170 protein-coding genes, 16 tRNA genes, 1 rRNA gene, 1 other RNA gene and 2 other annotated features (1 of these 190 running past the window's edge) are annotated in these 171808 nt (G+C 46.0%); of the genes, 51 read left to right on the forward strand and 137 right to left on the reverse strand.

Going from position 1 to position 171808, the window contains the following annotated elements:
- The 3 genes in view from aroE to B0H94_RS07810 are tightly spaced (at most 17 nt apart) and all read right to left on the reverse strand, a layout consistent with a single transcriptional unit that may run on beyond the window.
- On the reverse strand, positions 1 to 731 hold the 5' portion of the coding sequence (aroE, locus tag B0H94_RS07800; protein WP_106588708.1) for a shikimate dehydrogenase. The gene continues 127 nt to the left of window position 1, outside the view; the window shows 731 of its 858 coding nt (coding positions 1-731); it begins with the start codon at positions 729 to 731; its stop codon lies beyond the left edge, outside the window.
- A 17-nt stretch (positions 732 to 748) separates the two neighbouring features.
- Positions 749 to 1858, reverse strand: a complete 1110-nt coding sequence (yqeH, locus tag B0H94_RS07805; RefSeq protein WP_106588709.1) for a ribosome biogenesis GTPase YqeH — start codon at positions 1856 to 1858, stop codon at positions 749 to 751.
- Entirely contained in the window at positions 1848 to 2381 is a 534-nt protein-coding gene (locus B0H94_RS07810) for a YqeG family HAD IIIA-type phosphatase (RefSeq protein ID WP_106588710.1), read from the reverse strand. The genes yqeH and B0H94_RS07810 overlap by 11 nt, the downstream gene beginning before the upstream one ends.
- 399 nt (positions 2382 to 2780) lie before the next feature.
- Here B0H94_RS07810 and B0H94_RS07815 point away from each other — a divergent pair, with 399 nt between their 5' ends.
- On the forward strand, positions 2781 to 2915 hold the full coding sequence (locus tag B0H94_RS07815) for a sporulation histidine kinase inhibitor Sda (RefSeq protein ID WP_345789039.1): 135 nt from the start codon (positions 2781 to 2783) through the stop codon (positions 2913 to 2915).
- 778 nt (positions 2916 to 3693) lie between these two features.
- Here the strand turns inward: B0H94_RS07815 and B0H94_RS07820 are convergent.
- Positions 3694 to 3894 carry a hypothetical protein gene (locus tag B0H94_RS07820; protein ID WP_106588712.1) on the reverse strand — a complete coding sequence of 67 codons (201 nt, stop codon included), beginning with the start codon at positions 3892 to 3894 and terminating at the stop codon, positions 3694 to 3696.
- A gap of 348 nt (positions 3895 to 4242) precedes the next feature.
- Here B0H94_RS07820 and B0H94_RS07825 point away from each other — a divergent pair, with 348 nt between their 5' ends.
- The 6 genes from B0H94_RS07825 (at position 4243) to mnhG (ending at position 9669) form a co-directional block, all read left to right on the forward strand.
- Complete coding sequence (locus B0H94_RS07825) at positions 4243 to 6663, forward strand: Na+/H+ antiporter subunit A (protein ID WP_106588713.1); 2421 nt, start codon at positions 4243 to 4245, stop codon at positions 6661 to 6663.
- Positions 6664 to 6732: 69 nt separating this feature from the next.
- Positions 6733 to 7071: a Na(+)/H(+) antiporter subunit C gene (locus B0H94_RS07830; protein WP_106588714.1), complete on the forward strand. Its 339-nt coding sequence runs from the start codon at positions 6733 to 6735 to the stop codon at positions 7069 to 7071.
- Positions 7064 to 8545 carry a Na+/H+ antiporter subunit D gene (locus B0H94_RS07835; protein WP_106588715.1) on the forward strand — a complete coding sequence of 494 codons (1482 nt, stop codon included), beginning with the start codon at positions 7064 to 7066 and terminating at the stop codon, positions 8543 to 8545. Before B0H94_RS07830 ends, B0H94_RS07835 begins: the two co-directional genes overlap by 8 nt.
- A gap of 5 nt (positions 8546 to 8550) precedes the next feature.
- Positions 8551 to 9027, forward strand: coding sequence for a Na+/H+ antiporter subunit E (locus tag B0H94_RS07840; protein ID WP_106588716.1), 477 nt, complete (start codon positions 8551 to 8553; stop codon positions 9025 to 9027).
- Positions 9027 to 9308, forward strand: a complete 282-nt coding sequence (locus B0H94_RS07845) for a Na(+)/H(+) antiporter subunit F1 (RefSeq protein WP_106588717.1) — start codon at positions 9027 to 9029, stop codon at positions 9306 to 9308. Before B0H94_RS07840 ends, B0H94_RS07845 begins: the two co-directional genes overlap by 1 nt.
- A complete protein-coding gene (gene mnhG / locus B0H94_RS07850; protein WP_106588718.1) occupies positions 9289 to 9669 on the forward strand; it encodes a monovalent cation/H(+) antiporter subunit G in 381 nt (126 codons plus the stop codon). Before B0H94_RS07845 ends, mnhG begins: the two co-directional genes overlap by 20 nt.
- A 17-nt stretch (positions 9670 to 9686) precedes the next feature.
- Here mnhG and asd read toward each other — a convergent pair whose 3' ends face one another.
- On the reverse strand, positions 9687 to 10463 hold the full coding sequence (gene asd, locus B0H94_RS07855; RefSeq protein WP_106588719.1) for an archaetidylserine decarboxylase: 777 nt from the start codon (positions 10461 to 10463) through the stop codon (positions 9687 to 9689).
- Positions 10464 to 10652: 189 nt separating this feature from the next.
- On the opposite strand from asd, the gene pssA reads away from it, so the two are divergent.
- A complete protein-coding gene (gene pssA, locus B0H94_RS07860; RefSeq protein WP_181315330.1) occupies positions 10653 to 11198 on the forward strand; it encodes a CDP-diacylglycerol--serine O-phosphatidyltransferase in 546 nt (181 codons plus the stop codon).
- Positions 11199 to 11403: 205 nt separating this feature from the next.
- Positions 11404 to 11679, forward strand: coding sequence for an HU family DNA-binding protein (locus B0H94_RS07865; RefSeq protein ID WP_106588721.1), 276 nt, complete (start codon positions 11404 to 11406; stop codon positions 11677 to 11679).
- Between the two features lie 70 nt (positions 11680 to 11749).
- Here the strand turns inward: B0H94_RS07865 and sigK are convergent, their stop codons facing one another.
- Positions 11750 to 12451 carry an RNA polymerase sporulation sigma factor SigK gene (sigK, locus tag B0H94_RS07870; protein WP_106588722.1) on the reverse strand — a complete coding sequence of 234 codons (702 nt, stop codon included), beginning with the start codon at positions 12449 to 12451 and terminating at the stop codon, positions 11750 to 11752.
- A 164-nt stretch (positions 12452 to 12615) separates the two neighbouring features.
- On the opposite strand from sigK, the gene B0H94_RS07875 reads away from it, so the two are divergent.
- Positions 12616 to 12912, forward strand: coding sequence for a HesB/YadR/YfhF family protein (locus B0H94_RS07875; RefSeq protein WP_106588723.1), 297 nt, complete (start codon positions 12616 to 12618; stop codon positions 12910 to 12912).
- Positions 12913 to 13067: 155 nt separating this feature from the next.
- Here B0H94_RS07875 and B0H94_RS07880 read toward each other — a convergent pair whose 3' ends face one another.
- Entirely contained in the window at positions 13068 to 13970 is a 903-nt protein-coding gene (locus B0H94_RS07880; protein WP_106588724.1) for a hypothetical protein, read from the reverse strand.
- 261 nt (positions 13971 to 14231) lie between these two features.
- Here B0H94_RS07880 and B0H94_RS07885 point away from each other — a divergent pair, with 261 nt between their 5' ends.
- The gene (locus B0H94_RS07885; protein WP_106588725.1) at positions 14232 to 16211 is read left to right on the forward strand and encodes a S9 family peptidase; all 1980 of its coding nucleotides are present in this window, start codon (positions 14232 to 14234) and stop codon (positions 16209 to 16211) included.
- Between the two features lie 42 nt (positions 16212 to 16253).
- Here the strand turns inward: B0H94_RS07885 and B0H94_RS07890 are convergent, their stop codons facing one another.
- A complete protein-coding gene (locus B0H94_RS07890; RefSeq protein ID WP_106588726.1) occupies positions 16254 to 16466 on the reverse strand; it encodes a hypothetical protein in 213 nt (70 codons plus the stop codon).
- A gap of 135 nt (positions 16467 to 16601) precedes the next feature.
- Between B0H94_RS07890 and B0H94_RS07895 the strand changes: the two genes are divergently transcribed.
- Positions 16602 to 17249, forward strand: coding sequence for an NUDIX hydrolase (locus B0H94_RS07895; protein ID WP_106588727.1), 648 nt, complete (start codon positions 16602 to 16604; stop codon positions 17247 to 17249).
- A 16-nt stretch (positions 17250 to 17265) separates the two neighbouring features.
- Here the strand turns inward: B0H94_RS07895 and mtnN are convergent, their stop codons facing one another.
- On the reverse strand, positions 17266 to 17958 hold the full coding sequence (gene mtnN, locus B0H94_RS07900) for a 5'-methylthioadenosine/S-adenosylhomocysteine nucleosidase (RefSeq protein WP_106588728.1): 693 nt from the start codon (positions 17956 to 17958) through the stop codon (positions 17266 to 17268).
- 95 nt (positions 17959 to 18053) lie between these two features.
- Between mtnN and B0H94_RS07905 the strand changes: the two genes are divergently transcribed.
- Positions 18054 to 18263 carry a DUF2536 family protein gene (locus B0H94_RS07905; protein WP_106588729.1) on the forward strand — a complete coding sequence of 70 codons (210 nt, stop codon included), beginning with the start codon at positions 18054 to 18056 and terminating at the stop codon, positions 18261 to 18263.
- A gap of 68 nt (positions 18264 to 18331) precedes the next feature.
- On the opposite strand, the gene B0H94_RS07910 is transcribed toward B0H94_RS07905, so the two are convergent.
- From B0H94_RS07910 to B0H94_RS15415, 10 genes are all read right to left on the reverse strand, one after another.
- Positions 18332 to 19012 (reverse strand): YrrS family protein, encoded by a 681-nt coding sequence (locus B0H94_RS07910; RefSeq protein WP_181315315.1) that lies wholly within the window; start codon positions 19010 to 19012, stop codon positions 18332 to 18334.
- Between the two features lie 154 nt (positions 19013 to 19166).
- Positions 19167 to 19643 carry a transcription elongation factor GreA gene (greA, locus tag B0H94_RS07915; protein ID WP_106588731.1) on the reverse strand — a complete coding sequence of 159 codons (477 nt, stop codon included), beginning with the start codon at positions 19641 to 19643 and terminating at the stop codon, positions 19167 to 19169.
- Positions 19644 to 19865: 222 nt separating this feature from the next.
- Entirely contained in the window at positions 19866 to 20513 is a 648-nt protein-coding gene (locus tag B0H94_RS07920; RefSeq protein ID WP_106588732.1) for an O-methyltransferase, read from the reverse strand.
- A 30-nt stretch (positions 20514 to 20543) separates the two neighbouring features.
- Positions 20544 to 21668, reverse strand: a complete 1125-nt coding sequence (mltG, locus tag B0H94_RS07925; RefSeq protein ID WP_245893935.1) for an endolytic transglycosylase MltG — start codon at positions 21666 to 21668, stop codon at positions 20544 to 20546.
- 294 nt (positions 21669 to 21962) lie between these two features.
- Positions 21963 to 22268 carry a DUF1292 domain-containing protein gene (locus B0H94_RS07930; protein WP_181315316.1) on the reverse strand — a complete coding sequence of 102 codons (306 nt, stop codon included), beginning with the start codon at positions 22266 to 22268 and terminating at the stop codon, positions 21963 to 21965.
- A gap of 14 nt (positions 22269 to 22282) precedes the next feature.
- Positions 22283 to 22708, reverse strand: a complete 426-nt coding sequence (gene ruvX / locus B0H94_RS07935; RefSeq protein WP_106588733.1) for a Holliday junction resolvase RuvX — start codon at positions 22706 to 22708, stop codon at positions 22283 to 22285.
- Complete coding sequence (locus B0H94_RS07940) at positions 22705 to 22977, reverse strand: IreB family regulatory phosphoprotein (protein ID WP_106588734.1); 273 nt, start codon at positions 22975 to 22977, stop codon at positions 22705 to 22707. Before B0H94_RS07940 ends, ruvX begins: the two co-directional genes overlap by 4 nt.
- Before the next feature lie 59 nt (positions 22978 to 23036).
- The gene (alaS, locus tag B0H94_RS07945) at positions 23037 to 25676 is read right to left on the reverse strand and encodes an alanine--tRNA ligase (protein ID WP_106588735.1); all 2640 of its coding nucleotides are present in this window, start codon (positions 25674 to 25676) and stop codon (positions 23037 to 23039) included.
- Positions 25677 to 25728: 52 nt separating this feature from the next.
- Positions 25729 to 25944 (reverse strand) — a binding site (T-box leader).
- Between the two features lie 42 nt (positions 25945 to 25986).
- Positions 25987 to 27465, reverse strand: a complete 1479-nt coding sequence (putP, locus tag B0H94_RS07950) for a sodium/proline symporter PutP (protein ID WP_106588736.1) — start codon at positions 27463 to 27465, stop codon at positions 25987 to 25989.
- The gene (locus B0H94_RS15415; protein WP_282432535.1) at positions 27466 to 27588 is read right to left on the reverse strand and encodes a hypothetical protein; all 123 of its coding nucleotides are present in this window, start codon (positions 27586 to 27588) and stop codon (positions 27466 to 27468) included. It lies immediately after the preceding gene.
- 234 nt (positions 27589 to 27822) lie between these two features.
- Here B0H94_RS15415 and B0H94_RS07955 point away from each other — a divergent pair, with 234 nt between their 5' ends.
- The 3 genes from B0H94_RS07955 to B0H94_RS07965 all read left to right on the forward strand — a co-directional run bounded on the left by B0H94_RS07955 (position 27823) and on the right by B0H94_RS07965 (position 32054).
- Positions 27823 to 29229: a sigma-54 interaction domain-containing protein gene (locus B0H94_RS07955; RefSeq protein ID WP_106588737.1), complete on the forward strand. Its 1407-nt coding sequence runs from the start codon at positions 27823 to 27825 to the stop codon at positions 29227 to 29229.
- 248 nt (positions 29230 to 29477) lie between these two features.
- Positions 29478 to 31025, forward strand: a complete 1548-nt coding sequence (gene pruA / locus B0H94_RS07960) for an L-glutamate gamma-semialdehyde dehydrogenase (RefSeq protein ID WP_106588738.1) — start codon at positions 29478 to 29480, stop codon at positions 31023 to 31025.
- Positions 31026 to 31142: 117 nt separating this feature from the next.
- Complete coding sequence (locus B0H94_RS07965) at positions 31143 to 32054, forward strand: proline dehydrogenase family protein (protein ID WP_106588739.1); 912 nt, start codon at positions 31143 to 31145, stop codon at positions 32052 to 32054.
- Here the strand turns inward: B0H94_RS07965 and B0H94_RS07970 are convergent.
- From B0H94_RS07970 to B0H94_RS08005, 8 genes are all read right to left on the reverse strand, one after another.
- Entirely contained in the window at positions 32046 to 33110 is a 1065-nt protein-coding gene (locus B0H94_RS07970) for an AI-2E family transporter (protein ID WP_106588740.1), read from the reverse strand. The two genes, B0H94_RS07965 and B0H94_RS07970, sit on opposite strands and share 9 nt — an antisense overlap.
- A 299-nt stretch (positions 33111 to 33409) precedes the next feature.
- Positions 33410 to 33592, reverse strand: a complete 183-nt coding sequence (locus B0H94_RS07975; RefSeq protein WP_106588741.1) for a hypothetical protein — start codon at positions 33590 to 33592, stop codon at positions 33410 to 33412.
- An 84-nt stretch (positions 33593 to 33676) separates the two neighbouring features.
- Positions 33677 to 35974, reverse strand: coding sequence for an SF1B family DNA helicase RecD2 (recD2, locus tag B0H94_RS07980; protein ID WP_106588742.1), 2298 nt, complete (start codon positions 35972 to 35974; stop codon positions 33677 to 33679).
- Between the two features lie 18 nt (positions 35975 to 35992).
- Positions 35993 to 36661, reverse strand: a complete 669-nt coding sequence (locus tag B0H94_RS07985) for a tetratricopeptide repeat protein (protein ID WP_106588743.1) — start codon at positions 36659 to 36661, stop codon at positions 35993 to 35995.
- Between the two features lie 45 nt (positions 36662 to 36706).
- A complete protein-coding gene (gene mnmA, locus B0H94_RS07990) occupies positions 36707 to 37810 on the reverse strand; it encodes a tRNA 2-thiouridine(34) synthase MnmA (protein WP_106588744.1) in 1104 nt (367 codons plus the stop codon).
- 36 nt (positions 37811 to 37846) lie between these two features.
- On the reverse strand, positions 37847 to 38992 hold the full coding sequence (locus B0H94_RS07995) for a cysteine desulfurase family protein (RefSeq protein ID WP_106588745.1): 1146 nt from the start codon (positions 38990 to 38992) through the stop codon (positions 37847 to 37849).
- Between the two features lie 18 nt (positions 38993 to 39010).
- Positions 39011 to 39430 (reverse strand): cysteine metabolism transcriptional regulator CymR, encoded by a 420-nt coding sequence (cymR, locus tag B0H94_RS08000; protein ID WP_106588746.1) that lies wholly within the window; start codon positions 39428 to 39430, stop codon positions 39011 to 39013.
- Positions 39363 to 40031, reverse strand: coding sequence for a YczE/YyaS/YitT family protein (locus B0H94_RS08005; RefSeq protein ID WP_486669387.1), 669 nt, complete (start codon positions 40029 to 40031; stop codon positions 39363 to 39365). Before B0H94_RS08005 ends, cymR begins: the two co-directional genes overlap by 68 nt.
- Before the next feature lie 170 nt (positions 40032 to 40201).
- Between B0H94_RS08005 and B0H94_RS08010 the strand changes: the two genes are divergently transcribed.
- Positions 40202 to 41479 (forward strand): replication-associated recombination protein A, encoded by a 1278-nt coding sequence (locus B0H94_RS08010; protein WP_106588748.1) that lies wholly within the window; start codon positions 40202 to 40204, stop codon positions 41477 to 41479.
- Here B0H94_RS08010 and B0H94_RS08015 read toward each other — a convergent pair.
- The 4 genes from B0H94_RS08015 to ssrS all read right to left on the reverse strand — a co-directional run bounded on the left by B0H94_RS08015 (position 41476) and on the right by ssrS (position 45081).
- Positions 41476 to 43650, reverse strand: coding sequence for an ATP-binding protein (locus B0H94_RS08015; protein WP_106588749.1), 2175 nt, complete (start codon positions 43648 to 43650; stop codon positions 41476 to 41478). The two genes, B0H94_RS08010 and B0H94_RS08015, sit on opposite strands and share 4 nt — an antisense overlap.
- A gap of 172 nt (positions 43651 to 43822) precedes the next feature.
- A complete protein-coding gene (locus tag B0H94_RS08020; RefSeq protein ID WP_106588750.1) occupies positions 43823 to 44221 on the reverse strand; it encodes an LPXTG cell wall anchor domain-containing protein in 399 nt (132 codons plus the stop codon).
- 116 nt (positions 44222 to 44337) lie between these two features.
- The gene (locus B0H94_RS08025; protein WP_106588751.1) at positions 44338 to 44736 is read right to left on the reverse strand and encodes an LPXTG cell wall anchor domain-containing protein; all 399 of its coding nucleotides are present in this window, start codon (positions 44734 to 44736) and stop codon (positions 44338 to 44340) included.
- A gap of 164 nt (positions 44737 to 44900) precedes the next feature.
- Positions 44901 to 45081: non-coding RNA, 6S RNA (gene ssrS / locus B0H94_RS08030), on the reverse strand.
- A 137-nt stretch (positions 45082 to 45218) separates the two neighbouring features.
- On the opposite strand from ssrS, the gene B0H94_RS08035 reads away from it, so the two are divergent.
- Entirely contained in the window at positions 45219 to 45503 is a 285-nt protein-coding gene (locus B0H94_RS08035; protein ID WP_106588752.1) for a hypothetical protein, read from the forward strand.
- A gap of 974 nt (positions 45504 to 46477) precedes the next feature.
- Here B0H94_RS08035 and aspS read toward each other — a convergent pair.
- From aspS to B0H94_RS08090, 12 genes are all read right to left on the reverse strand, one after another.
- Positions 46478 to 48259 (reverse strand): aspartate--tRNA ligase, encoded by a 1782-nt coding sequence (aspS, locus tag B0H94_RS08040; protein ID WP_106588753.1) that lies wholly within the window; start codon positions 48257 to 48259, stop codon positions 46478 to 46480.
- A 1-nt stretch (position 48260) separates the two neighbouring features.
- Entirely contained in the window at positions 48261 to 49529 is a 1269-nt protein-coding gene (gene hisS / locus B0H94_RS08045) for a histidine--tRNA ligase (protein ID WP_106588754.1), read from the reverse strand.
- Between the two features lie 64 nt (positions 49530 to 49593).
- Positions 49594 to 49811 (reverse strand) — a binding site (T-box leader).
- A gap of 54 nt (positions 49812 to 49865) precedes the next feature.
- Positions 49866 to 50081: a hypothetical protein gene (locus B0H94_RS15015; protein ID WP_146139937.1), complete on the reverse strand. Its 216-nt coding sequence runs from the start codon at positions 50079 to 50081 to the stop codon at positions 49866 to 49868.
- 18 nt (positions 50082 to 50099) lie between these two features.
- Positions 50100 to 50537 (reverse strand): D-aminoacyl-tRNA deacylase, encoded by a 438-nt coding sequence (gene dtd, locus B0H94_RS08050; RefSeq protein WP_106588755.1) that lies wholly within the window; start codon positions 50535 to 50537, stop codon positions 50100 to 50102.
- Positions 50538 to 50558: 21 nt separating this feature from the next.
- Positions 50559 to 52733 carry a RelA/SpoT family protein gene (locus B0H94_RS08055; protein ID WP_106588756.1) on the reverse strand — a complete coding sequence of 725 codons (2175 nt, stop codon included), beginning with the start codon at positions 52731 to 52733 and terminating at the stop codon, positions 50559 to 50561.
- Between the two features lie 248 nt (positions 52734 to 52981).
- The gene (locus B0H94_RS08060) at positions 52982 to 53497 is read right to left on the reverse strand and encodes an adenine phosphoribosyltransferase (RefSeq protein WP_106588757.1); all 516 of its coding nucleotides are present in this window, start codon (positions 53495 to 53497) and stop codon (positions 52982 to 52984) included.
- Positions 53487 to 55859, reverse strand: a complete 2373-nt coding sequence (gene recJ, locus B0H94_RS08065) for a single-stranded-DNA-specific exonuclease RecJ (protein WP_106588758.1) — start codon at positions 55857 to 55859, stop codon at positions 53487 to 53489. The genes B0H94_RS08060 and recJ overlap by 11 nt, the downstream gene beginning before the upstream one ends.
- Positions 55860 to 55956: 97 nt before the next feature.
- Positions 55957 to 56280: a LapA family protein gene (locus B0H94_RS08070; protein WP_106588759.1), complete on the reverse strand. Its 324-nt coding sequence runs from the start codon at positions 56278 to 56280 to the stop codon at positions 55957 to 55959.
- A 26-nt stretch (positions 56281 to 56306) separates the two neighbouring features.
- Positions 56307 to 57227, reverse strand: coding sequence for a cation diffusion facilitator family transporter (locus B0H94_RS08075; RefSeq protein ID WP_106588760.1), 921 nt, complete (start codon positions 57225 to 57227; stop codon positions 56307 to 56309).
- Between the two features lie 171 nt (positions 57228 to 57398).
- A complete protein-coding gene (gene secF, locus B0H94_RS08080; protein WP_106588761.1) occupies positions 57399 to 58334 on the reverse strand; it encodes a protein translocase subunit SecF in 936 nt (311 codons plus the stop codon).
- Positions 58324 to 59634: a protein translocase subunit SecD gene (gene secD, locus B0H94_RS08085; RefSeq protein ID WP_106588762.1), complete on the reverse strand. Its 1311-nt coding sequence runs from the start codon at positions 59632 to 59634 to the stop codon at positions 58324 to 58326. Before secD ends, secF begins: the two co-directional genes overlap by 11 nt.
- A gap of 151 nt (positions 59635 to 59785) precedes the next feature.
- The gene (locus B0H94_RS08090; RefSeq protein ID WP_106588763.1) at positions 59786 to 60103 is read right to left on the reverse strand and encodes a post-transcriptional regulator; all 318 of its coding nucleotides are present in this window, start codon (positions 60101 to 60103) and stop codon (positions 59786 to 59788) included.
- A gap of 84 nt (positions 60104 to 60187) precedes the next feature.
- Between B0H94_RS08090 and spoVB the strand changes: the two genes are divergently transcribed.
- A complete protein-coding gene (gene spoVB, locus B0H94_RS08095) occupies positions 60188 to 61741 on the forward strand; it encodes a stage V sporulation protein B (RefSeq protein ID WP_106588764.1) in 1554 nt (517 codons plus the stop codon).
- A 639-nt stretch (positions 61742 to 62380) separates the two neighbouring features.
- Here the strand turns inward: spoVB and B0H94_RS08100 are convergent.
- Together B0H94_RS08100 and B0H94_RS08105 are read right to left on the reverse strand one after the other, a co-directional pair.
- Positions 62381 to 63019, reverse strand: a complete 639-nt coding sequence (locus B0H94_RS08100) for a DUF421 domain-containing protein (protein ID WP_181315317.1) — start codon at positions 63017 to 63019, stop codon at positions 62381 to 62383.
- A 57-nt stretch (positions 63020 to 63076) separates the two neighbouring features.
- Positions 63077 to 64366 carry an ArsB/NhaD family transporter gene (locus tag B0H94_RS08105; RefSeq protein WP_106588766.1) on the reverse strand — a complete coding sequence of 430 codons (1290 nt, stop codon included), beginning with the start codon at positions 64364 to 64366 and terminating at the stop codon, positions 63077 to 63079.
- Between the two features lie 139 nt (positions 64367 to 64505).
- Here B0H94_RS08105 and B0H94_RS08110 point away from each other — a divergent pair, with 139 nt between their 5' ends.
- Positions 64506 to 64886, forward strand: coding sequence for a TIGR04086 family membrane protein (locus tag B0H94_RS08110; RefSeq protein WP_106588767.1), 381 nt, complete (start codon positions 64506 to 64508; stop codon positions 64884 to 64886).
- Between the two features lie 50 nt (positions 64887 to 64936).
- Here the strand turns inward: B0H94_RS08110 and yajC are convergent, their stop codons facing one another.
- The 13 genes from yajC to B0H94_RS08170 form a co-directional block, all read right to left on the reverse strand.
- Positions 64937 to 65191 (reverse strand): preprotein translocase subunit YajC, encoded by a 255-nt coding sequence (yajC, locus tag B0H94_RS08115; RefSeq protein WP_106588768.1) that lies wholly within the window; start codon positions 65189 to 65191, stop codon positions 64937 to 64939.
- Between the two features lie 41 nt (positions 65192 to 65232).
- Positions 65233 to 66372, reverse strand: a complete 1140-nt coding sequence (tgt, locus tag B0H94_RS08120) for a tRNA guanosine(34) transglycosylase Tgt (RefSeq protein WP_106588769.1) — start codon at positions 66370 to 66372, stop codon at positions 65233 to 65235.
- Positions 66360 to 67412, reverse strand: a complete 1053-nt coding sequence (queA, locus tag B0H94_RS08125; RefSeq protein ID WP_106588770.1) for a tRNA preQ1(34) S-adenosylmethionine ribosyltransferase-isomerase QueA — start codon at positions 67410 to 67412, stop codon at positions 66360 to 66362. The genes tgt and queA overlap by 13 nt, the downstream gene beginning before the upstream one ends.
- Before the next feature lie 79 nt (positions 67413 to 67491).
- On the reverse strand, positions 67492 to 67710 hold the full coding sequence (locus B0H94_RS08130; RefSeq protein ID WP_106588771.1) for a DUF2905 domain-containing protein: 219 nt from the start codon (positions 67708 to 67710) through the stop codon (positions 67492 to 67494).
- Positions 67703 to 68695 carry a Holliday junction branch migration DNA helicase RuvB gene (gene ruvB / locus B0H94_RS08135; protein WP_427909941.1) on the reverse strand — a complete coding sequence of 331 codons (993 nt, stop codon included), beginning with the start codon at positions 68693 to 68695 and terminating at the stop codon, positions 67703 to 67705. The genes B0H94_RS08130 and ruvB overlap by 8 nt, the downstream gene beginning before the upstream one ends.
- Positions 68696 to 68719: 24 nt before the next feature.
- Complete coding sequence (gene ruvA, locus B0H94_RS08140) at positions 68720 to 69325, reverse strand: Holliday junction branch migration protein RuvA (protein WP_106588773.1); 606 nt, start codon at positions 69323 to 69325, stop codon at positions 68720 to 68722.
- Between the two features lie 151 nt (positions 69326 to 69476).
- Positions 69477 to 70235 (reverse strand): YebC/PmpR family DNA-binding transcriptional regulator, encoded by a 759-nt coding sequence (locus B0H94_RS08145; protein WP_106588774.1) that lies wholly within the window; start codon positions 70233 to 70235, stop codon positions 69477 to 69479.
- 21 nt (positions 70236 to 70256) lie between these two features.
- The gene (locus B0H94_RS15165) at positions 70257 to 70418 is read right to left on the reverse strand and encodes a hypothetical protein (protein WP_181315318.1); all 162 of its coding nucleotides are present in this window, start codon (positions 70416 to 70418) and stop codon (positions 70257 to 70259) included.
- Between the two features lie 128 nt (positions 70419 to 70546).
- Complete coding sequence (locus B0H94_RS08150; protein ID WP_181315319.1) at positions 70547 to 71338, reverse strand: YhcN/YlaJ family sporulation lipoprotein; 792 nt, start codon at positions 71336 to 71338, stop codon at positions 70547 to 70549.
- A gap of 79 nt (positions 71339 to 71417) precedes the next feature.
- Complete coding sequence (gene safA, locus B0H94_RS15420) at positions 71418 to 72329, reverse strand: SafA/ExsA family spore coat assembly protein (protein ID WP_282432537.1); 912 nt, start codon at positions 72327 to 72329, stop codon at positions 71418 to 71420.
- Between the two features lie 75 nt (positions 72330 to 72404).
- The gene (gene nadA / locus B0H94_RS08160) at positions 72405 to 73514 is read right to left on the reverse strand and encodes a quinolinate synthase NadA (RefSeq protein ID WP_106588776.1); all 1110 of its coding nucleotides are present in this window, start codon (positions 73512 to 73514) and stop codon (positions 72405 to 72407) included.
- Positions 73511 to 74347 (reverse strand): carboxylating nicotinate-nucleotide diphosphorylase, encoded by an 837-nt coding sequence (nadC, locus tag B0H94_RS08165; RefSeq protein WP_106588777.1) that lies wholly within the window; start codon positions 74345 to 74347, stop codon positions 73511 to 73513. Before nadC ends, nadA begins: the two co-directional genes overlap by 4 nt.
- Positions 74334 to 75902, reverse strand: coding sequence for an L-aspartate oxidase (locus B0H94_RS08170; protein ID WP_181315320.1), 1569 nt, complete (start codon positions 75900 to 75902; stop codon positions 74334 to 74336). Before B0H94_RS08170 ends, nadC begins: the two co-directional genes overlap by 14 nt.
- 105 nt (positions 75903 to 76007) lie before the next feature.
- Between B0H94_RS08170 and B0H94_RS08175 the strand changes: the two genes are divergently transcribed.
- The gene (locus B0H94_RS08175) at positions 76008 to 77165 is read left to right on the forward strand and encodes an IscS subfamily cysteine desulfurase (protein ID WP_106588779.1); all 1158 of its coding nucleotides are present in this window, start codon (positions 76008 to 76010) and stop codon (positions 77163 to 77165) included.
- A 23-nt stretch (positions 77166 to 77188) separates the two neighbouring features.
- On the forward strand, positions 77189 to 77734 hold the full coding sequence (locus B0H94_RS08180) for a transcription repressor NadR (RefSeq protein WP_106588780.1): 546 nt from the start codon (positions 77189 to 77191) through the stop codon (positions 77732 to 77734).
- Positions 77735 to 78446: 712 nt separating this feature from the next.
- Here the strand turns inward: B0H94_RS08180 and pheA are convergent.
- The 4 genes from pheA to B0H94_RS08200 form a co-directional block, all read right to left on the reverse strand.
- A complete protein-coding gene (gene pheA / locus B0H94_RS08185) occupies positions 78447 to 79361 on the reverse strand; it encodes a prephenate dehydratase (RefSeq protein ID WP_106588781.1) in 915 nt (304 codons plus the stop codon).
- A 37-nt stretch (positions 79362 to 79398) separates the two neighbouring features.
- Positions 79399 to 79806 (reverse strand): ACT domain-containing protein, encoded by a 408-nt coding sequence (locus B0H94_RS08190; protein ID WP_427909942.1) that lies wholly within the window; start codon positions 79804 to 79806, stop codon positions 79399 to 79401.
- Between the two features lie 73 nt (positions 79807 to 79879).
- Entirely contained in the window at positions 79880 to 81160 is a 1281-nt protein-coding gene (obgE, locus tag B0H94_RS08195) for a GTPase ObgE (RefSeq protein ID WP_106588783.1), read from the reverse strand.
- Between the two features lie 6 nt (positions 81161 to 81166).
- Positions 81167 to 81700: a Spo0B domain-containing protein gene (locus tag B0H94_RS08200; RefSeq protein WP_181315321.1), complete on the reverse strand. Its 534-nt coding sequence runs from the start codon at positions 81698 to 81700 to the stop codon at positions 81167 to 81169.
- Between the two features lie 633 nt (positions 81701 to 82333).
- Between B0H94_RS08200 and B0H94_RS08205 the strand changes: the two genes are divergently transcribed.
- Genes B0H94_RS08205 through B0H94_RS08215 form a run of 3 tightly spaced genes read left to right on the forward strand, consistent with a single transcriptional unit; the run spans position 82334 to position 84924 of the window.
- Positions 82334 to 83134, forward strand: a complete 801-nt coding sequence (locus B0H94_RS08205; RefSeq protein ID WP_106588785.1) for an ABC transporter ATP-binding protein — start codon at positions 82334 to 82336, stop codon at positions 83132 to 83134.
- A complete protein-coding gene (locus tag B0H94_RS08210; protein WP_106588786.1) occupies positions 83115 to 83888 on the forward strand; it encodes an ABC transporter permease in 774 nt (257 codons plus the stop codon). The genes B0H94_RS08205 and B0H94_RS08210 overlap by 20 nt, the downstream gene beginning before the upstream one ends.
- A gap of 25 nt (positions 83889 to 83913) precedes the next feature.
- Positions 83914 to 84924, forward strand: coding sequence for an aliphatic sulfonate ABC transporter substrate-binding protein (locus tag B0H94_RS08215; RefSeq protein WP_106588787.1), 1011 nt, complete (start codon positions 83914 to 83916; stop codon positions 84922 to 84924).
- Between the two features lie 673 nt (positions 84925 to 85597).
- On the opposite strand, the gene hemY is transcribed toward B0H94_RS08215, so the two are convergent.
- The 4 genes from hemY to B0H94_RS08235 all read right to left on the reverse strand — a co-directional run bounded on the left by hemY (position 85598) and on the right by B0H94_RS08235 (position 91792).
- Positions 85598 to 87007 carry a protoporphyrinogen oxidase gene (gene hemY / locus B0H94_RS08220; RefSeq protein ID WP_106588788.1) on the reverse strand — a complete coding sequence of 470 codons (1410 nt, stop codon included), beginning with the start codon at positions 87005 to 87007 and terminating at the stop codon, positions 85598 to 85600.
- A gap of 26 nt (positions 87008 to 87033) precedes the next feature.
- Positions 87034 to 87963: a ferrochelatase gene (gene hemH, locus B0H94_RS08225; protein ID WP_106588789.1), complete on the reverse strand. Its 930-nt coding sequence runs from the start codon at positions 87961 to 87963 to the stop codon at positions 87034 to 87036.
- A 19-nt stretch (positions 87964 to 87982) separates the two neighbouring features.
- On the reverse strand, positions 87983 to 89014 hold the full coding sequence (hemE, locus tag B0H94_RS08230; RefSeq protein ID WP_106588790.1) for a uroporphyrinogen decarboxylase: 1032 nt from the start codon (positions 89012 to 89014) through the stop codon (positions 87983 to 87985).
- Positions 89015 to 89644: 630 nt separating this feature from the next.
- On the reverse strand, positions 89645 to 91792 hold the full coding sequence (locus tag B0H94_RS08235; protein ID WP_106588791.1) for a transglycosylase domain-containing protein: 2148 nt from the start codon (positions 91790 to 91792) through the stop codon (positions 89645 to 89647).
- 157 nt (positions 91793 to 91949) lie between these two features.
- Between B0H94_RS08235 and B0H94_RS08240 the strand changes: the two genes are divergently transcribed.
- Positions 91950 to 92474, forward strand: a complete 525-nt coding sequence (locus tag B0H94_RS08240) for an antibiotic biosynthesis monooxygenase family protein (RefSeq protein ID WP_181315322.1) — start codon at positions 91950 to 91952, stop codon at positions 92472 to 92474.
- Positions 92475 to 92534: 60 nt separating this feature from the next.
- On the opposite strand, the gene B0H94_RS08245 is transcribed toward B0H94_RS08240, so the two are convergent.
- Positions 92535 to 93692 carry an FAD-dependent oxidoreductase gene (locus tag B0H94_RS08245; RefSeq protein WP_181315323.1) on the reverse strand — a complete coding sequence of 386 codons (1158 nt, stop codon included), beginning with the start codon at positions 93690 to 93692 and terminating at the stop codon, positions 92535 to 92537.
- Between the two features lie 4 nt (positions 93693 to 93696).
- The gene (gene liaF, locus B0H94_RS08250) at positions 93697 to 94455 is read right to left on the reverse strand and encodes a cell wall-active antibiotics response protein LiaF (protein ID WP_106588793.1); all 759 of its coding nucleotides are present in this window, start codon (positions 94453 to 94455) and stop codon (positions 93697 to 93699) included.
- Between the two features lie 197 nt (positions 94456 to 94652).
- Here liaF and B0H94_RS08255 point away from each other — a divergent pair, with 197 nt between their 5' ends.
- On the forward strand, positions 94653 to 95834 hold the full coding sequence (locus B0H94_RS08255; RefSeq protein WP_106588794.1) for a M20 metallopeptidase family protein: 1182 nt from the start codon (positions 94653 to 94655) through the stop codon (positions 95832 to 95834).
- 82 nt (positions 95835 to 95916) lie between these two features.
- On the opposite strand, the gene katG is transcribed toward B0H94_RS08255, so the two are convergent.
- The 5 genes from katG to B0H94_RS08280 all read right to left on the reverse strand — a co-directional run bounded on the left by katG (position 95917) and on the right by B0H94_RS08280 (position 101931).
- A complete protein-coding gene (katG, locus tag B0H94_RS08260; RefSeq protein WP_106588795.1) occupies positions 95917 to 98136 on the reverse strand; it encodes a catalase/peroxidase HPI in 2220 nt (739 codons plus the stop codon).
- A 517-nt stretch (positions 98137 to 98653) separates the two neighbouring features.
- Entirely contained in the window at positions 98654 to 99427 is a 774-nt protein-coding gene (locus tag B0H94_RS08265) for an EcsC family protein (protein ID WP_106588796.1), read from the reverse strand.
- A gap of 15 nt (positions 99428 to 99442) precedes the next feature.
- Complete coding sequence (locus B0H94_RS08270) at positions 99443 to 100660, reverse strand: ABC transporter permease (protein ID WP_106588797.1); 1218 nt, start codon at positions 100658 to 100660, stop codon at positions 99443 to 99445.
- Positions 100657 to 101400 carry an ABC transporter ATP-binding protein gene (locus tag B0H94_RS08275; RefSeq protein WP_106588798.1) on the reverse strand — a complete coding sequence of 248 codons (744 nt, stop codon included), beginning with the start codon at positions 101398 to 101400 and terminating at the stop codon, positions 100657 to 100659. The genes B0H94_RS08270 and B0H94_RS08275 overlap by 4 nt, the downstream gene beginning before the upstream one ends.
- Before the next feature lie 51 nt (positions 101401 to 101451).
- Positions 101452 to 101931 carry a PCYCGC motif-containing (lipo)protein gene (locus tag B0H94_RS08280; RefSeq protein ID WP_106588799.1) on the reverse strand — a complete coding sequence of 160 codons (480 nt, stop codon included), beginning with the start codon at positions 101929 to 101931 and terminating at the stop codon, positions 101452 to 101454.
- Positions 101932 to 102069: 138 nt separating this feature from the next.
- Between B0H94_RS08280 and B0H94_RS08285 the strand changes: the two genes are divergently transcribed.
- The 5 genes from B0H94_RS08285 (at position 102070) to B0H94_RS08305 (ending at position 106218) form a co-directional block, all read left to right on the forward strand.
- Entirely contained in the window at positions 102070 to 102510 is a 441-nt protein-coding gene (locus B0H94_RS08285) for an HIT family protein (RefSeq protein ID WP_106588800.1), read from the forward strand.
- Between the two features lie 162 nt (positions 102511 to 102672).
- Entirely contained in the window at positions 102673 to 103755 is a 1083-nt protein-coding gene (serC, locus tag B0H94_RS08290) for a 3-phosphoserine/phosphohydroxythreonine transaminase (RefSeq protein ID WP_106588801.1), read from the forward strand.
- A 161-nt stretch (positions 103756 to 103916) separates the two neighbouring features.
- Positions 103917 to 104255, forward strand: coding sequence for a YtxH domain-containing protein (locus B0H94_RS08295; RefSeq protein ID WP_106588802.1), 339 nt, complete (start codon positions 103917 to 103919; stop codon positions 104253 to 104255).
- Between the two features lie 26 nt (positions 104256 to 104281).
- Positions 104282 to 104839: an HTH-type transcriptional regulator Hpr gene (locus B0H94_RS08300; protein WP_106588803.1), complete on the forward strand. Its 558-nt coding sequence runs from the start codon at positions 104282 to 104284 to the stop codon at positions 104837 to 104839.
- 827 nt (positions 104840 to 105666) lie between these two features.
- Positions 105667 to 106218, forward strand: coding sequence for a DUF3267 domain-containing protein (locus B0H94_RS08305; protein WP_106588804.1), 552 nt, complete (start codon positions 105667 to 105669; stop codon positions 106216 to 106218).
- Positions 106219 to 106237: 19 nt separating this feature from the next.
- Here the strand turns inward: B0H94_RS08305 and B0H94_RS08310 are convergent, their stop codons facing one another.
- Positions 106238 to 106816, reverse strand: coding sequence for a YpmS family protein (locus tag B0H94_RS08310; RefSeq protein ID WP_106588805.1), 579 nt, complete (start codon positions 106814 to 106816; stop codon positions 106238 to 106240).
- Positions 106817 to 106940: 124 nt separating this feature from the next.
- Here B0H94_RS08310 and B0H94_RS15380 point away from each other — a divergent pair, with 124 nt between their 5' ends.
- Positions 106941 to 107123 carry a hypothetical protein gene (locus B0H94_RS15380; RefSeq protein WP_106588806.1) on the forward strand — a complete coding sequence of 61 codons (183 nt, stop codon included), beginning with the start codon at positions 106941 to 106943 and terminating at the stop codon, positions 107121 to 107123.
- A gap of 83 nt (positions 107124 to 107206) precedes the next feature.
- Here the strand turns inward: B0H94_RS15380 and B0H94_RS08320 are convergent, their stop codons facing one another.
- Together B0H94_RS08320 and B0H94_RS08325 are read right to left on the reverse strand one after the other, a co-directional pair.
- Entirely contained in the window at positions 107207 to 107299 is a 93-nt protein-coding gene (locus B0H94_RS08320; protein ID WP_106588807.1) for a YjcZ family sporulation protein, read from the reverse strand.
- A 34-nt stretch (positions 107300 to 107333) separates the two neighbouring features.
- The gene (locus B0H94_RS08325) at positions 107334 to 107420 is read right to left on the reverse strand and encodes a YjcZ family sporulation protein (RefSeq protein WP_106588808.1); all 87 of its coding nucleotides are present in this window, start codon (positions 107418 to 107420) and stop codon (positions 107334 to 107336) included.
- Positions 107421 to 107570: 150 nt separating this feature from the next.
- Here B0H94_RS08325 and B0H94_RS08330 point away from each other — a divergent pair, with 150 nt between their 5' ends.
- The gene (locus tag B0H94_RS08330; protein ID WP_106588809.1) at positions 107571 to 108479 is read left to right on the forward strand and encodes a peptidylprolyl isomerase; all 909 of its coding nucleotides are present in this window, start codon (positions 107571 to 107573) and stop codon (positions 108477 to 108479) included.
- Positions 108480 to 108534: 55 nt separating this feature from the next.
- Here the strand turns inward: B0H94_RS08330 and B0H94_RS08335 are convergent, their stop codons facing one another.
- From B0H94_RS08335 to B0H94_RS08370, 8 genes are all read right to left on the reverse strand, one after another.
- A complete protein-coding gene (locus B0H94_RS08335; protein ID WP_106588810.1) occupies positions 108535 to 108804 on the reverse strand; it encodes a sporulation YhaL family protein in 270 nt (89 codons plus the stop codon).
- Positions 108805 to 108866: 62 nt separating this feature from the next.
- The gene (gene yhaM / locus B0H94_RS08340; protein ID WP_106588811.1) at positions 108867 to 109832 is read right to left on the reverse strand and encodes a 3'-5' exoribonuclease YhaM; all 966 of its coding nucleotides are present in this window, start codon (positions 109830 to 109832) and stop codon (positions 108867 to 108869) included.
- 515 nt (positions 109833 to 110347) lie between these two features.
- Entirely contained in the window at positions 110348 to 110542 is a 195-nt protein-coding gene (locus B0H94_RS08345) for a hypothetical protein (protein ID WP_106588812.1), read from the reverse strand.
- 140 nt (positions 110543 to 110682) lie between these two features.
- A complete protein-coding gene (locus tag B0H94_RS08350) occupies positions 110683 to 112050 on the reverse strand; it encodes a sensor histidine kinase (RefSeq protein ID WP_106588813.1) in 1368 nt (455 codons plus the stop codon).
- The gene (locus tag B0H94_RS08355; RefSeq protein ID WP_106588814.1) at positions 112047 to 112730 is read right to left on the reverse strand and encodes a response regulator transcription factor; all 684 of its coding nucleotides are present in this window, start codon (positions 112728 to 112730) and stop codon (positions 112047 to 112049) included. The genes B0H94_RS08350 and B0H94_RS08355 overlap by 4 nt, the downstream gene beginning before the upstream one ends.
- A 275-nt stretch (positions 112731 to 113005) precedes the next feature.
- A complete protein-coding gene (locus B0H94_RS15170) occupies positions 113006 to 113599 on the reverse strand; it encodes a hypothetical protein (RefSeq protein ID WP_181315324.1) in 594 nt (197 codons plus the stop codon).
- Positions 113600 to 113667: 68 nt separating this feature from the next.
- Positions 113668 to 114951 (reverse strand): ABC transporter permease, encoded by a 1284-nt coding sequence (locus B0H94_RS08365; RefSeq protein ID WP_106588815.1) that lies wholly within the window; start codon positions 114949 to 114951, stop codon positions 113668 to 113670.
- Positions 114944 to 115843: an ABC transporter ATP-binding protein gene (locus B0H94_RS08370; RefSeq protein WP_106588816.1), complete on the reverse strand. Its 900-nt coding sequence runs from the start codon at positions 115841 to 115843 to the stop codon at positions 114944 to 114946. The genes B0H94_RS08365 and B0H94_RS08370 overlap by 8 nt, the downstream gene beginning before the upstream one ends.
- Positions 115844 to 115993: 150 nt before the next feature.
- On the opposite strand from B0H94_RS08370, the gene B0H94_RS08375 reads away from it, so the two are divergent.
- Positions 115994 to 116173: a YhzD family protein gene (locus B0H94_RS08375; RefSeq protein WP_106588817.1), complete on the forward strand. Its 180-nt coding sequence runs from the start codon at positions 115994 to 115996 to the stop codon at positions 116171 to 116173.
- A gap of 127 nt (positions 116174 to 116300) precedes the next feature.
- On the opposite strand, the gene B0H94_RS08380 is transcribed toward B0H94_RS08375, so the two are convergent.
- From B0H94_RS08380 to B0H94_RS08390, 3 genes are all read right to left on the reverse strand, one after another.
- Positions 116301 to 117146 carry an HAD-IIB family hydrolase gene (locus B0H94_RS08380; RefSeq protein ID WP_106588818.1) on the reverse strand — a complete coding sequence of 282 codons (846 nt, stop codon included), beginning with the start codon at positions 117144 to 117146 and terminating at the stop codon, positions 116301 to 116303.
- 172 nt (positions 117147 to 117318) lie between these two features.
- Positions 117319 to 117675 (reverse strand): YlbF/YmcA family competence regulator, encoded by a 357-nt coding sequence (locus B0H94_RS08385; protein ID WP_106588819.1) that lies wholly within the window; start codon positions 117673 to 117675, stop codon positions 117319 to 117321.
- Between the two features lie 118 nt (positions 117676 to 117793).
- Positions 117794 to 118933, reverse strand: coding sequence for a DUF445 domain-containing protein (locus tag B0H94_RS08390; RefSeq protein ID WP_181315325.1), 1140 nt, complete (start codon positions 118931 to 118933; stop codon positions 117794 to 117796).
- Positions 118934 to 119064: 131 nt separating this feature from the next.
- On the opposite strand from B0H94_RS08390, the gene B0H94_RS08395 reads away from it, so the two are divergent.
- Positions 119065 to 119295, forward strand: a complete 231-nt coding sequence (locus B0H94_RS08395; RefSeq protein WP_106588821.1) for a DUF5342 family protein — start codon at positions 119065 to 119067, stop codon at positions 119293 to 119295.
- 122 nt (positions 119296 to 119417) lie between these two features.
- On the forward strand, positions 119418 to 119576 hold the full coding sequence (locus tag B0H94_RS15175) for a hypothetical protein (protein ID WP_181315326.1): 159 nt from the start codon (positions 119418 to 119420) through the stop codon (positions 119574 to 119576).
- Between the two features lie 48 nt (positions 119577 to 119624).
- Here B0H94_RS15175 and B0H94_RS08400 read toward each other — a convergent pair whose 3' ends face one another.
- The 9 genes from B0H94_RS08400 to B0H94_RS08440 form a co-directional block, all read right to left on the reverse strand.
- On the reverse strand, positions 119625 to 119825 hold the full coding sequence (locus B0H94_RS08400) for an alpha/beta-type small acid-soluble spore protein (protein ID WP_106588822.1): 201 nt from the start codon (positions 119823 to 119825) through the stop codon (positions 119625 to 119627).
- Positions 119826 to 119897: 72 nt separating this feature from the next.
- Positions 119898 to 121847, reverse strand: a complete 1950-nt coding sequence (locus tag B0H94_RS08405) for an AMP-binding protein (RefSeq protein ID WP_106588823.1) — start codon at positions 121845 to 121847, stop codon at positions 119898 to 119900.
- A 24-nt stretch (positions 121848 to 121871) separates the two neighbouring features.
- Complete coding sequence (locus B0H94_RS08410; protein ID WP_427909937.1) at positions 121872 to 123404, reverse strand: acyl-CoA carboxylase subunit beta; 1533 nt, start codon at positions 123402 to 123404, stop codon at positions 121872 to 121874.
- Between the two features lie 14 nt (positions 123405 to 123418).
- Positions 123419 to 124204: an enoyl-CoA hydratase-related protein gene (locus tag B0H94_RS08415; protein ID WP_106588825.1), complete on the reverse strand. Its 786-nt coding sequence runs from the start codon at positions 124202 to 124204 to the stop codon at positions 123419 to 123421.
- Positions 124201 to 125115, reverse strand: a complete 915-nt coding sequence (locus tag B0H94_RS08420) for a hydroxymethylglutaryl-CoA lyase (protein WP_106588826.1) — start codon at positions 125113 to 125115, stop codon at positions 124201 to 124203. Before B0H94_RS08420 ends, B0H94_RS08415 begins: the two co-directional genes overlap by 4 nt.
- Before the next feature lie 21 nt (positions 125116 to 125136).
- Positions 125137 to 125349, reverse strand: coding sequence for an acetyl-CoA carboxylase biotin carboxyl carrier protein subunit (locus B0H94_RS08425; RefSeq protein ID WP_106588827.1), 213 nt, complete (start codon positions 125347 to 125349; stop codon positions 125137 to 125139).
- Between the two features lie 80 nt (positions 125350 to 125429).
- Positions 125430 to 126782 carry an acetyl-CoA carboxylase biotin carboxylase subunit gene (locus B0H94_RS08430; RefSeq protein WP_106588828.1) on the reverse strand — a complete coding sequence of 451 codons (1353 nt, stop codon included), beginning with the start codon at positions 126780 to 126782 and terminating at the stop codon, positions 125430 to 125432.
- Positions 126783 to 126802: 20 nt separating this feature from the next.
- Positions 126803 to 128440 carry an AMP-binding protein gene (locus tag B0H94_RS08435; RefSeq protein WP_106588870.1) on the reverse strand — a complete coding sequence of 546 codons (1638 nt, stop codon included), beginning with the start codon at positions 128438 to 128440 and terminating at the stop codon, positions 126803 to 126805.
- A gap of 33 nt (positions 128441 to 128473) precedes the next feature.
- Entirely contained in the window at positions 128474 to 129616 is a 1143-nt protein-coding gene (locus B0H94_RS08440; protein WP_106588829.1) for an acyl-CoA dehydrogenase family protein, read from the reverse strand.
- A gap of 707 nt (positions 129617 to 130323) precedes the next feature.
- Between B0H94_RS08440 and B0H94_RS08450 the strand changes: the two genes are divergently transcribed.
- On the forward strand, positions 130324 to 130947 hold the full coding sequence (locus B0H94_RS08450) for an NAD(P)-dependent oxidoreductase (protein WP_106588831.1): 624 nt from the start codon (positions 130324 to 130326) through the stop codon (positions 130945 to 130947).
- 63 nt (positions 130948 to 131010) lie between these two features.
- Positions 131011 to 131538: a LemA family protein gene (locus tag B0H94_RS08455; protein ID WP_181315327.1), complete on the forward strand. Its 528-nt coding sequence runs from the start codon at positions 131011 to 131013 to the stop codon at positions 131536 to 131538.
- 41 nt (positions 131539 to 131579) lie between these two features.
- Here the strand turns inward: B0H94_RS08455 and sfsA are convergent, their stop codons facing one another.
- Positions 131580 to 132299 carry a DNA/RNA nuclease SfsA gene (gene sfsA / locus B0H94_RS08460; protein WP_106588833.1) on the reverse strand — a complete coding sequence of 240 codons (720 nt, stop codon included), beginning with the start codon at positions 132297 to 132299 and terminating at the stop codon, positions 131580 to 131582.
- Positions 132292 to 132855, reverse strand: a complete 564-nt coding sequence (locus B0H94_RS08465; protein ID WP_427909938.1) for an LOG family protein — start codon at positions 132853 to 132855, stop codon at positions 132292 to 132294. Before B0H94_RS08465 ends, sfsA begins: the two co-directional genes overlap by 8 nt.
- Positions 132856 to 133098: 243 nt before the next feature.
- Between B0H94_RS08465 and B0H94_RS08470 the strand changes: the two genes are divergently transcribed.
- On the forward strand, positions 133099 to 134328 hold the full coding sequence (locus tag B0H94_RS08470; RefSeq protein WP_106588835.1) for an aminopeptidase: 1230 nt from the start codon (positions 133099 to 133101) through the stop codon (positions 134326 to 134328).
- 121 nt (positions 134329 to 134449) lie between these two features.
- On the opposite strand, the gene B0H94_RS08475 is transcribed toward B0H94_RS08470, so the two are convergent.
- Entirely contained in the window at positions 134450 to 135838 is a 1389-nt protein-coding gene (locus B0H94_RS08475) for a SpoVR family protein (RefSeq protein ID WP_106588836.1), read from the reverse strand.
- Positions 135839 to 135928: 90 nt separating this feature from the next.
- Here B0H94_RS08475 and B0H94_RS08480 point away from each other — a divergent pair, with 90 nt between their 5' ends.
- Together B0H94_RS08480 and B0H94_RS08485 are read left to right on the forward strand one after the other, a co-directional pair.
- Entirely contained in the window at positions 135929 to 136159 is a 231-nt protein-coding gene (locus B0H94_RS08480; RefSeq protein WP_106588837.1) for a hypothetical protein, read from the forward strand.
- Between the two features lie 39 nt (positions 136160 to 136198).
- Positions 136199 to 136471 carry an acylphosphatase gene (locus B0H94_RS08485; protein WP_106588838.1) on the forward strand — a complete coding sequence of 91 codons (273 nt, stop codon included), beginning with the start codon at positions 136199 to 136201 and terminating at the stop codon, positions 136469 to 136471.
- 178 nt (positions 136472 to 136649) lie between these two features.
- Here the strand turns inward: B0H94_RS08485 and B0H94_RS08490 are convergent, their stop codons facing one another.
- From B0H94_RS08490 to B0H94_RS08505, 4 genes are all read right to left on the reverse strand, one after another.
- The gene (locus B0H94_RS08490; RefSeq protein WP_106588839.1) at positions 136650 to 137486 is read right to left on the reverse strand and encodes an arylamine N-acetyltransferase; all 837 of its coding nucleotides are present in this window, start codon (positions 137484 to 137486) and stop codon (positions 136650 to 136652) included.
- A gap of 36 nt (positions 137487 to 137522) precedes the next feature.
- Positions 137523 to 139253 carry a phospho-sugar mutase gene (locus tag B0H94_RS08495; protein ID WP_106588840.1) on the reverse strand — a complete coding sequence of 577 codons (1731 nt, stop codon included), beginning with the start codon at positions 139251 to 139253 and terminating at the stop codon, positions 137523 to 137525.
- Positions 139254 to 139370: 117 nt separating this feature from the next.
- Entirely contained in the window at positions 139371 to 141032 is a 1662-nt protein-coding gene (locus B0H94_RS08500; protein ID WP_106588841.1) for a glycerol-3-phosphate dehydrogenase/oxidase, read from the reverse strand.
- Between the two features lie 155 nt (positions 141033 to 141187).
- Positions 141188 to 141730: a glycerol-3-phosphate responsive antiterminator gene (locus B0H94_RS08505; RefSeq protein ID WP_106588842.1), complete on the reverse strand. Its 543-nt coding sequence runs from the start codon at positions 141728 to 141730 to the stop codon at positions 141188 to 141190.
- 142 nt (positions 141731 to 141872) lie between these two features.
- Here B0H94_RS08505 and B0H94_RS08510 point away from each other — a divergent pair, with 142 nt between their 5' ends.
- Positions 141873 to 142262, forward strand: coding sequence for a response regulator transcription factor (locus tag B0H94_RS08510; protein WP_106588871.1), 390 nt, complete (start codon positions 141873 to 141875; stop codon positions 142260 to 142262).
- Positions 142255 to 143139, forward strand: coding sequence for a cyclic di-GMP-binding domain-containing protein, MshE-related (locus B0H94_RS08515; protein ID WP_106588843.1), 885 nt, complete (start codon positions 142255 to 142257; stop codon positions 143137 to 143139). Before B0H94_RS08510 ends, B0H94_RS08515 begins: the two co-directional genes overlap by 8 nt.
- A 639-nt stretch (positions 143140 to 143778) precedes the next feature.
- Here B0H94_RS08515 and B0H94_RS08520 read toward each other — a convergent pair.
- From B0H94_RS08520 to B0H94_RS08530, 3 genes are all read right to left on the reverse strand, one after another.
- The gene (locus B0H94_RS08520; protein ID WP_106588844.1) at positions 143779 to 145056 is read right to left on the reverse strand and encodes a GntP family permease; all 1278 of its coding nucleotides are present in this window, start codon (positions 145054 to 145056) and stop codon (positions 143779 to 143781) included.
- Between the two features lie 763 nt (positions 145057 to 145819).
- Complete coding sequence (locus B0H94_RS08525; protein WP_106588845.1) at positions 145820 to 146038, reverse strand: PLD nuclease N-terminal domain-containing protein; 219 nt, start codon at positions 146036 to 146038, stop codon at positions 145820 to 145822.
- A gap of 69 nt (positions 146039 to 146107) precedes the next feature.
- The gene (locus B0H94_RS08530; protein ID WP_181315328.1) at positions 146108 to 147517 is read right to left on the reverse strand and encodes a phospholipase D-like domain-containing protein; all 1410 of its coding nucleotides are present in this window, start codon (positions 147515 to 147517) and stop codon (positions 146108 to 146110) included.
- A gap of 78 nt (positions 147518 to 147595) precedes the next feature.
- Here B0H94_RS08530 and msrA point away from each other — a divergent pair, with 78 nt between their 5' ends.
- The gene (gene msrA / locus B0H94_RS08535) at positions 147596 to 148126 is read left to right on the forward strand and encodes a peptide-methionine (S)-S-oxide reductase MsrA (protein WP_106588847.1); all 531 of its coding nucleotides are present in this window, start codon (positions 147596 to 147598) and stop codon (positions 148124 to 148126) included.
- 22 nt (positions 148127 to 148148) lie between these two features.
- On the opposite strand, the gene B0H94_RS08540 is transcribed toward msrA, so the two are convergent.
- The 5 genes from B0H94_RS08540 to lepB all read right to left on the reverse strand — a co-directional run bounded on the left by B0H94_RS08540 (position 148149) and on the right by lepB (position 153805).
- The gene (locus B0H94_RS08540) at positions 148149 to 149291 is read right to left on the reverse strand and encodes a hypothetical protein (protein WP_106588848.1); all 1143 of its coding nucleotides are present in this window, start codon (positions 149289 to 149291) and stop codon (positions 148149 to 148151) included.
- On the reverse strand, positions 149279 to 150484 hold the full coding sequence (locus B0H94_RS08545) for a DUF58 domain-containing protein (protein ID WP_146139939.1): 1206 nt from the start codon (positions 150482 to 150484) through the stop codon (positions 149279 to 149281). Before B0H94_RS08545 ends, B0H94_RS08540 begins: the two co-directional genes overlap by 13 nt.
- Positions 150435 to 151385: an AAA family ATPase gene (locus B0H94_RS08550; RefSeq protein WP_245893937.1), complete on the reverse strand. Its 951-nt coding sequence runs from the start codon at positions 151383 to 151385 to the stop codon at positions 150435 to 150437. The genes B0H94_RS08545 and B0H94_RS08550 overlap by 50 nt, the downstream gene beginning before the upstream one ends.
- A 434-nt stretch (positions 151386 to 151819) precedes the next feature.
- A complete protein-coding gene (gene yhbH, locus B0H94_RS08555; RefSeq protein WP_106588850.1) occupies positions 151820 to 152980 on the reverse strand; it encodes a sporulation protein YhbH in 1161 nt (386 codons plus the stop codon).
- 234 nt (positions 152981 to 153214) lie between these two features.
- A complete protein-coding gene (gene lepB, locus B0H94_RS08560; protein ID WP_106588851.1) occupies positions 153215 to 153805 on the reverse strand; it encodes a signal peptidase I in 591 nt (196 codons plus the stop codon).
- Between the two features lie 270 nt (positions 153806 to 154075).
- On the opposite strand from lepB, the gene B0H94_RS08565 reads away from it, so the two are divergent.
- Both B0H94_RS08565 and B0H94_RS15030 read left to right on the forward strand, forming a co-directional pair.
- On the forward strand, positions 154076 to 154969 hold the full coding sequence (locus B0H94_RS08565) for a hypothetical protein (RefSeq protein WP_106588852.1): 894 nt from the start codon (positions 154076 to 154078) through the stop codon (positions 154967 to 154969).
- Between the two features lie 27 nt (positions 154970 to 154996).
- Positions 154997 to 155350: a hypothetical protein gene (locus B0H94_RS15030; protein ID WP_146139940.1), complete on the forward strand. Its 354-nt coding sequence runs from the start codon at positions 154997 to 154999 to the stop codon at positions 155348 to 155350.
- Here B0H94_RS15030 and B0H94_RS08570 read toward each other — a convergent pair.
- Positions 155347 to 157242, reverse strand: a complete 1896-nt coding sequence (locus B0H94_RS08570; protein ID WP_106588853.1) for a PrkA family serine protein kinase — start codon at positions 157240 to 157242, stop codon at positions 155347 to 155349. The genes B0H94_RS15030 and B0H94_RS08570 overlap by 4 nt on opposite strands.
- A 167-nt stretch (positions 157243 to 157409) precedes the next feature.
- Here B0H94_RS08570 and B0H94_RS08575 point away from each other — a divergent pair, with 167 nt between their 5' ends.
- Complete coding sequence (locus B0H94_RS08575; RefSeq protein WP_106588854.1) at positions 157410 to 159269, forward strand: transglycosylase domain-containing protein; 1860 nt, start codon at positions 157410 to 157412, stop codon at positions 159267 to 159269.
- A 191-nt stretch (positions 159270 to 159460) separates the two neighbouring features.
- Here the strand turns inward: B0H94_RS08575 and B0H94_RS08580 are convergent, their stop codons facing one another.
- The 4 genes from B0H94_RS08580 to B0H94_RS08595 form a co-directional block, all read right to left on the reverse strand.
- Entirely contained in the window at positions 159461 to 160021 is a 561-nt protein-coding gene (locus B0H94_RS08580) for a DUF5366 family protein (RefSeq protein ID WP_245893938.1), read from the reverse strand.
- Positions 160022 to 160086: 65 nt separating this feature from the next.
- The gene (locus B0H94_RS08585) at positions 160087 to 160398 is read right to left on the reverse strand and encodes an antibiotic biosynthesis monooxygenase family protein (RefSeq protein ID WP_106588855.1); all 312 of its coding nucleotides are present in this window, start codon (positions 160396 to 160398) and stop codon (positions 160087 to 160089) included.
- 310 nt (positions 160399 to 160708) lie between these two features.
- Positions 160709 to 161179, reverse strand: a complete 471-nt coding sequence (locus tag B0H94_RS08590) for a tRNA (cytidine(34)-2'-O)-methyltransferase (protein WP_106588856.1) — start codon at positions 161177 to 161179, stop codon at positions 160709 to 160711.
- Between the two features lie 76 nt (positions 161180 to 161255).
- Entirely contained in the window at positions 161256 to 162074 is an 819-nt protein-coding gene (locus B0H94_RS08595; RefSeq protein WP_106588857.1) for an amidase domain-containing protein, read from the reverse strand.
- Between the two features lie 180 nt (positions 162075 to 162254).
- Here B0H94_RS08595 and B0H94_RS08600 point away from each other — a divergent pair, with 180 nt between their 5' ends.
- Positions 162255 to 163157, forward strand: coding sequence for a DMT family transporter (locus B0H94_RS08600; RefSeq protein ID WP_106588858.1), 903 nt, complete (start codon positions 162255 to 162257; stop codon positions 163155 to 163157).
- Between the two features lie 57 nt (positions 163158 to 163214).
- Here the strand turns inward: B0H94_RS08600 and B0H94_RS08605 are convergent, their stop codons facing one another.
- Together B0H94_RS08605 and queG are read right to left on the reverse strand one after the other, a co-directional pair.
- Positions 163215 to 163751, reverse strand: coding sequence for a methylated-DNA--[protein]-cysteine S-methyltransferase (locus B0H94_RS08605; RefSeq protein ID WP_106588859.1), 537 nt, complete (start codon positions 163749 to 163751; stop codon positions 163215 to 163217).
- 69 nt (positions 163752 to 163820) lie between these two features.
- Entirely contained in the window at positions 163821 to 164957 is a 1137-nt protein-coding gene (gene queG / locus B0H94_RS08610; RefSeq protein WP_106588860.1) for a tRNA epoxyqueuosine(34) reductase QueG, read from the reverse strand.
- An 86-nt stretch (positions 164958 to 165043) separates the two neighbouring features.
- On the opposite strand from queG, the gene B0H94_RS08615 reads away from it, so the two are divergent.
- The gene (locus tag B0H94_RS08615) at positions 165044 to 165733 is read left to right on the forward strand and encodes a B3/B4 domain-containing protein (protein ID WP_106588861.1); all 690 of its coding nucleotides are present in this window, start codon (positions 165044 to 165046) and stop codon (positions 165731 to 165733) included.
- Positions 165730 to 166155, forward strand: a complete 426-nt coding sequence (locus tag B0H94_RS08620; protein WP_106588862.1) for a DUF4395 domain-containing protein — start codon at positions 165730 to 165732, stop codon at positions 166153 to 166155. The genes B0H94_RS08615 and B0H94_RS08620 overlap by 4 nt, the downstream gene beginning before the upstream one ends.
- A 60-nt stretch (positions 166156 to 166215) precedes the next feature.
- On the opposite strand, the gene B0H94_RS08625 is transcribed toward B0H94_RS08620, so the two are convergent.
- The 19 genes from B0H94_RS08625 to B0H94_RS08715 all read right to left on the reverse strand — a co-directional run.
- The gene (locus tag B0H94_RS08625; protein WP_106588863.1) at positions 166216 to 168039 is read right to left on the reverse strand and encodes an ABC transporter ATP-binding protein; all 1824 of its coding nucleotides are present in this window, start codon (positions 168037 to 168039) and stop codon (positions 166216 to 166218) included.
- Positions 168032 to 169702, reverse strand: coding sequence for an ABC transporter ATP-binding protein (locus tag B0H94_RS08630; protein WP_427909943.1), 1671 nt, complete (start codon positions 169700 to 169702; stop codon positions 168032 to 168034). The genes B0H94_RS08625 and B0H94_RS08630 overlap by 8 nt, the downstream gene beginning before the upstream one ends.
- Before the next feature lie 264 nt (positions 169703 to 169966).
- Positions 169967 to 170052: transfer RNA gene (locus tag B0H94_RS08635), tRNA-Leu, on the reverse strand.
- A gap of 15 nt (positions 170053 to 170067) precedes the next feature.
- A tRNA-Leu gene (locus B0H94_RS08640) sits at positions 170068 to 170157 on the reverse strand.
- Positions 170158 to 170175: 18 nt separating this feature from the next.
- Positions 170176 to 170250, reverse strand: a tRNA-Cys gene (locus B0H94_RS08645).
- A gap of 61 nt (positions 170251 to 170311) precedes the next feature.
- A tRNA-Gly gene (locus B0H94_RS08650) sits at positions 170312 to 170386 on the reverse strand.
- Between the two features lies 1 nt (position 170387).
- Positions 170388 to 170462, reverse strand: a tRNA-Gln gene (locus tag B0H94_RS08655).
- A 10-nt stretch (positions 170463 to 170472) separates the two neighbouring features.
- A tRNA-His gene (locus tag B0H94_RS08660) sits at positions 170473 to 170548 on the reverse strand.
- Positions 170549 to 170557: 9 nt separating this feature from the next.
- Positions 170558 to 170631 (reverse strand) — tRNA-Trp (locus B0H94_RS08665).
- Positions 170632 to 170636: 5 nt separating this feature from the next.
- Positions 170637 to 170721: transfer RNA gene (locus B0H94_RS08670), tRNA-Tyr, on the reverse strand.
- 37 nt (positions 170722 to 170758) lie between these two features.
- A tRNA-Thr gene (locus tag B0H94_RS08675) sits at positions 170759 to 170834 on the reverse strand.
- A gap of 14 nt (positions 170835 to 170848) precedes the next feature.
- Positions 170849 to 170924 (reverse strand) — tRNA-Phe (locus B0H94_RS08680).
- A gap of 16 nt (positions 170925 to 170940) precedes the next feature.
- A tRNA-Asp gene (locus B0H94_RS08685) sits at positions 170941 to 171016 on the reverse strand.
- 5 nt (positions 171017 to 171021) lie between these two features.
- Positions 171022 to 171098 (reverse strand) — tRNA-Met (locus B0H94_RS08690).
- A gap of 23 nt (positions 171099 to 171121) precedes the next feature.
- Positions 171122 to 171197, reverse strand: a tRNA-Val gene (locus B0H94_RS08695).
- 4 nt (positions 171198 to 171201) lie between these two features.
- Positions 171202 to 171276 (reverse strand) — tRNA-Glu (locus B0H94_RS08700).
- Between the two features lie 10 nt (positions 171277 to 171286).
- Positions 171287 to 171377 (reverse strand) — tRNA-Ser (locus B0H94_RS08705).
- Between the two features lie 3 nt (positions 171378 to 171380).
- Positions 171381 to 171455: transfer RNA gene (locus tag B0H94_RS08710), tRNA-Asn, on the reverse strand.
- Positions 171456 to 171609: 154 nt separating this feature from the next.
- Positions 171610 to 171808 (reverse strand): 23S ribosomal RNA (locus B0H94_RS08715); the annotation flags it as partial.

The following is a 171808-nucleotide window of genomic DNA, read 5'->3' on the forward strand; positions in this document are numbered from 1 at the left end:
CCCAGTCCGTTGTGAACTCCTGCGCCCCGCGCTTCACTTTCGCGCAGCCATTTCGTCTTTTCCGGGTTATAAATAAGGTCACTCACCCATTTGTTTTCATCCATTGCCTCAACCGGAAACGGAACTTCATCGATATGAGGGCTCATCCCTACCGAAGTTGTATTAATAAATAAATCATAATCGATAGCTTCACGCTTTGCCGTTTCAAGATCAACCGGCACGATTTCTGTAGCTGATGCACATTCAGCCGCTACAGTTTCTGCTTTTTCTGCCGTTCGATTTGTAACAAATAAGCCGGCTGTACCGTAGCGCGACAATACAGTAGCTACCGCACGAGCTGCGCCGCCGGCTCCGATAATAAGCACGCGCTTATGGCGAAGCGCTGGCCCAATAGCATCAATTAATGAATCAAGATAGCCTTGACCGTCCGTATTATAGCCGATGAGCCGGCCATCTTTGTTAACCACTGTATTTACAGCGCCAATGGCTTGTGCATCTTCACTAATCTCATCCAGCTCATCCATCACTGCCACTTTATGCGGCACAGTTACATTCCAACCGGCAACACCGAGCGTTTTCAAAGCCGCAACCGCTGCCGGCAAATGTTCAGGTGCGGTATCAAAGGCATGATAGCGGTGTGGTAAACCAAGTTTATTAAAAGCAGTATTATGAAGCTCGGGAGACATTGAATGTCCAACTGGATGCCCCAGCAGCGCATAAAGATTTGCCATACCTTTGCTCTCCTCTATTAAATAATTGCACTTCGCAAGGTTGCCCCTGCACCATCTGGTAAATGGAGCTTAACTTTCACACCTGCATTAACAACTGTGATCCAGCCAAGACCTGGAATAACAATATCAGTTTTTTCCTCGCGAATTTCCCACTCGTGAACTTTCAACGGCGGAAATGTTTCTAAACTTTCAACCCCGGGGGGTGCAAGCATCTGACCTCGGTGCCGTTCATATAAGTCATCAGCATTTTCTGTTTTCGTTCGGTGAATGTGCAGATCATTTGCTGTATAACAAACAAAAGACGACGGAGAGCCCTCTACAAAATCGAGCCTCGCCACCCCCCCAAAAAACAGTGTCTGCCCTGGGTTTAACTGATAAATCGATGGTTTCATTTCTTTATCAGGCATAATCTGTTCAAGTTCCTTTGGCCCAACAAAATGTGCCATCTGCTCTGGGTTGATAATCCCCGGCGTATCATAAAGCATACTGCCATCGTCAAGCTCAACACCGATCATACCAAGTGTCGTGCCAGGAAACCTTGAAGTTGTTAAAGCATCATCGCCTTCTCCAGTTAATTGCTTCAACAATGTATTAATAAATGTAGATTTACCAACATTTGTGCACCCAACAACATAAACGTCGCGATCTTTACGGTGTTGATCAATCGCCCGGGCAACTTTTTCAACATCGTGACCTTTCGATGCGCTCATCAGCCGGACGTCTTTCGGCTGCAACCCTCGCTTTTCTGCTTCACTTCGCATCCAGAGCATGACTTTATTTTGATTCACAGACTTCGGCAGTACGTCTGCTTTATTACCCACAATCATAACATCTTGTCCGTCAGACGAACGAGTTAACATATCGATCCAGCTGCCTTCAAAATCAAAGATATCTACAATCTTCACGATGAAAGCATCTGCTTTTGTAACTTGATTGGCGATGGCTACAAAATCTTCATCACTTAATGGAACATCTGGAACTTCATTATAATGACGCAGTCTAAAGCAACGCTGACAGATAACTTCCTCACGAGACAGTGCTGCTTTTGGTACATAGCCGGGCTTTTCAGCATCTTCTGATTGAAGCTCAATCCCGCACCCATGACAGGTTAACGTTTCACTTGTCATTCGTTTTACCTCCTGCCTCAATGTTATAGCCTCTTTTCTTTAAACGTTTAAGCACCCGGCGCTCCACACTGCGGTTTACTTTTGTAAAAATATTGTCTGAATCAGTTACGGGCTTAACTAAGATCGTATAATAGCCGCCACGATTTCCACCTAAAATGTCGGTGAGTAGCTGATCTCCAACCACCACCGTTTCGGTGGTTTTTGTATCCATTTCTGCACAAGCACGACGGAAGGCCCGGCGTGAAGGCTTTCTCGCTGAATGAATAAATGTAATGCCATGCGGTTCTGAAAACGCACGCACTCTGCTTTCATTATTATTTGATACAATGGTTAACTTCAAGCCGGCTTTTTTAACTTGCTCAAACCACTCCATAAGCGCCGGTGTAGCTTCCGGACGGTCCCATTCAACTAACGTATTATCAAGATCAGTAATGACTCCTTGAAAACCACGGGCTGCTAAATCTTCAAGATTAATATCATAAACTGATGGTACAAATTGATCCGGTACGAATTTTGTAAGCAAGCACGCTACCCCTTCCGTAGACTGCAGATTTCATATTTTTTCTTCGCTCAACTAAACAAAAAGTATAACGGCTATACCGTCTTTTTTCAATCCACCTTCGGTTTAAGCACTAAGCTGTCTTCAATTTTAACAAAAATAATTTTCGACAATTTCACCCGGTTCATTTAGCTTGTGGATAAATTATCCACGGAATGAATGCTGATTCATCAGTGGTTTTAACACTTATTTACATTTAATTAACAGCTTATCCACGATTGATTGTGGATAACAAGAACGGTTGTTCTCCTTCTAGAAGCGTGCTACGCTACATATAGATCAAGTTTACACATTCATCCAATGCACAAAAAGTTACAGAAAGGAGTGAACGGCTGCTTACAGCAGCGTCTGTATATGTATTATATGTCCGATGACCTTTTACTCGAAACTTATAACAAGGCCCTTGAGTTCAATCTGTCTTACGATTTTATTGTTCTACTTTTGGCTGAAATCGAGCGCCGCTCCCTTCAGGTTAAAGAAGCTGTCCTAACACCTTAAAAAATACAAAACATCAACGTATAAATATCAAGTTCAAGACAAACCTTAACTTCCTGGGGAGGCAATCGCTACTTGCTGGAATTTGGCTCGGGCTGTTTCTAATGGCATTGCAGTCAATGGCTTGTCCTTCCAATGGCACTTGTATCTTTTATGAAGGACTGAGCGCACATATCATTTCTACCTACCATTATACGCACACCTGTAAGATAACTTCTTTTCATAACTTTTGCCCTCTATCAAAGCTGGCCTTTGGCTCAACGCCTCAAAGGCCAGCTTTGATTTTTTTCATCCAAACAACCATGAACTTTTAAATCCAGCTGTGCTAAATACGCATTTACGCGAACATTTCATTATTAGCATAAACTGTCACGTACCCGTGATCCACAAGCTGACAAATACCCGTGTTACAAATTTGAATTCTATGTTAATTCTATAGATAAGTTTTCTTAATTAAATGAATTTCATAATTAGAGGATAAAAACCGATCAATGAACGTAACCGAAACGAAAACGGACGCTTTCCCGTGGGCTTGCCTTCAACTAACTTGTTCGATTGATTTCAATTCGAACAAGTAGATCTTCAGCCTGCACTTGTCCCTCTGGGCGTCGCCGTCTTTCGTTTCGGCCACTTTTAAATTTACGGAGCATTTGTTTTATCGCCCATGAAGCGACATTATGAAATTGAGTCATTTACCATAAATCCTTTTTTAAGATTTCCTTGTTCAATCTCCATTTTACGCCGATTTAAAGATTTTCCCGGAGCCATAAACAGAGCAGACCTACGAGTCCGGGAGGCGCTGAATATATTCGCGCGGTGACAGCCAAACATTCGTTTCAAGCGGTCTTGCTTCTAACAAAAGCGCCCGCTCCGGATGAACTTCTGCTTCATGAAGTCCGGGGTTTGTCCATAAATCAGCTGCAAGTGCTGCAGCAAACATTGTTGCAAAAATGCTTAAACTCATTACGATTTTTTGTTTCATGTCAAATCACACCATTTAAGGAGATTTACGTTCAATTATTAAGGTGTGATTCGTCTTCACTTTTATACATTCTTAAGAAAAATTTTTAAATGACGTCGAATTTCATCATATTTATAAGTTTGTATCCATTCCGGTTAAACTAGGCATTACAGGATGCACGGCAAATCGTTTTAAGTTATAATTTACTCTAGTTATGTGTCAAAGCGGTACGATGTAACTAAAATCGACAGCGTCGGTCTGCATGTCAAAGTGCGAATGGGATGATACGCCCGATTGAAGAAGCTCTAGCAGCTTCTTTTCTTCTGTTCGCCTAAAATGCAAATTATTCATAAGGAGGTTTACCCGTCCATGACTTGGCTGCACTTGGCAATTATATCGCCATTCTTGCTTGCAATACTTATACCATTTTTGTATCGGTACGCTCGAAACATTCACACCGGTTGGTTTGTATTTCTTTTGCCGCTCGCTTTGTTTGCTTACTTTTTAACTTATGTTCCTGTAACTTCAGGCGGAGGTACGCATCAAGCTAACCTGCCCTGGGTTCCTTCACTCGGCATTTATTTCAATGCATACGTTGACGGGCTCAGCCTTCTATTCGCGCTTTTAATCACAGGAATCGGTGCGCTTGTCGTCTTGTATTCGATTTATTACTTATCGAAAAAAACCGAACCGCTGCACAACTTTTATGTTTACTTAATGATGTTCATGGGGGCAATGCTTGGTGTTGTTTTAACTGACAACCTTATTGTCATCTATGTGTTCTGGGAGTTGACGAGTTTAGCTTCAAGCTTACTGATCAGCTATTGGTTCCACCGGCAGGCATCGATTTACGGTGCACAAAAATCAATGATGATTACGGTCTTCGGCGGTTTTTCAATGCTCGGTGGTTTCTCACTTTTGTATGTCATGACCGACACGTTCAGCATTCAAGAGATCATCGCACAAGCAGATCAAGTGGTGGAAAGCCCGCTGTTTCTCCCAGCAATGCTTTTAATCCTTTTAGGAGCATTTACAAAATCAGCCCAGTTTCCATTTCACATCTGGCTGCCGGATGCGATGGAAGCGCCGACACCAGTTAGTGCATACTTGCACTCAGCGACAATGGTTAAAGCTGGTATTTATCTTGTCGCCCGCTTAACACCTGTGTTTGGAGGCACACCTGAATGGTTCTGGCTACTTTCAGGTTTTGGTATCTTAACGTTAACCTGGGGCTCCATATCAGCTGTCAGACAGAAAGACTTAAAAGGGATCCTTGCCTTTTCAACCATCAGTCAGCTCGGTTTAATTATGTGTCTCTTAGGTCTTGGTTCAGCTTCGCTTTATTTTACAGATGCTGATGAAACAACGATGTACGCAACAGCGACACTCGCTGCTGTATTTCACTTAGTGAACCATGCAACGTTTAAAGGAAGCCTGTTTATGACCGCCGGGATTGTAGATCACGAAACCGGCACAAGGGATATCCGAAAACTTGGTGGTTTAATGACCATCATGCCGGTCACATTTACCGTATCATTAATTGGAACAGCTGCTATGGCCGGCTTGCCGCCTTTTAATGGCTTCTTAAGTAAAGAGATGTTTTTCACCGGTGTGTTAAACGCCACTGAATTAAACATCTTTAACATGGAAACGGTCGGCTTTATCTTCCCGGTATTTGCCTGGATCGCAAGTATCTTTACGTTCTTGTATTGCTTGATCATGTTCTTCCGTACCTTTACAGGGAAATTTGAACCGAGCAATTACGAAGTTGACCATGTACACGAAGCACCAAAAGGAATGCTGATCAGCCCGGTTATTCTCGGCTCTTTAGTGATCATTTTCGGTTTCTTCCCGAACCTGCTCACTTATACCATCCTTGAGCCAGCGATGGCAGCAATCATTCCTGATTCCATGAATTATATTGAATCAGCGATCTTTAATATTTATCATTGGCACGGGTTTAACGCAGAAATCTTTATGACCCTTGGGGTTGTAGCCTTTGGTGCATTGTTATTCATTAACATGGGCAAATGGTCTGCGCTTTCGATTTATCAAAAAGAGCGCGATCCATTAAACAGGGCATATGACGGTTCTCTTGACGGCTTAATCACTGGCTCGCAGGCGGTAACACGTATTCAAATGACCGGCCTTCTCCGTGATTACTTTGCGTTTATGCTCGTATTTATGGTCATGCTGCTGCTCTATTCAATGTTCTATGCAGATGCATTCGCCATTAACACGCAGGATCTGGCACCGATTTCTCCACATATGTGGGTGCTTACCATTCTGTTTATTGCAGCAACGCTTGTTATGCCGTTTATCAATCACCGGGTTACGGCGATTATTACAATCGGGGTTATCGGCTTTTTACTTGCGCTCTTCTTTGTCGTCTTCCGGGCGCAGGACCTTGCCATTACTCAGCTTCTCGTGGAAACAGTACTGGTCATTCTGCTCCTGCTTGCGTTTTATCATTTGCCGGAGATTAGAAAAGAAACATTTAAGCCGGTATTTAAACTTACGAACGCCGTCATTTCAGTTGCTGTCGGTGTAACTGTTACACTTATTGCATTTAGTGCACACGCAATGCAGCATGAGCGTCCATTCGGGGCGATCTCGGAGTACTTCATTGAGAATACGTACGAGCTTACAGGCGGTCAAAACATGGTTAACTTAATTCTTGTTGACTTCCGTGCCATTGATACGATTCTTGAGGTTCTTGTTTTAGCGATTGCTGCCCTTGGTGTTGTGACGATGATCAAGCTTCGGATGAACGGACGCGAAGATGTATAACAAGTAGCGCCGGCTCCGGCCGGCCTCTGCTTCTGAAGGTGATATTGAAAATTAGGAGAGGATGCACTTATGGAAATCCTTATGTCAATCACGGTCGGTGTCCTCTTTATGGTCGGAACGTATATGATTTTGACAAAAAGCATTCTCCGCGTCATTTTAGGTTTGATGTTGATGTCGCACGGAGCGCACCTTTTGCTACTCGTAATGGCTGATTTAAAAGCCGGCGCTCCTCCATTACTCGGCGAGGATGCAACTGCGTTTTCCGATCCACTGCCCCAGGCACTGATTTTAACCGCCATTGTTATCAGCTTTGGTGTAACATCCTTTTTACTTGTACTTGCTTATCGAACGTACAAAGCACATCAAACAGATGATCTTGAAAAATTGAGGGGTACTGCTGATGAATAGTTTAGTCGTATTACCAGTACTGCTTCCTTTTCTTGTTGGTTCAATTTTAATTCTACTTGTTAAACGGCACGCGCTGCAGCGCTGGATCAGCGGTATCACGATGACAGCTCTGCTTGTATTATCAATCATACTTGCCGTTGTCGTTTATCAAGACGGAATACAAATTTCAGAACTCGGGAATTGGGAAGCACCGTTCGGAATTATTTTCGTCGCAGACATGTTTGCAACGTTGATGGTGGTTTTATCAAGCATCGTCGGCTTTACTTGCTTGTTTTTTGCATTTCGAACCATTGCCCCAGTCCGTGAAAAGTATTACTTCTACCCTTTTTACTTCTTCCTGCTTACTGGGGTTAACGGTGCATTTTTAACCGGCGACTTATTTAACCTCTTCGTCTTTTTCGAAGTGATGCTCATTGCTTCATACATTCTAATCGTACACGGAAGCACAAATTATCAGCTACGCGAATCGTTCAAATATGTTGCAATTAACGTTTTCGCCTCCTTGTTCTTTATCGTCGGGGTTGCTTATATGTATGCTGCAACCGGTACATTGAACTTTGCCCACCTCGCCGAAAGAATTGACGAAATGGAACAAACCGGCGTACTGAATGTTATTGCGATCTTGTTTTTACTCGTATTTGCCATGAAAGGGGCTTTGTTCCCGCTTTACTTTTGGCTGCCGCGTTCCTATTACGGTCCTCCGGCTGCAATCGCTGCTTTATTCGGTGGACTTTTAACAAAAGTTGGTATTTATGCGATCATCCGGATGTTTACGCTCGTATTTAACCATGACCCGACCTTTACACATAACATTATTCTTGCTTTGGCCGGGTTTACAATGTTTTTCGGCGTACTCGGAGCTGTTTCGCAGTTTGACTTTAAACGCATCTTGTCGTACCACATCATCAGCCAGGTTGGTTACATGGTGATGGGCCTCGGCTTGTATACCCAGCTTGCAATTGCCGGGGCGATTTATTATATCGCCCACCACATTATCGTAAAGGCAGCGCTGTTTCTATTTGCCGGTGCTGCGCAGAAAATCACTGGAGAAACCCATCTCAAGAAAATGGGCGGCCTGCTCGGTTCACATCCGGTCTTAGCATGGATGTTCTTTATCACAGCGATATCACTAGCAGGCATTCCACCACTTAGCGGTTTCTTCAGTAAGTTTGCGCTCATTTTATCCGGCTTTGAGGAAGGACGCTACATTATCGTAACCGTTGCACTGATCGTCGGGCTGTTAACACTCTTCTCGATGATTAAGATCTTTATGTATGCCTTCTGGGGAGAAAGAAAGCATACGGAAGAACAAAGCCAGATGAAAATCGGCAGTGTCCTTCTGCCAATTGTACCGCTCGTTGCGCTTACGATCATTATGGGCTTTGCTGCTGAACCGATTTTCCAGTATTCCGAAGCCATTGCTGCAGAACTGCTGGAGCCTGACGTCTATATTAATTCTGTGCTGAAGGAGTAGGTTGTATGGCTTTTCAAATATTATTAAACCTGTTGATCGCCGTCGTTTGGATGGCCCTGCAGAACAGCTATACGCCCGTCGATTTTCTTTTCGGCTACGTCGTCGGTATCTTTGTGCTGCTGATTCTGCGCACTGTGCTGCGCTTCGACTTTTATATGCGCAGAGTCTATGCCGTCTTCAAGCTCTTCCTGCTGTTCTCTAAGGAACTGATTATGGCAAACATTGATATGATTCGGATTGTGTTAAGTCCGAAGCTCACAAACAAACCAGGCATTGTTGCGGTACCTACCCGGTTATCATCAGACTGGGAGGTTACCCTGCTTGCCTCGCTTATTTCATTAACACCCGGGACGCTTTCAATGGATTTCTCAGAGGACGGCCGGACCATTTACATCCATAACATTGATGTGCCTAACCGCGAAGAAATGATTAAAGATATTCAAGACAAATTTGAAAAAGCCATCTTGGAGGTGACAAGATAATGCTAGAAATCGTTTTTTATTCCGTTCTTGTCATCATGTCCGGTTCGCTTTTCATCTGTTTTCTTCGCGCAGTGATCGGTCCGACCATGTCCGACCGCGTCGTTGCACTTGATACATTCGGCCTTAACATGATTGGCTTTATCGGGATTTTGATGATGCTTCAAGACACGACGGCATATGCAGAAGTTATGCTTGTCATTGCTGTCCTTGCATTTCTCGGGTCTGTAGCACTGGCGAAGTTTATAGAAAGAGGTGTCGTCATTGATCGAGATCTTGATTAGCATCTTCGTACTCATCGGTGGTTTTTTCAGCCTGCTTGGTTCTATAGGGATCCTGCGTCTAAAAGATGTGTACGGACGTATTCACGCAGCAACAAAAAGTGCAACACTCGGCGTTGTTGCAACGATTACCGGCACCTTTCTTTACTTTCTTATCATTGATGGTGAGTTTTCAGGAAACATTTTGTTAACCATTTTATTTGTGTTTATGACCGCACCTGTAGCGGCTCATATCATTTCGCGATCCGCCCACCGGACCGGAATTAAGCTTTGGGAGCAAAGCACTGTTGATGAACTTGTTGACACGTATCCTGAAAAAGAAAGACAACTACATCAACAAGCAGAAAAAACGGAAAGAAGCTAAGCTTCTTTCCGTTTTTCTCATAAATTCAACTGGGATATACTGCTTCCCATATGTATTTCTTCACCTTCTTCACAGTGAAACGCTTCTACAGATCTACCAGTTAATAAAACAACCGTAGAACCAAATGCAAAGTAGCCAACCTCCTGCCCGCGCTTCCATTCATTTTCAGGGGCTGTTAACAAAATACTGTTAACATTGAGGGCTCCTACTTTTACAAGCGCCATTGGACCTGCATCAGTTTCAAACTCTGTAACCACCCGATAATTACGGCTGAGCGGCTCATCAGCCATTTTTAAACCTGCAGGGTTCACAGGAGCGGATTTGGAACCAAAACGCTTCTGCGCGCGCACAGCGCCGTCATACGGCGCATGAATACGATGATAATGCGCAGGGCTTAAATAAAACACAAAGTAACTTCCTTCCGCATAATCATGCTTTGCATTTTGACGCCCAAGCATTTTTTCTAACGTATAAGTCTGCCCTTTTAATTGAAAGGCCGTATGTGCATCGAGGTTTCCTTGCGCACCGAGAACAGCATCAACCGGACTGATTAACTGTGAAGGGTCATGATTGATCGTACGGCTTCCTTCCACCAAAGACCTTGTAAAGAATGAGTGCAGACTATCATAGTCATGAAGTGTTAAAGCTGCTTCCTCCTTATTCACTTGAAATGTATGAGCAAACGATTGAATTAACCGGCGGCTGCTCTTTACGCCGGAAGCATGCGAAAGTACACGACTTAAAGCTCTGTTGCCGGCGAGTTCTATAAATGAACGATATAAAAATTTTTTCATGTGACTCCTCCCGTTTCAAACCTTGGAAATGAGCTGTTAATATATGAATATCATTTAACTATACGCAAATTCCATGTTTTTTTTAATTTTAAGTTGGGAAATGTGGTTTATAGTTTTATTTTATACACGGTATAATAGATATTTCAAATTTTAAGTGGTAAACTGCGTGACAGATCATAACTAGAGGTGATTTTTTTGGTTTGGCACCAAGCATTAGATGAAACATTAAAATGGGTGAAATCTCATACAGCGAATGCGCTTACTTTGATCAACTTAGGTTTAGGGTGTTTAGCTATTATTTTTGTATTGCACATGCAGCCCGGCGCAGCGGTATTTCTCATTGCGCTAGCCGCCTTGATTGACCGTTTGGATGGTATGGTGGCGCGAAAATTAGATATCGTCTCTGATTTTGGTAAGCAGCTGGATTCACTCTGTGATCTCGTTTCCTTCGGCTTAGCACCGATCTTCCTTCTATATACACTCGCATTATCGGAGTTTGGGATTACCGGGATTTTCTTTTCGATGTTATTCGTAGCTTGCGGTGCAATACGGCTTGCGAAGTTTAACATTGTGGAGTTTGAAGGTTATTTCGTCGGGCTGCCAATTACAGCTGCCGGCGTTGTTTTAACCATATCTGCGATGTTTGCAGATATTTGGAGCGGGGTATGGTTTTTAATCTTAACATTTGTATTATCATTTTTAATGATTGGACCATTTCGCTTAAAAAAAATGTAGCTTTCAAAACTCCGCTGAAACAGGCAGAAGTCCGGTTCATTTTTAACAGAAACCATGTATATTTTGGAAAATATACGTCCAAACTTGGGATCCGCCCCTCGAAAATCCGTCAAATTCCGCGAGAATACTTGACACACCGGGGGTTGGATGAGTACATTTGTTATGTGCAGGCATATTATTACAGGGATGAAAGGGAGTTTTCTTAATGAACAAAACAGATTTGATCAACGCGGTTGCTGAACAAGCAGACCTTTCAAAAAAAGATGCTTCGAAAGCAGTGGACGCTGTATTTGACAGCATCACTGAGACTTTGAAGCAGGGTGACAAAGTACAGCTTGTCGGCTTTGGCAGCTTTGAAGTACGTGAACGTTCTTCCCGTAAAGGACGCAATCCACAAACTGGCGAGGAGATCGAAATTCCTTCCTCGAAGAACCCGGCTTTCCGTCCAGGTAAGCAGTTGAAAGACGACGTTAACGCCTAATTATACTTAGCCGCACGTGAAAAAGATGCCGCTGTTTTTACATAGCGCGGCATCTTTTTTGTTTGTTAGTTTACTTTGTCTGCTCTTTATAAAACGCTTGGAATAATTTTAATAAAGCCCGCTTTTCAATCCGGGATACGTAGCTTCTCGAAATGCCGAGTTCGCGTGCAATTTCACGCTGTGTCTTTTCTTCTTCTGCTCCTAAGCCGAACCGTTCTGTAATTACTCCTTTTTCCCTTTCATCTAAAACGTGTAAGTGTTCATAAATCTGCTTCTTCTCCATCCTCAGCTCGATTTCTTCCATAATCGCAGGAGCATCATCTTGCAAAATATCTACAAGTGCAAGTTCATTCCCTTCTTTATCTGAACCTATCGGGTCATGCAGTGAAATATCTTTTTTCACTTTTTTTAAGGCGCGTAAATGCATCAATATCTCATTTTCCACACAACGTGCTGCATACGTAGCAAGTTTTGTACCTTTATCCGGTGCGTAGCTTTCAATCCCTTTAATTAATCCAATCGTTCCAATTGAAATTAAATCTTCTGTGTCCTCACGCGTGTTTTCGAACTTTTTAACGATATGAGCAACGAGCCTTAAATTATGTTCAATCAGCTTATTTCTAGCTTCCTGATCCCCCTGCATCATAGCTTCTACACAAGCTGCCTCTTCTTGTTTAGATAGAGGCTGAGGAAAAGCATGGTGCTTAATATATCCAACAAGCCATAAAACTTCCTTCACAGCCGCTGCAGCCATAACAAATAAACTCGACATCCAAACCACCCCTCGCTGCTTTTAGTTCAACTTATGCGGGCACGTGCCTAACTGTGTCTGTCCTGTTTAAGAAGATCACGGTTTTTGCCCACAGCAAAATTTTCATGTATAATCCTCACACAGTCCGGGTAAAGGGTTTGATGTAGAAAGAAGGTGGTTAAATAATGGATTTAACTGTGAGCCAGCCTGCAGTCAACTGGTTTAAAGACGAATTTGATATTAAGGAAAGTGCAAAAATCCGCTTCTTCGCAAGGTATGGTGGACAGAATCAGCTGGTAGATGGATTTTCGATTGGTCTTGGTATGGATGAGCCAAATCATCCAGCGGCCACATTTGAAAAAGACGGGCTGCTCTTTTTTATTGAACAACAAGACGAGTGGTTGTTTCAGGGTGCAGATTTGTACGTAAAATATAGCCGGTCTTACGAAGAAGTAGCCTTTGAATTAAAAGAAAATAGTTAAAAAAATCCCTGCCGGTGTCTTCCGGCAGGGCTAGATTATAATATGCAAGAGAGGCGGGTTGGACAGCTTACCATAAGCACTTTCCCTTCCCTGCATTTAGTATAGCTAGGCACGTACATGCTGTCGTTTCGTTTGGCAGAAAACTTCTCACATTTTTAAGGTGACACTGTGCCTCTTTCATGCTGTTCAAACGGAACTGTAATCGCTTCTTCATGCTGCTCAGTACCGGGAACGTCACGAGCCTCACGTGCAATAACCCGGCTAACAAATAAATCTTCAACATTACCTGAAGCCTCAGGAAAATGAATATGCACCTCATAAGTGCCGTCAGCTCTTTCTTTCACATCTTCTGTTGAAACTGAAGCCTCAAACATGCCACTTGTTGTATACAAGCTTGCACCGGCAGGATTTTCGGCAAAGCCAAAACGGATCATTTCATAGTTTCGATGACTTAAGGTGAAGGCCACCTCGATTCCTTCTACACGTTCTAAAACCGTAATGTCTTGAAAAGTATAAGCCCCATCGTTTGTCGTGCCATATGAATGATGAGCTTTGACACCGGCAAGGTCTACTTTCCATTGATCATCTTCAAAAGCAAATAACTGAATCTCTTCTTCTAAATGTTTTTCTTCATCCTGTAAAGCACTAAGCCGGATGTGCGCCCTTACGTATCCGTTCTCCACCTCATCAATTCCTAATACTTCGACTGATTCATAAGTTAATTGATGCTCCTCCATATAGGACGTTGTATGCTCAATAAATTCATCTGCAGAATGAAAGGGTGTATCACCAGATAGAAAAGCGTTATTATGCAGCAGGCTGTACACTTTGTCTTTCTTTCCTTGATTCAACCCCTCATAAAATTGAACAGCCGCTTCTTCGATACCTTCACGGCTCGGTGCAGGAGCTTCAACCGACGTTTCATCTTCATCAATTGCCCCCTGCTCACGGGCAGAAACAAATGCTTCATGTGCACTCGATTCGTCAGCTTCCACATCATCTAAAGTTTCAGCAAGACTCGTATCATCAGCAGGTTCTACTGCTTCATCAAATGTCATTCCACACCCACTCAAGCAAAGAAGCGCACCTATTATTACACATCGTATCACTTTACATCCTCCTGCATTCATTTCAAAACGAAACGAACTTCACCGTTTTTCATCATTCGTGAAAGCGTTATATTCTCAACGTTTGTAAATCGGCTTAAAATCTATTATACTTTTGTGCAAGACTGATTCAAATCCTTTTTATGTATCTAACGATTCATTCGGTCTATTTAAAGATTGTCTTTATTTTTAGTTTAAAGGAGTGAGGCACAAATGGATACAAACAAACGTCCTATCCAAACCGATGATTTGTACCGCATGTCAGTCACCGGTGAAGCAAAGTGGTCTCCTGACGGCGACCGCTACATATTTACTCAAACGGAAATTGACGAAAATGAAAAGTATGTGACACACCTTCACACCCAATCAATTGTTGCAGATCAACCGGAACAGTGGACCCACGGCAACGTACGTGATATAAAGCCGGCATGGGCACCGGACGGCACGAGCATTGCGTTTTTATCCAACCGAAGCGGCAAAAATCAAATCTGGCTGTTACCAACAACCGGTGGTGAAGCAAGACAACTGACCAACCTTCCTAACGGCGCAGGCGCACCAGTTTGGTCACGTGACGGCCTTCACCTTTTGTTTAGTGCCCCACTCGCACCAGATGACGATATTAATGATACACCTGCCGAAAAAGATCAGGAAAAACCTCAGCCATTAGTGGTTGAGAATTTAAAATATAAATCCGATGCTGAAGGCTTTCGGTCTGAACAACGCCGTCAGCTTGTGCTATTAAACTTACAAACACACAAATTAACCCAGCTGACAGACGCCCCGGTGGATCATCAGCCTTGGGAATTTTCACCAGACGGTACATCGATCACATTTACTGCCAACCGGCATGAAGATCATGATCATAAGGTGACCTCTGACATTTTCATCCTAGATTTAAGCTCGAAGCACATAACCCGGCTGACAGACTCAACAGGGATGTATACACATCCTTCTTTTTCACCGGATGGTAAGTATCTTGCGAGCATTGGTCATGAGTACGAATATGACGGAGCTACGCTAAACCAAGTCTGGATGATTGATTTAACAAGTCATAAACGAACCTGCCTCACGGAGAAGTGGGACGTTCAAATCGGCGATGCCATGATCGGTGATATCCGTAGTGTGGAAAACCCAGGGCCGATTTGGTCACAAGATCAAGCGTATATTTATTTTACAGCGAGTGATCACGGTCACACCGGATTGTACCGTCTTGATATGGAAGGTGAAATCACAACCGTTTATCAAGAAGATAATCATGTGTATTATTTCTCCTACCATAAATCATCACACAGCTTTTTGCTCGGTGTAAGTGATCCGTCCAATCCAGGTGATATCTTTTTCTTACAACCAGGGGATAAAGGGAAGCGCCGTTTAACAGATGTTAACAGCAAATTCCTCCGTGAAGTGAGTCTGTCCATTCCTGAACCGATTACAGCCGCAGCCGAAGACGGCTGGGAAATTCACGGTTGGATCATGCGACCGGCCGACTTCGATGAAACAAAAACATATCCGCTTGTGCTTGAGATCCACGGTGGCCCGCATGCAATGTATGGTCAGACGTTCTTTCACGAACTACAACTTCTTGCTGCCCAAGGATATGTCGTCCTCTATACAAACCCGCGTGGAAGCCACGGCTATGGGCAGACATTTGTAAATGCGTGCCGAGGCGATTACGGCGGCCGTGATTATACTGACTTAATGAGTGCTGTCGATCATGTGCTTTCCTCCTATAATTTTATTGACGAAAACCGGCTTGGTGTTACCGGAGGCAGCTACGGTGGATTTATGACCAACTGGATTGTTGGTCACACAAATCGTTTCAAGGCTGCGGTTACTCAGCGTTCGATTTCAAACTGGCTCAGCTTTTACGGCGTGAGCGACATCGGCTTTTTCTTTACGAAATGGGAGATCGGCCGTGACCTACTTGAGGATCCACAAAAGCTTTGGGATCATTCGCCACTCAAGTATGCAGATCAAATTGAAACGCCGCTGCTTATTCTGCATAGTGAAAACGACCTCCGCTGCCCGATGGAACAAGGAGAGCAGCTATTTGCAACTTTAAAACACTTGCGTAAAGAGACAAAGTTCGTCCGCTTTCCTGAAGCAAATCATGAACTTAGCCGGAGCGGACCGCCTCACTTGCGCAAAGAGCGCCTGAACCATATTTGTGCCTGGTTCGAACAATATTTGTAAATAGCAAGGTAAAAAAACAGCTGCGTAATCGCAGCTGTTTTTTTACGGTTTGTAATCTCTTTCTGTCGTTGAATCGTCTTTTGCTTTTTTCGGGTTCTGCTTTTTCTCTTCTTTACGTTCGATGTTCACTTCTTCAAGCGGCACCGGGTCATGGTGGCGATCAGAATAACCAACTTCTTCTTCTTCCTTTGGCTTATACTTTGCTTCTGGTTCACCTTGAACAACTAAACGGTCGTATTTTTTATGAGAGTCCATTGATTGTCACCTCCAGTAAGATTTATTTGTCACTTTTCCCGTTATAAACAGTACACTAAACATGGGGGCATACGTGCAGATGCAGAATCGGTCTGCTACAATACATATTAAGGAGATATAGAGGAGGAGACATGGATGGCACGCAATGCAAAAAATGAATTGATTGAAGCACTCAACGGTCGGGCACCTAAGATTTTAGGTGAAGAGGAAATGACGCATTCCGCCGTGCTTTTACCGCTTATTGTTCATGAAGATCAAACAATGTCTCTTTTGTTTGAAGTCCGCTCGCGCCAGCTTAACAGCCAGCCAGGTGAAATTTGTTTCCCAGGTGGAAGGCTTGACCCGCAAGATGCTTCTCTTCAGGAGACAGCACTTCGAGAGTGCGAAGAAGAAACTGGAATCCCTGCTTCTTCTGTAAATATTGTTGCACCTTTAGATCAGCTCGTTCATCCTTACACGTCCATGATCCATCCCTTTGTCGGTTTCGTTTCAGTTAATCAGCCATGGCATCCAAATGAGGAAGTCGAAGAACTGTTCACAGTGCCTTTACAGTACTTTATTGAGGAATCACCAAAGGTTCACCAAGTAAAGATGCAAATTGAACCTGAGGCAGACTTTCCTTACCATCTCATACCAAACGGTGAAAAATACAACTGGCATACAAGAAAAGTTGATGAACACTTTTATGATTATAACGGCTATGTCATTTGGGGTCTCACCGCTCGGATTATCGTAAACTTCATATCGGTCTTGAATAAAACAAAAACAGACAGCCTCAAATAAAGGCTGTCTGTTTTGTTTAAGGTAAGCGCGGGAGCATCTGCATCACAAGATCAGCTGATTCTTTTGCCGCCTTTTCTAAAAATGACTGAAAGCTAACTGATGCTTCACCTCCGGCAATATCAGAAAGCGCCCGGGTGACAACAAATGGTGTCTCAAAACGATAGCATACTTGCGCGATCGCACCTGCCTCCATTTCAGCGCATTGCGGGTCCTCAAACTTTTCCCGGATTTCTGCAATACGATTCTCATCACTCATAAATGAATCTCCGGATAAAATTAAGCCTGAGCCTGCCGTTAAACCTGACTCTGCAGCTGCTTCCTTAGCAACTTGTACGAGTCCAGAATCTGAAAGGTATGCTTCCGGCATTTGCGGGACTTGCCCGTAGGCATAACCAAAGGCGGTAGCATCAACATCGTTGTAACGAACTTCATCAGAGATAACGATATCACCGACAGACAATGCTTGATTAAAACCTCCAGCAGAACCTGTGTTAATGACCGCAGAAGGCGCGTACTTTTCAAGCAGCAGCGTTGTGCTTAGCGCCGCGTTCACTTTACCGATCCCTGAACGTAACAGCACAACATCTTTTCCTTTTAAGCGTCCTTCATAAAAGGAACTACCTGCCCGATTTGTTTCAGTAACCTCTTCCATTTGACTGTACAGCAGTTCAACTTCTTCTTCCATGGCACCAATAATTGCAATTGTCATCGCTTTCACCTTCCCGAATTATGATTTACAGCCGGCTGTCGGTTGGATAAAATAACACCGAATGATATGTTTACGTGCGAAAGGGGGACTTCCATATGGAACTAAAACTGCAGCAGATCGAAGATAAAATTGAATTTTTTGAAGCACGGACTTTCCAAGATCTCGAAGCAAATATTCAAGCGCGCATTGAAGTTAATGAACAAATTCTGCTTCATATCCACCGCGTGCAACATCAAGTTTATGTAGATCCAAGTTCCGGACAACCAGTTTACACAGCCAATGTTCACTTTAAGCGTCGCGCTTAATATCCGCCAGCAGTCCGCAAAACCGGACTGCTGGCGCCATTTATTTCCTTCACATTAAAGGTTGCGTTTTAGCGGTTAGCGTTTTCTTCAACTTCAATCGGTTTCCAGCCTTCGCCTTCAACAAACTCCATGAGTACACGATACGGACGATCTTCATTTTCTGCAAGGCTTACGTAACCTTCAGCCCGGTCCGGTGCGCCACCATTTCCTAAATGCCAAATTACCATTTCTTCCTGTGAAAGTCCGGTTGCATATGAAAGTGCCTCTTCCATTTCAGCCCAGTTTACACTATCACGGTTAAAATCATGCTGAAAGCTTCCTGTCTGAGCTGTACCAATTGGCTCGTATTCTCCGTCTTCAGGGCGCTCGGTTTCTTCTTCTTCCTGTTCAACTTCATCTTCATCTTCGTCACGGATTTCACTCTGGTCTTCGTCTGTTTCTTCATCTATTCTGTCTTCATCTTCGTCACGGTTTGTTTCATCAGGTGCTTCTTCCGGACCGCTACTGTCTTCTTCGTCAGCTTCTTCGCTTGCTTCTTCCTCTGTTTCATCGTCTTCCGATTCTTCTAGCTCTTCTGTTTCTTCAGAATCATCTTCTTCTGTCACTTGATCCTCACCATTAAATATGAACAATTGTGCTGCAAAAAATAAAATTAAAGCGGCAACGACTGCAATTGCTGCATTCATTAAACGATTCATTTTCCGTTGCTTTCTCATATCATAGCGGCTGTCATCTTGATATTCACTCATCATTGATCACCTTTAACCTTAGATTCTCTTTCTATCCTACCAAATTTTCAGCAACAATCGAGATATTTTTTCAAATGAATTTTTACAATAACTAAACATATTTAAAAACCGGTGTCTGCTTTGTAAAGCGCGCAGACACCGGTTTTTGGCAGGATTAAGAGTTAATCTCTTTAATTTTCACCTTAATTTCTCCACCCGGTGTACTTACCGAAACTTCATCGCCAATTTTACGACCGAGCAGGCTTTGCGCCATTGGTGAATCATTTGAAATTTTTCCTTCGAGAGGATCCGATTCTGCACTGCCGACGATGGTATAAACTTCTTCATCACCATTCGGCAGCTCTTGAAACTTTACAGATTTACCTAAAGAAACCTCATCATTTGAGCCGTCATCTTCAATAATTTCAGCATTGCGGATCATCGTTTCAACTTGATTAATTCTTCCTTCTACAAACGCCTGCTCATCTTTTGCAGCATCATATTCGGAGTTCTCCGAAAGGTCGCCAAAGCCGCGGGCGATTTTAATACGTTCGACAACTTCTTGACGGCGCGATGTTTTCAAATATTCAAGTTCTTCTTCTAGTTTTTTCAAACCTTCTTCAGTCATGTAGTGCTTCTTTTCTTCAGCCACTTTCATTCACTCCTCTGTTAACATTAAAAGACATTTCCTGTTATGGAATACTTTTCTAAATTCATCGTGTAATAAGAAAGCAAGGGAACTCATCCCTCACTTTCTCACCTGTACATTTATGGTAATTATCGTATTCCACGATGCTGATCTCATGATTGGATTTTTCACGATTGTATCAGCTTGTTGAACAATTGAAAAGATACATGACCCTGCCTGTGTTTGTCAATCTTTTTGCGATACAGCAACGCCGTCCCCTACAGCATGAAACGTCGTAGTATAAGCTGTGTTGGCTGCGAGCTCTCTATTATAAGCATGTACCTTTTTTGCCATACTCCGCCAGCGCTTTGGAGCTTTTTCAGGCGCTTCAGCATAACCTCGGAACAGCACATTATCAGTAATAATAAGCCCTCCCGGCTTCACACACGGTGCGTAGTGATCAAAAAATGCTTGGTACGCTCCTTTGGCCGCATCAATAAACAGTACGTCAAAGGAAGAGGGGGAAATAGCGAAATGATCGGCTTGTAAAGCATCACCTTCATAAATTTTCACCCATTCCTCTGCATCAGCTGCTGAAATGTTTGTCCTCGCTTTTTGCGCCCGCACTTCATCACGTTCTATCGTTTGCACGCGGCGCTTCATTCGTCCGGAAAGCGCAAAACGTAATGCTGAATAACCAATCGCCGAGCCAATTTCAAGAACATCTTCTGCTTTAGCAGCATCCATAAGGTCTAAAACAAGCTGCAGACCGTCTTCTTCCATAATCGGAACGTTATGCTCTACTGCGTAAGAACGGATATGTGCAAACAACGCTTCGTGTTCGTCCTCGGGCTGTAAGCTTTGTAAATAATCAACTTTATTATGATCTATCATCTGTTCTCCCTGCCTTTAATAGCAGCTTTTTTAATCTTCTTGTGCTTCGATCCATTCATCCCGGTACTCTTGATGAATCTCGTCATGCTCTTCAAATGTTTCACTGTACAATACTTCGCCCCCAACACGAGCATAAAAGTATAAATATTCGTGCTCATCCGGTTCTACTGCTGCCTGCATTGATTCGAATCCGGAAGTTGCAATCGGACCCGGTGGGAGCCCGTCATATTTATAAGTGTTATACGGGTCATCAACCTCTAAGTCATCATAACTGGTCATATACAAATGACTGTCGAGCGCGTAAGCAACCGTCGGGTCTACCTGCAGTGGCATGCCGTCTTCTAAACGATTATATAACACACCGGAAATTTTAAACCGGTCTTCTGTCGTTTGCGCTTCACGCTCAATAATTGAAGCAAGCGTGAGCAGCTCATGCGAACTCGCATTTTTCTCCTCCATTTGTTCAGTTAAACCGTTCAACTGAGCTTCCATCTGCTCAAGCATTGCGTGAACAATGTCTTCGCTTCCTATCTCTTCTTCATAAAAGTCGTAACGATCAGGGAATAAATAACCTTCAAGTGGGCGCTTAATTTCATCATCTAAAATCTCTTCTTCCACAAAATCATAAGTTTCAATCATTTCTTGCAGAAATGTTTCATCTTCAATCGTTTCTTCAAATGCTTCAGCCTCTACCGGCGTTTCCTCGCCAATAATTTCAATGATATCTTCGAGCCACAACCCTTCAGGGACGATAAAGTAAAACGCAGGTTCCTCTTCTACCCGCCCTTCTTTTAACGCCTCAATCATTTCATCAATTTCCATGCTTTGATTCAGGGTATATTCCCCAGCTTGAAACCCACTTTCATTCTGATATCTAACGTAATAATGAAAAATGGTGCTGTTTTGAATTAAATCGTTTTCCTCTAAAATGTCTCCGATCTCTGCGGATGAAGAACCTGATGGAACCTCAATATGTATATCTTCTTCATTCTCTTCATCCACTGGACTAAGTGCCGACTGCAAATAAAAATAGCCGCCAACAGCTGCTGCTGCGAGCCCTAGTACAATAACAGTGAGTGCAATCACAACGAAACGCCGTACCAGGCGGGCTTGATCAGCTTGTTTATGCTGTTTGTTTGTTGTCTCTGAAGTCACGTTGATTATCCCCCTTTTCCCAACCCTATTATACAGCAAGTGTCAAATTCCAACACGTTCAAAAGACGTATGTACGATCGCACTAAAAATTGATATGGATGTTTGTCAGTGACGTTCTAAGTCTTTTTGGTAAGACATCAATCTAGAATAAGCATAATAAATATCCTCAGCTTGTTCACTTTGATACGTCAACTGCCAACCCTCGCATTGATCATTCAAAAGAGGCTTCAATTATCGAAAGACGATAATTGAAGCCTCTTTATTTATAATGGGATACCTGCATCCCGTTTCTATTTACACTTCCTCTTCATCAAGCAGTGTTTCAATTGTAGATTCGATCATTTCCCACTCTTCTTCATTTTCTTCCGGAATTTGTTCGAGGGAAACATCAGATTCATCGTCACCTTCTTGTTGATAGCGGAAAGCAAATAAATCTACTTCTGCGTCTTCTTCTGCATCTTCTTTGTTTTGCTCTGTCGGCACAACGACGACATAAGAGGCATTGAAGTTGTCAGATTCAAATTCGAACAAAACATCAAATAAATGTTCATTACCATCTTCATCAGGAATTACAATACGGTTGTTTTCTTCTTCGCTCACAAGCGACACCTCTTTCAATAAATTGATTGTTGATCTAAATAATTTTGTAAAATCATTTGTGCGGCCATTTGATCAACGACTTTTTTTCGTTTTTTTCGGCTCATATCCGCTTCAATTAATGTACGCTCTGCCGCCCGGGTCGTTAAACGCTCATCCTGCAGTACAACGCTTAGACCTGTACGATCTTTTAATTCATCTGCGTAAGCTTCACACAGTTTTCCGCGCTCACCAACAGTGCCGTCCATGTTTTTCGGCCAGCCAACGACCAAGGTGTCAACATCATGCGCTTCGATAAGAGATTCAATCCGCACTTTATCCGCTTTTGGATCATCCTCTTTCACTTGAATCGTCTCCAGCCCTTGCGCCGTCATTTTTAAAGCGTCACTTACTGCAATTCCGATCCGGCGGTCACCTACATCAATACCCATGATCCGGTTCATGATGATCCTGTACCCTCTTCAGAGAGATAGGACCTTACTAGTTCTTCGATTAATTCGTCGCGTTCAAGGCGGCGGATCATCGACCGTGCATCATTGTGGCGGGGAATGTAAGCTGGATCACCGGACAACAAATACCCTACGATTTGATTAATCGGATTGTATCCTTTTTCTTCTAGCGCTTCATAAACGTTAATTAAAACACTTGAAGCCTCTGTCCGCTCCGCTTCTTCCTGCACATTAAACTTCATGGTGTTGTCCTTATAATCCATCAAACCACCCCGTTTCTTCTCTTGAGCCGCTTGTCCCTATTTTACATGAAAAATGGACGTTAGGAAACGGATCCCACAATTTCGTGCACAGATTCCAATGCTTCCTGCAGCTTTTCCGGCTGTTTACCGCCTGCCTGAGCCATATCCGGACGTCCGCCGCCACCGCCGCCGCATACAGCAGCTGCACGCTTAACGATATCACCAGCTTTGTAGCCTGCCTCTACCAAGTCTTTCGTTACAACTGAAACAAGGTTGACTTTACCTTCTTGTTTCATACCGAGGACAACAATTCCGGAGCCTAACTTCTGCTTCAGCTCATCTGCTGTCGCGCGCAGTGCATCCATGTCTCCTGCAGCGATTTCTTCAGCAATCACCGGGATCCCGTTTACATATGCAGGATCATCGGCAAGACGAGTTGCTTCCATCGCGCCAAGTTTTGATTGCAATGATTCATTTTCACGCTGTACATCACGAAGCTCTTCTTGAAGCGCCTCTACACGCCGCGGCACATCTTCACGCGTTTTAGCTTTGAGTTTCGCTCCGGCCTCATCGAGCAACGAAAGCTGATTGTTCATAAAGCGGTAAGCCTGCCGACCGGTTACAGCCTCAATCCGGCGGATCCCAGCTCCAATTCCCGCTTCTTGTACAATTTTAAACAACCCAATTTCAGCAGTCGTCTTCACATGGCAGCCGCCGCACAACTCAATGCTGTAATCCCCAATCGAAACGACCCGGACATCGCTGCCGTATTTTTCACCGAAAAGGGCCATTGCTCCCATAGCTTTTGCTTCTTCTAGCGACTTATTCTCAATATTAACCGGCGCCGCCTGCCAAATATGCGCGTTTACTTTTTCTTCGATCGCTTCAAGCTCTTCTTCTGTCACTTGACCAAAGTGGGAAAAGTCAAACCGAAGACGTTCATCAGCAACAAGCGAGCCGGACTGATTCACATGTTCCCCGAGTACATCTTTTAACGCTTGGTGTAAAAGGTGTGTTGCTGTATGGTTTTTCACAATATCCATACGCTCTTCACTCTGCACCGATGCAGTAACAGAAGTGCCCTGCTTCAATTGTCCACGGCGCACGATGCCTGTGTGCAGGTTTTGACCATTTGGCGCCGTCTGCACGTCTTGAATATCTACAAGCACTTCTTCATTTTCTAACACACCAGTGTCTGCTACTTGTCCACCGCTTTCAGCATAAAACGGGGTTTGATCTAAAATTACTGACACTTCTGTGCCTTCACCAGCAAGGTTCACTTGTTCACCATTCGTAATGAGTACTTCAACACTTGCTTGTGCCCTCATATGCTCATAGCCAATAAATGTACTATTTACGTGAATATCTCCAAGCAGCTCAGATTGCGTCTGCATCGAATCCGTTTCCTGGCGTGCATTGCGCGCGCGCTCGCGCTGTGCTTTCATTTCCGCCTCAAAACCTTCCATATCGATGGAGAATCCGCGTTCTGTTACATATTCTTCAGTTAAATCAACCGGAAAGCCATACGTATCGTACAACCGGAAAACATCAGAGCCTGCAATGGTTGTAGCACCTGCGTTTTCTGCTTTTGTCATGACGTTTTGTAAAATGCTTAAACCATCGTTTAATGTTTCATGGAAGCGCTCTTCTTCATTTTTCATGACTTTTTGAATAAACGCCTGCTTCTCCTGAACTTCCGGATAGTGACCCTTCATAATCCCGCCTACAACCGGAACAAGTTCGTACATAAACGGCCGGTCAATATTGATGAAGCTTGCATAACGCACCGCCCGGCGTAGCAGCCGACGAAGTACATAGCCGCGCCCTTCGTTTGACGGTAGTGCTCCGTCACCAATCGCAAAGGCAACGGTACGGATATGGTCAGCGATAACTTTAAAGGAAACATCTTTTTCTTCATCATCACCATACGTAAAGCCGGAAATGCGTTCCGTTTCAGTAATGATTGGTCGGAACAAATCGGTCTCAAAGTTTGTGTGCGTATCTTGAATGACAGAAACCATACGCTCAAGGCCGAGGCCTGTATCAATGTTTTTCTTCGGAAGCGGTGTGTAAGAGCCGTCCGGGTTATGGTTGAACTGTGAGAACACAAGGTTCCAGATCTCAAGATAGCGCTCGTTTTCTCCACCCGGATAAAGCTCTGGGTCCTCTGGATCATTTCCATAAGCAGGTCCGCGATCATAAAAAATCTCTGTATTCGGTCCACTCGGGCCTTCGCCAATATCCCAGAAGTTTTCTTCAAGGCGGATGATTCGTTCCTCCGGGACGCCAATCACATCTTTCCAGTAGTTATAGGCTTCTTCATCTTCAGGGTGAACAGTCACAGATAAACGCTCTGGTTCAAAACCGATCCAGCGTTCGCTCGTTAAAAACTCCCACCCCCATTCAATCGCTTCTTTTTTGAAATAATCGCCAATGGAAAAGTTGCCGAGCATTTCAAAAAACGTATGGTGGCGCGCCGTTTTACCTACATTTTCGATGTCATTTGTCCGGATCGACTTTTGTGCATTCACAATCCGCGGGTTTTCTGGAATGACCCGGCCGTCAAAATATTTTTTTAATGTGGCTACACCACTATTGATCCAAAGCAGTGTCGGGTCTTCGTGTGGTACAAGAGAAGCACTTGGCTCGATGTCATGACCTTTTTCCTTGAAAAAATCTAAAAATCGTTGACGCACGTCTGCTGAAGTTAATGTACTCACTTTTGTCTCCTCCTTTTGTTCATTGAACATAAAAAACTCCCGTCCCCTGTATAGCAGGGACGAGAGTTGATCTCGCGGTACCACCCTGGTTACAACACACGCACGTGTGCTGTCACTCCATTCGCTCCAATAACGCTGGAATCGCGGCAGGTTTTTGCCTGCACTCCGGAATAGCGTTCAGCTGCTCTTCGCTTAAGCATTCTTTCAGCCACGGAATGCTATCTCTAAAAAGCGGGCTTCAGCCTACTCGTTCCTTCTACGTGTTTCAATCATATGCTACATCTAGTTATAGACGACACGAAGGCTCATGTCAACCTTCGCGGCGCTCCACACGCTCGAATTCTGCGATAACTTCATCAGACGGCGGACGGCTTAAAAGGCTTGCAACAATTGCAATCAAGCCACCCATAATAAAGCCGGGTACAAGCTCGTAAAGATCAAAAATACCGCCTTCTGGAAGCGCCCATAAAATCACAGTCAGCCCGCCGGCAATCATACCAAACAATGCACCAGGCATAGTCATTCTGCGCCAGAACAAGGATAGTAAAATGACCGGACCAAACACGGCACCAAAACCGGCCCACGCGTACTGTACGAGCTCCAGCACTGTACTGTCCGGATTATAAGCAAGAAACGTAGCAATTAACGCAATGACAAGCACTCCAATACGACCGACCCACATTAATTCAGTACCGGTCGCATGCGGACGAAGAAACCCTTTATAAAAATCTTCAGCAAGCGCACTTGATGAGACTAAAAGCTGTGAGTCAATCGTACTCATAATCGCTGCCAAAATCGCTGCAAGTAAAAACCCTGCAATCCATGGATCAAACAACACTTGTGTGAACAAGATAAACACGGTTTCATGGTCACCTTCAGCAATTGGATTGCCTGGCCCGGCTCCAGTAAAGTAAGCAATGCCGACAAAGCCGGTGAAAATGGCGCCAAAGAGTGACAGCACCATCCAAGTCATCCCAATCAACCGGGCTTTAGGCACTTCATCTTCGCTTTTAATCGCCATAAACCGGGTAATGATGTGAGGCTGTCCAAAATAACCAAGCCCCCATGCAAGTAAAGAAATGATCCCAATCGCTGAAGCTCCGGTAAATACATCCAGGTGCGCCGGATCAACTTCACCGACTGCCTGCACCGTTTCGTTCCATCCACCCATTTCCATCATGGCTCGAATCGGCACAACAATTAATGCTAAAAACATCAAAATCCCTTGGAAAAAGTCTGTCCAGCTGACAGCTAAAAAACCACCGAGAAACGTGTACACAATAATAACAGCTGCTCCTACCCAAAGTGCAGTTGTGTACTCCCAGCCAAAGGAGCCTTGAAAAAGTGTAGCTCCTCCCACAAGCCCGCTGGAGGTGTAAAACGCAAAAAACAATAAAATAAATACTGCAGAGATCATACGCAGAAGTTTCGTACGGTCACGAAAACGGTTTTCAAGAAAATCAGGTATCGTAATTGAATCATTTGCGTACGCCGTATAACGCCGCAGACGCCGGGCCATAAACTGCCAATTTAAATATGCACCTGCTGCCAGGCCAATTGGCAGCCAAATTTCACTCATTCCCCCGATAAACATCGCACCAGGAAGCGCCAGGATTAACCAGCTGCTCATATCTGAGGCCCCGGCACTTAAGGCAGCAACACCTCCACCAAGACGCCGTCCCCCAAGAACGTAATCAGACAAGTTATGGGTCAATTTATAAAAAATAATACCTATCGTAAACATCCCGACAAGATAAAATATAAACGTTGCAACTGTGACCGGATCCATTTATTTTTCCCCCTTTGCTTTAGATGTCTTTCCTTCTACGACAAATGTAATTAACGACAAAACGATTAACAGCGGCATTGGTATGAGCAGCCACATCCAAGTCGCAAACGTTAACTCATACATTTTAACCCTCCTTACGTCAATATTTACTACCTGCTCAATTGCAAGAAAAATGCCAACATTCCAACGCACTTTTCTTCCTTGATATGTATGCGCTTCCCTTGGACATGCATGACTGTAGAAATACAGCCATCATTGAAATTCAAACATATGATGCAAAATTTTGCACCCATATGCGCGTTTTGGCTAAGATTTTTTGCATGTGTTAAAGTTTGATCAAATGAGAGGAGGAGGGACATGGACCAAGAATATATCCGAAATAAAAATGAGCTCACTTCGATTTATGAAACGATGCTGCAAACAATTGACCTTGGCATTCGAATCGTTGATACAAAGGAAGAGCTCCTATTATACAATGAAACAATGCAGCGGATCGAAGCGATGAGTCCGGCGGATGTTAGCGGCAAACGGCTGACTGAAGCTTTTCATTTTCAAGATGAGCGCGACAGCCGGCTGCTCCAGGCAATTCGGCACGGGGAAACGATTCAACACGAAAAACAAACGTATATTACGTACAAAGGCGAGCAGATTACAACGATTAATCATACATTCCCAATTTATCAAGAGGGTCGTGTGATTGCTGCCGCTGAAATTGCAAAAGATATTACACAAATGGAAAAGCTCGTCCGTGAGAACCAGCAGAAAAGCACGTCATTATTTACTTTCCCGGATATCATAGGCAGCTCGCAAATCTTACTTGATGTCGTTGAACAGGCAAAACGTGTTACCCGCACAACATCTTCAGTTTTAATTGTCGGTGAAACTGGCACAGGTAAAGAATTGTTCGCGCAAAGCATTCACAGTGCAAGCGACCGTGCAACAGGACCTTTTATTTCACAAAACTGCGCAGCCCTTCCGGAAAGTTTAATCGAAGGCATTTTATTTGGTACTGTCAAAGGCGCTTTTACCGGTGCAGGCGACCGGCCCGGCCTTTTTGAAGAAGCAGAAGGCGGGACACTGCTGCTCGATGAAATTAATTCACTGCCGGCGAATCTACAGGCCAAACTATTACGAGCATTGCAGGAAAAATCAGTGACAAGGCTCGGTGATACGAAAACGCGCCCGATTGATGTGCGCGTCTTAACAACGATGAATGAAGATCCGGTGGATGCAATTGCCGGTGGACGCCTGCGTAAAGACGTCTATTACCGGCTTGGCGTTGTCACCTTAATCGTTCCACCGTTGTCTGAGCGTAAAGAAGATATCCCGGTTTTAGTGAATGCTTTTATCCGCAAATACAATCGCTTGTTTCAGATGGAAGTCTCAAAAGCTGATGATCAAGTTTATGAACGCTTTATGTCATATGACTGGCCGGGTAGTGTCCGCGAACTAGAACACGTCATTGAAGCAGCGATGAATTTAAATTTTGGCGAGCCTTACCTTAGGCTTCACCATCTGCCGCCGCATTTCCACCATAAAACATCCGGTACGGTACAAACTGAAACAAAGATCGCTCCACCACGAATGGAAAACTTACCGGATAAACTTCGACGTTTAGAATATGAAACACTCGAAGAGGCTTTAACTCAATCTTCTGGCAACATTAAACAAGCTGCAAAAATTCTTGGCATCAGCCGCCAAAGCCTACAATACAGAATGCAGAAATTTGATATGCAGCGTGAAAGTTTCATTGTGCCAAAATAATTGGCACCTATGTGCAAAAAATTTTGCGAAATTTTTTAAAAGTTGGTTCTGTGTCAAATTCTAGATAATCTCAACCTGTGCTTCACTTTACGATTTAAATGCTGTTTCTCCCCTCACACACGGCAAAGCTTCTGTTTAAAAGGCTTAATGCTAAACACCAGCGCCATTCTCTAACGCTTTACTCATTCTTGGCATAACTTTTGCAATATTTTGAGGTGTAGCTCAAATTTTTGTTAAGGAGTGATTGTATGGTAACAACCTATACGCACGAACCGTTTACTGACTTTTCAGATGCGAAGAACCAAGAAGAATTTGAAGCAGCCCTGCAATATGTAAAAAGTGAACTTGGCAAAGACTATCCGCTAATTATTGGCGGCGAAAAAGTCGATACAGACGAAAAAACAACTTCAGTGAATCCAGCAAATCCAGAGCAAGTGATCGGACGCATTGCAAAAGCTCGCCAAAAACACGCGGATCAAGCGATGACGAGTGCCCTTGAAGCTTTTCAAACGTGGAAAAAATGGGACCCTGAAGCACGTGCCAACGTTCTTTACCGGGCAGCCCACCTTGTGAAGCGCCGGAAGCACGAATTTTCCGCCTGGATGGTTTACGAAATTGGTAAAACTCGAAAAGAAGCTGATGCAGACACAGCAGAGGCCATTGACTTTCTTGAATACTACGCACGGCAAATGGTCGAGCTTAAACCAGGCATTCCGATTAACAGCCGCTCCTTTGAGCATAATCAGTTCTTTTACATTCCGCTTGGTCCTGGTTTGACAGTATCCCCGTGGAACTTGCCATTTGCGATTATGGCCGGAACAACCGTTGGGCCGATGGTTGCCGGAAACACGGTTATGTTAAAACCGGCAACAAACACGCCGGTCATTGCTTATAAGTTTATGGAAGTTTTAATTGAAGCAGGCATGCCGGATGGGGTCGTTAACTACATTCCAGGCAGTGGTTCAGAGATTGGTGACTACTTGGTAGATCACCCTGAAACGCACTGGATTAACTTCACTGGATCTAAAGAAATCGGCACCCGGATTTATGAGCGTTCTGCAAAAGTACAACCAGGCCAGACCCATCTCAAACGTGCCATCATTGAAATGGGGGGTAAAGACGGCATTGTTGTTGACAGCGAAGCCGATCTGGATCTGGCAGCTGAATCCATTCTTTACTCTGCTTACGGATTTGCTGGTCAGAAATGTTCCGCCTGCTCTCGGGCGATTGTTCACCAGGACGTATATGAAACCGTGCTTGAAAAAGTGAAGGCGTTGGCAGAAAACGCTGTCGTTGGCAACCCAGAACATGCAGAAACGTACATGGGTCCTGTCAAAGATGAAGAAGCCTTTAACAGTATTCTTGAATACATTGAAATTGGTAAAGGTGAAGCAGAGCTCGTTACTGGCGGTACTGGAGATAAAACAAATGGCTACTTTATTCAGCCGACCATCTTTAAAGATGCCGATCCTGAATCCCGCATTATGCAGGAAGAAATCTTTGGTCCGGTTGTTGCCTTTACAAAAGCCGAAGACTTTACGCATGCCATTGAGATTGCCAACAACACCATCTACGGTTTAACCGGGGCAGTCATCTCCAACAACCGTGCTCACTTAGAACAGGCACGTGAAGACTTCCATGTTGGCAACTTATACTTTAACCGCGGCTGCACAGCGGCAATTGTTGGTTATCAACCATTTGGCGGATTTAACATGTCCGGAACAGACGCCAAAGCAGGCGGCCCGGATTATCTGCTTCACTTCATGCAGCCAAAAACCGTAAGCGACCACTTCTAAACAATTGACCTAAGTAACTAAAGCGAGTGTGTGCGGGCACTTCAACCTGCCCCGCACACGCTTCACTAATAAACTTTATAATCGAGCTTAAAATATCGAGGCAGAGGAGGCACAGCGATGAAGAACCTCTCCCGCAATTTCTTTTTGCACTTATCTGAAAATAAATTATTAAACCGAAGCGCGAAAAAATGGGGATTAAAGCTTGGTGCATCAAAAGTCGTCGCCGGCACAACAATTGAAGCAGCCATTCCAGCCATATCGCAGCTGAATCACGAAGGATTAAAAGTAACACTTGATCACCTCGGGGAATTCGTTACTGAACGGAATGAAGCTGAAGAAGCCGCCCGCGCATGTGTTCATACATTGCAAACCATTCAATCAGCCGGCGTTGACAGCCAGGTTTCAGTCAAACTAACTAAGCTCGGTCTTGATATTGACGAGAACCTTTGTATGGAGAACATGCACCATATTATGCAGGCAGCTGCTGCAAACGGTAATTTTATTAATATTGATATGGAAGACTACAGCAGATACGACACAACACTCAACATTGTTGAAGAGCTTCGCCGCACATATGACAACGTCGGCACCGTACTGCAATCTTATTTATACCGCGGACTTGAAGACTTAGACCGCTTCAAAGGTGTACCGCTTCGACTCGTCAAAGGCGCTTACAAAGAGTCTCCTGAAGTTGCCATGCAGGATAAAGAAGCAATTGACGCCAACTTTCTGCGCATGATTCAAAAACATTTGCTCAATGGCAGTTACACAGCAATAGCCACACATGATCATCAAATCATCGCACAGATCAAAACGTTTGTTCATGAAAACGATATTCCTTATGACCGATTTGAATTCCAGATGCTTTACGGTTTCCGGGCAGATATGCAGAAACAGTTAGCCGAAGAAGGCTACACCTTCCGCACGTACGTCCCGTTTGGAAACGACTGGTACGGCTATTTTATGCGCAGGCTCGCAGAGCGCCCGCAAAATGTTGCATTTGCGGTTCGCGGCCTTGTTTCAAAATGAGTCGTTTACAGGTTCTTGCCAAACCCGTATCACTTCTGCAATAACGACAACGAGTGGTACAGCTACAATCAAACCGACCACACCACCAAATTCGAAACCAAACAAGAGCGCAAGCAGAATAATCAGCGGGTGCAGGTGGACACTGCGCCCCACAATATAAGGAGACAATACGTTGCTCTCTAGTTGTTGAATGACAACTAAAGCACCGATCGTCCAAAGAGCTGTTGATAAAGAAACCGTTCCGCTTACCATTACAGCAGGTGCAGCACCTAGCCACGGTCCGACATATGGTACAAGATCAAACAGTCCGATAATGATTGCTAACACAACCGCATAAGGAACACCGATGATCCATAAGGCAAGACCGGACAATAGTGCGACAGTTAAAGATACAAGCAGTTGACCACGGATGTAGCCTCCAAGTGCATGATCCACTGCCTGAACTAACTTTTTTGCTTCTCCTTGAAATCGTGCAGGGGTTAACTGCTCCACACTTTTCTCAAAAGCGCGGATATCCTTTAACAAATAAAAAACAATAAACGGAATCAATAAAAAGAAGATAAAACCTTCCACAAGCGCGCGCCAGTGTTCAAAGACTTCATCTACAAGGTTTGAAGCTTGGTCCTGTAGTGCTTCTGTGTGACGCTCCAACGCTTCATCTACTCCTCCGGGAAACTCAGCGGCTTTTGCTTTCACCCACTTCATCCCCTCCTGTACTTGAGACTCAAGCGCCGGCCAGCCTTCAACGGCTTTATCTACCTCACGTTCGATTAATGGCGCACCAAAGAAAACAACAATACCTCCTGCAATAAGAAAACTTAAATAAACAAGACCGACAGCAATCCCTCGGTTGACCCGACGTCGTTCTAAAAAATCAATGACTGGGTGAAGTAAATAAGCAAACACACCTGCTGCTAAAAACGGAAGCAAAACTTTTAACACTGAGACAAGAAGCGGCTGCCACCAAGGTGCAAGCAATTTTAAAATATATAGGATAACAAGTGCCACAGCTGTAAGCAGCAGCCAGGAAAACATATTTGCGAACTTGTCCCTCATTGTGTCACCTCATCAATGTTTATTCATTCACTTAAACCAAGGCTTTCTTGCTGTGGCTTTATTTTTACTTACAAAAAACCTTCTTACTGCAAGAAGCCCCCGCCTTTTTAGGGCAGGGGCGCTTTATTACCAACTTAATGCTTTTTTCCATTCTTTTTTCTTCTTTCTCCACATCTTCTGCAGCCGGCGCGTCTGCCGTTGGTCCATACCAAAGCTGCGCTTTTTTCTTCGGTCAAACAAGACGGCACCTCCTTTTTGCTTACAGACGAGCGCTTACTCTTAACCGTGAGTTCGCTTATTTAGTCTGCCTGAGCAAAGTCTTCAAACAAATCGTCGAGCGAATGTAAACTTCCATCTTCTTCGACTTGATACACAGCATACTTACCGTTACGAAACGACCATTCTATAAAGCAGTTCCAACAGTAATAATGCTCAAAACCAATTTTACCGAGCTCTTTTGACGTGCAGTTTGGACAGCGCAAATGAAGACCTCCTTGTACAAGCTTTTTTTCCAGTTTTGGCGGTCTACGCGCTGTCTAAACATAAAAAAGCAAAGAGCTTCGGCCTTAATTGTAGCCTGCACTCTTTGCTTCTTCGTTATGCGCTTCTTTTAGGAGCTGAACCAAGCGGGTATTTCGGCTGCCTCTGTTATCTTGTTGAACAGCAAATTCAAACGCTGATTTTTCACCACACAAAATTAAAAAGTCTTTGGCACGAGTGATACCGGTGTAAATTAAATTGCGTTCAAGCATCCGCCGATAGCTCATAACGACAGGTGCAACGACGATCGGAAATTCACTGCCTTGAGATTTATGGATCGAAGCACAGTAAGCGTGAGTAATCTGCCGCAAATCCTTTTTTTCATAAGTAACTTCGTTTCCATCAAAAGCGAGCACGATCTTCATACGTCGGTCCGCCTGTTCTTTTGCTTGAAAAATCGCGATAATTTCGCCTCGGTCCCCGTTAAATACATTGGATTCCGGGTCATTTTCAAGCTGCATAATCACATCACCCACCCGGTACACCACTTCACCAAACGTAACTTCACGCCGTTGTTCATCTGGTGGATTAAACAACTGCTGCAGCCGTTCATTTAATGCATGGATGCCGGCAGGACCTTTATACATCGGAGCAAGCACTTGAATCTCATGAGCTGTGTAGCCGCGCTTCTTTGCGTTTGTACACACTTGTTCGACGGCTTCAACAATATGCTCAGCAGCCCGGGAGAAAAAGCGGCGGTCATCCTTTGGCTCCATCCAATCTTTCGGGAGTTCCCCTTGTTTCATGGCATGTGCCATATCAATAATTGAAGACCCCTCCGACTGGCGGTACACGGTTGAAAGTGATACAGCTGGGAGCACATCTGCTGTCAGCAAGTTACCAAGCACTTCACCTGGCCCGACAGATGGCAGCTGGTCTTCATCTCCAACAAAGATCACTTTCATCCCTTCAGGCACAGCCCGCAGCAGTTGATTGGCAAGCCACATATCCACCATGGAAAACTCGTCAACAATTAACAATCGGCCTTCAAGCGGATGGCTTTCATTGCGCTCTAACCCTTCATTTTCATCCTCATGCATTTCACCTTTATAGCCAAGCCATTTGTGCACCGTCTGCGCAGGCAGCCCGGTCGTTTCTTTCATCCGTTTAGCCGCACGTCCTGTCGGAGCAGCGAGCAGCACCGGAAACGTCTCTCCGCCAGGTTCTGGCGCTGCAGGGAGCCCTTCAAGTTCAGCAATGACACGGACGATTGCTTGAATGACCGTTGTTTTACCCGTGCCGGGACCGCCGGTTAAAATCATGACCGGTGACTGAACGGCTGTACGTATCGCTTCTTTTTGCTGCGGCGCATAGGTCATATGAAAAGCCTCTTCTGCCCCGCCGAGGGCTTCATGAAACGCAGCCTCTTCCACTTCTTCATCTGCAGCGTTCATTAACCGAAGCAGATGCGTTACAAAACCTTTCTCCGCAAAGTACAAACTTGGCAAATACGCACAACCATCGTCTACAACAAGCCTGCTTTCTTCAGCCAGTTCAACGACAGCATCCATAATCTTTTCCCGCTCAAGCACCACGCCGCCAGTTGTTAAAAGCGTATAAGCCCGATCAATTAACATTTCTTCCGGTACGTATACATGTCCCCCCTGCAGACAGAGTTCATGCATGACAAACTGCAGGCCGGCTTTCATGCGTTCCGGTGATGTTTTTGCAATCCCGAGCACTTCGCCAAGCCGGTCTGCTTTATGAAAACCAACGCCTTCAATATCCCAGACAAGTTGATACGGATCCTCTTCGATCGTTGCCATCGTTTCTTCGGCATATACTTGATATATTTTCATCGCCAAGTTCATTCCGAATCCGTACTGCGTCAACTTTAAAAGCACCCGCTCCATGCCTTGATTTTCAGCAACTTGCGAAACGAGAAGCTCCCGTTTTTCTGCTTTTAACCCTGGTACTTCCTGGAGGCGTTCCGGGCTCTCTAAAATCTCTTGAATTGTACGGCTGCCAAATACATCAACAACAGCTTGAGCGGTCTTTTTACCAATGCCAGGAAAGCGGTCGCTTGATAAATAATGAACGATCGCATCATTTTCTGTCGGCAGCACCCGTTCAAACTGTTCGGCTTTAAACTGCTCACCGTATTGAGGGTGCTCTGTATGCGTACCATAAAATCGGTACGACTCCTGCAGCTCAAGCGCCGGAAACAACCCAACGACCGTGACCCGTGTTTTCTCCACCACCGGCTCTGCTTCTACTACTTTCACATGCATCACAGCATAACCGGTTTCCTCACTGCGATACACCGTATGCACAAGTGTGCCCTGGACCATATCCTGGTTTGCATCCGGGTTAAAGATCTGCATGCTGCCTTCCCCCGTTATTTATTCTTCGCGGCCGAGCCACGTCTCCATCTGTTTTTTACCATTGGCTGCAAGCGCATGTTCCGGCTGAATTTCAAGCGCCTTTTCAAACGCGGCAAGTGCAGCTTCACCCTCTTCTTGGTACGCATGGGCCACACCGAGGTTAAAGTGTGCATCTGCATGATCAGGCTCTTCTTCAATCACCTGCTCAAGATGCGGAACCGCTTCTTCAACTCGTTCTAGCTGGGCTAATACAAGACCATAATAAAAACGAGCTTCTGTATCTTCCGGACTCGCCTCAATTGCAGTATAGAGCGGCGCAAGCGCTTTTTGTAAATTCCCGAGTGAAAAGTGAGTCATACCGAGCATGTAATACAAATTGCTGTCGGCAAGGCCGATTTCTTGGGCGCGCTCAAACTTTTGCAAAGCAGAGTGAAAATCTTCTTGGTCGTAGTAAACCGTACCAAGACCGTAATGCGCTGTTGCCTGTGCTTCATCTAAATAGATTGCCCGTTCGTAAAATTTAATGGCACGGTCAAGTTCTCCCATACCGGCAAGCAGGTTTCCGAAATTCGTATAACCGAGCGGGTCGTTTGGCGAAGTCTCAATCGCCTCGTTTAACTTTTCAGCTGCCTCTTCTACATTTCCGTCCTGCAGCGCCTGAAGCGCTTCTTCATTCAAATGATCCATCCTTGATCCTCCCTTTAATTATGTTAGTACAAAAAGGAAAACGCGCTAGACGCCTGCGTTTTCCTTTGTTTTTACAACTTGTTCAATCGTACCTCCGCCAAGACAAACGTCACCATCGTAAAATACAACAGCCTGTCCCGGCGTAACCGCACGCTGGCGGTCATGAAAATCAACATAATAACTGCCGTCTTCAAGTGGCTGCACCGTAACTGCCTGATCACTTTGGCGATAGCGGAACTTCGCTGTGCAGTTAAACGACGTTTTGGGCGCATCAGTAATCCAGTTCAATCCGGAGGCATAAAGCCCATCAGAATACATGCCTTCATGATGATACCCTTGACCGACAATTAACACGTTATTTGCCACATCTTTATCAAGTACAAACCACGGCTCACCTGCCCCACCGATGCCAAGACCTTGCCGCTGGCCAAATGTGTAAAACATCAACCCTTCATGACGGCCTTTCACTTCGCCTTCAGGGGTCTGCATTTCACCAGGCTGAGCCGGGAGATAACTTTGTAGAAATTCTTTAAAATTACGCTCACCGATAAAGCAGATGCCTGTGCTGTCTTTTTTTCCAGCTGTCGCAAGTCCGCGGGCATGGGCTACTTCACGAACTTCCTGCTTCGGCATATCACCGAGTGGAAACATGACGTGCTGCAGCTGTTCTTCAGTCAGCTGATTCAAAAAGTACGTTTGATCTTTATTGTCATCCACTCCGCGCAGCATCCGGACCTGCCCGTCTTCTGTCCGCTCGACACGGGCGTAGTGACCTGTCGCTAAATAATCTGCACCAAGTGAAAGCGCGTGATCAAGAAACGCATTAAATTTAATTTCTTTATTACACATGACATCAGGGTTTGGTGTCCTGCCGGCTTCATATTCGTTTAAAAAGTATTTAAACACCCGGTCATAATACTCTTTTTCAAAGTTGACTGCATAATACGGTATATCGAGTTGATTACATACTTGAATGACATCATCGTAATCATTCGTCGCTGTACAAACCCCGTGCTCATCGGTATCATCCCAGTTTTTCATAAAAATGCCGATCACTTCATAACCTTGTTCTTTCAACAAAGCTGCTGAAACTGAAGAGTCAACGCCTCCAGACATTCCAACGACGACACGGATATCTGCGTTGTTCATAAAATGCTCCTCCTTTCACTTTCACAGCATGTGGCTTTAAGCTTTTTTTGCCATTCGCTGAAGCACGCGCTCCAAACTTTCTGCAATTTGATCTATCTCCTCTGCTGTTGTGTCACGACCGAAACTAAATCGAACAGACGAGTATATACGCTTATCATCACCATACATTGCCTTTAACACGTGCGATGGCTCCACAGATCCTGCGGTACATGCCGAGCCGCTTGAAACAGCAATTCCGGCAAGATCGAGGTTCACAAGCAGTGGCTCTACGCTTACACCTTGAAACGACACATTGACAATGTGTGGCAGACGCTCATGCTGTGGTCCATTCAACTGAAACGTGATGTCTTTTTCCATCAACGCTTGTACAAACTGCGCCGACCGATCAGCAAGCATCTCGTACCGTTCATTTTTGTGCGTATCCGCCAACTTTAACGCTTTAGAAACCCCGGCGAGCTGTGCTACATTTTCCGTGCCAGCCCGGCGGCGCCGTTCCTGCTCACCGCCCCGTAATGCAGGTTCAAGTTGAATATGGTTTCTTACATATAAAAATCCGGCACCTTTAGGGCCGTAAATTTTATGGGCAGACGCTGTCAACATATCCACTTTCAACTCATCTACGTTTAAATCCAACAAACCAAATGTCTGCACCGCATCTGTATGAAAGGCAGCTTGATGTTCTTGTAATAACGCCCCGATTTCAGCGATCGGCTGCAAGGCACCTGTTTCATTATTTCCGTGCATCACTGTCACAAGAATCGTATCCTCACGAAGTGCCGCTTCAATATCTTTAACAGATACAATGCCGCTTTCATCAACATCAATATAATCTACATCAAACCCTAGTGCTTCAAGCGCCTCAGCCGGATGAAGCACAGCATGGTGTTCAATTTTGGTTGTAATGATATGACGGCCCCGCGCTTCATTTGCCTTGGCAAAGCCAGCCACTGCCAGATTATCCGCTTCTGTCCCACCACTTGTGAAAATAATATTTTCCGGCACCGCTCCAATAGAGGATGCGGCTTGACGTCTAGCTTCATCTACGGTTTTGCGCGCAGAGCGCCCAAAACTATGAATGCTCGAGGGGTTGCCCGGGTTCGATATCATTTCTTCATACATCACTTCGGCAACGGATGGGTCAAGCGGCGTTGTCGCTGCATGATCAGCATAAATCGAAGCCATGCGAACCCCCTCCTTTCCTTAAATATAAAACATGTAATATTCTTGATCGCCTGCATCTTCATAAGATGCTAAATCTTCAAGCGTCGTTTCATCGAGTACATTCTTCACAGCATCGCGAATTTTAATCCATAAATCCCGTTTCGCTGGCTCTTCATCTTCAAGCACTTCAACCGGGCTGATCGGCCCTTCAAGAACACGGATCACATCACCTGCGGTAACATCCTCCGGTTCTTTGGCGAGCATATAGCCTCCGTATGCTCCGCGCACACTTTTTACGAGCTGTGCATTACGAAGTGGAGCGATCAATTGTTCCAAGTAATGCTCAGATAAATTGTGATCTTTTGCAATTGATTTTAAAGAAGTTGGACCTTCACCGTGCTTCTTTGCAAGTGCGATCATGATCGTCAGACCGTAACGGCCCTTCGTGGAAATCTTCATAACGGACACCTCTTTCTAAAATTTGCTGTACAAATACCCGGCACTGCGGGAGCGCCCGGCCTACAACGGCACCAATACCTACGGAAAACAAAATTGTACCAATAAAAACCGGCCCTCCAAGCAGCCAGCCGATGAGAAGGACAAAAATCTCCATCACACCGCGCACTCTTGACACTGCCCAGCCGGTTAACTCATGTAAAGCCAGCATCAAAGAATCCCGCGGGCCGGCTCCACAGTTTGGTGCTATATATAGTCCAATGCCATAACCCATAATGACAATACCACTGACAAGCATAAATGAACGCAAAAGTAAACTTTCAGGCGTAGAGAGAACAAGTAGAAAGATATCAATAAATACGCCAACAAGCAGCATATTTAACACTGCCCCAGCCTGCGGCCACATTTTTAACATGAGTGAAGAAACTGCTAAAATAAACAGCCCTACAATAATGCTCCATGTGCCGACCGTTAACCCAAACTGCAAGTACAAACCGATATGCAATACATCCCACGGTGCACTACCAAGGTCAGCTTCAATCATTAATGCCACGCCAAACGACATGATGATTAAACCGATCGAAAAAAAGAGCCATCTCAACAAAAATCGGCGCCTGGCATTAGATAATATCACATGAATCCTTCTTTCTCATTTTATTTCTTTGTCTATTTAACTGTATAATTATATCATGAATGCACCTATTTTTGCAGTTGCACCTTTTACATGAGCACGTGAACGACTGCTTTTATCAGATTAAGGAAAGGAGGTTTTTTATGAAACATCAACCGCTCGCTTACCGTATGCGCCCGACAAAAATTGAAGACATCGCCGGGCAGAAACATCTTACCGAGCCGGGACGTCTTTTAGCCCGGATGGTTACGGCCAATCAACTGGCTTCCATGATTTTATTCGGCCCGCCTGGTACCGGCAAAACTTCAATTGCCCGTGCGATCGCAGGAAGCACAGATATATCTTACCGGATGTTGAATGCAGTCACCCACAATAAAAAAGATATGGAAAAACTCGTAGAAGAAGCAAAGATCTCAAATCAACTCATTGTTATTATGAACGAAATTCACCGTCTCGACAAAGGGAAGCAGGACTTTTTGCTGCCTCACTTGGAGCAGGGGCGCCTTTTGTTAATCGGGGCAACAACTGCAAACCCTTATCACAGCATTAACCCAGCGATCCGGAGCCGGTGTCATCTGTTTGAAGTAACCCGGCCTGAACCGGAAGACGTGAAAGTGCTGCTCAAACGAGGAACAAAGCAACTGCAAAGTGAGCAGCCGGAAACAACCCTTGAAGTCACTGAAGATGCAGCTGGGCACTTAGCTGATGCAAGCGGCGGCGATATACGAGCCGCCTTAAACGCTTTAGAAATTGCTGCTCACTCCACCCCGGCGAATGAGGAAGGCGTCATCACAATCACAACAAATATTGCCGAAGAGTGCATTCAAAAGAAACGCTTCACACACGACAAAGACGGTGATGCACATTATGATGTGATTTCGGCTTTTCAAAAGTCGATCCGCGGCAGTGATGTTAACGCAGCACTTCATTACCTTGCCCGTCTAATTGAAGCAGGCGACCTTGAAACGATTAATCGTCGTCTACTTGTGACCGCCTATGAGGATATCGGCCTTGCCAATCCGCAGGCCGGCCAGCGAACACTAGCTGCCATCGAATCCGCTGAACGGCTTGGCTTACCGGAAGGGCGAATCCCATTAGCGAACGCTGTTACTGAACTTTGTTTGTCTCCTAAATCAAATTCTGCATATAAAGCCCTTGATGCAGCGATCAGCGATATTAAGCAGCACGGCGCACCAGACGTGCCGAATCACTTAAAAGATACTCATTATCAAGGGGCTAGCGCCCTCGACCGCGGCACCGGATATCAGTATCCACACGATGCCCCTAATGGCTGGGTGGATCAGCAGTACTTACCAGACCGTCTCCGGCGCAAGCGCTACTATGAACCAAAAGAAACAGGAAAGTTCGAACAAGCTTTAAAAACCGTTTACACCAATTTAAAGCAACAATCGAAAAACTAGCTTTTGTGAACATCAAGCTCATTTGAAGCTTCAGGCAAATGAATGATAATTGTTGTCCCTTTACCTTGCTCACTCTTTACATTCATCGAGCCATTCATCCCTTCAAGCAAATGGTGACATATCATCATTCCGAGGCCAGTGCCTCGTTCTTTCGTCGTGAAAAACGGGGTGCCGGCTAATTCTTTTGTTTCTTCATCCATGCCTTCGCCTGTATCTTGAAACAACAGTGAAATTTCTCCTGAGGCTTGCCTTTGTACCGTCAATAATAACTGACCACCAGATGTCATTGCTTCTTTCGCATTATGGATGACATTTACACAGATTTGCTTTAACTTTTTTTCATGTGCTTCAACATACAATTCATCCTCAGGAAATTCTATATTGAATTTCATACCTGCTTCTTGGAAAGCATCTGTATATAATATGTCAAGTTCATGGGCTAAGTTTTGCACAGAAACAGCTCTAACTTCTTCTTCACTTTCCGGACGAGCAATATTTAATAGTTCTTCAACAATACCGTTAACTCGATCGATCTCTTTAACAATGACTTCCTTTTGCTCTGAAGTTAACGCACTCTCGTGACCGCGCCTTCTCATAAGCTGCATAAATCCGTGGATGGTTGCAAGCGGGTTACGGATTTCATGAGCAAAACCAGCTGCAAGTTGCCCGATCAGTTTTAATTTTTCAGCCCGTAATAATTCATTTTCCATCTGCCGTTTATCCGTAATATCATTGAACACAAGTAAGATATCTTGATTTTGCTGGTTTTCTATTAATGGCAGTGCAGAAACACTTACTAAAAACCAGCGTTTTTCTCCTGATAGCGTACAGCTTATTTCAAAATGCGGTTTCTCTGGAAGCTGCATCAAATCATTTGGAAATACAGCAGAAATAAACGCCGCAAAATGATGATTTTTACGCATTAACTCTTCCACTGTTTTTTTCGTATTCGCTTCCGCATCAATATGAAATAACTCTCGACTTTTACGGTTAATCGTTGTTAGGTGGTGCGTTTGGTGTTCAAAAGCCAAAACACCATTATCCGTTGTTTCAAGTATCGTTGTTGACTTTTTATGTGCATTTTCTCGTTCTTCAAGCTTTTGTGTCATATAATTAAATGTCCGTGTTAAATTATTGACTTCTTCATACGAATCTGAAGACAAAGGAAACACTTTACGACCTACCGCAAAATCACTGGTAGCCGACGCTAAACGTTCTACAGGACGAACAATATAACGTGAAAGTTTTGCAGCTGCAATCACAGTTAAAAGCGTTACTACACCAAAGAGAAGCACATATTTAAATAACATCTCTTGAAGGGGGGCATACAGTTCATCTTCCGGAACCGAAAAACCGAGATACCAATCGCGATCAAATCCTTCCATGTGACTAACCTTAGCAAGTGAAGTTAAAATTTCTTCTTCACGATTGTAAACCAATTCATCAGAAGAACTCACCTCTTGAAGTTCACCCGACGCTAAGGAAATTTCTTCGAGCGCCCCACTTTCAAAAACTTGGTCAGGATCTGGATGAACGATATATTCACCTGCTTCATTTATTAAAAAAACATCGCCATCATACCCAAATTCTTCTTGCTGACTTTGGAAGTTTGCGATATGAACTTGCATAGCGTTCATGTCATATCCGTTAGAAACAGACCCGACAACCTCGCCATCAGAATTTTCAACTAGCGCAGCAAATACAATCACAGGTTGGTTAATAATATCAGAAAGAAAAATATCGGATAAAATCAAACCTTCTTCCTGTACATCTTCAAACCACTGCCGTCGATCCATTGACTGCGTCGATGAGTGATTGACATGCTGATAATCTGAGGCAACAATCGTGCCTTCAGGATTCGTAAAGATCGACCCAAAATAATATTCATGGGTGGTTTGGAAGTTTTTAAATTCCTGTTCGATATCCTCTGGATCACTCGTCTCATCGGACAGTACTGGGTTTGCTGCAAGCAGCTCCGTATCACTCAAACGCTCCTGGATTAAATCTTCAAGCGTAACCGCCGCGTTGTCCGAAAAAATCACCATTGTATCTTCCATTTGTTCTGTAAGTTCACTTTTTTGAGCTTGATAAGAAATAAAACCAGCTACACCTAAGGGTGCCAGTGCAATAATTAGCATAATAAAAAATAACTTCGTACGAAGGGTATCCAAAAATCATCCACCTGCTATCTTAAAAATCGAATTATATCGAAGCTTGTAAGTATCAAAGGCTATCATAATATTTTAAGAAAGATGATTCAAGGTCTTTCGTCTGACCCTCGATATGTAACAAAAAGACCGGTCGCATTACACGACCGGTCTTTTATACTTTAATGTTTACGAGTTATGCTGTTTGACGACGCTTTGTAATCATGAATGCGCCAGCACCTGCTGCCATCATACCGATCAATAGACCCATCGGGTAAGCAGAAGCTGTTGCCGGAAGCTCATCGCCTTCCTCATGATCTTCATCTTCGTAACCATTGTCATCATGGTCATCGTCTTCATAGCCGTTGTCTTCGTCTACACCGTTGTCGTCATCATAATCATCGTCTTCATAGCCGTTATCGTCATCACCATTATCGTCCATATCTTCGCCGTTGTCTTCGTCATAACCATTGTCGTCATCTTCGTCGCCAAATGCGATAGACGCATTGGCAAATGTAAGACCCAGCGTTAAAACAAACGCAGCTGCCATCATCAACATTGCTTTTAAACTAATTTCGTGACCTGCTACTGTCATTCAAGAGTTCCTCCTTCAATCTAATTGTTTTACTCTTGCAAAACCGGGTCAGTTAGCGACATTTGACAACTTACGAATTTACAGAGCGTGGGATTCTCTTATGACTTGTTTACGAGTTATGCTGTTTGACGACGCTTTGTAATCATGAATGCACCAGCACCTGCTGCCATCATACCGATCAATAGACCCATCGGGTAAGCAGAAGCTGTTGCCGGAAGCTCATCGCCTTCCTCATGATCTTCATCTTCGTAACCATTGTCATCATGGTCATCGTCTTCGTATCCGTTGTCTTCGTCTACACCATTGTCGTCATCATAATCGTCGTCTTCATAGCCGTTATCGTCATCACCATTATCGTCCATATCTTCGCCGTTGTCTTCGTCTACACCATTGTCGTCATCTTCGTCACCAAATGCGATAGACGCATTGGCAAATGTAAGACCCAGCGTTAAAACAAACGCAGCTGCCATCATCAACATTGCTTTTAAACTAATTTCCTGACCTGCTACTGTCATGCTTTGTATACCTCCTTTTTTATTAGGAATCCCACTCAGTTATATGGATACCCCAGCCTTCACCAATTGAAACAAGGAATTTTGAAAAAAATCGAAATATGCGAAAAATGAGCGAAAAAAAGTGCCATACCAAGCAACCGAAACTGCTGGGTATGGCACTTAAAACAAGTCCCGTGGTGCCGTATGGCACAACTGATTTTGAAGCCTGCAAAGCAGGTGGGTGCCCTGTTCGGTCATTCATGCGTCCTTATTAAAAAGGCATGCAATCCAGACCGAAACGACGGGCTCCCTAAAATCAAAGTGTTGGCTCAAAACGAAAGTGCATTACGTACACCTCAGGACTTATTTTGTAACCTTACTATAGCATGCTGACCATCGGCGGTCAACATTGATTCAAACTTGTATATCTGATTTTTCAGAAAATAGATCATTTGGCATGTCCTTTTCAAGGCTTTATACTAATTAGTGAAAGGAGGTCCCTCATGACATTGCTAGCAGAAATGCCGATTATTTGGAAAGAACAAAAGATTGGCTGGACTGAAAAATATATTGAGCACCGATCGGATGTGATTCAGTTATACTCAGACCGCATCGAAGCGTTTGGCGAAAGCTATCCACTGGATATCGTCTTTGACATTTCCTATCGGCGCGAAGCAGATAAGATCGGCTTTCTTTATTTACACACAACAAAGGGTGTGCGCACCTTCTATATTCATACAAACCCTGAATCCTTTATCCAGCAATTTCGCGACACTTCTCATATTTAAACCGACCTGAATTTCGATATATATAAGAGCAACCCCCAGCTGCTTCAGTGCTGCAGCCGGGGGTTGCCAATTTCAGACGATCAACAAAGTACAAAACCTAAAATTCACGCAAAGCTTACTGCTCCGAGCTTGTTGTAGAAGACACGTCGGTTCCCTTTGGTCACGTACCGGGAAGAAATATCAATGTGACCTGCGCTTGTCATTGTCTTTTCTGCCCCTGGGCAGTGCCTCAGCCTGCCGGAAGCTTCGACTACAGCTCTTCCCAGTGGTGTCAGAAAGAGCTATGCGTAAAAACCAAATACAAAGAGCATAGGACGGTCTGAGCGTGAAGAGGCCCACTTTTTAAGATACTTTCATTTCGGCTGTTATGATGGTTTAACAACCCATGTCTTGTTTTAAGAATGAACTTAAGACTTTCGCGTTTTCGCATATGTAAGCCAATTTTGTATTAATACTTCATGAGTGATCAAACTACATGTATTATGATCCGTAAATGTAAAAGTAACCGAAACGAAAGACGGCGACTCCCAGAGGGTCAAGTGCAGCCTGAAGATCCACTTGTTCGAATGATTTTTTATTCGAACAAGTTAGCTGAAGGCAAGCCCTCGGGAAAGCGTCCGTCTGAAGTAAAGGTTACGTTCATTGTTCGATGTTATCCTCTAATGACAAATGATGAAATGCATTCACGTAGATACTGCTTGATCAAAAGAATCTTTACAATGCTTGACCATCAAATAACGAAAGGCTGACAAGCACCGGCGACGACGCCTACGTGAATAGTACGAGCGAAAAACCCCGCAGGTAGTGATTTTCTACCGAGGAAGTTGGGGTCCGCACCTGAGGCTAAGAAGACACGGTGAGATCAAGCCTCAGCATAAATCAAACCGATGTCACACTTGTGCCCCCCGGGTGCAAGCGTCCGCCAAAGTGCGACGTCAGCCTTCGCTTTTTAAAAGTTTTTCTACACGTTGAATTTACTCTTCTTTCTTTTCTCCACCTGTAATCTTCAAATTCAACTCCTGCAGCTGTGCGTCAGAAACTTCACCTGGTGCCCCGGTTAACGGACAGCTTGCGCTCGCGGTTTTTGGAAATGCAATGGTATCACGCAAATTGCTTCGGTTGGCTAAAATCATAATCAACCGGTCAAGACCGAGTGCGATACCGCCATGTGGTGGTGTACCGTATTCAAATGCATCCAGAAGGAAGGAAAACTGTTCGCGCGCTTCTTCATCACTGAAGCCGAGGGCGCTGAACATTTTCTCTTGCAGAGGGCGCTCATAAATACGTTGTGAGCCCCCACCAAGCTCGTAACCATTTAATACTAAGTCATAAGCTTCTGCCCGCACTTCTTCCGGTGCTGTATCAAGCTTATCCATATCCTCTTCCATTGGGCGTGTGAACGGATGGTGCATTGCCACGTAACGGTCTGCATCTTCGTCATACTCCATTAATGGGAATTCAGTCACCCACAAGAAGTTAAACTTCGCATCATCGATCATATTGAAGTCACGACCGAACTTTAGGCGCAAGGCTCCCATTGCGTCATAAACAACCTGCTTTTTATCCGCACCGAAGAATAAAAGGTCTCCAGCCTCTGCACCCATAGCTTCACGAACGGCTGTTGTTTCCTCTTCAGAGAAGAATTTTGCAATCGGCCCTTTCAACGCTTCTTCTTCTACTTTCAGCCAGGCAAGACCTTTTGCTCCATAAACTGCCACAAATTCAGCCAAATCATCAATTTCTTTACGCGACATGACGTCCGCTTTCCCTTTTAAGTTCAAGCCTTTGACAATCCCACCGTTTTGAACAGCTTCACGGAACACTTTAAAATCACTGTTTTCTACAATATGTGAAAGTTCTACAAGTTCAAGTCCAAATCGGGTATCCGGCTTATCGGAGCCGTAACGATTCATCGCTTCGTCATAAGTTAAGCGCTGGAACGGACGTTCTACACTTACACCGTGCGTCTCTTCAAGGATGCGCGTCATCATATCTTCCATCATCTCGAATAAATCTTCACGGTGCATAAATGAAGCCTCAATATCCACCTGGGTAAATTCCGGCTGACGGTCGGCACGCAAGTCTTCATCGCGGAAACAGCGAACAATTTGGTAATAACGTTCAAAGCCAGAAACCATCAACATCTGCTTAAACAACTGCGGCGACTGTGGAAGTGCGAAAAATTCTCCGTGATGCACGCGGCTCGGAACGAGATAATCACGCGCTCCCTCCGGTGTACTTTTTGTCAGCATCGGTGTTTCTAGCTCCAAAAAGCTCTGCTCATCCAAAATATCGCGTATCAACTTTGTTGTACGATGGCGAAGCTTAAACGTTTCCTGCATATCCGGACGGCGCAGATCAAGGTAACGATAGCGCAAGCGCACATCTTCTGCCACTTCAATATTTTCTTCCATCGGAAATGGCAGCGGCTTGGAGTCACTTAAAATGTGAATTTCATCAATTTGTACTTCAACTGTTCCCGTCGTCAAGTTCTCATTAATTGTTTCTGGGTCACGTTTAACAACAACGCCGGTAACGTCAATAACGTATTCAGAGCGTACACGATCTGCAGTTTCAAGTGCTGTTTCGTTAATCTCTGGAGAATAAACCGTCTGTACAATGCCGCTGCGGTCACGCAGGTCAATAAAGATCACTTGACCAAGGTCGCGGCGGGTCCTGGCCCACCCTTTCAATTGCACACGCTCTCCGATCATAGCTTCAGTAATTTCGTTACAGTAATTTGTTCGTCCAATCATTTTAATACCCTCCTGTGAGTCGTTCTGCTAGTTGTTCAATTGCAACTTCTTCTTGTTCCCCACTTGCCATGTACTTCACATTAATAACGCCAGCTTCAAGCTCTTGATCACCTAAAATAAGTGTTATATCTGCTTGCTTACGATCGGCATCTTTAAATTGAGCTTTCGGCTTTCGTCCGAGGTAATCTTTATCAGCTTTTAAACCAGCTTTACGCAGTTGATGTAAAAGCACAGACCCTTTTCGATCAGCTGCCTCTCCCATCGTTACCATATACACATCAAGACCGGCATTCACAGGAAGTTCAATGCCTTGAGATTCAAGAGCCATTAAAAGACGTTCAATACTCATGGCAAAACCAATGCCTGGTGTCGCAGGGCCGCCAAGCTCTTCAACTAAACCATTGTAACGACCACCGCCGGATAATGTAGAAATTGCGCCAAATCCTTCACCTTCAAGCATAATTTCAAACGCAGTGCTGTTATAATAATCCAAACCGCGCACGAGCGTATCATCTACCACATAAGCAACACCCATCTCATCAAGCAGTGATTTCACTTCTTCAAAATACTGCGTGGATGCTTCACTTAAGTAATCAAGGATTGATGGTGCATTGTGCATAAGTTCATGCGCTGCATCGGTTTTGCAGTCTAAAATTCTAAGCGGGTTTGTATGGAGCCTTTCCTGACAATCCGTACAGAACTCACTGATCCGCGGCTCAAAATGATTCACAAGCGCTTCGCGGTGCGCTTTACGACTTTCTTGATCACCAAGGCTGTTGATCACTAGTTTGAGGCCGCTCAACCCTAGCTCTTCATAAAAGTCCATTGCTAGCGCCATAACTTCTGCGTCAACAGCCGGATCTTCACTGCCGAGCGCCTCGATCCCGAATTGAACAAACTGACGCATCCGGCCTGATTGCGGGCGCTCATACCGAAACATCGGCCCGGTATAGTACAATTTAACCGGCTGCTCCGCCTGGCCGTACAGTTTATTTTCCACAAACGAGCGGACGACCGAAGCTGTCCCCTCCGGACGGAGTGTTAAACTCCGGTCTCCTAAATCGGTAAACGTATACATCTCTTTTTGGACGATATCTGTTGTTTCTCCAACACCACGTTGAAACAACTCTGTATGCTCAAAAACTGGTGTGCGGATCTCTTTATAATTGTAACGCGCACAAATCTCATGAGCTTTCTGTTCAACAAACTGCCATTTTTCAGCATCCCCCGGCTTAATATCCTGGGTTCCGCGCGGGATTTTAATATCCATTTCGTTCTCTCCTTTCGAAGTGTCACGTATGTAAGCGAACACAAATAAAACCCGCCCCTCTATAAAGAGGGACGAGTTTTCACCCGTGGTACCACCCTGGTTGAAGCCTAAGCTTCCACTTTTGCATATAACGCCTGCAAGCGGCCGCCCCTACTGCTCGTAGTTTCGAAGCGGCACCTCTGGAGTGTCTTTCACCAGGCGTAACGAAAAGAGCTTTCAGCCGGGGCTCTTTTTCTCTGCTGCGTTCGTCATCTAGTTACTTTTCTCCATCATCGGTATTTTTTCGCTTTTCATCATTGATCTCTATGGTACTCAGCCGAACAGTCCCTGTCAAGGTTACCCACGCAGAAATGTTCGTTTCGTTGCATACAACTGCTGGGGATCACAGTGAAGCTCATGTGCTTGTGATTCACTCAAGTAATCCCGGCGCTCCGGATCATTCTTCGCTGTCAACGTGCTCATCTCTAAACCGCTTCGACCGGCAGCTTTCGGGTGAACGTGCATAGAAATATACCGCCTTTCTTTCAACGTATTTTCTATAACATTCCCCACAGCCACCTCATTTAATCGTTACGTTTCAATCATTAACGTTACCGGCCCATCATTTGTCAATGATACTTGCATCATCTCACCAAACGCACCGGTCTCAACAGCTGCACCAAAGGCCGCCGCTTTTTCGTTAAAAATTTCATACAGACGCTCGGCGTGTTCGGGCTTCGCTGCTTCCATAAAATTCGGGCGTCGGCCTTTTTTACAGTCGCCATACAATGTAAACTGCGAAATCGACAGCAGTCCACCCCTAACATCAAGGAGCGAGCTGTTCATTTTTCCATTCTCGTCTTCGAAAATACGCAGATTGACGACCTTTTCTGCCGCCCAGGCTGCATCTTTTTCTGTGTCATCGTGCGTCACACCTACAAGGGCAACTAAGCCGTGCTCAACAGCACCAGTCGTTTCACCATCTACGGTGACCTCTCCACCGGTTGTACGCTGTAGTAATACTCTCATTCCGTGGCACTCCTTCTCTCTTTAATGCATGACACGCTGTACCGCATAAATGTCAGAAAGACGCTTAATTTTTTCGACAACACGGTGTAGATGATCAAGATTATGAATTGCAATCGTCATATCAATGACCGCCATTTTATTTTTGTCCGAACGGCCGCTGACTGCGCGAATATTTGTTTTTGCTTCAGTAACTGCCTGCAGCACATCGTTAAGCAGCCCCCGTCGGTCATACCCGGTAATTTCAATATCTACATTGTAGCTGCGTTGTTTACTTTCTGCAGCCTCCCACTCGACGGGAAGCAGGCGATGTTCGTTGCCCTCGCTTTTAACGTTCGTACAATCCGCACGATGAACCGAAACACCTCGACCTTTCGTAATAAAGCCAACGATATCATCACCTGGCACAGGGTTACAGCACTTCGACAACCGGATCAGCATATTGTCTACACCTTTAACACGTACACCGTTTGTCGAATGCTGATCTTTTTTCGGCGGGCCAATCTCTTTGACGGCTTCTGCAACAGTTTGTTGTTCTTGATTCTGCTCCTGCTTCTGCCGGTAGCGGTCTGTAAGCCGCGTGACAATTTGTTTTGCGCTTATACCATTATAGCCGACAGCTGCGTACATATCGTCTTCACTGTTAAAGCTGAACTTTTGAGCAACACTTTTCACATTGTCGTCAATCATAATGACTTTTGGATCATAATCCTGTGTTCGCAGTTCTTTTTCAATTAAGTCCCGGCCTTTAGAAATATTCTCTTCACGACGCTCTTTTTTGAAAAACTGCTTAATTTTATTTTTCGCCTGTGAGCTCTGTGTAATTTTCAGCCAGTCCTGGCTTGGACCGTAAGAATGTTTGGACGTTAACATCTCAACAATATCGCCAGTTTTTAATTGATAATCAAGCGGCACCATTTTCCCGTTTACTTTAGCCCCGATCGTCTGATTGCCAATCTCTGTGTGGATGCGGTAAGCAAAGTCTACAGGAACTGAGCCACTCGGCAGCTCAAATACATCGCCTTTTGGTGTGAAGACAAACACCATATCTGAGAACAAATCCATTTTTAAGGATTCCATGAATTCCTGGGCATCATTGGCATCGTTTTGCCATTCTAAAATTTCACGGAACCATGTCATTTTATCTTCAAAAGACCCTGAAGCCCCTTTTCCTTCTTTATAAGCCCAGTGTGCTGCCACACCGTATTCAGCAATCCGGTGCATCTCTTCAGAACGAATCTGTACTTCAAGCGGCTCACCGTGGGGACCGATCACTGTAGTGTGAAGGGACTGATACATGTTGGCTTTTGGCATCGCAATATAGTCTTTAAAGCGGCCTGGCATAGGCTTCCAAGCCGTGTGTATCACGCCAAGCACCGCGTAGCAATCTTTAATATTTTCTACAATCACCCGCACCGCGAGCAGATCATAAATTTCATTGAACTGCTTTTTATCCTTCACCATTTTGCGATAAATGCTGTAAATGTGCTTCGGACGGCCGGAAATATCTGCTTCAACGTGAACATCTTCTAACCGGTCGTGAATATCACTAATCACTGTATCAATATACTTTTCCCGCTCGTCCCGCTTTTGTTTCATCAAATTCACGATGCGATAATACTGCTGCGGGTCTAAATAACGAAGTGCTGTATCCTCAAGCTCCCATTTAATCGTGGAAATTCCGAGCCTGTGAGCAAGAGGTGCAAAAATTTCCATCGTTTCATTGGAAATACGGCGCTGTTTCTCCGGCGGCAGATGTTTTAATGTGCGCATATTGTGCAGCCTGTCGGCAAGCTTTATTAAAATAACGCGCAAATCCTTCGCCATTGCGACTACCATTTTACGGTGATTTTCCGCCTGCTGCTCTTCTTTTGACTTGTACTTTATTTTTTTCAGCTTCGTTACACCATCAACAAGCATAGCTACTTCTTCACTGAAAGATTCAGCCAACTGTTCAACTGTAATGTCGGTATCCTCGACGACATCGTGCAAAAATGCCCCGGCTAAAGTTGCCGGGTCAAGTTCAAGTTCAACAAGAATCCCAGTCACTTGTACCGGATGGTGGATATATGGTTCACCGGATTTTCGGTACTGTTCTTTATGCGCATCTTCTGCGAATTCGTAAGCTCGCTGAATAAACGCCAGGTCATTGTCCCCTAAATACGCTGCGGCTTTTTCCATTACTTCATCTATCGTCATGACATCACCCTGCAGGCCTAAAATTTTTCGAGTATTTTCGCTGGTCGTCAGCCTATAAATAATTTCCTTCTATCTTATAACATGCTGGCGAGAAAAGAAACCGCAAGCTTAGTAACAACGTGAATTCACAAGCTCATTTGACAAAACCTCAGCCCGACTTATGTAAAAAATGCGCACTTTATTTTCGCTTAAACACGTATCAATCAAACAAAGAGCGCTCCGATTCCGGAGCCCCCTTTACTTCATAGTTATTCGTACTTCGTTAAAGTAAAAATGTCGTAATCGCCAAGGCGGTCACGGCCGTCTAAATAACCTAGTTCAATCATAAAGGCAAGCCCTACAACAACACCGCCAAGTTCTTCAATCAAATGAATCGTAGCCTCGATCGTACCTCCTGTTGCTAACAAGTCATCTGTAATTAACACCCGCTGACCTGGTTTAATGGCATCTTTATGGATTGCAAGCCGATCTTTACCGTACTCTAAACCGTAATCCGCTTCGACCACCTCACGTGGCAGCTTGCCTGATTTACGCACCGGCACAAAACCGATCCCAAGCGATACGGCAATCGGACACCCGACAACAAACCCGCGGGCTTCCGGACCTACAATGACATCTACGTTCTGCTGTTTTGCATATACTGCCATATCTTGAATCGCTTGGTGATAAGCCTCACCATCCTGCATTAACGTTGTAATGTCTTTAAACCGGATCCCCGGCTGTGGATAATCTTTCACGATGGTAATGTGTTCCTTATAATCCATGCGTCAACGTCTCCTTCATTTCATTTTCTCCATGTATACAAGCATCGAAAAACGCTCTAAGCGACGCCCGGGGGCTGTACAACAGTTTTGCTTCTACTTCATAACGGTTTTGTTCAGTTTGGTACGTAGCAGATGCGGTAAGATCCTTTGCCTCCGGTGACGACGCAATCGTCACTTTTCCATGATTCATTGTAACAAAACCAAGTTCAAAAAACACCTGTGTCATAAACGTAATTGTCTGCTTAGACCAGCCTTTTTTCTGGGCAAGTGCTTCCGCATGCGCACGCACATCAAATGTTTCCTGCTGCTTTAAGAAGGCATAATACCACTTAAAGTGTTCACGCTGTGGCTGCGTATGAAAATAACGGGCATCTTCGTGACGAAAAATGACATACAATCGGGTTAGTTCCTGCTCATATGTTGATAAAAGTTCTTTCAGCTCTTCAAGTGAAGGTGGTATATCAATGAATACAAGCTGTGCTTTCTTAGGGAGTGCGCTAATATCTTCTTGCTGCTGCACAAGTTCTGTCCGTTCTTTCCATACTTCATCCTGAATCAGATGAAAATTTTGACGGTCAAACAAAACAGGTACCGTCTCTTTTGGATCAAGGTGATCAAGCAGCGCATGTATATCTTTTGTATTTCTATAATCAAACAGCTGCCAGTCTTTCACCTGCATATCTTTTACAAACAACTGCGGTTTACGAAATCCATTCCATTCGTTAATGCCGAGTTCACCTACGACATTCACCGGTGCCTCTTGATCAACTTGATAATAAAGCTCTCCAAGTTGGAAACCAACACCTTCTAGTTCGCGACCATCAGAAGTGAAATGAACTTTCAAATGATTCTTCTCACTACCGATCTGTTTTAATGTACTAACCTTAACATTGTTAAAGTAAAAGAGCGGCTTAGGGTTCCCCATCCCAAACGGTGCCAGTGCTTCAACTTCTTCAATCACATGTAAGCCCACTTCTTCTAAGTTGACACTTAAATCAATATCTATCACTGGTTGGAACTCATCTTCACTCAAGCTTTCAAGCGCCTGCGTGTGTAAACGCCGGCGCAGCTCTTCAACGTCTGTCGGGGCCATCGTTAAGCCGGCAGCCATCGGGTGACCGCCAAAATGTAACAAAATCTCTCGGTTCTTCGATAATTCCTGAAACATGTCAAAGCCATCAATGCTGCGGGCTGAACCTTTAGCTTCATCTTTTTCATGATCAATTGCAAGCACAATCACCGGACGGTAATACTTTTCCACAAGCCGACTTGCAACGATGCCTATAACGCCTGGATTCCAACCTTCTTTAGCGACCACAATTGCACCATGCTCACTCGGATCACCAAGCGCTTCAACTTCTGCTTCTGCTTCTTCTGTCATAGTTTGCACAAGCGCTTGCCGCTCCCGGTTTAAACTGTCTATTTCTTTTGCAAGCGTACGTGCACTTTCTGCATCTTCTGCTAAAAGCAGTTCAACAGCAGGGGCGGCGGAGGCCAGCCTGCCGGCAGCGTTTAAGCGCGGGCCGAAGCCAAAAGCCACGTTCTCACTCGTCACTACATTTCCTTTGATACTGCAAACTTCTTTTAACGCATCCACCCCAAAACGACCGGGCCGTGAAAGATGTTCTAAACCTTTCTTTGTTAAAAAACGGTTTTCTTCGTGCAGCGGAACTAAATCGCTGATCGTTCCTAAAGCGGCCAGATCAAAGTATTCATCCGGTCTGCGCTCAAGCAAGGCTTCGGCCACTTTCAAAGCCACACCCACGCCGGCAAGCTCTTTAAATGGGTACGGGCAGCCTGGCTTTTTCGGATTCAACACTGCATAAGCAGCCGGAAGTTCCGGCGGCGGCTCATGGTGATCCGTAACGATTACATCCGCTCCTTCTGCTTCAATCGTTTCTATCGTCTCTTTCGCCGAAATTCCATTATCAACAGTTATAATGAGTGAATGCCCAGCATCATGCAGCATGCGGAAAGCTTCTAAATTCGGGCCATATCCTTCGGCAAAACGGTCTGGAATGTAGTACTCCACCTCCGCGCCGAGCGTACGCAGCACAGAAAGCATGACAGCTGTACTTGTCACCCCGTCAGCATCATAGTCTCCGTAAACCGCAATCGGCTCTTGACTGCTTACAGCTTGACGAATACGCTCCACGGCTTTAGTCATCCCATCCATCTGCAGTGGATCGTGCCACGGCATCATTTCCATATGTAAAAAGGCTTCTGCCGCTTCTTTTGTCCGGACACCGCGCTGCCAAAGCAGGCGGCCGATCACTGAACGAACACCCGTTGCTTCACACAATGTATTTACTTCATCTTCCGGCGCTTCTGATACGCGCCAGCGCGTTTTTGCTTTCAGCATAAAAAACACCCCTCGCCGCAAGTATTATACTAGACGTACGAGGGGGAAACAATCATCAGCTTTCCGCTTTGTTTTTTCATTTTTTTCATTCAATGTTTTAACTGTCCGCTTCACTACGGCGCTTAGAGCGCCTGCTTCCGGCACGGGTATAACTTTCCTCTTCCGACGGCTGATCATCTTGAGAAGATAAAAGACTGTGCAGCCGTCGGTTTTCCTGCTGCAGGCGATACACCTTCAACATGCCGGCTGCGCCAACAGCAAGACCTCCCATCAGTACAGAACCTACAATGACTAAAATGAGCGGCCATTCCGCTGTGCCTAATAAATAATTCACTTCTACAGTATCTACATTGATCACGGCAAAAACAGCGACAAGCAGCACCGCAAGAAGCGAAACGAGTAAAATCCACTGTCCGCGCAAGCCATCTCCCCCTCTTTCTATATCGACTAGACACGCAGTTCGCTCCGGCCCTCCTCATCTTCATGCGGATTAATATGTACCAGAACATCCTGCACGTTCGACTGAGCCATGAGCGCTTCTTTCACTTGTTTACCAATTTGATGCCCTTCTTCCACTGTGATGTAAGGGTCCACAGCAATTTTTATATCAATAATGACGTAATGCCCGTGTTCACGCGCATGAAATTCATCTACCTTCAACACACCGTCAACCGCAGCAGCCGTCTGCCGCATCTCTACCGTGTCTTCATCATGAAGCACATGATCGAGCGTATTATGAACGGCTTCTTTCCCAAGCTTCCAACCCATCCGAATAATTAACAGCGCTACAAATATCCCAGCGGCCAAGTCCGCATAGAGGAGCCAGTTAATGTCGTATGCACTACCTACAAGCGCCGCACCAACGCCGACGAGGACAGCCGCCGAAGAAAAAACATCCGACCGGTGATGCCAGGCATCTGTTAACAGTGCATCACTTTGATACTTTTTACCCAAATAATACTTCACACGAAACATCGCTTCTTTTAACACGATTGAAATCATAATGGCATATAAAGCCAGTGTCTTCGGCACCGTCACAGGTTCGAACATATCCTGCACAGAACTCAGTGCAATTTCAAAACCAACAAGGACAAGCAGCACCGCTACAATAATGGCGGTAATTGTTTCTGCTTTACCGTGACCATAAGGATGATCACGATCAGGCGGACGCTGAGCTGCCCGGACACCGATTAACACTGCAATCGATCCTGCAACATCAGAAGCGGAGTGCACAGCATCAGCAACAAGTGCGCGACTGTCGGAAATCACGCCTGCGACAGCCTTAAACACAGCTAATAGTAAATTACCGACAATACCTATCCAGGCGCCGATTTGTACGTAGCGGCTTCTTTGCTGCTTGTTTGTCATGTTCACCCCTCCACTCCGTTGGATTCGACATAAATTTTTGTTCTCCTGCTTGTAGTGTAGGCGGCCGTGTGCAGAAATATGAAAGCCGCCGCAAAGACAGCTCTTTAACGGCGGCTTGTAATATCTGCACTAAGCTAACTTTGCACAAAGCATCTAAACAACTTTATCACTTTATGCTTCAGCTTCTTTTGCAGCTGCCTTTTGGCGCTGGCGTTCTAACTGTTTATGCTTCCATACAAGCCATACTTGTGAAGCAAGGAACAAGGAGGAGTACGTTCCAGCAACAAGACCGATTAATAGTGCGAACGCAAATGTTTGAATCCCTTGACCGCCGAGCAAAAAGATCGCACCGGCAGCAAAAACAACCGTCAGCACCGTATTAATCGAGCGGGCGAGCGTTTGTAGTAAGCTATGGTTAACAACTTGAGATAAATCAGCAAACGTCTCAAGCTTTTCCGCTTTTTGCATGTTCTCACGAATCCGGTCAAACGTAACGATCGTATCGTTAATAGAGTAACCGACGATGGTGAGCACAGCGGCAATGAACGGCACATTCACCTCAAGCTGTGTAATTGAAAACACGGTGATGATGAAAAAGGCATCATGAGCCAATGCTAAAATGGCCGCTAAACCATATAAAAGCTCAAATCGGATCGAAACATAAATGATAATCCCGACAGAAGCAATGAGTACAGAGATTAAGGCATTCATTGCCAGCTCTTGACCAACTTGTGGAGAAACGGTACTGACACTCGGCTCTGCACCGTATTCTTCATCAAAATACGTCTGAATCTCTGCAATTTCATTCTGATCAAGCACCCCGATAAAACGGGCATGAGCCTGCTCATGATCATCGCCGGCAAGCGTGATATCATCCGGCTCATAACCGCCGGCTGCTTCAAAAGCATTTTGCACTTCTTCTTCAGTAAAAGAGCCTTCCTCGTTCATCACTTCAACCCTGGACCCGCTCTCAAAATCAATACCTAGATTCAGCCCGATCGTCGATAACAAAATGATACCGATCATCGCAACAATGGCTGGAAGGATGAAAAACTTTTTCCGGTGTTTAACAAAGTCAATGTTTTTCCGTTCAAAATTAAAGTTCACGGATGTCACTCTCCTTTACACCGAAAACACCGGGCTTTTTATTAAAAATACGGCTTTTCACCCAGAGACCGAGCAGCAGGCGTGAACCGTAAACTGCTGTCAAAAAGCTTGTTAAAATGCTGACAATCAGCATGACAGCAAACCCTTGTACCGAACTTGTACCAAAATAAAACAGTACGCCGGCAGCAAGAATCGTCGTCACGTTGGCGTCTAAAATCGTCGTAAATGAACGGCGCGCTCCTGCTTTAAAAGCGGACATGACCGACCTTCCTGCTTTAAGTTCTTCTTTGATACGTTCGTAAGTGATAATATTTGCATCCACGGCCATACCGACACCGAGTATTAAAGCAGCAAGCCCCGGAAGCGTAAGCACACCTTCAATCCAATTAAACACATTCATAACGATATAAATATAAGCCGTGAGCGTCACCGCTGCAATCACACCCATAAATCGGTAGTACACCATCATGTAAGCCAAAATCAAAGCGATACCAATCAAACCTGCATAAATGGTATTATCTAACGCTTCTTCACCGAGCGATGCACCAACGGCATTTGAATATATTTCTTCCATTTCTACCGGCAATGAGCCTGCATCAAGTACTTCGGCAATGAATTCTGCCTCCTCAAGTGTGAAGTCTCCTTGAATCTCAACATTGCTCGTATAAAGCGGCTCACTTACGGTTGGTGCTGATAAAAACTCAGGATCTTCTTGAGTCATTTCTTCAACGTAAGAATTTTCATCCTCATCAAAATCCAGCCAGATGACCAACCGATTTTCCGGTGGATCAAAGTTTTCGAGAATGTACTCTGTCGCCTCGCCGAACTCTTCGCCGTTTTGAAGTGTTACAGAGACATTTGGTGTGTTGTCCTGCTGATCAAAGTTGATCCCTGCGCCACCCTGCTCCAGCGAGTCACCAGACAAAATTTCATTATCCTCAACGTCACGAAACGTAAGCTCAGCTTCGGTTGATAACAGGTCGCGAGCCTGCTGCTGGTCTTCAACCCCGGCAAGCTGCACGCGGATCCGGTCTTCACCTTCGATCGAAATATAAGGTTCTGATACCCCTAGCACGTTCACACGTTGGTTCAATGCACTCACAGTTGCATTCAACATATCTTCAGTTACTTCATCCTGGTCTTCTTCTGCGGGTTCAATTTCATACAAAATTTCAAAACCGCCCTGCAGATCAAGTCCAAGATTTGTATCTTCTGCTGTTGACATTGCTGTTTGCGAAATTAATCCGCCAAGCAGAATGACAATCATGAAGAAGGCCAAAATCCTCCACTTTTGTACCATTTACTTACATCCTCCTTGTCCGCCTCACCTGCTGCTTCGCAGGGGGAAACCCCGGACTGTTATCACAGGCCGGGGCTTTTTTTGCAAGCCGTTTCGCTCCATTATTTCTTTATAACAGCGCTCCTATTATACCGACGGCATTTTTTCCCTGTCAATTTTCCGTTGAATGGGTCATAACTTCTTGAAACAAAGACTCGATTCCGCCGTCACCGTGACTGCGCTCCATCTGCACCGATGCTTTTAACGCAGCTTTTGTCTCGCTGTTCATATAATCGTGCGGTTTCACAGCCATGACAAGCCTCACAGCTTCATGAATGGCAACTTCGGCACTTGGTGCAGCCGCTTTTTTCACAGCAAGTGCCCACACATCATCCCGGCTTACTTGATAGCCGTATTGTTTCAGTTCGTCCTGCTTACTCGTAATTGCAGGCGAAACATGGGACTTCCACTGGTTTAAAGACTGATACATCCTGCCTACCTCCTTAAAAAGTGTTCATGAACCGGACAACCTTTGGCATAAACATCAATGACGCTGGTTAAGAGGAGGACCTCCATGAGCGCCCATACATTTATTAAAGGGACAATCATTCTTATTTTAGCAGGTTTAATCACCCGTTTCCTCGGTTTTATAAACAAAATTGTCGTAGCACGCATCATGGGAGCCGAAGGTATGGGGCTGTATATGATGGCTGTACCTACCTTAATCTTACTCATTACCTTAACGCAGTTCGGACTCCCGGTTGCCATCTCCAAACGGGTTGCTGAAGCAGAAACGGCCGGTGATGAAGCAGAAGTACAACGGATTTTACGTGTTTCTTTATTTGTCACCGGGCTGCTTTCGATCGTTTGGTCGACAGCAGTCATTCTCGGTGCCCCAGTGATTGCCCGTGAGCTTTTAACGGATGAACGGGCGTATTATGCATTGATGGCTATGATTCCAATTGTCCCCATTGTTGCGCTGTCTGCGATTTTACGCGGCTACTTTCAAGGCCGACAGAATATGAAACCTACTGCTGTCTCCCAAGTTATTGAACAAGTCGTACGCATTGCCCTCGTTGCCGTATGTACCAAAGCACTGCTTCCTTATGGTATTGAATTTGCTGCAGCTGGTGCAATGTTATCAGTTGTTGCCGGTGAGTTTGCTTCCCTTTTGTACATGCTTTATACCTTTCAAAAACAAAAAGGGCCGCGGCTCCGTTCAAAACAGGTGCCAGTGGATGCAAAAAACCGAAAAACCTTCCGTGGTTTGCTTGATGTTGCTCTCCCAACGACCGGGAGCCGCTTGATCGGGTCACTCTCCTACTTTTTTGAACCAATTGTCGTCGCGCAAAGTCTTGCGATCGCAGGGGTTGCAACTGCAACAGCCACCGCTCAGTACGGGGAGTTAACCGGTTTTGTCATTCCGCTTTTGTTTTTGCCGACTTTTATCACTTATGCACTATCAGTGTCGCTCGTACCTGCAGTGAGCGAAGCTTATGCAAAAAAAGACTACCAAGCCGTACATCAGCGCCTGCATCAATCGCTTAGAACAGCTATGATTTCCGGAGGCATTGCCGCTATCGTTTTATTTCTATATGCTAAGCCGATCATGACGTTAATGTACGACGCACCTGAAGCCGCTGTCTATTTACAACTTATGGCGCCTTTCAGTTTGTTTCTTTATTTTCAAGGACCCCTGCAGGCCGTATTGCAGGCTGTGGACCACGCCAAAACAGCGATGGTTAATAGTTTAACGGGTGCAGCCGTTAAACTTGCTGCAATTTTCATTTTAGCATCGCGCCCTGAATTTGAAATGATGGGTACAGCGTTAGCGATTTCAATCAGCATGGTGCTTGTGACACTTTTACATTTTGCCGCCGTATGCAAAACCATCGGCTTCACTTTTCGTTTAAAACCTTGGTTATCAGCTTTTGGTGCGCTTCTTTTAACCGCTGCGTTATCCGGTCCTGCTGCAGCCTATACACTATCACGTACACTCTTGATCGATACACTGCTTGGGATCACATTGACAGGCACACTGTATATCGTATTGCTGCTGTTAACGAAACAGATTCAGCTAAAGGATATCAGCCGGGTGCTCTCCTTGCAATCCTTATGGCGGAAATGAGTCATCTTTTACCGAAATGCCCAGACTCCTTCCAACGAACAAGCAGGGCATTTCAAACTTTTATAAGATTAAAGCGTGTTAACAAATTTTAAGAAAAGTAAAAGCGGACGCTTGGCAAGTGCGACATCGAACTGCGCTCACACTCAAACTCACCGTTTTTCCTCAGCCTCCGTCACGGTCTCAACTTACCGCTGCCTGCGGGGGGTTCTCAATCGTTGTTCTGCGTAGGCGCCGCCGATGCTTGTCAGCCTTGTGTCATTTGATGGTCATGAATTGTAGAAATGTCTTTTATCAAGCGAGATCTAGACGAATGAATTTCATCATCACGCTTCATGGGCGATCAAAACGAACCCTATCCATTGGAAATGATGATAATCTATAAATTGAATAGTGACCGAAACGAAAGACGGCGACTCCCAGAGGGTCAAGCGCAGGCTGAAGATCCACTTGTTCGAATGGAAATCAATTCGAACAAGTTAGCTGAAGCCAAGCCCTCGGGAAAGCTTCCGTCTGGCGTGAAGGTCACGTTCATGATTCGGTTTTTTCCTCTTAATAGGGCAGCCTGCGGCATTTGGAGCAGTAAGCTGTGCGTGAATCTTAGGTTTTGTACTTTGTCGACAGGCTGAAGTTTGTCTCTTTTCACTTTTTATAAACGGTCAGCTCACCTCTGCCATTAAGGAGTGCAAGATTGACTTCTTTCACAATCACCCCTTCCGCTTCTTGCAAAGACTGTTCAAGCCACGCCTTCGTTTTCCCCGCTGTTTTAAGCGAGCTGTACTGAACTGACCCATCAACAATCAACGGAAACGGAAAAGCTGGCGGCGCTGTTTCGTCCTTTAATATCACCGAGAGCGTTCCATCTGTTTCAAGCACCCCGTACATGACATCCTCCACTTGTGTAACCCCTTCTGTTCGCAGCTGCATAAACAAGTCATCATAATTGTAGCGCTGTTTATGCATAACGTGTTGGTCTACTTCTCCGGCGGAAATAACAAGCGAAGGTCTACCATCAATGAAGTGACGAAGCCGCGGACTCTGAAGTGACCATTTCGCGAGAACAAACTGAATGAGTGCGAGCACCCCAATCGGAAACATCGCTTCTAACAATGTCGTTTGTTCATCTTCAATCGCAACAACGGCAAGCTCGGCAATCATGATGGAAATGACAAAATCAAGCAGGGTAACCTCGCCAATTTCCCGCTTTCCCATCCAGCGGTAGACGAGCCATAAAAATATGTAAATCATCATGATCCGCACAATCATCATGGTCCAGTCCATAAAAAAGCACCTGCCCGGCCGGTTTTTGCCTAGCATGTGCTTTTTGATGTTATTTCATCAATAAAACAATAAATACCTTCCTAACAAATACACAGTCGAAATTAAAAATGAGAGAACAACTACAGGTACTCCGACCTTTAAAAATTCCATGTAGGTAAAACCCTCATTTGCTTTATGTGCCATGCCAGCCACAATCACATTCGCAGTTGATCCAATGATCGTTGCGTTTCCGCCAAGACAAGCTCCTAAAGCAAGCGCCCACCAGAGCGGATCTAAGTCCTGCACCCCGTAACTTTGAAACTCTTGTATAATCGGTATCATTGCCGCCACAAACGGTACGTTATCAACAAACCCACTCAGCATGCCAGACACCCAAAGTACAAGCAGTGACGTTTTTGGCACATCCCCTTCAGTATAATAAATTAAGGCCCGAGCGAGTTCATCAATAATGCCTGCCTCTTCCAACCCTCCGATTAACATAAATAAACCGGCAAAAAAGAAGATCGTCACCCACTCTACTTGCTGAAACACATGTTCCGGTGTTACTTCATCATAAGTTACAAACAGCAATAACAAGGCACCGGCCATTGCAATCGCTGTTAACTCCACACCAATCAACGGTTGAATGACAAAGGCTAAAAGCGTCAAAAATAGAACACCGAGCGACTTATATAACAACGGACGGCTAGCAATGTACTGGTGCGGGTTCACTTTCATAAGCTCTGCTTGATACTTTTCGCTACTCTTTAAATCTTGTTTGTACCACCAGCCGAGCCCGTACATGACAACGATGAAAATAATAACGACGACAGGACCAAGATGGAGCAGGAAATCGTTAAATGTTAAATGCGCAACCGCCTGCCCAATCATTAAGTTTGGCGGGTCACCAATTAAGGTGGCTGTCCCTCCAATATTTGAAGCCATAATAATTGCGATTAAATAAGGCACTGCCGGAAGGTGAAGCATTTTAGCTACTTTTATGACCATCGGAGCAACAAGCAGTACTGTCGTAACATTGTTTAAAAATGCAGAACCTACTGCTGTTAAAGCCGAAATGAGAAACAATAGTGGCAGCGGCTGACCGTTGACAAGCTGTGCAGCCCGAATCGCAGTATACTCGAACAAACCACTTTGACTAGCAATTGCCACCATCATCATCATTGACAAAAGCAGTGTCATCGTATGCCAGTCAATATAACGGAAAAAAGCCAACTCAAGGTCGAGCGTACCAAAGAGCACCATGGCCGTACCACCGGCACATGCCACAAGCGCCCGGTTACCTTTTTCAGCCATTAAAAACATATAACAGAGCGTAAAAATAAGCAATGTGCCTACTGCTTCTGACATAAGGCCCCACCTTTGTCCAGACGTTTTATACATCCTTATGCCTGTACAGCTTTGATCATGCGAAAAACGCTACGTCTAATGCAGGACACGCCATCATACATATACAAGTAAATCTTCACGTAAAAAGGGGTGGATATAAATGGAAGAACAACCGACATCATCATTACTGAAAGCGAGCCTTTATGGTAGTGGTATCATTTTCGCTTTCATGATCCTCACGAGTGCTTTTCTCGCTTTTATGTACAGGTTTACTGCAGTTGAGGAGCAGGCTGCCGGCTGGCTATTGCTGCTGCTTGGGTGCGGGTGCTTTGCAGCAGGTGGTGCGGCAGCAGGTTTATTTGCAAAACGGCGTGGGTTAATTACAGGGGGCATGGCAGCAGGTTCACTTGTTTTATTGTTCATTTTGTTTCAATACCTCGGGTTTGACGGGGTCATGTCTATCGCTCAAACCGGGCAGTACGCCTTATATTTAGGTAGTGCCGCGCTTGGCGGTGCCGTCGGCGTAAACTTACGGCACTGAAGATTAAGCCTAGAAAAACTTGAAGCAGCCGCATATGCGACTGCTTCATTTTAATACTCTTGAACTACTTCGCGAACCGAGTTACGGTCAAGCGTCATTTTTTTGTTGTCATCAAACAACATGACGATCTTATCTTCATCTAAGCCATCAATCGTGCCGTGAATACCACCGATCGTAATGATGCGGTCACCTTTTTGCAGGTTAGCGTGCATTTCCTTAATCTGCTTCTGCCGCTTTTGCTGCGGACGAATCAGTAGGAAATAAAAGATCGCAAACATGAGCACAAGCATAATAATTGCTTCCATGATTTCATTACCCCCTTTCGTTAATCCGTGAAGTCAAGCCATTAAAAGTTTTTTGCATCAGGTCGATTAAAGCCGTACTGTTCAAAAAACTCTTCTCTAAAATCAAGGAGACGATCCTCCTGTATCGCTTGACGCACTTTCCTCATTAATTCTAGCAAGAAATATAGGTTGTGATAAGAGGTTAAACGAAATCCGAACGTTTCATTTGCTTTGACGAGGTGACGAATGTAAGCACGCGAATAATTCCGGCACACATGACAATTACAATTTTCATCAAGTGGACCAAAGTCACGAGCATATTTCGCATTACGGACAGTTACACGCCCGTGACTTGTCATGCAGCTGCCATTACGTGCAATCCGGGTCGGCAGTACACAATCGAACATGTCCACACCCCGGATCGCACCATCAATCAACGCATCCGCCGAGCCAACCCCCATTAAATATCTCGGCTTATCGTCCGGTAGAAGCGGCGTAGTAAACTCGAGCATTTCATTCATCACATCTTTTGGTTCGCCCACAGACAAGCCACCGATCGCATACCCCGGAAAATTCATCGATACTAAATCTTCAGCGCTCTGCCTGCGCAGGTCTTTATACTCACCACCCTGCACAATACCGAACAATGCCTGTTCTTCAGGACGTGCATGCGCTTCTAAGCAGCGTTCTGCCCAGCGGCTCGTCCGCTCAACGGAAGACTTCATATAACTATGCTCAGCTGGATACGGCGGGCATTCGTCAAACGCCATCATGACATCCGGACCCAGGTCATTTTGGATCTGCATCGCTTTTTCCGGCGGCAAAAACAGTTTTTCACCATTAATGTGATTTCTAAAATGAACGCCTTCTTCTGTAATCTTACGCCGCTCACTTAAGCTGAACACTTGAAAACCGCCGGAATCCGTTAGAATGGGGCGGTCCCAGTTCATAAATTTGTGCAGACCACCTGCTTCTTTTACAATGTCTTCTCCCGGACGAAGCCACAAGTGATATGTATTGGCAAGAATGATTTGTGCGCTCATATCTTCTAACTCTTCCGGGCTTAACGTTTTGACAGTTGCAAGTGTTCCCACCGGCATAAAAATTGGCGTTTCCACCGTACCGTGCGGCGTGTGCAGACGGCCGAGACGGGCCCCGGACTGCGCACACGTCTTAATGTGTTCATAAGTTACTGCTGCCATTGATGTTGACTCCCTTCAAGTATAAGCATCGCATCGCCAAAGCTGAAAAAGCGATACTGCCTGCGCACAGCTTCAGCATAGGCTGATAATATATTTTCCCGGCCGGCAAGCGCACTAACTAGCATTAAGAGGCTTGACTTTGGCAGGTGAAAATTTGTCATTAACCCGTCTATCCCGTGAAAAACATAGCCCGGATAAATAAATATATCCGTCCAGCCGGAAGCCTCTCGAAAGGCGCCGCCATTGTCGCAGGCAACCGTTTCTAACGTGCGCGCCGATGTTGTACCAACCGCAATGACACGACCTCCGGCTGCTTTTACCTCTTCTAACAGTTCGGCAGTCCCAGCTGTCATTTGGTAAAACTCCGCATGCATCACGTGTTCTTCCACTTGTTCGGCACTCACCGGACGGAAGGTACCAAGACCAACATGCAGCGTAATTGATGCTAGATGGACCCCTTTGGCTTCGGCTTGTTTAAGCATTTCTTCAGTAAAATGCAGTCCGGCTGTCGGTGCAGCCGCGGAGCCGCGGTGTTTGGCAAACACGGTTTGGTAACGCTCTTGATCATCAAGTGTCTCTGTAATATAAGGTGGAAGCGGCATTTCACCAAGCGCTTCTAAGACTTCATAAAAAATCCCTTCATACGAAAACTCAAGAACGCGTCCACCATGATCAAGCGTATCCACACACTCCGCTGTTAAACGCCCATCACCAAAGCTCAGCTTTGCACCAGGTTTAATCCGGCGCGCCGGTTTCACAAGGGTTTCCCACCGGTCGCCTTCAATTTGTTTTAACAATAAAATTTCAACATGAGCTCCGGTATCTTTTTCTCCGTACAAACGAGCCGGCAGCACACGTGTATCATTAATGACGAGCGCATCACCTGGATTAATGTATTTTAGTATATCCAAAAAGCTTTCATGATTCATCTCACCTGTTGACGGATCGAGCACCATCAGCCGAGAAGCGTCACGGTCTTGAAGCGGCTTTTGTGCGATCAATTCTTCAGGGAGCTCAAAATCAAAAGCATCAACGTTCATAACAAAGTCCCTTCTTTCTTCAACTTATCCGTAAACCTTATTCATTGTATAAGACCGAGGCTTCAGGCACAACACATACTTAGCGGAACCTGCCGATGACCATAAAAATTAAAGATAACAATACACTTATAATAATTGAAGTTACTAGCGGAAAGTAAAACGTTGCATTTTCCCCACGGAAAATAAAATCACCGGGGAGCTTACCAATCGGAAGAAAGCGGCCGCCAACCTGCCAAATAATCCCAATCAGCACAAGTAAAATACCTAAGCCGATCAATAACCGAGGGATATCAGGCATCTTCAGGCACCTCCAAATGAAAGTGTTCATAAACGTGATGTGTCACTTTACGACCCCGGGGTGTCCGTTGTAAAAACCCGATCTGCAGCAAATACGGCTCATATACATCTTCAATCGTGTGCGCTTCTTCACCAATCGTTGCTGCCATGTTCTCAAGACCAACCGGACCGCCGCGAAACGTTTCAATCATGGTTAACAACAATTTATTGTCAACATGATCAAGGCCGAGCCGATCTACCTGCAGCTTTTCAAGCGCATCTACAGCTAAAGCTTCTGTCACTTCACCGTCGCCTTTAACTTGCGCGAAATCGCGCACGCGTCGGAGCAGGCGGTTAGCAATCCGCGGCGTACCTCGTGAACGGCGGGCAAGTTCACTGCCCGCCGGTTCTTCAATCGGAATATCGAGCAGATCAGCGGAGCGCATAATAATATCACTCAAATCCTGTTCCTTGTAATACTCTAAGCGCGACATGACCCCGAAACGGTCCCGCAGCGGAGCTGACAGCATGCCGGCACGCGTCGTCGCACCTACGAGTGTAAAGGGTGGTAAATCAAGCCGAACCGAACGAGCCGAATCTTCTTTGCCAATCACGATGTCTATACAAAAGTCCTCCATCGCCGGATACAACACTTCTTCTACCGAGCGATGCAACCGGTGGATTTCATCAATAAACAGCACATCGCCCGGCTCAAGCCCGGACAAAATCGCAGCTAAATCACCAGGGCGCTCAATGGCAGGACCCGCTGTCGTCCGCAAGTTTACTCCCATTTCTTCAGCGATAATCGATGCCAGCGTCGTTTTACCAAGACCCGGCGGCCCGTAAAGCAGAACGTGATCCAAGCTTTCTTCACGCATTTTCGCAGCTTCAATGAATACTTGCAAGTTTTCTTTTACTTTGTCCTGACCAATATATTCAGCGAACGTAAGCGGACGGATCCCGCTTTCGATCTGGCCTTCCTCGCCAATTTCTTCCTGGGTCATCATACGATCTTCCACTTACCTCACCTCTCATACATTCAGCATGAATGCTAAACCTTTTCGAACGTATTCATCTGTCGTAAGTGATTCAACTTCAAGCTTTGGCTTAATCTTTTCCACTTCTTTCTCCCCGTAACCAAGCGCTTTCAATGCTTCTAAAGCTTCTTCTAAAGCTTCATTACCGGCAGGCTCTGACTCAAAAAGCGGTCCACCTTCAGCATAACCAGCAAGGCCTGCAAATGGTGCCAGCTTACCTTTTAAATCAAGAATCATCTGCCGGGCTGTTTTTTTACCCACCCCTGGAAATTTAACAAGAAAGCTTTCCTGCTCTTGTTCAATGGCGTTGACGACCTGCTCCGGCCGGCCGGATGCAAGAATCGCTAACGCACCTTTGGGACCAATGCCAGATACACCGAGCAGCTGTTCAAAGATTTGACGTTCCTCACGCGTTGGAAAACCGTACAATCGGATTGCATCTTCACGCACGTGCTGATACGTATACACTGTGACACTCGCTTGCTCGCTCCGGTAAACAAACGGATTCGGGCAATGAATAAAATAACCGACACTTCCTGCTTCTACAGTGATGCCGTCTGAACCTGTATAAATGACAGGACCTTTAACACATTCAATCAATTGTATTCCCTCGTTTCTAAAAGGCGAACATATATTTCACTATTATGATAGCAAATTTTATCGCAAAGAAAAACTTGGCTTTCATACCAAGCCAAGTTTCAGCGTGTAAATAAATTTAGGCTGATGATGTCACGTTTTAAATACAAAAGAGTTAGGCTGGTGTAAAATGTTCAGCTTGGTCTTCGGTCAGCTCGAAGTTATGATATACATTTTGTACATCGTCATCGTCTTCAAGCTGATCGATCAGTTTCATCATTTGTTCAGCATGTTCATCTGAAAGCTTCGTGTACGTTTGTGGTATCATCGTGACTTCCGCTGCTTCAAATTCGTAACCTGCTTCTGTTAAGTGGTTGCGTACCATTTCAAAGTGCCCCGGTTCCGTATAAACGATCGCACGTCCATCATTCATCTCAAACTCTTCAGCACCAGCTTCTACTGCTTCAAGCATCAGTTCATCCTCGTCAAGCTCCTTGTCTTCATCAGCAATTTCCAAAAAGCCGCGCTTATCAAACATAAAAGAAACACAGCCGTCTTCTCCCATATTGCCGCCATTTTTATTAAATGCCTGTCGAACTTCAGCAACGGTCCGGTTTCGATTTTCAGTTAACACTTTAACCATCACGGCTGCACCGCCCGGTCCATAACCTTCATATGTTAATTCCTCATATTCAACGCTCCCGGCTTCACCATTCGCTTTTTTAATCGTCCGCTCAATATTATCATTTGGCATATTTGCCGCTTTTGCTTTATTTAACGCATGACGTAAACGAAGATTCGTTTCCGGATCATCCCCGCTTTCACGCACAGCTGCATAAATTTCTTTTGAATATTTTGTGAACATTTTCGCCCGCTTATTGTCTTGTGCTTCTTTGCGGCGTTTAATATTATGCCACTTTGAATGACCTGCCACAGCCATCGCCTCCTCAGTCAGTTATGGTTTTAACAGCCCGCGCCGCTCAGCATATGGCACACATTTAAAACAAACGTGCACACTTTCACGGCTTGCTGTCATATACGGGGTCATTGGTGGCGCATGCTGTTTGCAATAATAACACTTCGAACGTGTCAATTTCTGCTTTAACTTTCCCAGCATGATTCGGCCCCCTTGAACAATGATAACGTATGTATTATAGCACGAGGAACAAGCTCATGCTCAAGGCGGCTACTCCGGTCTTTTTTTGCGATAAAAAGCGCTGCCCGCAATGGACAGCGCTCATTTTGTCAGCTGGTTTGTTCAAATGGGCGTTGAGCAGCGTCACCGAGGTCATCAAGCATCTCATTAAACGTTGAGCCGATTTCTTCAAAGGCAGCACCAGAGCGGAGTTCATCATCCATCCGCTCCAACTCGTTATAAGAGCTCTCATCGGTAACAACATGAACGTTTTTATCCTCATTGTAGACTTGTTCAGCCTCTTTTTTCACCTTACGCTCAAGGTTTTCTGACTCATCGCCATCGGTTTGTACACCGATTAACACATCATCATCATTTACAATAACTCGGGCATCAGTGACATGTTCAAGCTTTTCTGTATACTTACGAATGTTATCTGCCGCTTTGCGGTCATCTTGGCCATTCATACCTTCTGGATCATCAGAATCGTTACCATTTAATGTGCCTTGATCATTAACCATATTTGGCCGGTCACCTGTCATACCTTCTGGTGCATACGTTTGACCGCCGCCTTGACGGTTGTAATTCATAGTACGATCCTTATCAGAGGCCCCACGCTGTTCATTGACAAACGGGGAGCGCGCTCCTTCTTCACCCGGGGTTACATCGCGGGCAACATCACCCCCGCGCGGCATACGATCTTGTCGGTCGTCTACAGTAAACATATCTGTAACCGGGCCTTCACCTTGATCAGCATTACGTGCTTTTTCATGCTGGGCAGTACCGTAGTTCATGTCATTCATATTTCTTGTTGCTGTGCCGTCACCGCCCATGTCTCCACAAGCGGCAAGACCTGTGCACATGACAGCAGCGGCAGTTGTCGTCAAAAAGAATTTTTTCATGAATTCGCCTCCTTTCATCCCTTATGGTGTAGAAAGGAGGCGGTTTTTAATCTGTTATTATGAGGGATGATTTCCATATTTACTGCATTGGTTTATCCCCGTCGTCCTCATACTCGTTCCGCGGCGATTGGTCCTGCCACTGATAACCAAAAGGCGGCATGGGCTCCCAGCCTGATTGAGGCATCTGCTGTGTGTAATTGCCCTGGTTAGGACCATTTGTATTCATATAATTTGCGTTCATATGATTCGGCTCATATGGCATCGGGCCAGACATCATTTGTGACGGCTGGTTGGGCCCACAAGGCATATCCCCTCCATGATACATCCATGGCGGTGCCGTCGATGGCGGAAACTGTCCGGCAGGTGCACATGGGGCGCAGCCAGGCATAATTGGCGTGACCGGGACACATTGCTGCATTGGCATCATTTTTGGCGGCCGCGGAACTGGCTTCGGCTTCGGCTTTGGTTTTGGTTTTGGTTTTGGTTTTGGTTTTGCTTTTGGTTTAGGCGCCGGCTTTGGCTTCGGTTTTGGTTTTGCTTCAAGCTCTTCTTTCGGCTTTGGCTTTGGCTTTGGTGCTGCCGGCTGATGGAAATGAACGTTAAGCTGCTGTTGTTGCGCAGTTTGTTTTTTCTGATGATATGTCGGTGCATACACAGGCATAGACGGCATGTGAACCGGCGGCATTTCCATCTTTGGTGGCTTCGGCTCTACCGGAGCTTCTTTTTTTGGCACAGGCTGTTCTTTTTTCGGTACAGGTTGCTCTTTTTTCGGAACATGCGGCTTCTTTTCCTCTTTTGGCTGCGGCGGCTGAACAGGTGCTTCTTTTTTAGCCGGAACTTCTTTTCCCGGAATTTTGATTTTCATGCCGGGCATAATCATATCAGGATCGGCTAAGTGAGCGTTTGCGGCTTTTAATTCTTCAAAGTTCACACCGTACGTTTGCGCCAGCTTCCAGAGGGTATCGCCTTTCTGGACAATATGAATTTTCACAATCAGCTCCCCCTTCTGCATCACGATCATTACAGAATATGAGGGCTGTGACGGGCTTATGCGTATTGCTTATCGTTATGCCTGTGCAAGCATCCGCTCAAGTGCTTGCAACGCCTCGGTCTGTACCTGCTTTGGAACTTGAATTTCATGCTGCGGCTCAGGGGTGCCAGCAGCAATATGGTCTAAACACCACGCCAAATGCGCAAGGTCAATTCGGTTCATTGTTAAGCAGGGGCACATCGCCGGATTTAAAGAATGAATACTAAGGTGAGGATGCTCTTCTGCAAGCCGGTTTACTAAGTTCATTTCTGTACCGACCGCCCATTTGCTATTTGCTGGCGCGGCTTGAATGGTATCAATAATTTTTTTCGTAGATCCGGATTCATCCGCCTGTTGTACAACGTCCCATGTACACTCAGGATGAACAATAATACGCCGGTCTCGTTCATCGCTTCGCACATTTTTAATTTGTTCAGTTGTAAACTTCTCATGTACACTGCAGTGACCTTTCCATAAGATGATACGTATATCTTCAAGCGGACGTTCGTGCACCAGCTCTTCTTTCATTGGATCCCAAACAGCCATTTCATCAAGACCGATGCCTAATTCATAGGCAGTGTTTCGGCCTAAATGCTGATCCGGAAGAAATAAAATCCGCTCTTTTTGTTCAAACGCCCACTCAAGCATTCGTCCAGCATTTGATGAAGTTAGTGTCGCGCCGCCCCGCTTCCCGCAAAACGCTTTAATGGCAGCCGTGGAATTTACGTAAGTTAACGGGAGCACCGTAGGACCAAACCATTGAGACAGCTTCTCCCACGCGCGTTCAGTCTGCTTTAAATCAGCCATATCGGCCATTGAGCAGCCGGCACGATGGTCCGGAAGAAACACCCGCTGTTTTTCCGTCGTTAAAATATCTGCTGTTTCAGCCATAAAATGAACACCGCAAAACACGATATACGCCGCCTCGGTTTGATCTGCTGCCTGCCTGGCAAGCTGAAGCGAATCTCCGCGTTCATCTGTAAATTGAATGACTTCATTCTTTTGATAATGATGCCCCGGCATATACAAACGTTCCCCTAAAGAAGCTTTTACTTTAGCGACACGCTCTTTTAACTCATCATCGCTCATCGTCCGATACATTTCTGGTATGGACGAAGCTTCCTGAAATACATCAAGTACACTCATACTTTTGCTCCTTTCATAATATAAAAACTAATATCAAGCGCCCTGCTGCTATGCGTTAACGCACCGAGCGATATAAAATCAACCGGACACGTTCGATACATATGAAGATTTTCAAGCGTGATTCCGCCGGAAACTTCGGTTTGCTGAAACGGCTTCACGAGTTTGCACGCTTTATGAACTTGTTCAGGCGTCATATTATCAAACATCACAATGTCTGCTTTTGTATTGGCTGCTTCTTGAACTTCTTCTAACGTAGAAGCCTCAACTTCAACCTTCTGGCTTAAACCTGCATATGCTTTTGCGGCTGCGACAGCTTGGGTTAGCGATCCGGCGGCTTGAATATCGTTTTCTTTCAGCATGATTAAATCGCTTAAATCCCTTCGGTGATTCTTCCCACCTCCGCAGCGTACTGCGTATTTTTCATACATCCGCAGTCCCGGTGTTGTTTTTCTCGTATCGACAACTTCCGGTCCGTTTGGTGAGAGCTCTTTCACCGCCTTTTGGGTATGAGTTGCAATTCCGGACATTCGCTGTATTAAATTTAAAATAACCCGCTCCTGCTGCAGAAGAGATTCACTTCTTGCTGTAACTCGTGCTAGTTCGTCACCAGCGGCGAAACACTCTCCATCCTTAACGTGCAGCATTACATCTGCGTTTGCATCGAGCAGCTTAACCCCTCTCTCAAGTAATCCAGCTCCGGCAAACACTCCATCTTCTTTTGCAATCCACCCCCCGGTTTGTTCGTTATCATTGTACATATCTCTGCACGGATCATCGCCTAAATCTTCAAGGAAAAATCGACGCAAATCATTTTCAACTTTAAACATATTCATTGGCTAACCTCCTTGCGATCGGGGGCTTGTGTTCAGCCGTCAACTTTTCACCCCGAGTGTGCACAAGCCAGTAACTGTTGTCTCGATCTTCAACATCACCTTGCAGCGCATGTGCACCTAACGAAGATTTACGTGCCTGCATCGACTCACACATTAAGCGTGCTAAACGATATTGAAATGCAGCTTCTATCTCTTTACGCGCTGGTCGAACTTTTTTCCGCTCTTCGCTAGGCGCTGTAAGACGCGTTGACAAAAGCTCTAATTTTTGCCGGCTCCGGAGCGGTCCTGCATAACATTGCATAAAACGACCAATAACTGTTGCAGATAATGGCGAATCCATTGGAAGGTCATACGTTTGAATAGCTGCTTGTTTTGACTTGTCATTGTTCACAACTTCACATACTCGGGTAACAAGCGTTGGAATAAATGCGACTGCTTCAAGGAGTGAATTACTCGCTAAACGGTTGGCTCCGTGAACACCAGTATAGGCGGTTTCTCCAATGGCAAATAAACCAGCTACTGATGTCTCCATCGCCTCATCAACCACAACGCCACCCATCATGTAATGCGCACCGGCACGAACAGGGATCGGTGTTTGTTTCAACGCCGCCCCGTCTTTGGTCAATTTTTTATAGATGTTTGGATAACGTCCTACTAGATCCTTAACTTCACTTATATCAAGCGCCGGAGACTTTCCTTGTTGATCTGCCACTTCTACCGCCCGCGCAGTAACATCACGTCCAGCAAGACTTCCACCCATTAATGGCGAAATTAACAGCTCACCTTCACCGTCAACCAGCTGTGCCCCGTCTCCCCGCAGCGCTTCAGTTAAAAGCATCCCTTTGCATCCTGCGCCAGAAGCAATTGTTGGGTGAAACTGCACAAACTCTAAATCGCACAATTCAGCCCCGGCATCATAAGCCAGCATATACCCTTCACCGGTTGCTTCATCTGAATTTGACGTCCACGTATAAAGCTGTCCGGACCCACCGGTTGCAAGTACGACTGCAGAGGCGCTATACGTATGAACTTCGCCATATGTACTCACTGTGCTCACCCCTGTACAGTGACGCCCCTGTGTATGAATTTGAAATGCCGTTTCGCCTTCTTTACATATCACAGTTTCAGGAAGGTTGGCTGTTAGGACCTGCATAATTGAAGATCCTGTCCCATCTTTTGAGGTATGGGCAATGCGCGGGTATTGATGCGCTCCTTCTTTGCTTAAGCAAAATGTGCCGTCTGGAAACTTTGTAAACGAAACTCCGAGCTGTTCAAGCCAGCGAATCACTGCCCCGCTACTTGCAGTCATATCTTCTACCCGCTTTTGGTTATGGTGGTATCCTCCGGCATTTAGCGTATCCGCAGCATGCTGTTTCGCATAATCCTCTTTATGAAGGGCTGCGGCAATCCCGCCTTGAGCGAGCACAGAATTTCCCTTACCGATGTGTGTCTTACTTATAAGTGTTACCTCCATATGCGTTGACAATTGATGTGCTGCTGCCAGACCGGCTAAACCGGCCCCGATGATGATGCAGTCGGTCCACTTCGCTTTCATCATGACCGCCCCTTTAACTTTACACTTTACTTTACACATGTCTTGACACCCATCGTTACACAAAATTAAACTAAAAGCAATAACTTTTACGTCAGGAGCGAAGCCATGATTTATCTTGATTATGCAGCAACGACACCGATGTCAAAGACAGCGCTCAAGGTATACAACGAAGCTGCTGAAACGTTTTTCGCCAATCCGAGCAGCCTTCATGACGCAGGAGGTAAAACTGCTTATGCATTAAATTCAGCACGCCGCAGCATCGCCAGACTGTTGCACGTCGATTCGGAAAGTGTGCATTTTACAGGGAGCGGTTCAGAGGCGAACATCCTGCCGATCCTTGCCACTGCGCGAGCAAATCGAGGTGCAAAAAACGTAATCGCTGCAAGCCCGCTAGAACATCCTTCCGTTTATACAGCCTTACGCATGCTCGAAACGGAAGGATTCACGATTCAATGGCTCCCTGTTGATTTTTATGGACGCATCTTGCCAGAAACCCTTGAAAACGTGCTCAACGAACAAACATGTCTTTGTGTCATCGGTCATGCCAGTGCTGATTTTGGCACAATCCAGCCACTCGCTGAACTTGCCTGCATTTCTGCAGCAAAGGACATTCCCTTTCACAGTGACTGCGTGCAGACATTTGGAAAAATACCACTTCCATTACTTGCTGAAAGTGGTGTAACTTCAATCGCCGTATCCGCCCATAAAGTACACGGACCTGTTGGAACCGGTGCATGCTGGATTGATTCAAAAACAAAGGTTCATACCCTTCCCGGCGTCACGCACGAAAATGGGCTACGCCCCGGAACGGTGGACACAGCAGGTGCTTTAAGCTTTGCGGCTGCAGCCGAAGAAGCTGTGAGTAATCAAGCGGCTGAAGCTGAGCGCCTTGCTGGACTAACGACAACGTTTTTACAAACCGGGCGTGAATCGCTTGGCATTATACCTTTTCACCCTCCGCTTCCTGAACGACTACCTCATTTTGCTGTTTTTCAGATGGAAACTATTGAAGGACAATGGATCATGTTAGAATTAAATCGAAGAGGCATCGCCGCAGCTACAGGCAGTGCCTGCACAACAGGCAGTGGTGAGCCTTCACCAGCTTTGAAAGCTGCCGGTCGAACTGATGCCGAAGCTTTCGCACTCGTCAGGCTTTCCTTCGGAAAAAGCACGACAAAAAAGGAAGTAGCTGACACGCTTACAGCTCTATCTGAGATCTATGCTGAGTTTAAGCAGTCAGCTGGCATTCCAGTTAGGTTATAAATATGAAAGAGGAGTATAAATCAATGGCAGAAAAGCAATTTCAAGATAAAATGAAAGGCAACGAACGCCGCAACTTCATTTTGCGGCTTTTGCAGTCTTCTGCTGAAGCTGTGACTGGCGGGGAACTTGCCGATAAAACAAATGTGAGCCGGCAGATCATTGTACAAGATATATCAATTTTAAAAGCACACAATCACCCCATCATTGCCACCTCTCAAGGATACATTTTCATGCATGAAGAAGGACACAGCCGCACGGAACGCGTCTTTGCCTGCCGGCACGAAAGCAGCCCTGATGTTACTGAAGATGAACTTGCCCTCATTGTTGAACACGGAGGGTCTATTGTGAATGTCGTCATTGAACATCAACTTTATGGTGATTTAACTGCTGCGTTGCAGCTGCATACGCTGCAGGATGTACAAAAATTTATTAGCCGCTTAAAAGCAACGAAAGCGCCGCTTTTATCACAACTGACAGATGGGGTGCATTTACACACTGTAACTGCTGATTCAGAAGAACAGCTTGATGAGATTGAACAAGCCTTACAAGCCAAAGGTTTTCTTTTATAACAAACCGACCTCGATTTCTATTGCGACACACACCAAGCGAAGCGAGCTTAACATCTCCATAACGAAAACAACCGTACCTAAGATTTAGGTACGGTTGCAGACTGTCGACAAAGTACAAAACTAACATTCACGGACAGCTTATTGCTACGAGCTCCGGGGGCTGGCGTATTAAGAGGATAAAACCGAATCATGAACGTAACCTTCACGCCAGACGGACGCTTTCCCGAGGGCTTGGCTTCAGCTAACTTTTTTCGAATGGTCTTCATTCGAAAAAGTGGATCTTCAGCCTGCGCTTGATCCTCTGGGAGTCGCCGTCTTTCGTTTCGGTCACTTGTTAGTTAACGGATCATTACGTATTCCCATTGTATATGGTTCGTTTTGACCGCTCATGAAGCGTCATGATGAAATTGATTCATGTAGCTATTACTTGATCAAAAAGGTCTCTACAATTCTTGACCATGAAATTAAACAAGGCTGACGAGCATCGGCGGCGACGCCACCAGGAACAGCGCGAGACGAAAATCCCCCAGGAAGCAGTTGCCTGCCAAGGAGGTTGAGGAGGTATAAGAGGCTAAGAAGACACGGTGACTTCAAGCGCTAGCGCAGATCAAGCCGATGTCGCACTTGTGCCCTATGGGTGCAAGTGTCCGCCGAAATGTGAAGTCAGCCATAGCTGATCTTAAAAGCTTGTCTTCGTGCTGAAAAACCGTACCTATGATTCAGGTACGGTTTTTTCTGCGTGTTTTTCATCTTCTGTCTCGGTACGAGATGGAAGGGCGTGGCAGGAGTAACTTCCTAAAATGCGGACGCTGCAGTTGAGAGCTTCTAACTCTGCGACGACGCCAGGCATAAGCACTTCATCCATCCCATGATTAACATCAATGATGAAAAAGTAATTCCCTAGCCCGGTTTTCATCGGACGTGACTCAATTTTGGACAAGTTCAAACGGCGCCAAGAGAAAGCAGATAATACTTGATGCAATGCACCGGAATAGTCCGTTGGAAGTGAAATCATCAACGTGGTTTTCACGCCTGTTTTCGGCGCTTGATATGCCGGGAGTGTTTCTGGGTGATTTTTTCGTGCCAGCACAACGAAGCGGGTATGATTCTTCTCATAATCATGAATCTGCGTTTTTACCTGGACAAGTCCGTACTGTTTCGCCGCAAGTTCGTTAGCGACCGCTCCGATCGGTTCATCCGGGTTCTCTGCGACTTTTGCCGCGGCTGCACCTGTTGAATCTACCGATGCGAGCGTTGCCTCCGGCAGTTCTTCTCGGAAAAAATCATGACACTGTGCGATCGCATGTGGATGCGAATAGACCGTTTCTAATTCCGCAAGCCTTTCCGCTTGATCAGGGTGAACAAGCAGGTGCTGTTCAATTGGCACGATGATTTCACCTGCAATCGGCAAATCACGTTTATGAATTAAATGGTCGAGCGTCATGTTCACAGATCCCTCAATTGCATTTTCAAGCGGAACTAGTGCAACATCTACTTCTTCTGAAGCAACTGCATCCATACTTTCATGAATTGTTGTAAATGGCTGCTTTTCAACCTCGGAAAACAACGCATCAACTGCTAGTTCCGTAAATGTACCTTGAGGGCCTAAATAACCAACCGTTGCCACGTAGCATCGTCCTTTCTTTTTTGCTGCAAGTTCTAGGCTAAGAGCCTGAGCCTATAACCTCAACTCTGTCAACAGCGTCCATTTCCTTAATGTCTTTTACGAGTTCACGCACTTCTACAGTAATAGAACCGGTATCAATCGTCAATGTTATATTGGCCCGTCCCTGCAATGGAATCGTTTGATTGATCGTTAGCACATTTGCCTCAGTTTCAGCTACAATACCAAGCAGCTTAGACAATGTGCCCGACTGATCGCGCAAATGAATCGAAAGCGTTATAATCTGCTCTTTAATCATCGCATGAAAGGGAAAAATCGCATCGCGGTATTTATAAAATGCACTTCTGCTTAAATCAACTGACTCAACTGCTTCTGCAACTTTCGTGGCTCTGCCAGTCTCAAGCAGCTCTTTTGCATCAAGGGTTTTCTGCATCGCATCTGTCAACATATCCTGACGTACTAAATAAAAGTGGTCAATCCGGTCTGCCAACTTCATTTCCCCCTTTTACAACCTAAGGGTTTTATTCTACAAACTCAAATTCAAAATCTGATAACCGAACCGTATCCCCGTCTTCTGCACCTTTTTCACGCAACGCCTCATCTACACCCATATGACGCATCTTCTGCGTCAAGCGGCGTACCGATTCTTCACGACTCATATCCGTCATTTGATACATCCGCTCAATTTCATCACCACGGATCACAAAGGCCCCATCATCATCGCGCGTAATGTAAAACGGCGATTCTTCCGGTGTATAACGGTACACAACCTGCGTTTCTTCCTCTTCTTCGTACATAGGAAATTCCGGGGTTTCATCAATTAATGCTGCAACATCGCGGAACAAGGGTTCTAAGCCATCTTTTGTCAATGCTGAAACTGGATAAATCGGAATATCTTCTTCAAGCTGCTCTTGAAACAATTCAAGGTGCGCTTCGCTATCAGGCATATCCATTTTATTAGCTACAATAACTTGTGGGCGCTCTAATAGACGAAGGTTGTAGGCTTCAAGCTCTTCGTTAATCGTTTCGTAATCTTCAAATGGATCGCGTCCTTCAAGACCTGACATATCAATGACATGAATAATAACGCGCGTCCGTTCGATATGCCTTAAAAATTGATACCCTAAACCTACACCTTCATGAGCCCCTTGGAGCAGTCCCGGTAAATCAGCCATCACAAAGCTGTTCCCATCTGATGGAGATACAACACCTAAGTTCGGCTGAAGCGTGGTAAAGTGGTAATCTGCAATTTTCGGCTTCGCTGAAGAAGCAACAGATAAAAGCGTCGATTTACCGACACTCGGAAAACCGACGAGCCCGGCATCAGCTAATACTTTTAACTCAAGGGTGATCTCACGCTCATCTCCTGGCTCTCCGTTTTCAGCGTGCTCCGGCGCAGGGTTGGCAGATGAAGCAAACCGTGTGTTTCCACGACCGCCACGGCCGCCTTTAACAATGACCGCCCGCTGTTTATGCTCGGTTAAATCTGCAATGACTTGGTTTGTCGCGGCATCACGCACCGTTGTCCCTGGTGGTACCTGTACAACCATATCTTCTGCATTCTTTCCGTGCTGACCTTTAGAGCGGCCGTTTTCACCACGTGGCGCTTTATAATGTTTTTGATAGCGAAAATCCATTAATGTACGCAAACCCTCATCAACTTCAAAAATGACACTAGCACCGCGTCCACCGTCGCCGCCGGCAGGACCGCCTTCAGGTACAAACTTTTCACGCCGGAAAGCCACAATCCCGTGCCCTCCGTCGCCTGCTTTCGTATAAACTTTCACATGATCTACAAACATGTTCTTTCACCCCAGCTTTACATTCATCGTGACGTGCATGCCGCTTTCATCTGCGTCCCAGCTTTGTATCGTACCTTGCTGTTCACATGCAGTAAGCTCACTTTCTAATACTGTAAGATTTCCCGGTACAAAGGCAGCTCTAACTTCTACAAAAAATTCAGGTTCCGTTTGCAATCGTACGTCAGCGTGACCAGTACTTGATGCTTGTTCACTTTGACGCTCTGCAACCTGCATAACTTCACTCAATCGGGCAGCAAGTACTTCATCTGCTGAGAAGCAGTCATAAGCGGCGCCTGCAACTTCCACGTGAAGTTTCACTGCAGGCGCATACCAATTATACGTTAATAGATAAAATGCTGTCTTCGGCAGATTTAAATTTGTTAATTTACCTTCATTCCGCCAGATGTCGACAAGTTCATCTAAATGTTGTTTTGCCTCTTCTGATTTATTTAATGCAAGCTTTCCCTGCACGAGCTGAATTTTGTTCAACCATTCATGGCGAGCATTTCGTAAAAGGTGCAATGTATCATTTTCATCCAATGTCATTTCCTCCAGCATCCGGCATCATCACTGCTAATCATTGTACCACAGGTCACTCCAAACGAGAAAAGCAGGATCAAGCACCTTACCTGACAAAAGAAAACTTTCAGCGTGTAGACAAACTTTTAAGAAAACCGGAGGCTGATGTCGCTTTTCGGCTCGTTATTCTGCGTAGACGTCGCCGCCGATGCTTGTCAGCCTTGTTTAATTTCATGGTCAAGAATTGTAGAGACCTTTTTGATCAAGCAATAACTACATGAATCAGTTTCATCATGATGCTTCATGAACGATCAAAGCGAACCATAAACGAAAGACGGCGATTCCTAAAGGACCAAGTGCAGGCTGAAATCAAGCCCTCGGGAAAGCGTCCGTCTGAAAGTGAAGGTTACGTTCATGATTCGGTTTTTTCTCTGAATAGACCAACCCGCGGGATTTGGAGTATTAAGTTGTTCGTGAGTGTTAGGTTTTGTACTTTGTCTACACGCTGCTTTTTTCTTTCAACAACTTTAAATACAATTTTACAAAGCTTTGAAAAATTCATTGACACATTTTTGTAGTCTGCGTATATTAATATCATATAAAACATATTAACTTAATATGGATTATCGATTTAAAGATTGTCGAGGTGGAGACATGGCTGATGTAGATATTGTCAACGTTGAGAAAACTTTTAGCGGCGGGAAAGAAGACTCCCCATTCACAGTGTTTCAAGATGTAAATCTGTCCGTTGACTCAGGAGAATTTGTTTCACTGCTTGGGCCTTCAGGTTGCGGTAAATCGACCCTGCTAAACATCGTTGCCGGACTGGATGAGGCCACAGCCGGCAAAGTAACAAGCGACGATAAAGCAATCGTTAAACCTGGTCCGGACCGAGGTGTCGTATTTCAAGAACCTGCTTTAATGCCGTGGTTAAACGTGAAAGAAAACGTGAAATTCGGTTTGAAAAAACATAAGCTTTCCAAAGAAGAAGCCGAAGATCGCGCCGTTCACTTTTTAAAGCTTGTACACCTCGGAAAGTTTATGAACGCCTTCCCTCACGAACTGTCCGGCGGAATGAAACAGCGTGTAGCGATCGCCCGCGCGCTTGCGATGAATCCTGATGTACTGTTAATGGATGAACCTTTTGGTGCCCTTGATGAGCAAACCCGCAGTATGCTTCACGAAGAGGTGCAGTCTATCTGGGAAGAAACAAAAAAAACAATCTTGTTTGTTACACACAACATTCGAGAAGCGATCCTTTTATCCGACCGCATTGTACTCATGGGTACGCGTCCGGGACGGATCATGGAAGTGTTCGATGTCAATATCGAGCGTCCACGTAAAACTTCAGATCCGGATTTTATAACTTTAGAAGAACGCATTAATGATCAGCTGAAAGGTGAAATTCATAAAGTGATGAGGGAGGAAATGGGCGATGGGTACGGCGGTGCGTAGACTAATATTTTTTGCATCTTTATTGATCCTCTGGGAAGCCGTCTATCAATTGAACACGGTTTATGAGTTTCGTTCAGATGCATTGCCTTCATTTTTATTAACATTGCAGCAATTGTATGTCGGATTTTTTGAAACGCAAATCTTACTCGATGCAACCGTGCAGAGCATTTACCGGATTGTCGTCGGCTTCATTATAGCTGTCATTGTCGGTACAGCTATCGGGATCTGGCTCGCCCGTTCCAAAATCGCAGATGAAACAGTCGGCTCTCTTGTGATTGCGCTGCAAAGCATTCCAAGTATCGTATGGCTGCCGCTGATGCTTATCATTTACGGATCTGTTGGGACTGGACCGATCATTACCGTCGTTGCGCTCGCAGGAGCATGGGTAATGATCTCAAATATGCGGATGGGGATAAAATCAGTTGACCCGCTACTCTTAAGAGCCTCACGCACGATGGGTTATCAAGGTTCAGAGCTTGTTTGGAAAGTTATGATCCCAGCTAGCATCCCTACTTTTTTATCAGCAACACGACTCGCCTGGGCTTTTGGGTGGCGGGCATTAATGGCTGCAGAACTTCTCGGCACAGGAGGTCTCGGCCGGACCTTAATGGATGCGCGCGACTTTTATAACTTTGAGCTCGTTATTTCAATTATGATTATCATTGCAACAATCGGATTGATTATGGAGTACTTTGTATTTAATAAGATTGAACGACGAGTGTTTCACCGTTACGGGCTAGAAAGCCAAGGATAATATATTTTTAAAGGAGAGATGAACATTGAAAAGACAATTACTTGCAAGTGCAGGCGCAGCCGTCCTTTTATTCACAGCCGGCTGCGGTGGAGATGATGCGGCAGGCGGAGAAGGCCAAGGGGATATTAACATTGGCTATTTCCCTAACTTGGACCACGCCGCTGGTTTAGTCGGCAAACAAGAAGGATTTTTTGACCAACACTTAGAAGGCGTATCCACCAATTACACTCACTTTCCAAACGGAAATGATTTTATTGAAGCTCTCGATACCGGCTCGCTTGATATTGGTTATGTCGGGCCTGGACCGGCCATTAACTACTATTTACAAGGCGGGGATGTCCAAATATTAAGTGGGGCAGCAAACGGGGCAACCTTAATTGTATCTTCAGAAGATTCAGGGATTAAAGAACTTGAAGATTTTGATGGAAAGTCTTTCTGCACACCTGGGAATGGCTGCACGCATAACGTTCAACTTGAAATTATGCTAAAGGATTTAGGTCTTGAATCTGAACGCGTCGGTGGAACTGTTGAACACCAATCCCGTGTTGACCCTGCTTCGATGACGATGCGCTTTCAAGAAGGCGAAGTCGATGCTGCTGCTGCTCCGGAACCTTGGGGCACTTATTTAGTCGAAGAGTATAATGCAAATGTTGTGACGGAATGGAACGATGTTTTCGTTGGCGAAACGCTGCCAAGTGTCGTTTTAGTCGCTTCTAGCGAGTTTGTAGATGAACATCCTGAAAAAGTTGAATCCGTCCTCGCAGCACATAAAGAATCGATTGCATTTATCGATGAAAATGAAGAAGAAACGCTTGAAGCAGTTAATGACTACATTTATGAGTTATCTCAACAGCGTTTTTCAGATGACGTGCTCACAAATGCTTGGGAACGGATGAACATTTCTGCAGATGTTGATGCAGAAACCTTGCAGGAATGGGCAGATGCTTCCTATGATTTACAGTTTCTAGATGAAGAACCTGATCTAGACGGGTTTGTAAACACAGAACTGCTTGAAGAAGTAGAAGAAGAATCGTAAACGAGAAAAAGGAGAAGCCAAATGATGGCTTCTCCTCTTAGCATGTAGACAAACTTTCAAGAAGAGCGAAGGCTGACGTCGCTTTTCGGCGGACGCCTGCACCCGGAGGGCACACGTGCGACATCGGGGTTTGACCTGCGCTGACGCTTGATCTCACCGTGTCTTCTTAGCCCCCGTCACGGCCTCAACTTCCTCGGCAGGAAACCACTACCTCGGGATTTTCGGCTCGTACTGTTACCGTGGGCGTCGTCGCCGATGCTCGTCAGCCTTGCGTCATTTAATGGTCATGAATTGTAGAGATCACTTTGGTCAAGCAGCATCTACATGAATCAATTTCATCATGACGCTTCATGAGCGATCAAAACGAACCATATACAATGGGAATCTTTAATGATCAGTTAACTAACAAGTGACCGAAACAAAAGACGGCGACTCCCAGAGGATTAAGCGCAGGCTGAAGATCCACTTGTTCGAATGAAGACCATTCGAACAAGTTAGCTGAAGGCAAGCCCTCGGGAAAGCGTCCGTCTGAAAGTGTAGGTTACGTTCATGATTCCGTTTTATAAGGCAGCTCACGGCTCGAAATAGTAAGCTGTAGATGAACGTTATATTTTGTGCTTAAGCGACAGTTTAAACAGTTTAAAAGGAGAAGCCAAATGATGGCTTCTCCTTTTTATGATTGCCCCTGCACGAGTGACAACAAGTTGTAGGCTGCTTTTTCTCCTTGCGTAACACAATCCGGCAGACCAATACCACCAAAAGAAGCTCCCGTTACATACAATCCTGGAAACTCTTCTTCTAAATGCGTCTCAATTGCTTGAACTTTATCTTTATGGCCAACCAAATACTGCGGCATTGAGTTCCGCCACCGGGTAACAACTGAAAATTCCGGCTCACCTTTTAACGGCATAATCCGCTTCAAGTCATTCACCGCCCGCTCTACAATCGTTTCATCACTTTCAGAAACAATATCTTCCTGCCCCGGACGACCAACGTAAGTCCGCAACAATCCTTTTCCTTCCGGCGCTGTATGCGACCACTTGCGATGGGTAAACGTACACGCAGTAATATCATAATTCGCTTTATCAGCAACTAAAAAGCCAGTACCTTCAAGCGTAATATCATCCAGCTGGGTTTGATCAAAGCCCATAGCGACTGTGGCGACTGTCGTAGCTGGTGCTTCACTTAAACGTTCATTACCGGAAAAAGACGGGATCATCTCAGGAATCAAATGATGCGGCACCGTAAGCAGCACACGATCAAACCAGTCTGTCGTTCCATCTGCAAACGTTAAACGAAGCCCATCACTCTCTCGGCTAATCTCCGACAACGTACAGCCAAGACGTACAGCATCTTCATCAAGGTGCCGATGAATCGCATCTACAAGCGATGATAAACCATATTTAAATGAACGAAACATTGCCTGCTCTGCCGATGGACCTTCCTGCTTTTCTTTTGAAGCAGCTTGTGATTTTTTCATCCCTTTGATGAGACTACGGTCTTCTTCTTCCATGCGGCGGAACTGGGGAAACGTCGCTTCTAGACTCAAGTGATCAATGTCTCCCGCATAAATCCCGGATAACAGCGGCTCAATTAATTGATCAACGACGGCATGACCTAAACGACGCCGGAAGAAACCACCCACCGACTCATCAGCAGTCTGCCCCCCACGCGGCAGCATGAGATCCATCGCCGCCCTGGCTTTCGCTGCTGGTGAAAATAACGAAGAAGCTGCAAACGGTGCAAACTTCGTCGGTATCCCCATCACCGCTCCTCCCGGCATTGAATGCATCCGGCCTTTGCTTAAAATTGATGCCCCTTTCGCGTCATTTGGTACGATTTCTTCATCCATACCTACCTCTTTTGCGAGCTTAAACACCCCGGGTTTACGGGCAAGAAAGGAGTCCGGGCCGCGTTCGATGAGATAGCCCTGCTCTTTATGCGTACGGATCTTTCCACCAAGCTCTTCATTTGCTTCAAAGAGCTCTACGTGCGCATCGAGTTGCTCGGTCAATATTTCTTTTTGCATGTAGTAAGCGGCGCTTAACCCTGTAATTCCACCGCCAATAACCGCAATTTTCATCTTTCACTCCCGCCTCACGTTCAAATTTATGCGTTGGTTAGACGGTGCAGCACAACGTCAGCCAAACCATCAATGAAAAATGGTTTCGCATTTGGCATTTCCGGCCGGCGGTAACCGACATTTAGTTCATCAGTTACATCCTTACACTCAATATCGTTATCATAAAGGACTTCCAAATGGTCAGCTACAAAACCAACCGGGCAGTAAATAAACGTATCATACCCATGCTCTTCGTATAAATCGCGGGTTAAATCCTGCACATCCGGCCCAATCCAAGGATCCGGCGTGTTACCTTCACTCTGCCATCCAATCGCATAGTTTGGTACATCAGCCTGCTCCGAAATTAAGCGGGCCGTCTCTTCAAGCTGCTCCGGATACGGATCGCCATTATTAATAATCTTTTCCGGAAGGCTGTGAGCGGAGAAGATTACGACACTGTTCTTTTCATTCTCAAGTTCATCTAACGTTTTACGCACATTTTCTGCCCAGAATTGAATGAATTTCGGGTCATCATACCAGCTTTCAACACTTTGAATCTTCGGACCATCAATTCGTTCAGATTCTTCCTGCGCACGCCCGTTGTACGACTTAACACTGAACGTAGAGAAGTGCGGCGCAAGGACGATACTGACCGCTTCGTCAATTCCGTCTTCTTTCATCTGCTGCACCGCATCTTCAATAAATGGATCTATATGTTTCAAGCCTAAATATGCTTTAAATTCATAAGCATCGCTGCGCTCATTTAACCGCTGCTCTAACGCATACATCTGCTCGTCTGTAATGCGAGCTAGTGGTGAGATGCCACCAATTGCTTCGTAACGGCTGATTAAGTCGTTTAACGCTTCTTCTTCCGGCGGACGTCCGCGGCGGATATGCGTATAGTAAGGCTCTACTTCTTCAATACTGCGCGGTGTACCGTAAGCCATAACTAGAAGACCTATTTTTTTCTCTGCCATCCTGAATTCCTCCCACGGTTTATTTTGTATGCTCATGCACAAGTGCTGTCAGCTTTTTCAATGTTTCCGGTTGTACCTCCGGCAAAACACCGTGTCCTAGATTAAAAATATACCCTGAGTCACCTTCAGCTTGTGCAAGGATCTCTTTAGCACGTTTTTCTACAACTTCCCACGGTGCTAAAAGAATCGTCGGATCAAGGTTTCCTTGCAGCGTCTTTTTCACACCAAGGGCCCTCGCTTCTGGAACAGACATCCGCCAGTCAAGGCCGATAACGTCGACATCAAGGTCATCCCACTCTTTAATTAAATGCCCGGCACCAACACCGAACGTAATCAGTGGCACACCAGTCTCACGAAGCTCACTGAAAATACGTTCCATGTACGGCTTCACAAACGTCCGGTAGTCTGCAACATTTAATGTGCCTACCCAGGAGTCAAAGACTTGCAGTGCCTGAGCGCCTGCTGAGACATGACTCTTCGCATAAGTAATTACAAGGGTACTCAACTTATCCATCAAAGCGTGCCAAACCTCCGGGGAACCGTACATCATCGTTTTAAGCTTATGATAATTTTTTGAAGGTCCACCTTCAATCATGTAACTCGCAAGCGTAAACGGTGCCCCACTGAAGGAAATAAGCGGTACATTTAACTGCTCCCGCAGAAGCCGAATCGTATCCAATACGTATGGTACGTCCCGCTCTGGATCAATCTCTCCAAGCTGCTCAACATCCGCCATTGTTTCAATTGGGTTATCAATGACCGGACCTACGCCCGGCTTAATTTCCACATCAACACCGATCGGTGGCAGCGGGGTCATAATATCTTTGTATAAAATTGCTGCATCGTTGTTATACTGCTCAACCGGAAGCCGGGTAACATATGCACAAAGTTCCGGGTCACGCGTGATTTCAAATAAAGAATACTTCTCTTTGAGTGCCCGGTACTCCGGCTGGGAACGCCCTGCCTGCCGCATATACCAAACCGGGGTGTGCGACACTTCTTCCTGCCGGCAAGCGCGTAAAAAAGTATCATTGAACTTTTGTTCTGCCATCTCTGTCCTCTCCTTTTAACCAGATCACTATCCATCAAAAACGATTAAGTTGTATCAACGATTACGTACCTATTTCCATTATCAAAGATACTCGTTATAAGCCTATTTGTATAGTGATAGGCAACAACGTTCAAAAAATCGCTATACTGAGGTGATCAAGACAAGTGAATAATGTTGTAGACCAGCGGTGGATGATCTCACTATTTGGCTCCCTATGATCCAAAAGTCGTTGCGTGTAAATAAACAAGGGTTGACATCGCTTTTCGGCGGACGCTTGCCTCGGGTACAGCCTCAACTTCCTCCACAGAAAATCGTTGCCTGCGGGATTTTCGGGTTGTACTGTTCCCGTAGGCGTCGCCGCCGATGCTCGTCCACCTGTTGGACACCACTGAAAAGAGCAGGGGGTGTCCCCCTAATAAATGGTTTTCTCATCAGGAAGCTAAGGTGCTGCCCAGAAACAGAAAACACAATGATCACAAGCGTAAGCGCATAGCAAATTGATGTTTTTTGCCAATACTTAACCGAAGGGAGTCGGCGTAGCTGTGAGCAGTAAGCTGTACTTAAAATATTAGGTTCAGTACTTTGTCGAAAGCCTGTGATTTTGTCCACAATCTGGATTCAAACCTCTTTTTAGAACAAGCCAAGTTCCACACGAGCCACGTTCGACGGCGGCCCTTCTTCTTCTGTCTGCGGATTAACTGGTACGACCATGTATTCCTTTAAAGAAAACAAGTTAACACCGTTCACCCGGTATTCTGAGGCGCCTTCAATCGTAGCAATCTTTTCTGACTGCCCGCCGCTGACTTCGTATAACTCATAATTCATCCGTTCGTCTCCAGCTTCGTCCCACGTCAAATCTACATTAAACAAACCTTCTCCTTGAAAAGAAAACGTTGCCTGCAAATCGTTTACCGTGCCCATATCAATCGGCGGCTCGAGTGCTGTTGCACCTTCCGGCGGTTGAAATGCTGCAGCATCAGAGCTAGGCTGTTCATCATTTAAAATTTCTTTAAAGAGTTCGGCAGCGTATGAACTTCCACCTTCTAAATGCTCTTCTTCTGATGTCCGGTCAAACCCCATCCAAAGTACACCGGTATATTCCGGGGTGTAACCTGCAAACCATGCGTCCATTGCTACCCCTTCTGCTTCACCAAAAGAGGTTGTTCCCGTTTTTCCAGCCAAAGCGTGATTGCTTTGACCTGCACTCCCGGTACCTTCTTGTACAACATCCTGCATCATTTCTGTCATGTACCACGCGCTTTGTGTAGAAAGCACTTGTTCTGTGTCATGATCACCGACGCTCTCAAGCTCTGCTATTTGATCACCATCTGCTTCAATCTGATCAATAAATCGTGTTTTCTGCAAGGTTCCATGATTAGAAAAGACTGAATATGCTTCTGCCATTTCCACCGGTGTAAAGCCTTCACTTAAGGCGCCAAGTGCCGCTTCAAGACCTGCCTCTTCAATCGGCATTCCTAAGCTGTCCATAAATTCATGACTTAAACCTAGTCCCATTTCATTTAACAACCAGATCGCTGAGGTGTTTTTTGAGACAGCTACAGCTTCACGCATCGTTACTTCCCCTTCATAAACATCATCGTGATTACGCGGCGCATAGTCATCATACTCAAGCCGCTCATCTTTTAACTGACTGTACGGATGATACATTCCGGTCTCAAGAGCCGGGGCATAAACAGCTAAAGGCTTTAAGATCGACCCTGGCTGCCGGTGAACCTGAGCCCGGTTTAACCCTTGTGATTCATAGTTGCGCCCGCCTTGTACAGCCTGTACACCTCCTGTCGAATGGTCCATCAATACAAAAGCCCCTTGAATCGTTTCTGCATTTCCCGGGAAATAGCTGTCATTTTGAAACTTTTCATACGAAGAAATCTGCAGCTCCGTATTCATAGGAACTTGTACTTGATAGCCCCCTGTCCGAAGTTCAGTGCGGGTTAAACCGTAGCGGTCTTCCGCTTCTTCATACACCATATCTAAATAAGGCAGAAGTGCAGCATTCGTAGAGTTGGTTTCCACACTTTCAGGTACCGGCTCACGCTCAGCAGCTTCAAATGTGTCTTCATCAATAAATTCGTGCTGCAGCATTAAGCCGAGCGCCAGGTTCCGTCGTTGTTCAGCACGCTCAGGGTCTCTTGCAGGAGAATACAAATTCGGACCTTTAGGTAAAGCCGCGAGCAAGGCAGCTTCAGCTTCATTCAGTGCTGAGACATCTTTTTGAAAGTAACGCTCAGAAGCCACTTGTACACCATGTGCGCCGTGGCCAAAATAAATTTGATTCATGTACATTTCTAAAAGTTCAGCTTTGCTGTAATTGCGCTCCATATGCATCGCAATTAAGACTTCTTTTGTTTTACGTAAAAACGTCTGGTCGTGACTTAAAAACGCATTCTTTGCCAACTGCTGCGTAATTGTACTTCCACCTTCTGCAAGTTCCCCGGCTAAAATATCTCGATACAATGCCCGGCCGATCGCACGCAGGTCAATACCTTGATGCTCATAAAAACGAACATCCTCTACCGCAATAAATGCATCCTGGACATGCGGCGGCACCTCGCTGATCTCTACAGGTTTACGTTCTTCCTCTGCAATTTCAGCAACAGTTTCTCCAGAAGGATCAACAACTTCAGTCACTTCATTCATTTCAAGTTGTTCTTCATCAAATAATAAACTTCCGGCCACAAGTACTGTGGCATATGTGCCTATTGCGACAACAAGAGCCGTTAAAAGTGCAAGTAAGCTGTAAAACAGCGTTTTATTCATCGTTATATCACCTAATGATGTGGAAGCTCCACGTTTATGGCAACATTATAATATATCAGCGTGAAAACTCAACCGACAGAAAGCAGGATATTTTCTTTTTACTTCTGTCTGCATCATAATTAGTATTATGTAAATCTGCAATGAAAGGAAGATCAGCATGTACTTTCATATGTTATTTCACCGAACAGAAAAGCTTAAAAATGTGTATGAAACAGAAATCAGTAAGAACACAGCACTGTTTTGGCTGAACAATCATGAACAATCCGGCTTATTTGCCGAAGCAAGCTCTCCTGAAGGATTTTCAGACAGCGCCTTATACGAAGTCATTGATGCCAGTGGCCCTATACCGGAGACAGGATTTGCGGTTTTAAATAACATTCCAGTTTTTGAGGACGGACGAGAAACATTTGAAGAGCGTTTTAAAAACCGGGCCGGTCTTATTGAAAAAGAACCTGGTTTTAAAGCGATCCGGATTTTACGGCCGGTTCATACCGACACATATATTGTTTTAACACTTTGGAACGATGAAACAGCCTATCATAATTGGCAGGAATCAAGCGCCTACAAACATGCCCATGCAAAACGTAATACAAGCGAAGGTTTAAGCTTATCAATTTTCCCACGCCCTTCTTACGTCACAACATACAACGTAGCAATGCACCCTCCAGAACTTGAACGTTAATTTAAAGACATGAAAAAAGCAGACCTCCGCTGTTTGGACGTCTGCTTTTTTGCGCATGTTTTAATTAGAAAAGCGCAGCAAATCTGTGACATTTTTTCCAGTCTGGAACGCGCTAAGAGCAGAGCCTGTGCCGGAAGCGGCAACATGAACAGCACGTCTGTCATTCACCAACATTGGACGTTCGTGTAAACAGCCATCATCACGCATCACTTTCGTACGAACAACCGGAGCAAGCGGAATTAAATCGTTACGTGTAAGGTCAGGTAGGAAGCGGCGTAGACGTTTTAAAAATTGGTCTTCTTGATCCGTTATCATTGATACAGACATAGCACCTGCTGCTTTCTTTCCTGCATGTATGAGCGCTGTCTTACTCTCCGGCCCTCGAACCGCCTGAGCGTATGCTGGATTTTTAGGGAGAACACAAGGTCCGCAGATAAAACTCCCATCAAAACTTTTCATGAACTGAACAGACAAAAATAATTCATGATCCTCTGGAACAGCGGTTAAGCTATGGTTAAGCAAGTCTGCTTTTTCCGGATTCACTTTATAATACGTTCCTTGAAAAGCAACCGGGCTGCTATCGGTGTGCACTTGTCCGGATTTCATCATTTGAAAACTTTCCATTCCTGTATGCTGTAAAAACCATTCGCCCTTTAAGTCTTCATGCTTGGTTTCAACGTGTACACTATCCCCGGTTTGCTCCCAATGTACAACAGGTGTTTCAAACCGGACATCAACCCCCGCTGCCTGTACATCGCTTAAGAGCGTATCATACAATCGCTGCGGATCAATCCAGGACGCTTCTTGAATTTCAACAGCTGCAAGAAGTGCTGCGTAAGGCTCTGTTTCAGCTGCTTCTTTTCCAGTCACCCACCTCACATGCCAACCAGCGTCTTTTGCTTTATGAAACCAACCCTGCAGTTTTTCATAGTCTTCAACTGTACGAGCGCCGTACCATTCTGGTTCTTCATGTACCGGAAGCTGGCGCGCTTTCATGTAAGCTTTTACGCTCGTTTCAGCCTCACGCATCCAAGCGTAAGTCACTGGCTCATCTAAATAAAAAAACGCCTCATGCAAGCGCTCCGGCAGCATGTAACGCTTAGATCGGCGCGCATCTTTCTCTAATAAAGTTATCGAAACATCCGGATGCTTTCCTTTCAACGTATAAGCTGCAGCAAGACCTGTAAGACCTGCACCTGCAGCAATGATATTCGTCATGACATCACCCTCCATTTCCTTTTAAACGCCGCACTGTAATATCTCCAGCCCATCGATCAACAGTTACATTTAAACAACCGTGTGGCTGCTCAGTTTTTTGTTTTGATGCTGCTACGATATTTGCCTGTAACCCTGTCTCTTTCTGCTGAAGCACATTTAATGCACCAAACCCTGACTTTGCCCGGACTTCACATGAAAGTGTTGAAGGAAGGATCACTTCCACACCTCCAAAGCCGCCGGCAACTGAAATGTAAGCCGCTTTTGAAGCAAATGTAGCCTGGGACAAATCTAAATAAACAGAACCTGCCCCGTTTTTCACATGAACATCACCTAAAATATCACCGCTCACCTCATAAACAATATGACCAAGTGCGACCTGTTTCTCATATATGAATACCTCTTCTCCTGTTAATGCCCCTGCACCTGCAAGGCTGGCAGATGCACCGTTGTTTTCTTTCAAGGCTGAAACATGCTCGTCCAAGTCAACGGTTTTATGCTGAATGAAAGCATAAAGCACCCAAGCGAAAGCTGTAACCAACATGATAAATCCCCATATAGGAGGTGGGAGTAGAACTACGGTAACAGGAAGGAGAACTGCTGCGATAAGAAAGCGCCCAAAACGAACTGAAAACCAGCGGTGAATAAACCAAACCAGCACCCCAGCCGAAACAATAATAATACCTTGCAGTACGTGTTTCACACTGAATGTATCATGAAACAAAAACAAGAAGCCAAAGAAGAGCAGTACAGCAGTAAATTTCAAGATATCTCCCTCCCCACCGCATAAGGTACGCAAGCCTTTTCAATATCCGCTAAAGTGCTTAATTATTATTTTACTTACCCTTCTAATGAAATATGAAACTATGCTGCCTCTTTTAGAAATGCAAGCTCTATTCTATTGTGGTAAAATTAACAAATCATTTAAGAGAGAAAAATACGAATCGAAAGGAGTTTCTACAGTTGCACACCCAACTCAATGAACGATTAAATGAATACTACCAAAAAATGGTAGATATCCGCCGCTATCTTCATCAACACCCAGAGCTCTCCTTTGAAGAGGTTCACACCCCGGCCTATATTCGTGACTTTCACGAAAAACTCGGTCTTGAGGTGAATGAAAATGTAGGCAGCCGCGGCGTTACTGCAATCCTTCACGGCAGCCACCCAGGCCCTACAATCGCTTTGCGGGCTGATTTTGATGCACTCCCGATTCACGATGAAAAAGAAGTTTCTTACCGGTCCACCATTGACGGCAAAATGCATGCCTGCGGCCATGACGGGCATACCGCCACACTGCTCGTTTTAGCGGAACAATTACATGCCATGAAAGATGAACTGCACGGCTCGGTGAAATTTATTCACCAGCATGCTGAAGAGTATGCGCCAGGTGGTGCGATCGAAATGATTCAAGATGGGTGCCTAGAAGGTGTCGATGCAATTTTTGGCACACACTTATGGGCAACTGCGCCTACAGGCATTATACAAACGAAGAGTGGCCCTTTTATGGCTGCTTCTGATCGGTTTGAAGTTACGATTCAAGGGCAAGGCGGCCACGGTGCAATGCCGCATCTCACAAAAGATGCTGTTCTCATCGGCTCGCAGCTTGTTGTTAACTTGCAGTCGATCATCAGTCGGATGGTTGATCCGCAAAAATCCGGCGTCGTCTCTGTTGGTAACTTTACAGCTGAGAACACCTTTAATGTTATTGCAGATCAAGCTTATCTACTCGGTACAGCTCGCAGCTTTGATGAAGAAACCCGTACAACGATTGAAAATGCGATTCAAGAAACAGCTGAGCACACATGCCGCATGAGTGGTGCCGAAGCCAAGGTTTCATATGTACGCGGTTATCCTGCGGTTGTTAACCACGAAAAAGAAACCGAGACCGCAGCAGCAGCTGCTGCAAAAGTACCTGAAGTTCATGCTGTTGAAGCGCGTGAGCCGGTCATGGGCGGCGAAGATTTTGCGCATTATCTTGAAAACATCCCGGGTACTTTCTTTTTCACAGGTGCGCAACACCCGGACTGGGAAACGACGTATCCGCACCATCACCCTAAATTTGATATTGATGAAAAAGCAATGCTCATTGCCGCAAAAACCCTCGGTCAATCTGTACTTGATTATATGGATGACTATAGGTGAAAATTTAAAGAAGCCTGCAGGACGAATTGTCCTGCAGGCTTCTTTATGAGGTCTTACTCTTTTTGAGTTTTGTAGACCTGCTTTATTGTGCGTTTGCTTCCTGGCTTGTGAAACCAGTCCACTGCAGATCAAAGCGGTCAGCATCCATCACTTTCACCCATGCATCGATGAAGTCATGCACAAACTTGTCTTTCTTGTCGTCTTGTGCATAAACTTCAGCCAGCGCACGCAGTACAGAGTTTGAACCGAACACAAGGTCAACACGGCTAGCTGTGCGAACGATGTCACCTGTTTCACGATCGCGGCCGTTATAAGTGAGGCCGTCTACCGCTTCCCATTTCACATTCATATCGAGCAGGTTCACAAAGAAGTCGGTTGAGAGTGTGCCAACACGGTCAGTGAATACACCGTACTCTGTATCACCGTGGTTTGCACCAAGTACACGCATACCACCGATTAGAACTGTCATTTCAGGGGCAGAAAGGTTTAAGAGCTGCGCCTTATCCACAAGCAGTTCTTCAGGGCTTACGCTGTATTCTTTCATCTGGAAGTTACGGAATCCGTCTGCATGAGGCTCAAGATACTCAAAGCCTTCTTCGTCTGTCTGCTCCTGCGTTGCGTCACCGCGTCCAGGAGAGAATGGTACAGTAACTTGTACACCAGCGTTACGCGCTGCCTGCTCAACTGCAGCTGTACCACCAAGAACAATTAAGTCAGCCATGCTGATATTTTTCTCGAGCTCTTTTTGCAAGTCTTCGTAAACCTTCAAAACGCTTTGAAGCAATTCTGGTTCGTTTGCTTCCCAATCTTTCTGTGGTGCAAGGCGGATGCGTGCACCATTTGCGCCACCGCGCTTATCCGATTGACGGAAGGAGCTTGCAGAAGCCCATGCGACTTTCACGAGATCACTGATTGGTACGCCAGTGTCAAGAATCTTCGCTTTCAAGTCTGCAATTTCTTGTTCAGTTAATACATAATCAACGCTTGGTACTGGATCCTGCCAGATAAATTCTTCTTCAGGTACTTCCGGCCCTAGGTAGCGATCACGTGGCCCCATGTCACGGTGAAGAAGCTTAAACCATGCACGAGCGAATGTATCAGCAAACTCCTGCGGGTTTGCATGGAAACGACGAGAGATTTTCTCGTAATCTGGATCCATACGCATGGCCATATCTGCTGTTGTCATCATTGTACGTACACGCTTGGATGGATCTTCAGCATCCGGTGCCATATCTTCTTCTTTTTGATCTACAGCTTCCCACTGATAAGCGCCGGCAGGACTCTTTGTAAGCTCCCACTCGTAGCCAAAGAGTAAATCAAAGTACGTCATATCCCAAGTTGTCGGCGTTGGTGTCCATGCACCTTCAATGCCGCTTGTGATCGTGTCGCTGCCCATCCCGGTGCCATGTGTGCTCAACCAGCCGAGACCTTGTGCTTCGATCGGAGCTGCTTCAGGGTCCTGACCGACATTGTGTGCATCACCTGCACCGTGGGATTTACCAAAGGTATGACCTCCGGCAGTTAATGCAACTGTTTCTTCATCATTCATGCCCATACGCTTAAACGTTTCACGGATGTCACGGGCGCTTCCGAGTGGATCCGGCTCACCGTCTGGACCTTCCGGGTTAACATAAATAAGACCCATTTGTACCGCTGCGAGTGGATCTTCAAGTTCACGATCACCGGAATAACGGTTGTTACCGAGCATTTCTGTTTCAGAGCCCCAGTAAATATCTTCTTCCGGATGCCATACATCTTCACGGCCGGCACCAAAGCCGATCGTTTTACCACCCATGGTTTCAATTGCAACGTTACCTGCAAGAACGAGCAGATCAGCCCAGGAAATTTTGTCACCGTACTTTTGTTTGATCGGGAATAGAAGACGGCGTGCTTTATCAAGGTTGCCGTTGTCTTCCCAGCTGTTTAACGGCGCAAAACGCTGGCTTCCAGAACCGGCACCGCCGCGGCCGTCACCTAAACGGTAAGTACCTGCTGCGTGCCACGACATACGGATAAACAAAGGACCATAGTGTCCAAAGTCTGCCGGCCACCAGTTTTTGCTGTCTGTCATGAGATCACGGAGATCCTGCTTGAGCGCATCATAATCAATCTTTTGGAATTCTTCAGCATAATTAAAATCGTCACCTAGTGGGTTTGTTTTTGTGTCATGCTGGTGAAGAATGTCCAAATTCAAAGAGTTCGGCCACCATTGTTGATCAGTAACACCAGTAACCGTCTTAGAAGTTACTGAACCATGCATAAATGGGCATTTGCCTCCGCTTTGGTTATCGCTAGAATGCATAAATTGTTTCCTCCCCGTTCTTAAGATATTTAGATATTGTGTTTAACAATCATTCAGAAACGAACGATTGATTCAAACATCAACATCTATTCTCACATAATAATAATAATAAATAATGGCTGAAAGATAAAGTGAAAAGCTCGAATTTTTGTAGACTGTCAAAAAATCTACCTGTTTTTTGAAGGTTTCTGCCGGCTCGACGATCCAGCTAAAAGATATGTACAGCACCTTTTCAAGCGATCAAGCGAAGATATATAAGGAAGGAATCTGGTGCATTTAAAAGTTTTAGGGCACTAAAAATAATTAATACCCTTGAAACTTAAAATATAAACGTTAACTTCTACACACTATTAAACTTTAAGTTATATGCGTTGGCATAGGTCGGAGAAGGACCCGGATTCAACCCCTAAAAGCCGTATAACTTTCTCAATTGATTACTACGGAGGCAGATTATTTGAAAAAGCTTTCGAAATCCTCAACATTACAAAAAAGCCGGCAGGTAAATGAACCAGCCGGCTTAAATATTCTCTTTTAACAGCACATATGAGGACACCTTATGTTCATCCTGCAGCCAGCGCAGCCGGTAAGCTTGTTTGGCACTGGCTCCTAAAGCATCGAGCAGCCTGTTATTCGCCCACGCACCAAACACGGCTCCGGCGCCCGGGATCAGCTGCAAAAGTTTTACCACATCGATCGCATCCCGGTATTCTTCTTGAAAAGCTGTCCAGCTCAATGCATCGGACAGCGTCCACTGACTTGGAAAGCGCTGCTTGAGCTGCGGCCAGGCAAGCAAATATTGTAATGCCTGCTGCTGCTGACTTTTCGAGGAAAAAACGGATTGAAAAATATACATCATAAACAGCCGCTCTTCCATTTCATTCGGTTGATAGCCATAACAGACCGCAGCCTGCGAAAGAAACCGCATCTTGATCGACAGTAGTGCCGGAAAATCAACCGCACCGAGAATTAGACCGCCTGCGCCGGTACCTGCACCTTCAGCAGCTGCGATCCGTTTATACTTTTCTAATACATCTTGAAAAGCTTGATCAGCTTCACTAAGAGAGGCCGGACGGATCACAGTCTCTTTATCCAAGAGGCGCTGCGTGCGAAACGTCTGCTCCACCATCATCTTCACACTCGTACCTACCGTTTCATGAAAGCTTTCAGGCAGCAGACGGTTCCATTTCTTTTGCACAGCTTTTGTCCAACCCTTAGGGACAGAGTGGGGTTTTTCAATTTGGCGTGCCCAATATTTAATATCTTCAGCCGCCTGTTGTTCCTCCGGCTCCATGCAGCAACCCCCTCTTCATTTTAATTTCAGCTTTGTATTTAACTGCTGCCGCACATACCAAAGCGTAAAACCGGAACCTGCGAGCAGCCCGAGCGCAAAAGGCAGCCATGCCGTATGAAACACAAATAGCATCACAGCACTTACGACTGTTTGCACGAGTAAAAGCTGTTCAACCAAAGTTAAAAAGCTGCTCCGCTTTAAGCCATGAGGCAGCGGATACAAATCCGGGAGGGCTTTTGTATCGAAATGAAAATACAAAGTTAACAGCTGCTGGCCGGTCATAAAAATAAACAGAAACAGCAGACCGAATGCGAGCCAAACATTTGGTGAAGCATAAATGAACACAGCTGCAGCGGTCGTTAAGCGAATATAAATACCAAAATAGTCCCTCGCCCGTATAAATGCTTTAGCGTACATAAACGTAAAAACGCTTTGACGGCGATACGGTAAACGATCGACCCAACGTGAAATCCACCGCCGCTCTTTCACAGTTCCTTTAATATGCGGGACATCTGTAAACATGTTTGCCATCCGATAGAAGGTTGTTAACAAACGCTCTTCCATTTCGAGTACCTGTTGCCATTTGACCCGGTGTTTACTTAATAATGGTTCGTAGTAAAACTTATATACAAACACCATCGCTGCTAGAACGATCAATGTGAAATAAAGCGGTGCAGCTTGAAAAAGTAAAAAGGTAAAAACAGCATTTACAATTAAACGCAGCCAGACATGCATATCGCGCGTTTTCGTATCCTGCAGCCGGTACTCCGCCCAGCGACACGCACTGTTCCACAATTTTGCCAATGCCAGCAAGGCGACCGTATAAAACCAATAACTCCCGTCAGATGAAATCCGATCGAGAAACAAAGGGCTTAATACAACCATAAGTACAACGATACCTGCCGTTTGAAATGCTGCTGAATATAAAACTGAAGCCCGAAAGTACGAACGCAGCCTCATTTCAAGCGGAAGAAGAAATACCAAATCGCCTTCTTTTAGAAACGTCCGCACCGGGCTGCGTGTCAGTAATAAACTAAATACTGCAGCAAGTATAAACACGACCGGAAATGTCTCCGGCAGCCACTCTAAAAAAGTACTGTAATAGTAACTACCGACAAGCACCAAGATATAAAGCGCAAACATAAAACCACTGTTACCTATTAAGCGCAAATAACGAAATGCGGTGTCCCAAAACGCTTGTACCCGTTCTCCCCATAACTTTTCCGGGCTCATTCTGAACCTTCCTTTGTTACAGCGATATAAATATCATCAAGTGACTGACCCGGCATCCCTGCCTGCTGCTGCAGTTCTTCAAGCGTTCCTTTCATTTTAAGCACCCCGTCGTGCAGAAGAACAAAGCGGTCACAATACTTTTCAGCTGTCGTTAAAATGTGAGTCGACATTAATATACCGGCGCCGTTCGCTTTCATTTCAGTCATCCGGTCGAGCAGCGATTGAATCGCTACCGGGTCCAAGCCGACAAATGGCTCATCTACAACGTAAAGTTCAGGATCAACTAAAAAGGCACACATGATCATCACTTTCTGACGCATCCCTTTCGAAAAATGACTCGGAAACCACCGCTTCATTTTCTCCATCCGGAACGTTTTTAACAATTCCTGTGCCCGGCGCTCAAATACATCTTCATCAATGCCATACGCCATCGCAGCAAGCTGCAGGTGCTCCCATAAATTCAGCTCTTCATACAAAATCGGGGTTTCCGGAATAAACGAAAGCGCCTGTCGATAAGCTTCCGGGTCCTCTACAAATGTACGGCCGTTCAAGGCAATACTCCCTTTCGACGGTTCCATCAAACCAAGTACATGCTTGATTGTCGTGCTCTTGCCGGCACCGTTTAAGCCTATTAAGCCAACAATTTCATTGGTATGTACCGTAAAAGACACGTCATGCAGCACCGGCTTCTGCACAGAATAGCCGCCGGTGATGCCTTCAATATTTAACAACGCACTCATATAAGCGCTCCTTTACGTAATTTTCTACGTTACAAGCTTTTACTTTGCCATTTATTCACTTGAAATTTCCGGTGTCGGTGTTGGTTCCGGATAATCCTCACCGTAATGCGCATCAATCGCCGTTCTAATATCTGCTTTATCTATACCGTCGTTTTTCATCTGTACAGCCGTGTGTGCAATTTCAAGACACACCCCGCACTTCATCCCGTGATCATCCCAAGTCACAGAGCCATCCTCACTTACTTGATGCACAAAGCATTCGTAAACGTCCCGGTGATTGGCAGAATCACCACAACCACAGTAGCAGGGAATATGAGTCAGTAGCTCCTCGTGTTGAACAACTTCTTCGTAAACAGATTCAATATCTTCATGGGTATGTTCTAAAAATCTAGGCAGTTCAGCTGCCTCAGCAGTCGTTTCAATCATGTCAAAACCATGCTCTTTTTGCTCTCCAACATTCGGTATATTGCCAGGTGATGCACATGCCGACAGTGTAATCATCGCTATTAGCAAGATTGATAAGAATTTCATATCGTTAACCTCCTTCTTTTCGTAAATTATTGTATCACAAAACATAATGTACAAACGAAGCACAACTTCCAAATCTGTGCGGTTTCGTCTGTATTTTGTTATGATAAAATTATCAACAAATTAACGGAGGTGTTCGTCGTGGCATTTGATCCAGATTGTATTTTTTGTAAAATTGTTCAAGAAGAAATTCCCGCCGCCAAAGTATATGAAGATGAATACGTGCTTGCTTTTCTTGATATCAGCCAAGTAACAAAAGGCCACACCCTGCTCATCCCGAAAGATCATCAACCGGACATCTTTCATTTAGATTCCGAACTGGCCGCACACCTATTTTCAGTGGCGCCGCGGATTGCCCGAGCGATTGAAGCTGAATTTAAACCACTGGGCATGAATTTATTAAACAATAATGGTGAAGCAGCCGAGCAGTCTGTATTTCATTACCATATGCATTTCATACCGCGCTATGGTGACGGACAAGATGGTTATCAACCGAACTTTCAAAGTGGCCTTGAAGTATCAAATGCTGACCTGCAGGCGATGGCGACTTCCATTCAAAAACAACTTGAAGATGAAGCATAATCGTAAAAAACAACCACAGCAGGTGCCCGCTCCTTTCTTACAGGCGGGCACCTGTTTTCAATAAACCTGAAAAAAGATAGCCCCCTGCCCTTCCTGTCTGTTAGGATAAGTTTATCGCACTAAAACATAACTACGTTAATGAGAAAAAGGAGTTGTCTATCCATGGTACGGGCACACAACTTTAACGCCGGTCCGGCAGCCCTTCCGGATCAAGCTTTAGCTCAAGCAAAAGACGAGCTGATGAATTTCCGTCATACGGAAATGTCCGTGATGGAATTAAGTCACCGCAGCCAAGACTACGAACAAGTTCATCATGCAGCAAAGGATTTACTGCGGGAGTTATTGAACGTTCCTGACACACACGACATTCTACTCCTGCAAGGTGGAGCGAGCCTGCAGTTTCCAATGATTCCAATGAACTTTTTAACAAAAGGACAGCCGAATTATATCCTTACCGGCTCCTGGTCAGAGAAAGCCTTAAAAGAAGCCAAGCTTCTCGCGCATCCATATACCGGTGGCTCCACAAAAGATGAGCAGTACCGCCGCATTCCTCACACAAGTGAGTTGAACTGGTCAAATACTGATGATTATATTCATATCACCTCTAATAACACAATTTACGGCACACAGTGGCAGGACCTGGCACTAGATGCACCTGCGCCTTTAATTGCCGATATGTCCAGTGATATCTTAAGCCGCCCGTTTCCAGTTGAAAACTATCAACTCATTTACGCCGGCGCTCAGAAAAATCTTGGTCCGTCAGGTGTGACCATTGTGATTGCCGAACGTTCAATGTATGAACGTACACCTGAACATACACCAACGTTGCTTCGTTATGATACCCATGCAGATAAAGATTCGCTGTATCATACACCACCTACATTTGCGATTTATATGCTATATCAAGTACTCTCCTGGGTGAAAGAAAACGGCGGTGCCGAAGGAATGGCCAAGCGAAACGATGAGAAAGCAGCCGTTCTTTATGACACCATCGACAACAGCGGCGGCTTTTATACCGGTCACGCGGCAGCCGACAGCCGCTCGCACATGAACGTTACCTTTAACCTGCCTTCAGAAGAACTAAATCAAACGTTCCTTGCCGAGGCTAAAGATGCCGGGTTTATCGGCTTAAACGGTCACCGCTCTGTTGGCGGCTGCCGGGCATCAATTTATAACGCTGTTCCTTTAGAAACTTGTGAAGCACTGCGCAGCTTTATGAAGGACTTTCAAGCAAAACACGGTTAACCCGTATCATTTATGCTTCGCTTTTGTAAGCTACGTAAAAATTGATAGACCCCGCTGCCACAGGTCATAAGAGATGACCTGTGGTTTTTTTATATAAAAAAACGGGGAGATATAGTTTATATACGCTTATATTACAGTTAAGGAAAGGATGTATAACACTTATGGATGTACGTTCTACCTCGCTCGGCGCTGCCGTCGGTCTCTTTGCAAGTACACTTATTACCCTTTTAACGACAAAACGTGCTGGAAGTGAGTGGCGTGAAAAGATTGAAGAATCAGTAAAAAGTGACGAAAATACTGTGCCCCCGGCAAAAGACGATTGGAAATCAGTTACTGAAGAAGGTAAAGAAGCTGTGCGCCATTTTCAAAAAGAGCTGTCAACGACAATTCACCGCTTTCGCGAAGATGTTGAACCAACTTGGAAAGAAATCGGTCTTGAAGCTAATGATCTTCAACAAAAAGTTCGTGAGAATCAAGACACTTTCAAATCACAGTCTTAATTAAACCTTTCATATGGAGGTACTTCATGGATGCTAACAACCCATCAACGAAACAATCGATCATTTTTACACACAAACTTGCTCAATTAAGTAAAGCATTATGGAAAAGCGCTGAAAGGGATTGGCAGGAGTGGCTTCGTCCTTTTGAATTGAATATTAATGAACACCATATTCTATGGATCCTTTATCATTTTAATGGATCTTCTGTGTCGGATCTTGCAAATTTTGGCGTCATGCATGTATCAACTGCCTTTAACTTTTCTAAAAAGCTTGAAGCACGGGGGCTGCTTACATTTTCGAAAAAAGCAGACGATAAACGCAACACTTACGTTTATTTAACACCAGAAGGTAAAGCATTATTTCTCGAATCAATGGCCGCCTTTCAGCCTGAAGCGCATGAGATCTATGAAGGTACCCGTTCAATTTTGGAGGAACAAAGTCGGTTGCCTGAATTTCCTGAGCTGCTTACACTCATCGGTGACATTTACGGTGATTCTTTCATGGAAGCAGTTGAAACTTCCGCTCATGCAATTGAGCAGGACTTTACAGAGCATAACGGACAGCTTGTTCCTCGGAAAAGCTGAATACAGCTTTTGCCCCTCACCTTTTACAAGGTTGAGGGGCCAGGCTGTAGACAAACTTTCAAGAAAAGCGGAGGCTGATGTCGCTTTTCGGCGGACGCTTGCACCCGGAGGGCACAAGTGTGACATCGGTTTGATCTGCGCTAACGCTTGATCTCACCGTGTCTTCTTAGCCCCCGTCACGACCTCAACTTCCTCGGCAGAAAGTCACTGCCTGCGGGATTTTCGGCTCGCGCTGTTCCTGGTGGCGTCGCCGCCGATGCTCGTCAGCCTTGCGTCATTTGATGGTCATGAATTGTAGAGAGCCTTTTGATCAAGCGATATTTAGATGAATCAATTTCATCATGACGCTTCATGAGCGATCAAGTGAACCATATCCAATGGAAATTCTTCATGATCCGTTAACTAATAAGTAACCGAAACAAAAGACGGCGACTCCCAGAGGATCAAGCGCAGGCTGAAGATTCACTTGTTCGATTGGTAATCAAATCGAACAAGTTAGCTGAAGCCAAGCCCTCGGGAAAGCGTCCGTCCGTAGTGTTGGTTACGTTCATGATCCGGTTTTGCCTCTTAATAGGGAAGCCCGCGGCGGTTGAAGCCGTAAGTTGTGTAGTTTGTCTACACGCTGACCCCTCGCCTTTTACAAGGTTGAGGGGCTTTTTTTGTTTAAATACTGATATTAAGTGAGAAGAGTATTCTTCTATGAACACATCCTGTACGTTGCAAAGAAATATCCAAAAATTTTCTCAATAACAATTTTCCTCTTGATTTTTCTCTTCACAAAACGTACAGTACACTAGGAACTATTGACTTCTAAGGGGGTACAGACGATGAACTGCTTGCAATCACTTCAAATGAAACAACGCCGTCATTTTTACCGGACTTTCTTTCTATCCATTTTACTAGGTACCATTACTTTTATTGGTCTGTATCCCTTTTTTACTTTACTGCAGTCTGTTAGTTCCTTTTACCAATTAACATTCTGGCAGTTCACAGCGTTTACCGCTGCTTTATTCCCACTACATGCTATGATCCATCTTGGCGCCTTCTGGCTGTTTAAGTATAAAGTGAAACCTAAAATTATGAAGCGAAAGCGCAAGTTTTATTTTTATTACAAGCATGCCGATCCGGCACCGCGTAACATTTATCTTATGTCGCTTCTTGCACCGTTTGTCTGCTTGTCCGGACCGCTGTTTATCGGTGCAGCTGCCTTCCCTGCCTTAATGCCTTACTTTTTATTCGCAGCAGCTGTGAATACAGGTATCAGCTTTGCTGACCTTCGTTTTGCTTTGTTACTTTTAAAAACGCCGCGTCAAGCTTATATTGAATCCCGCCATAATCACATTGATATATTAACGAAAGAACCATCTTCCGCATCTTAGGAAGATGGTTCTTCATTTATCATGAGCGGGGATAGAGTGACATGTTAATTTCCTCTTCAGTCTCATTTATTTCATCGATAAGTACATAAAAGTCTTCTGTAACATCAAGTTCACGTAAATGTACATAAACTTCCTCTGCCTGTGGCCGGATCGTAACACCTTCAGGCAAATCCGCTTGAGACTGAATAATTTCAAAGGCTTCAGCACCTGGAAGATTAAATGGTCCAAATGAAAACTGCTGCTGATGAAGCACTAAGTTTCCATCCTCCTGCACTTCAGGGGCAAGTACACTACGCAATTCTGCATCCTGCCCGAGGATACTGTACGTGTCAACAAGCTCAACCCCATCCGATGTAAGCCGGATATCAATGTCTTCTTCAGCCCTTGCCAGAAGATCATTGACCTGCGCATAAGAAGCCTGCATATGCAGCACAGCCGATTCTTCTGGTGCAGCAGGTGATTCGGGCTCATCTACACTTGAAACTGTTGGCATCATAAACATCCATGCCCCGATCAACCCTGCAATGATAAGTACATTCATTACAGCTAAAGAGACAAAAGCTGTTTTCCATCGACTTTTTCGTTCATACCTTGGCACATTTCTCTCCCCTTTCTCTCTATACAATTTTATTTTATCATGATTTGCAATCTTTGTTTTTCGCTATCATTTCAGCTTAAGTTTTGATAAAGTATACGTAGAGAGGAAATGGGGGTTTCAAACCATGTTTGTCGTTTTATTTGTGATTTTAAGCGGGCTATATTTATTCATTATTAATTCTATGACTAACACGCTCTGTGTACAGCGCGAAATTTCCGATGAGCGGGTGCCGAAAGTCTTTCGCACCGTGAACATACTCATTATGATTTTACTCACCTCAACTTACGTTAAAGTCCTTTTCACCTAAAGGATCAGCTGGTAAAACGACCAAAGTTAACAAGTTGTATGTAAAAAAGGCAGCTGTGCACAGCTGCCTTTTTTGTTTCGGCTTTAGCACCAAGCTGCCCCAATAATTACGAGCAGAATAAACAATACGACAATTAACGCAAAGCCTGTGCCGTCTTTAGAGTGATAATGTCCCATGAAAGCCCACCTCCTTCTTCACTCTCATCATGTTTTAGCAGTACCAGGACGCACCTACAATAACGAGCAGAATGAAAAGTACGACAATCAGCGCAAAGTTGCCATGGTAACCTTTGGACATAGCGACACCTCCTGCTTCGTAGTTATCCTCAGTCTATGCGCAAAGTTTAAAATGTGTTTGGGCACTGTTGAAATTGAAGGCTTTTCCATTATGAAGCGTTTTATGGTATAGTGAAGGTCTGAAAGATGAACTAAAGGGGATGAAAGCAATATGAGAGCGATGAACCGGTGGACACTGGTGATTGGCGCCGGTGCTTTATTTCTTACCGGCTGTACGGATCAGGAAGAAGAACAAAATGAAGAAACCAGCGAGAATAATGACACAACTGTAGCTGAAGTTGGAGAAGAAATGATTACTGAAGAAGAACTAACCGATGAGTTAAAAGATCGTTATGGCCCGCAAACACTTAACGATATGCTGCAAACAAAGGTTGTACAAAAGCAGGCAGATGAACTCGGTATTACTGACGAAGATGCTGAGGAACTGCTGAATGAGTTTATGGAACAATACAATGCTGACAATGAAGAAGAGCTGCGTTCTATTCTCGAAATGCAGTTTCAAATAACATTTCAATCTGAAGAGCAGTTAATTGAGGAGTTTATAAAGCCGCAACTCGTTATTGACCAGCTTGCTAGCGAAGATGTTGATGTTTCTGAAGATGATAAAGCATCCTATTTTGAAGAAAACGCTGAACAATTTGAAGAAGTTCACGCCCGTCACATTTTAGTTGCTGATGAAGAAACAGCAGAAGAAGTTCTTCAAGAGCTTGAAGACGGTGGTGATTTTGAAGAACTCGCTGAAATTCACTCTGAAGACCCAGGCTCCAATGAAGAAGGCGGCGACCTCGGCTTTTTTAACCGTGGTACAATGGTAGAACCATTTGAAGAAGAAGCATTTACCCTTGAGCCAGGTGAAGTGAGCGAACCAGTTGAAACCGATCACGGTTACCATATCATTGAAGTGCTTGATACCCGCGACAGCTATGAAGATTTTGAAGAAGATATTGAACAGCAACTCGTCCAGGAACAATCAAAATCCTCTGAGGAAATTATCCAAGAGCTGATGGAAGAAACAGACCTTACCATTGATGAAGCTTACGAAGACTGGGTTGAGCTATAACTCTGTATAAAAAGAACAAAAAGCCCGGCGGTTTAATCACCGCCGGGCTTGTTTATTAGCGTTCGTTCATCTGGCGCCGTTCTTTTTCTGCTTCCATACGGCGAATATAAATACGACCTTCTTGTTCAATCCATTGACTGTCTTCCTTTTGCTCCTCTGCACGTGTCCGCAGCCACATCCAACCACTCCCAAGAGCCGCCGCTGCTGCTACATAAACCCATAACGGCTGACCGAGAAATGCATTTGGGGTAAAACGTTGAAATGCCACGAGCAGTACAAATAAAACCACAGATGTACCTAAAAAACGTTTTGTCCGCTTGTCCATTTGATTGTCCTCCTTCACTCAAAACGAACCTTTATCATTACGTTATGAGTGGACAGGACAAGTTATGAATCATCTTCGTTGTCCTCCGGAATAAATGATGGCTTATAAAACTGGCGAAACTCCATTGCTTGTACACGTTCAGAGAACTGTCCCGGAGATACCGGACCTAAAGCTTCTTTCAACATTTCCATCCGGGCATCCACATTATCGATATAATGAAGCAGTTCCGCTTCTTTAACTTGCGGTGCTTTCGGACTTCCCCACTCACCTTTACCGTGGTGACTTAAGATTAAATGCTGCAGCATTAAAGGTTCTTCTCCTTCAATACCTAATTCTTCTGCCGCTTTATCAATTTCTGTAGCCATTAAAGAAATATGACCAATTAACTTACCTTCAAGGGTATAAGCGGTATCAATCGGCCCCGAAAGCTCACGTACTTTTCCTAAGTCATGCAGAATAATTCCTGCGTACAACAAGTCTGCATTCACGTGCGGATAGAGCTTAACAAGCGCATCTCCTAAATCAAGCATGCAATTGACATGGTAAGCAAGCCCGGATAAAAACTCGTGGTGATTTTTTGTGGCTGCCGGTGATGTTAAAAATGCTTCTTGATGTTTTTTGACTAAATGGCGCGTAATGCGCTGCAGTTTTGAGTTTTCAATCGCAAATATGTAAGCGTGAATATTTGCAAGCAGTTCTTCCTGGGTGAGTGGTGCTGATTTTACAAAGTCAGCAACCTGTACGTGATCGTGTTCGTTTGACGGACGAATGCTGCGAACTTTTAACTGCAGCCGGCCTTTAAAATCAACAACTTCTCCTTGTACATAAACAAGCGTACGCGCTTGATACTGCACCTCATCTTCAGGCGTCACACCCCAGAGCTTCGCTTCAATTTCTCCACTTTTATCACTTAACATCACCGTTAAAAACGGTTTATTGTTACTAGCAATGCCGCGCACCGAGGAACGAATGAGTGCATACTGTTCGACACGGTCGCCAACTTGTTTTTTACGGATCCCTTGTTCCATAAACCACCAGCCGTCCTTTCTCATCTATCACTAATTAACTTTACTCCATTCAGTATATCACAGCAGTTCTGTTAACCAACCAGGGTAATACAAGTTTGATGCTCTGTCACTTGGATAAAAAAACAGAACCTCCTATACATGGAGGTTCCCAGACTGTTGACAAAGTACAAAACTTAACATTAACTCACAACTTACTTACTCTGAGCTCCGGGGGCTGTCCTATTGAGAGGATAAAATCGAACAATGAACGTAACCGGAACGAAAGCGGACGCTTTCCCGAGGGCTTGGCTTAAGATCCTCTGGGAGTCGCCATCTTTCGTTTCGGTCACTTTTACAATTACCTTTTGTTTATGGTTCGCTTGATCGTTCAGAAGCATCATGATGAAGCTGATTCATAACGACGCAAGGCTGACGAGCACCGGAGGCGCCTACGCAGAACAACGAGTGAGAAAATCCCGCAGGCTGTGGTTTTCTGCCGAGGGGGTTGAGGACTAAAAAGACACGGTGACTTATGCTCACCCGGTTTCATTGGGATGCGGTTTTTTGCCTCGCTCTTTTTGAAGCATTTTATAAGCTGCAAATCCCATAATCGTCAAACTAACACCTGATAAGATGCCAGCAGCATAAGGCGAGTGATCTTGAATCATAACAGAAGAAACCACGATCAACATCAAACCGACAGTTACAATTGTTAAATAATTTCTTTCCATATGTAAATCTCCTTACCTAGAAAATAATGCTAAATTTATTTTAACACATATCACCTTCCTTTTTCATACAAACCACAACAAAACGTAAGTGTACAAAAACAGCCCGCCTGATTAGCTATATCCAGCGGGCTGCTTTTGCTTTATTCGTCTTTATCTGACACTTCACTAAACGGCAGGTGTACTTGAAACGCAACCCCATGCGGCGTATTTGTCACATGATACGTGCCGTGATGTAATTCAGCAATTCGACTGACAATGGCTAACCCTAGACCAAACTGACCTTTGTTTCCTTTCCGGAATGGGTCGAATAAATGCGGTAGTTCTTCCTCCGGAATGTGGTCCCCGTCATTTTCTACGATAATGACAGCTTCATCATTTTTCTGTTCAATTCTCATTTCAATCGTCGATACTGCATAGCGCATGGCGTTTTCAATGAGATTTTCTAAAAGTACTTGAATATGCTCTACATCACCTGTGAACTCTTGATCTGCACCAGCAATTAAAATTTTCACATCGCTTCGCTGCATACGGAAACGCTCTTCGATTTGATAAGCAATTTCACCAAAACGGATCAACTCTAAGTTAATCGTTTCTTTTTTCAACGTATCAAGCTTTGTAAAGTAAAGCATGTCTCTGACACGGTGTTCCATCCGGTCTGCTTCTGCAAGAATAACATCCATCGTTTTTTCCATATCTTTCTTTGGAAGAATCCCATCTTTAACAGATTGGGCGTACGTTTTCACAACCATAATCGGCGTTTTTAATTCATGTGAGGCATGCTGAATAAACGTTTTCTGCGAACGGTCGTACCGAATTAAGTTTTGCCGCATTTGCTCAAATTGATCAGAAAGCTTACGGAAATCATCGTCACCTTCCCAATGAAATGGCTCTTTCCAGTTTCGCTTTGAAATCTGCTCAAAATGATTACCTAAAAGACGCAGCGGCTGCCGTAAATAACGTTTCAGCCAGATCGCCGGGAGCAGGCTGAGGGCGCCGGCAATAACTAATAAGTAAATGAGCCGTTCCCACAGTCTGTTCACCATTAAATCACGGTAAGTATCCCACATATAAGAGATTTGATAGCCGTCCTCATTGCCATCATCAACATGTGTAATGACATAAAACAATGTAGCACCACTATATGTTAACTCGTAGCGGCCCCGCTCTGTATCTTGATCTACAGCGTTGGCTACCATTTCCCGCAAAACATTATCAGGCACAGGATCGCCTTGCTGCGTACCAAATTGGCCGTCAATTAAAAATAAATGTCCAACTGCCCGTTCTGCTTCCCGACGTTCAATGAAATCAAGTTCTGATTCCGGCACATCGTAAAAATCGCTAAACGGCATGGCAAACCGGGCCTGTTCCTGCTCAATAATCCGGTACGTTTCTTCTGTCAATGTTCCTTTAATCGAAATCGGATAAACAACGACTAATGTCAACCCGACCAAAACAACCAACGCAATAAACGAAAGCCAAATGCGCCGGGTGAGATTCATTCTAATCATGAGGATAGAACTCTGTAACCATAACCGTACAGTGTCTCCAAGTGAATACGAGGCATTTTCTTACGGACGCGGCGGACGACATCATCAACCGCCCGCTCGGAGCCAAAGTAATTTTCGCCCCATACATTTTCAATAATTTCTTCGCGAGATAACGCTTTTCCAACTTGTTCAGTTAAAAGCAGAATTAAATCCATCTCTTTTGTCGTTAAATCAACGATATGGTTTTCATCTTCTGTATCCACTACTGTCCGTGCCTCCGGATCGATTGTGTAGTTATTTAAATCAAAAGCACTTGAGGCCTCTGCTTCTTCAACATAAACTCTTGAAAGCAGCTTTTTCGCACGAATAATCAACTCCTGCGGTAAAAACGGCTTAGCTAAGTAGTCATCACTTCCCATCTCGAGACCGAGTACCCGATCAAGGTCCTGGTCCCGGGCTGAAATAAAGATAACAGGGACTGCCCCTTGTTTCTCACGGATGGTTTTTAAGATTTGATAGCCGTCTGTTCCCGGCAGCATAATATCAAGCACCCACAAGTGTGGTGTATCTTCAACAGCTTTCTGAGCTGATTCTCCGTCAGCAAAGACGCTTACCTCCCATCCTTCTTTTTCCATATACGCTTTCAATACTTCCGAAAGGTTCTCTTCATCTTCAACAAGAAACACTTTATACTCGCTCATATTAACCTTTCCTTTCTTTTTTTGGCTGCTCGTTGCAACCCTCTGTTTATTTGAAATGTATGTTTAATCAATGATTGCTTAACGGTTCTTTGTCTTCTTTATATCACAAATTCACGAATGAAAACAGCAATCTCCAATTTCTTTAGGATCCTGCGACGATTATGGTGAAATTTCGCACCAACATTTGATCTGTTAAAGACATTTCCTTGCACCAGACCATTTGCAGCTTCACACGAGAAAACCGCCCGTAAATATACGGACGGCTGATGAATTAATTACCACCACGGCAGGGCGGATAAAGCTACAAGGGCTGCAAGCGGAAGTACACTGCGGCGCCAGCGGCGAGGACGTGGGCGCGGACGTGGATAATAACCTCCATAACCACCGTAGCCGCCATAACCACCATAGCCTCCGTAGCCGCCGCCATAACCCCACGGTCCAAACCCGCCAAACTGACGCGCATCCATTTCCGGGTTTAAACCGTAACCTTGCATCGGCATCTCTGCACTGCGTGGCTGACTCGGCATATACATCGGCATTTCGTTATTTTGCTCATGCGGATTACCATAGTAATTGTCTTGATGTTGATTAGGATCATACCCCATCATGTGCGGATGCTGATTTCCCCACGGCTGCTGCATGCCCCCGTAGTTCTGCATATTGCCGTGATGCTGCATACCCCCGTAACCCTGCATGTTCTGCTGCATCATCATCTCCTGGTAATCTTCCGGGTCCCATTCAGGAACCATCATATACACGTATTCATCGTCTACTTCTTCAACGATTCCTTGATGCATCTGATGATCATTCGTCTGTGCAACCACCATCTGTCCGATATGCTGCTTACACCAATCCTGCATATTCATCATGTGAATCGCCTACCCCCTTTACATTGCTTATGTTATTCAACAATATTCAAGGGTGTGCACACTTTTTATCAGCGGAGTCGAATCGCCCTTTTGATATCCTTTAAAGCACTCGATTTCCCGTACATTAACACGCCGCCGCGGTACACTCGTGCACCAAGCCAGGCAAAAAACATGATTGTTAGTGCCATCAAAGCAATTGATAAACTTACTTCCCACCACGGAACATCTGTCATGCCAACGCGCAAAAACATAATCATCGGCGTGAAAAACGGAATGAACGACGTAATGGTTACAATTGTTGAATCGGGCGCATTCAAACCAAACATCGCGATAAAAAAGGCCATAATAATAACCATGTTGATCGGTCCATTCGCCTGCCCGACATCTTCAATCCGGCTGATGACCGAACCGAGCATCGCCGACAATGTGGCATACAGCAAAAAGCCGAGCATGAAGAATAAAAAGGCGTAGGCGATTAACAACAAGCTTACCCCTTCATCTTGATTCAAGAGTTGTGCCGGATCCATTACACCGACTGCTTCTTCTTCACCTGATCGGCTTGTTAATAAACTCCCGCCGCCGAGAAGAAAAATGAGAGCGAACTTTGTTAAACCAAGCAGGGCTACACCTGCAATTTTGCCAAACATCTGCTTCTCCGGTGATACGCTTGAAATTAGAATTTCCATGACACGTGAAGATTTCTCTGTCGCAACCTCCATAGATACCATGTTACCGAGAAAGATCACCGAAAAATAAATGACAAATAATAAGATATAAACGAGAAACATCGCCTGGCCCTGCTCTACTTCACTTACCCCTTCATCTGAACCACTGTCGCCAAGTTCGACAGTTTCTAGTGCAACCGGTGCAGTTAAAGCTTCTACTTCTGAGACGTCAAGACCTGCCGACTCTGCACCAAACCGCAGCTGTACATCTGAAAGGATCTGCTGAAGCTGTTCCTGCTGCGGCAAAGAAAGTGAACCTTCTCCCCGCCATTCAGCCTGAAGGGAAGTTTCTTCATGAACTTCAAGATGGAGAAGACCGTCTGCTTCACCAGCTTGGACTTCGGCTTCGAGTGCTTCTTCATCCGCCTCACTCTCTGCACGAGTGACCGCAAATAAAGCGTTCTCACCAGCACGATCTTCAAAAATCTGCGCAGCTTCTTCATCACCGAGCACGAGAACTTCTGTCGTTTCAGGTGCTGTATCACCGCCGTCAAATAATGAAATGATACGGTCCATATTCATAAAAACTAAAATAAATGCAAGCGTAATCAATGTCGTTGTAATAAAAGCTTTAGACTTTAGTTTTGTCATATATGTATGACCCATAACTGTCAAAAACTCACGCATAAGAAGCCCCCACTTTCGCAATAAAAATATCATTTAGCGAAGGGTCTTCCAGTGAAAAACGCCGAACACGGCCGCATCCCTGCAGTGCTTCAAAGATGTGCTCTGCCGTTTCTTCATCCCTGATTTCTAAACGTAGTCCATTCGCTCGCTCTTCAACGGCAAGTACACCGTCCATTGTTTTTATAAACGAGCAATCAAATTCGGCCTCTATAACTAAATATTTGCGGCCGAAATTCTGCTTAATTTCACGAATGTGCCCACCAACAACAGGCTCACCTTTATGAAGAATGCATAAGTGTTCACACATCTCTTCGACATGCTCCATACGATGACTTGAAAAAATAATGGTCGTTCCGTTCTCTTTTAGTTCAACGACAGCTTTTTTTAAGATTTCTACGTTCAAAGGGTCCAAACCACTGAACGGCTCATCGAGAATGAGCAATTCAGGTTCATGCAAAATTGCTGCAATGAGCTGAATTTTTTGCTGATTTCCTTTTGAAAGCTCTTCAACTTTTTGCTGCTCATATGCTTCAGCTTGAAACCGCTCCAACCAGTACCTCATCTTCGGCACAATATCCTTTTTTTTCATCCCGCGCAGCTTACCGAGATAGATTAACTGGTCGGCCACTTTCAGTTTCGGGTAAAGACCGCGCTCCTCAGGTAAATAGCCGACTTTACCGCTCTCTTTATACGTTAACGGTTGGTTATTCCATTCAATAGAGCCACTATTTGGATCAAGTAATCCAATAATCATACGGAATGTCGTTGTTTTACCAGCCCCATTTGCGCCAAGCATCCCAAACATTTCACCTTCTGGTATGGATAAGCTTAAGCCCCGTACAGCTTCTGTACCTCCAAAAGACTTTGTCACTTCGTTAAGGGTTAAAGCCAAGCTAACCACCTCCTACAAATTTCTTATACTATCATAACTTTCATCGTACATGAAATATCACTTTTCCAAAAGACCCCATATTGCTTTTTCTTGTGAAATTTCTTAAAATATAAATATGAATGATCATTCAGTCAAAAGGAGGGTGTGCATATGAACTACGCACTTACAGCTTTCTCTAAAAAAGGAGAACTTTTATTGAACGAAGATTTTGAGGCTGAAAATGATGAAGAAGCGATCGCCCACGGACGGAAACGCTTAAGCGAAGAAAGCTTGTGGGAAACAACCCACCGCCTTGTACGGGCCGGACAAATGATCTTATTTCATCGTTAATCAAGTGACGCCAACTTTTGTGGTGTGCGCTCCAACTTCGCCTGCTCGCACTCTAGTTACGCAAAAAATCCGGACGCTCCGCCAGTTTTACACTGGCAGAGCGCCCGGCAGACGGCTTATACTCAAATTACGTTTTTTTCATGTTCATCTGCATACGAAAAACTTCTTTGACCATGTAAGATAAGCCTTCTTGTTCTGGCGAGCGCGTCAACCAGTCGGCGGCTTGGCGGATGCTTTCCGGTGCGCCGCCCATCGCAACGCCTAAGCCTGCCATTTCAAGTAATTCTTCATCCCCTGCTTCCGAACCGATCGCAACAATTTCGTGAGGTTCTACGCCGATTTCTGCGGCTAAGTGCGCAACAGCATCTGCTTTTGAAGCTAACACATGTGTAAACTCAAGCGTGAATGGATCTTTTTCACGAATGCGAATGTCAGGAATCTCTTGTTCGATGCGGGCGATGCCGGTGCGTCGTGCTTTCTCGTTCGGAAAGACAGCTTTTACTTTGAGTGGGACGAGCTGATGTTTTTCGATATGTCCAGCTAAATCATCGACAACCGTTTCAGGGTAAAATAATGTCTCGCCTAAAGACATCGTCCACTTTCCGAGCATATGCTGCGGCTGATTGACACGGTTCATTAAAGCAAAATGTTCGTGCTGAACTGTCAGCTGACATTCAAGGTCATCAAGCAGGGCGATAACATCACACACCATCATCGTCGGCATCCGCCGCTCAAACAATGGCTGGCCTTGAATGCCGGCAATATAAGCGCCGCTGTAACAAACAATTTCCCGCTGAACTTTCACAACTTTAGCTGCCTTTTTTGCTTCCTCAAGTGATTGGTGCGTCACGATTACCGGATAAACACCCTTTTGTTTTACATACGTGAGCGCTTCGCGGGTGGCACGGCTGATCTTCCCATTTCGTTTTAACATCGTTCCTTCTAGGCTTACAGCAAGCAGTCGGTATGTCATATAGATGCTCCCTTCTAGCTTATCCTGCTACAATCACCGTATGCCGTGGATAAACAACGTAGAACTTTCCGGTGTTGTTTGAAGGCTAAGAAGAGCATCAACAAAAATGAAGCGCCGGCTTTCCTTTTCTCTCCATTAAAAAACCCCCGCATAAAGCGGAGGCTTGGACAGTTTACTGCTCTTCAGGGCTGCCGTACAGCTCTTCAAGCGGCTCTGTAATTACTTTGTTTAAGTCACCGATGATGGTGCTCATTTTTTGTTCTTCTTCCATAAGCTTTGAAATTGTTTCGTGCTGCTGCACCATTTCAAACTGCTTCTGCGCCTGTGTGATTTCTTCTTCACTCGGCTGCTCACCCTGCATCTGCTTTTGCTGCAGGCTCATTTGTAGTTCGCGGAAGTTATCAAGCATACGCTTAGCAACTTCATCGTTTTCTACATCTTCATGCAGCTGCTTCAGCTGTTGGAACTCTTCACTGTTACGCAGCGCGGTTGCAAGCTCTTGTGCTTGCTCTTGAATATTTGTGGACATGCATTGGCCTCCTTTAAAACGTCTTTACCGAGAATAACACGAACGCCGACGAAAAATCACCCTTTAACGAAATTTACATGAAAACAAATTTTTAAAAAGCCCGGCAGACATCATAAAATTACATAACAAACACAACGACGATGCCTTGTAACAGCCCTATGCCTGCACCTAAAAAGGCACCTAAATATTTAATCATCGTAAATTCGCGCCGGGAAATCGTTAATACAAGGGTTTCAATACGCGAAACCTCAAATGTCTGTACTTCTTTTTTTACGACATCATCTAAATGCAGCGTTTGTAAAATATCCGGCAGCCGTTCTGCCAAAAGACGCCCGGCAGCATCTGTCAGCTTAGGGACCCACACATTTACAACCTCATCCTCAAACCGGGGTGCCCATGTATTCAGCGGCTCCTCGAGCCACTTACGCACCGGTAGTTCAGCTGTCGTTTCTTCAGCAATCTGCTCGATTAACTCTGCCACCGGGAGGCGCTCCTCAAGTTCTGCCACCGGCTTATGCTGTAAGCGGAGCCACTCCTCACGCAGCCGTTTTTCCACCCATACTTTTGACGTATCATCTTGAAGAAAGCGGAGAATTTCCGGCTGTGCCCGGGCAACAACTCGGTCGCTTCCAACCATAGAGCCGATAAAATTGACAAAAGATCCTCGACCCTCGAGAAATTTTTCCACAAAATGCTTCAGCTGTTTTTCGCCTTCTTTCGTCTGTATGTAGTCTTCGGCCCGCTCGAGAATATAATACGCCGCCTGTTGAATTCTTGTTTCACTGTAATTTTGAATTTCTTCCGGCAGCAACTCCTTTAACGGTTTTGCCCGCTGTGCCTGCAGCCACATATAAAGCCGCCGTTGCACAGCTGTGCGTACCGCTTCTTCAGCTTGGTCGACCATATCTTTAGATCCGGTATAAGTCTCAAGGAATTCAGCGAGGGATTCTTCCCGGTGCAAAAGTGTCCGGCTTTCCTCTTGGGCCCAGCGCTTCATATTTGCTTGAAAATCAGCATCGTGCAGCTGCTTTTGTACACCCTCTGCCGTTAATAAATGTTCGGTGACCATCCTGCCCATTTGCTCAGCAAGCTCGTTGCGGCGCTTCGGAATCAATCCGGGGGTAAATGGCAGGCGCCTGCCGGCAACATATACCGGATGAAACGGCCGAAACAACATATGAATGGCAAGTGAATTTGTGACACCACCAATAAGTGCACCTATCCCTACCATAGCTCCAATCCAGAGCAACCCTTCCATAGCCTGTGCCTCCTTCTCCATGAAGCTCATCTATAACACGAAGTACTTCATTTGTTACTGCCCTTACATATTACGTATATGATACCATATTAGCAAAGACACGAACGCAGCGATATGGAGGAGGGGATTTTATGATTTCACACTTTCAATGGAAAGAAATGAAAAACAACTGGCTGAACAGAGAATGGTCGTTCTCTTTTTTTTATCAAGGAAAAATGCACCGGGGGACGTATTATAAAGATGGCACAATCACTTGGCAGACAACGGCACCGAAGGAATCGGACCGGGCTGACCTTGAACGGCACATTCATGATTTAATGTTGTATCACGTATACGAAGATCACAACCCGACGGATCCGTAACTTCTGTTTTCTTCCTCGACTGTTTCCTTCATTTTCGGCAAGGCTATTAAGAGGCGCTGCACCTGCGTGGCTCGCCTAATTGAAACTTGCCTGTATACAAAAACGTTGAGGAGGCGACACTGTTGCAAAAGCAAAAATGTGAAGATCGCATTCAAAAAGATGAAAACCGGATGCTGAATGAAGGTCTTGGCGGCGGCTATATTCATAATGAAGAAACGAAGCAGCAGCTGCGTGATGCGGATGGCTGCAAGAGAGAAGAGGCACCACACAAATCTGAATGAGAAAAAGGGCAGCCCGTCTAAACGGGCCGCCCTTTTCTTTCAGATGGTTTACTGGTAACCACCCATTTGTTGTTCAGCCATCTGTACAAGGCGTTTTGTGATTTCACCGCCGACAGAGCCGTTAGCGCGAGCAGTTTCATCCGCACCAAGCTGAACGCCGAATTCTTGAGCTACTTCAGTTTTCATCTGGTCAAGTGCCTGTTCTACGCCAGGTACGACCAATTGGTTTGAGCTGTTGTTGTTAGCCATCTGTCTTCACCTCCTCTTTGTAATCCTAGTTTGTATCACAAAGAGAAAGCTATACAGTTTCTGATTAGTAATTTACGGTAAATTGTGTGCGAGCTTTTTAATTGCCTCAACGGTGTGCGGGTTTTCAAGCGACGATAAGTCACCTGGGTCTTTTCCAATATAAGCTGCACGAATCACCCGGCGCATGACTTTCGCATTGCGCGTTTTCGGTAAATCATCCACAGCATACACAGCTTTTGGCCGCAGTGACTTTCCAAGCTTCTCACCACACAAAGCAATTAACTCCTGCATCAATTCGTCACTTTGGTTGTAATCTGGATGCAGCACGACAAACGAGACCGCTGATTCACCTTTCATCTCATCTGGCACACCGATGGTACCTGCTTCCACGACAGCCGGATGCTCAACCAGCACCGACTCCATTTCTGACGGTCCCAACCGCTTACCAGCAACATTCAAAATATCATCTGAGCGTCCGGTGATTGTCCAGTAGCCTTCGCTGTCTTGAATGACCCAGTCACCGTGCACCCATGCATTTTCAAAACGGGACCAGTACGTTTTTTCAAAGCGCTCCGGCTCATGCCAGAAACCTTTCGTCATCCCGACCCACGGTTTTGTAAGTACGAGCTCACCTACATCATTGACCACTTCTTGACCATCTTCATCATAAACGCGGGCATCCATCCCAGGCAGTGCAGCGTTAAATGTAATTGGCCCGATCGGTTTAATTAAAATGTTGCCGAGAATCCCGCCGGAGATTTCTGTACCACCGGAATAATTAAAAATAGGGATCCGGCTGCCGCCCACTTCACGAAACAGCCAAAACCACGGTTCCGGGTTCCACGGCTCGCCAGTCGAACCAATCACTCGCAAGCTTTCTAAGCTGTGTTGATTCACCCAGTCATTGCCCTGCTTCATTAGCGCACGAATTAATGTTGGTGAAATGCCAAGGTGCGTGACTTCATACTTATCCACAAGGTCCCAAAGCCGGTCCGGTTCAGGGTAATCCGGTGAGCCGTCAAACAATTTCACCGCAGCCCCGTTTAGTAAAGCACCGTAAACGAGAAACGGCCCCATCATCCAACCCATATCGGTGTACCAGAATAAACGATCGTGCTGTTTCACATCCATACAAATGCCGGCATCAAACGCGGCTTTAATTGGAAAGCCGGCGTGGGTGTGCACCGCACCTTTTGGCTGCCCGGTCGTTCCGGATGTGTAAATGAGCATCATCTCTTCATCCGGCGCCATCGCTGCTGCTTCTTGCACATGGCCGTGTCCAAACAGATTCGACCAGGCAACATCACGATCCTCATGCCACGTCACATCACGGTTTAAGCGCGGAACGACCACAACTTTCTTCACGGTTTTTGCACCTTCGACCGCCCGGTCCGCTTCTTCTTTCATCGGTACCGGTTTGCCGCGGCGCGTAAAACCATCACACGTAATCAACATTTTCGCACCGGCCGCATCCAGCCGCGTGCGCACCGCATCTGCCGCATAACCGGAAAACGACGGTGTGAAAATGGCACCGATTTTTGAGCAGGCAAGCATTGCAACGAGCGTCTCTGGCACCATCGGCATATACAAAGCGACTACATCGCCACGTTCGATGCCGTGCACTTGAAGACCAGCTGCAGCTTCATTTACTGCATCTTCAAGTTCTTGAAACGTGTACTGGCGCGTCTCATTCGTTTCTGCTTCCCAAATGATCGCCGGTTGGTTTTTCGTATCCTCCCGGGCCGCCCATTTCTCCACCGCTGTCTCTGTCACATTTAACGCTCCACCGCGGAACCACGTCGGCCACGCATAACCTTCACTCGTGTCCGCGGCCTGTTCATATGGCTTTTTCCATTCCACGCCGAGGGCGCGTTCAGCTTCGTGCCAAAACCAGTCAATATCAGTGACAGCGTCTGCTTGAAACGTGTCGTAATCTCCGTAGCCGAGGTCTTTCATCCACTGATAAAGACGGGTGCTTTCTTGATACGTCTCACTTGGAAACCAAACCGGTTCATGGCTCATGTGTAAACCTCCTGTTGCTGTTTTCTAAACTGGATATACTGGATGTTTACGCTTTGAAAAGGTAACATCCTTATCTTTATACATATCCAGACGCGTTAACAGCTCACCGCGCAGTTGATCAGGCTCGACAATATCATCAATAATCAACTCTGAAGCAAGCCGGTAAATATCAATATTTTCTTGATATTCTGTACGTTTTTCTTGAATAAAGTCCGGCCGCTCTTCTTCAGGAAGCGTTGAAATTTTATTGGCATATACTGCATTCACCGCAGCTTCAGGCCCCATCACTGCAATTTGCGCTGAAGGCAGCGCCAGGCAGCAGTCCGGTTCAAATGCCGGTCCGGCCATCGCATACAGTCCGGCGCCGTATGCTTTACGGACGATGACTGAAAGCTTTGGTACTGTTGCTTCAGACATAGCCGCAATCATTTTCGCGCCATGCCGGATAATACCGGCCCGCTCCACTTTCGTCCCAATCATAAAGCCTGGGATATCAGCTAAGAAGACGAGTGGAATCCCGTACGCATCGCAAAGTGTAATAAAACGCGCCGCTTTATCTGCCGAATCATGAAACAAGACGCCGCCTTTCGCACGCGGTTGGTTGGCAACGATGCCGACAGGCTGCCCGTCCATCCGGGCAAACCCGGTAATAATTTCAGGCGCGAATTTCTTTTTCATCTCAAAAAACGAATCTTCATCAATGAGATGCTCAATAAACTCATGCATATTAAACGGCGCATTTTGGTTTTCAGGAATTAAATCCTGCAGTGCTTTTTCTTTTTCTGCCGGCGGTACCGGAAGGCCTGCAGGCGGACGCTCTTGATAATTGGACGGAAAATAGCCGAGATAAGTCCTGGCAGCCTGAATCGCTTCGCGCTCATCTACTGCTAAGTAATCGCCGCAGCCGGATACGGAACAATGCATATCTGCACCGCCCATTTCCTCTAACGACACTTTTTCGCCGATCACCATCTCCGCCATGCGCGGTGAGCCAAGATACATGGAAGCGTTTTTATCCACCATAATAACAATATCACAAAATGCAGGGATATAAGCACCCCCTGCTGCAGATGGCCCAAAAAGTAAACATACTTGCGGGACCTGTCCTGACAACTTCACTTGATTATGGAAAATGCGCCCGGCACCACGCCGGTTTGGAAACATTTCCACTTGATCTGTGATACGTGCCCCGGCCGAATCCACCAAATAAAGCATCGGCAGTCCTAAGTTCTCAGCCTGTTCTTGGATACGAATAATTTTTTCGACGGTTCGTGCCCCCCAGGAACCTGCTTTTACCGTGGAATCATTTGCCATAAAACAAACATTTTGACCGTGAATCCGTCCCATGCCGGTGACAACACCATCGGCCGGCAGTCCTTCTGCCATTTCGTTTGCGAACTTACCGTCTTCAACTTGGACATCATTATCAAACAGCTGCTTAAGACGTTCGCGCACAAACATTTTTCCTTTTTCTTCGTTCTGCGCATGATACTTCTCGTTTCCGCCCTTTTCAATGGTTTCAACGCGTGACTGCAGTTCTTCCTGCCAATTCGTCATCATAAGACCTCCCTTTATTTTCCTAGATAGTTTGGTGCTCTTTTTTCTTTGAATGCCTGCAGTCCTTCAAGCCGGTCTTCAGTAGAAAGCACACGGTCATACGCTTTACACTCCGCTTCGATCCCAGACGCAAACGACTGATTCATGCCTTCGTTCACAGCCTGCTTCACACTTTGCACGGCGATTGGTCCGTTTGCTGCGATCTTTTCAGCGACGGATAAAGCTGTTGTCACAACTTCATCTGCAGTTTCAGCAGCGTATTCACTTAAGCCGATGCTTAAAGCTTCAAACCCATTGATGCGGCGGGCCGTCAACATTAAATCCTTCGCCCGGCCCCGGCCGATTAACCGTGGCAGGCGCTGCGTTCCGCCGGCGCCGGGGACAATCGCAAGTGACGTTTCAGTCAATCCGTAAGAAGCGCTGCCAAGGGCAACCCGTAAATCACAGGCTAGGGCAAGCTCAAGACCACCTCCGAGAGCGCTGCCGTTCATCGCTGCAATGACAGGCTGCGGCAGCTTTTCTGTCTGCTCCATGATACCGCGGATCCGGGCCACCGTATTGGTTACTTCGCCTTCGGTCATTTCTTTTCGCTCTTTTAAATCAGCACCAGCAGAAAATACTTTACCGCCGGCACCCTGCATGACGACGACACGGACATCGTCATCTTGTGCTACATCTGTAAGTACTTCTTCCAGGTCTGTAAGCAGCTCCCGGGAAAACGCATTGGCAGCTTCCGGGCGATCAAGTGTGATCAGCACAACCCCGTTTTTTCTCATTTCTTTTTGTACAAGCGAGCTCATAACTTAGCCTCCTTTTCACCGCGCGAGGCAAGGAGCACTTTGCCAGGCGCGGCGTTTGTCGTCCGAGGAAGAATAAATTCAGCTGCTTCAAGATAAGCCGCCTCATCCATCCCGGTTTCGATCCCCTGCCGGTGCAGAAAATAAAGTAAATCCTCTGTTGCTAAGTTGCCGCCGGCACCTGGTGCGTAAGGGCATCCGCCTAAGCCGGCACCTGCAGCATCAAACGTGGTAACGCCCTGCTGTAAAGCAGCGTACACATTGGCAAGTGCTGTGCCGCGGGTATCGTGAAAATGCATGGCGATTTGTTCTTTTGGTACATGCTGCACCCATTGCTTTAAAGCTGTATCTACCTCAAGCGGTGCCGCCGCCCCGATTGTATCCCCGATTGAGAGTTCATTAATTCCTGCTTCTAAAAGTGGATCTACTGCTTTCAACACCGTTTCAGGAGCCATTGTTCCTTCATACGGGCACGCAAACGCGGTCGAAATGTAAGCACGTACTGAGCAGCCGGCCGCCTTGGCTTCACGGATCACTTCTTCAAGGACAGGATGGGTTTCAGCGATCGTTTTATTAATATTTTTTTGATTATGCGTTTCACTTGCCGACATAAAGACCGAAACTTCATCCACACCGGAACGAAGGGCGCCTTCAAGCCCTTTCATGTTCGGAACAAGGGCGGCATAAGTGACCCCCGGCCGGCGTTTAAACATCTGCATTAGTTCTTGATGATCTTTTAACGCCGGCACCCATTTTGGATGTACAAATGACGTGCACTCGATATAAGCAGCCCCTGCATCAATCATCTGCTCAATCCAGGCCACTTTATCTTCAGTTTCTACAAACGATGCATCATTTTGCAGCCCATCGCGCGGCCCAACTTCTTTCACAGTAACGTGCGCTGGAAGTGTCATATCACACCCTCCTGTCAGCTTTTATTCAAGCTCCATTAAATCTTCACCTTCATCAACGAAATCACCTTCAGCTTTTAAAAGCTTTTTGACCGTGCCCGATGTTTCAGCTGCGATCGGGATTTCCATTTTCATCGACTCTAAAATGACAACATCCTGTCCGCTCTCCACCTGATCGCCTTCCTGTACAACAATCTTCCACAAGTTACCTGCCATCGATGCTTGAATTTTACTCATCATCCTGCCTCCTTGAAAATTACGGATTTTACCGTGTTATAAATGATTTTGATACTTAGACGCTTGTATTGACTGCCTGCTTACGCGTTGTTTGAAGCTCGTTGAAATTCTTCAATAAAACTTGTCGAAAGCTCTCCTGTTTGAAAAGCCTCACTTTCCATCACACGGATTAAAAACGGAATATTCGTTTTTATCCCTTCCACCTCATATGCCTTAAGCGCAGTCTGCATCCGCTCCACCGCTTCCGCACGACTGCCTCCCCGACTGATCATTTTTGCAAGCATCGGATCATAATAAGGCGTGACTTTCGTGCCGCTTTCCACCCAGCATTCGTGCCGGATCCCTTCACCTTCAGGAAGCTCAACGTGTTGAATCGTCCCCGGTGACGGCAGAAAGCGCTCAGGATCTTCAGCGTAAATGCGTACTTCAATCGCATGGCCTGTGAGAGAAATGTCATTTTGGCTGTAAGAAAGCACCTCACCAGCAGCAACAGCGAGCTGAGATCTCACTAAATCAATGCCTGTAACTTCTTCAGTCACCGGATGTTCCACCTGCAGACGGGTGTTCATCTCAAGAAAATAAAAGTTTTCATGTTCATCCACGAGAAACTCGACAGTCCCTGCATTCGTGTAGCCGATCTTCTCAGCTGCCTTCACCGATGCTTCGCCCATCTTTTTCCGGAGACCATCAGAAATGTGCGGTGCCGGAGCTTCTTCAACCACTTTTTGATTGCGGCGCTGAATGGAACAATCCCGCTCCCCGGCATAAATGACGTTGCCGTGCGCATCTGCAAGCAGTTGAATCTCTACATGCCGCGGTCGGATTAACGCTTTTTCTACATACATCGCGCCATCACCGAAAAACTGCTCAGCCCGGTGTTGATTACCGGCAAAAGCTTTGCGCAGCTCCTCCTCATCTTGAACAAGCTGCATGCCAATCCCGCCGCCGCCGGCTGAAGCTTTTAACATGACCGGATAACCAATGTCGGCTGCCGCCCGGGCTGCTGCATCTTCATCAGCGGCAGCTTCTTCTGTGCCCGGAATCACCGGAACACCGGCTGCTTTCATCTGCTTTCTTGCTTCAAGCTTACTGCCCATAAGCTCCATAATGTCCGGCGCCGGACCGATAAACGTCATCCCTTCTGCTTGAACGCGGCGGGCAAATGCTCCATTTTCACTCAACAGCCCGTAGCCGGGGTGAACCGCATCCACCCCTTCAGCTTTGGCAGCTGCAATAACAGCGTCCACATTTAAATAACTTTCTTTCACATTAGCCGGGCCGAGCCTTACTGCCGCATCCGCTTCACGTACGTGCGGCGCTTCAGCATCCGCATCTGAATAAACGGCCACACTTTGAATGCCTTCCTCACGGCAAGCACGAATGACCCGGCGCGCAATTTCACCACGGTTTGCGATTAATACTTTTTGGAACATGTCGCTCCTCCTTTACGCTTTTATATCTCCACATTCCGAAATGCTTCTTCTGCCTGTTCGCGCAGCTTAAACTTCTGCACTTTGCCGGAAGCTGTCATCGGGTACTCCGAAACAAACGCAATGTAGCGCGGTACTTTAAACTTTGAAATATGATCGCGGCAATACGCTTTCAGTTCATCGACAGTGGCTGTTTCTCCTTCTTTTAACTGCACCCAGGCGGAAACTTCTTCGCCGTACGTTTCATCAGGAACACCTACGACTTGAACATCAAGCACTTTCGGGTGCGTATATAAAAACTCTTCAATCTCCCGTGGATAAATGTTTTCACCACCGCGAATAATCATATCTTTTAACCGGCCGGTAATCCGGCAGTATCCGTCCTCATCCATCACAGCTAAATCGCCGGTATGAAGCCACCCGTCTTCTGAAAGTACAGCGCTCGTTGCTTCTTCGTTTTTGTAATAACCTTTCATCACGTGATAACCGCGGGTACACAGTTCACCCTGCTCTCCAGGCGGAAGCGGCTCTCCGGTGTGCCGGTCGGCAATTTTCACTTCAACTTCCGGAAGCGCCCGTCCCACCGTTTCTACGCGGCGGTGAAACGCATCATCAACCCGTGTCTGCGTAATGACAGGCGATGCCTCTGTCTGACCGTAAGCGATTGTAATTTCAGCAGCACCCATCTTTTCAATCACAGCTTTCATCACTTCTTCCGGACAATTTGAGCCGGCCATAATCCCCGTACGGAGCGAGCTTAAATGATACGCATCAAAAGAAGGATGATTCAGCTCACTAATAAACATCGTCGGTACGCCGTGCAGCGCTGTACACTGTTCAGCTTCAACCGTTTCAAGTACGGCTTCAGGGTCAAACGTTTCAAGCGGGATCATCGTCGCACCTTTTGTTACACAGGCCAGTGTGCCAAGAACACAACCGAAACAGTGAAAAAACGGAACGGGAATACAAAGGCGATCACCGGCACGTAAATTCATACAATCTCCGATATTGCTGGCGTTGTTTACAATGTTTCGATGCGTCAGCATAACCCCTTTCGGAAATCCGGTCGTCCCGGATGTGTACTGCATATTGATTACTTCATCAGCGTCCAGCGAGGCTTTTCGCTCATGTAGTTTAGCATCACTTACCTCATCTTTTTTCGCTTCAAATTCAGACCAGGAAAACGTCCCGGGCTCTCCTTCTTCATCAATGAAAATGACCCGCTTTAAATGCGGAAATCGTTCACTCTTGATCTTGCCAGGATCACTCGTTTGTAGTTCCGGCAGAATCTTTTGCAGCTCTTCAAGGTAGGAAACGTCCTTCAAAGACTTTTGTAAAATTAAGGTTGAAGCATCGGACTGCTGTAAAACGTAGGCTAATTCAGCTGAGCGGTAATTCGTGTTTACCGTGACGAGCACAGCCCCGGCCTTGGCGGTAGCGAACTGACTGAGCAGCCACTCCGGTTTGTTGGCTGCCCAAATCGCCACGTGCTCTCCCTTTTCCACCCCAAGACCAATAAAACTTTTCGCAAGCTCATCTGTCGCTTGATTAAATTCGGCATACGTCTGCCGCAGCCCCAGGTCCCGGTACACCATACCTTCAGTCTTCGGATACGCTTCAGCCGTTTTCTCAAGCAGCTCTCCTACGGTATATTCAAGCACCTGCGCCACCTTACATCTCCCCCTTGCTAAGATTTAACAGCCGAGCTGGCGGGCAATAACCATACGCTGAATCTCAGATGTGCCTTCGCCAATCTCCATCAACTTCGTGTCGCGCAGCATCCGCTCGATACCATACTCCCGCATATAACCGTACCCGCCGTGGACCTGCAGCGCTTCATTACACACTCGCGTTGCCATTTCCGAGGCATAAAGTTTCGCGTAAGACGCTTCAAGCGTGAACGGCTTGCCTTGATCTTTCAGCCAGGCTGCTTTCATCACCATGTTACGAGCCAGTTCAATTTCCATGCTCATATCACTCAATTTAAATTGAATGGCTTGAAACTCTGAGATCGAGCGGCCAAACTGCTTACGCTCTTTCGCATAAGCGAGCGCTTTTTCACAAGCGGCCTGGGCAATGCCGACAGCAAGTGCTGCAATCGAGATCCGCCCGCCATCAAGAGTATAAAGAAACTGTTTAAATCCGCCTGAAGGCTCGCCGAGCACATGATCTTCCGGAATCTCCACATCTTCAAGCACAAGCTCACACGTATTGGATCCACGTACCCCCATCTTTTCGTACGGACTTGTAATCGTAAAACCTGGTGTGTCTGTCGGTACAATAAACGCCGAAATATTATTGCGGCCGCGGTCATCTTTGCCGTCAACAGCTGTCACGATAACGCATTTGGCATAAGCAGCGTTTGTGATCCAGCACTTTTCACCGTTAATCACAATCCGGCCATCCTTTTTTTCTGCTTTTGTTTTTGTGCCGCCGGCATCACTTCCAGCGTTTGGTTCAGTTAAGCCAAATGCGCCAAGGGCTTCACCTGTGACGAGCGGCTTTAAATACAGCTCTTTCTGCTTTTCATCTCCGAAATAATAAAGCGGGCTCGCTCCGAGTGATACAGCTGCTGCATAACTTAAACCTGTACTTCCGCACGCTCTTCCTACTTCTTCAACAGCAAGCGCATATGATACTGTGTCCGCCCCTGAACCGCCGTAGGATTCTGGAAACGGCAGGCCAAGCAGACCGAGCTCACCCATTTTTTGAAACGTCTCTTCAGGAAAACGTTCATTGCGATCTACTTCTTCAGCTTTTGGGGCAATTTCCTGCTGGGCAAAGTCTTTCACCATGTCTTTAATCATTTGCTGTTCTTTCGTTAACGCAAAATTCATGTGTTTTCCCCCTTAAAATTGATAAGCTTCTATGGTGACTGAGCGCACGCTCGGTAAACGAGCATATCTTTTACTACGTTGAAAGTTTGATCTATATTTATATTATCATTCCATTCTGAAATTTGAAATCGCTTTCATTAAAATTGTTAGATAATTTTAGGGAAAGCGAGTGAAATCAGCTACGAAGACCAGCAAATTATGTTACGATTTAAAAAGAAGGTTACAAGGTAGCATGTAAACAAACTTTAAAAAACAAATGCAGACGTGGCTTTTCGGCTCGTACTTTTCCCGTAGGCGTCGCCGCCGATGCTTGTCAGCCTTTCGTTATTTGATAGCCATGAATTATAGTAATCCTTTTGATCAAGTAATATCTACCGGAATCAATTTCATCATGAGGCTTAATGAGTGATAAAACGAAAATATACATTGGCAATGATTAAGAATCCGTCAATTGAAAAGTGACCGAAACGAAAGACGGCGACTCCCAGAGGATGAAGCGCAGGCTGAAGATCCACTTGTTCGAATGGCCTTCCTTCGAACAAGTTAGCTGAAGCCAAGCCCTCGGGAAAGCGTCCGTCTGAAGTGAAGGTTACGTTCATTGTACGATTTTACCCTCTTAAAAGGACAGCCCCCGGAGCTCGGTGCAAGTAAGCTGTGCGTGAATTTTAAGTTTTGTACTTTGTCAATATTCTGAAGGAGGCTTACGTGTGAAGATTGCAGTGTTTGGAGCGACCGGTCGTACCGGAAGCGGCATCATAAAGGAATTGACTGCGCGCGGCTACAATGTACAGGCGCTCGTCCGTCCCCGCCCCGAAATGCCGGATATGCCGGAAAACGTCCAGATCATTCAAGGAGATGCTAAAAACAAAGCAGATATCGCTCAAGCTTTAGAAGGAGCAGACGCAGTTATTTCAGCGCTTTCCACTGATAAAAGCGATACATTAACAACAGCTGTGCCGCTCATTATTGAAGCGATGCAGGAAAAAGGCATACAAAAAATCTTAACGATCGGTACCGCCGGCATTTTAAATGCCCGCACAGAGCCTGATTTATACCGCTTTCAGTCATCAGAATCCCGGCGTTCAACAACCCGGGCAGCCGAAGAGCACGCCCGCGCTTACGAAGCGCTTGCCGCATCTTCGTTACGGTGGACCGTTCTATGCCCTACTTATTTGCCAGACGGAGAGGCGCACGGCAACTACCGCTTAGAAGAAAACGTGCTACCGGAAAACGGTAGTTCGATTACAACTGCGGATACAGCCAAAGCCGCTGTCGAAGTTTTTGAGAAAGCCCCGGCTTTTGAAAGCATGCGGGTCGGACTTGCTTATTAAGCATGCCGGCTTTCACGATTTCATAATATAGAGGAACGTCAATGGATTGAGGAGGTACTTAGCTTGACCTTTCCCATTATTTTAGGTATTGCCATTTTAACCGCTTTAATTTTTTGGTTTATCGGCTACTACTATTTATTAAAACATTTAACAGATGTTGAAGACGCGTGGGAGTTGATTCACCGGCAGTTTGAACGTCGTAAAATCATGGTGAAAGAACTTGAAGGGGTTATGGAGCCCTATGCTTCGATCACTTATGAAACGAAAGAGAAACTCGAAGAGAAAACGAACGTCATGACTTCACCTTTTGAGCCGCGCAATGAGCGTATGGAGGCAAATGACGAGCTCGCGTTAGTGTTGCGCGACATCCTTGAAAGTGCCGAAGATCAACCACAAATTACAGCCCTTGAAAGCTATCAAGAGATTAAAAAAGACTTAGAAGATTCTGCAAAGCGCATCAGCTTTGCCCGGAAAGTGTACAACCGTTCTGTGACGAAATACAACCGGATTATTCAAGTTTATCCGACCAAGTTTGTCTCCAGTTTGCACAACTTTAAAAAACGCGAGTCCATCGATACGCTCATCACTTAATTGAATTGGAGCGCGCTCGCCCGAAAATGGTGCGCCGGCGCTTACACCACGACAGGTACGCGGGTATTTAATTCAATCTGTGCTGGAGACAGCCGGCACGTGCGTGCGTAAATCTTGACCCCTCCTTCAGCCGCCTCTGTTAATGCTCGGCTGAAGGCTGGATCAATCTGCACCGCCGGCTTCAGCTCTTTCGGATCCTCACGCTGGATCACAAATAAAACAGCCGTTTGATACTCGCCCGTCTTTTGCCATTTTGTTAACTCTTCAACATGTTTTGTCCCCCGCGCTGTTACCGCATCCGGAAAATACGCCGTTTCATCCACCGACATAGTGACACTTTTCACTTCAAGGAGAAGCTTATCCCCATGTTCATTTTCAAGTAAAAAATCCCAGCGCGAACCACCAACCTGCGCCTCACGCCGGGCGAAGTGCCATCCAGCAAACTCTTCAAGAAGCTCGCTTTTCAAACACTTTTCAATTAACGCATTAGGGTAAGTCGTATCCAGCGAAACGAGCACGCCACCAGTTTCAGCCATAACCGCACTCCATTTCGTCCGCCGCTTCGCCTGATCCACATACCTGAGCCATACAACCGTTTCAGGCTGTAAGATCTCCCGCAGCCGGCCGGGATCAGGTAAATGCACTTCAACCTCTTCCCCGGTTGCTTCAAGCCGGCATACCAGCATAAAACGGTTCGGCCGGTGCAGAAAGCGGGCGCAGCTTAACGATTGCTCAAAACGAAGGACCCCTGCATCAGACATAAGGTTCACCTTCTTGATGTTGTAACTGCTGAATCAGCTTTGCCGGCTCATCTTCAAGTAAAATGCGATCAGCTGTTTCTTTTGTGACAAAAGCTTCTTCTGTCATATGCCGCAGTAAATCATACATCGGGTCATAGTAGCCATTCGTATTTAAAATGCCGCACGGCTTGGCATGAGCCCCGATCGCATGCCACGTTAAAATTTCCATGAACTCTTCTAACGTACCGATGCCGCCGGGCAGTGCAATGAACGCATCCCCTTGATCATACATTTGCGCTTTACGTTCATGCATCGTGTGCACCGTAATCAGTTCAGTTAAACGGTCATGGGCTAGTTCTTTTTCTTTTAATGAATATGGAATCACCCCGGTCACTTTGCCGCCTTCAGCAAGTGCGCCTTCTGCCACGGCCCCCATCAACCCGGAGCTTCCACCACCATAAATGACGCGGAGCCCGGCTTTGGCTGCTTCTTGTCCGAGCGCATAAGCGGCTTGACTGTATACTTCATCTCTACCGGGACGAGAACCGCAAAATATCGTAATCGCCTGCACGATCATCAGCTCCTTTCCAAAACTGTAACTGTATATTTATATAAATGAAGCTTTTAAAAAAGATATGCTAAAACCACGATTTCTCGTGCTCGTTCATTGATCAACCCTTCCACGAAACTTACGCTTGTTATCCTATCATAGTCTAATCATTTCATCACGCGCCATGTAATTGTTGAAAGCGTTTCTTTTTTTACACGTATTTTGATAAAATGTAAACGTACCGGATTTTATTGACAAAGGAGAATGCAAATGAGCGACTTTAACCGTAAGCTTGAAAATTACGCTTCCCTTGCTGTGCATAAAGGGGTCAATCTGCAGGAAGGTCAAACCCTCGTCATTAATGCACCACTTGATGCGGCTGACTTTGTCCGTCTCACCGCCCGTAAAGCATACGAAGGCGGCGCAAAAAACGTTCACGTTGAATGGAACGACGATGCGCTCACGCGTTTGAAATACGACTTAGCACCTGATGAAGCGTTTGAAGAGTATCCACATTGGAAAGCTAGAGGCTTTGAAGAAATGGCTGAAGCCGGGGCCGCATTTATGACGATTAAATCCACGGACCCTGATTTATTAAAAGGGGTAGACCCTGAGCGCGTCGCAACGGCAAACAAAACCGCGGGCGCAGCCATGGAGACGTTCCGCAGCTACATACAATCGGATAAAACGAGCTGGCTCGTCGTTTCCGCCCCGTCCGAAGCTTGGGCGAAAAAAGTATTTCCTGAAGCAGGCGAGCGGGCTGTAGATGAGCTTTGGGAAGCCATTTTCAAAGCGGTACGTGCCGACCTTGAAGATCCGGTAGCCGCGTGGGAAGCACACGACGACGTCCTGCAGGAGAAAGCTCGTTTTCTTGAGGAGCAGAGCTTAGCTGCGCTGCACTTTAAAGCACCTGGCACCGACTTAAAAATTGATCTTCCTGAAGGTCATTTATGGGTTGGCGGCGGCGGTAAAAACCAAGACGGTGTACACTTTATTGCCAACATGCCAACAGAAGAAGTCTTCACCGTTCCTCATAAAGACGGCGTTAACGGTCAGGTGACCAACACGAAGCCGTTAAACTACGGCGGTAACTTAATCGACAACTTCACACTTACGTTTGAAAACGGCGTTGTCGTTGACTACAGTGCTGAAACTGGCGAAGAAACCTTAAAACACCTTTTAGAAACAGATGAAAATGCAAAACGTCTCGGCGAAGTTGCGCTCGTGCCGCACAGCTCACCGATCTCACAGACGGGCATTCTTTTTTACAACACGCTTTATGACGAAAATGCATCCTGCCACATCGCGCTTGGAAGCGCCTATGCCTTCTGCCTCGAAGGCGGGAGCGAACTTTCCAAAGAAGAAAAAGAAGAAGCCGGCTTAAACCAAAGCCTTGTGCATGTTGACTTTATGATCGGATCCGAGCACATGGACATCGACGGCATTAAAGCGGACGGCAGCACCGTCGCTGTCTTCCGTAACGGTGAATGGGCCGATTAACAACACCTTTACTTGAAAAGAGCTGCTGATGCTAAAACATCGCAGCTCTTTTTTTGTTAGGAAGGATCCGCGCTCCAGCCTCCTCCCTACACCCAGCTCCCAGCTCGACGCAACTGCTCTATCAAATGTATTTCCGGTGCAGGCGCCGGCCGTCGTATTGAAAGAGAGTGGGCTTATCGTTAATAAACGTTTCGATGTGAACCGCCCGGCCCCAGAGTTGAAACAAATAAGGCAGCGTCTTCTCCAACTCCTTCACATCAAGTTCGACCCCTTCATACTCGTGGCGGATGTAGAGCTCACCTGCTTTCATATAATCCCCATCAGTCACCACCAAGTACGGAAAACCACCATTTGTCCGGCTGCGGATAATCGACTGCCGGACATCTTCAGCATCCTTGCTCGTAATCCGGTAATCCCTTCCCTGCTTTTCGTACATAAATAAATCTTCTTGCCGAATCAAATCATCCGTTAAATAATTGCGCACAAACGATACATCATGATCCATCTCACGCACATCAAAAATCTGCTTCCGGCCTGAATTCGGCACAACCCCAAGCTCTTGCAGATGCTCATCCGGATCATTAAACCGCCGCTCAATATCTTCAAACATTTTCAACCCTAAATAGTACGGATTCAGCTGCTGCCGCCCCGGCTGCACAACGCTCGCATTTAACTTCGCAAACTCAACAGCCTCCCCTTCCGTTAAATCGAGTTCGCGCAAAATCCGGATATGCCAATACGAAGCCCAACCTTCATTCATAATCTTCGTTTCCAGCTGCGGCCAGAAATAAAGCATCTCCTCCCGCATGAGCGTGATCACATCACGCTGCCAATCCTCAAGCTCCCGACTGTTCTCCTCAATAAAATACAGCAAGTCTTTCTCCGGTTCAGGCGGGAATTTTTTCGTTGAATTTTGGGCTGCCTCATCCTGCTTTGGATCGCCGAGCTTTAAAAGATCCTCATACGGCTGGGCCTTAGGTGGTGTTGGAGGTGCACTCTCTTCAGACTCGCTGTTGCGCCATAAACTCGGGTCGACATGTTCTTGAATCGCAAGCACCGCATCGAGAAATGTTTCAACTTCTCGCTTCCCGTATTGATGCTCATAAGCTGCAATTCTTTCAGAAGCGGCACTCATACTTTCCACCATATCCTGGCGGGTCCGCTGAAAATAGCTATTGTTTTTGAAAAAATCACTGTGCGCCAAAACGTGGGCAACGATTAATTTGTTTTGAATTAACGTATTGCTGTCGAGCAGAAAAGCGTAGCACGGATTCGAATTAATCACGAGCTCATAAATTTTACTTAACCCAAGATCATAATGCAGTTTCATCTTATGGTATTGTTTACCAAAACTCCAGTGACTGTAACGGGTTGGCATACCATAAGCGCCAAAGGTATAAATAATATCAGCTGGACACTGTTCGTAACGCATCGGATAAAAGTCAAGACCAAAGCTTTCTGCAACCTCGGTAATCTCAACAATTGAACGTTCAAGTTCTCGATCGATCAAAGCAACCGCCCCCTATTTCCGATTGTTACAATTTATGAGATGATACCTATAATCATGTACGTTACGAAATTGCATAAGGGAGAGAGCGCCATGGAGCTGACCCAATGTTTAGCCACCATTTACAAACAGGGACCCGGTGACCTTGTCGAAATCTCGGGTGAGGGGATTTTGTTTCAAGCCGGTTATGTGTATCCGGCTTTTCGCGATGAAAATGGATTATGGTTAACAACCGATGAGGATAATGAAATGCACGTCATTGCGGAACACCCGGACGATCCGGCGCTTGATCCGTGGTTTAATCTGCATTTTAAAAAGGTATGACAACAACGTACATTTTTGAACATTGAGGAGGAAAAAAACATGATAAAATACGAAGCAGTGGTTCACGGCCGCGTTCAAGGGGTTGGCTTCCGCCAGTTCACTCAGCAGGCGGCCATGCGCCATAACGTGTTCGGCTGGGTGCAAAACGAAGACGACGGAACGGTGAGACTCGCGGCAGAAGGCACCGCGGGGCAAATGGATGCTTTCTTATCAGAAGTCCGGAAAGGGAGCCCGGTTTCCAAAGTAACTGAAGTCGATGTGCAAGAAGTCGCTCAAGTTACCCACAACGACAACTTTCGAATTACAAAGTAAATAACACCCCGGCGAGCCGGGGTGTTTTCGCCTTTTCATTATAACAAGGCGTTTATTGAAATTTGGGCGTAGCTTATTGAGGCGGACCGCTCGCTTCTCCTGCCTGACCGCTCGCTTCTCCTACGCAACCGCTCGCTTCTCTCGCCCGACCGCTCGCTTCTTCTGCCCAACCGCTCGCTCAGCGTGGGAAAATGTCTACGCCGTTTTGTGCCATATGCTCAACCGCCTGCAAGTAAGCGGGCGCGAGCTTTTCGCACTTCATCTCGTTCGCGATCACGGCTGCGCCTTCTTCTTTCGAGCGGAGCTCCCGTTCGAGCCGGGCGCCGGCCGAGGTGCGGATGATAAACCAGCGGTCCTTCAGCAGTAATACTTTGCGCTGCTCGGGCAGTTTCCGCTCGCATCTTAGCTCATTTAAAAATGTAGCTTCAGGGTGAAACGAGGCGCGCGCTGCCGGCATTAATTCGGCTTGCTGCTTTGTGTCATACACGGAAAATGTCCACTTCCGCTCCAAAAGTTTACCCTCCTGGGCGCGGATATAAGCGTAGCTCCCTAGCTCTCCTGTCGGCAGGAAAAAGACTTTCTCACCGGCAAATGACGGGACATCCGTGCGCCTGCCGGTAAAGGATACCGGCTGAAACATCGGGGCGCCGGTGCCGACATCGACGTACCACAACACCCGCGGGTTTTCCGGATCGGTCACAATCAAAGCTGTGTGCCAACCGCCGGGAGAGATCCATCCGACAGAAAAGTTAAGCGCTTCGAGCAGCCGGCCGAAATTCATATTTAACGAAAAGCATGTGCCGCCGGCATGGGCTGTCTCATGCGCTTGAAGGAAAGTTTCAGGGTCGCCAAGCAGCTCATCAGGTTGTTCGTGCGGCGCACGGGTGAGCTTATGGAAATTCTCAAACGGAAACACAGCGAGGTGCGCCCGCATCAGCTGGCGCAAATACGTCCGTGACGGCTGCTGCAACGTCTGCTGTAAATGATGAAGATACGTCTGCACCCAGCTTTGCATCGGCTCCCTCCTGTTCGCATCGTTTAAGCGGCAAGTTTATGTTACATACGCATGAATTCGTTCACTTAAATCGCGGTACAAATCGTCTAGCTGCTGTTCCGCCTCGGTCCGTGAATTCCCGACCGCGGCACAATACACCTTTAACTTCGGCTCTGTACCGGATGGGCGGAGGCAGAACCAGCCGCCGTTTTCTAAATGGAATTTTAACACATTACTTACCGGTAATTTTAACGTATGCACCGTACCTGTTGAAAGCTCTGTCATCCGCCCGGTGCTGTAATCTTCCACCGACGTAACCACTTGCCCGCCTGCAATCTCCGGATAACTTTCTCGAAACGCTTCCATCACCGCCGCAATCTCCTGCCCCCCATGACGCCCTTCTCGGGTCACAGATAATGTCCGCTCTTTGTGCCAGCCGTACTGCTCATAAAGCTCCTCCAATTTGTCCAAAAGACTCCTGCCTCGCGCCTTTTCCTCGGCAGCGAGCTCACTTAACAAAAGCAGTGCCTGCAGTGCATCTTTATCCCGCACAAACGGCGCTGCCAAATACCCAAACGACTCTTCATAACCAAAGACGAACGACGCATCATCCGCTTGACTGAGCGCTTCAATGTGCGCAGCGATAAACTTGAAACCGGTGAGCGTCTTCCACGTATCCACCCCATAAGCTGCTGCGATCTTCTCCCCAAGGTCCGACGTAACAATCGTATTCAACATCACGCCACCCGTTGACGCCTCTTGCGTGGATAAAGCCGCCTCTAACAACAACGCCCCAGTCTCATTACCGGTTAAGTACACATAGTCATCCGCTTTTTCCGAAAAAACCGCTGCGCCGACACGATCCGCATCCGGATCCGTTGCAAGCAGCACATCCGCCCCCTGCGCGAACCCTTGTCTTTTCGCATAAGCAAACGCCGCAGGGTCCTCAGGGTTCGGGGATGTAACCGTTGAAAAGTCAGGGTCCTCCACCATCTGCTCGGTTACGGTTTCCACCGCGTGGAATCCTGAGCGATTGAAAATATCCGCTGCTAAGCGGGCCGCCGTCCCGTGCAGGGGCGTAAAAACGACCTTTAACTGCGAACGCTTCGCTTTGGCATCCTCACGATCCGGGAGCAGCTGAAGCAGGTGACGCATGTACGCTTCATCCATGTCTTTACCCAGCTCATGCCAAAGCCCTTGTGCTTTCATTTCCTCAGGTGCAATCGTTTCAATTTGAAGCTCATCTTCAATCCGTTCTACAAAGCCGGTGAGCTGTTCACTTTGTGCCGGCACCAGTTGTCCGCCGTCTTCACCGTACACTTTAAACCCGTTATCTGACGACGGATTATGGCTCGCCGTCAACATAATCCCGCCGGCAGCGCCTAATTCACGCACCGCAAAAGACAGCTCAGGGGTCGGGCGAATCCCGGTAAATAAATGCACTTGAATACCAAGTGCCCCTAAAACTTTCGCGCTTTCAACCACAAAGTTTTCTGATTCATGCCGCGGATCATAAGCAATCACCACACCTTTTTCCTTCGCATCCGCTCCGGATTGATGCAGCAGATACGCCCCAAAACCTGAAGCAGCTTTACGCACCGTATACGCATTCATCCGGTTAGGGCCCGGACCCAGCCGGCCCCGCATCCCGCCGGTGCCAAACGAGAGCGACGTATAAAAGCAGTCTTCAAGCTCCTCTTCAGCAGCTGCTGCTTCAAGCTTTGCTTTCAGCGCCGGGTTTTTTTCAGCTTCAAGCTCCCATTGTCGATAAGTTTCATACCATGACATGTTTTCCCTCCCCCGTTATCAACATCGACACTTAGATTTTAAAAAAAGCGCCCGCACCCTTCCTTTAGTGGCAGGATGCTGTGACGCTCTTACTTCTTTCAATTACACGTACATGTTTTAAGCATGCGCAAGTACTGGCTCCGGGGTGCGGAGGTGCTCAATCTCTGCGCTTAAAGCTTCGTTTTCAGCGGCTAGACGTGCTTCATCCCAGTTTAGGATCTCACCCATGAATGTGAGCAGGCGATCTTGGTTGTTTAGCACGTACGGCATGTCGAAAAAGAGCCAGCCGGTGCGCCGGTTAAGGATATCAAGTGCTGTTGCTGCGGATTCATGCAGCACACCGTAAGCGAGCTGCCCGGCAGCGAAGCGGCTTAAGCCATGCTTTTCAGCTGTTTTTTCCCAAGTGATCATTAAATCAAACACGACCGGGGCGTTTGAACCGTAAAACTTGGCAGTTTCTTCTGCTTCTTCACGGGTTAAGCCAAGCGCTTCGCCTTCGGAAGCTGCTTTTTCAATATAACTTGAAAAGCCGGTCGAACCGTTGACTTCTCCACCGGAAAGCGGGATGTCCGCCGTCGGGCACGGGGCGTGTATGCCTTTACGCTCGCACAAAAGATCAACTATGCGCTCGGCCATCTTCCGGTAGCCGGTTAATTTGCCGCCGGCAATCGAAATCAAGCCGGAGTCAGAGATGAATACTTCATCTTTACGGGAAATTTCTGAGGCACTTTTTCCCTCCTCATGAATGAGGGGACGGAGCCCGGCCCAGCTAGATTCTACGTCATCCCGGGTTAACGCTAGTTCCGGAAACATCGCACTTGAGGCTTCAATTAAATATTCAAGATCCTCATCTGTCATGCGCGGGTTGGCAATATCGCCGTCGTAAACGGTGTCCGTTGTACCGACGTACGTCTTATTGCCGCGCGGAATCGCAAAGACCATACGGCCGTCCGGCACATCAAAGTAAACCGCCTGCGACAACGGAAAGCGCTCGCGATCGAACACAACGTGCACACCTTTCGTTAAATGCAAGTATTTCCCTTGTTTAGAGCCGTCTTTTTCACGAAGCGTATCCACCCACGGGCCGGCCGCGTTGACAATTTCTTTCGCATAAATTTCATACGTTTCACCGGTAATTTGATCACTGACATAGACACCGACAGCTTGCGTTCCATGATAAATAAAGTCGGTGACTTTCGCATGGTTTACCGCATCAGTGCCTAGTTCTTCTGCTTTTTTCATCGTCTCAACCGTGAGCCGGGCATCATCCGTGCGGTATTCCACATAAATGCCCCCACCTTTTAAGCCGTCCGTTTTTAAGAGCGGCTCTTTTTGCAATGTTTCATCTTTACTTAACATGTAGCGGCGCTCATCTTTTTTCACCCCGGCGAGCAGGTCGTATACTTTTAAGCCAAGTGACGTAGACGTCCGGCCGAAAGTACCGCCTTCAATTAATGGTAGGAGCATCCACTCCGGCGTTGTAACGTGCGGCGCATTTTCATACACAATCGCTCTTTCTTTTCCAACTTCAGCCACCAGCTTGACTTCCAGCTGCTTTAAATAGCGCAGGCCGCCGTGGACAAGTTTTGTTGAGCGGCTTGATGTACCGGCACCAAAATCCTGCATATCAATTAAACCTGTCTTTAACCCGCGGGCTGCAGCATCAAGTGCAATCCCGGCACCAGTAATTCCACCGCCGATCACTAACACATCCTGTTCTGTCGCTGCCATGTCTTCTAGACGTTTCGTTCGTTCATTTGCTGGAAATGCTGTCGTCATTGCCATCATCCTTTTCATAAAATTTTACATAAAAAAGACCGCACCAACCGGCACAGCTGTTTCACTGTGCTGGTGATGCGGTCTCTCATCGACTCCGACCTCGGTTATTAACTTAACTATAGTATAACGCAGTCCGGTCGGATGCGCAAGCTAGATTAACGCCACAACTCCATTCGTGTCGTCGTGACAGCTTGGGCACCGGCTTCTAAGGCCGTATCAACGTCAGACTTCTCACGGATCAAGCCGCCTGCAATGACCGGCTTCTTTGTTTCTTCGCGCACTTCTTCAATCATTTTCGGGATTACCCCCGGCAGGACTTCAATCGCATCCGGTTCAACTTCTGAAACGAGGCGGTAGCTTGTCTCCAGTGCAAGTGAATCCAGGAGAAACAATCGCTGTACCGCGAGTAAGTTATGTTTTTTCGCTGTTAAAAGCATCTGCTTTCTAGTGGATATAATTCCATGCGGGCGGATCTGCTGGCAGAGCATTTGCGCAGCAAACTCATCCCCGGTGAGCCCTTGGACTAAATCGGCGTGAACGAGCAGCTTTTTATGTTTTTCACGGGCCATCTGCGTAATACTTTTCAGCTGGGCCACGCGGCTGTTTAACAACACAATGTATTCATAATCGCTTATCATAATTTTTTCAATGTCTTTCATATGACGTGCTGCCGGTAGTGTCGTTTGCTGATTAAACATGTCTCTCCTCCTTTCTAGGTTAAAATCTTCTGACACTCTTAAGGAATTGTGGTAATATAGAACCAGTTCATTTGCATCGAGAGTTTAGCATCTACCCATCAATTTTTCTATCTCGATTTTTAAAGGAGGTCCTGCTTTGAATATGTCTGAAGCAAAAGTGCTCGTCTGTGATGACTCCGCATTGATCCGCAAAAAATTCACGGGCATGCTTGAAAATATCGGCTGCGCTCATATTACAGAAGCTGCTAACGGTCAAGAAAGCGTCGAACGCTTTCAAGAAATCAACCCTCATCTCGTGTTTCTTGATATTGTGATGCCGGAAAAAGACGGTCTTGAAGCACTTGCAGATATGGTGGAACACAACCCGAAAGCACGTGTGATTATCGTTTCTTCTGCAGGGACACAAACCCACGTGAAACAGGCGCTTGATGCCGGGGCGGTTGATTTTATTCAAAAACCGGCAGATGAAGCTACATTGAAAAAGATGCTTGATAAAGAATTACAAAAAGCGAGTGAAAGCCCTCATGTTTAGTCAATACTTCGGTCAATACTTGTTGCAGCAAGGTTATATTACGTCAACACAGCTGCGCGAAGCTATGGAAATGAAAAAAAATACACACGTTCGACTCGGGGTCATCGCCATTGACCGCGGGGACATGACTGCACTTGATGTAGAAGATGTGCATCAAGAGCAGATGCGCCGGGACAAAAAGTTCGGATCACTCGCCGTTGAAAAAGGTTATATTACAAACGACGCGCTCGAAGCGATGCTCAATGCTCAAAAACAACCGCATTTACTGCTCGGACAGTCTCTAGTCGACGATCATGTTCTTACCCTTCAAGAATACACCGATGTGCTCGATCAATACAAACAAGAACACGCGTTGACAGACGAAGAATTTGACGCTTTTCAGCGCGGAGACATTGATTTAATCATTGAGAAAATGGTGTCACTCGGTGCTTTAAAGGATCAAGGCCTTGCCCATGATTATATTGCGCTGCTCTCCCGCAACTTCATCCGCTTTGTTGAACCGAACCTCCGTATTGAAAACGCAGAAGTGGCTTCAATTGCCGACTGGACGGTTACACAGAAAATCCACGGTGAAGAGACGCTTTACACAGCACTTTGTGCAGACGAGGCGACGTTCACGCAAATCGCTGCCAAATACGCAGAAGAAGATATTCATGGTCCGACCGAGCTCGCTCAAGCGGCTGTCGGTGAATTGCTCAATCTTCATAATGGTTTGTTTACAGTGAACATGTCGAACAAAGGTACGGAGCTTGAAATGGAGCCGCAGCTCGTTCATCACAATCAAGCGCTGGCTCATACGGGTGCAAGTACTGTATTTCACGTGCACCTCCCGTTTGGCTCCTGCCAAATCGTTTTATCTGAGGAACCGCTGCTGTAAAGCGAACTGATTCAACAAAAACCGCCCGGGCACCTGTGCGGTTTTTGTTTGTATAAAGCTTCAAAAAAGGCTGTGGCTGACGTCGCACTTCGGCGGACGCTTGCCTCGGGTACGGCCTCAACTTCCTCGGCAGACAACCGCTGCCTGCGGGATTTTCGGCTCGTACTGTTCCCGTAGGCGTCGCCGCCGATGCTTGTCAGCTTTGCGTTATTTGATGGTTATAAATGATAGAAATTCTTTTGATCAAGCTATATCTAGATAAATCAATTTCATCATGAGGCTTCATGAACGATCAAGCGAACCATATACTATGGGAATCCTTAATGATCCGTTAACTAACAAGTGACCGAAACGAAAGACGGCGACTCCCAGAGGATCTAGCGCAGGCTGAAGATCCACTTTTTTGAAGGATCTTCATTCGAAAAAGTTAGCTGAAGCCAAGCCCTCGGGAAAGCGTCCGTCGGTAGTGAAGGTCACGTTCATGATTCGGTTTTTATTCTCTTCATGCGACAGCACGGATCAAACCGATGTCGCACTTGTGGACAAGCGTCAGCCGAAAAGCAACGTCAGACCCCGCTTTTCTAAAAAGTTTGTCTACATACTGAACCGCCCAGGTGCCCCGGGCGGTTCTTGTATAGGCTATGATAGAAAGATTTCTCCGAAGACGCCGAACATGAGTACAGAGACGACTGCCATGACAAGACCGATCAAGATTTCGTAAGGAACTAGTTTAAACCGGTCTTTCATGCTCATGTTGACACTTTCACGCGTGACGTGGAAGAACGATCCTTGCGGTGTATGGTCAAGTACAATCGTTCCGGCATGAAGCATTGCCGCTGCTGCAACGGCGTGCACGCCCATTGCAAGCAGCGTGTCAGCAAACGCACCGCCGGCAATCGCTGTACCTGCAGAAGTCGAACCGGTCGCCGCTCCCATAAACATCCCGGAGACTGGTGCGATCATATAATCCGGCAGACCAAGTACGTTTAACATGTAAGAGAGCTCGTCAACGAGCGTGGAATGGGTCAACACGCCGGCGAGGCTGCCGACACCGATAAATAGTACCGCTACACCTACCATCTTACTTAAACCGCTCGCCGCAAAGCCTTTAAATTCTGAGAAACGCCCCATCGCAAGGGCACCGACTGCCCCGCCGGCAGGAAGCGCAAACAACGGATCCACGTTCACCCCAAACAGCGGCTGCAGCATTAATAAACCTACAGCGGTTACAGGTGCAGCCAAAGATGCCGGCAGACTCGGCAGCTGTAAAAAGTCCTCATCTTCATCTTCTGGTCTCTCTACTTTATCTCCGCGGCCGGCAAGACGCTGGGCAATCATGAATGTTACGCCTAAACCGACGAGCCCGGGGATCAAACCAGCTGCCATGACTGCCGTTAAACTGACGTCAAAGCTGTCGGCGACGGCAATCGTATTCGGGTTCGGCGAGAAAATATTTCCGGCTTTTCCTCCACCTGAAATTGCAAGCAGCACACCCATTTTTGAAATGTTCGCCCGGTGTGCAATGGAAAGCGCGATCGGGGCTACCGTTAGTACAGCAACAACGATAAATACACCTACACCTGTTAAGATCATCGTCGCTGCAGCAATGGCAAGTAATGCTTTCCCTTCGCCCATCTTTTTAAAAATCGTTTCAGCAAGTGTTTTCGCCGCGCCTGATTCAATTAAAACACCGGCAAGCACGCCGGCGGCCAGGACACGTATAATGACGCTCACCATATCTTCAGCACCGCTCATCATGACAAGCATTGATTCATCTAGTGTTAAACCACCGAGTAAGCTTGCTGCGAGCGCGCCAATCATCATCGCATATGTCGGAGACACATGCCGGATGATAAGTATAATGGCAAGTATTAATCCTGCGAGTGTCGCTAAGCTATGAATTTCAATGTCCGGCATGTGTAACGCCCCCTTAAATTCGTTCTTATTTTTACACAACGGACATTAATTTAACATTCAAGCAGACACCCGGCAACAGATAAGTTGAAAAAAGTAAAACATGCATAAAAACAGCTGCCACAGAGCGCGGCAGCTGTAAACGCTTCCTTATTTTCTTTGTACGTGGCAGATCAATCTGCTTTCAAACGTCGAAAAAGTACAAAACCTAAAACTTACGCGCAGCTTACTGCTCCGAGCTCCGCGAGCTGCCCTGTTAAGAGGATAAAATCCGAGAAATGAACGTGACCTCCACTACCAACGGACGCTTTCCCGAGGGCTTGGCTTCAGCTAACTTGTTCGAATATAAACCATTCAAACAAGTGGATCTTCAGCCTGCGCTAGATCCTCTGGGAGTCGCCGTCTTTCGTTTCGGTCACTTATAACATTTGAATAAGGTTCGTTGGGTAACTCATAAAGCATCATGATGAAATAGATTCATGTAGCTATTTCATCAAAAAGCTCTCTAACATCATGACCATCAAATGACACAAGGCTGACAAGCACCAGCGGCGACGCCTATGAAGAACAACGACTGAGAAAATCCCGCAGGCAGTGGTTTTCTGCCGAGGGGGTTGAGAGGTACAAGTGGCTAAGAAGACACGGTGAGATCAAGCGTGTGAGCAGATCAAACCGATGTCGCACTCGTGCCCTACGGGTGCAAGCGTCCGCCGAAAGCAACATCAGCCTTTGCTTTTTCAAGCGTTTGTCTAAGGTTGAAAGCGGCTCAGCCTGTTTTTTCTTTTTTCTTGCCGCGTCCGAATAAAAAGTAAAGGACCGGACCGAGAATATGGACAAATACGATGACAATGCCCCAAATAACTTTTGTTCCATTTGGCTGCGGCTGGCGAATTAAATCAATAAATGCCAGTAAAAACAGCATTAAACTTGCGAGCATGACGGGCGCAATCACCGACCAGTTCGCGCCATCAAAGATTTCTAGCATCGTCTTTTCCCCCTTTGCGTCAACACCTTTTATGTTTTACTTGTTCCCTGAAACTGATTGTTTTACACGTTAAAAGGTGGACAACCCACTTCGCTCCTGGAGCTGGTAAGCGCTCTGTTTTAATCTTCGCTTCGATAATTGATCAGTTGAGGCACATGTGAATGTTTCATCTTTATTCTCCCACAACCGCTCAAGGTACGCCGATGCATCTTGAAAAACCGGTGCTGCCGGCGAACCTTCAAAGGCTACATTCGTTTCAAGGTTGAAATCATTTAAGTTACGGCGGGTAAAGTTGGCCGAGCCTAAGATCAACTGCGCTGTTTCCTCGCTTTCACGGAATAACAGCTTCGTATGAAACTGCTCCACCCCGGTTTGATACCAGCGGATGTTCACCCCAGCTTTGGCAAGTTCTTCAGCAGCCGGCCGATTAGGAATGCCGCCTTTTTTCCGGCCGAAAGCTTCCTCGTTGTCATCGAGTATCAAACGGACATCCACCCCTCTTGCAGCGGCTGCTTTTAATTCCGCCATCAACGTTCGTTCTGACACGTAAAAGGACGCAATCCAGAGTATGTCCTCTCCTTGTGCCGCCTGTGCCGCCTGCACCGCCTTTAAGACAGCTTCTTTAATCCGGCTTTCTGTTAAAATCCGGGCTTTGACGTCACCTTCCTCGTTTTTAACAGCAGTTCGTTTATTCGTAAACGCCGGCAGCGGGCGTGGTGACCAGTGTAAAATCGGCTGTTCAGAGCGGAGTAGATCTTCAATCATAGTGCCGCTGAATTTGACGGCGACATTGGAGTGCCAGGCACTTTCATTATGCGGATTAGCCGAAGCAACGATCGCCTCTTTTTCAGAAGCAATAGTTTTACGGTGATTCGCTTTAAATGTGACAAGCTCCAAGTAAGAACGAAGCGGCACTTTAGCTTCTTTTGGATTGATGGGGTTGATCAAGGACCCCCCTTCTTTTCGGTTGATCCGGCTGAAAATCCCCCGCCAAAACGGGGCATACAACGGATTGGAATCGCGCAGCTGATCCGTCTCCGTAAAGATAACAGGAATCCCGGCATGTTCAAGCCGCTGGAAATGTTTTGCGGGCGCCCCGCCGTATACTGTGTTGACCCGGTCGGTGATAACAGCTACTTGAAGCTGAGGCACTTCACGCTTTCGTTGAATTAACTGATCGGTTAACACTTCAGCCCGTGGAGGAAACTTACTTTCTTTTGCATCATGAAACAAAAACATATCCAAAAGCAGAAAAGATTCTGCTTCAGCCACAACGTTTAAAATCGCCGGAAAAATCTGCTCCTCACGCTTGTCTCCATTTTGGTACGTTACGTCATACAAAAACGCGGCTTCGTGATCCAGGCGGGCCGGCCCGCGAAACGAGGTGCCTGCTGGTGTCTTACGTCGCAAAGTGCGGAAGAGCCCGAACGCATAAAGACTTAAAGGGAGTGCAGCAAACGTTAAAAGACTTTTTTTCATCATGAGCCTCCTTGATTTTTTCTTAATAGCCTGGCGTGCTACAATGTTTCCATGATTTGAAGTGAAGGAGTGAGCGGCATGACTGAATCCTATGAAACTGCAACTTTTGCCGGCGGATGCTTCTGGTGTATGGTGCAGCCGTTTGAAGAGATGGATGGGATTATTAACGTCGCCTCTGGTTACAGTGGCGGACATACCGAAAATCCGACTTATGAAGATGTGAAAACTGGAACGACCGGTCATTACGAAGTTGTACAAATCGTGTTTGATCCGGAAAAGTTCAGTTATCAACAACTGCTTGACTTATACTGGGTACAGGTTGATCCGACCGATCCGGACGGACAGTTTCACGACCGCGGCCCGCAGTACCGGACAGCGATTTTTTATCACAATGATCAGCAGAAAGAACTTGCGGAAGCTTCAAAAAACGCACTTGCTGAAAGCGGCCGCTTCAATGCACCGATCGTGACGGAGATTTTACCCGCTGCACCGTTTTACACAGCTGAAGACAATCACCAAAAGTTTCACCAAAAAAATCCTGAAGCTTATAAAGAAGACCGTAAAGAATCCGGCCGCGATGAATTTATTGCAACGTACTGGAACAGTTAAGGCACGCAGGTTTGATTAAGCTTTAACCTGCTGCCGCACGCGGGCACACGCGTCGTAAAACGCTTTTTCTTCTTCTTTCGTTAGCGGCCACCTGCCCATACATTTTCCGGCTGTATAGCTGCACAGCCTGGCGCAGGGCCGTGTTTCCAGGTTGATCGTTTTCCCACTCTTTCAATGCTTCGTGCACCTGCCGCGGGTAACCGGCTTGGGCGAGCGCTTTTTCTGTTTTCTGCAGCTCTCGTCCAAAACGTGTAGCGCGCGGCTGTTCTGCCGCCTGTTGCTCTGGCTGAACTTGGTGAGGTGCGGGAGCCTTTGTCGTTTCAATCTGCTGAGGTTTCTGCCTGAGCAGCTTTCTTAAGACGTACAAAGCCATTGCGGCGATCAACGCGACAGCCCCCACAGAAATCCAAAAGCTGTTCCACTCCCCTAACCCTTCACGTTCCGAACGTTCTGCAGCTTCCTCACTTGTTTCCTCCTCCGGGACTTCCGGCGGTGGCGGCTCACCTTGGGCAGCGCGCAGCCACTCGTACACCCCTTCAACCGCTGAATTTGTGAGCACTTGCGTCATGTGAATCGCGCCGCCAAACACCGCTGCGCCCCCTTGGGTGATCAACGGATAAACGGCACCTGCCAGAGCCAAAATCCCGCCAAGAACGCAAAATGGTACCATACCCCACAAAAGCTGACCTCTGCGTGCAAATCCTGCCGCCGCTGCGGCCGTTACGCTGTGCAGCAAGACAACAAAAGCGGCGGGAACAAGTGCGAGCCAAAGTAAAACGTGTGCCGACGCAAGTGTTGGATGCAACCCGTACACGAACAAAGCAAAGAGCGGGGTAAGGCCGGCCGCGAATAGGGCGTCATGTCTCTCTTCGTAACTTTCCTGCTCGAGCCGTTCATGCATGAACACAAAAAACATAGAGATGAAGATCACTGTAAAAAGCGGGAGCTGAACCACAAGTCCAGCGATTGTATAAACGAGCCAAGTGAGCACACGTTGACTTCGAGGCTGCAGCTGCTTTTTGAAAAGCAGCCACCCGGCTAATCCTGCGCCAATCCACAGCATAAATGGAAGGACCGGCGGCCAACCTCCTTCCGCACCGTACACAAAGACAAGTCCGACATAACCAAGGAAATAATAAAGCAGCATCTCAACTATACGGACCATTGGGCACCCTGCCTTTCGTGCATATCCGGCGCCGTTTTTGTAACAACTGTCCCCTGTGCCTGCCATACTTGATAACTCGGCAGATCTTCACCACTCGGACCGATGTGAATTAACACAGGAGGAATCACATCCCGCTGTTTAATGAACGCATACGTTTTCCAAAGCGGTGTGATGACAGCCTGCGCCCGGATTTTTGCAAGCAGCTGCATGCCTTCACGTAAGCCGGACGCACCTTCTTTATGCAAAAGCGACACAACCCCTTGTGACTGGGGATATTGTAAGTTGATATATAACGAAAACGGGATCTGCTTTTCTTCTGCTCTCATCATATACCAAACGGCATACTGCACCTGCGTTTCAAAGTTTTGTGACGACGTTTCATTTAAATGAAGAATGATCGTCCACATTTGATACTGTTCTGTCTCAAAGGTGCGCACCTGCGTATGCTGCATGCGCGCTGTTGCTCTCCAGTCAATGTTACGGACATTGTCCCCATACGTATAGTCACGGGTGCCGGACGGTTCAAGCCGATTCTCAAACGGTGTAAAAGGTACAAGTTCTGAACCTGGATGCTGTCTCGCAGCCTCAGCAGGTGGTGCCGGCATGCTTAGTGTCGGGTATACGCATAGATTTGTCGTTGCTTTCGGATAAAATGTTTTGGTTACTTTACCGAAACGGAGCGGATCTGTAAGCGTCAGTTCTACCGCGCGTAAATCAGCCGTCCCGCGCTTAACAGTTGTGAACGGCAGGTGAATCTCTTTTACAGCTTTTGGCCCGAGCACCAAGGGAAAAGTTTGCTCGTCAGACTGCGGCGACCCGTCTTCAAATGCCACCGCCCGGCTTGTGTTATGTACTCGAATGCGAACCTCTGCTTCCCATACCGGCAGCATACCAGGGTTTTTTACTTGAATGGCAAGCTTGCCGGCGTCATTTGGAAAGTACCATTGCGCTTGATCAAACGAAATAACTTGAAGGTGCTTATTCATCCACCAAAAGTATAGATTCGTCCACCCTACAAAAAGGAGCCCGGAGAGTCCTGCGAGTATGACAGGAAGCAGGGAAAACAAATAACCGAGCAGCAGCAGAAGTGGTGCTGTATAAACGAGCCATTGAAAACGCGGTACATAACGAATCTGAAAATTTTCAGATGGTTCCTTTCGTTTCTGTCGGAACTTCAATCTCTTGAAATACAAGCTCTAATACATCCTCCTTACGGTACTGTAACGCAGCTTCCATCGTTAAAACGAGCCGGTGCGCGAGTACGTCGCCTGCAAGCGCTCGTATATCATCCGGCTCCACATAATTCCGGCCATGAAGAAAAGCATACGTCTGCAGTGTTTGATGAAACAACAGCGTACCGCGCGGGCTGACGCCGACGGCTGTATGTTTGGATGCACGGGTCGCACGAATCACCTGCAGCATATAGCTTTTCACTTCAGGTGCTATATGTACACGGCGGGCTTCCTGTTTCAGCTCACGAAGCTGAGCAGGGGTAAGGCAGATGTTTAGCTGTGCCTCAGGGCGATCATTTTCGCTGTATAAGTTGATCATTTCCTCTTCTTCTTCAGGGGTTGGATAATCTACGTTAAGCATCATTAGGAATCGATCAAGCTGTGCTTCCGGAAGCGGAAACGTGCCCTGCCCTGATTCTACTGGGTTTTGTGTAGCGATGACGAAAAACGGGCTGGGGAGCGCCATCGTCTCACGGCCAATCGTCACCTGCTTTTCCTCCATCGCTTCAAGGAGGCTCGCCTGTGTTTTTGGTGTCGCTCGGTTAATTTCATCGACTAAAAGAATTTGAGTCATCACCGGGCCCGGTCTCGTTTCAAATCCATTTTGTTGTTGGTTGTAAATTTCAATCCCTGTCACATCTGACGGCAGCACATCCGGGGTAAACTGAACCCTTTGAAAGCTGCAGTCCATCACAGCCGCAACCGTACGCGCAAGCTTTGTTTTACCTGTCCCCGGTACATCTTCAAGCAGCACATGGCCTCCTGTGATCATCGCGGTTAACAATTTTTGCACCAGCTTGTCTTTTCCGATCAATACTTTTGATACTTCTTCTTGCAGTTGTTGTAAACTCTCATGTCCCAACGTTTCGCCTCCTTAAAATAACGGATGAAGGATACCGGCACCCCGGTATCCTTTCAACGTTTCGATAAACTATGACTCAATTCGCTTTTCCGCAGACACTTGCACCGTGAAGGCACAAGGGCGACATTGGTTTGATCTTGTGCCGCCTCGATTTTCTCGTCAAGCTTGCGTCATTTGAGAGTTATCAATGATACCGGAAGCTACATCTATATGAACCTATTTCATCACGACGCTTTATGAGTGACCGGAACGAAAGACGGCGACTCCCAGAGGATCTAGCGCAGGCTGAAGATCCACTTTTTCGAAAGGTCTTTATTCGAAAAAGTTAGCTGAAGCCAAGCCCTCGGGAAAGCGTCCGTCGGTAGTGGAGGTCACGTTCATTGCTCGGATTTTATCCTCTTCATAAAGCAGCCGGCAGCTCGGTATCCTGGCGGTTACACAACATTCGTTTCTTCTTCATGGAAAAAGGTTTTTAACGCTTCCATGACATCTGCCTTTTCCCGAATCACAAACTTACGAAAAGCTGGATCATGCAGCGGGCGGAAGGCACTCATTAATGTGCTCGGCCGGTTTTGCGGGTTAATTTCTGTATAGCCGAACATGCTGCTTACTTCCAGCAGCTCACGGACGAGCGCCGTGCAGCGCGCTTGATCGCTCGTTAAGTTATCCCCGTCTGACACGTGAAACGGATAAATATTATACCGCTCCGGACTGTAATCTGCGTCAATAAGCGCTAACGCCTTCCGGTACGCAGATGAGCAGACGGTTCCACCACTTTCACCTTTTCCGAAAAATTCTTCTTCTGTCACAACTTTGGCTTCTGTATGATGGGCAATAAACTCAATATCCACTGACGTGTATTTTGTTCTTAAAAAGCGCACCATCCAAAAGAAAAAGCTGCGGGCCACGTACTTTTCAAACCGACCCATCGAACCTGACGTATCCATCATAGCTAAGATGACAGCTTTTGACTCTGGCAGCTTTGTTTCATTCCAAGTTTTAAATCGCAAGTCTTCCTGATAAATCGGATGAATCACATTTTTCCCTTTCATTGCGTTTCGTTTTAAAGCAGAAAGAATCGTCCGCCGCTTATCCACATTCCCCATTAATCCCTGCTTGCGAATGTCGTTGAATTCAATATCATCAACAACAAAGCTGTCTTTTTCTTTCTTTTTCAAATTCGGCAGCTCTAGTTCTTGAAACATCACTTCCTCAAGCTCTGCAAGACTAATATCGGTCTCGTATATATCTTCGCCAGGACCATCTCCAGCTCCTTCTCCTGCACCTTGTTGACCTTTTTTTGCTTCTCTGCCGATCACATCGCCTACATCACTATCTCCGTCTCCCTGCCCGACTTGTGGGTTGTTTTTTTCATTGTAGCGGATTTTATATTCATCAAGGGAACGGATCGGAATCCGGACTTTTCCCCGGCCGTCGGACATAATAATGCTCTCTTCGGTAATAATATCCGGCAGCTGCTCACGGATCGCTTCTTTTACAAGCTCTTCATGCCGGTGCTGGTCTTGCTCGCCTTTACGGTGGAGGGACCAGTTTTCTTCGGAAATGATCGGCTTTGACACGTCCCGCTCTTTCATGGTCAAGCCCTCCTTAAAGCGCTTTGCCTTTTTGCTATTGTATGCGGCACCTGCTTGAAATTGCATAAAAAAAGGACGGCCGATGCCGGCGCCCTCTAATCTATCGACAAACTCTTGTAATGGTGGAGACCTTTTCGCACGCATCTCAACATGGATCATGCAGTCCGTGCGGCTTGTTGAGAAGTTAAAAAACGAACCGGGTCTACTCCCCCGGTTCGTTTTCGCATATTTCATTTAAGGTATCATAGAGATATCATCAACAGGCCAGTAGCGGATGTTAGCCTTGCCGACAACATCATCAATTGCAATGTAACCGAGCTGCCTGCTGTCTAAACTGTTCCGGCGGTTATCGCCGAGAACAAACAATTGATCTTCCGGCACAACAGCTTCACCGGTCACTTCCAGTAAAGAGAAATCATAGGTAAAAGGGCCGGCGCTGTACGTACCCTTTGCTTCATCTAAGTACGGTTCATCGTAACTTTCACCATTAATATAAAGCTCGTCATCCTCGAAGCGGAGTTCATCTCCTGGAAGTCCGATAATGCGTTTAATATAATCACTGTCATCAGTCGCATTAAAAACGACTAAATCAAACCGTTCCGGATCCGCAATTTCATAGCCGACTTTATTTATGATTAACCGCTCACCATCTTCAATGGTCGGCATCATGGATTCGCCATGTACAACATAGTTTGCAAATAAAAACATACGGACAAGCAGTACGATGACAAGCACGACCGCAAATGTTTTTGCCCATTCCCAAACTTCACGTCCAATGCTGTTCACGCGCAACGCCTCCCGTCTATCATACTCACAATGTATCATTGTTTCACATAAAGCTCAAACTTGAGCCCGGCGCGTTTAAAACGAATAAATCACTTATGTTGTTTCGTTTGTATTTAAACGGGTATATGTCAATTGTTAAGTTTTTATATCATTCTCCCATAATTTTTCATGAAACTATTGATTTTTATCGCTTTAAAATGAAAAATAGGTATAGAAACAAATGATGAACTTATAAAACGACTGTAACGAACGTTAAGCATTATCGTCTAACTAAAGAGAGGCGCGCTTCAAAGAGTGAGGTGAACGCAATTGAAAGCGTTAACGACAGTTTTTATGAGCATATGGCTGCTGTACAGCGGGGCCTCCACCCTTCAGGCCCAAGCCGACGAGAGCAGCTATCAATTCAACCACCCGGGTGTTAAAGCACAATGGGATGAAACCCATCTTTCTGTAGAATGGGGACCGTTTGAACAATTTGGACATCAAGTGCAAATTCAGGATGCGTATTATCAAGATGAGGCCTGGCATGTGTTTTACAAACTAACATACCCTGATACTTCAAGCCTTCCGCTTGCAATCGAAACTCATCCACGCGATGCGATTAAAGTTGTGCAGGAAACCGGACACCACGGAAATGACATTCATCTATATGAAGTCCGTGGAGACAACTCGTATATGGAGTATCAACAACCTGCAGCTGTAGCAGAAGATAAAACTTTTACGCTTGCTTTCGAGCAGATGCCGGCACAAGAAGCGCTGCAAAATGAAGGCGTCTATGTGCTTGATAGCAGCGGCGAGGCAGTAGATACAATCATTGTCTTGAATGATGATCAGGAAGTTAAGGTCCTCCCACCGGAAGACGGCTACGAACGTGATGAATTTTACACGTTATACGTGCAGGACATGATGAATGAACATACCGGAATTCATGGATTTAAGCAGTCATTTCAAGCAGTCGATCATGATGAAGATGATCATACGCCGATGAATTTAATGGCGCCGGAGCAAGAAACTGAAGGCCTGCCGATCATTGCAAAGAATCATGCTACCTCCCAAAGCAGCAAGCCGGAGGCGTCATTTGTATTTGAAGAACCGCTTCATGTAATGACCGAACAACCTGCATTCGAGCACTGGCGAACCGCAAACAGCAGTGAGCCTGCACCGCTGCATGTCCGGCACGCTCTAGATCCTGAAACTTTTTAATTTAACAAAACAAAGCTGCCTGACCCGGTGATTTGCCGGATCAGGCAGCTTTTTATAGGTATCGACCGCTCGCTTACAAGCGGCGACCGCTCTCTCATGGGCGGCGACTGCTCGCTCACAAGCGGCGACCGCTCTCTCACATGGCGCGACCGCTCGCTTACGGGCGGCTACCGCTCTCTCACATGGCGCGACTGCTCGCTCACAAGCGGCGACCGCTCTCTCATGGGCGGCGACTGCTCGCTCACAAGCGGCGAGCGCTCGCTTACGGGGGGCGACCGCTCTCTCACGGCCGTCGACCGCTCTCTCATGGGCGGCGACACCTCGCTCAAGGGCAGCGAGCCGCCCCCCACTGTTTTCACGCGCGCCGGCTCAACATTCTAACGGTTTAGCAGGCTGCCGACGTAACGAAGCAGCTCATTTGCTGATGTAGAGTCATAGCCGTAGTCATCGATTAGCCGGGCAACAACTTCATTGATCTTTTTCAGCTGAGATTCATCCGGTGTCTGCGTCGATGTCGTGATTTTTACAACGTCTTTTAAATCTGCAAATAGTTTCTTTTGGATGGCTTCGCGGAGGCGCTCGTGCGAAGCGTAATCAAATGTCTTTCCTTTGCGGGCATATGCAGAGATCCGGATTAAGACTTCTTCGCGGAACGATTTTTTCGCATTCTCAGAAATCCCGATCTGCTCTTCAATGGAGCGCATCAGTTTTTCGTCCGGATTCATCTCATCCCCTGTTAACGGATCACGGGTTTTTGTTTTGTTGCAGTAAGCTTCAACATTATCAAGGTAGTTATTTAATAAGGTTTTTGCCGACTCTTCGTACGAATATACAAATGCTTTTTGAACTTCTTTTTTCGCAATTTCATCGTATTCTCTACGTGCGATTGCAATAAAGTCCATATAACGTTTCCGGTCATCTGCTGAAATTGAAGCGTGCTGATCCAGCCCATCTTTCAGTGAACGCAGCACATCCAGTGCATTAATTGAGGATGCTTCTTTACGAATGATTGCTGAAGAAATCCGGTTAATCACGTAGCGCGGATCAATCCCGGTCATTCCTTCGTCTTGATGTTCATTTTTCAGCTCATCAACATCTTGATCCGTAAAACCTTCCACATCTTCCCCGTCATACAGCTTCATTTTTTTCACAAGATCAATGCCTTGGCGCTTCGGCTCTTTCATCCGGGTTAACACTGTGAAGATCGCAGCCGTTTTTAAGGCATGCGGCGCGATATGAATGTGGGCCATATCGCTTTCATCAATCATTTTTTGATAAATCCGTTCCTCATCAGTTACTTTTAAGTTGTACGGCACGTTCATGACAATAATTCGTGAATGAAGCGCCTCATTTTTCTTGTTTGAAATGAACGATTGATACTCTGCTTCGTTTGTATGCGCAACAATTAATTCATCTGCACTAATTAAAGCAAAACGCCCGGCTTTAAAGTTGCCTTCCTGGGTTAAAGAAAGTAAATGCCATAAAAACTTTTCGTCACACTTTAACATTTCTTGGAACTCCATCATGCCCCGGTTGGCTTTATTAAGCTCACCATCAAAGCGATACGCCCGTGGGTCCGATTCGGACCCGTATTCAGCAATCGTTGAGAAGTCAATGCTGCCGGTTAAATCAGCAATGTCCTGCGATTTCGGGTCCGATGGTGAGAATGTCCCGATCCCGCACCGCTTATCTTCTGAGAAAAAGATACGCTCAACCATGACATCTTCAACACGGCCGCCGTATTCCTGCTCAAGCCGCATTAAGTTTAAAGGGGATAAATTTCCTTCAATTTTAATCCCGTATTCTTTGTAAAAATCATCGCGTAAATGATGCGGCACCAAGTGCAAGGGATCTTCCTGCATGGGACAGCCGGCGATCGCATAAACAGCCCCGCGGTCGGTACATGTATACTCTTCAAGGCCGCGCTTTAACATATTTACAATCGTCGACTTACCACCGCTGACCGGTCCCATCAACATTAAAATACGCTTTCGTACATCCAGCTTTCTTGCAGCGGAATGAAAATATTCTTCAACAAGTTTATCCACCGGCTCTTCTAAACCATAAATCTCATCTTCAAAAAACTTATACCTCTTCTTCCCATCCTCTTCAACAATCCCGGCATCTTTAATCATGTTATACACCCGGCTGTGGGCGGACTGGGCAACGTGCGGATGTTCTTTAACAATTTCAAGGTACTCTGCAAATGTACCGCGCCATTCCAACGCTTTCATTGAATCACGGTGATCTCTCATCTTATTTAAAATATCCATGCACAACCTCCTTTAAAACCTGGGCAGCTGCCTGCTCAACTGTGATATTAAAATCTATGCGCAAAGAGACAGCGTCATGCGTGCGAATAGGACAAAGGACGTTAGAAATTCAGCTGGGAGTCTAGTAAAATTGTGATAGAACTTGTCAAAGAAAGGAGGAACGCTTTTTGAAAGCTGCATTTGGGGCGCTTCTCATTATATTAATGGCCGGCGCTTTTCCAATCCTCCTCCAACTTACATATGAAGAAGCAACAGAAGCAAGAACCTTAAATCATATGCTTGAAGAAGAAATAGATATTGAAGATATCACCCTGCCAAGCAATAGTTACATTTATGATACAAACAACGAGGTAGCTGCTGAACTCCGTACAGGTGAAAACCGAATTCAGCTGACATATGACGAACTGCCTGATTCGTTTAAAGAAGCTTTTCTTGCGACAGAGGATCAACAGTTTTATGAGCATGAAGGGGTGGATGCAAGTGCCATCGTCCGGGCCCTTCTTACAAATATGCAGTCTGACGGTATCGAGCAAGGAGCAAGCACTATTACGCAGCAGCTGGTGCGAAATGTGTACTTAACAAACGAAGAATCTTATAATCGCAAATTAAGCGAAGCCCTCTATTCCTATGAAATTGAACAACGTTATACAAAAGAAGAGATTCTCACCTTTTACTTAAACACTGTATATTTCAGCAACGGGGTTTACGGGATTGAAGCAGCGAGCCGGCATTACTTTGACCGACCGAGCAACGAACTTTCGATTGCTGAAACAGCGTTTCTTACAGGGGTTCCTGCAAATCCGAGCTATTATAACCCACGTGAGAACAAAGAAAACACCCACGAGCGTCAAGCATGGGTGCTGCAAAAAATGCTAGAAACTGAAGATATTAATGAGGAGGAGTATGAGGCGGCGCTCGAAGCTGACATCCACCTCGCTGATAGAACTTACGCAAATGATTATCCAGCCTATACGGATTATGTGAAACATGAGCTTAAAGAATTAATTGCTGAAGAAGAAGGTTTAAACCGACATCAAGACGATGCTGAGAGAAGTGCACAAGCCAATGAAAAAATGAATGAACGTGTGGAAGAAGTGCTCGCTTCAGGTGTCCACATTGAAACGGCGCTGAACCCGAATGTGCAGGCACAGACCGAAAGTGCAGCAGGCAATGTTCTTTCGCAGGCAGGACCTGACAATGCTTCAGTCGTCATAAATCATATCCACCACCGGATTGAAGGCATTACCGGCGGAAAAAATTATGAAATCGGAAATTTCCACCGCGGTTACCAAACCTTCCGTTCGCCAGGCTCAAGTATTAAACCACTGCTCGTCTTTGCACCTTACTTAAATGAAACCGGCGCCTCGATTAACAGCGCGGTGAATGCTGATAGTATGTGCCGCGGTGACTACTGCCCGCAAAACTACGGCGGCGCGGAATACGGTAATGTTTCAATTCAAGAGTCGTTTATCCGTTCGCATAACACACCTGCTGTCCGCTTAATGGAACGGATCGGTGTAAACACAGCTTTTTCTTATTTAAATGCATTTAATTTCAACAGTGTTACCGATGAAGATCGGCGTCTCCCCGCAGCGCTTGGTGGCTTTGCAAATGGTATGAGTCCTTTAGAGATGACGAAAGCTTATACTACTTTTTCAAACCAAGGGCATTATCAGCCGGCGCGCGCGATATTGTCAGTCAAAGATGCAGAAGGAGAAGAGCTGTACAGCTGGAATGACCGGGCGGAACATGTGTGGAGCACAGAAACGAATGAATCGATGCGCACTATGCTCTCCGGCACCCTGCATAATGGCACCGGCCGGCAAGCGGCTTACGCCGGCGCTACCGGCGGTGGAAAAACCGGCACGACAAACAACACGCGCGATTTATGGTTCGTTGGATATAACGATCGATACACGGTCGGCGTTTGGGTCGGCTATGACGACAACCGCTCCTTGGATGCTCATGCGCCGAGCCAGCCGCACTTAAACATATGGCGTAACATCACATCACAACTGCCAAACTAAAACAACTAATGTCGATCAAAAATTCCACTGCCCACGCGGTGGAATTTTTAGTGCGGATGCCACCCCAGCGAGCGGTCCTTACCAACCAGCGAGCGGTCCTACCTCCTGAGCGAGCGGTCTACATCACTCAGCCACTACGACAAAACCCCAGCCAGGGAACCGGCTGGGGTACAATGCCACAAAAAGCGTTTTTACAACGGCAGGCTTGCGATGACGCTATTATATAAAAGTAGTGCCGCATAGCTTACGGTGAGGATGAACGCGGCCCAAAACAATAGATGGAAAAAAATAAATCCGACGAGGCCGGGACCGCTTAACATATCGCTTACTTTGTAGGCAGTGTAAATAAAATAGATACATGAAGCCCCAAGAAAGCTGAAAAGGATACCGAGAGGAAATGAAATCATGAGCAGTGATATAACCCCTGCTGCTAAATAAAACCAGGTACCACCGCGGATCTTCGTTAAGCTTATTCCTTGTTCATCTTTTGAAAAAAACAACATGGAAAGCTCAAGTACCGTGTCAGCAATGAGTTTTAAAGCCGAAAATACCATGAAAAATAATAAAAACAATAAAAACAGAAGCGTTAGCGTAATTCCTGCTTCAGAAAAAAACTCCATCATGCCGCGGTAAAGGCCAATATCTACAAGCCACTCTGTAATCAAGGATTCAGCATATATGGCTAACGCAACACTAAACAGAATGATCGAAAATAAGGGTACGTAGCTTGTAACATATGTATTTCTTAACACTTTGTTCCGCGTCTCCTTAAAAAGATGCCTCACCATCATGTAAGGTGAAGCATCTTAAGCCTGAATTAAGATGTATGAAAAACGACTTCATACGCGTGCAGTTCACTTGAAGAAGAAGGACCTTTTTCTTTAGATTCACGCTTTTCCTGGTGGGCTTTTTTAAAGGCATCGCTATGGAGCCATGCTTCATAAGAAGCTTTATCTTCCCATTTTGTAAACACAACAAGTTTTTGGTCGCTTTTGTCGTCATCTAAAAACATAAACTCTAAACAGCCATCCACATTTGCCATGCTGTCTGCGCTTTTAGAGAAACGTGCTTTCATTTGCTCTTTTCCTTCTGCATCGTCTACATGGAGTTCATTCATTACGACGTACATTGTATCTCTCCTTTCTACCATTTCATTCTATTATAGATGAGAATAGGTTCAGGCTCAAATGTGCACATCTCCTATTTCACAACGGGTGTCATTTCCGGTATAATGAGAAAAGCAGAATTAGGCTGAGCTGTTTAGTTAAAGGAGGATGACGTGTATGGATTTGCTGCTCCTTCTCGGGGTTTCTGCAGTATTTATTATCTCCATTTTGACCGGCGGCTACGAAGACAAGCCGCACAAGCAGTAACACTGCCTCAACTTTAAAACACGCCGGATGCGCCGGCGTGTTTTTTCATGTCTACCCTTTGAAATTTTAAAGCCCTGGAAATCCTTGCTGCCGCAGCGCTTCATACACAATAATTGCTGCGGTGTTGGATAAGTTTAACGAACGAATGTAATCCGTCTGCGGCAGATAATAACAGTGATCTTGAAAGTACGTTAACCATTTTTCCGGCAGGCCTGCCGTTTCTTTTCCAAGGATAAAATAATAATCTTCATCTGGATGGCTGAAATCCCCTGTGAAAAACGAAGCTGCATTGACAGTTTCTATACAGAAAACATGCTCGCTTTGTACTGTATCTAAAAAAGCTTCCATATTGTCATGATACGTAATATGAACGTTCGGCCAGTAATCACAGCCGGCACGTTTTAGCATTTTGTCATCTGTAGAAAAACCTAGCGGCTTAATTAAATGAAGGTGTGTATGTGTTCCTGCACATGTGCGTGCAATATTTCCAGTATTTTGCGGGATCTCCGGCTCAAAAAGTACAATGTGAATTGCCATCTTGTTTCATTCCTTTCTCGGCGTATACCTTCAACCGCATTATACAGAACGCGCGCCTAGCCGCCAAGCAAAGGTTTTAATCTTCAATATGAAAGAATGCGTATTCAATATTCGGCGTCCAGGCCGTGGAATCTTCGTACGCCCAATAACGGTGTCTGCTGTCCGCCGTATTTGCGTTGACTAGCGGCTCACCACGACCATCTTTTGCGGTAACAATGGTCGTGTGCTGCCAACTGCCATCACCATCAAAGTCATAACAAATCACATCTCCAAGCTCTAAGTCAGCGGCTTTTTCTACACGCCGCGCAGTTAAGCCTTGATCGGCACCGCTTAAATACCAGCGCATCGAATGAGCTACAGACCAGCTGTAACTCCAATTATCTCCTGTGTACCACCACCCCCTCGACCGGTTTGGTGATCCATGCATCGGTGCACCACCTGCTTTCAAACATTGTGAAATGTAGTTTGTGCAGTTGTCGGCAAAGGATTGATATGCTGGGTTTCGTTCATTCCACCACCGCTCTGCATAACGTACAGCTTCACGCCGGTTATACTGAAATGAACGCTCTTGACTCTCTGCTTCGACTTCAAGCATTTTTTCTCGTTCACGTGTTAAGTCGTTCATCATGCGCTCTTGATAACAACTGTCACCGTCAAATACCATTTCCCGCCGCTCACACCGTTCTTCTAAATAATAATCATCGCCTATCTCACATAAACGCTCCAACTGCAACTGATAAGCTAAACACGCGCTGCCTGAAACATTGAACCAGCGAAACGGCATCATTTTCAGTTTCGTTTTTAAAACTTTGCCCCCGCGAAGATGAATGTCTTTTTCAAAACGTTCGACAGCTTGTTCAGCAGCAGCCGCCGAGCGCCTCTCAAATTTGTTCATGTAAGCTGCCTCCCTCTCATATATCCACCCAAAAACTTCGATATATTATGGCGTATGTGCGCTCAAAAAGAGATATGAGGCAAACATGTCGATTTCTATAATTTTTTTAAGTATGATAGGAACAGTTCGGCAGCATTCAGGCGTTTTTTTAGACTCACACCACAGAAAGGACGTTGTTTTTTGAATCAAAAAGCTTTGACTATGGGTTTAATTACGATTGTAATTTGGGGCACGACGTTCGCTGCCATTCGCGCCGGGCTTCAAGGCGGGTATGAACCCGGACACTTAGTTCTCATTCGCTATCTTATCGCTTCTAGTTGTTTTTTATTATATGTTTTATGGCCTGGGTCCAAATTTAAACTCCCCTTGAAACAAGACCTTTTAAAAATTATCCTACTTAGTTTTTCCGGAATTACCATTTATCACGCCGGGATTACGTTCGGGATGGAACACGTAACAGCTGGCACCGCTGGTATGCTCGTTGGATCCGCCCCAATTTTCACAACGATCATTGCAGTCATTGCTTTAAATGAGCGTTTAACGAAGCGCGGGTGGCTCGGGCTTTTCACCGGGTTTATCGGCGTTGGTGCGATTACGCTCGGGACAGGCGGTTCACAGTTCGGGCTTTCTTTTGAAGTGCTATTTATTATCGCCGCAGTCATTGCAGCTGCGATATTTTTCGTCTTTCAAAAAGCATTGCTGCTGCGTTACTCCCCGATTGAAATGACCGCATACTTCACTTGGTTCGGGACCATTCCTTTTTTCGTATTTGCGCCAGGCTTAACAACCACGCTGCAACAAGCGAGCACTGAAGCTCATTTGGCAGCTGTTTTTGCTGGGATCTTTCCTGCTGCTATCGCTTATGTCACATGGTCATACGCGCTTGCTGCAGGCGAAGCAAGTAAAGTGAGTAGTTTACTTTACCTTGTACCTGTTATTGCCATTACCGTCGCATGGATTTGGCTGAACGAATGGCCGGCACCTTTATCACTTACCGGCGGCATCATTGCATTACTAGGCGTATTTCTCATTAACACACGCCAAAAACCACCTGTGCAGTCAAAACAGCGCCAGGCGGCTTGAGGCTTAACACAAATCGGCCCCGCATGCTTTGCACGCGAGGCCGGTTTTCTTCATTTTTTACGACAATGCTGCAGTTTCAAGTGCACCTTCGTGAGCGAGGAGGCTGCGCTTTTTCTCAACGCCGCCAACATAACCGACCATCGCTCCGTTACTTCCGACAACGCGGTGGCACGGTAAGATTAACGGCACCGGGTTTTGGTTATTCGCGTTACCGATTGCCCGGACGGCTTTAGGTGAGCCAATTTGTGCAGCTATACGTTTATACGTGCTTAATTCACCGTAAGGAATGGTTTCTAAAGCTTTCCACACAAGCCGTTGAAACTGTGAGCCTCGTAAATCCAACGCAAGATCAAATTCTTCCCGCTGACCGGAAAAATATTCTTCAATCTGTGCAAAGGCATCGCTTAACCCTGCTTCATCCTGGATAAGACCCCGGTTACATTGATGCTTTTTCATCCATGCCTGAACATTTTTACAAGCCGGTTCCTCTCCGGCGAGCTGAAGGTTAAAGATCCCCTGCTCTGTTCGAAATACAGTGACCGGTCCAATTGGCGTACTCAACTCACCATAAGAAACGGAACGCTTATCAGACATGTCATCCCACCTTTACCTCTTCTTGTCCTTTATCTTACACAATCATCCATAACCCATGCAATGGCTTTTTTATGACACTTCATGTCGGTTCAATGCCTCGTGTATTTCCTTAAGTGATTGCTCATCTTCTTCAAGTGCTTCTCCCTGCTCTAACAGCGCAACAGCCTCTGAAGTTTGGATTTCTCCAAGCGCCCAGGCAGCTGTCCCGCGGATCACCGGCCGCGGATCATTTAAGAGAAGGCGACCAAGCTCCGGTACGGCACTTTCCTCCTTAAAATGACCAAGCGCAATTACAGCGTTGCGCTGAATTGGCTTTTTACCGCGCCAAGAGCCGGCCATAGAACCAAATCGTTCTTTAAACTCCCGGTTGGATATCGAAAGCAGCGGCAGAAGCTGTGGCTTAACATTTTCCGGATCCGGCTCAAATGCTTCGTGATGATGAAAGTCTTTCCCTTTATTTTCCGGACAGACCGTTTGGCATGTGTCACAACCATACAACCGGTTCCCTAGTTTTTTTCGATATTGTTTTGGCAGCATCGTTTTCGTTTGCGTTAAATAAGCAATACATTTTGTTGAATCAAGCTGCCCCCCTTGAATAAGCGCCCCGGTCGGACAGGCATCCACACACTTATTACACGTTCCGCACTGGTCTTCAAGCGGGGTGTCCGGTGGAAGCTCAATCGTGGTTACCATCTCGCCGAGATAAACATATGAGCCAAATTCCGGGGTGATGATCGCACAGTTTTTCGCACTCCAGCCAATCCCGGCCCGCTCTGCAACTGCTCGGTCTGAGAGCTCACCGGTATCCACCATTGAGGTTGATTTTGCACCCGGCACTTTTTCAGCAATAAAAGCTTCAAGCTGAGCGAGCTTCTCGTTTAATACATGGTGGTAATCCCGTCCCCAGGAAGCTCTGCAGAAAACCCCGCGCCGATCACCGCGCTTACTTTGCGGTGCATCCTTCATGCGCGAAGGATAAGCCAGTGCAATGCTGATGATGGTACGCGCTTTTGGCAGTAAACGCTCCGGTTCTGTTCGTTTATCAAGGTCCGGCTCTTCAAAGCCAGATTCATAACCGTTTTCACGATGACGGATCAATCGGTCTTTCAACGTAAGAAATGGATCAGCAGAGGCAAAACCGATTTTATCGATGCCGATATCTTTACTGTATGCAATAATTTCTTCTTTGAGTTGGGCAGATGTCATTTGAGTTCACCTCCTGGCATTTATTTTTCTATATATATGGACATGTGATAAACTACAAGTAGATCAAGGATGAAGGAGTGCACAAGATGAACGTTTCAATCGCTCCACCAATTACAGCCCAAGTCCCTGATTTTAAAATTGCCGTCCTAAGTTACGAGGATATCACAATTGGTCCTTCACCCCAAATGCTGCGCGGACGTCTCGATTTTTTTCAGGAAAATATTAAAGCTGATCTGCTCGACCATGAGATTACTGCATATGAAGGGGTGCGTGAATGGCGCGAAGTGTTCCAGACGCTCGGCATTTCGCCTTCAAAATACCGCCCATCCCACGAAGCATTGTTCCGCCGTGTAGCTAAACATGAGGCCATACCAAACTTGCACTCTGCTGTTGATATTAACAACTTTTTTTCATTACAGTATGAATTTCCGTCCGGCATCTATGATACAGACCAACTGCAAGGTGCGATCACACTCCGTTTTGGTCGTGAAGATGAAACCTTTACCGGCATCAACGGGCGCTCAAATCGTGCCGCCGGAAAAATTGTAACAGCTGATGATCTTGGCCCTTTTGGGAGCCCAATTGTAGATAGTGAACGGACAAAAACAACAGAAAACACGACCCGTGCTTTGCAAATTTTCTACTTGCAGCCATCTCTTTCAGTTAACCAGGCAGCCAAGCTGGCTGATGCTGCTGCTGGGATGTTTACACAATTACATGGTGGAAACGCAAGTGTTCAAATTATACCTGCTGAAACAAAGGAGCATGACGCATGACTGAAATTCCAAAACCGCTTGTTCAAGCGAATCAGCTTGTTCTCGCGATCTTAAGCGGTAGTGCCGTTCTTTTTCAAGTACCTGAGTTTATTGCACTCGCTTTTTTACTCACTTTACTGCCCGTTTATTTCGGCCCTAAAGCAAACGTTATCTTTAAACTCGCACGACCGTTTGTTATGCATAAAATTCCAAATGCTGAAACCGAACATGTGAAACTGCAGCGGTTTAATTTAACCCTTGCTGCCTTTATGCTCGGCTTAAGTTTATTAACTTTATTTATTTTCGGTCACTGGTTTGGCTATGTGTTTGCAGGCATGGTAACAATCGCAGCTGTTACCGCACTAAGCGGCTTTTGTGTCGGCTGTGTGGTTTACTTTCGCTGGAATCAAATGAAATACCGAATGAAGAAAAAATCTGTTTAAGTTAACCCACAAGGCGTGCGCCTTGTGGGTTTAATCGTTCAGCTGTTCTATGAACTGTCGTCACACAGCCTCATCACCCTGTTGGTACATCTCGTAATAAGCCGCGCGCCGAGCAACAAGTTCCTCATGCGTCCCTCGCTCTACGACCTGCCCCTGCTGCAGCATAATGATCTGATCTGCACGCCGGATGGTATTTAAACGGTGGGCGATGACAAGACTTGTGCGCCCCTCCATTAAGCGGCTTAAAGCTTCTTGAATTTTAATCTCGGTTACCGTATCAATACTGCTCGTTGCTTCATCTAAAATAAGGATTAACGGATCGGCAAGCAGTGCTCGCGCGATAGCAAGTAACTGGCGCTGTCCTTGGCTTAAGCCTCCGCCTTCTTGCGATAGTTTCGTTTCATACCCCTCTGTAAATGAGCGGATAAAACCATCTGCATTTGCCAGCCTTGCAGCCTCTTCAACCTCGGCGTCTGTGGCATTAAGCCGGCCGTAACGGATGTTTTCCCGGATCGTTCCTTGAAACAACGCAGAATCTTGAAGTACAAATGCCATCTGCCGCCGAAGACTCGACCGGTTTAGACTCTTAACTTCCTGCTCATCCACATAAACAGCACCGGCATGGTATTCATAAAACCTTGCTAGTAAATTGATGACGGTCGTTTTACCGGCACCTGTGGGACCTACAAACGCAACCGTTTCACCGGGGCGGGCAGTAAAAGAGACATCTGCCATCGTATTTTCAGTGCCGTTGTAAGAAAAACTGACCCGGTCAAATTCAATCTTTCCACCAGCAGGAACGTAATCAGGCAGATTGTCTTCCCCGTGAAATTCAGACGTTTCTTTCATCATGGCAAACACCCGCTCTGCACCAGCGATCGCCGAAAGAATTGTGTTAAATTGATTGGCAAGATCATTTAACGGTCGGGTAAACTGACGGGCGTATTCTGTAAAAATAACAATAACCCCAATGGTGATCATGCCGTTCAGCGCAAACAGACCACCTACACAAGCAATAATCGCAAAACTGAAATTGTTTAATGAGTTCATCAATTTCGGGATAAATCCTGAAATGGTTTGTGCCCAAAATCCTGACAAACGCAGACGGGCATTTCGTTTTTCAAAGGCTGAAATGACGTGCGGCTCTTGTGAATACGTTTTTACAATCTCCTGCCCGCCGAGGGTTTCTTCAATATAACCGTTGAGTGCACCAATGTTACGCTGCTGCGCTTTAAAAAGCCGGTTTGTCCGCTTCGTTATCCACTTCATCCCAATATACATCACAGGGATCACAACCATTGTCACAAGCGTCAAAAGTGGGCTCAGCCAGAGCATGACGCTTAAAGTCCCTGTTAAAATGAGAATGCTCGACATAATTTGAATGAAGGAAGAGTTCAATGTATTACTCACATTTTCAATGTCATTGGTCATGCGCGACATGAGTTCGCCATGCTTCTTTTTATCGTAAAACGGAACTTCAAGCTCATGCCAACGGGCAAATAAATCCGTACGAAGTTGATAAACCGTGCGCTGTGCAACTTCGATCATAGAAACATTCTGCAGCCAGACTGATAGTGAATGACCAGCATAAATTACAGCTAAGCCTGCTAAAAACAACCCAAGCCCATCAAGCTGACCAGCCTCAATAAAATGGTCTACTGCCATACCAACCATAAACGGCCCGGCCAGTGCAAAGAACGAACTTAAAATCACCATGAGCAGGACAAACAAAAGCCTGGCTTTGTAGGCGGCTAAGTATGCCCAGAGCTGCTTAAGCGTAAAGCGCCAGTTTTGTACTTTCGGCTTTGTCTCTTCCTGTTCTTCAGCTTCGATCTCTTTCGTGTAACGAGGGTAACGAAACGGTGCTAAGAACGCGTTACGCATAATCTTTCACCTCCCGGCCTACTTGTGAAGCTTCGATTTTGGCATACAGTTCAGACTGCGCTAAGAGCTTTTCGTGATGAGCATCACCAGTTACTTTACCATCCTCTAACAAGATGACTTTATCAGCACGCGCTGCCGCTTGAATCTTTTGCGTAATCATTAGCGTTGTACAACGGTAAGCTTGCAGTGCTTCCATGAGACGAGCTTCCGTTTTCATGTCCAGTGCACTTGTGCTGTCATCAAGCAGCAAAATGGCCGGCTCTCGCAGCAGCGCACGGGCAATTGAAATCCGCTGCTTCTGTCCCCCGGATAAATTAATGCCACGCTGGCCAAGCCGTGTATTATAACCATCCGGAAGTTCTACAATCGTATCGTGAATTTGCGCCGCCTGTGCCGCCTGCACAATCTCTTCATCGGACGCACCATTTTTACCCCAGGCAATGTTTTCACGAATCGTTCCTGTAAAAAGCACCGTTTCCTGCGATACATAACCAATCATTTGACGTAGTTGTTGCAGAGAGTAATCTTCGGCCGGCCGGTGATTGATCAACACCCGTCCAGTTTCAGCTTCGTATAACCGCGGGATTAATTGAAATAAAGTCGTCTTCCCAGCACCTGTTGCCCCCATAACAGCAACGCGCTCTCCAGGTTTGACATGAAAAGAAACATTAGAAAGTACCGTCTGCGGGCTTTCTGGATAACGAAAAGTGACATTTTCAAAAGCAATATTGCTGTTACCTTGTGAACCCTGTTGATAGCCGAGATCTTGAATGTCATCTTCAGTATCAAGAATCTCTCCCACCCGCTGAATTGAAGCATGTGATCTTGAGAAGACCATAATAATCATCGCAAATACAGAAATTGCTCCTATAATGCGAGTTGCGTAGTTTATGATCGCAACGACTTCACCAACACTTGCGCCACCAGTATTCACCTGCACAGTACCAAACCATAAAATAGCCATGATGCTCATGTTCATAAATAACAAGATAACCGGCATACTGAATTCAACGGTCTTCAATGCTTTAACCATTCGTTCTTTTAAGACGCCGGCGGAATCATGGAAGTTTGCTTTTTCAAATGTATGCCGGCGGAACACTTTAATAAGACGCATAGCAGCAATGTTTTCTTTCACTTTCCGGTTCACTTCATCTACTTGTTTTTGAACCTGCTTAAAGCGTTCGCTCGCACGCACCATTACAAAACCTAAAAAGATAATCAAAACCGTAACACTAAACAATAAAACCAGACCAAGTTGTATATTTACGATCATCGCCATAACAACACTACCAAACACAAGGAGCGGTGCGCGCATCATAATACGCAGGCTCATAAAGATCGTGTTTTGAATTTGCGTAATATCATTGGTCATCCGCGTTAATAATGAAGAGACAGGATACGCTTGAAAGTTTAAAAAAGAAAATGACTGCACGCGTTCATATAAACGCTGCCGAATTTGATATCCAATGCTTTGGCTGACGTGAGCCGCATAAAACGAATTAATAACACCTGCTGCAAATGCAATAAAAGACATACCAACGAGCACACCTCCCCAGGTGAGCACAACGGACATGTCTTCCTGTATAATGCCATCATCAATAATGCGGGAAATAATAAAAGGTTGAGCCAGTTCAACACTTAATTCAAACAACATCAAGCACATTGCAATCCAGATCGGCAGCTGGTACGGCTTTAAAAAAGATAAAAAATGTTTCACACTGTAGCCTCCATTAATTGCGGCCGCTTCAACAGAGATGAATCGACACCCGAAATAATACTTTTTTTATCTTCCCACATTTCTGTAAGTTTGCATAGAGCTTTATACATGTTATGAAACTTAATGGTCAATTCTTAAACTGATGATATTGAACACAAAAAAACCTTGCTTTTCAGCAAGGGTGTTCGTGTTATGTTATGTACGCAAATATGGTAGCGATGGTGGGACTCGAACCCACACGTCCAGAGGACACTTGATTTTGAGTCAAGCGCGTCTGCCAATTCCGCCACATCGCCCTATTTACATAAAAATGGTGCCGAGGGCCGGACTCGAACCGGCACGGTTGTAGACCAACCGCAGGATTTTAAGTCCTGTGTGTCTGCCAATTCCACCACCCCGGCGTGGATGGGGATGTAAGATGGAGGCGGCACCCGGATTCGAACCGGGGAATCAGGGTTTTGCAGACCCATGCCTTACCACTTGGCTATGCCGCCGAAAATGTTCAACAATACCATCATATGTTTGGTCGTAAAAAAAGTTCTTACAAAATAAAAATGGAGCGGAAGACGGGATTCGAACCCGCGACCCCCACCTTGGCAAGGTGGTGTTCTACCACTGAACTACTTCCGCATGGCTGGGCTAGCTGGATTCGAACCAGCGCATCATGGGATCAAAACCCATTGCCTTACCGCTTGGCTATAGCCCACCGATTAAAATGGGGCGATTGATGGGATTCGAACCCACGCATGCCGGAGCCACAATCCGGTGCGTTAACCACTTCGCCACAATCGCCATAAGTATTGGCAGGGGTAGTAGGAATCGAACCCACACTTGCGGTTTTGGAGACCGCCGTTCTGCCTTTGAACTATACCCCTATATATGGTGGAGGGGGACGGATTCGAACCGCCGAACCCGAAGGAGCGGATTTACAGTCCGCCGCGTTTGGCCAACTTCGCTACCCCTCCGTTAAACTTCAAACTGCATGTTCTCACTTTGAAGCAATGGTGCCGGCCAGAGGACTCGAACCCCCAACCTACTGATTACAAGTCAGTTGCTCTACCAGTTGAGCTAGGCCGGCATTGTCGTTATAGATGGTGGCTCGAGACGGAATCGAACCGCCGACACACGGATTTTCAGTCCGTTGCTCTACCGACTGAGCTATCGAGCCAGAGAAATAAAAATAATGGCGGGCCTGACGGGAATCGAACCCGCGATCTCCTGCGTGACAGGCAGGCATGTTAACCGCTACACCACAGGCCCTTATTTGGTTGCGGGGGCAGGATTCGAACCTGCGACCTCCGGGTTATGAGCCCGACGAGCTTCCTGACTGCTCCACCCCGCGGTGTTATAAAATGTTTGTTTCTATGGTGGAGGATGACAGGATCGAACTGCCGACCCCCTGCTTGTAAGGCAGGTGCTCTCCCAGCTGAGCTAATCCTCCAAATTGGTGACCCGTAGGGGATTCGAACCCCTGTTACCGCCGTGAAAGGGCGGTGTCTTAACCACTTGACCAACGGGCCGCGCTTTAAATGGCGGAGAGCGAGGGATTCGAACCCTCGAGACGGGGTTGCCGCCTACACGATTTCCAATCGTGCTCCTTAAGCCACTCGGACAGCTCTCCAATTGGCTCCACAGGCAGGATTCGAACCTGCGACAACTCGGTTAACAGCCGAGGGCTCTACCACTGAGCTACTGTGGAATATTATTCTCTTTCGAAGACATTTATTATTTTAGTATAAATCTCTTAGTTATGCAAGAGAAAATTTATTTTTTTATGAGCGTCGTTCGCTCAAAACTGGATAACCGACAACTGCTTCCACAATGATCTGCGTCTTGGTTCGTAAATGTGTCTATAGGATAAGCCCTCGATCGATTAGTATCGGTCAGCTCCATGTGTCACCACACGTCCACTTCCGACCTATCAACCTCGTCATCTTCGAGGGATCTTACTCACTTGACGTGATGGGAAATTTCATCTCGAGGGGGGCTTCATGCTTAGATGCTTTCAGCACTTATCCCGGCCGCACGTAGCTACCCAGCGATGCTCCTGGC

The sequence above is a fragment of the Salsuginibacillus halophilus genome, from assembly GCF_003014715.1.
GTDB classification, from domain to species: domain Bacteria; phylum Bacillota; class Bacilli; order Bacillales; family Marinococcaceae; genus Salsuginibacillus; species Salsuginibacillus halophilus.

Bases quoted from the DNA above. Each gene is read 5' to 3' on its own strand.
- B0H94_RS07825 (WP_106588713.1), top strand. From the start codon at position 4,243: ATGACTTGGCTGCACTTGGCAATTATATCGCCATTCTTGCTTGCAATA.
- B0H94_RS08180 (WP_106588780.1), top strand. From the start codon at position 77,189: ATGGCAGAAAAGCAATTTCAAGATAAAATGAAAGGCAACGAACGCCGC.
- dtd (WP_106588755.1), bottom strand. From the start codon at position 50,537: ATGAGAGTATTACTACAGCGTACAACCGGTGGAGAGGTCACCGTAGAT.
- B0H94_RS08345 (WP_106588812.1), bottom strand. From the start codon at position 110,542: ATGGAAAGAAATTATTTAACAATTGTAACTGTCGGTTTGATGTTGATC.
- B0H94_RS15380 (WP_106588806.1), top strand. From the start codon at position 106,941: ATGTTTGTCGTTTTATTTGTGATTTTAAGCGGGCTATATTTATTCATT.
- B0H94_RS08590 (WP_106588856.1), bottom strand. From the start codon at position 161,179: ATGGCAATTCACATTGTACTTTTTGAGCCGGAGATCCCGCAAAATACT.
- B0H94_RS08415 (WP_106588825.1), bottom strand. From the start codon at position 124,204: ATGAGCTCGCTTGTACAAAAAGAAATGAGAAAAAACGGGGTTGTGCTG.
- ruvX (WP_106588733.1), bottom strand. From the start codon at position 22,708: ATGAACCGGATCATGGGTATTGATGTAGGTGACCGCCGGATCGGAATT.
- B0H94_RS08280 (WP_106588799.1), bottom strand. From the start codon at position 101,931: ATGAAATTCTTATCAATCTTGCTAATAGCGATGATTACACTGTCGGCA.
- mtnN (WP_106588728.1), bottom strand. From the start codon at position 17,958: ATGACAATTGCAATTATTGGTGCCATGGAAGAAGAAGTTGAACTGCTG.
- B0H94_RS08430 (WP_106588828.1), bottom strand. From the start codon at position 126,782: ATGTTCCAAAAAGTATTAATCGCAAACCGTGGTGAAATTGCGCGCCGG.
- B0H94_RS08365 (WP_106588815.1), bottom strand. From the start codon at position 114,951: ATGCGTGAGTTTTTGACAGTTATGGGTCATACATATATGACAAAACTA.
- B0H94_RS15165 (WP_181315318.1), bottom strand. From the start codon at position 70,418: ATGCTGGGAAAGTTAAAGCAGAAATTGACACGTTCGAAGTGTTATTAT.
- B0H94_RS08595 (WP_106588857.1), bottom strand. From the start codon at position 162,074: ATGAACAAATTTGAGAGGCGCTCGGCGGCTGCTGCTGAACAAGCTGTC.
- B0H94_RS08300 (WP_106588803.1), top strand. From the start codon at position 104,282: ATGGATGCTAACAACCCATCAACGAAACAATCGATCATTTTTACACAC.
- B0H94_RS08540 (WP_106588848.1), bottom strand. From the start codon at position 149,291: ATGGTCCGTATAGTTGAGATGCTGCTTTATTATTTCCTTGGTTATGTC.
- B0H94_RS08035 (WP_106588752.1), top strand. From the start codon at position 45,219: ATGACATTGCTAGCAGAAATGCCGATTATTTGGAAAGAACAAAAGATT.
- B0H94_RS08075 (WP_106588760.1), bottom strand. From the start codon at position 57,227: ATGACAAACAAGCAGCAAAGAAGCCGCTACGTACAAATCGGCGCCTGG.
- B0H94_RS08010 (WP_106588748.1), top strand. From the start codon at position 40,202: ATGAAACATCAACCGCTCGCTTACCGTATGCGCCCGACAAAAATTGAA.
- sfsA (WP_106588833.1), bottom strand. From the start codon at position 132,299: ATGTCTGATGCAGGGGTCCTTCGTTTTGAGCAATCGTTAAGCTGCGCC.
- katG (WP_106588795.1), bottom strand. From the start codon at position 98,136: ATGCATTCTAGCGATAACCAAAGCGGAGGCAAATGCCCATTTATGCAT.
- recD2 (WP_106588742.1), bottom strand. From the start codon at position 35,974: ATGCAGATCTTTAACCCGGATGCAAACCAGGATATGGTCCAGGGCACA.
- B0H94_RS08375 (WP_106588817.1), top strand. From the start codon at position 115,994: ATGAACTACGCACTTACAGCTTTCTCTAAAAAAGGAGAACTTTTATTG.
- B0H94_RS08470 (WP_106588835.1), top strand. From the start codon at position 133,099: ATGAGCGACTTTAACCGTAAGCTTGAAAATTACGCTTCCCTTGCTGTG.
- B0H94_RS07835 (WP_106588715.1), top strand. From the start codon at position 7,064: ATGAATAGTTTAGTCGTATTACCAGTACTGCTTCCTTTTCTTGTTGGT.
- B0H94_RS08330 (WP_106588809.1), top strand. From the start codon at position 107,571: ATGAGAGCGATGAACCGGTGGACACTGGTGATTGGCGCCGGTGCTTTA.
- nadC (WP_106588777.1), bottom strand. From the start codon at position 74,347: ATGAATATGTTTAAAGTTGAAAATGATTTGCGTCGATTTTTCCTTGAA.
- B0H94_RS08440 (WP_106588829.1), bottom strand. From the start codon at position 129,616: ATGAATTTTGCGTTAACGAAAGAACAGCAAATGATTAAAGACATGGTG.
- B0H94_RS07965 (WP_106588739.1), top strand. From the start codon at position 31,143: ATGAAGAACCTCTCCCGCAATTTCTTTTTGCACTTATCTGAAAATAAA.
- B0H94_RS08490 (WP_106588839.1), bottom strand. From the start codon at position 137,486: ATGCAAAGCTGGGTGCAGACGTATCTTCATCATTTACAGCAGACGTTG.
- B0H94_RS08175 (WP_106588779.1), top strand. From the start codon at position 76,008: ATGATTTATCTTGATTATGCAGCAACGACACCGATGTCAAAGACAGCG.
- B0H94_RS08485 (WP_106588838.1), top strand. From the start codon at position 136,199: ATGATAAAATACGAAGCAGTGGTTCACGGCCGCGTTCAAGGGGTTGGC.
- B0H94_RS07910 (WP_181315315.1), bottom strand. From the start codon at position 19,012: ATGAGTGAATATCAAGATGACAGCCGCTATGATATGAGAAAGCAACGG.
- B0H94_RS08130 (WP_106588771.1), bottom strand. From the start codon at position 67,710: ATGCCTGATATCCCTCGGTTATTGATCGGCTTAGGTATTTTACTTGTG.
- B0H94_RS08245 (WP_181315323.1), bottom strand. From the start codon at position 93,692: ATGACGAATATCATTGCTGCAGGTGCAGGTCTTACAGGTCTTGCTGCA.
- B0H94_RS08305 (WP_106588804.1), top strand. From the start codon at position 105,667: ATGAACTGCTTGCAATCACTTCAAATGAAACAACGCCGTCATTTTTAC.
- B0H94_RS08585 (WP_106588855.1), bottom strand. From the start codon at position 160,398: ATGTACGTCGTAATGAATGAACTCCATGTAGACGATGCAGAAGGAAAA.
- B0H94_RS08205 (WP_106588785.1), top strand. From the start codon at position 82,334: ATGGCTGATGTAGATATTGTCAACGTTGAGAAAACTTTTAGCGGCGGG.
- B0H94_RS08060 (WP_106588757.1), bottom strand. From the start codon at position 53,497: ATGGATTATAAGGAACACATTACCATCGTGAAAGATTATCCACAGCCG.
- B0H94_RS08275 (WP_106588798.1), bottom strand. From the start codon at position 101,400: ATGAGTGCGTTGTTAAATATTGAAGGCATCACCGGCGGCTATTCTGTG.
- B0H94_RS08390 (WP_181315325.1), bottom strand. From the start codon at position 118,933: ATGGAAGGGTTGCTCTGGATTGGAGCTATGGTAGGGATAGGTGCACTT.
- B0H94_RS08625 (WP_106588863.1), bottom strand. From the start codon at position 168,039: ATGCGTAACGCGTTCTTAGCACCGTTTCGTTACCCTCGTTACACGAAA.
- B0H94_RS08110 (WP_106588767.1), top strand. From the start codon at position 64,506: ATGGAAGAACAACCGACATCATCATTACTGAAAGCGAGCCTTTATGGT.
- B0H94_RS08020 (WP_106588750.1), bottom strand. From the start codon at position 44,221: ATGACAGTAGCAGGTCACGAAATTAGTTTAAAAGCAATGTTGATGATG.
- B0H94_RS15415 (WP_282432535.1), bottom strand. From the start codon at position 27,588: ATGTATGAGTTAACGTTTGCGACTTGGATGTGGCTGCTCATACCAATG.
- putP (WP_106588736.1), bottom strand. From the start codon at position 27,465: ATGGATCCGGTCACAGTTGCAACGTTTATATTTTATCTTGTCGGGATG.
- B0H94_RS07880 (WP_106588724.1), bottom strand. From the start codon at position 13,970: ATGACATTTGATGAAGCAGTAGAACCTGCTGATGATACGAGTCTTGCT.
- B0H94_RS07890 (WP_106588726.1), bottom strand. From the start codon at position 16,466: ATGGACTCTCATAAAAAATACGACCGTTTAGTTGTTCAAGGTGAACCA.
- B0H94_RS08620 (WP_106588862.1), top strand. From the start codon at position 165,730: ATGACTGAAATTCCAAAACCGCTTGTTCAAGCGAATCAGCTTGTTCTC.
- msrA (WP_106588847.1), top strand. From the start codon at position 147,596: ATGACTGAATCCTATGAAACTGCAACTTTTGCCGGCGGATGCTTCTGG.
- B0H94_RS08410 (WP_427909937.1), bottom strand. From the start codon at position 123,404: ATGACGAATTGGCAGGAAGAACTGCAGTCACGCGTTGAAACCATTGAA.
- B0H94_RS08605 (WP_106588859.1), bottom strand. From the start codon at position 163,751: ATGTCTGATAAGCGTTCCGTTTCTTATGGTGAGTTGAGTACGCCAATT.
- B0H94_RS07905 (WP_106588729.1), top strand. From the start codon at position 18,054: ATGGAACTAAAACTGCAGCAGATCGAAGATAAAATTGAATTTTTTGAA.
- B0H94_RS08265 (WP_106588796.1), bottom strand. From the start codon at position 99,427: ATGGAGCCGGAGGAACAACAGGCGGCTGAAGATATTAAATATTGGGCA.
- B0H94_RS08500 (WP_106588841.1), bottom strand. From the start codon at position 141,032: ATGACGACAGCATTTCCAGCAAATGAACGAACGAAACGTCTAGAAGAC.
- B0H94_RS08385 (WP_106588819.1), bottom strand. From the start codon at position 117,675: ATGTCCACAAATATTCAAGAGCAAGCACAAGAGCTTGCAACCGCGCTG.
- B0H94_RS08395 (WP_106588821.1), top strand. From the start codon at position 119,065: ATGATTTCACACTTTCAATGGAAAGAAATGAAAAACAACTGGCTGAAC.
- B0H94_RS08405 (WP_106588823.1), bottom strand. From the start codon at position 121,847: ATGAGCCATGAACCGGTTTGGTTTCCAAGTGAGACGTATCAAGAAAGC.
- aspS (WP_106588753.1), bottom strand. From the start codon at position 48,259: ATGATTGGACGAACAAATTACTGTAACGAAATTACTGAAGCTATGATC.
- B0H94_RS08025 (WP_106588751.1), bottom strand. From the start codon at position 44,736: ATGACAGTAGCAGGTCAGGAAATTAGTTTAAAAGCAATGTTGATGATG.
- nadA (WP_106588776.1), bottom strand. From the start codon at position 73,514: ATGAGTGTACTTGATGTATTTCAGGAAGCTTCGTCCATACCAGAAATG.
- B0H94_RS07875 (WP_106588723.1), top strand. From the start codon at position 12,616: ATGGATTTAACTGTGAGCCAGCCTGCAGTCAACTGGTTTAAAGACGAA.
- recJ (WP_106588758.1), bottom strand. From the start codon at position 55,859: ATGCTGAAAGCAAAAACGCGCTGGCGCGTATCAGAAGCGCCGGAAGAT.
- B0H94_RS08530 (WP_181315328.1), bottom strand. From the start codon at position 147,517: ATGAAAAAAAGTCTTTTAACGTTTGCTGCACTCCCTTTAAGTCTTTAT.
- asd (WP_106588719.1), bottom strand. From the start codon at position 10,463: ATGAAAAAATTTTTATATCGTTCATTTATAGAACTCGCCGGCAACAGA.
- B0H94_RS08380 (WP_106588818.1), bottom strand. From the start codon at position 117,146: ATGACATACCGACTGCTTGCTGTAAGCCTAGAAGGAACGATGTTAAAA.
- B0H94_RS08520 (WP_106588844.1), bottom strand. From the start codon at position 145,056: ATGCCGGACATTGAAATTCATAGCTTAGCGACACTCGCAGGATTAATA.
- yhaM (WP_106588811.1), bottom strand. From the start codon at position 109,832: ATGGAACAAGGGATCCGTAAAAAACAAGTTGGCGACCGTGTCGAACAG.
- serC (WP_106588801.1), top strand. From the start codon at position 102,673: ATGGTACGGGCACACAACTTTAACGCCGGTCCGGCAGCCCTTCCGGAT.
- tgt (WP_106588769.1), bottom strand. From the start codon at position 66,372: ATGGCAGCAGTAACTTATGAACACATTAAGACGTGTGCGCAGTCCGGG.
- B0H94_RS07970 (WP_106588740.1), bottom strand. From the start codon at position 33,110: ATGAGGGACAAGTTCGCAAATATGTTTTCCTGGCTGCTGCTTACAGCT.
- B0H94_RS08350 (WP_106588813.1), bottom strand. From the start codon at position 112,050: ATGATTAGAATGAATCTCACCCGGCGCATTTGGCTTTCGTTTATTGCG.
- B0H94_RS07820 (WP_106588712.1), bottom strand. From the start codon at position 3,894: ATGAAACAAAAAATCGTAATGAGTTTAAGCATTTTTGCAACAATGTTT.
- B0H94_RS07815 (WP_345789039.1), top strand. From the start codon at position 2,781: ATGTCCGATGACCTTTTACTCGAAACTTATAACAAGGCCCTTGAGTTC.
- yqeH (WP_106588709.1), bottom strand. From the start codon at position 1,858: ATGACAAGTGAAACGTTAACCTGTCATGGGTGCGGGATTGAGCTTCAA.
- queG (WP_106588860.1), bottom strand. From the start codon at position 164,957: ATGACATCTGCCCAACTCAAAGAAGAAATTATTGCATACAGTAAAGAT.
- B0H94_RS07830 (WP_106588714.1), top strand. From the start codon at position 6,733: ATGGAAATCCTTATGTCAATCACGGTCGGTGTCCTCTTTATGGTCGGA.
- B0H94_RS08270 (WP_106588797.1), bottom strand. From the start codon at position 100,660: ATGAGCCCGGAAAAGTTATGGGGAGAACGGGTACAAGCGTTTTGGGAC.
- B0H94_RS08525 (WP_106588845.1), bottom strand. From the start codon at position 146,038: ATGCTAGAAATCTTTGATGGCGCGAACTGGTCGGTGATTGCGCCCGTC.
- B0H94_RS08425 (WP_106588827.1), bottom strand. From the start codon at position 125,349: ATGAGTAAAATTCAAGCATCGATGGCAGGTAACTTGTGGAAGATTGTT.
- B0H94_RS08325 (WP_106588808.1), bottom strand. From the start codon at position 107,420: ATGTCCAAAGGTTACCATGGCAACTTTGCGCTGATTGTCGTACTTTTC.
- cymR (WP_106588746.1), bottom strand. From the start codon at position 39,430: ATGAAGATTTCCACGAAGGGCCGTTACGGTCTGACGATCATGATCGCA.
- lepB (WP_106588851.1), bottom strand. From the start codon at position 153,805: ATGATACATTGTGAGTATGATAGACGGGAGGCGTTGCGCGTGAACAGC.
- B0H94_RS07865 (WP_106588721.1), top strand. From the start codon at position 11,404: ATGAACAAAACAGATTTGATCAACGCGGTTGCTGAACAAGCAGACCTT.
- hisS (WP_106588754.1), bottom strand. From the start codon at position 49,529: ATGGATATTAAAATCCCGCGCGGAACCCAGGATATTAAGCCGGGGGAT.
- secD (WP_106588762.1), bottom strand. From the start codon at position 59,634: ATGGTACAAAAGTGGAGGATTTTGGCCTTCTTCATGATTGTCATTCTG.
- B0H94_RS08465 (WP_427909938.1), bottom strand. From the start codon at position 132,855: ATGATCGTGCAGGCGATTACGATATTTTGCGGTTCTCGTCCCGGTAGA.
- hemE (WP_106588790.1), bottom strand. From the start codon at position 89,014: ATGGCAGAACAAAAGTTCAATGATACTTTTTTACGCGCTTGCCGGCAG.
- B0H94_RS08170 (WP_181315320.1), bottom strand. From the start codon at position 75,902: ATGAAAGCGAAGTGGACCGACTGCATCATCATCGGGGCCGGTTTAGCC.
- B0H94_RS07955 (WP_106588737.1), top strand. From the start codon at position 27,823: ATGGACCAAGAATATATCCGAAATAAAAATGAGCTCACTTCGATTTAT.
- B0H94_RS08480 (WP_106588837.1), top strand. From the start codon at position 135,929: ATGGAGCTGACCCAATGTTTAGCCACCATTTACAAACAGGGACCCGGT.
- B0H94_RS08090 (WP_106588763.1), bottom strand. From the start codon at position 60,103: ATGTATCAGTCTTTAAACCAGTGGAAGTCCCATGTTTCGCCTGCAATT.
- B0H94_RS08615 (WP_106588861.1), top strand. From the start codon at position 165,044: ATGAACGTTTCAATCGCTCCACCAATTACAGCCCAAGTCCCTGATTTT.
- pruA (WP_106588738.1), top strand. From the start codon at position 29,478: ATGGTAACAACCTATACGCACGAACCGTTTACTGACTTTTCAGATGCG.
- B0H94_RS07845 (WP_106588717.1), top strand. From the start codon at position 9,027: ATGCTAGAAATCGTTTTTTATTCCGTTCTTGTCATCATGTCCGGTTCG.
- B0H94_RS08420 (WP_106588826.1), bottom strand. From the start codon at position 125,115: ATGACACTTCCAGCGCACGTTACTGTGAAAGAAGTTGGGCCGCGCGAT.
- B0H94_RS07840 (WP_106588716.1), top strand. From the start codon at position 8,551: ATGGCTTTTCAAATATTATTAAACCTGTTGATCGCCGTCGTTTGGATG.
- B0H94_RS08190 (WP_427909942.1), bottom strand. From the start codon at position 79,806: ATGTTGACAGATGCGATGCAGAAAACCCTTGATGCAAAAGAGCTGCTT.
- B0H94_RS07940 (WP_106588734.1), bottom strand. From the start codon at position 22,977: ATGGATTATAAGGACAACACCATGAAGTTTAATGTGCAGGAAGAAGCG.
- B0H94_RS15170 (WP_181315324.1), bottom strand. From the start codon at position 113,599: ATGATGAATATGCAGGATTGGTGTAAGCAGCATATCGGACAGATGGTG.
- B0H94_RS08055 (WP_106588756.1), bottom strand. From the start codon at position 52,733: ATGACGATAGATGAAGTAATGGAAAAAGCCGCAGCGTATTTAGGGGAC.
- B0H94_RS08240 (WP_181315322.1), top strand. From the start codon at position 91,950: ATGTACTTTCATATGTTATTTCACCGAACAGAAAAGCTTAAAAATGTG.
- B0H94_RS07885 (WP_106588725.1), top strand. From the start codon at position 14,232: ATGGATACAAACAAACGTCCTATCCAAACCGATGATTTGTACCGCATG.
- B0H94_RS08515 (WP_106588843.1), top strand. From the start codon at position 142,255: ATGTTTAGTCAATACTTCGGTCAATACTTGTTGCAGCAAGGTTATATT.
- B0H94_RS07995 (WP_106588745.1), bottom strand. From the start codon at position 38,992: ATGGCTTCGATTTATGCTGATCATGCAGCGACAACGCCGCTTGACCCA.
- B0H94_RS08400 (WP_106588822.1), bottom strand. From the start codon at position 119,825: ATGGCTAACAACAACAGCTCAAACCAATTGGTCGTACCTGGCGTAGAA.
- B0H94_RS08100 (WP_181315317.1), bottom strand. From the start codon at position 63,019: ATGGACTGGACCATGATGATTGTGCGGATCATGATGATTTACATATTT.
- B0H94_RS08510 (WP_106588871.1), top strand. From the start codon at position 141,873: ATGTCTGAAGCAAAAGTGCTCGTCTGTGATGACTCCGCATTGATCCGC.
- B0H94_RS08630 (WP_427909943.1), bottom strand. From the start codon at position 169,702: ATGTGCTTGATGTTGTTTGAATTAAGTGTTGAACTGGCTCAACCTTTT.
- B0H94_RS08105 (WP_106588766.1), bottom strand. From the start codon at position 64,366: ATGTCAGAAGCAGTAGGCACATTGCTTATTTTTACGCTCTGTTATATG.
- B0H94_RS08570 (WP_106588853.1), bottom strand. From the start codon at position 157,242: ATGGATATTTTAAATAAGATGAGAGATCACCGTGATTCAATGAAAGCG.
- spoVB (WP_106588764.1), top strand. From the start codon at position 60,188: ATGAGCGCCCATACATTTATTAAAGGGACAATCATTCTTATTTTAGCA.
- mnmA (WP_106588744.1), bottom strand. From the start codon at position 37,810: ATGAACAACGCAGATATCCGTGTCGTCGTTGGAATGTCTGGAGGCGTT.
- yhbH (WP_106588850.1), bottom strand. From the start codon at position 152,980: ATGAAAGAGCGGGACGTGTCAAAGCCGATCATTTCCGAAGAAAACTGG.
- B0H94_RS08235 (WP_106588791.1), bottom strand. From the start codon at position 91,792: ATGAATAAAACGCTGTTTTACAGCTTACTTGCACTTTTAACGGCTCTT.
- yajC (WP_106588768.1), bottom strand. From the start codon at position 65,191: ATGGAAGCAATTATTATGCTTGTGCTCATGTTTGCGATCTTTTATTTC.
- B0H94_RS08150 (WP_181315319.1), bottom strand. From the start codon at position 71,338: ATGAAAAAATTCTTTTTGACGACAACTGCCGCTGCTGTCATGTGCACA.
- B0H94_RS08320 (WP_106588807.1), bottom strand. From the start codon at position 107,299: ATGGGACATTATCACTCTAAAGACGGCACAGGCTTTGCGTTAATTGTC.
- hemY (WP_106588788.1), bottom strand. From the start codon at position 87,007: ATGAAAATTGCGGTTATTGGCGGTGGAATTACAGGGTTAAGCGCCGCT.
- B0H94_RS07895 (WP_106588727.1), top strand. From the start codon at position 16,602: ATGGCACGCAATGCAAAAAATGAATTGATTGAAGCACTCAACGGTCGG.
- ruvB (WP_427909941.1), bottom strand. From the start codon at position 68,695: ATGATGACCCAGGAAGAAATTGGCGAGGAAGGCCAGATCGAAAGCGGG.
- B0H94_RS08295 (WP_106588802.1), top strand. From the start codon at position 103,917: ATGGATGTACGTTCTACCTCGCTCGGCGCTGCCGTCGGTCTCTTTGCA.
- B0H94_RS08505 (WP_106588842.1), bottom strand. From the start codon at position 141,730: ATGTTTAATCAGCAAACGACACTACCGGCAGCACGTCATATGAAAGAC.
- B0H94_RS08495 (WP_106588840.1), bottom strand. From the start codon at position 139,253: ATGTCATGGTATGAAACTTATCGACAATGGGAGCTTGAAGCTGAAAAA.
- B0H94_RS08355 (WP_106588814.1), bottom strand. From the start codon at position 112,730: ATGAGCGAGTATAAAGTGTTTCTTGTTGAAGATGAAGAGAACCTTTCG.
- B0H94_RS08335 (WP_106588810.1), bottom strand. From the start codon at position 108,804: ATGGACAAGCGGACAAAACGTTTTTTAGGTACATCTGTGGTTTTATTT.
- B0H94_RS08210 (WP_106588786.1), top strand. From the start codon at position 83,115: ATGGGTACGGCGGTGCGTAGACTAATATTTTTTGCATCTTTATTGATC.
- sigK (WP_106588722.1), bottom strand. From the start codon at position 12,451: ATGTCGAGTTTATTTGTTATGGCTGCAGCGGCTGTGAAGGAAGTTTTA.
- queA (WP_106588770.1), bottom strand. From the start codon at position 67,412: ATGAACGTTGATGCTTTTGATTTTGAGCTCCCTGAAGAATTGATCGCA.
- obgE (WP_106588783.1), bottom strand. From the start codon at position 81,160: ATGTTTGTAGATCATGTGAAAGTTTATACGAAAGCAGGCGACGGAGGG.
- B0H94_RS07985 (WP_106588743.1), bottom strand. From the start codon at position 36,661: ATGGATCATTTGAATGAAGAAGCGCTTCAGGCGCTGCAGGACGGAAAT.
- B0H94_RS07920 (WP_106588732.1), bottom strand. From the start codon at position 20,513: ATGATAGATCATAATAAAGTTGATTATTTACAAAGCTTACAGCCCGAG.
- hemH (WP_106588789.1), bottom strand. From the start codon at position 87,963: ATGGCAGAGAAAAAAATAGGTCTTCTAGTTATGGCTTACGGTACACCG.